Raw genomic sequence first — 230,686 nt, forward strand, 5'->3', positions numbered from 1 at the left:
AAAGATCGTAGCTCACCGGCATGTAGATCGTTGCATTAAAAATATCTACTCCGCTTTTTTTTAAATTATCTACACCGGTTGTTTTAATGCCGTATTTTTTTTCGCCTTTGATTTCTTGTATGATAATATGTGATGCGATCCTGAAATTCCAGTTGAAACCAAGATAAAAAAAATAGTGTATGTAAGTTAATATTTTCATTCACTCAGGCGAAGGTCAATAACTTTTAATTGTAAAGATGTTTGCCCATTGTATTCATTCTCATCAATTGTAAATACAATATCCAGCGGTTTTTTCTCCTGAATTAATTTGAATTTATCAGCCATATTAAATCCAATGCCTGTAAAAGTTTTAGTGTTACTAGTTACAACAAAACGAATGTGATGGTCTTTAACGATTTTTGAATAGCCGTTATCAATTACTTTTTTGACCACAAAAACCGGACGCATATTTTCGGGGCCAAATGGTTCCATCTGACAAATAATATTGTAAAAGCTTGCTGTTATTTCTTCGAAAGAAATTTCGGTATCAATAATAATTTCAGGTATCAGTAATTGTTCATCAATGGAGTTGCTCACTACCGATTCAAACTTATTGCTGAATGCTTCAATATTTTCAGGTAATAGCGATAAACCTGCTGCAGCAAAGTGACCGCCGTATCCTAACAGATATTCCCTGCATGCATGAATGGCTTCGTATAAATTAAAGCCAGTGACGCTTCTGGCACTTCCGGCTGCTATCTCACCACTTCGTGTAAGCACTACCGTTGGTCTGTAGTAGTTTTCAGTAAGTCTACTTGCAACAATCCCCACTACGCCTTTATGCCAATGCTCTTTATATACAACAGTGGTTTTTCTTTTTTGTAACAAAACATCGTTGTTGATCATTGCCAGTGCCTCTTCTGTAATGGTGCTATCAGCTTCTTTTCTGTCGCTGTTGTCGCTGTGTAGCATTTCGGCAAATTCCATTGCTTTAATGGGGTCTTGTTCAACAAAAAGTTGAACGGCTTTTTTTGCATCATCCATCCTGCCGGCTGCATTAACTCTTGGGGCAATAATGAATACTACATTATTGATCGACAATGATTTTTGGATGTTAGCCAGTAGTATCAGTGCTTTAACGCCGGGGCATGGATTTTCGTTGATCTTGATTAGGCCATGATATGCTAGTATTCTATTTTCCCCGGTCATTGGTACTATGTCGGCTGCTATTGCTATTGCTGTCAGATCAAGATAACAGTAATAAAATTCTTCGTCTATGCTATATCGTTGTGCTAACGCTGTGATCAATTTAAATCCTACACCGCAGCCACACAATTCTTTGTAGGGATAATTACAATCGACCTGTTTGGGGTTTAATATGGCAACGGCTTTGGGTAAAACGAGATCGGGTAGATGATGATCGCAAATAACAAAATCTATACCTAACGTAGAGGCATATGCTATCAGGTCGGCAGATTTGATCCCACAATCGAGAGAAATAATAAGAGAGAAATTATTTTCAGCCGCAAAATCAATGCCCATCTTACTTACGCCGTATCCTTCTCGGTATCTGTGTGGGATGTAAAAATCAACATTTTCCGGATTATATATCTTGCAAATGAACTGATACATGCAGGCCACAGCAGTGGTGCCATCAACATCATAATCGCCGAATACGAGAATTTTTTCTTTTTTTTCAAATGCCGTTACAATGCGTTCAACAGCTTTTCCCATATCCTTCATTAAATATGGGTCGTGAAGTGCTGTTAAAGAAGGTCTGAAGTAATTTTTTGCCTTTTCAAAATCATCAATACCACGTTGAACAAGTATTTTGCATAGCGTGTTACTAATTTTTAGCGAAGCTTGTAGTGCAGTTGCTTTTTTCTCGTCTGTCTGTAGTATGTTCCAGCGTTTATCCATTGTATTTGATTATTCGGGAGTAGTATAGCACATTGCAACTGCACATCGAATTAGTATTTTCTATCCGTTGTGAATCTCACAAGTTCCTCTAATGCTTTCCTGACAGGACTTTCAGGGAATTCATAAAGAATGGTTAATGCATCATCTCGATACACATTCATTCTTTCAGCAGCATATGCAATTCCCCCGGCTTTTACAACAGCATCAATCACTATATTTATTTTTTCCGGGTCTTTGTTCTCATTCTTTATGATGTAGATCAACTGCCTTTTGGTTGCATTGTCTACTTTATTTAGGGTATAAATCAATGGTAGTGTTAATTTTTTCTCTTTTATGTCATTTCCGGTAGGCTTGCCAACGTCTTCTTTCCCGTAATCGAACAGATCATCTTTGATCTGGAAAGCGATTCCAACTTTTTCTCCGAATAATTTCATTTTATTGGTAATTTCATCACTTTGCGATGTAGTATAAGCTCCTACAGCACAAGCAGATGAGAGGAGGGAGGCGGTTTTACTACGAATGATCTCAAAATAGATATCTTCACTCAAATTAAGGTTTCTGGATTTCTCAATTTGCAACAACTCTCCTTCACTCATTTGTTTTACGGCTTCAGACAATAGTTGCAGGTGCTTAAAATCATCATTTCCGGTAGATAACAAAAGGCCTTTTGAAAGCAGGTAATCTCCTACAAGCACTGCTATTTTGTTCTTCCAAATGGCATTGATGGAAAAAAAACCTCTTCTTTCCAAAGATTCATCCACAACATCATCATGTACGAGAGTTGCGGTATGCAATAATTCCACCAAAGCCGCAGCCCTATAGGTACTTTCATTGATGTTTCCGTGTAGTTTTGCCGATAAAAAAACAAACATGGGACGTAGTTGTTTGCCCTTACGTTTGATGATATATTTCATAATTCTATCAAGTAACGGGGTGTTACTTTTAACTGCCTCGGCAAACTTCTTTTCGAAGATATTGAGCTCTTCTCCGATGATATTTTTTACAAAATCCATGTTTCTAAATGAGGCAGCAATTTAGGCTATAAAACCAAACCGACAATATAGTAAAATAATTATCCATTGCCTTTATAGCCAAACAGATGTACAAAAAGGAAAATAATTTGTCTGTGATGCAGCGTATGTGTATTAACATTAGTCATACAATACGCAGAAAATGTGAAAGATAAAAAAGAAAAAAACTAAAAAATTGATAAAAAAATTTGGTTTTTAACAATCAATCGATATTTTTGCATTCAATCATCATGTATTTTCAGATTAAAATCAATAATCATTTAGTTATGGCAAGCAAAAAGTACAAATTATTATTAGGGCTCTTAACCCTTGTCGCTTCATCAACCTTTGCCCAGTCGGGTAGTGGTTATAGTGCAAGCGATTCGTCTGTAATTCCTTCAAAAAGGATGCCGCAGCACAACGAATTTTGGAACAACACATATAATTTCCCTGCAAAACCACGTAACATGTGGGAAGTTGGTGTTGGTGGCGGTATGTTCACTATCAGTGGTGACGTTCCATCTGTGATTCCAACTTTTGGTTTTGAAGCACACGTAAGAAAAGCATTCGGATACATTTTCTCTTTGAGATTACAATACGCACAAGGTGTAGCTAAAGGTCAACATTGGTTACATGCTGATAACTTTGCTAAAAACACAGGTTTAAATCAGTACTACAACGCTCCTGTACGTTCAGGAAGTGGTACTCTTGTAAGTTCTGGCGCTGTACCTGATCATGGTATCGACAAAGTTTATTACAATTACAAAACTCAATTGAAAGATCTTGGTTTACAAGCAATCTTCACTTTGAATAACATCCGTTTCCACAAAGCTAAAACTGGCTTTAACCTTTATGGTGGTGGTGGTATCGGCGCTACTTTATACAAAGCAAAAATCAATGCTTTGGGTAGCGATAACAATCCTTACAATTATTCATCTATTGCAGATGGTACTCACAGTGGTAGAAAAGCTACTATTGATTTGATCAAAGCTTTATCTAACCACGATAACACTTACGAAACTGATGCTGAAAATCAAGGAACTCGTCGTCCAAAAATTGGAGACTACACTTTGAAACCTTCTGGTACAGTGTTAGCTGGTGTTGCTTTCAAATTAAGCAAAAGAATCAATTTAGCTCTTGAAGATCGTCATACATTTGTTAAAGACGATTTGTTGGATGGTCAACGTTGGCAAGAACAAGCAATCGGTGATGCGGTATTAACTCGTGATTTCGATTCTTGGAATGCTTTAACTTTAAGCGTTAACTTCAACTTAGGTGCTAAATCTGTTGAACCATTGTGGTGGTTAAATCCATTGGATTACGCTTACAGCGAGTTAAACAATCCTAAACACATGAAATTACCTAAACCATCTTTTGATGATGCTGATGGTGATGGTGTTCTTGATGCTCTTGACAGAGAACCAAATACTCCGGCTAACTGCCCAGTAGATACTCACGGTGTAACTAAAGATACAGATGGTGACGGTGTACCTGATTGCAAAGACAAACAATTGATCACGCCTACAGATTGTCAACCAGTTGATGCTGATGGTGTTGGTAAATGTCCGGATCCAGCTTGTTGTAAAGACATGGTAGCTCAAGCTCCAGTTGCTGATTGTCCTTCAGATTACCCAAGCTTAAGCTTTAAAGGTGTTAGTACGTCTTTAAGCGCTGATGCTAAAGCTCTTTTATCAAGTGTTGCAGCTAAATTAAAAGCTAATCCAACTTGTTCTATATCTATCACTGGTTACCCAGGTGCATCAAAAGCTGCTCAAGCGGTTTGTGCTAAAAGAAATGATGCTATCAAAGCTTACTTAGTTGAAACATTAGGTATCAGCGAAGATAGAGTTACTTTCGATTGTAGCGTAGATGGTGGTGATGTTAATACAGTAGATATTAAAGCGAACTAAGTTTTTATTTTCACTTTTTGCTCAATGATAGAACCCTCTCGATTATTCGGGAGGGTTTTTTAATTGTTGTTATGTGAGTATAGAAAGGTGTCTGTTGAAAGTTGGAGGTTGGAAATAAGCCTTCAATTGAAGAAAACATTATAAGATCAATCAGCTACTCAATCTTTAATCTGCAACCTCCAGTTTCCAACTTCCAACCTGTCCAACTGCACCGCTTTTACAAAACCTTAACGCTCTATCTTTTGTCAATAAAAGATTTATACTGATTTTAGAGTTATTTTCATTAATTTTGCACTCCTTTATGAAGTTTTCAAGCATTCTGTTTTCAATCGTTTTTTTCGCTCTTGTTTTTACATCTTGCAGTAAATACAGCAAGGTGCAAAAAAGTAACGATTATGCTTATAAACTGGAAATGGCCGATAAGTATTTTGATGAAAAAAAATACAGAATAGCACAGGAATTGTATGAAGAGCTTTATCCTGTTTATAAAGGAACCGATAAATTTGAAAAGATCTATTATAAAGATGCATACTGTTTTTACTATTTAAAAAATTACAGAGATGCAGAGAATTTCTTTAAGGGTTTTTTAGAGGTGTTTCCTAACAGCGAAAAATCTGAAGAAGTTGATTTCATGCATGCGTTATGTTTTTTTAAACAGTCGCCGAAAATTGAATTAGATCAAACAAGTACAGCTAAAGCGATTGGAGTGATGCAAACATTTATATCAATGCATCCTAATTCTCCTAGAATTGCTGAAGCAACAGCAATTATTGATCAATGCCGTGCAAAGCTTGAATTAAAGGAAGCAAGAGCCGCAGAGTTGTATTATAAGGTTGGTCAGTATAGAGCAGCTGCATTGGCCTTTACAACTGTTTTAAATGATTATCCGGAGTCTTCTAAAGGCGATGAGTATAAATTAAAAACGATCAAATCGTATTATCATTTTTCAAAGTTAAGTATTACTGAAAAGCAGATAGAACGATTTGAAAAAGTAATTTCAGAGTATCAGGATTTTGCAGATAGGTATCCTGAAAGCAGTTTACTGAAAGAAGCAGAAGAATATAGTAACCTAAGTAAAAATTATATTAAAGAAATACAAAATGAGCAAGCTAAGACGCCAACTAAGCTCTAGTACCAGTAATGTGGTTGAGCCAAAAAATTTGTTTGATTTAAAAGAGAAAACAGGTAATCTGTATGAGTCGATTGCAATCATTGCAAAAAGAGCTAATCAGATCAATATCTCTATTAAGGAAGAGTTGCATAACAAACTGGAAGAGTTTGCAAGTCATACTGATAGTCTTGAGGAAATTCATGAAAATAAGGAACAAATAGAAATATCTAAAGCTTACGAACGTATGCCTAATCCGGCATTATTATCTTCTCAGGAATTTATTGAAGATAAGATCTACTTCCGTAAAAACGATGAGGATTTATTTAGTTAAGTTTTAGCATATTTTCTGAATAAGAAATCATAATTTTAGTCCCGTCTTACTAGAGTATGACGGGATTATTTTTATGTTGCAAGGAAAAAAAATATTAATAGGTGTTAGTGGCAGTATTGCTGCATATAAAATTCCTATACTGGTGCGTCTTCTTGTAAAAGAGGGAGCTGAGGTAAAGGTTATTCTCACACCTTCGGCAAAGAATTTTGTTTCACCACTTACACTTTCCACACTTTCAAAAAATCCGGTTTTAAGTGACTTGGAGTTGAACGATTCCTGGGCAAACCATGTAATGCTGGGTAGATGGGCAGATGTTTTTCTTATAGCACCACTCAGTTGTAATACATTAGCTAAAATGGCTACGGGTATTTGCGACAATTTATTAACTGCGGTATATTTATCTGCTACTTGTCCTGTTGTTGTAGCTCCTGCAATGGACGAAGATATGTGGCATCATGCATCAACACAATCAAATATTTCAAGAATACGATCCTTCAACAATCAGGTTATACCGGTGGAGCATGGAGAATTGGCGAGTGGTCTTTCGGGTGATGGTAGGATGGCCGAGCCGGAGACAATACTTCAATGGGTGAAAGATTTTTTTTTTGACAAGGAACAATTAAAAAGGAGAAAAATATTGATCACAGCCGGCCCTACTTACGAGGCGATAGATCCTGTAAGGTTTATAGGAAATCATTCGTCCGGTAAAATGGGAGTTGCTATTGCCTCAGCTTTTGTAAAAAGAGGAGCAATGGTTACAATGGTACTAGGGCCATCACATATTCCAATTCCACAAGGTGTTAATGTAGTAAGAGTAAGATCGGCTGATGAGATGTATCAGGTATGCGATCAGCTTTTTGAAAACATTGATATTGCTGTTATGAATGCTGCTGTGGCGGATTATACACCGATAATTGTTTCAACGGAAAAAATTAAAAAGCAGGCCGATAGTTTTTCCATCGAACTAAAAAAAACAAAAGATATTTTAAAGCATTTGGGAGAAGTTAAAAAAGGAGGACAGTTTTTGGTAGGGTTTGCATTGGAAACGACGGATGAAAAGGAATATGCATTGAAGAAATTGAGAGATAAAAATGCCGATATGATCGTTTTAAATTCATTGAGAGATGATGGAGCCGGTTTTGGTCACGACACCAATAAAATAACTATTTTTGATAAGCAAGGGAAGGAATATCTGTTTGATAAAAAATCAAAACAAGAAGTGGCAAATGATATTGTAAATACTATCGTAGAACTATATGTATAAAGTAAAGTATTTTGTTGTTTTACTATTGATAAGCAGGATTGCTGTGGCTCAGGAGTTGAATGCAAGAGTAACAATTAATAGCAGTGCCGTTAATCGGACTGTTAACAAGAATGTTTTTTTAACCTTACAATCATCGATGACCAATTTTCTGAATAATAGAAAGTGGTCAACTGAAGTTTATTTGCCATCAGAAAAAATTGATTGCAGTTTTATATTCAATATTGAATCAACCGATGAGACGAATGTTTACAAAGCATCCTTAACAGTGCAGGCCGCAAGACCGGTATTTAACTCTACTTATCTGTCACCGATTGTTAACTATCAGGATAAGGATGTTAGTTTCAAATACATAGAATTTCAGCAATTGGAATTTAATGATAATAGAGTTGCCGGATCCGATGCTCAGATATCAAACTTAACAGCCATCTTAGCTTATTACGCATACATGATCGTTGGATTTGATAAAGATTCCTATTCATCAAAAGGTGGCACTGTTTATTTTCAAAAGGCTCAGAATATTGTGAATACGGCTCCTGAGTCGAGAAACATTTCCGGCTGGAAGGCATTTGATGGTATTCGTAACAGATATTGGCTTTCTGAAAATATGTTGAACAGTCGTTATACAGTGATGCATGATGTCTATTACAATTATTACAGAAAATGCCTTGATAAAATGTATGAAGATGAAAAATTGGCAAGGCAGGAATTGATGGGAGTATTGAACTTACTAACCACTTATAATTCAGATAATCCAAATACAATGATCAATCAGTTTTTCTTTCAGGGAAAGGCTACAGAGTTGATCAAAATATTTTCAAAAGCTTCACCGCAAGATAAAGTTAGAGCATCCGAAATATTGCAAAAGCTTGATATAACAAATGCAGGCAGATATAAAGACGAATTGAAATGAGATTGATTGTATTGTTACTTGTAGTCACTTTCTTATTTGGTTGCAACGGGGGAGCTACTTCCGGTGAAATATTGAGTAAGAAAAAAATGCAACAAGTGTGGTGGGATATTATCAAGGCAGATGTTTATACTACTCAAATACTCAGACACGACGCACTAAAAGGCATTGATACGGTCAATATAAAACTGCAACAACAAATATTCGATCTGCACAAAGTTTCAAAAGAATCATTTTATAAAAGTTACGCTTATTATAAAGATCATCCGAATGAAATGCAGGTGATATTGGATAGTATGGCTGCCAATAAAATGAGAGAAGATCGGTTTAAATTTTCTAAACCTTATCTAAAACGATAATTGCCATGAACAAAATATATACAGATGCAATGGCAGCAACCTTTGATATTCAAAACGGCTCAGTTTTAATGTTGGGTGGTTTTGGTTTATGTGGTATTCCGGAAAATCTGATTGGAGCTTTGGTAAATCGAAAAATAAGTGAACTCACCTGTATTTCAAATAATGCCGGTGTAGATGATTTTGGTATTGGTTTGATGTTGAAACAAAAACAAGTGAAGAAGATGATATCCTCCTATGTTGGAGAAAATGCGGAATTTGAAAGACAATTGTTAAGTGGAGAATTAGAAGTTGAATTGATACCACAAGGCACATTGGCAACAAGATGCATGGCTGCAGGATATGGTATGCCAGCCATCTTTACACCAGCCGGTGTGGGTACTGAAGTAGCCGAAGGGAAAGAGGTTAGAAAGTTCGGAGAAAAAGAGTACTTATTGGAATATGCGTTTAACGCCGATTTCGCCCTCGTTAAAGCATGGAAAGGAGATGCAGCCGGAAACCTTATCTACAAGGAAACAGCCCGAAATTTCAATCCAATGATGGCAATGGCAGGCAAGATAACGATAGCTGAAGTAGAAGAGTTGGTTCCGGTAGGAGCACTTGATCCAAATCAGATTCACACGCCGGGCATTTATGTACATAGGATTTTTAAGGGTGTGAACTATGAAAAGCGAATTGAACATAGGACCACCACGCCTAAACCTCAAAACTCCTAAACTTTCTAAACCCCAATGGCGCTCGATAAAAACCAAATAGCCCAACGTATAGCACAGGAACTGAAAAATGGTTTCTATGTGAACTTGGGTATTGGCATCCCAACATTGGTCGCCAACTATATTCCCAAAGGTATTAATGTGATCCTACAAAGTGAAAATGGTTTACTGGGTATGGGGCCTTTCCCTTTTGAAGGAGAAGAAGATCCTGACTTAATAAATGCAGGTAAACAAACGATCACTACCATACCGGGTTCATCTTTCTTTGATAGTGCGATGAGTTTTGGTATGATAAGAGCAGGTAAAGTTGATCTAACTGTTTTAGGAGCTATGGAAGTAAGTGAAAATGGCGATATCGCTAACTGGAAAATACCTGGTAAAATGGTGAAGGGTATGGGAGGAGCGATGGATCTGGTTGCCAGTGCAAAAAATATCATTGTTGCAATGATGCACACCAGTCCGAAAGGGGAAAGTAAATTACTGAAAGCATGTACACTACCGCTAACGGGTAAACGATGTGTGAAAAGAATAGTTACAGAATTAGCAGTGATCGATGTTAAGGATAATGGATTTAAATTATTGGAAAGGGCGCCAGGTGTAACTGTGGATGAGATCATTGCCAAAACAGCCGGAAAATTAATTGTTGAAGGTGAAATAAAAGAAATGAAATTTTAATAAAAAACCTCCGATTTGACTCAGGAGGTTTTTTATGCTGACCTGCAATCGTGCTTGTAATACTAAATTCTTGGAGCAGCGGCTAAAATTTCGTCATCAGCTGAACCTGCATATTTTTCAAAATTTTTATTGAATTGATCGGATAGTTTTTTTGCCTGTGTGTCAAAATCTTCAGGATTTGGCCATGTATTCTTCGGGTTTAAAATTTCTGCAGGAACATTCGGGCAGGTTTTTGGAATAGATAATTTGAACCAATGCGTTTTGTCATATTCCACATTATCTAAAGCACCTTCCAATGCTGCAGTGATCATAGCCCTGGTATAATTTAATTTCATACGCTTGCCAATACCATATGGCCCGCCTGTCCACCCGGTGTTGATCAGCCAGATATTTACTTTATGTTCTTTTAATTTTTCACCTAAAAGCTTTGCATATTGTGTAGGATGCAATGGCAAGAATGGCGCACCAAAACATGCACTGAAAGTACTCTTCGGCTCAGTTACTCCAGCTTCTGTTCCGGCAACTTTTGCAGTATATCCGCTGATGAATTGATACATAGCCTGGCCCGGTGTTAATTTGCTGATAGGGGGTAGCACACCATAAGCATCACAGGTAAGAAAGAAAATATTTTTCGGAAGATTACCAATTGAAGGCTCTATTGCATTACTGATAAAATTCAACGGATAACTAACTCTTGTATTCTCGGTTATTTTTTTACTTGCAAAATCAATTGTATTAGTACCATCAATAAAAGTTACATTTTCTACCAATGCACCCGGACGAACAGCATGAAAGATCTCAGGCTCTTTATCTTCACTCAAGTCAATTGTTTTTGCATAACAACCTCCTTCAAAATTAAAGACTGAATCACTCGTCCACCCATGTTCATCATCACCAATTAATTTTCTATGCGGATCTGCGCTTAAAGTTGTTTTACCGGTGCCGCTCAATCCAAAGAAAATAGCAGTGTCGCCATGCTCACCGATATTAGCACTGCAATGCATGCTCAAAACATTTGCTTTGGTTGGCAGAACAAAATTTAACATTGTAAATATACCTTTCTTCATTTCTCCGGTATACCCTGTACCACCAATTAAAATTATTTTATGTGTAAAACTTAAGATAGCAAAGTTTTCAGTTCTGACCCCATCAACTGCAGGATCAGCTTTAAATTCGGGAGCCTGTATAATATGCCAATGTGGGATAAAATCATTCAGATCTTTTTCTTCTGGCCGGATGAACATATTGTAACAAAACAAATTACTCCAGGGGTTTTCATTGATAACCCTTAATCGTAAACGAAAATTTTCATCAGCACAGGCATAACAATCTCTCACCCATATTTCTTTGTTAGCTAAATGTGCAAGCATTTTGTCTTTCAATTGAAGAAAATATTTTTCTTCAATTGGTATGTTGAAATCGTTCCAGTCTACTGTGTTTTCTGTTACCGTATCTTTTACAATAAACTTGTCTTTAGGACTTCTTCCTGTAAACTTTCCTGTGCTAATAACCAATGCACCTGTATCATTTAAAACACCTTCTCCACGAGCAAGCGTTTGACTGGTCAATTCTTCCGGGTCAAGTTGGTAATGAATATTATCGGTAAATTGTAAACCAAGGTGCAGCAAACTTTCTTTAGGGATGGATAAGATAGTAGACATTGACATAGCAAGTGATCTTTAATGAATATTTCTTTCACCAAAGTTATACCAACCTATTTTGGTTAGGGCTTCAAAACGAAGGTTTAGATTTAAGAAAAAGTAGGATTTTTGCAATTTTCCTTTGTGAAAATTCAAATCAATACCATTTTATTGCATGACAATGAAGAATGGAGGGGCATTGTTGAACAGATTGAATTTTTTTATTTTTCTTTGTGTAGAAACTACACTTTTTACCTGTTATAAACAGTATGATAAACTGTATATTGCAGCATAATTTATCGTTATGAAATATTTGCCATTGAACGCTGATATTTTTATCCAAAACAGAAAACGTTTCACGGATAAAATGAAAAAGAACTCCATTGCTATTTTTAACAGCAATGATGAATTGCCCAGCAATGCTGATGCTTTATACAAGTTCAAACAAAATTCCGACTTAGTTTGGTTGACAGGTATTACTCAGGAAGAAACCATGTTGATCTTGTTACCTGATAATACGGATGAAAAATTCAGAGAAATTTTAGTGTTGGTTCGTCCAAATGAGCTGAAAGAAAAATGGGATGGTCATCGTTTAAGAAAAGAAGAAGCAACCGCTATCTCCGGAATTTCTACAATTGTTTGGTTAGATACATTAGATGGTGTTTTACAACCGTGGATACATTCAATAGATAATATCTATCTGAACACAAATGAAAATGACCGCAAGGCAAATACGGTTGAAGTAAGGGATTACCGGTATGCTCAAATGATGAAGCAACGTTATCCTTTACACAATTATGAACGCAGCGCTAAAATATTAAGAGATCTACGTGCCATTAAAACACCGTTGGAAATTGAAGTAATGCAGAAAGCAATGGACATTACTGAAAATGCTTTTAAAAGAGTACTACAATTTGTAAAACCGGGTGTAATGGAATATGAGATAGAAGCAGAGATATTGCATTCATTTTTAATGCAAAGAGCAACAGGTCCGGCTTATAGTTCCATAGTTGCTAGTGGCGACAGAGCCCGTACACTCCACTATGTTGAGAATAATAATGAATGTAAGGCAGGGGAATTAATATTAATGGACTTTGGCGCAGAATACGGCAACTATTGTGCTGACCTTACCAGAACAATTCCTGTAAGTGGAAAATTTACACGTCGTCAAAAAACGGTGTACAATGCCTGCTTACATTTGCATAAATATGCGGCAAGTATTTTAAAACCAGGTATCAGTGTAGTTGATTACACAGAAAAAGTTGGAGATGAAGCAACCATCATTTTTCAAAAGATAGGCTTACTTAAAAAATCGGACATAAAAAACGAGACAAAAGAAAACAGAGCTTACAGAAAATATTTATATCACGGCATATCGCATCATCTTGGAATTGATGTGCATGATTTGGGTACAAGAACAGAACCTATCAAAGCAGGAATGGTATTTACAATAGAACCCGGTATCTATATTGAAGAAGAGCAAATGGGTATCCGGATCGAAAATAATTTCTGGGTAACAAAAACGGGTAACAAAGATTTAATGAAAAACATCCCGATTGAGGCAGATGATATTGAAAGATGGATGAAGAAATAACTTTAAAAGAAACAACAAACATAAAAGCGCTAAACATCAGCAAATTTGCACATCGGCATATCAGCACATTATCATGAAACAGATCCCAAACATTTTTACACTCATCAATTTATTATTTGGTTGCATAGCAATAGTTTTTGCATTACAAACAGAAAGCGTTATTATCTATACAGATGATCAATTTGTAAGTAGCTTCAATATTCCTGAAAAACTTTCTTATGCCGCACTATTCTTATTTGCTGCTGCTTTGGTAGATTTTTTAGATGGCTTTGTAGCCCGTTTACTAAATGCTACATCCGAGATGGGTAAGCAACTTGATTCATTGAGCGATGTAGTGAGTTTTGGCGTAGCACCGGGTGTAATATTGTATCAGTTGTTACGCATGAGTTTTGCAAGAGAAGAAAATGGCTTGGAAGTTTCTGTTGTTTGGTTATTCCCGGCATTTATTTTGAGTTGTGCAGCAGCTTATCGTTTGGCAAAATTTAATTTAGACGATTCTCAAAGCTATGGTTTTAAGGGTGTGCCAACACCGGCAGTTGGCTTACTAGTGGCTTCGTTTCCATTGATCTTACATTATGGCAGCGGAATGATAGATATCAACGAGTTTTTGATCAATAAATGGGTCTTATATGCATTAATCGTAATATTAAGCTGGTTGATGGTGAGTAATCTGCCATTAATAGCGCTAAAATTCAAAGATTACACTGTAAAAAATAATATTCCTAAGTTGATATTAGGCGGTGTAGCCTTGTTAAGCATAATTTTTTTACAATGGTTAGCAGTTCCGGTTATTTTCATTGCCTACATTATTTTATCTTTGCTCTACAAAAATCAAAATTGACCATGACCTTCACTGCACAAGTAAAAGTAATGCCCCACAAAGAGTTATTAGATCCCCAAGGAAAAGCTGTTTTGGGCGGATTAGGAAATCTAGGATTGAATGATATCAAAGACGTACGCATTGGTAAAAATATAACCTTACAAATTGAAGCTGATAACGCAGACAATGCAAAACAAATTGCAGAGGAAGCAACAAAAAAATTATTGGCAAATGGAGTGATGGAAATGTTTGAAGTAACAATCAGTTGATTTGAAGATTTGAAAATTTGAGAATTTGAAGATGTGAGAAGTGTAAGAATTGGTAGATTAATTTTTTGATACCAGCTTCAATATTCCATAGCATCATCGTTGCGTCGCAATCCTTTCATCGGCATACATAATGGCGACATTATAGGTCGCCTACTGTAACAATTTATAATCTCCAAATCTCCAAATCTCCAAATTTTCAAATCTCCAAATCATGAAATTGTACATCGTCCCCACACCAATCGGCAACCTCGCCGACATGACCTTCCGGGCAATTGATGTATTGAAAAATGCCGATCTCATTTTAGCTGAAGACACAAGAACCTCGTCGGTGCTACTCAGTCATTACCAGATACAAAAACCCATCTCACCGTATCACCAACACAACGAACATAAAATTGTTGAGCACCTAGCCACACAAATAGCGGCAGGCAAAACAATGGCATTGTTGACAGATGCAGGTACACCCGGCATCAGCGATCCTGCATTCCTGTTAGTACGTGAATGTGTGAAAAATAATATTGAAGTAGAATGCTTACCCGGAGCCACTGCATTTGTGCCGGCACTAGTAAACAGTGGTCTACCCATCAATAGTTTTTGCTTTGAAGGTTTTCTACCTTTAAAAAAAGGACGACAAACTTTTTTAAAACGTATGGCTGTAGAAGAACGCACCATGGTCTTTTACGAAAGTCCGATGCGTTTGGTAAAAACATTGCACGACTTTATTGAATACTTCGGTCCCGACCGCCAATGCTGCGTTAGCCGAGAGCTCACCAAAAAATTTGAAGAGAATAAACGTGGCTCTTTACAGGAAGTACACGATCACTTCAATGCAAAACCTGTAAAAGGTGAGATTGTGATTGTGGTGGGTGGGAAATCATAGATAGGCTATTCATCCACGGTATATTCTACGTCCGTAGTTAATAATTGCGTTTCTCCATTTTGATCTTTATACTCAATTTTTACTGGAACAGAATGCTTACCTGTTTTTTCAGAAGCTTTTAGCTTATAGGTTGCACGGCCATCAATTACTTCTATATTTTTTCCATTAATATTTATTATAGGCATAGCTGCTCGACTATAAGATCCTATGCCAGCACTTAATTCAAATGTTTCTCCTTTTTTTAAATGATTGGTATTCTGGCCTACCAAGATACCTATTTTATCAACTCGTAAAATACATCCACCAGATGTTTTACTATAACAAAAAGTAATCATTCCATTTTCTGTATGCTTGATATTGTTTTGAAACTTACTTAAAATAGCAACTGCAGATATGCAAGAAGAGTTTTTAAAAAACGTTCTATAAAAGATTGCCGGATTATTTATTGATGTATCAAATAATAAGATCTTTCTTTTTGTGTTGTCGTTAAAATGAATATTTATTTCTGGATCTATAGCAAGTACCTCTTTTTTATATTTTTTTAGGTTATCATATAGCTCATCTGATTTTTTTTGTTTGTATAAAATATTGTACACAACATTCTTGCTTTCTATATTTTTTCGAGTTGTGGCTGTTTTAAGCTCTGTTTTTAATTGATTGATGTATTCAAAAATACTATTGCTTAACTCTTGTACAGATATTGCTTTGGGCTGCCATATTTTACTTTGTTCCGCCGTCCGGGGATCATATAGCCTTTCTGCAAATTGTTTATAAAGGATGTTGTTTGTAGATTCAAGAATTGTTGAAGAAGCTTCCAAACTTTCATTCAGGCTATTTAGTATTGCTATGTCCTGCTCATTATTTTTACAAGCATTAAACAACGTCAATAGTCCAATAAAGCAAAACCAATATTTTACAGTCATATATTTCATTTTCAAAGTGTACTCCTAATGTAGCAATAATTTTTACCGTTGAATAGAGACTAAGTAAAAATTAGCATTCCTTTATGCTAATCAATAACCTTCTGTCATTATCCATGCCATTATTTATATTATTTTCCCGAAATTTACCCTCTAAACATTTCACATGAAGAAGTACTTACTACTTATAACTTACAACTTACTACTTACAACTGCACTAACGGCTCAATCCGGTTACTGGCAACAAGCAGTTAACTATAAAATGAACATCGATGTAAATGTTGTTAGCAATAAATTTACCGGTAAACAAGAGTTGGTTTACACCAACAATTCTCCCGATACTTTAAAAAGAGTTTTTTATCATTTATACTACAATGCTTTTCAGCCAAACAGTAGTTTGGATATACGTAGTCAGGAATTGGGTAAACAATTGATCAATGGCAGGCAAGACTGGGATGGTAGGGTGAGAGACAGAGTATCAAAATTAAAAGATGATGAGATCGGTTATCAGAAAATCATTTCATTAAAGATGAACGGGGTATCGCAAACATATGTTTACCATGAAACAATACTGGAAGTAAAATTATCAAAACCCATCTTACCAAAAAGCAAAGTTACTTTTGTAATGGATTTTGAAGCACAAATTCCGGTGCAGATCAGAAGAACGGGTAGGGATAATCCCAACACTGGCGTACGTTACAGTATGAGTCAATGGTATCCTAAAATGTGTGAGTATGATAATGAAGGCTGGCATCCAACACCATATATTGCAAGGGAGTTTTATGGTGTGTGGGGTAATTATGATGTTACTATTAATATCGACAAAACATATAAATTAGGTGGTACAGGTGTTTTAGCAAATGCAGAAGAAATAGGTTGGGGGTATGATCTTGCGAATACAAAAAATCTGAAACCAACATCAAAGGCTAAACGCAGTTGGCATTTTGTAGGCAACAATGTTCATGACTTTGTCTGGGCAGCTGATCCGGATTATGTTCACATCGTTCGCAAAACAGGAAGCACTGTGCTGAATGTAATTTATAACTATAAAGAAAATGACACATATAATGATTCTGCTTGGACAACTGTAGCAGATGCTGCAGTAAAAGTATTACCCTTTATTGAAAAAACTTTTGGCAAATATCCTTATCCGCAATATTCATTCATACAAGGTGGAGATGGCGGCATGGAATATCCAATGGCAACTTTGCTGAATGGCCCCGGATTGGATGCTGTCTTTCATGAATGGATGCATAGTTGGTTTCAGATGATATTGGGAACAAACGAAAGTATGTATGCGTGGATGGATGAGGGGTTCACCAGTTTTGCTGAAAACCTCGTTACGCAGTTTTATAATAATGGAAGATCATCTATTGAAGATTACAAAGCCGCATTAGTGCAGAATCCGGATAATAAAGGTTTGAGAGATCTGGTTGCTCAATTGCCCAATGATCATTGTGATGGTTATGCTGGCTATTTTCAATTGGCTAAAAGCGGATATGAAGAACCCCTAACAACACATGCCGATCATTTCAATAGCAATTATGCTTATAGTATTGCTTCTTATTCTAAAGGAGAGGTTTTTATGGAGCAATTAGGATATATAGTCGGAGCAGCTACAAGAGACAAGATATTGCTGGAATACTATAATAAATGGAAATTCAAGCATCCGAATGCACAGGATTTTATTCGAGTAGCTGAGAACGTTAGTGATATTAAATTAGACTGGTATAAAGAATACTGGTGCAACACAACCAAAACGATCAACTATTCAATTGATAGTCTTTGGGAAGAGAATGGAATGTCTAAGATCAGGATCAAACGTATTGGTCAAATGCCAATGCCGATAGATCTGCAGTTGACATTTAAAGATGGCACTACAGAAATGCACTATATTCCTTTGAATATGATGTATGGGGAAAAAGAAAATGAAGATAAAACTCAAGTTAGAATTGTTCATCCGGAGTGGCGATGGACACATCCTACTTATATTGTAGAGTTTAAGCAAAAGCTAATGAGTGTTAAAAAAGTTGAGATAGATCCGAGTAAACGGATGGCTGATGTGGAGCGGAAAAATAATGTGATGGATCTTAAATGGTAAGTTGTATGGATATTAAAATACGCAGACTTGGAATTGAAGATGCTCCTGCATTAACGGTGATTGCTCAACAAACCTTCTTTGATACATTTGATGGGACATGTACTGAAAGTGATATGCAGCATTTTTTGAATGATATTTTTAGTGTTCAGCAGCATATCACTGAATTGGAAAATACAGATACATTCTACTTTTTTGCTGAATTGGATGGTCTGCCTGTTGGATACATGAAATTTCAGGAAGACTATTCATCTTTCGAGGAAATAAAAAAATGGAAAGCATTGGAGTTGAAAAGAATATACGTTTCAAAAGAGTATCACGGGAAAGGCATTGCTCAAAAACTCATGGATTTTTATTTAGACTACGCCATCGCCAATAAATTTGAAGTAGTTTGGTTAGGTGTGTGGGATCAAAATTTTAAGGCACAAAAATTTTACGAAAAATACGGGTTTGTAAACTCAGGTTTTGATCATGATTTCCCGATCGGCGAAACACCCCAAACAGATTTTTGGTACTGGAAATTTTTATAGAGAAACGTTGAGCAAATATTTTTCTTTAAAGAAAGGTTCATTAAATATTTTTTCAATTTCCCATACTCTTGGTTTGCAATTACTCTCTTGTATTTCTTTAGCTAAATCACCGCCTTTTAAGCAGATCAATCCACCAGGGCTAACGCCTTTTTTCAATAAGGGTTTGCTCCAAAACCAAAGGTCTTTCAAGGGGGCAACCGCTCTTGAAATAACTACTTCAAACTTTCTGTCTTTAATGTCTTCGGCTCTTGTGTGTTGTGTGGTAATATTTGTTAAACCAACAGCCTCAGCAATTTCACTCACTACTTTTAATTTCTTATTAATGCTATCAACAAGGTGAAATTGTGTTTCAGGAAAGAATATGGCCATTGGTATGCCGGGAAAGCCACCGCCACAGCCCAGATCCATGACTTGTGTATTTGGTTTGAAATCAAATTGTGTTGCAATGGATAAAGAGTGTAATACATGGTGCTCATAAAAATTATCCATGTCTTTTCTGGAGATCACATTTATTTTTTCATTCCATTCAATGTACAATTCTTTTAATGCTGCAAACTGCTGCATTTGTTTTTCAGAAAAATCGTCAAAATATTTTAAAAGAATATCCATTTACTTCCAGGTTTGTTTTGGTTTTTTGATCAACGCTATAGAAAAGATCAGGTAATAAAAAAACATCCACAGATCAAAGAATAAAAATAACGGATAAAGATCTTTTTCATTTAATTTTTTCAAAGCAGGATAAAATATAATGCTCTGAATTATGAAGCGTATCCCAAAAACGATCAAAGCCCATTCCCAGCAATAAAAAATTGCGCTTGCTGCCAGCAACGGGAAAAATAAGAAATGCGACAAGGAATAAAGCCCTAATAAAAATTGATGTCCAGCTTTATAATATTTTCCTGTACTATAATGCCTGCTTTTTTGTCTGGCCCACTGGCTCCAGGTGGTTGGAGGTTCACTTATTGTAAATGCATCTTTGTCAATATTGATCCTTGTATTACTTTTTGTTGCCGCCATATTAATGAACAGATCATCATCACCACTTGGTATATTATTGTGAGATGAAAATCCTTTATGTCTGTAAAAAACAGCTTTTTTATAGCTCAGGTTTCTACCAACACCCATATATGGTTTACCGGCCAGTGCGTAAGTAAGGTATTGCAGAGCTGTATGAAAAGTTTCCCAGCGAATCAGTTTATTCAGCAGGCCTGCCTTTTTTGTGTATGCACCATAGCCAAGAACGATCTCAGTATTCTCATCATAACTTTCCTGCATTTTGTCTATCCAAAATTCGCTAGCAGGAATGCAGTCTGCATCAGTCAATAAAACGATTTCGTGTTTAGCAGTTTTAATGCCGATGCTTAAAGGAAACTTTTTCCCGGGAATTAATTTTGCTTCTTGTTTAAGTTCAACAATTTGTAATTGCCTGAAAGATTTTCTGAATTCTTCAAGTAAGTATTTTGTGTCATCAAAAGAGTTGTCATCTACCACAATAACTTCATGTGTGGTACGATATTGTTGTAATAATGAACCGGGCAGATTTTTCGCTAAATTTGCGGCTTCATCTCTAGCGCAAATGATTACCGACACCGGATGTGTTTGTGATGAGGCTCTTTTTTTTTCTTTGTAGAAAATTAATCTTACAAAGAAAAAAAGATAATAAAAAATTTGAATTAAGGTAATAAGGCAAAAACTATAAAATAACCATTGCCACCAATGCAGATACATCATGTTGCAAAAATAAGCACCGATGCTTAAATTGTGTAAATGATTTGTTATATGTGGATATTGCAAGGATAAATAAACAATTATGGCTGATTTAGCATTTGAATTACAACATACTGATACGCATACCAAAGCAAGAGCAGGCAAGATCACTACCGATCATGGGGAAATACTAACACCCATTTTTATGCCTGTTGGAACAGTAGGTAGTGTAAAAGCAGTTACACAGCAACAATTAATGACAGATGTAAAAGCGCAGATCATTTTGGGTAATACCTACCACCTGTATTTGCGTCCAGGCCTCGAAACATTGGAAGCGGCCGGAGGTTTGCATAAATTCAATGGCTGGAATAAACCCATCTTGACAGATAGTGGTGGGTATCAGGTTTTTTCATTGTCTAACAATAGAAAATTAACTGAAGAAGGTGCCTTATTTCAAAGTCATATTGACGGAGGTAAACATTTATTTACACCGGAAAATGTGATGGATATACAACGCACTATTGGTGGAGATATCATTATGGCTTTCGATGAATGCCCACCTGCAGGTTGTGAATATACTTATGCAAAGAATTCTATGGAACTAACCCATCGGTGGTTAGACAGGTGTTTTAAACGTTTTGATAGTACACCAGACAAGTATGGATATACGCAAAATTTATTTCCTATAGTTCAGGGTAGTACTTTCAGAGATCTTAGAACCGCATCAGCTGAGTTTATTGCATCCAAAAATGCAACTGGAAATGCGATAGGCGGCTTAAGTGTAGGAGAACCTACCGAGGCAATGTATGAATTCACAGAATTGTGTTGTGATATCTTACCAAAACAAAAACCAAGATATTTGATGGGTGTTGGTACTCCATGGAATATTTTAGAGGGCATAGCATTAGGTGTTGATATGTTTGATTGTGTAATGCCCACCCGTAACGGCAGAAATGCAATGTTGTTTACCAGCAATGGTGTTGTGAATATTGATAATAAGAAATGGGAGAGAGATTTTTCTCCGATCGATGATGGCATTGATTGTGAGATAAGCAGTTTTTATAGCAAGGCTTACTTGCGTCATCTTATGAAGGCGAAAGAATATCTCGGTTACACCATTGCCAGCGTACACAATTTGGCCTTTTATTTATGGTTGGTTAAAGAGGCACGTAAACATATTATTGCCGGAGATTTCAGCAGCTGGAAAAATGAGATGGTCATTAAATTACAACAACGCTTGTAAATAATTTATAGCCGTTCTTTTCACCAAAAGGTCCAGTTGGCATTTGAGTCATAATCGTAATAGTGAATATTGGTTTCGGGCCAATGACTTTTATCAAAGCCGGGAGCGTTTTCCAGTGCAGATTTTGGCTGGTCAAATAAGAATAATTGCCTTTCCGCATCTACTTTTAACATATCAAACGGTATGGCAAAATACTTTTTGTTCAAACTCAACCAACTTCCAAATTCGATCACATAATATTCTATTGTTCCATCAATAATATTGATCATGATATCTTTGATATCTCCCAGATATTCATCGTTCATATTATGAACCTTATCACCGATAATGGACTTTGCTGTTAAAACTCTTAGCGGTGTATTCGGATAATTCCCCTCCGCATTTACACCGGTCATGTTTTCTTCCAAAATTTCTTTCATAGCTGTAATTTTTAAGTTATTAATTGTTGGCAGATATTAATAAAACATACAGGCCAGCTATACACAAATATTTCCGAAAATTTCATGCCAGATTGTGCTAAAATGGCTTTACTTCAGGTTATCGGGTTAATTTACATTTCGTTAAGGAATTGTAAAATTGATACATGCAACTTTTATTGAAGAATATTTGTCTGTTGATTGGCATAATAATTGAAAAACCAGTATTATCTTTAAAATATCAATTAACTACCGAACATGAAAAGAGGATTTTTTTACACTTTATCGATCTTGTTGTTTCCGTTTTTGGGTATTAGTCAGAATACCCCCGTTACTACCGCTAACGTGCCAAAAGATGCAAAAATAGATGTATCGATGGTGGATGCTAAAAGCCGTAAAATATTACCCAATGAAATTGTGGTATTTAAAAGTCAGGCAAACGGAACAGAGTTTCAGGGTTTAACAGATCCGGAAGGAAAATTCACTTTAAGACTCCCGGTTGGTACAAAGTACGATATCTTTATTTTAGGGTTTAAAGATTCTATAAGTTATAACGTACTCGATATTCCGGCTTTAGGTCCTAACCAATTTTACAAAGGAACTTTTGCAAATATTGATATAGAGTTTGAGGCTCCGGGCTCTTTTGTACTAGATCATTGCACATTCGAAAGCGGCAAAGCAACTTTAAAAGATGAAGCTTATCCTGTTTTGGATGAATTGGTAGAATATTTAAAAAGAAAAGAAGATGAAAGGGTTGAAATTGGTGGACATACCGATAATGTAGGTACTGCGGCAAAAAATTTGATATTATCGCAGGATAGAGCCAACACAGTAAGGGCTTATTTGTTGATGAAAGGGATTGCTCCCGATAGAGTTACCGCTAAGGGTTATGGATTAACACAACCCATTGATGACAATACAACTGAGGAAGGAAGATCTGTTAACAGAAGAACGGAAGTGAAAACTTTGGACTAACTATATATTTAAATGTTTTATCTAACGGAGTTGAATTTTATCAACTCCGTTTTTGTTTTTCGACTTTTAATCAATACAAGTTTGTTTTAGCTATTTTTGCACTCAAGCAATTATGAAAAAGATCGATCGCTATATATTGAGTAAATATCTGTCTACATTTTTCTTTTGCCTAGTATTATTTACGACAATTGTTGTTGTGATTGATCTGAGTGAAAAGACCGACGATTTCATGAAATCAAAATTGCCGGTTTGGAAAATATTTGTTGATTATCATTTGGGGTTTATTCCTCGTATAGATGCAATGCTTTTCCCACTCTTTGTTTTCATCGCAGTTATTTTTTTTACTTCAAAAATGGCCGAACGTTCTGAGATAGTAGCCATACTCAGTAGTGGAGTAAGTTTTCGAAGATTTTTATTTCCGTACTGGATAGGCGGTTTTATTTTATCGTTAATATTATGGGGAACATATCATCTGGTTTTACCAACGGCGAATAAAAAATGGGGAGAGTTTCAGGCAAAATATATAGATCTGAATTTTGGAATATCTGCCAACGCAAACCAAAATTATTATTTCAGATTAGATTCTAATTCTTATGCAGGAATAAGGTCTTATGATACTGCAAGAAAATCGGGTTACATTTTTTTTGTGCAACGATTTGTAAACAATCAAATGACCTATAACCTGAGAGCAGATAACATAATCTGGGAGCCGGAAACTAAAAAATGGAAGTTATACAATACCACTGAACGCTTTTTTACATCCAAACAAAAGGAATCAATAAAGTTTAATCGGTCTTTAGTGATGAACTATAATTTTGCTCCCCAAGATCTCAGAAAAGATGAATATTTAAAAGACAGGTTACCTACCTCCGAACTGGATCAGGTGATAAAGATGGAACGACTTAGAGGCTCCGAAGCCATTAATTCATTTTTGGTAGAAAGATACAATCGGGATGCAATACCCGTTTCTGTAATTGTACTTACCCTTATTGGAGCTATCATGGCTTCACGTAGAGTAAGGGGAGGCAGCGGGTTGCATCTGGCAATAGGAGTGCTATTGAGTGTCTTATACGTTTTATTCGGAAGATTTTCTTTGGTGTTTGCAACCAAGGGTACACTCACTCCTTTGCTTGCAGCATGGATACCTAATATTGTTTTTGCAATATTGGCTTTCTATCTATACAAAAGAGCACCTAAATAATTATCCTTTCAATATTTTTTCGTAGCTGGTGGCAATACCCTTTATCAATGAGGAACTAAAACCCTGATGTTCCATTTCATTTAAACCAGCAATAGTACAGCCTTTAGGAGTAGTTACTTTATCTATTTCCTGTTCAGGATGGGTGCCTTTTTGCAGCAGTAATTCCGCAGCACCTTTTACTGTTTGTGCAGCAATTAAATTTGCAGTGGCTGCATCAAAACCGATCTCAATACCACCTTGTATATTGGCACGGATATAACGCATAGCGTAAGCAGTACCGCAAGCACCTAATACAGTGGCAGCGTCCATTAGTTTTTCATCTATCACTACTACTTTGCCTACGGTAGAAAAAAGATCTTTTACAAAATTGATCTGTGTATCAGATGCGTTGCTAAAGCTAAGGCAAGTCATACTTTCTTGTATGGCGATGGCGGTGTTAGGCATAGCCCGACAAACAGGTAATTTCTTTTTGATGATATCTTCCATATCTTTTATAGAAATGCCGGTTAGTACCGATGCCACAATATGTTTATTCGTTAATGCTGTTTTTAATCTACTTAATACATCTTTTACCTGAAATGGTTTTATTGCAAGTATGATCAACTCACTGTTACGGACAGCCGAAGTATTGTCTGAAGTTACTTTTACTCCTTTATCCTGTAAAGATTTTAAAGTGCTGATATTTCTTTTAGTAATAGTAATATCGGCAGGTTTACAAAACTTGCTTTTTAACAAACCTTCAGCTATAGCTGTTCCTAAATTTCCACCACCGATGATCGCAATTTTCTTACTCATAAATCTTTTTTAAATGTATTAGTATGGATCTGAATGTTACAAGATACAATTTATATCGCTTCATTTTTACAATGAGCTCAATGCATGTTCATTTTCGTGCCCAGCAAGAAGGTTGCCGATAGCATTATCGTACTTACTTTTCCAATCGTTTATTGATCCCCAATTTTCTCCATCAATAATAATTTCACTGTCTGTAACTACGCCTACTCTGCTGAAAGGAGTGCCGGAAGCTGCAAGTTCTTCTTCTAATTTGCCTACATGCATTTCTTGAACGGTTATTACAACCCTGCTTTGAGCTTCGCCGAAAAGAGCAGCATCTTTTCTAATGCTATTATCAGTATGAATGGAGTATCCTAAGTTTCTGTTGAACCCGCTTTCTGTAAGTGTAATAAATAGACCGCCTTCACTTATGTCATGCGCCGATAAAATCAATTTTGATTGGATCAATTTGCTAACGGTTTGCTGTAGTTGAAATTCTTCATCTAAATTGAAATAGGGAGCAGGGCTATATTCAACACCGTGTACTTTATGTAAGTATTCAGATGAGTTGATGTCGTTAGCTTGTTTGCCAATAATGTAGATGATGTCTCCCGGTTGTTTAAAGTCCATGGTCATTGCAGCTGCAATATTATCTATCAATCCAACCATACCGATTGTAGGGGTCGGATATACCGGTCCATCAGGTGATTGATTATAAAAGCTAACATTACCTCCGGTTACAGGTGTATCGAATTTCCTACAGGCTTCTCCCATTCCTTTAATAGCGTGTACAAACTGGTAGTATACTTCGGGGTTATAGGGGTTGCCAAAATTTAAACAATTGGTAATGCCTAAAGGCTGTCCCCCGCTGCACACAATGTTTCTTGCAGCTTCTGCAACCGCTATCATTGCACCTTTGTATGGGTCTGCAAAAACATAACGGCTATTACAATCTGTTGTAAGTGCCAAACCTTTATTGGTTGGTTTTGCAACAACTACTGCGGCATCACTTGGAAGATTGGTAGTAACTGTTCCTGCGCCAACCATACTGTCGTATTGCGAATACACCCAACGCTTTGATGCAATATTAGGAATGCTGATCAATTGTTCGGCTACGGCTTTAAGATTTTGAGGCACTTTAATAGCAGCTGCATTAAATGCTTTTATCTGCTCCAGGTATTTAGGTTCGCTATAGGCTCTTTCGTATTGTGGAGCGCCACCACCTAGTACTAACTCATGTGCAGGGACTTTGGCTTCCAGTACGCCATTCATATAAAAATCTAAAAAGCCATCATTGGTAACACTACCTATCTCACTGCAAGGAAGATCCCATTTTTCAAAAATATCTTTTACAATTTGCTCTTTTCCTTTGTGCACCACCATCAGCATTCTTTCCTGACTTTCACTTAATAAAAGTTCCCAGGCTTTCATGTTTTTTTGACGCATGGGTACTTTGTCTAGATCAATCCGCATGCCGGCTTCACCTTTTGCACTCATTTCTGCGGTAGAGCAGATAATGCCGGCAGCTCCCATATCCTGCATTCCAACAACAGCGTCCGTCTTTAGTAATTCGAGACATGCTTCCAGTAATTTTTTTTCCTGAAATGGATCACCAACTTGTACCGCAGGCAGATCTTCAACACTATCTTCGGTGATATTGGCTGATGCAAAACTTGCTCCGCCAATTCCATCTTTACCCGTTGCACTACCAACAAAGAAAACAGGATTGCCCGCTACATTACCCGAAGTTGCAGATATCGTAGTGCCGTTCTTTAATGTACCTACACTCATAGCATTCACTAACGGATTGGTATGATAGCAGCTTTCAAAATAAATTTCGCCACCAACTGTGGGTACACCAAAACAGTTGCCATAGTGCCCAATACCATGCACAACACCTGCTAAAAGATGCTGTGTTTTTGCTTCGGTTAAATTTCCAAAACGCAAAGAGTTCAGTGAAGCAATTGGTCTTGCTCCCATTGTAAAAATATCTCTGTGAATTCCGCCTACTCCCGTTGCTGCTCCTTGAAAAGGTTCAAGTGCTGAAGGGTGATTATGACTTTCAATTTTAAATACTACACCATAGCCATCACCAATATCCATTAGTCCGGCATTTTCTTCACCGGCTTTAACAAGCATTTTTTTGCCTTCTCTTGGTAAAGTTTTAAGCCATTTAATTGAATTCTTATAACTGCAATGTTCACTCCACATTGCACTAAAGCAACAGAGTTCAGTGAAGTTTGGAGTACGTCCAAGTTTTTGTTTGATGAGTTCAAATTCTTCTGCGGTAAGTCGAAGTTGTTCGGCGGTGGTAGCTGTAATTTCCATAAATAGTTTAAGTCGTGCAAAAGTACAACCTGTATTTCTTTTAAAGTTGTTGATGGTTATTTATTATTTTAACTAACTTCCCACACAAAATTTTTCGCTTGAGTTATTTTCTTTTTGTTGCATACCTAATCCTTTGTTGTTGGATGCTCTGTAAAATAAAATTTACAGTTAATGCCGGATTAAGTAAAAAAATAGTAGTAATAGTTTTTCTTGCTAAAGTTTTTGCAGGAGTTTTCAATGGATGGCTATCTTACCCTTATCCTAACGCCGATACCTGGCTATATCATAGTGATGCACTTCGGGAGTATTATTTACTATTTTCTCACCCGAAAGAATATTTTACGAATTTGTTCATTTCCAATTACGGGGATAATTATTCCGGTTTTTTCAGCTCTGTGAATTCTTTTTGGAATGATATGAAGACCAATCTTATGGTGAAGATCATATCTGTATTTCATGTTTTTAGTTTAGGCAACTATTATGTGAATGTTGTTTTATATAATTTTCTCACATTCTTTGGGTTTATTGCTTTATTCAGGGTATTTGATAGTGTATACAAAAACCAACGTTCACTCTTGACAATAGGTTGCTTTTTGTTACCATCTGTTCTGTTTTTTTGCAGTAGCATTCATAAAGAGGGTTTGATCATTTCCGCTTTGGGTATACTCATGTACTGTATACATGGGGTATTGCATTGCAATGGCTTAACATTTAAACGGGTTGTTTTGATTCTTCTATCCGTTTCTTTTATTTTCTTACTACGCAACTTTGTTGTGTTGGCTTTGCTGCCTGCAGTTTTTGCGTGGATGATTTCTGCAAAAGGAAAGTATAAACCACTGCTGGCTTTTAGTATTGTATATGTAATAGGTATCGGTGTTTTTTTTCTGGCAGGTAAGATATCTCCTAATTTAAATATGCCGGCAATTGTGGTTGAAAAACAACAGGCATTTCATCAATTGGGAAAAGCAAACAGTACAATTCCACTAGCAGAACTTTCTCCCACATTTTCTTCTTTTGCCAAAAATGCCCCACAAGCTTTTGTTAATAGTTTGTTCAGACCGTTTATTACAGATGGCAAACTACTTGGCTTTCTTTATCCATTAGCTGTAGAATTATTATTCTATGAATTTATTTTTATTCTGATGCTCATCTTTCCAAAAACCGGAATAGGAAGATTCAATAACCCCTTTATAGTGTTTGGAGTGTTTTTCGCTTTTTCGCTATTACTTATAATAGGTTATAGTACACCTGTTTTGGGTGCCATTGTGCGATATAGATCTATCTATTTACCTTTTATTATCCTACCGCTTCTTTGTAATATAAATTATAAAAAAATATCAAGCGTTTTGTCCATTAAAAAATAATTACATATTTTAATTTTGCCTGTTTTTAATAAAAAAATTAAAAAATACTAGACTTAAATTGATTATTTGAAATTTATTCCGTTAATTTTGTTGTTCTAAAACAAAAAATCATGCAATCACTACGTTTTAAAGCAATCGACAATTTAGGATCGAAATCGGGAGTAGAGGTTAAATCTTCTGCAAAAATTACCGGAATTTTTGGCGAAAATGTTTTTACATTGAAAACGGCCCGCCAGTTTTTAAGCGATGAAGCTTACAAAAGTTTAGTAGCATCTATTAAAGGTGGTAAAAAAATCGACCGTGCAATGGGTAACCAAATTGCAAATGGTGTAAGAGCTTGGGCCGAAAGTAAAGGCGTTAGCCATTATACGCACTGGTTTCAACCATTAACGGATATGTCTGCTGAAAAGCATGATTCATTCTTTACATTAAAAGGCGATGGTACTCCAATTGAAGAATTTGAAGGAACAGCTTTGATCCAACAAGAGCCTGATGCCTCTTCTTTTCCGAATGGTGGTTTGAGAGCTACTTTCGAGGCTCGTGGTTATACAGCATGGGATCCATCTTCACCGGCTTTTATCATGGAAATCGGTGGTGGTAAAACATTATGCATTCCTACCATCTTCGTTTCTTATACCGGCGAATCTTTAGATGCTAAAACACCTTTGATCAAATCATTGGTTGCATTAGATAAAGCTGCGGTTGATGTTTGTCAATATTTTGATAAAAACGTAACTAAAGTAACAGCTAACCTAGGTTGGGAACAAGAATATTTTGTGATCGATGCAGGTATGGTAAATGCTCGTCCTGATATCGCTATGACAGGTCGTACAGTGTTTGGTCATGCTCCGGCAAAAGGTCAACAATTAGAAGATCATTATTTCGGCGCAATTCCTGAAAGAGTGTATGCTTTCATGAGAGATTTCGAAACTGAATCATACAAATTAGGTATTCCTTTACGTACTCGTCACAACGAGGTGGCTCCATCTCAGTTTGAATGTGCACCTATTTATGAAGAAGCAAACTTAGCAGTAGATCATAATACATTATTAATGGATATTATGACAAGAACGGCTAAACGTCATGGCTTGGTAGTATTGTTGCATGAAAAACCATTTGCCGGTATTAACGGTAGTGGTAAACACAACAACTGGAGTATAGGAACTGATACTGGCGTTAACTTATTATCTCCGGGTAAAACTCCTAAAACAAATTTGATGTTCTTAACATTCTTTGTTAATACGATCAAAGCGGTACATGATTATGCTGGTTTATTAAGAGCGTCTATTGCAAGTGCAGGTAATGATCACCGTTTGGGAGCTAATGAAGCACCTCCGGCAATCATTTCTGTATTCATCGGTAAATATCTGACTGAAGTATTAGGTCAGGTTGAAACCCGTGTTGGCGGTAAATTTGACGAGCAAGATGAAGCAATGTTGAAACTGGATATCCATAAAACAATTCCTGAATTGATGATGGATAATACAGATCGTAACCGTACTTCTCCATTCGCTTTTACAGGAAATAAATTCGAATTCCGTGCGGTAGGTTCTGCTGCAAACTGTGCAAATGCAATGACTGTATTGAATGCAATTGTTGCTGATACATTAAAACAATTCAAAAAAGATGTTGATTCGTTAATTGAAAAAGGCGATAAGAAAGAAATTGCTATCATGCAAGTGATTCAAAAATACATTGTTGAAAGTAAACGTGTATTGTTTGAAGGAGATGGTTATAGTGAAGCATGGGCTAACGAAGCTGCAAAAAGAGGGTTGCCAAATGTGAAAACTACTCCACAAGCTTTAGATGCTTATACAACTGATCTGGCTAAAAAATTATTCGAAAGCAATGAAATATATAACCATGCTGAGTTAGAAGCCCGTCATGAAATTATGCTTGAAGCGTACATCAAAAAAGTACAGATCGAAGCAAGGATCATGGGTGAATTAGCAACGTCGGTTATTTTACCATCTGCAGTTAAATATCAAAATGTATTACTAACGAATATTAAAGGGTTGAAAGAAGCCGGTTTGAAAGAAGAAGCTTATTCTAACCAATTACAAATATTAGAAAAAGTAAGTACACATATTGCTAAAATGAGTAGCGGTGTTGAAAAAATGATCGAAGAAAGAAAACGTGTGAACGAGATATCAAACACAAGAGAAAAAGCAATTGCTTATTGCGATGACATCAAAGGCAAGTACTTTGATGAGATCCGCTACAGTGTTGACAAGCTGGAAATATTGGTAGATGACGCTTACTGGTCATTACCTAAATACAGAGAAATGCTTTTCTTAAGATAATCTTATTTTAAAATAGCTGGCAAGCAATCGTTAAAGCCCGGTTTACTTTAGTAAGCCGGGTTTTTTATTGAAGTCATTAAACTTTATGATATTAATTCTATCTATTTAATAAAGAAAATTATTACGCATGTACAGGTCATTCTTAGTAAGTATAGTTTGTTTTATTTCTATCGGTTCTTTTGCACAAATACAGCGAACAACAACCAATACTTATGCTCCACTACCCAAAAGTGATAGTGCTGCTACCGTTGCAACCGGAAAATCAAATAAGGAAGTATTTAAAGAGCTTGATCTTACAAAAGAGCAAAGAGATAAACTGAAAACAATAAAGAAAGAGGCTAAGTCTCAAAAAGAAGCGGTGTTGAATAATGACAACTTAAAGGGGATGGAAAAAATGCAACAATTAAAAATGATTAAACAAAATGCAGATGCAGAGATCAAAAAAATACTTACAGAAGAACAATGGCAAAAATTTATCAATGAAAGAAAATTAAAGTCTACTGAGTAAGTCAACAAAGATTTTTAGATTGTAAGGTTTGAGTTAAGCACAAGAAAGGCTGTTGCTAATAGCAACAGCTTTCTTATTTGTGTTAACTTGCGGTATAATTATATAAATGCGTTACTATATTATTTCCGGGGAAGCAAGTGGCGATCTGCACGGCAGTAATTTGATCAAAGAATTACGGTTACTTGATACTGCTGCAGACTTTCGCTGCTGGGGTGGCGATAAAATGCAGGCTGCAGGATCGATATTGGTAAAACATTATCGTGACCTGGCCTTTATGGGATTTACAGAAGTCATTAAAAATTTACCAACCATTCTTAGCAATATTAAGTTTTGTAAGCAAGATGTACTTGCGCATAAGCCTGATGTGCTGATATTGATCGATTATCCCGGTTTTAATTTGCGTATTGCCAAATGGGCAAAACAACAAGGATTTAAAGTGGTTTATTATATTTCTCCCCAAGTATGGGCATGGAAAGAAAGTAGGGTAAAGGAAATTAAAAAGTCGGTTGATAAAATGTTCGTCATCTTACCATTTGAAAAAGATTTTTACAAAAAATGGAATTATGAAGTAGAGTATGTTGGTCATCCATTAGTAAAAGTAATAGATGATTTTAAATCGTCTGCATCTAGAGATGATAGCTCAGAAAATATTATAGCTGTTTTGCCAGGAAGTAGAAAGCAGGAGATATCAGTCAAACTGCCGATCATGCTTGAAGTAGCAAAGAGTTTCCCGGATTATCATTTTGTTGTTGCAAAAGCTCCCGGGATAGACGATTTTTTTTACGAGACATTTTTATCACCCTATAAAAATGTAAGTACAGTTGAGAATAGAACCTATGAATTATTGAGTAAGGCAAGAGCAGCTATTGTTACAAGCGGCACCGCTACTTTGGAAACGGCTTTGTTTGGTGTTCCGGAAGTGATCTGTTATAAAGGAGGCAAAATATCTTATCAAATAGCAAAGCGATTGATAAAAATAAAATACATCTGTCTGGTAAACTTGATTATGGATAAAGAAGTGGTAAAGGAATTGATACAAGATGATCTGACTGCTGAAAATATTGCTCATGAACTAAATCATATCATGTACGACTCGTTTAAACAGGAGCAACTGAATAATGATTATCATGAACTTAAAAAATTGTTGAGCATAGGGGGTAATGCCTCAGCGAATGCTGCAAAAAGTATTTATGGTTTCCTTACTAACGCTTCAATAGCTTAATTGCAAGGATGATCATTGCCAACAAAAAAAGTAAAATTGATAGTCGGTTTATCCCATGCATATAGCCTACCCATTTCGATTTAGGCGTATCTGGGTCTTTCTTTTTAAGAAATAAATACTGTGCAATTTGATTCCATACACCCATTGGAGTAAATTTATATCATAAAATTACAGTTAAAACTTTGTGAAAGCAAAACCTTGTTTTTTCATATTACGTATCTCACTAAAAATAATTATATGAAACAGGTTTTAATTTTATTTGTGGCGCTTTTTACGTTTGTAAGTATTGGGTCTTGTCAATCGGGTAAACATAAGTTTACGGTTGTAAAAACGGATGCCGAATGGAAGAAACAATTAAGCAATGAGGCATATTTGGTAACTCGTAAAGAAGCAACAGAAACGGCTTTTACCGGGGCGTATTGGGATCATCATCAAAAAGGAACATACAAATGTGTATGTTGTAATCAATTACTTTTTAGTTCTGAAAATAAATTTGACAGTGGAACAGGTTGGCCGAGCTTTTGGAAGCCAATTAATAATAAAAATATTTTAGAAGAATCTGACGATGCTTTTGGTATGGATCGTACAAAGGTAACCTGCAGTAGGTGTGGAGCACATTTGGGGCATGTTTTTGCTGATGGGCCAAAACCCACTGGATTGCGGTATTGCATCAATTCTGTTTCATTAACTTTTGAAAAGACCAAATAATTTTTTGTAAATTAACTGCATGAAGAGAATTGTTAGCAAACATCCACTGGCCATCCGATGGTTTCATTGGATCAATTTTCCAGTACTGGCAGTAATGATCTGGAGTGGATTGTTGATCTATTGGGCCAACGATGTTTACAGAATAGGATGGGGCGACACAACGATCCTCAAATTCTTTCCCGATTCTTTTAATAAAGCATTAAATCTTCCTTATCGGCTTGCGGAAGGAATGAGTTTTCATTTTGTATTCATGTGGATATTTGCAATCAACGGAATACTGTATTTTCTATACCTGCTTTTTTCAAAAGAATACAAACTTATCTTTCCTCATAAAAAAGCATTGAAAGAAAGCTGGCAGGTGTTATTGCATGATTTGCATTTACGCAAAGGATTACCGCCGCAAAAAAAATACAACGCAGCTCAACGTATAGCTTACACAGGTGTTATCATAATGGGCTTTGGTTCATTGATAACAGGACTAGCCATTTATAAACCCGTACAGTTTAAAACAATTTGTTTTTTGCTCGGGGGATATGAGTGGGCAAGAGCCGAACATTTTATTATTACCATCTTATTTGTATTATTCTTTTTGGTACATATAGTACAGGTTGTTTTGGCAGGATGGAATAATTTTAGAGGAATGGTTGCCGGGTTTGAAGTGTTGCCCATGCCGACCCCTAAAGAAGGATCTGATGACGATTCGTTTGAAACAGAAAATACTTCTCAAACAAATAATTAAAATGCAAGAAGAAAAAATAATATCATCTAAAGAAATCAGAAGAAAAACCATAATAGCTTTTGTGATTTTTTTCGGATTAATGTTGCTTGCATATTGTGGTTGGAAATGGTTGAATAATCAGCCAACAAATAATGGAGCACTAAAACCATTACGTTCAGTATTGAATTTAAACGAATCGATTTTTAATAATTATGTTTTTGATTCAAATAATATAAGTAAAAAATATCCGCTTGCTGCTGTCGATCTACGTACAAGAATCAATGGCGATGCAGGGTTGAGTAGTGGCTTTGATCCTGCTACTTGGAAATTGCAGGTAGTGCGTAAACCCGGTGATACCTTATTTATTTCGCTTGATGAAATAAAGGCATTACCTAAAACAGAAGTGATCTTTGATTTTAAATGTATTGAAGGATGGAGTCAGGTAACATTTTGGGCAGGAGTTAAGTTTTCGGATTTTATAAAAAAATATAATTTAGATCAGCAGGCACAAATGAAGTACACAGGCCTTATAACACCCGATAAAGGATATTATGTAGGCATCGACAATAAAAGTATGTTGCAATCACAAACAATTTTGTGTTATGAATTAAATGGTAACCCACTGCCAATGAATCAGGGAGCGCCGTTGCGTTTGATTATTCCCGTTAAATATGGTGTAAAGCATTTAAAACGGATCGGTACTATATCTTTCAGTAATACACGTCCGGCCGATTACTGGTATGAACGAGGCTATGATTATTATTGTGGCTTATAGTTTTCCACTTATATTTGCAATCTCAAAAATGGGGGGTTAGCTCAGCTGGCTAGAGCGCTTGCATGGCATGCAAGAGGTCGTCGGTTCGACTCCGATACTCTCCACCAAAGCGGAAACATTACTAAGTCTGGTTTTATTTCCGCTTTTATTTTTGCCTAGAACCATTACTAGTTCCCTCATGTAGAGGAATACACTATTAATTCTTGGGGCTCGACACTCATCATTTTTTCGATTGTATACCAATCCTTCAGCAAATACCAAAAACTGCAGTTTTAGTTTTTATGATATTGTTATTATTGATCTCAATTATTTTTCCTGTAGAAGCTGTTGTGATTAGTATTGTAATCAATGATTGTAAAAGCTTTCAACACATCAATCAGTTCCTTTGCTTGTTCATCACTCAACTGCTTAACTAATAGCATAGCCATAGATAAAGCATAGATAGAGTATGGGAATTATCACCGATATTCCCAAATAGAAACAAATGCATTTAAAATAAAAGGGGCTAATTCGGAACTTATAATTTTGTAGGAGGCTATAAGTTAATATGGTATTGTGTTGTATAAAGGGTTATAATTCCCTACGGCTCCACTGAAAGGGATTGTGACAATACGATCCCTTTTTTTATTTCATAATAATAAATGAAGCTTCCATTATTTAATGGTTACCTTTAGTCAAATAATAAAACAATATTGAACGAAAGTATCAACACCGATTGCGTAAAAAAATTCCTTAAGAAAATATTATTGAGCTGGGTAATTTGTCTCTTGTTCATCAGTCCGGTTAATGCAAATACGATAGCTAAAATTCAGTTTGATACTATTGTAACTTCTACTCAACAACAGGCTATTGCATTTATCAATTCGGTAGAAAAATTAGATTCCAGCGCATTCTGGCCAAATATTAGACCGGCTCTGTTTCTTAAAAATTTAAAATCGAATGTACAGAATCCAATAGGTATTTACCCTGGCAACGGTACTAATTTTTGTGCTTATGGGGCTATTACTTATTTGTTTTTACAAGATGATCCGCTTGGCTATGCTACATTATTATTGCAATTATACAAAGAGGGGAAAGCCACGTTTAAAAAGACAACGTATAAACCATCCTTTGCTGTTAGGAAGGCAGCAGGGACGATGAAATTCAAAGGGATTCTTGATATACATCCTGCAGAACAGATGTGGTTTCTTTGTCTGGCAGATCATCATAAAGGCTATCTTAATATATTTAACAGAAAATTCAACCAGGGAGATGAAAGTACATTTTGGGCATCGGTGAATTATGCTAAGTTCAATCGTATGGCAAGAAAATTATTGAACTATAGAATAAATCCAAGAGGTTCGGATGTCATTCATCCGTCTGTTGGTAATCGGTTTGAGTATATCAGTAAAAAACTGGAAACTGGCAAAGTTGTTTTGTTTATCAATAACCGTGTGGTACATAAAAAAAATCACCGACGTATTAAAGTAGGTTTCCCCACACATTTTATTGTGTTGGAAAGGATCACTCAGGAAAAAGGCTTGATCACTTTAACCTATTGGGACTATGGAGGAAAAACTCAGATACAACTCTATCCCGACTTTTTGAGGAAGATAGTTTTTGGTATTACTCAATTCACAAAAAGGGAAAGCGATGTCAAGTAAAAATATACATACAATATGGATGTTTGTTTTGATCATCAATATCATTTCCTGTTCGCCAAAAAACATATCTTCAAAATATTATTACAAGCATGAGAAAGTGTTGGATTCGATAGAAGAAAGCTATAAAAAGCTGAATCGACAAACACCCTTCAATATTGCCTTCACCAGTAAGAATTTTAATGTTTTTTCAATTGGTATTACCACCGATACAATTACCTACATTTACGAATTTGATGTGAATGAAAAGAGGCTGACAGATACATTGGTAAAATACAAATTAAATGCACCAAAGGTCATAGCGCTAGTGCAACAAATGAGATTGATACGTTGCACCTGGATCAATACATTTGATTATTATGTAGATGAAAAAAAGAACACGCTGGTTTTTATGTCGATAAAGCCCGTAGCCTATAAGCCCTGGTTTTCTTATCAAAAATATTATATCCTTTCATATTTTAATGCACCTCAATATTTCGACAGTGAAGGAAGGTTGCTAGACAAAAGAAGACAGCGAAAACTCAGGAAGATCAATGGTGAAATATTTAAACGAATTAATGATAAAGTGTGTTACACAATTTCATCAACATATAGGTAGTGCTTCATTTATCAACATCACTATAAAATCGTATTTTTAATATCATGCTGATGAAAAATATTATTAGATGTTCGCTGCTAATCAGTTGTCTGTTGTATAAAACAGCAATTGGACAATTGGCTGTAACGAATCAAAAAGATACTTCTTTTAATACTTATAACGAATTCACAAAACTAAAAAAGTCATATCCTGAGATCAGCATTGTCAACGAATTTGATCTTAAAACTGTTTCACGAAAAAGAAATATTACTTACAACAAACTTGGTAAGCGTAAACTAAAATTAGATGCGTTCTATCCTAAAAAGAAAACGGATACTCCAATGGTTGCGGTGATATTCATTCACGGTGGAGGATGGCGTTCGGGAGATCGTTCACAACATTATCCCCTTGCACAAAAGTTGGCAGATCTGGGTTATGTATGTTTTACGCCTGAATACCGATTGTCAACTGAAGCATTATTCCCTGCGGCAGTATATGATATTAAAGCTGTAATACGCTGGGTAAGAAAACATGCCAAAAAATATAATATTGATACAGCTAAAATAGTAATAGCCGGTTTTTCCGCCGGAGGAGAACTGGCAGCCTTTATGGGTGTTACCGGCAATATGCCTTTGTTTGAAGGCGTTAATTGCAATATGATCATGCAATCACGGGTAGCAGCAATTATTGACATAGATGGTACACTCTCTTTTGTGCATCCCGAAAGCGGAGAAGGAGATGATAGCAAAAAAATATCAGCGGCAACTAACTGGTTTGGTTATTCGAAACAAGATAATCTTAAGTTATGGGAAGATGCATCTCCACTGAGTTATGTCGGGAAAAATACACCACCCACATTATTTATTAATAGTTCAGTTGTAAGGATGCATGCAGGCAGGGAAGATTACTTGAAAATTTTGACCGATAATAATATTTATTCAGAAGTACGAACTTTTGAGAACTCACCGCATTCGTTTTGTTTATACAATCCATGGTTTGAGCCAACAGTCAATTATATAGATACATTTCTTAAAAATGTTTTTACCCGAAAATATCAATAAAAAAGCCCCGATCATTCGGGGCTCTTTTATTCATGTTACTCTAATGTAATTGGGTAATCAAAGATCCCATCCGAACCCGGATAAAATCCGCTGATGATAATCGATTTATCTGCACCGACAATCTTCTTCAGATCATCTACATTTTTTACATCTGTATCATTTACTTTAATGATGATGAATCCATCTCTCATACGTGTTTGATCATTCAATGCACCTTCATTAATTTTCTTTACAATCACACCTCCGGGAATGCCATATTCTTTTGCTTTCTTGCTATCAAGGTTTACAAGATCGGCACCCAGCTTAGCAACAACACCATTATCTTCTTTTACAATATCAAATGTACCTGCACTGTTTTTAAGTGTAACATTTGTTGTGTATTCTTTCCCATCTCTTTCATAAGTGATGGAAACTTTATCACTTGGTTTGTATCGAGTAACCTGTTCAACCATTTCCGCACTTGAAGCAACAGCCGTGCCGTTTACTTTTGTAATAAAATCACCCTTCTTAATGCCGGCAGCTTCTGCAGCACCACCTTTAGATATACCTGTTACAAACACACCATTGCCTTCTTTAATACCATTTGCTTTTTTCTCTTCGTCAGAAATACCGTCAGAAGCATACGTTACGCCTAAGTATGCTCTTTGTACCGTACCGTACTTGATCATATCATCAACTACTTTCTTCACAATATTTACAGGAATGGCATAAGAATAACCACTGTAATATCCCGTAGGAGAGGCAATGGCTGAATTGATACCAATTAATTGTCCGTTAGTATTGATCAAAGCTCCACCACTGTTACCCATATTTACCGCCGCATCGGTTTGTATGAACGATTCAACTGCCGAACTGGTTTTGGTACTCTTATTAATTCCAATGCTTCTTGCTTTTGCACTAACAATGCCGGCAGTTACAGTTGTTTCTAAATTCAAAGGATAACCAATTGCTAAAACCCACTGACCTATCTTAACATCATCAGAGTTTCCATATAATAAGAATGGTAAACCTGTAGCATCTATTTTAATTACCGCAAGATCATATGCAGGGTCTCTGCCCACAACTTTTGCCGAATAAGATTTTTTATTGTTCAATGTAACAGTTACTTCATCAGCATTTTCAACCACATGATTGTTTGTAACAATATAACCATCGTCACTTATAATAACGCCTGAGCCTGATGCTTTTTGTTCGGGAATGTAAGTGTTACCTCTTCCACCAAAAAACTGTTCAAAAATATCATCATTGAAAAAATCACTGAACGGACTTTTTTGAGTCTTTGGTAAATTATTGCTCACTTGCTTTGCATTGGTCTTGGTTTTTATATGAACCACAGTTGGCAATGCGGCCTGAGCAGGTTGAGTAAAATCAGTTGTACCGGGAGGGGTATTGTTATCGAAGAAACCTGCCAGTTTATAATTTGAAGGAATACCCGCTGGTTGACCGGCGTAATTGTTCCGTTGCATGAATTTTGTGTAACCAAACATTACACCAAAAGCGGTTACTGCGCTAATGCCTACAGTAAGTAAAATTTGTTTCGTTTTCATTTTGAATGTTATGTTTTAAACTTTTATTTTCAATTTTTGTGCCTTAACAATACAAAGTAACGAAGCACTGTCAAATTGATATTTACCGACTGACATGTTTAACATTTAATTAGGAACGCTTTCGTAGATGCTGAAAAACAGTCAGTCTTATAGTCTATAAAGTTAGTAAAAAAACAACGGTATCCACTCCGTCGGCGTAGTCGGTTAAAGATGGCTTTTGAGCGGCACCAAAAGGTATCTTATCTCCTGCAATACACTGTATATCATCGTTGTTTTTCAGACTGTTCAGCAAAGCTTCTTTATCGGTATAAAAACTATAATTGAGTTGACTGATAGGGGAAAAAATGGCATCGCTTTCAACCAGCAAAGTAGCTTCATTGGTCATGTAAAAACGATTATTCATGATCTGCATCGATAAATTATAATCGTAATTGTTTCTGTATTTGTTATGATCCGAAAAATATTTATATCGATGGAATGATTGGAGCAGTGGGACAAAATCATATTCATTAGGGACAAATATTTTAGTAACATTTCTACACCCAAGCCCAAAGAAACTATGAATATCGTCAGCAAGTTTTTCTAAGGTTTCTTTCGATTCATCTCCGGTTAAAATGGCTATTGATGTACGGTTGCGTCTGATGATACTTGGATACTTACCAAAATACTGATCAAAATACCTTGCGCTGTTATTGCTTCCTGTAGCAATGTAGGCATCACAACCCTTGAGCATATCGGCAGTAAGGATAAAATCTTTTACAGCTGGATCTATCTCGATCATTTTTTCAATTAAATGCGGTAATAGAATATTGTCTTTAGAAGAAAGCTTGATTGTTTGTTTATGTCCGCAAATAAATACACATAATAGATCATGAAATCCAACCAAAGGAATATTGCCCGCCATTACAATACCAACATTTTTCGGAGAGATATTATCGTCCAGATGATAATGATTTGCCCAGTCCTCCAGCTTATCTTTTGTGAGAAATTCGGTTACAATATTATTAGTAGCCAGATCAATAAATTCAGGAGTGAACCAGCCATTTACAATGCCTGCTTTTTCTTTAGTTTGCTGCCATTCTGCTGTGTTTTTTTGCAGGTAAAAGCCCAACTCACTTAATAAATTAATTCTATTTTGTAAATTCATTTGGTAATTATACTTTTGAAGTGCAAAAGTATTTTATTTAACCCTTTATTTCTAAAAAAACAAAACGACGATGGCTATTAAAATCACAGACGAATGTATTAACTGCGGAGCCTGCGAACCTGAATGTCCTAATAACGCAATTTATGAAGGCGGTGTAGAATGGGCTGTTGCTGACGGAACAACTGTAAAAGGTGCATTTACTTTATTGGATGGTACTCAGGTAGATGCAGATCAACGCAATGCACCACTTAGTGTAGATACTTATTATATTACACCAAATAAATGTACAGAGTGTCAAGGGTTTCATGAAGAACCACAATGTGCTGCTGTTTGTCCGGTAGATTGTTGTGTACCTGATGAAATGTACGAAGAAACAGTAGAAGTGTTGATGGCAAAGAAAGAAAGCTTACACGTATAACTCTTTATAAAGACCGGAAGGTCTTACTACAGACAGGTGATATTTCCTGTAACAACGGCGAGGGTATTGTAAAATACTTTCGCCTTTTTGTATATTTGACTTCTTAATAGATTTCACTAAATTACTGCATGAAAAAATTTCTACCTTTTATAGCCTTTCTTTTTATTTTATCATCTTGTTTTAATAAAAAACCGGATACTGATATTGTTCAGGAAAAGATGAATATGGTACAGGCCGATCGGGATTTTTCTAAAATGAGTGAAGAAAAGGGATGGAAAGCGGCTTATTTCGAATATATTGATAGTAACGGCATATTGCTTAGGCCCAACACAAAACCCATCTTTGGCGGTGAGGCTATTTTCTACATTACCCAAGGTGAAGATTCTACATATAGCGTTACATGGGATCCACAAGGGAGTACCATTGCACAATCGGGAGAAATAGGATATACCTATGGCATATATTCACTCAAATCTAAAAATGATTCTACTGTAGAATATGGCACCTATGTAAATGTTTGGAAAAAACAACCTGATAATAAATGGAAATTTGTGCTGAATTGTGGTAATGAAGGTGTGGGTGAGCTGAAATAACTCATTAAAGTTTACTTAAATTCATGCTACTTTGAGGCGTCATGCCAAAAACTAACAACTATTTTCGTTTCTTTGTTCAAATAATACGTTCAATAAATAAATGAAGAAAAAAATTGCCCTGATCACAGGCGGTTATTCCGGTGAAGCGGTTATATCCTACAAGAGTGCCGTTACTATTGAAAATAATATCGATGACCAAAAATGGGATTGCTATAAGATAGATATTCGTAATGACGGATGGTTTTATTTAGCCCCCGATGGGACACAGATACCCGTTGACAAAAATGATTTTTCAATTACGATCAACAGTAATAAAATAAAGTTTGACGCAGTACTCGTTGGCTTGCATGGTACACCCGGCGAAGACGGTAAACTGCAAGGGTATTTCGATTGTTTGAAAATACCTTACACATCTTGTAACGCTGCCAGTTCTGCACTAACATTCAATAAAAGATATACGGTAGCTGTTGCTGCTTTTGCAGGGATGCATGTAGCAAAATCTTTACATTTGTTCAAACAAGATCAAAACCATACAACGGAAAGTATCTTACAGGAATTAAAACTGCCCGTTTTTGTAAAGCCAAATAATGGAGGAAGCAGTATTGGGATGAGTAAAGTAAATAAGGCGAAGGATCTTGCCGATGCGATTGAAAAGGCTTTTAAAGAAGATGATCAGGTATTGGTAGAAGAATTCATCAAAGGAAGAGAGTTTACCATTGGCGTATTTAAAACAAAAGGGCAGATCATTTCGCTGCCGATAACAGAAGTGATAGCTAAGAACGAATTCTTCGATTTTGAAGCAAAATATGAAGGAAAGAGCGAAGAGATAACGCCTGCGAAAGTGGATCAATCAATAGCTGATAAAATAAGCAGTGCAGCTAAAAAAGCGTATAGTATTTTTAATTGTAACGGTGTGGTAAGGATCGATTTTATTTACAATGAAGCTAACGGTAATCCATACATGTTAGAGATCAATACGGTGCCCGGACAAAGTGAGGCTAGCATTGTGCCTCAACAAGTGAGAGCAATGGGATGGACTTTAAAAGATTTTTATAGTGCTTTAATTGAAGAATGTTTTAACTAAACAATATGTTTAAATTTATAACTGATAGACCGCTTTGGGTAAACCTGCTGGCAGCATTGGTGCTGGGGTTGTTGCTGGTTTTTTTAACGCTGCAAACTCTCAGTTGGTTAACCAATCATGGGCAATACCTAACTGTTCCTTCATTGGTTGGTAAAGACACTAAAGAGGCTATTAAAATTCTTGAAGAAAAGGGATTTGAAGTGGTGATACAAGATTCAGTTTATACCGATACGCTAAAGAAAGGTACCGTTATAAAACAATTACCCGATGGTAATGCTACAGTAAAAGTAAATCGTAGTGTTTTTCTTACGGTAAACAGATATACGCCCCCTATGATTGAAATGCCTAAACTTGAAGGGTTGAGTTTGCGTTTTGCGTTGGATGTTTTGGCCAGAAGCCATCTCAAGTTGCAGGATACTATTTATAAGCAGGATTTTATGAAAGGGTCGATCCTTGAACAACAATATATGGGTTCAAAAATAATGCCCGGACAGAAAATACAATGGGGTAGTGCCATTACCTTGATCGTTAGTGGTGGATTACCGGATGAGCAGATACTCGTTCCGGATCTATATGGGATGAGATTTTTGGATGCTAAGGCATTACTTGATTCTAATGGTTTGTCGTTGGGAGCTGTTATTGCTACCGGTGATGTAAGAGATACCGGTTCGGCATTTATTTACGGACAAAGTCCAAGGCACTTAGATGAAAAAAATACACCATACTTTATCCATCCCGGCCAATTGATGGATATATGGATATCATCTACACAACTTCCAAGGGATACGATCAGATAATAATAAAAAAAACAAATAAATTGAATAATGAATACAATTACAGTTGAAGAAGTAAAAGCAAGATTAGATGCAGGCGAAAAATTAAATATTGTTGATGTAAGAGAGCCGCATGAAAATGCAGAATTCAATATTGGCGGGCCATTGATTCCGTTAGGAAAAATCCAGGCAATGCAAATCGATGAGTTGGAAGATCTGAAAGATGAAGAACTCATCATTTATTGCAGAAGCGGTAACAGAAGCGGGCAGGCTTGTTTGATATTGGACGCAGCAGGTTTTAAGAATACAAAAAACCTTGTAGGGGGTATGTTGGATTGGCAGGCTAAATACAGCTAACGATTTTTTATGTTATAAATAAAAACACCGGTCAATTTAAATTAACCGGTGTTTTTGTATTAAGGAAAGGGTTATAGCTTAATATTAATGCCTATGTTGAAAGTAGTGCCAGCCATTGGGTAATAATAATTGCCATTCACTACAGCCCCATCTACAATTGCGGGATAAGTTGCGCCGTTTGGTTCATATTTAGTATTAAATAGATTGCTCACTTGCGCATGAATATTCCATTCTTTAAATAAAAGATTTTTTAAAGTCAGTATACCTCTCACATCTTGAGTATAAAAAGCATCTAACGATCTTCCGTCTGTTTGTGTATTATCTAAATATTGCTTACCAACATATTTACTGATCAAACTGAATTCCAAATTGCTGTATGGCAGAATATTTATTGTTGCAGCACCTACTACTGATGGAGAGAATGCAATAGAGGTATTACTGTACGTAATGTCTTTTGTTGAAAGCCATTCCCAATTAGCGTCATACTCATCTATATACTGTGTGAATTTTTTAATTTTATTTGAACTCAATGCAATATTTGCAGCAGCATTTATCTTTTTACTGACAACATAAGCTCCCTGTAGTTCTACTCCCAAACGATAGCTATTGGGTACATTCACTCTTGTATAAGCACCTACATCATTTAATTGTCCGGTTAAAACTAATTGGTCTTTGTAAAGCATATAATATGCGGTTGCACCAAAAGAATAATTAGTATTTTTCTTTTCAATACCTGCTTCAAAATCATGCAAGGTTTCTTTTTTAGGCTGATTGATGATGCCTGCTTCAAAATCATCACGGTTGGGTTCTTTATTTCCCAAAGCGTAGCTGAAGTAATATTGCCAGTCATTGCTGTTATAAGTCAGACCTAATTTCGGATTCACAAAATTGAATTTTCGGTTCACGTCTAATTCAGGGTGATCCTGAAATCCATTCATTTCATGTTGTACATGCCTGTACTGTAGATCTGCAAACATTGCCAGTCTGGTAGATAAATGGTGTTGCCATTTTGTATAAATGTTTATATCACTTTTTATTGCTTTCAAATGATAGTATTCATAATCGTTATCAATTCCACCGTTCTTCGACCATATAAGATTTCCGTGATGTATACCATCATATACTGTCCAGCCACCGCCAATAGTAACAGCATTTTTAGCATTTTGATATTGTAAGGCAAATGTTTGCCCGTAGAAATAATTGTCTAACCATTTTTGCCTGATAACATCCGTTGTTTTTATCGTTGTATCTCTGATCACAAGATTAGGTAATCCGTATTTGGAGAATTTTTGGTCTCCTTTATAGTTTTCATAATAACCTAACCCACGTGTTAAAAAAGCGGCGGTATTAAAATTCCATTTGCTGTTAATGGCACGTGTATAAAATAATTGGTAATGTGTTTGAGTATAGTTATCCGTTTCATTATCATAAGGAGTGCCGGGCTTTTCTGTTCCGGAAGAGTTATTTGTTCTGTCTGATTCCAGTAAATAGTCGGGAACGCCATTCCATGCTTGATAAGTTTTTTCTTTACCCGATAAAATATTAAACCTTAGGGTTGATTTTTTTCTGATATACGCCCCCGATAAGTATAACGATTGAAGATCGCTGCTTGCTCTGTCAATATAACCGTCACTGCTCAGTCTGCTCAGTCTTGCATCAACTGTAAAACGATTGTTGATCAATCCTGTTCCGGCTTTCACAGTATTTTTCCAGGTGTTGAAAGAGCCAAAATTGTTATTGATCTCTCCATAGGCTTTAGCGTTTAATTCATTTGTAGAAATACTGATGGTACTCCCGAAAGCGCCAGTTCCGTTTGAAGAAGTACCTACGCCTCTTTGTATTTGAATGCTATTGGTCGAGGAAGCAATGTCAGGCATATCTACGAAATAGACACCGCCGCTTTCTGCATCATTATACGGAATACCATTCAATGTAACATTGATCCTTGTTGCATCCGTACCACGGATCCTTATTCCCGTGTATCCTACACCGTTACCTGCATCGGAGCTGATAACAACAGCAGGTGTTTGGTTTAATAGAAATGGGAGGTCTTGTCCAATATTGTTTTTCTCAATTGATTTTTTTGAAAGATTTGTTTTTGTAAAAGGGGCATTGTCTGATGCTCTGATGGCTGATACCTCTACTGCAGTAAGGGTAGTAGTATCTGACAAGCTTTTGACTTTTTGTGCACGGCATACAACAATGCCTGTTAAAAGCAAACTGCTTAAAAATAATTTTTTCATTCGATAAAATTTGTGTCGAACATCCGGAATAGAAGCATCCGATGTAAAAGTGTATCTCCCTTCGCAGGTATTATCCTGAGCAGGTTATACGGGTATGATCTCAGCTGTTTTATATTTTGCCGGCAAAATATAATTGGCACCCCGGAAATTCTGACGATTAAAAGAGCGTTTTGTGGTGCAAAGTTATATCGCTTTTTTCTACACTTCCTAATTTTTTCTTTTAAATATCGGCTTCTTAAAAACTAATAGCTATTATTTTAAATGTGTAAATATTTATAAAATAGATACTTAGTAAGGATTTGGTTTGTTTTTAATTACGTCGATAAAAAATAATAGTTCTGCACAATAATTCATAAACTAGTTCGTTTTAATTTTTTATCCTCCATCCTACGGATGCATTTTGCATTTCTTCAAAAAAATCAATAGCTATTTTCCAATTCATTCTATAAAAAGCTTTAAACCTTGTAAACTTTTTTAGTATGAAAACTTTTTTCCTCTCAGCTTTTATGCTGATGTTATCGGTATGTACTGCACTGACAGTTACCGCACAAAACACTGATTTGCCTAATCCGGATGCAAATATTCAAACACTTCCTGTTGGTTCGTTTGTAATTGCTATGGATAATGCCAATCAAAATGCTCCCGGTTATTTCAACCTTAAATCGTATGGATTGATTGTTAGCTTACAAAATTTAGGTGTAAGATTAAGATGGGTAATAAAATCCGGTAAAGCTCATGGCGATGCTGATTTTTCAGTAACGGCAGAAAAGGCTTTCCCTACTTTTGTTGCGGCGGGAGGTACCCCTAAAGATTTTAAAGCGGGTCCATTCGTTATTTTTCCAACTGATACAGCATTGGCACGTATAGGGATAACATTATTTAATAATTCATTATCGAACAGTTCAAAAGTAAATATTTACAGAACTACGGCTTCTGTAAATGTTGATGTACGTTACGATCTGAAAGGGGTTAAACCTAAGGCTGCAATTTTAAATGATGGAGGTAAGGGATCTATTCAACAAGCCTTCATGGTTACAGCTTCTATTCCTACAACGAATTATGCAATTCTCGATTCTGCTGTTAATCTTTACAATGGTTGTTACACTTTTGCATCAGAACCACATAATGATGGTGGCGGTGGATTTCCTATCGATAGAATTGTAGATTCTTTGAAAGATTTTGTTGCACGAGGAGGTAATTTCTTAGCACAATGTCATGCTATTTCTACTTACGAAAATTTCAGACAAGTGCAATCATCAAATGGTATTACCGGTGGAGGGTCGGATTATAAAACTTCAAACGTATTAATTCCTGATGCCAATGTTGGCTATTCAAATGCAGATATGTCGTATGCTCAATTTGATGGAATTTTCAAAGCCAATCAAACCGGGTTTATGCAAACATGGCAACGTTTTCCTGGAGGAACAGCATTAAATAATTTTTATCCGGTAATAGTTGGTAACACAGCTGCTACTGATTCTATATTTGGAGCAACTGTAACCAAGCATGTTTCAGGTAAAGGCGGGTTAATATTTTATTTGGGTAACCATACTTTTTCAGGAAGTGCGGTTGAAGATCTAAATGGTCAAAGAATGTATTTAAATGCATTTTTAACTCCTGCTGCATATGCTAGCTGTCCTTTGTACGAATGTGTGGGTACAGCCTGTGGGCCATTACCAATAGTATTGTCTTACTTTAAAGCTAAAAAAAGCAGTGCCGGACAAGTTCAATTGAACTGGACAACCACCACTGAATTACAGGCTAAAGAATTTATAGTAGAAAGATCTTTTGATGGAATTAATTTTGTTGGCATACGGGTGATCGCAGCTCACGGTACGAGTAGCTCTACTTTAAATTATGATGCGATTGATCCTTCGCCTGTAAAGGGTTACAATTACTATCGTTTAACTGAAGTGTCGAATGACGGTAGAAAAACATATTCTGAAATTGTTTCCGTTTATTTCAGCGGTAAAAATATGGGATTGGAAATTTATCCAACTGTAACACATCAAAATATTACTGTTGATATGAACGCATTTGCCAATAACAACACTATCAGTGTATATGATTTGAATGGTAAAACCGTTATCAATAAATTAAGAGTAAGCGGTAATTCTGTTAAGCTTGATGTTAGCAATTTATCTGCAGGAACTTATATACTGAAAGCTGTTAGCTCAAATGGAACAATACTGCAAAACAGATTTGTTGTTGTAAAAAATTAATAATTAATAAAGGCCAACCAAAGCCCAACCACCTCATTTATTGAGGTGGTTTTTTATTTACCGAAAGCCCAAAGCAAAAAATCCGGTAATACTTTGCTCCAGCCTATATAGTTGTTTTGATCAGTTCCGGCTTCTTTATAAACAATGTCAGCGTCGGGGCAAACTTTTTTGTCTTTAATGATTTTAATTAGATCTTTTGTATGATTGATGGTTATGCTATCTTGATATCGGATCCCCTTTTCATCAGCATCATCTCCATAAAACCAATATTTTAAATGTGGTTTTTTTCTTGAAGATTTCATTACCGATAAGAGAATTCTGTCTGAAGCATCTGAGTAATCGGGAGTTTCAGTTGTAAATGCTCTTTTGCTAAAACGAAATGTTCCGGAGAAAACCCCAACCTTATCAATTTTATCAGCATGGTTCCAGGCAATATCAAAAGCTGATAAGCCTCCTAGGTTTTCTCCTGCAATAACAACCGATTTAAATTTTCTTACTCCAGCTTTCTTTTTTGCGAAATCGTATAATTCATTATCTATAAAAGATGCATACTGATCTGCCTTGCTGCCATTTTTTTTATAATCAGGAAAACCTGCGATGCCGTATTCCTGTGTTCTATCGCTTGCATGTATTGCAACGATAACTACCGGTTGAATTAATTTCTTGTTGTATAAACTATCAAGAATTTTTTTTAATCTGAATTTTTCTACATCCTGCCCATCATTCAACAAAAGTAAATTCAGCTCTTTTTTATCATCGGGTAATGGTGTGCTAATGATGGTTAACTTAATATGTTTCTGTAAATGACGACTATATATTTCATCTTCCTGTTGTTTTGATTTTTTTGTACAACTCAATGATAGAAAAGTCATAAGAGTAAAGAAGCCTATGATCCTGATGTGATTCATAAAAGTATTTTGTATAACGAATGTATATTATTTGGCTGGGAAACTGTATTTCCCTAACTTTGCACCGCGAAGTAGAGCAGCGGTAGCTCGTCGGGCTCATAACCCGAAGGTCACTGGTTCGATCCCGGTCTTCGCAACTAAAACGGCTCGTTAGTTTGAGCCTTTTTTTATGTTCTATGTTTACGTTCTTTATAGTGAGAGTTCTGACAAGATTTATATCGGATTTACATCTAATTTAAAGCAAAGGTTACTTTCACACAATGAATTAGGTAAAAAAGGATGGACAATTAATTTCGACCCTGGAAACTGGCTTATAAGGAAGAGTATAGCGTCAAAAGTGAAGCTATGAGGAGAGAGAAAGAACTGAAAACAGCAAAAGGAAGAGAATTTATTTGGTCTTTGATTAAACAAAAATTGTGAAATGTGGCTCATATCCGCCATCTGGCGGACACTGGTTCGATCCCGGTCTTCGCAACTAAAAAATTGAAGGCTCTAAAAGAGCCTTTTTTATTCTTGGTAAGTTGCAACTCAACTCAAAGAATTGATTACCTCCTCTAATTCTTATAGCTTGACGCTTGTGGCTTGCAGCTAAACGGCTATTAAATGAAATCTGGTTTTGTAAATATTTTCGGTAAACCTAATGCAGGTAAAAGTACATTGCTGAATGCACTGGTTGGTGAGAAATTAGCTATTGTATCCCATAAGGTACAAACTACCCGTCATCGTATCAAGGCAATTGTTACTTCTGATGAGTATCAAATTATTTTTTCAGATACACCGGGAATTATTGAGCCAAAATACAAACTGCATGAAAAAATGATGCAGGCAGTGAAAGGTAGTCTGGAAGATGCAGATGTAGCCTTGCTAATCACCGATGCAAGAGAAGAAGTGGAAGAGAGCCATGCAATTTTTTCTTCTTTAAAATTAAAAGTACCTGCCTTAGTAATTATTAATAAAGTAGATGCAGTTGACGAAGAAAAAATAAAATCTGCAATAGCATTTTTTAAAGAACAATCTTATTGTAAAGAAGTGATCGTTATTTCAGCACTTAAGAAAAAAGGGATAGACGATCTGTTAAAAACGATTGTTAATCATTTGCCGGAAGGCGTTCCTTTTTATGAAGGAGACGATATCAGCGATCTGCCAACAAAGTTTTTTGTAAGTGAATTGATCAGAGAGAAAATATTTTTGTTGTACGGGGAAGAAATTCCATATCATACCACTGTGTTGATACAGGAGTTTAAAGAGAAGACAACATTGATCAAAATACAAGCAGACATTATAGTACAGAGAGATACGCAAAAAGGCATTATCTTAGGAGAAGGCGGAAAGATGATCAAACAGCTTGGAACATTAGCCAGGAAAGACATTGAGGAGTTTTTGAGCAGTAAAGTATTTCTGGAATTATTTGTGAAGATCAGACCTAAATGGAGAGATAATGAAATGCAGTTGAAAGAGTATGGATATTAATATGATTTGAAAATTAGTTGATTTGGAGATTTGCAAGTTAAAACTCCGAATCATCATCAAATTCTCAAATCTCCAAATTTTCAAATTATTATGAGTTTTACAGTAGCAATAGTAGGAAGACCAAATGTAGGTAAAAGCACTTTCTTCAACAGAATGTTGGAGCAACGTAAGGCAATCGTAGATGATGTAAGTGGTGTAACCAGAGACAGACAATATGGTATAGCCGAATGGGCAGGTCAATCATTTAATGTAATTGATACAGGTGGTTTTGTCCCTAAAAGTGAAGATGTTTTTGAAAGAGAGATACGTAAGCAAGTGGCAATTGCTATTGAAGAAGCCGATGCAATTATTTTTATGGTTGATGCAGCAACAGGGATAACAGATCTGGATGATGCTATGGCACAAATGCTTCGCAGAACAAACAAGCCGGTCTTTTTGGTTGTGAATAAAGTAGACAATCACGAACGCTTGTTGGAAGCTTCTGAATTTTACAGTCTCGGTTTTGATAAGATACATTTTCTTTCATCCATCAGTGGTACCGGTACCGGAGACCTGTTAGATGATATTACAGCATTGATTGAAGAACCGGAGATAATAGTAGAGAAGCAATTGCCGAAATTTGCCATCATCGGTCAACCGAACGTAGGTAAATCGTCTTTGCTGAATGCGTTAACTGGGCAGGAGAGAACAATTGTTAGTAATATTGCTGGCACAACAAGAGATACAATTCATACTCATTACAATCTTTTCAATAAAGAGTTTATTTTGATCGATACCGCCGGCATCAGAAGAAAAGCCAAGGTTGATGAAGATCTGGAATTCTATTCAGTGATTCGTGCAATTAAGGCGGTTGATGAGGCCGATGTGTGTTTATTGCTCTTAGATGCTCAAAAAGGTATTGCTGCACAGGATCTCAGCATCTTTGCCATGGCCGTAAAAAAAGGAAAGGGTATTGTAGTACTGGTAAATAAATGGGATGTAATGGACAAAGAAACCAATACAGCCCGTGATTATGAAGTTGAATTGAAAAAGCGTTTTGCACCCTTCAGTGATCTTCCGATTATATTTGTTTCTGCTACAGAAAAAGTAAGGATAATGAAAGCCATGGAAGTTGCTTTGGAGGTTTATGAGAACAGACAGCAAAAAATTCCGACTTCTAAATTAAACGATATCATGCTAAAAGCTGCGGAAGCCTATCATGCTCCTGTAGTTAGAGGTCATCAGGTTAAGATCAAATATGTAACCCAACTGCCGGTGGTGGTGCCTTCTTTTGCTTTTTTCTGTAATTATCCCGATGATATTAAGAATCCGTATAAAAATTATCTGGAGAATCAACTAAGGGCAAAATTCAAGTTTACAGGGGTGCCCGTTCGTATCTTCTTCCGGAAAAAGTAACTTTTTACACTCATTTTATGAGTAAAACATGATTTTGTTAATAAATAGTTATCAAAATAGTTGTGAAATTTAAAAAATGATGTAGATTTGCGTCGAATTTTTAAAAACTCAAAAAAAATTAAAATGAAAAAATTACTTGCTATTTTAGCTGTTGCTGGTTTCATGACAGCTTGTAACAATGCTTCTACAGATGCAAATGCTGCTGCTGATTCTTTAAAAGTTGCTGATTCTTTAAAAGCTGCTGATTCTTTAGCGAAAATCGCTAATGCTGCTGCTGATACTGCTAAAACTGCTGTTGCAGATACTACAAAGAAAGCTGCTGATACAGCAAAAGCTGCTGCTAGTAAAATGGAAGGTGCTGCTAAAGAAGCTGCAAAACACTAATCCGTTATATAAACGATTTCTTGCAATAGGTCCCCTCGAGTATTCGGGGGGATTTTTGTTATTATCCTTTCAGGAATTGCTTAATTACCAGGTAGCTTATTATTATTAGCAAGATAATTAATATGACAGCGTAGTAAGTATAAGGTTGATCTTTCCACTTACGCTTATCTTTTCGGTTTTTATTTTTATCAAGATGCTTTTTCAACTCCTTGTTTAATTGCTCCGTATATGCTTGCAATTGATGTTTGTTTTCGATTTGCTGTAGCCCTTCCACGGCATCGTTCATAAAATCGTCATCCGCCATATTTTTTTCAATTTCATGGCTGGCTTCTTTAGACAATTGATTACTTAGATAATCCATCAACTGCTGGTTATCAATATCCTTATTGCTGTTAGATAATATGTTTTTCAACTCATCACTCATTTTTTTGCATCTGCAGCATTAGTATTTTTAAATTTCGTTTACCATTCTGAATATGGCTTTTTACTTGTAACAAGGTATAACCTGTTTGTTCTGTTATTTCCTGATAGCTCTTTTTCTTTAGGTAAAACAAAGTTACACATTGCTTCTGATCATCATTTAACTGTTCTAAGGCCATTTCCATAGCGTTTAACGCTTTATCCTTTTCAAAAATGGATGTACCCATTGTTTCTTCGGCAATTCCGTTTACTTTTTCGTTTAATTCAATACTGTATTTACCCTTGTCCCTCAATTTCATAAGGCAATGATTTTTTGCTACAGTATAAAGCCAGCTTTTGAAATAATCAACCTTATACTTTTGAAGTTCTGTTATAGCTTTAAGGAATACTTGTTGAACAGCATCTTTTGCTTCATCCTCATTTTTTAAATATTTCATGCAAACACCAAGCAGCAGGAGGGTATAACGTTGGAGTAAAATGCCCAGCCAACGATTGTCTTTATCTGCATGAAAATGCTCAAGCAGTTGATTATCGTTGATATGATCGAATTGATGTTGACTCAAAGCGGTTGTTGCTATTCGTTAGATGCAGGAAGTATATTATTCCACAAGATGATCAAACCAATCTTTCTAAAACACCCTTTCGTTTAACAATGTTTTTATAATCCCATTGAATAACTTTGGATTTTTCGAGCCATCGTTTCAGATCTTTTTTATTGATCTGTTTTACATCGGTATATCTTATCTCTGCTGCTTTAAAACTCCCTTCTTTTTGTAGTAATTCTTCATCAAATGATTGTCCGCTCCAAAATAACAAACGAATGCAGTTTTTTAATTTGCTGTAGCCAACAATAGGGTTTCCATCTAAAAACCAAACGGGATGAGCATGCCATATCTTATTTTCAGCTTCTTTTATTTGTCGATTTATCTCTTCAGCAAGTACATCACATATTTCTTTTTCGGCCGGAGTTTGAATATCGTTATATGACTGAGTGTTTTCGTTCATTTTGATAAATGAAATTTACTGTTTTATTTCTGTAGTAGTAGCGGCATTTTTATCTGCCTTCGGCTTGTCTAAAAACAACATCTTTATTGCCATAATGATCATGAACACTGCAAATATTTTCTTTACTGTTTCCTGCGGAAGACTTAATGAAATTTTGCTGCCGAAATAACTGCCGATCAAGAATCCAACGGCGAGGATACCTACTACTTTAAAATCAACATCGCCATGTTTGTAATATTGTAAAACGCCTAAAATGCCCACCGGTAAAAGAATCAATCCAAGAGAGGTTCCCTGAGCAGCATGTTGAGAAAATCCCAAAAAATAAACAAGTGCCGGAACAATGATAAGACCGCCGCCAACGCCAACCAATCCTCCAAGCATACCGGCTAAAATGCCTATTAATATTACAATCAAAATTGTTTGTATGTCCATGGTAGCTCTTTTTTTCATTAGGTGAATCCTGTTATTTATATACCCATGTAGTTACTTCCCCGGGAATTTTACTTTGTAAAAATCAATTGCTTCGTTGATGATTTTATATGCATCTTCCTTGTTTTGAAAATCATCTATTTCCACAACTTTATTTTCCAATACTTTGTACTGCTCGAAATAGTTTTTCAAAACTGCAATAAAATGTTTGGGTAATTCATCAATATCTGTAATATGATTTACAGTTGGGTCTTTAGTTGCAACGGCAATGATCTTATCATCTTTTTCTCCGTTATCAATCATCTGCATATTTCCTATAACCGTAGCCTCTACCAAGCATAATGGCTGAATACTTTCGCTGCACATTACTAAAATATCAAGCGGATCGCCATCTTGCCCTAATGTTTGCGGAATAAAACCGTAATTAACAGGGTAGTGGAAAGAAGAATACACAACACGATCTAATTTTAAAAGTCCTGTTGTTTTATCAATTTCGTATTTAGCTCTTGAGCCTTGTGGAATTTCTATCAGGCCATTTACAATGCTTGGTGCTTTTTTTCCGGTGCCGGCTCCATGCCAGGGGTGTAGTACGTACATACAAATGAGTTATGAGTTATGAGTTATGAGTTATGAGTTATGAGTTTGTATCCTAACCAGGCCGCAAAGATACCAAGTATGATACTTGCTGCAATATAGCCGATACTTAGAAGATATTTTCCGTTTTGTAAGAGTTGCAGATTTTCTACAGAAAAAGCCGAAAAAGTGGTAAATCCTCCACAAATGCCCGTAGCTAAAAATACCCGCCAGTTGTTATTAAATACTTCATTTTTTAAACTCATTGCCACCACTGCTCCAATAACAAAACTGCCGATAATATTTACAAGTAATGTAGCCCATGGTAATTGCTTATTTGTTATCACTAGAGAAAATAGATAACGTAACATCGATCCTAATGCACCGCCAACACCAACAAGTAGAAAGTTTTTTATCATGCAAAAAAAGTTAGAGATTGCCAGAAAAAGTGTATTTAAGATCGACAAGCCATTGGCCGCTAACCCGAACCATTTTTACTTTTTGTTTGAAATCTTTTTTATAAGAGTTGGAATAATTAATAATTGTGATCGAATCATTCACAGGACTGATATCATTTATGATTATATCAGCATTCTTGTATTGTTCAAGTTCATCTTTAGCAAAAGATCCGAATTTATTCTTGAAAACATCCATGAAGCCTTTATTGGCTTCATTTTGTAATACAAATGTATTCGCTTCTTCCATTTTATTATCTAATGCATTACGAATAAAAGCACGGGCAACATCAATATCTGTATTGGGCACCACAGTTTTATTGTTTCCGCAGGATAAAAGTAAAGAGGCTGTACAAAAGAATAATAATAGTTTCTGAATCATAGCTTAAAGTTAAACATCTTTCTATTATTGAAAATAAAAAAGCACCCTGTTTTTGCAGGATGCTTTTTTAACGAGTTGTAAATTTAATGTGATTCTATCTTTTTCAGCATAGAATCTATTGATTTCATGCCTTTCTTTTGGGCCTCAATAAATGAATCGATATTAAGTGATTTCATATTATCAGGACTCACTTTCAGGCTATCGAGTATTCTTGTACTTTCAGTATTAATGGCTTCTTCATCCATTGCGGCAAAATCTATTGCAACCTTCCATTCTCCACCTTCTTTTTTAAGTTTTAAGTTGTTGATTCGACCGGTTTTTTTTTCTTTTGTAAGAACGATGGCACTATCGCCTCCAATTTTAACATCGCCAAAATCAAAAGCATTTACATCAAAACTATTTGGCTCTTCTACGCCGCTGTTCTTAGATAATTCAAATATTTGAGCCATTTTATCCAGCCATTTTTTTGTATCGGCGGTAGATAGTTTTTTTGCAGTTTCAATATCCTTATTGCCAACAGCGTTAAAAAATGCAATTAACACAGTCTTAGGATCATCATTATTCTTGCAACCGGTAAACCAGAAGCCTGAACTCATTACAACACATACAAACAAAAATTTCTTCATACTCAGTTTTTATTTGAGTTCAAATATAATATTATTTATTTTTTTGAATTGAGTTAATGTTTACCGCTTATATAAAAAAAGAAGAGGCAGCTTTAAGCTACCTCTTTCCTGGAAACGGTTTCGGGTTTATCAACGAAGGTTATCATTTTTCATTTCCTGATCTTTATCCTTGTCGTATGCTTTAATAATTGCTTTTACTAATTTGTGACGTACCACATCTTCTTCATCTAATTCAATGTGAGCAATGCCATCAACATTCTTCAAAATACGCAATGCCTTGTCAATACCGCTACGCATATTTTTAGGAAGATCTATCTGAGTAGGATCACCTGTGATAATAGCTTTTGCGTTAGCACCAATACGTGTGAGGAACATTTTTAATTGTCCGTCATTGGTATTTTGTGCTTCATCCAAAATGATAAATGCATTGTCTAGTGTACGTCCTCTCATGTATGCCAAAGGAGCAATTTCAATTGTTCTTGTGGTCATATAGTAACCTAATTTGTCGGCAGGGATCATATCATCCAATGCATCGTACAAGGGACGTAGATATGGATCGATCTTTTCTTTCAGGTCACCCGGTAAGAAGCCAAGATTTTCGCCGGCCTCAACCGCAGGACGAGTAAGGATGATCTTTTTTACGGTTTTGTTTTTTAAAGCTCTTACTGCTAATGCAACTGCGGTGTAAGTTTTACCTGTACCTGCAGGGCCTATGGCAAAAACAATATCGTTCTTGTCAACAGCGCTTACCATTTTCTTTTGATTGGCTGTTCTGGCTCTTACGGTTTTTCCGTTTGGTCCAAAAACCAATACATCGTTAGGATTGCGGTCAACAAAATTGTCAACGATCTGTTGATCATCGCCACCTAATACCTGTTCAAAATAGTTTTCACTCATGTGACCATTGCGTTCAATGTATTGAACGATCAGGTCGATCTTTTCTTTTGCATCAGTGATCTGTTCAGGAGCTCCGCTGAGTTTTACCTGTGTACCACGACTGAGAATTTTTAATAAGGGAAATTTCTTTTTTAGGATATCAAGTTTGCCATTGTTAACTCCGAAGAATTCAATCGGGTTAACTGTTTCGAGGTTAATAATTGTTTCTGTCAAAGTGCAATGGGTTTAAAATTATCAAAATAATTCTGGAGATACTTACTGAATCATCTCTTTCCAAATTTAAACTATTGTGATTGATAAAACACAAGTATAGTTATACACACAATGTTAAAAAATGAGAAAATAAAATCTGATAAATTGTTCAAAATCACCTATGTGTAGTATAGGCTGCGGCGATTGTAGCACCAACTTTTGCATTGTGTAAGATGAGTGCAATATTTGTTTGAAGGCTTTCTCCTTCGGTATGATTGGCTATATACTGCAATAGGAAAGGGGTTACTTCTTTACCTTTGATATTTTTTTTCTCTGCTGCTGCTAAAGCTTCTTTGATGTATACTTCCATTTCATTTTTTTCTACCTCATACTCAACAGGGATGGGGTTTGCAATGAGGGCGGCACCTTCTAGTCCTAGTCGCCATTTTGTTTGTATCAAGGCAGCGATCTCTTCCGGTGAGTTTAATCGTAACGGTGATGTATAGCTGCTTTTTTGAGAATAAAAACTTGGAAATTCATCCTGTCCTAATGTAATAACCGGGATGCCCTTTGTTTCCAAATATTCCAGTGTTAATTCAATATCTAAAATTGATTTCACACCGGCAGATATTACAGCCACGGAGGTTTGTCCCATTTCAGTAAGATCGGCGGATATGTCCATACTATTTGCAGCACCTCTGTGTACACCTCCAATACCACCGGTAACAAATATTTTTATTCCTGCTAAAGAAGCAATACGCATGGTAGCGGCAACGGTTGTTGCGCCATATAATTTTTTACTTAAAACATACGGCATATCTCTCAGACTAACCTTCCAAACATTTTCCGCTTTGCCAAAATATTCAATTTGTTCTTTGGTTAGCCCTACATAACATTTGCCGTTAAAAATTGCGATCGTTGCAGGGATGGCGCCGTTATCTCTTACAGTTTGCTCTACTGCTAATGCTGTTTCAACATTTTTTGGATAGGGCATACCATGTGAAATTATAGTTGATTCCAATGCAACCACAGGTCGATTGTTTTCCAACGCTGCTTGTACTTCCGGGTGAATTTCTAACAGGGCATTGATCATAGCTTATAATATTTTGGTATGAGTTCTAATAATGTTTTTTGGCTGATGTGTGATGCAATGGCACCGTTCACTTGCAAAATTTCTGCAGATAATGTATGCGCTATTTTCAAACTGTCTGAATTATTCTTGCCAATATATTGTGCCATGATGAAAGCGGCAAGGGACCCATCGCCGGCTCCCGTACAATCTACAATGTTTGTATCAGGTGCATCTAAATGAATGGTTTCTGTTGCATTGTATATTGTAGATCCTTTAGCCCCTCTGTGTAACCAAACATTTTTAATACCTCTATCTAATAATTCTTTTATTTGTGCTTCAACTGTTGTTGCAGTGTTGCTACAAAGGGCAGGTAATTCTTCTTCATTAGGAGTGATTAGATATACTCCCTTCAGATCTGCTCTTGTAACACTTTTTGCAGGCGGCACAGATACGGGTTCTATTATTAATGGTATGCCAGATTCGTTACTAAATTTTACCAGCCAGTTCACAGTGTCTACATCAATATTGGCATCTACCAATAAATAAGCTGCCGTAACTAGTAATGATTTTTGTCTTTCTAAATATTGCGGTGTAATATGGTACAATGCTGCATTAGATAATAGTGCAGTGAACATTGAACCATCGGGGTTAATGATAGCCGTATATTTTGCATTATGCGAAGATGAGGTAAAAGCAGCATTGATTTGTATTCCCGCTTTTTTACAAATTTGTTTTAACCAATCTCCTTCGGAGTCATTGCCAAAAACTGTAATTAGTTGTACGGGTATATTTAACAAGGATAAATTGTGGGCTATATTCCTGCTAACACCTCCGGCAGTTTTTGTTGAAGCTACATTGTTAGTGGTGTGCATCAGTATGGTTTCCGTAGCATGAAATAATTCATCTACTAATGCTGAGCCTATGCATACGACTGGTTTAGACATATATCAAATGTAATAAAACTAAATATACTATAAATTAAAATCCCTGCAAGTAATGCAGGGATTTTAAAGTTTTTTTGCTTTAGCTCAATGCAATATCCAAAACCTGCTGCATCGTTTTCACATAATGAAATTTCACACCTTTAATGTATTGCTGATTTATTTCTAAAACATCTTTTTCATTTTGCCAACACATGATGATCTCTTTCAAGCCTGCTCTTTTTGCAGCCAATACTTTTTCTTTAATGCCGCCAACCGGTAAAACTTGACCACGTAATGTGATTTCACCGGTCATGGCTAAGTATGGTTTTATTTTTCTTCCTGTAAATGCACTTGCCAATGCAGTCATCATAGTAATACCTGCACTCGGGCCATCTTTTGGAGTAGCGCCTTCGGGTACGTGTATGTGAACACTTTTCTTAGCAAACATTTCTGCATCAATGTCTAATTTTTTTGCATTGGCTTTTAACCATGTATAAGCAGTGGTGGCACTTTCCTTCATTACATTACCGAGATTACCGGTCATTTGAATGTCGCCTTTACCATCACTTAATTGTGTTTCAATGAATAGGATATCGCCTCCAACATAGGTCCATGCAAGACCAACAGCCACACCGGGCATATTGGCCATTTTATACATTTCGTTGCTGAATCTCGGCTTGCCTAAAATTCGTTCAACATCATTGGTTGTAAGTGTTGGTTTTAATTTATCTTTTGTTGCATATTCTTTTGCAAGATTACGCATGATGCTTGCCAATTGTCTGTCGAGATCACGAACACCACTTTCTCTTGTATAATCTTCAATTATTTTTTCCAGCACTTTATCGCTGATCTTAACCGTTACATTTTTTAGTCCGTGAGCTTCCTGTTGCTTTGGAACTAAATGCTGTTTTGCAATTTCAATTTTTTCTTCCACCGCATAACCGCTCAAGTCAATAATTTCCAAACGATCTCTTAATGCAGGTTGAATACTGCTCAATGAATTTGCCGTAGCAATAAATAAAACTTTACTCAAGTCATATTCCAATTCAAGATAGTTGTCATAGAAATTGGTGTTCTGTTCCGGATCCAACACTTCTAGCAAAGCAGAAGAAGGATCGCCATGTAAAGTGTTGCCCACTTTATCTATCTCATCCAGTATCATTACCGGATTACTACTTTTTATTTTACGGATAGATTGAATGATCCTTCCCGGCATAGCACCGATGTATGTTTTACGATGCCCACGTATTTCACTTTCGTCATGCAAACCGCCTAAACTCACTCTCACATATTTTCTTGCAATGGCATTGGCAATACTTTTACCCAGACTTGTTTTACCAATACCCGGAGGGCCAACAAAACAAAGTATCGGACTCTTCATGTCGCCTTTCAATTTTAATACAGCAAGGTATTCAAGAATGCGTTCCTTTATTTTGTGCATGCCGTAATGATCATGATCTAATACTTTCTTTGCTTTTTTGAGATCGTATGAATCAGCGGTATAATCTTCCCATGGAAGATCCAGCATCAGATCAAGGTGATTGTACACAATAGAATAATCAGGAGTGCTCGGATGCATCCGTTCTAATTTTTCTGCACCTTTCGTAAACATTTCCTTAGCAGCTTTCGGCCATTTTTTTGTTTCGGCTTTCTTCTGTAATTCTTTTACTTCAGCAACATTATCGCCACCCAATTCTTCTTTGATGGCTTTCATTTGTTGTTGAAGAAAATATTCTCTCTGTTGTTTATCTAACTCAGCTCTTGTTTTATTCGTTACTTTATTTTTTAATTCAGTATACTGCAATTCTGTTTGCATTAAATTCATCAACAACTCAGCTCTTGCTTTAATATTGTTGATCATCAGCAAACGTTGTTTGTCTTTCAGGTCACTGTTTAAATTGCTGCTAACAAAATGTATCAAAAAAGCAGGGTTCTCAATATTCTTTAAAATGATCGCAGCTTCGCTCGGAAGGTTAGGTGAGATGTTAATGATCTGTGCTGCAAGATCTTTTATACTGCCGATCATGGCATTGAAATCTGCATCGTCTTTTAAAACTTCTTCACTCAGTGTTGTGATCTTTGCTTTAAAATATGGATCTTCTGTAGTGATCTCATCTATCTTAAAACGTTTTTTACCTTGTATGATCACCGTTGTACCGCCATCGGGCATTTTGATCAATTTGGCAATTTTTGCCACCGTACCAATTTCTTCCAGATCGCTTACGGTCGGTTCTTCAATGCTACTGTCTTTTTGCGCTATAACACCTATCAATTTGTCAGCCTTATAGGCATCATTTACGGCTTTTATGCTCTTATCCCTGCCCACGGTGATGGGTATTACCACACCGGGAAACAAGACTGTATTGCGTAAAGGTAAAAGGGCTAATTCGTCGGGAATAGGCGTTGCGTCTGCATTATCGCTATCATCTTCATTCAACGGAATGATCGGCATAAACTCCATTTCATCTTCCGGTCCCTGCAAATAAAACTTATCATTCATAATTTCTGTGTATATGGTCAAAATGTCAAAACGCTCAGCTGCAACCGATTATTTTGTGTGAAAGTATATATTGGCAAGTTTAATGCCAAGACGATTTGGAGATTTGTAAATTTGATGATTTGGAGATTGTTGATGAGGAGAGCTGTTCCACTTTCTTTTTTTTGAGGGCAAGCATTTGTGCTACTATTGAGCATAGTTGTGTCACTCCCTTGTACGGCTTACCTATATTGAACTTTTAGATCAAACCTCTATTTACGCACTTTCACTAATAAAAAAATAAACTAACGTTCTAAGTTCCCCCTTTAGGAGGCAGGGGGTATCTTTGCGGCAATGTATATTGATTGCGACGATAAAGAACTGTTTATTTTAAAAAAAATTGCTAATGCTGCTGAAGAGATCGGTGTGCCTAGTTGTGTCATCGGGGGATTTGTGAGAGATAAGATCATCGGCAGACCAACGAAGGATATTGATATTGTTTGCATCGGGGATGGTATTGCATTAGCACATAAAGCCGCAGAAAAATTTAATCCTCAACCGCAAGTAAATTTTTTCAAAAACTTTGGCACAGCACAAATAAAAGTTGATGATATTGAAATTGAATTTGTAGGAGCAAGAAAGGAAAGCTATGATTTTAACAGTCGTAAACCTGCTGTTGAAAATGGTACGTTAGAAGATGACCAAAACAGACGGGATTTTACGATCAATGCATTAGCAATCAGTTTAAATAAAGAGAATTACGGGGAATTGTTAGATCCGTTCAATGGATTGGAAGATATTGATAAAAAGATCATTCAAACACCTTTAGCACCGGCACAAACTTTCAGCGATGATCCATTGAGAATGATGAGGGCTATTCGTTTTGCTTCGCAATTACAATATACCATTGAAGAAAAAACCTTTGCAGCTATTAAAGAAAATGCGAAGCGAATAAAAATTGTAAGTGGAGAACGCATTGCAGATGAGCTGAATAAAATATTGATGTGTAAAAAGCCTTCGGTGGGGTTTGATCTGTTGTACAAGAGTGGGTTGTTGCAGATCATTTTTCCGCAAATGGTAGCGCTTGCTGGTGCAGAGTACATTGATGGCAAAGGGCACAAAGATAATTTTTATCACACATTACAAGTGGTTGATAACATTAGTGAAAACACAGACGATCTTTGGTTAAGGTGGGCTGCTGTTCTACATGATATAGCCAAACCTGTTACTAAAAGATTTGAAGAAGGTCATGGCTGGACATTTCATGGGCATGAAGTGGTGGGGGGCAGGATGGTGCCGAAGATCTTTACTCAACTCAAATTACCACAAAATGAAAAAATGAAATTTGTGCGTAAGATGGTGGAGTTGCATTTGCGTCCTATCAGTCTTACTAAAGAGAATATAACAGATTCGGCTATACGAAGATTGTTATTTGATGCCGGAGAAGATTTTGATGCATTGATGACCCTGTGTTCGGCAGATATTACATCCAAGAACAAACAAAAAGTACAGCGCTATTTACAAAATTTTGAAATGGTAAAACAACGTTGTGCCGAAGTGGAAGAAAAAGACCATTTACGCAACTGGCAGCCACCTATCACCGGCGAGCTGATCATGGAAACTTTTAATTTACCCCCTTCTAAAACAGTGGGTATTATTAAAGATGCAATTCGTAATGCTATTTTAGATGGAGAAATAACGAGTGACTATGATGCAGCGTATGCGTTTATGATACAGAAAGCTAAGGAACTTGGATTTACGATGTAAGATGTACGATTTACGATTTTCTTTAGATCAATAATTCCCTTTGTTTCAGTGATGTTCCTCAAATCGTACATCGTAAATCGTAATTCGTAAATAATTTTACTACTTTTACAGTACCAAACAAATCCGCATGGCAATTTTAAAATTCAGAATATATTGGGAAGACGATGATAGCGTCTATAGAGATGTTGTAATAAAACATACACAGAGTTTTGCAGATCTGCATGCAATCATTCTTCAAAGTTTTGAGTTTGATAATAAACATAAAGCTACATTTTATCGTAGCAACGATCATTGGGTAAGGGGCAGAGAGATCAGTCTGGAGAAGTATGATGATAAACAATATGCGGTAGAACCTTTGATCATGGGTGATGTAGTACTTGGTTCGGAGATCAGAGACCCGAATCAGAAATTTGTTTATGTATATGATTTTAATAAGCACTGGACTTTTATGGTGGAGCTTATTAATGTTGATAAAGAAGAAAATAAAAAACTGACTTACCCTTCTTGCATTCGTACAGAGGGATTAGCACCTTCACAATACGGAACAAAAGGATTGGTTGACAGTCGCCTTGCTGAGGTAGAAGAGAAATACGATCTGAATCCGACATCAATGATGGATGGTTTCAGTGAAGAAGATGAAGATGGCAATGCTGCCGAAACTGAAGAGGAAGGTGCTGCAGAAGAAGGTATGGAAGGCGAAGACTTTTAAAGAAAATTATGGGTTATGAATTATGAGTTATGAATTGTCAGGATTAAAAGCACTCATAACTCATAATTCATAACCCATAACGCATAATTTTGAAAACCTGTATTGTAATTGTTGGTCCCACCGCTGTTGGTAAAACGGCCTTTGCTATTGAAGTAGCAAAACATTTTTCTACACAAATTATTTCAGCTGATAGTCGCCAGTGTTTTAAAGAAATGAACATTGGTGTTGCAAGACCTTTTGAGGAGGAACTAACTGCAGTGCATCATTATTTTATTTCATCCCATTCTATTCAGGAAACTGTAAATGCCGGCACGTTTGAAAAATATGCACTGGATAAAGTAAACGAAATATTTTCTACTAATGATATTGCCGTAATGGTTGGTGGTACAGGTTTGTATATTAAGTCTTTCTGTGAAGGTATTGATGAAATTCCAGCTGTTAAAGAGGAGGTAAGACAAACAATCATCACCAATTATAATAAGGGTGGTATTGAATGGCTGCAAGAGCAAATCGAAAAAAATGATCATCAGTATTTTGTGAAAGGCGAAATATTGAATCCTCAAAGAATGATGAGGGCATTGGAAGTTAAATTATCTACGGGGAAATCTATCATTGAATTTCAAACGAGAAAAAAACAACAAAGAGATTTTAATATCATCAAGATCGGTTTAGAAATGCCGAGGGAATTGTTGTATGACAGAATAAACAAAAGGGTAGATTTGATGATGGAGAAGGGCTTATTGGACGAAGTGAAAAGTTTATTGCCTTACAAAGACCTCAATGCCTTACAAACAGTTGGTTATACTGAGTTGTTTAAATATTTGTCGGGAGAAATTTCTTTAGAAGTTGCCGTTGATGCAATCAAGCAAAATAGCCGTCATTATGCAAAAAGACAAATGACCTGGTTTAAAAAAGATGAAACAATAAAATGGGTGAATGATTTGAAGATATGGAAATTTGAAGATTTGGAGATTGGATAATGCTTTTCAATTCGAATGGTTTTCTCATTTCCAAATCAAAAAGTTATTTTCCCTTAGCAAAATTCTTTTCAATCCACGCCACCGCTTTCTTCACATAATACTCCTCATCGTTTTCAACGCCTTTAGTGAGTTTCTTAATTAGTGGATGAAGGGATTTGTCTCTTGTGTACCATTCAACCAAAACCAGGCTCAATCTACGTTTCCAGAAATTTTTTGAAGTGTTGAATTTTGTAGCCAATGCAAAAATTTCTTTCTGGTGCGTTTTAACGATCAGCTTTGTGCTTTGCATACCAATAGTGTCACACACTGCCCAATCCTCAATGGCATCTGCGAAGTATTCAATAAACTGTAATGTTTTAGCAGGATCTTGTTTCGCTATCTTACCCAGGATCTTTGCGGCCAATACTTTTTCTTCATAAGCAGCTTTATCCCACAATTCTTTCACTAATTCGAAACCACCTGTTTTGTATTGTGCGGCCAATTCGTTTAATACTGGCATTCTTACACCGTAGGCTTTTTGAGTACTGCCCGGAACAAATTTTTTGTAAGCATGCAATCCTTCAGGAGTAGCATTATCTAATAAAGCTTTTTTAATAGCCGTATATTCATTCGAAGGCATGATAGTGATTTGATGATTTGGAGATTTGAAAATTTGAAAATGATTTGGTGCCAATTACTTTGAATGAATCTTAACATAGGTTACTTTATTCATCATCAAATCTCCAAATCATCAAATTTTCAAATTACTTTGTCTTCGCCCCTTGTTCTATCCAGCAACGGAGCAAATCCCTTTCTTCCGGAGTCATGCTTGTTTTGTTGTTCTGCGGCATTGTTTTGGTGATCACTGCCCTTTCCATAATCTTATCTTTCATTTTAACGATCTCGTCAGGTGTGTCAAATTTAACACCGTTAGGTGGAGCTGTATAAACATCATCCGTAGGTTTGCTCGAATGGCAAGGCGTACATCTTTGAGAAATGATACTGTTTGCAGTTACAAAACTAACAGGTTTACATTCGCCGGTATTTTTCTGCGGAGCAGTTACAAAACATACGCCGAGTAAAATAACAACTGATATAGGGAGTATCCAAATATTGTATTTGCCTTTTTCTTTTAAGTTAAGATAGTGCTTAACACCAGCCACTCCAACCGACATGCCGGCCAGAACTGCCCATGAGTAAGGGTTTCCGAAAGTACTTGGAAAGTGATTGCTGATCATAACAAATAAAACCGGCAGTGTAAAATAATTGTTATGTAAAGATCTTGCCAATGCATTTTTCCCGGGAGTAGGGTCGGGTGCTTTACCTTCCTTACCTGCAGCTACCATTATTTTTTGCGAAGGAATGATCACAAAGAAAACATTCGCAACCATAATACTGCCGATCATCGCACCAAAATGTATATATGCAGCCCTTGCACTAAATACATGTGCATAGAAATATGCAAAACCTGTAGCAATGATGAACCCAACCAATGCAAATAACAATGGTTTTTTTATTAAAGGAGATTTGCACATCAGATCATAAATGATCCATGCAACAATAAATGAGCCTACACCAATACCAACGCCAGCCCATGGGGAAATGTCCAACACATTTTTATCGATCAACATTGCAGATGCATTGAAATAATACACTACAAATAATAAACAGAAACCCGATAGCCAGGTAAAATATGCTTCGTATTTAAACCAATGTAAATGTTTAGGAATTGTTTTTGGCGCAACTTTATATTTTTCTAAATAATAAAATCCACCACCATGCACAGCCCAGAGATTGCCGGCAAGTTCATCTCGTACATCCTCGGTTCTGTTCAATGCATTTTCAAGAAATACAAAATAGAAAGAGGCACCGATCCAAGCAATACCAAAAGTTAGATGCATTAAACGAATAATAATATTGAGCCATTCCATTAAATGACTTTCATATGGGGTGCCTTTTACCACTACATAGGTGTAAGTAACCAATAATACAATCACTAATACCAATGCCGCATAATTCAAATTTTGAGAATTAAGCAGTGTGTTTTGGTATGGTTCAGGCTTATCTTCTTTCTTCTTTGCCAACGCATTGAAGACATAAGTCAATCTTACCAGCATCACCAGCATCATTCCCAATACACCATATACTAAAAAATGAACCATATATTATAATTGATATTAATAACAAGTTTAAAACTACAAAATTTATAGTTTTGTTTCGTAATTTTATAAAAATTGTATTAGTAAAATAAAAGAATAGACTTGTTAGCGATAAAAACAGACAGGATCGTATTGCCGGGTGGTATAAAGAAAGGTGTTGTGCTTATTAGTAAAGGAATGATCGTTGATGTGGTGGATGAATTGCCCGAAGGTAATGATCACGAACTTATTGATGTCGGTAATAAAATTGTAATGCCGGGTGTCATCGATCCGCACGTGCATATCAATGAACCTGGCCGAACAGATTGGGAAGGCTTTAATACTGCAACCAGGGCTGCTATTGCCGGAGGTTTAACAACTTTAGTTGATATGCCCTTAAACTCATCACCTGTTACAACAACAGTAGATGCGTTTGAAAGAAAGTTGGCAGCGACACAAAATAAATTGCATACCAATGTTGGCTTTTGGGGCGGAGTAATTCCAGGTAATGATAAAGAACTTGAAGGCTTGATAGAAAAAGGAGTATTAGGTTTCAAAGCTTTTTTAACCCATTCAGGTATAGATGATTTTCCAAATGCAACTGAGGAAGATCTTAGAAAAGCAATGCCGATCATCGCAAAACATAAATTGCCTTTGTTGGTGCATTGTGAGTTGTCCATTGACAATGGACTATGGACCACGGACAATGGAAGATCTTATCAAAATTATCTATCCTCCCGTCCAAAAAAATGGGAAGACGATGCTATTTCAATGATGATCCGTTTAAGTGAGGAGTTCAACTGTCATGTTCACATAGTACATTTATCCTCTGCAAATTCTGTAGCACAAATAGTTGAAGCAAAACAAAAAGGGTTACCAATAACTGTAGAATCGGGACAACATTATTTGTATTTTAACGCAGAAGAAATTCCTGATGGACAAACACAATTTAAATGCGCCCCTCCTATTCGTGAAAAAGCAAACAATGATTTGTTGTGGAAAGCGCTGGGAGATGGTGTCATCGATCTTGTTGCTACGGATCACTCACCTGCAACGCCTGATCTGAAAGAATTACGGACAGGTGATTTTATGAAAGCTTGGGGTGGGATAGCATCTTTGCAATTTGCCTTGCCGGTTTTACTGACGGCTGCAAAAAAAAGAAATTATACTATTGAAGATGTAGTGAAATGGCTTTGTGAGCATCCTGCAAAATTGATCGGGAAGGAGCATAATCGTGGAAAGATCGCAAAGGGATTTATTGCGGATATCATCATTGTTGATGATGAAAAAACTTTTACTGTCACTGAAGAAATTATACACCATAAACATAAAGTAACACCCTATTTAGGCCGTGAGTTGTCTGGTGTGGTTGAACAAACTTATTTAGGTGGTGCAAAAGTCTATGATAATGGAAGATTTATTGAGTTAAACAAGGGAAAGATAATTTTAGCATAACGGTAATGAGTACATATTTACAAAGAGCGGAAAAGATAGTTGATCGTATAAACGAACTGGCTGCCATCAGCGAAGATAGCAGTTGTGTGACTCGTACATACGGCACTCCCTCATTTGTTGAAGGGAGTAAAAAAGTATTGACATGGATGAATGAGGCCGGCTTGCAAACGCATATAGATAACATCGGCAATGTTCGAGGTAAATTAGTAAGTAAGAAAGCGGGTGCAAAAACATTTGTCATTGCATCGCATATTGATACAGTAGTAAATGCAGGAAAATTTGATGGCCCCTTAGGTGTGATAATGGGTATCGATCTTGTAGAGCATATTAAGAACACAGATATTGATTTCAATATAGAGATCATTGCTTTTAGTGATGAAGAAGGCGTTCGTTTTCATACCACATTTTTAGGCAGCAATGTTGTTACAGGGAATTTTGATACAGTTCTATTAAACAAGAAAGATGCTAATGGTATTTTATTAAGAGAGGTCATTACAAGCAATGGAGGTAATCCAAATCAATTGGTGCAGGATGCCATACCAAAAGAAAGCTGGTTAGGCTATTACGAAATGCACATTGAACAAGGGCCTGTGTTGTACGAAAAAAATATTCCTGCTGCAGTTGTGACAGCTATAGCCGGACAAAAAAGAATTGAAGTAGCTTTAGCAGGTTTTGCCGGTCATGCCGGTACAGTGCCAATGGATATGCGACAAGATGCATTGGCTGCAGCAGCCGTTTGTATTTTGGCAATTGAAAGATTTGGGTTAGAAAATAAAGATCATATTGTAGCTACCGTAGGCAAATTAGAGGTAAATCATGCGGCAAGTAATGTAATACCGGGTAAGGTGGTTTTCAGTATCGATCTCCGTGGGGCGTCGGCAACTTATTTAGAACAGGCTTATCATACGATCGAGGAAATATGTACTACCATTTGCAAAGCAAGAAATATTGGAATTGAGTGGAACTTGGTACAAGAAACAGCTCCGGTACTTTGCGATAAAAATTTGTCTAACTTGCTTTCCGGGTCAATAAAAGAAGCCGGTCATTCTGTGATTGAGTTGGTAAGTGGTGCAGGACATGATGCAATGGCTGTGGCAACTGTATCACCGGTTTCGATGCTTTTTATAAGATGTTATAAAGGCATTAGTCATAATCCTTTGGAAAATGCAGAAGTAAATGATATAGCAGAAGCAATAAAAATTTCTGAAGCTTTTATACAAAATTTAATTCAACAACATTCATAATAAATTCAACTGTATGAGAAAAGTTTTTTTACTACTGATAGCGGTTTGTCTTATGCAAACAATTGCTTTTTCACAAGTGGGTATCGGAACCACATCACCTAATGCCAATGCTGCATTGGATATTACTTCAACCGATAAAGGATTGATCATTCCCCGTGTTACTACTGTAAAAAGATTACAGATGGCAAACACTGCCGGGTTATTAGTATACGATACTAACGATAACGCATACTGGTGTAATAATGGAAGCGGATGGAGTAGGATCGCATCTTTACCACCGGCTGTTGGCACCGGTGATCTCTTATATTGGAATGGAACAGCCTGGGCAATATTGCCAGCAGGTGTTAAAGGACAAATATTAAGGGTATGTGATGGAGGGCTTACCTGGAGTGCATGTACGCCAATTGTTGCAACAGCATCAATCACGAATGTTACGGCAACAGGTGCAACAAGCGGTGGTTTAATTACCAATGATGGCGGTGCAACAGTTACTGCAGCAGGTGTATGTTATGCAACAACTCCTTTACCTACTTTAGCCAATAGCTTCACTACAAATACTCCTGTTGCCGGAGCTTTTATTAGTAATCTGTCTGCCTTAACGGGTAATACACAATATTATGTAAGGGCCTATGCAACCAATAGCCAGGGTACATCGTATGGTAATCAGGAAGTGTTTACTACATTGTCAAACAATCCGATTACATTAACAACTTCACCATTTACACTAAACTTTGATGGGGTTAATCCGGCATTACCTACAGGTGTAAGTATAAAGACAGGAGCCAATGCAACTACATTAGGCAATGATGCTATATATAACAACACGAACAATTATCATTGGGCTACTGTATCTGCCGGTGCCCGTAGTTATGCTTCAGCAACAGGTTTGACTTCTGCTACTGATTCGGCCACACAGGCTGCTGCAACGAATAGGGCAATCGGTTACAGACAGACAGGCGGTAGTGGAGATCCGGGTACTGCATTCGTATTTAAAATAGCTAACACAACAGGTAAATCAAATTTCAATCTGAGTTTTTTATTACAATCGCTTGATATAGCCAGTACAAGAACTACAACATGGGCAGTAGATTATGGTTTTGGCGATGCGCCTGTTTCATTTACTCCTGCAGCTCCTGCAGGCACAGTTACAACAGGAACTTCTTTGTTTTCAAGTAATACTGTTACTGTAAATTTCGGATCGGCATTAGACAATCAAGCACAAACGGTATGGATACGGATTGTTGCATTAACAGCATCAACGGGTAGTGGTAGCAGAGCTACAACGGCGATCGATAATTTTTCTTTATCTTGGAATTAATAACAAATAACAATTAAGTAAATGGAAATATCAGCATTAACAAGAAGTGTAGTTAAAAGCAATCATGCGGTAATAGCGCCAGATGGTTATATTAATAGTAATGTGCCGGGTTGGACAGGTTGCACAGTGAATGTGATCATCAATGAGGCAATGGGTGCAAATCTTTGTCAAACTTTAATTACATTAAATAAGGATGGTAAATTGATCGGCTCAACAAAAGAATCGCAAATATTTTTTTATGTAGTAAAAGGAAAAACAAAAGCAACGGTTGGAGGAACGAAAAAAGTATTGTCGACCGGACAATTTGTTTATGTGCCGCCTAAGAAGGCATATAAGTTTGAAGATGTGGAAGAGGGAACACAGATACTCACCTTTCATAAAGTGTATGAAAAGTTAGTAGGTTATGCTGTGCCGAATATTTTATTTGGAGATGCTGCAAAAGTGCCGGGGCCATCTTATTTAGGAGATGATGCTTTACGTTTACAGGTATTGTTGCCTGATAATTTATCTTTCGATATGGCGGTGAATATTTTTACTTATGATAGCGGTGGACATTTACCAATGGTGGAAACGCATATTATGGAACACGGACTTTTGTATTTGCAGGGGCAAGGTGTTTATATGCTGGATCATCAATGGTATCCGATCAAAAAAGGAGATAGCATTTGGATGGCACCTTATTGTCAGCAATGGTTTACTGCAATGGGTAAAGAGCCGGCAGTATATATTTATTATAAAAATGTAAATCGTTTTCCAACTGTACAGTAATGTATGATGTAAGATGTTGGATGTACGATGAAAGAAAAGAAATATGCTATATAAGAAAATCGTACATCGTACATCGTAAATCGTAAATAGAATGACTTTACACGAATTAAATATTTTACCGAAAGAACAATTAAAGGAAGAGTTGTTTAAATGTTGCGGCTCGGTAAATTGGGTAGAAAGGATGTTGCCATTTTTTCCTGCCGATGATCTGGTAGAATTATTGGAAGATGCTGAAGAGCAATGGTGGAAATGTACAGAGGCTGATTGGCTTGAAGCATTTACACATCACCCGAAAATTGGAGACATTGATTCGTTAAAGAAAAAATTTGCATCTACCGCTCAATGGGCAGCAGGAGAGCAGAGTGGAGCAGTTGCAGCATCTGATGATGTTTTAAAAGCTTTAGCTGAAGGGAACGATCAATATGAAAAAAAATTTGGCTATATTTTTATAGTATGTGCCACTGGAAAGTCTGCAGATGAAATGCTGCAATTATTGCAAAAGCGTTTACAAAATAAAAAAGAGGATGAAATAGAGATCGCTGCAGATGAGCAAAGTAAAATAACAAAACTCAGATTAGAAAAACTACTAGATATTACATGGGACAATTAACAACACATATACTCGATACTACAAAAGGTAGGCCGGCAGCAGATGTCTACATTACTCTATATCAACAAAAAGGAAATGATTGGATAGAACTTGCACAAGGAGTAACCAATAGCGACGGCCGTATACCTAATTTGTTGGGGCATGATAATATAATGGAATACGGCACTTATAAAATGAAATTTGATACCAAGGCTTATTTTGATAAACAATCGGTACAAACTTTCTATCCTTTTGTAGAAATAATTTTTAACATTAATAGCAGCGATCATTACCATGTGCCATTGTTGCTTAATCCCTTTGGATACAGTACTTACAGAGGGTCATAAACATTCAAACAGAACATTTAAATATTAGTGAACATGAATTTCTCAATTAACGACAGCGACAAAAAAGCGTTATTAGATACGCTTGGAACAGCCAATTTAAAATTTCAAAAAGTTTATCCTGGTGATAGACCAGATAGGCAACCTGTACATACAATCTATGGTGGAGCTAATTTATTTAAAAGCGATACGACTGATAAGATAGGAGACATTGCTTTGAAAAACTTATTGACCTATGCACCCAATTTTGTTGTGTTGGCAAAAGTGTTGAAGTTGGAGGGTTTTGAACATTTGCCTGAAACATTAGCAGATATTGAAGACCTTACTGCACGTTTAGATGCAATGACTGAAGCTCAACGTAGAAAAGAGTACGCTTGGTTGTCTTACACAGTATATAACAAGATCATCGCTAAATTAAAACGAGAAGCAGTTGAGGATTTTAGAATAGATTTTGAAGATGGTTTTGGCAACAGACCCGATGATGAGGAAGATGCAACGGCTGTAAATGCAGCGAATGAATTGGCCGAAGGCATGAAGAACAAAACAATTTCTCCTTTCATCGGCATTCGTGTTAAACCATTTACTGAAGATCTAAAAAGCAGAGGTGTAAGAACATTGGATATTTTTCTTACCACTTTATTGGAGAAAACAGGAGGGAAACTGCCGGAAAACTTCGTGGTGATGTTGCCAAAAGTTACCATTCCTGAACAAGTAATTACTTTGATCCGTTTATTTGAGATCATAGAAAAGAAACATGGTCTTCCTCCGCATACATTGAAAATGGAGACAATGGTTGAAGCTACGCAGATAGTGATGGATGAAGAAGGCCGTAATCCGTTATTAAAAATTGTTCGTGCAGGCGAAGGAAGATTGATTGCTGCACATTTTGGAACATATGATTATACTGCATCTTGTGGTATCACTGCAAAATATCAGACAATGGCACACAGTGTATGCGATTTTGCACACCATGTAACTAAAGTTGCGTTGGGTGGTACAGGTATCTGGATCAGTGATGGCGCTACCAATGTAATGCCTATTGGTCCACATCGTGGTGATAATTTAACTTACGAACAGTTAGAAGAAAATAGAGAAGCGGTGCATAGAGGATGGCGTATTGCTTACGGTCATACTATGCATTCGTTGATCAATGGGATGTATCAAGGTTGGGATCTGAATCCTGCACAAGTACCTATGCGTTATGCGGCAACTTATAATTTCTTTTTAAGCAGCATCGAAGATGCAACCAATCGCTTAAGAATATTTGTTGAAAGAGCAGCTATTTCTACACTTACCGGAGATGTTTTTGATGATGCAGCTACAGGACAGGGCTTATTGAATTTCTTCTTGAAAGCAATGAATTGTGGTGCTATTACTGAAGAAGAAGCTTTGGCAACAGGGCTAACGCTGGAGGAGATACGCAGCAGATCTTTCTATCAAATTCTAAAAGGTAGGAGAGCAAAAAAATAATTGTAATAAAAAAGTGAGTAATTAAAATACTCACTTTTTTATATACTACTATGAAAGGTTACAGGTATTTCTCAGCCAGTGCTTGTGTGAAAATTTTGTAGTATTCAATAGCTTCGGTAAAACGTCCTTCTTTAACTAAAGCTACTGAAGGTCTGATCATGCGGTGGAACATATAATCATAAATTTCATTCTTGTTATCACAAGCGTTAATTGCATTCACAATTTGTGGTCCGTAAATTTTGTAATCGCTGATCAACGAAATTGAATTTTCATTTTTTAACATATGCTCATCTCTTAGAAAACGAAGAGCAGTTAACTCAGTACAATTGTCAGCCATTTTTTTGTGTTCTACACAGGCTGTTGTGAGAAAACAGCCACCTGAACCCGAACTTGTTGTGGTAGGGTAAGGTATCTTTACCAGCGGTTCATCATTTTTATCTACAATATTAAAGTATGAATATTTTTTCCCAATCAATTTCATTTTCTTTGGAAAATTCTTTGGTAATTTATAGTCGCCGGAAACCTTTTTGTCAAACTTTGTTTTTATTTCCCAAATGCTTTCATCTTTATTTGTAAGTGTAGATTCTTTGGCTATATAATTGAACTCGGCACCCTTAGTAGGTGTTGCTATATTGGTTGTTTCGAAATAGGCTATTTTTAATATTATGCGCTTTTGTTCATCCGTAGCTGTTTTAAGATAATCAATACACATGTGGTCAATAGACAATTCATAATACGTTTGCCCTGCTACACCTGTATCTAATTTAGTTTTATAAATTGTTGGTGTACTAGAGGGGTTATTGCTGAAAACTGCTTTCGGTAAACCTGCTGCAGCTATCATAGCTAAGCTACTTTTTGTGAGAAAATTTCTTCTATTCATTTTGGTACCGGGTCAAGTATAAGGTTATAGATATTTTTTTGTCAAACCCACTACAAAATCTTTGTAATAGGCAGTTGCTTCAGCATAACGTTTTTCCTTGATCATTTTTACAGAAGGTTCAACCAAATGCTCAAACATATAATTGTATATTTCTGCTTTATTATCAAATCCATTGATCGTATCAATGATCTTCGGTCCGATGGTTTTATAATCTGCAACAAGTAGTGCACCTTCCGTATCTTGCTTCATATAATTGTCTCTTAAAAAGCGAAGTGTATTTAACTCATCGCAATCATCTGCCAATTGTCTGTGTTGTACACAAGCTGTAGTCAAAAAACAATCCCCATAATCGTCGTCACCTGTGCTAGGTGTTGAGTAGTACGATAAGTTTGCAACTTCATTTCCTTTTCTATCATGAATTTTAAACCAGTTGTATTTAATGCCTGTTAATTTCATTTCTTTCGACAATTTTTTCCCTAGTTGATTATCGCCTGATACCAACTTATCAAACTTTGTGGTAATTGTCCATGTTAATTTCCCGTCTATCTGAGATTCTGAAGCAGTCTGAACAATGTAATTGAATTCCGCTGTCTTGTCAGGTTTGGTAAGGTCTGTCGTATTGTAATGATTTATTTTAACAACAACGATCTTTTCGTCATCCTTGGCCGTGGAGAGATAAGTAAAACCGAGATGATCGAGTTGTAACTCATATCCGGTTTGGTCTGCTACATTTGGTTTAAGGTAGCTCTTGTAAATTATTTTTGTATTTGCTTGTTTTGCAATTGCTTTTGGTAAGCCTGCTGCAGCTAATAAAGCCAGACTGCTTTTCGAAAGAAAGTTTCTTCTGTTCATATTTGTAGTTTGGATAAAGTTACAATGCCATAAACTAAAAAGCAATACCCAATGGCGGGTATTGCTTTTAACTAAAATATTTTATTATTATCTTATTCAGTATTCATAAACAGCATATCCCCATGGCTCCATTTTCCATTTTTTACTACTGAGAGTTTCTGTTGAACCCATAAAAATATTATTTGCAGTGCCGTGCAGAGTTTTATCTTTTATGGTAATGTTTTGTTCGGTTGCAGAAAAATTCAGGATTACCAATATTTTTTTACCAGCTTTTTCTCTTACAAAAGCGTATACCGCTTTGTCATTGCCAACGCTAATTTTTTTGAAAGATGCGTTTGGTGCTAAAGCAATATTTCTTTTTCTAAGTTCAAGCAATGTCTGATAAAATTTTGCTCTTTTATATTTACCCCATTCCATTGGGTCTTTATCAAAAAACTTCAACGGTCTTAACACAGGCTCTTCCTGTCCGCCATAGATCAGCGGAACAGTCTTTGCCATTGTTTGTGTAAGCACTGCAAAAGGAGCATGAACAGCACCCGGGAAAGTTTCATAATCTGCCTTGTTCCATGAATTTTCATCATGGTTGCTGGTGAAATACATTTGAATGGTATTAGCCGGATATCTTTTTTCAGTTTGCTTTCTTATGCTATCAATGGCCCATGCGTTCAAAGTACCTTTAGCAATTTTCTCCATCACATGAAACATATGCCATGGGTATACTGCATCAAAACCGCTCTTTGGTAGGTAGGAGCTATCTCCCTCAGCAAGCATGAAAACATTTTTGATCTTTTTTAATTGCGGAATACATTTTTTCCAGAAATTACCCGAAATATTCCACGCCACATCAACTCTGTACCCGTCAATATCAGTTTTTTTGATCCAGTATTTCATCGCTGCAATCATACTGTCTTGCATTTCTGAATTTTTATAATTCAATTGTTTGGTGTCTGTCCAGTCAAACATGGACGCAGGTTTCCCGGTACTGTCTTTAACAAAAAAATCAGGGTGGCTGTCAAGCCATGGATGATCGCAACCGGTATGATTTGGCACCCAGTCAATGATCACTTTCATGCCAAGTTTATGAATTTTCTTTACAACATTCTTAAAATCTTCCATTGTGCCGTATTCCGGATTAACCGTGTTATAATTGGCAACAGCATAATAGCTTCCAAGCGACCCTTTTCTATCTACCACACTGATTGGGTTAATAGGCATGAACCAAATAGTTTGTACACCCATTTTCTTAATTCTGTCGAGATGTTTGGCAAATGCATTCAATGTGCCTTCTTCAGTAAACTGACGAATATTTACTTCATAAATATTACCCTGCATGATCCAGGCAGGATGCCCGTCGATTTTTTGGTTCTGACAAAAAACAATAGAAAAAACAAAAAATTGTAAAAAAAGAAATGAGAAGATTTTTTTCATTTGACAAAATTTATATATTGAAAATGCAGCAACGCCATTAGAAATAAAAGTAACTAAAAATTAGCCCACTTTTTTTGAATGCGTACTTTTTGGTACACTCGTATTGTATTAAAATTATTCTTACTGTCTGGATCAACTTTGTGGATTACTCAAAAGAAATCCACAAATGCGCTTAAAATATGCCAAAATCTGTGAAAAATCTGTGCATAACCTTGGCTAAATAGTGCATACTTTCAAAACCTCATTATGAGGCATTCAACTATATTTGCTGCCTTACTTTAAAAATTAGAAAACTGTGCGTTTAAAGAGTTTAGAAATCAAAGGATTTAAAAGTTTTGCCGATAAAACTGTGCTCAATTTCGACGAAGGAATCACCGGTGTTATCGGGCCAAATGGCTGTGGTAAAAGTAATATTATTGATAGTATTCGTTGGGTAATTGGAGAACACAAGATCAGTAATCTTCGTAGTGAAAACCTTGAAAGTCTGGTGTTTAACGGAAGTAAAACCCGTAGTGCCAGCGGATTGGCGGAAGTGAGTCTTACATTTGAAAATACAAAGAACCTGTTACCTACAGAATTCAATACTGTAACCGTAACCCGTAAATACTACAAGAACGGTGAGAGTGAATATCGTTTGAACGATGTTGCCTGCCGATTGAAAGACATCCACAATCTTTTTATGGATACCGGTGTTAGTACCGATAGCTATGCCATTATTGAATTGGGAATGGTAGATGATATCATCAAGGATAAAGAGAATAGCCGTCGTAAAATGCTGGAACAAGCAGCGGGTATTACCATTTACAAAACAAGAAAGAAAGAAGCTAAATTAAAATTAGATGCTACTGAACAGGATCTGGCACGTATTGAAGATCTCCTTTTTGAAATAAACAATCAGCTTAAAAGTTTAGAAAGCCAAGCTAAAAAAGCCGAGAAATATTTCGAAATAAAAAAAGAATACAAAGAAGTTAGCATTGAATTAGCGAAAGCTGCTTTGGAAGGATTCAATATCACTTACAAAGACCTGAACCATAAACAACAGGAAGAAGTTGATAGAAGAATAGAACTTGAAACAGCTATTGCAAAAGAGGAAGCTGCATTGGAGCAGGAAAAATTAGGTTTCATTGAAAAAGAAAAGGAATTGCAACAAATGCAACATGCTTTCAATGAAATGCTGGATGCTGTTCGTAATAAAGAAAATGATAAGAGTTTAAGTGCTCAACGTTTGCAATATTTGAAAGAAAGAGAAACTAGTTTGAATGATTTCTTACAAAAAGCAAGCGGACAATTACAAGGGCTAGATGAAAGCATACAATTTACTTCTAACCAGATCAACGAAGATGAAATTAAGTTGGCTGAGTTTGAAGGCAAATTAGAAGAGCTTAAAAATGCAGTAGAAGATAAGCGTAGAGTGTTTGATGAAAAACGCAGCAGCATTGATGAATTACGCAGAGAAAATCAAGCCATTCAACGCAATCAATTTGAAGCAGAGAAAAAAGTAGCGGTTGCAGATACATCTATTCAAAATTTGCAACGCACCATTGCTCAGATACAGGATGAAAAGGCACAGCGTCAGGCACAGTTACAACAATTAGAGGCTGAACGTAAAATAAAAGCCGAAGAACTAGAACAAAAGAAAGTAGATCTGCAACAATTGCAAGATCATCATGAGTTCACTAAAGAGCAGATCTTCCAAACACAAAGCATGTTGGAAGGTTTGAGAAATGAATTAGCAGACGAAAGCAGAAAATTAGATAGTAAGAAGAATGAGCATGATCTTCTAAAAAGTTTGATAGATTCAATGGAAGGTTATCCTGAGAGCGTTAAATTCTTACATAAAAATGCAAACTGGAATCATGAAGCACCTTTGCTGAGTGATATCATTTATGTGAAAGAAGAATACAGAGCTGCAGTTGAAAATGTATTGGAACCATACCTGAATTATTATGTTGTAAATAATCTGGAAGAAGGTTTACAGGCCATTCATTTGCTGGATGATAATAAAAAAGGAAAAGCAAATTTTTTCTTGCAAGACAAATTCACTGATTTTGAAAGTCATCATCAGCCGGAAGGAACAATACCTGCATTGAGTGTTGTTGAAATAGACGGAAAGTATTCAAATCTTGCCAAGCATTTGTTAGGTAATGTTTTTATTGCTGAAAATGAAGATGCATTGCGTAACAGTAATGGGTCAGTTGTGTTGGAGAGATCAGGTAAATATGTAAAAGGCAAATATTCCCTTACCGGTGGTAGCGTTGGTTTGTTTGAAGGGAAGAAGATCGGTAGAGCCAAAAATTTAGAAAAATTAATTGAAGAAATCACTGCACAGGAAATTGTTGTAAATGGCTTGAAAGAAACCATTCAGGCTCGTCACAACGAAGTAATCGCTTTTAACGAACAGTTGAAAGAAAATGCGATCAAACAAACGCAGCAGGATATCAATAATTTGACAAATCATGTTTTCTCTCTTCAAAATAAAATTGAAAATCTTCATCATTTAGAAGAGACAAGTACACAAAGGGTTGATGATCTTCAGGAACAATTACAAAACAATCATGATGCTATTGCAAGCACAAGAGATGAGTTGGATAAATGTAATACTCAATTAGAAGAGCTCAGTAATAGAATGCAATTGGTTGAACAAGATTATGCAACAGCTGAACAGGAGTATAATTTTGCTACTGCAACTTTCAATGAGAGTAATTTGCAGTTCACCAAACAACAAAGCAAAGTTGTTTCTTTAAAACAAGAGTTTGAATTTAAGAACAATCAGTTGAACGATCTTAAAGTTCAAATAGAAAACAGCAATACTCAATTGTTAGAAGCTGCTTCAAGTATTACAGAAACTGCTGTTGCTTTGGAAGAATTGGAAACAATGGTGATTGCCATGTTGCAAAACAAAGAATCGGAAGAAAAGAAATTGAACGAGGCTGATCAGGCATATTATAACCTCCGTAATATTTTAGCAGAGAAAGAAAGTGAATTGAGGCACAAACAAAAATCCAAAGAGGGTATTGATACGTTATTGAATGAGATCAAGGATAAATTGACCGACCTTAAACTGCAACTGGCAGGAATGAAAGAACGTTTGAATGTTGAGTTTAAAGTTGATCTGGATGCTATCATTGATGAACCTCGTACTGGTGATGTTCCTTTAGAAGAATTACAGGAAAAGAATGAAAGAATGCGTAAGCGTTTGGAAAATATCGGAGAAGTAAATCCAACAGCGATCGAAGCTTATACTGAAATGAAAAAACGTTATGAGTTCATTCTCGAACAAAAGAATGATCTTGTAACTGCAAAAGATAGTTTATTGCAAACCATTCAGGAGGTAGAAGCTACGGCAAACCAGCAGTTCTTGGATACGTTTAATCAAGTAAGAGAAAACTTCCAGAAAGTATTTAAGGCATTGTTTACTGAAGATGATACTGCTGATATGGTGTTAGTTGATCCTGAAAATTTAGCAGATACCGGTATAGATATTGTAGCTAAACCTAAGGGTAAACGTCCATCTTCTATCGGACAGTTAAGTGGAGGAGAAAAAACATTAACAGCTACAGCCTTATTATTTGCTATATATTTGATAAAGCCGGCGCCATTTTGTATTTTAGATGAGGTAGATGCTCCGTTGGATGATGCCAATGTGGGCAAATTCACTCAAATGATTAAAAAGTTCAGCGAAAATTCGCAGTTCATTATTGTTACACACAATAAAATGACCATGAGTGCTGTAGATGTTATTTATGGTGTAACCATGCAGGAGGCCGGGGTAAGCAAATTAGTACCTGTTGATTTTAGAAGTTTGAATTAAACGTATGCTTGTATATCTCATATCATTTATTACCGGAGCCGTAGTTGGCTATATTGGCAGTAAACTATTTCCCGGTCAGGGTTGGGGGGTGATTGCCAATACAATTGTTGGTGCAGTTGGAGGTTATATAGGGAACGCTTATTTAGCGCCATTTTTTCATAGCTTCGAAAATGTTTATTTAGAAAATGCAGTACCGGCCGCAATTGGGGGCACAATGTTATTGTTGGTAGTAATGTTTGCTTTTAATCATGATACTGGTGGAGATTAGCAGCACCCTAACTTATTTAAAGGATGTTCAAATAACGAACATCCTTTTTTATTTAAGCCCCTTACTGTATTTTTGAAAAATATGTCTGCAGAAAAAATTTTAAGTGATTGGAAGAAGAAGGTCTATAAGCCCGTTTACTGGCTTGAGGGAGAAGAAGATTTCTACATTGATGAAGTGATCAATTTTGCAGAACATTCTATTCTGCCCGAAAGCGAAGCCGGGTTTAACTTATCTGTTTTTTATGGCAAAGATGCTGTATGGAGTGATGTGGTGAATGCCTGTATGCGTTATCCGATGTTTGCAGAAAAACAAGTAGTGTTGCTGAAAGAAGCTCAGCAAATGAGGGATATTGATAAGCTGGAGGGATATGTTGAAAATCCCTTGCACTCTACCATTTTTGTGGTTGGCTACAAAGAAAAGACCTTAGATAAACGAACAAAGTTTTATAAAACGATTCAGAAGAACGGCGAAATTTTCTCTACAAAAAAAATAAGAGATTATGAGCTGCCTCCGTGGATAACGGAACATGTCAAATCGAAAGGGCTCACAATGTCACAAAAAGCAGTGATGCTATTGGCAGAGCACATAGGTACAGACTTAAGTCGTATTGTAAACGAGATAGAAAAAATTACAGTTAATTTAGGGCAACGTACAAGTATAACCGAAGATGATATTGAAAAGTTTGTAGGGGTAAGTAAAGAATACAATGCTTTTGAATTGCAAAATGCAGTTGGAAAGAAAGATCTGGCAAAAGCCATCCGTATCATACAATTTTATGAAGCAAATCCAAAAGCGGCGCCGATACAATTAGTACTCCCATCTTTATACGGTTTTTTTAGTAAGTTGTATGTTTATTTTGGTATGGCCGATAAGAGTGAAAATGCACTTCGTCCATTGTTTTACAATAATCCTTTTGCCGCAAAGGAAGCAATGGCTGCTGCAAAGTTGTATTCATACTCTGGAGTGGAGCATGCGTTGTTGTTGCTACATGAGTATAATCTGAAAAGCGTAGGGGTGAATGATAATGGTACCTCTGACGCTTCTTTATTGAAAGAACTGGTAGTAAAAATGATGAATTAAAATTAAAATAAATATGCTTGATAAAATAAGAGAACAATCTGCCAAAGCAAAAAATTATCCTGATCTGGTATCAAAACTAATAGAGATTGGTGTCGAATCATATACGGTGGAAGTATCAACCGGCATTATATTGTATCGTTTTGCGAACGGCATGAATGCTATACATCAGCAAGATAAAGTTGCAAGAAAAACAGAAGATTTATTCAGCACCGAATTAACCGTAAAGGCTATAAGAGATAATCAGCAAGGCAAAACTACTTTTCCGGTATTTATGGATGGCATTGCAAAAGCAGGGGTACAGTTTTATGAAGCAACCTTAGTTGGTGTTAAACGTGTAACCTATATTGGTGTTGGAGGCAGTTATGAAGAAAACATCCCTATATAGAATTAAAAACCGATAAAGCAGCTGCTTTATCTTTTGCTAGTTGATCTTTCAATGCGTCTAAGTCGGTAAACTTTACTTCGCTGCGTAAATATTTTTTTATAGTGATCGTTAGTTTTTCTCCATAGATCGTTTCGTTAAAATCAAAAATATTGACTTCGATCACTCTTTTCTTTCCGTCAACAGTTGGTCGTACACCAATGTTCATCATCCCTTGTAGCTTGTGACTTGTGGCTTGAAGCTGTACTTCAACTGCATACACACCATTACCAGGTATGAGTTTATTTTCATCTTCGATCTGAATATTTGCAGTAGGGTATCCTATTGTTCTTCCCAATTTGTTTCCTTCAACCACTTTACCGCTGAAGAAATAGTTGTAGCCTAAAAATTTATTGGCGGTGTCAATGTTACCCGACAATAATGTTTCTCTTATTCTGGTAGAGCTAATGGTTATATCCTGTAACATATAACCTGGTATTTCCTTTACGATATAATTGTTCTTTGATGCGCTGGCTTCTAATAATTTGTAGTTACCTGATCGGTTTTTTCCGAAATGATGATCATAACCAATGATAATTGTATGTGGATGAAATGTATCTACAAGAAAATTATCGATATATTCATCCGCAGTTTGATCGGCAAACGATTGTGTAAATGGCACTACTACCAGATGGTCGATGCCCGTTTGATCCAGTAAGAATATTTTTTCTTCTAATGTGTTCAGTAGAGAGATAGGTTGCTTTGTCGAAGCAATGATTTGCCGTGGATGAGGATCAAATGTAATGATGACAGTTTCGCCATTGATAGCAGCAGCTTCGGTTTTCATCAGATCAAAGATCTGTCGGTGACCGGAATGAAGACCATCGAAAGTACCAATGGTAATAACTGCTTTTCTAAAGCCCGGTAATGATTTGATATTGTGATGAACCTGCATATCTAAGCGGTGCAAATGTAGTTGATAATTGATTATTGAAAATCGGAAATTGAAAATTAGCTTTGCAAAAATTTTACACCGGCATGTCATTATACGATAAACGTGGCGTATCAGCTCAAAAAGAAGAAGTTCATGCAGCTACTAAGCACCTCGATCAGGGTTTGTTCCCGAATGCTTTCTGCAAAATTTATCCCGATTATTTAGGCGGCGATGAACAGTTTGTGAATGTGATGCATGCCGATGGTGCAGGTACAAAAAGCATTCTGGCTTATTTGTATTGGAAAGAAACCGGAGACATATCTGTTTGGAAAGGGATTGCTCAGGATGCAATTGTAATGAATTTAGATGATCTGTTGTGTGTTGGTATTTACGATAATATTGTTTTCAATTCTACCATCGATAGAAATAAACATTTAATTCCAGGAGAAGTATTGGAACAAGTGATCAACGGCTCTCAGGAACTGTTTGATACATTAAAGACTTTCGGAGTGAACATCCACTATCTCGGTGGAGAAACGGCTGACGTTGGTGATGTGGTACGTTCTGTTGCGGTAAATGGTACCATGACCTGCAGATGGCCAAAAGATAAAGTGGTCAGCAATGAAAAGATACAAGCCGGAGATGTGATCGTTGGTCTTGCAAGTTATGGGCTAGCAACTTACGAAACAGAATATAACAGTGGTATTGGTAGCAACGGATTAACGAGCGCAAGGCATGATGTGTTGAGTAAATTTTACGGAGAGAACTTTAAAGAAAGCTATAATAATGCTTTGAGTGATGAAGTTGTTTATATTGGCAAATATCGTTTAACTGATTCAGGAAAAAATGCGGCAATTGGTAAGCTCTTGCTTTCTCCTACACGTACTTACGCACCTGTGCTAAAAGAATTACTGAGCCATTATTTTGATAAAATCCATGGCCTCATACATTGCAGCGGTGGCGGGCAGACAAAATGTATGAAGTATTTACCTGCTCCATTTAAGATCATTAAAGACAATCTTTTTGCTCCCCCTGAAATATTCAACATCATACAGGAAAACAGCGGCAGCAATAATAGGGAAATGTATGAAGTTTTCAATATGGGTTGCCGTTTAGAGATTTATTGTAAACCGGAAGATGCGGCAACAATGATCGATACTGCAAAGCAATTTAATATTGATGCACAAATAATCGGCAGAGTAGAGGCAAGCGATAAAAAGGAACTGGTGATTAAATTAAAAGACGAAGAAATCGTTTATTAAGTTAAATCATTACTCCAATTATTTTTTGTTGATATAATAAGTGGTGCCTGCAATAGTATATGGTTTGCCACTTCTATCCTTAACCTTAACGTTGTCAAAAGTTATAGTGCAACCTTCAGTACATCTTTGTATCAATGTATTTAATTGAGATAATGCTGGAGTTGTAATATCTTGTATCATTAAATTTTTAAATGATTCTCCGGCAAAATAAACTGTAGCACTTTCAAACGTGAAACCATCACTTATCATTATCTCGGTTTCTCTGGTTAACGATTCCCAGTCAGTAGTTTGATTGTCAATATAACCAATGGTTAAACTTGGTTCCCAGATCAATTCATCCTCAGGTAAACGCTTTACTGTGTAGTTGAACTGGTAAGCAGCCCTGCCTGTTTTTTTACTATGCAGAATTAATGAATATCTTCCCGGGACGGCAAAAGAAACTAGGTACTCGTTTTTTTTAGTTGATTTTTTTATTTCTCGTCCCCATGTCGTTACAAAAAAGTCATTTAAATGAATATCCTTCAATTTAATCGGATTGTCAATGCCTACGTACAATGGGGAATCAATATTAACCTGTGTAAAAGGAAAAATTTCTTCTTTCTTTTTTGTTGGGTTTTCATTTAAATCATCGGATTTCGGTTTTATTTTATCAACCAACCCATACTGGATGGCATTTTGCAAATTCATCTCTGCCAAGTCATCTCCCTTTACAAAAACAACCAAACGGTCTGTATAGCTTTGATATAGAATTTTCTTGATCTTTTTTCCTTCGTAATTATTGATCAGTGGCTTTAATTCCTGCCACTTCAGCGAATCTAAAACAAGATTATTGTGTGATGGTATAACGAAACAAATGATGGCGCTTACAGTTATTGAATCAATTCGCTGAGCATTACTGCAATTCGATAAAAAAAGAAGTAATACTAAGATGTAGATGTTTTTACTTAATGAATATTTAAATCCTTTTATAAAATGGATGAACATAGAACAAATATAATTGCCGATCTTTTGTTTAAGAGAACCAGCAGCCGATTATACACATTTTTAACATTTTAGTGAGAAAATTAAATTTCACTTGGCTCGTTCAAAAGATTAAATTTGCTCCACATCGTAAATCTTACATAACATATGTCTCAAGCAATAGTAGAATTAAGCAATGTAAATATATATCAGGGAAGTAGCCTTATTTTAAGTAATGTGAACATTACGGTTAATAAGGGGGAGTTCGTTTATCTCGTTGGTAAAACCGGCACAGGTAAAAGTAGTTTATTGAAAACCCTTTATGGCGATCTTGAGTTAACTGAAGGTGAAGGCACTGTTGCAGGATATAATCTGAGAGATATGGACTGGAAAAAAGTCCCTTTTCTGCGTAGAAGCCTTGGTATAGTATTTCAGGATTTTCAATTGCTAACAGATAGAAATGTAAATGAGAATTTGAAATTTGTTTTGAAAGCTACAGGTTGGAAAGATGAAAAACTAATGGATGAAAAAATTGCTGATGTGTTGGAAAAAGTTGGTTTAAAATCTAAAGGTTTTAAAATGCCATTTGAATTAAGTGGTGGCGAACAGCAAAGAGTTGATGTAGCAAGAGCTTTATTAAATTCTCCTAAATTAATATTGGCCGATGAACCTACGGGTAACCTCGATCCTGAAACAAGCGATGAGATCATGCAATTATTATTTCAGATCAGTAGAGATTATGGAACTGCTATTGTAATGGCTACGCATGATTATATTGTGATCAATAAATTTCCTGCAAGAACAATTAAAACAGAATTGGGTAAAGTGTGGGATAATGCAAGTGTAACGATGTAATCATTCAGCTCCCCAGAAAATATTAATTAGCTGCTCAGCATTCTTTTTATTATTGTACACTTGAGACAACAATACATTGCGTTTGTCAGCATCTTCTTTTGTGTAAGGAGTATCGTAAAGAGCAGTCGCCATAATTTTCATGGAAATAGCGCTGTCTTCTATAACACAAATACTTTCTACTTCCGATCCTTCTGCTCCGGCCTTATTTACAAGGCAATGTCTACCATTATACAAGGCATTCAGCAATTTTAATTTTACGCCGGTGTTATTAAAAGATGGTAGAATGTTTATCTGTGCTTTACCGATCATATCTTGTAAATCCTTGTCTGAAGGGTTTGCCACAAGGCAGGTGTTTTTGTGTTGGTGAGCAAGAAAACTTAGTTTTTGTGAGGGGTCTTTTCCAGCGATCACAAAAGGAATATCATTGTCGTTAAAAATATTTTCTAAAAGCCATATGGCAGCTTTTTCATTTTCATTGATCGATAAATTACCATGGTATAAACAAAAATTTCCTTTGCCTTCAGGATATATCGCTTCTGTATAAGGTAAAAAAACAGGCAGGTACTTAATATCTGTAGCTTTGAAAGTTTCTTTATATATACTTGTATCGTGTGTGCTTACTGTCAGTATTTTAACTTTTGTAGCAATGATTCGTTCATATTGTTTCAGCAATTTGCTTTCAAAATTGAAATATAATTTTTTGAAAAAACTTTTTTCGTGTGAAGCAAGATGATGATAATACTCAAACTCAACATTATGTAATCTTAATACAACCTTTCTATTATTAAGTTGGTCTGTATAAAGAGGGTAACTGCAATGGATACCTTCTATTAAAACCGGATGGTTGTCTTTTTTTAGATTGTCAATAAGCGAAACGTTGTTACGAGAGCTAACAATAAACGGCAAACTAAAAGATAGTTTTTTATTGCGTTGGTAATAGGTTACAGATACACAATATTTGTTTAATTCGGCTTGTTGGGGTCGCTTATTGGTAAAGCAATGCAAATGGATCTTTATTCCTAGTTGATGTAAGGTCTTTATTTTGTAAAACAGATCCACCACACCGCCAAAATCGGCGGGATAAGGCACATCATGTGTAATTATATGTAAATATTTATCCAAGTATTGATCGGTAAAATGCGATTAATTTTTTTTCTTCTTCCTGCCAGTTGTATATTTCTCTGGCTTTCAAACAATTTTGTTTCAATGAATCATACAATAAATCATTGCTCAACAAGCTATTTAGTTCTTTTGCTAAACCGGCAACGCTAATATCATCTGTTAATACAGCAAAAGGGTAATTTTTGTTCAGTTCTTTATAAACAGGGTAGTTTACACAAAGTTGCGGAATGCCTGCATGCAGATAATCAAAGAATCGGTTTGCAAGCGAATAATAATTACTTAATCCGGCATCATCAAATAAAGTAACTCCAATATAGGCTTGTTGCGTTATTGTTCTCAATTCGTCAGGAGTAATTTTTCCCTTGAAGATCACTTTGTCTTCAAGGTTATGGTGTATTACTAGTTGCTGAGCTTGTTGCATAAAATTACCATCGCCACAAATGATCAGTTTGTGCTGAACAGCTTTCATGGCTGGTATCAATGTTTCAAAGCTCCTGCCCTCGTTTACAGCACCCTGATAGAGAATGAATTTTTCTTTTTTTTGTATTTCGGGTAAAGTTCTGAGTAGGGCAACGTTTCGAATCACTTCGTATTGAACCCTATACATTTTATTAAATTCATCAGCTATCGGCTTATTAACGGTATAGCCTAAACGAAAATTTGGGACAGTAAAACGTTCTATTTTTTTCCATATATTATAAATAGCAGGCCTTGTTGCTATTTCTTTCATTTCACAAAAAAGTTCATGGGCATCATACACTCTTTTGACGTTTTTGATTTTTGAAATAAAATAGCAGGGAAGTATTGTATCCAGGTCTATTGCACAAATACAATCCATTTTTTTGAAAAGCAAATAAAAAAACAGCCGAATATTATATTCAATATAGAAAAATTTCCCTTTATTAAATAAGCAATGAATTCTTTTTTGGTGAAACGGTTGTGTATTTAATGCTATGGAGTTTTTTGTTTTTCTACCTATCAGTATAATCGTATACCCTGCAGTTGTCAACGATGTACAAATGCGTATCATTCTTTGATCGTAAGTAAGATCGGTTGTAACTGTAAAGTATATTTTCATTCCCAAACCGCCGTAGCGAAGCTTTTAATGAAGTAAAATTGACTGCCTGATACCCGGTAATTAACACAAATATGATTGATAAATAAGGAAGTAGGAAAAAAATGTGAATAAACTTTTTCAATAATCAAAAAAAAATCGGTAATCTTAGGGAACCAAATTAATATAACCTATGCCAGATGAATTACAAGACGGAGAACAACTCCACACACATCGCTCTCTTTTCTTAAGTATTTTATGCATTTTAGGCTTCTTAGCAAGTTTAGCAGGAATGTTTCAAAATGGTCGTGGCTATTTTAAAGCAGAGGAAGCTGTAACAAATATACAATCAGGAAATTCTAAAACACAATTGAAGAACTTATTTTCAATGTTTAGTTCTTCCTCATCAGCAACAGCCAATACACCTGTTAGTATCAGTAATCTGAATGTTGAGAATTATCAGAAATTTTCTTTGGGAGGAGTTTTAGCTTCATTGCTTTGTTTAGTAGGAACTGTATTGATGTGGAAGCTTCAAAAAAATGGCTTCTATGCGTTTGCATTAGGAACATTCTTTAATATCATTACACACTTTCTTCTCTTCGGGGATAATATCTCCGCCATGGGGCTTTCCATTGTAGCGGCTTTAGGCGGATTGGTATTTGTAATGCTGTACGGGTCGCAACTTAAAAGCATGGACTGATCTTTAAAATATGAATAACAATGGCTGAGGTTTCAACTTACAAAAAAGATAGTGATACCAAAAGATCAGATTTTTTAACAGGTCTCTGCATAGCATCGATCATTGGCGGATGCTGGTCAATAATATGTGGGTTTGTTCAGTATATAAAAGCTGAAGATCAAACCGAAGCAGTTGTTAAAGAGGTGAGAGATATTTTGACTACGGATGAATTTCAACGAAGCTTATCTTCAGGAATAGCCTCAAAGATAGACATACAAATGGCTACAAGAATGGCTGAAGCTTTTACTATAGAGAATCTGCAGATAATTGCCATAGCCGGCATAGTTAGTGGCGTACTAACATTAATAGGCGTTTACTTTATGTGGAATGAGCAAAAGAAAGGATTCTATTTTTATTTATCCGGATTACTAATAGGACTTTTTACCTTGCTGATACTTTTCAAACTCAGTAAGGCTGTAACAATGGGCATGCTAGCATTGAATGGTATCATTACACTTTTCAAATTATTTGGTGCAAGTAGTAATCTGGCATTATCCAGTTTCATACTGACTTTAATTGTATGGGTAGGCTTTACTGCCATGTACTGGAAGCAGGTAAAAAATATGAATTAGTCTATTATTTTTTCACAAAACAATTATCATCATGACAGACGTATTAACGAACTACGATCAATCTCCACCCAAAAGACCAACATTTCTAACTGTTTTATGCATACTAACTTTTATTGGGAGTGGCTGGGGACTTATTAACGGGATTACCCAATACTTTACTGCGGAATCGCAGGTAGCAGCGATGTCGTTGGTTAAAGAAAATGTAAATGCAGAAATGCAGAAAGTATCGGATGCAAATCCTGGGGGTAAAATGGTTTCAGAAATGGTAGGAGGCATGCTAAATGTATTCACTCCTGAAAACGTTAAAAAAATGGCTTTAGCCGGTATTTTGGCAGCAGTTCTATGCCTTGCTGGTGCTTTTTTAATGTGGGGACTTAAAAAGAAAGGCTTTTACTCCTATATCGCTGGTACGCTGGTAGGAATAATAACGCCTTTTGTATTGTTTGGGGCCGGCAATTTACTTGCTATGGGTATGTCGGTGATGGTAGGCTTTATCGGGCTAGTTTTTGTAATACTTTACGGTGTTAATCTCAAGCATATGAATTAGTTAGCTCACTTTAATCGAATTAAAGCCCCCGTTTGGGGGTTTTTTATTGAAAATCACGGATAAAGCCGATAAAATCCGATATTTTGTATTACCTTTGCCACCGAAATTAAAAAAGCATAACAAAGACGTTATTAAAACAAAGAAGCGATGTCGTATTTAACAATTGAAAAGAAAGCAAGTATTTTTGCAAACTACGGTGGTAAAGCTACCAACACAGGTTCTATCGAAGGTCAGGTTGCGTTATTAACAGAACGTATCAACCACATATCTGACCACCTTAAAACAAATAAAAAAGATTTCTCCTCTCAGCGTGGATTGATGATGATGGTAGGTCAGCGTAAACGTTTACTTACTTACCTTAGCAAACATGATCTAACAGGTTACAGAAGCTTGATTGAAAAATTAGGTCTACGTAAATAATCATTACACAATGTTTAAATAATTTAATTCCCAACTTTAATTACAACGGTTGGGAATTATTTTTATTTATGTATTGTTTCAATCAGGGAAATCATGTTTCCCTATTTCTAATTATCTAATACAAACAAAATGAGTTTAAATACTAAATCAGTAACATTTGATATCGGTGGCGGAAGAAATGTTACCATCGAAACGGGTAAAATGGCTCGTCAGGCAGATGGAGCCGTTACAGTGCGTCAGGGCAATTGTATCTTATTGGCAACTGTTGTTGCAAACAAAGAACCAAAAGAAGGTCAGAACTTTTTTCCATTGTCAGTAGACTATCAGGAAAAATTTGCATCTGCAGGTAGAGTACCGGGATCTTTCTTCAAAAGAGAAGCAAGATTGAATGATTACGAAATTCTAACATCAAGATTAATTGATAGAGCTTTACGTCCATTGTTTCCTGAAGATTATTTATGTGATGTACAAGTTTTAATTAGCCTTGTATCAAGCGATGCAGAAGTATTACCGGATGCATTGGCTTGTTTAGCAGCTTCTGCTGCATTAGCAGTTTCAGATATTCCTATTCAGGAAATTATATCTGAAGTACGTATTGCACGTAAAGACGGACAGTTCATCATCAACCCAACACGTGAAGAATTAGCTGCGGCTGATCTTGAATTCATCATCGCTGCTACCGAAAAGAATATCATGATGGTGGAAGGTGAAGCAAAAGAATGCCAGGAAGAAGATCTTGTTAAAGCATTGGAACTGGCGCATGATGCTATCCGCATTCAAATTAAAGCACAGGCTGAGTTAAGAGATAAAGTTGGTATCACTGCAAAACGTGAATACACAAAACCTTACCGCAACGAAGCGTTGAACGAAAAGATCACAGCATTTGCAAAAGATAAAATGTATGCTATTGCTGCTTCTGCATCTGCAAAGCATGAAAGAAGCGATGCATTTGATGCATTGAAAAAAGAAGTAAAAGAATTTTTAGGTGAAGAATTGCCTGATGCAGATAAAGCATTGATCGGTCATTATTTTGGAGAATTGCAATATCATGTTGTAAGAGATATGATATTAAATGATAGAAAACGTTTGGATGGTCGTGGTACAGAAGATATCCGTCAATTGGATATGGAAACAAACATCTTACCTACACCTCACGGATCTGCATTATTTACAAGAGGAGAAACACAATCATTGACCACTGTAACTTTTGGTTCTGCATTGGATGAATTGTTGGTTGAAAGCGCACATAAATCTGATTACACTAAATTTATATTGCATTATAATTTCCCTCCATTCAGTACAGGTGAAGTGAAAATGATGAGAGGTGTTGGTCGTAGAGAAGTTGGACATGGTAACCTTGCTATGCGTTCATTGAAACAAATGATGCCTGGAAGTGATTATCCTTATGTTGTACGTGTAGTAAGTGATATCTTAGAGTCAAATGGTTCTTCGTCTATGGCTACCGTTTGTGCTGGTTCATTAGCGTTGATGGATGCAGGTGTTCCTATTAAAAAACATGTTAGTGGCGTTGCAATGGGCTTGATCACTAAAGGAGATAAGTTTGCTGTATTATCTGATATACTTGGCGATGAAGATCATTTAGGTGATATGGATTTTAAAGTAACCGGTACACGTGATGGTATTTGCGGTGTGCAAATGGATATTAAAGTAGATGGTTTGAGCATGGACATTATGCGTCAGGCATTGGCACAAGCTCGTAACGGACGTTTACATATATTGGATGCAATGTATGCAGCTATTCCTGCACACAGAGATGATGTGAAACCACATGCTCCTCGTATGGTTAAATTAACGATCGATAAAGAATACATCGGTGCGGTGATCGGACCAGGTGGTAAAGTGATTCAGGAAATGCAAAGAGAAACTGGTGCCACTATCAATATCGAAGAAGTAAACAACCAAGGTGAAGTAAGCGTATTCTCTGCATCTAAAGATAGCTTGGATAAAGCTGTTGCATGGATCAAAGGATTGGTTGCTGTTCCTGTTATAGGCGATACCTACGAAGGAACTGTAAAAAGCATTAAAGAATTCGGTGCTTTTGTAGAGTTCTTACCTAAGAAAGAAGGCTTGTTACACATCAGTGAAATAAGCTGGAAACGTTTGGAAACAATGGATGGTATCTTCAAAGAAGGCGATAAAGTAAAAGTGAAATTGTTAGACATCGATCCACGTACGGGCAAATTCAAATTAAGTCGTAAAGTGTTGATGCCAAAGCCCGAAGCCCAACCTAAGCCTGAGGCACCAAACAATAATTAATTTCAACAACTAATAATATTAGTCAACTCCCCCCAACTTGTTGGAGGGAGTTTTTTATTTTGGTCCTGGCGGTAAATCATTGGTCATCATCGTTGCGTCGCACACTTGTGCGGTATACCATTGAGCAGCCTATCTGACGGTCTCGGTCTTATAGCAAAGTAAAAAAATTACTCCGCACTCACACACCCAACTACCAAATGCTCCAAATTCAATTCAGAAAAATAAGTTTTACTGATTGCTTCAGCATTTTTTAATAGCATAGGAATGGTAGGGTATTTAGCGCCAAGAATAGTATGTGCTTTTTTTAATGCAGCGGCTTCTTTCAAAGAAGAGGTTTGCATCAATGCTTCTTTAATGGCAATAATGCGTAAGCCGTTGTCTTTTAGTTTACCAAGCTCGGCGATCATCCAGCTTAATGCAAGAAAATAATTCTGCTCTAATAATAAGAAATGCTTGCTGTCGCCAACATCAGGCATTTTATTAAATGGAGATGTGGTGATCTCTTTAGTAAGATATTTATCTAGATGCTTTGGTGTGTTCTTTGAGTGGTTGAGTTGTATGCAGCCTCTCAATGCTTGTGGGTAAATACTTAACCAGCGTAGTTTTCGTCTTAGTTCATGCACATCTGCTTCTACATTATCAAAATGAAATTTTGATGTTTCTGCAAATTCTACGATCTCATAAATAGCTTTGCCATAAAATTTATTGATCTCGTTGATCTCTTTTTTGTCTTTTAGAAAATCTGCTTTATCAAGCTTTGACTGTATTTTACTGATACGATTATTCTCCAGCGTAAGCCAATTCTTTTCAATTAATAGTTCATTCAGGTGCTGTATCTTTTCTCGGGTTTGTGCCTGTAAATATTTTGTAACCTCAGCAGGGACTTTTTTGTTTTTAGCAAACTCTTTTGCAAATGAATCATAGTAATCGATTGCCCCTAAAGCATCTTCTAGTAATTTAAACTGTTCTTTAAGTGAAGTGAATTTTTTCTTGTCGTGCAGATCGAGATATAATTTTGATAATCCCTCAAGCATAAAAACCGGAGTGCGACAATTGTTTTGATACAACCACAATGCCGGGTTCTTTTCTTTAGATGCTTTTGATAGTAATACGAGTAATTGATTGAGATAGAAATCAAATCTTGTTATTCCACTTTTCATATACAATGATTTATATACTAAATATACATCATTGTTTTTCAAAAAAAGCTACAGAACCGCCTACCCATGTTTTATCCTGATTATATCGGGTGCCAATCATTTTTCCTTTACTTAGTCTGGCAAGGTTATGTACTGCTTTTGGCCTAGCCCAATCTTTTTTCCAAAAATAGAATAACCTTATTTCTGCTTTGGCACTGCCATCCGGAGTTTGGATGATATTGGCATAATTGACTTTTCGTTGCAGTATCCAATTTTCTGGATCTTTTATTTGGTCAATATCTTCTTGTGTTACATCAATGACCACACCCATGCCGGCAAAAGAGAATAATGGTTTTAAAACATAATTCTCCAGATCTTTTGGCATTTCTTTTATCTCATTTAAGAAATATGTTTTAGGTATGTACGGATTATTTATTAGTGGCAGCGTGTATTTACTTATACGGTAGAACCAATTAGGATGAGGCGCCCATTCAACCTCCCATGGATGAGTGATGTCAATGATATTTTCGATATCCTTCTGTTGATAAAGATCATCAAAGATCAAACGGTTGTAAATTCTTTTGATCTCGATCTCTTTTCCATTGTTGAGGTAGAATAATTTATTTCCTTTGGGGATAAGCTTAGTGATACAAACTGTTTTAACACCAAGCATTTCTTCCGTAAAATAAAAATCCACCCTTGTTTTTTGCTGCTCAGGAAAAATTTCGAGTAAGATCACATTTTCGGGATAGTGATCATTTAAGATGATCTCTTTTAATAATTTAAGATAACTTTCTTTCGTATATCCATTGAGGTAAGCACTATAATTATACGGTAGATTTGAGTAAGTTGCCGTTAGCTCAGAATGAAAGGCTTGAAAGGCAAAGAGGGTAGGGAATCCTTGCATTTCGATCAATTGAGGCTCAAGTAGGCCTTCGCTATTTTCGCAGATGCCAAAATCGAATGCTATGAAATCGCTTCGGTCATTTTCATTCGGGACATTGAGATTTTCCGGTATCGCATTTTCCGTAAGTGTTTTAAATTGCTTATCAACAATTACATCAATGATACTTTCACAGGCATCCAGCATCTTTTGTGTGAAATCTTTCGGAATAAAAATGGGTGTTTCGGCAATCCTGAATTCAATTGCTCCGGGGAAAGGTTTATTGAGCGCAGTTAAATAGTTGGTATACTTTTCTTCTGTAAACGTTTTATTGAAATTTGCCCTTAATTCTTTTTGCATGAAATCTATTTAACGTACCGGTAAAAATAAAAAAATGTATTGGCAGTATCAGGTTTTCTCAAAAAACTTTTTTAAAGCTAAAACAATAATATGCAGCAACAAGATAATGGCCCCATAGAATATCCAAATCAAAGAGCTTCCATACTGACTATTAAAGGCTCTGTTATAAAAAATAATTGTAGCGTATATCAGAAAGATGATCATATTAAGCGTAATGGATCCTTTCTTCTTTTTGGTAGCTAATCTGTACAGAAGAAATAAAAACATCAAAATATAAGCTGAGACCAATATGTAGTCTTCTTCATCCATAAAATATAATTTTTATAGGTTTCTGATCATATCTCTGCCATCTGCAAATGCTGTACCGCTATATTTAAAAAATTAGGCAATATATGTGTGTAGGTAAACATGATCTTGTCCGGATCATTCAATTGATCGATCATGCTCTGCCATTTTTCCATGCCATAATTTTCAATAACGGTTTTTTTCTTTTCTTCGGTTTGCAGATACATACTCATACCTACGGCATCCGCTTCAGGATGAAATTGTGTACCGATCATAAATTCATTGAACCTTACAGCCATAACAGCTCTTTCTAAGGCTACATGTGGTCGTTCTTTTTCTATAGCCAAAACACTGGCGCCAATTTGTTCGAGTAGATCGTAGTTAGGTTGAATAACCTGGTAGTCTCTGCTGTCAACTGAATAGAACGGATCCATCATGCCGTCAAAAACAGGTTCATTATTGCCTTCCGGTAGTAAGTGAACAGGGAAAACACCAAAGGCGGTGCTTTTGCGTTTGCACACCAATCCAACATTAAAATATCTACATGCCAATTGAAAAGAATGGCAAATAAAGAATACGTATTTCTTTTGCAAAGAAGTATTATCGCTGTTCCATTGTTCTACTTTTTGCAGCCAGTCAAAATAGATCGTTTCCCATTCACTTCCCTGGCTATCTAATGGACTTCCGGGGCCACCGCTTGAAATAAATATATCATAGGAAAAATCGGGGATCTCATTTTTTACTCTTACATCAAATTCGTCCCAAACAATATCCACATTATTATTGTCGCTGTATTGATTCAGTATCTCTCTGATACAACGCATACCCTGGTTGGCCTGACCTTCATAGAGGTCTAAAATGGCTATTCGGATAGGTTGGTTTGAATTGGTGTTCATATCGCAAAATTAATGCTTTTTTCATTCTTTCATAACCGGTAGAGAAACACATAGCCTCTATATACCGCTCAAAAAACTCGTGTGAATATAGTCCGTTACCGCTACAAGATCGTTGGTCTGTTCATAAACTTTGAGCTGTCTGTCTGCTCCTGTTCCTTGTTCCAACATAGTGTGTACATAGCTGATGGCATGCTGACTGCCTAAATGGGGCACTACATCCTCTATAAAATCTAAGAGCTCGTATATCAGCACTCTAGTGTTTACCTCGGTTTCCTTACCAAAATCGATCAAGCTTCCATCAATGCCATATCTGCTTGCACGCCATTTATTTTCGTTTATTAGTGCACGTGAGTACGACATGAAATTAAGATTTTGCATCCTTAGTTTATACAACTTAGCACTAACGGCTTGAAAAAGGGCAGCAATGGTAATGGTTTCCTGAACGGTCATAGGTACATCACATATTCTGTATTCAACTGTATTAAAAAACGGGTGTACCCTGAGGTCCCACCATATTTTCTTAGCATTATCAATGCAATTGGTCTTTACGAGCAATTTTACATAGTTTTCGTAAGCCTCAATGCTTTCATAATAATCCGGAATGCCGGTACGGGGAAATTTATCAAATACTTTAGTTCGAAAACTTTTGTAGCCGGTTAATCTTCCTTCCCAAAAAGGAGAGTTGGTGCTCAGTGCATAAATGTGCGGTAGAAAATATCTTGCAGCATTGGCAATATGTATTGCCATTTCTCTGGTTTCCATACCAACATGAACATGCAAACCAAAAATTAAATTACTTCTTGCAGCTTCCTGTAATTCGTTTACAATTTCACTGTAGCGTGCATGGTCGGTTATTAATTGACTTTCCCAATGGCTGAATGGGTGAGTGCCTGAAGCGCCTACTTTTAGTCCGATATTGCCGGCAATATCGTTGATCGTTTTGCGTAAAGTAGCAACATCTTTAAAAGCTTCATCAACATTCTGGCAGATATCTGTACCAACTTCAACAACAGCCTGGTGCATTTCTGCTTTTACTTTATCTTTCAATACTTTTTGCCCTTCCTTTACAATTTTTTGTTCATGACTTTTTAATTCCCTTGTAACAGGGTCTATTACCATGTACTCTTCTTCTACACCAAGTGTGAAATTTTTATATGAAATGTTAGCCATTTGTATTTTTGATTTACGATGTACGATTTGGGATGTATGATTTACGATGTACGATTTCTTTCAAGTCGGTAGCGTTTATTTTAGTATAAGATCCTAAAAATTTAAATAAAATCATACATCGTAAATCATATATCGTACATTATTTTAATGTTTTTTTATTAGCACTGCTTGTAATGAATTCTCCCCAGGTTAAATTGTCGACGCCTTCTTTATGTGCCTGTGCTTTTTCGATGGCATAGGTAGCGGCCGTTTCTACTACCCACTCAAAGTTTTCTTCTCCAACACTTTTCAGATCTGCATCCGGAGCAGGATTGCAGAAATCGATAGCATACGGGATACCGTCACGAACAGCTAGTTCTACCGTATTAAAATCATAGCCGAGATATTGATTGATCTTTAAAACAATATCGGTCATTAGTTTTATTTTCTTTGCAGAGGGTTTGAAATCTGCAACATATCGCAGTGCATGTTCATTACGAGGTTCGTAGCTCATAATGCGTACATACTTTCCACCAATACAATAGCAGCGATAATACTCTTCAAAAATGATCTCCTCCTGCAACATCATTACCAGTTCACCCGTTTCTTTATGCTTGTCGAAAAAATCTTCCCGATCAGTTAACTTGTAAACACTTTTCCAACCGCCACCTGCAAATGGTTTCATATATGCAGGGAATCCGATGTAATTAAAAATAGTGCCCCAGTCTAAAGGGTACGATAAATTAGAGAATGATTCATGCGCTGTGTCAACAGGTAATTCAAACGAAGGAAGTATAACTGTTTTGGGAACAGGAATATCAACTTTGGTCATTAAGCAATTATTGAAAAACTTTTCATCGGCGCTCCACCAAAAGGGGTTATTGATGACAGCTGTACCACACAATGCAGCATTCTTCAAAAATGCTCTGTAAAAAGGAACATCCTGTGAAATCCTGTCAATGATCACCGCATAGCCACAATCTTCACCTTGTATTACTTTTTCTATATGTACCGGTTCGGCCTTAATGCCTTTTACTTTTTTGCTGTTTACTCTCGCTATGAAAGCTTCGGGAAAGCTTCGTTCTTTTCCGAATAAGATGCCTATTTTTTTCATACTTGTACAATTAGTATTTGACGGTGTGGGGTAGATGCAATCAATTCCTACCAAATATATTTTTTTAAAAGCTATTAAACAAATTATGTTTCGCAGATATACGGTTATTAGATAAAGCAAATCTTTTCATAATTTTGCCGTCTATGTCAAGTGCAGCAATTGTTTCGGTTAATAAGGAAAATCATATTCTTACTTCAGTGTTTCTTAAAAGAGAGGTGGTCATAGATTGTTACTTGCCTCAGTTTGTTGCCAATTCAAGAGAAATAAGTTTATTGTTGATCAATGATGGACAAGACCTTATAAAAATGGATTTTCAACATATTCTTTATGATCTCTATAATTCCGAAAGTATTGCCCCCTTATTTTGTGTAGGTATACATTGTAGCGCCGATAGAAAAAATGAATATGGTACTGCTGATGTTTTAGATTATCAGGGACTTGGTGCTAAAGCTGCTCTCCATACAAGATTTGTGATGGAAGAGTTATTGCCATTTATCAGAAAAATTTATCAGATACAATCCTTCAAAGAAAAGTCTTTCGCAGGATTTTCTTTGGGCGGGTTATCAGCATTAGATATTGTTTGGAAGCATGCTGCTGAGTTTTCAAAAGTTGGAGTCTTCAGTGGTTCGCTTTGGTGGAGAGATAAAGACCAAAATGCAAAGGACTTCAATGAAGATACAGATAGGATAATGCATCGTCTGATTCGTACTGGGACATTTGCGCCATGGCTAAGTTTTTTCTTTGAGGTTGGAACGCAGGATGAAACTGCCGACAGAAATAATAATGGTATTATTGATGCTATAGACGATACCGTTAGTTTGATCGATGAATTGCTCACAAAAGGATATACCCCTAATCAGATCAAATATGTAGAACTGCAAGATGGAAAGCATGATGTGGCCACATGGGCCAGGGCTTTCCCGGATTTTTTGAAGTGGGGTTGGGAGCCAAATTAACTCTATCCGTTTGTATTACAATAGAGTAGGCAAATTATTCCTCATTTAGCAAGAATTACATTCTGCAAAGAACCATAACCTTAGTAACTTTGCACATTAAATATTAGTTATGTTAGATAGTATTGAAAGTGCCATTGAGGATATTAAAAATGGTAAATTAATCATAGTGGTGGATGATGAAGACAGAGAAAATGAAGGAGATTTTTTAACGGCAGCAGAGAATGCTACTCCGGAAGTGATCAATTTTATGAGTACGCATGGCAGGGGCTTAATTTGTGCACCATTAATGGATGAAAGATGTGACGAGTTAAATCTGCAGCCAATGGTAAGTACCAATACGGCTTTGCATGAAACAGCTTTTACGATCAGTGTTGATCTATTGGGACATGGTTGTACAACAGGTATATCTGCTAAAGACAGATCAAAAACAGTTAAAGCACTCATCAATCCAAAAACAAAACCCGAAGACTTGGGAAGGCCCGGACATATATTTCCTCTTCGAGCTAAAAAAGGCGGCGTATTGAGAAGAGCCGGTCATACCGAAGCAACCGTTGATCTGGCAAGATTGGCAGGATTTGCTCCTGCAGGTGTATTGGTAGAGATTATGAATGAAGATGGCAGTATGGCTCGTTTACCGGAATTAAGAGAAATAGCAAAAAAGTTTGATCTGAAATTGATCTCAATTAAAGATCTGATCGCATACAGACTTAGCAAAGAAACATTGATTCATGAAGAAGAACGTGTGCAGATGCCGACCAAGTACGGCACTTTTGAATTGATCGCTTTTAAACAATTGAATACAGGCGATATACATCTAGCCATAAAAAAAGGTGACTGGAAAAAAGATGAACCGGTATTGGTAAGAGTACATAGTAGTTGTATTACCGGAGATATTTTAGGCTCTTTGCGTTGCGATTGCGGAGACCAATTACACATGGCTTTAAAAATGATAGAAGCAGAAGGCAAGGGGCTGGTTTTATATATGAATCAGGAAGGTAGAGGTATTGGGTTGCTTAATAAATTGAAGGCATACAAATTACAGGAACAAGGGCTGGATACAGTGGAGGCCAACAAGGAACTTGGATTTGGTATGGATGAAAGAGATTATGGGGTTGGGGCACAAATACTACGTCATCTAGGAATATGTAAGATGAAACTCATGAGCAATAATCCACGTAAACGTGCCGGCCTTTTAGGTTATGGGTTGGAGGTAGTAGATACAATTGCAATTGAAATAAAACCTAATCCACACAACGAAAAATACCTGACAACTAAAAGAGATAAACTAGGGCATAATATTTTAAATACAAAGTAGTATTTATCGTATCACAAACCCTTTTGTAAGTACCTTCTGATCTTTTGCAAAGCAACTAAAATAGTAGACGCCTTTTGGTAAATTGTTGTAGTTGATCCTTATTGTATTGCTACCTGCTGCAATCGATAATGTTTTCGGATCCATTCGCCTTCCAACAGCATCAGAAATGATCGCTTTTATTGTTGTGTTTTCCGGGGCAGCTATTTGTAGTATCAATTCATGATCCGATGCTACCGGAGTTTTTTCAAAGATGATACTTCTGTTTGAGTTAACGAGTGTTACAATGTTTGAATAACTGACATTGCCATTGATATCAGTGATCTTCAATCGGTAATAATTCAATTCCTGAATATTTAATGCATCGGTAAAGCCAAAATTATTCTGACAAGGGAAACTGTCTGCAACCAATGAATAAATGCTATCGTAATGGATTTTATCTTTTGATTTTTGTAATTCGATTTTTGTATTATTTGAAGTACAGTTCACCATCCAGTTTAACTTATTTCCTGCAGTAGATTTTTCTCCTGTAAAATAATTTACTGCAGTTGGAGTTGTAACAGTAAAGTTAATACTGTCAATAACCCCCGGACTGAGATTATAAAAACTTCCTGTTGCACTACTTTGTAATTTTACTGCTCTTACCAGATAAATATTTTTTCCTGTTCCTGCATCATGATCATTGTATGAGGTTGTTGTAAGATAGTTCTTTGTTAACAATACAAAACTATCCTGTAGAGATCTTGCTTTGTAAACATAGTAGCCCAAAATGCCTGACGATGGGGATGGAGTCCAGCTAAGCTTTGCAGTTGTTGTATTATTTGTATCCTTTACAGTAAAGTTAGATGGTGGTTCATACACATACATTCTTAAAGTAGGATCTCCAAGCAATGCTTGATGCACCATTTGCTGGCCATGTCTTGGCGGTTGATAGGTTGTTTTGTTCACACAAGATTCAAATGCATCTAATCCAATTGGTTCACCCAATGCCATATGGTGAAAATACCAGTTGGGGCGGCCTGCCCAGCAACTAACTAAAAAATCTGAGTTGCTTGCAAGTGGGGCTCTCAAAAAGTTATTTTGACTATCCCAGTCACCAAAATAACTTCCGAACGACATGGTGAAAACTGATTGTAATTGAAGTGATTTAAGTTCTGTAGTAGTTGTAACCCCCGATGCACTTTCGTAGGAACCTGATCCACATCCATAGCTCCACAGGTAGCTGCCTGTTTTCATGTCTGTATCGTATTGGCCATTACTAACGCTATCGGGTGTAAGTAGTGTGCTGAAATTTCTCCATCCATTAGAAGCAAAGGCTTCGCCACTAAAATATCCAAGGTTGTCATCAATCAGCCCACGCATTCTGAATTTTTTTCGGGCAGTTCTGTATCGATGATTTTTATCGAGATACTGACGCATCAATGTTACATCGTTTGAATTGATAGCAGGCATATCAAACATATCCACTCGCCCTGAAAATAATTTTACAAAAGGTCTGTTAGTAAAACTGGGGTCAAATTTTCCATCACCGGGAATATTTTTATTAGCAGTCCTACTTGCTGAAGCATTGTTTACCGTTGCATCTGTCCAGTAAGCAAAACTTGTATCGCAATAGTAGGCATCAGCAGGCCAAGCCCCATGGTGTTCATCATGCCCATCGGGGTAAATGTAACCACTGTATGGAACCGGAATATGACCTAGCATAAAAATTCCTTTTACATTTAAAGTGTCGCTTAGGTAAGTGCTTACAATAAATTGCTTTACAGATTTTACCGATTGTGCTCTACTAATATCTTTTCTGATCACCAGCCATCCATCGTTGATCAAATCATTTTCTAATCTTTTTATCTCGGAGCTTAATGATATACTGTAAGTATTATCAACGAGTAAAATTATTTTTCCCTGTTGATGTTTAACAGGTATTTTGTTGCCACAGTATAAGTAGCTATATGCTGTGAAAGGAGCAATGTTACTTGTTGCACGTACATTGTACTCATATCCAATTCCATCAGAAACATTGTTGTCAATATAAAATGTATCATTTACTCCCAGGCTATTCGTAAGCATGGTCCATGAAGTATCGAATCTGCTTTTTCTTTCTACAGTATAGGAAACAGCATTCAATCCTTTTTGCCATCTTAGTGTAAGTGAAGTAGGGTTGGAATTTGTATTAACGGTAACTTTTAGAGACCTATCGGCAGCTGTTTGTCCATATTGGGTGAGGCAGAAGCTAACGCATAAAATCAACAAAATGATTTTTCTCATAATACCGTTACAGTCATTTATTAATGAAAGAAGAAGAGTATCGTCAAAGTTACTAAAATCTCCTTAGAATAAGCCTTGATTTACTTCACTTTTTCCTTTATTTCCTGAAGCTTTAACATGGCTTCTACCGGCGTTAATCTGTTGATATCGAAAGTCTCCAATAATTTTCTGATCTCATCAAAGGTTACAGAATGTGCATCAAAAATACTGAGCTGCATTTTTGGTGTACTTAACTGTTTGGCAGTTTCTTTTATATCTCCGCCTTCACGGCTGTCTTCCAGTTGTTTTAGTATCTCATTTGCTCTGTCAATTAATGAAGGGGGCATTCCGGCCATACGTGCCACATGAATACCAAAGCTGTGGGTGCTACCACCGGGGGCAAGCTTGCGCAAAAAGATGATCTTGTTGCCTACTTCTTTGTTCGTAACATGATAGTTTTTTACCCTTGAGAGCTTATTCTCTAATTCATTTAATTCATGGTAGTGCGTAGCAAATAACGTTTTCGGTTGTGCATAGCTGTTATGTAAGAACTCTACAATGCTCCAGGCAATACTGATGCCATCGTAGGTAGATGTACCACGGCCTATTTCATCTAATAAGATCAAACTGCGGTTGGTGATATTGTTAATGATACTGGCAGTTTCATTCATCTCAACCATAAAAGTGCTTTCGCCGCCACTGAGGTTGTCGCTGGCGCCAACACGGGTAAAAATTTTATCTGTTAATGGGATCTTTGCATTTGTGGCCGGCACAAAGCTACCCATGTGCGCCATTAAAGTGATCAGTGCTGTTTGCCTAAGAATAGCACTTTTACCACTCATGTTTGGCCCTGTTAAAATAATGATCTGTTGTGCTGATTGATCTAAGAAAATGTCATTCGAAATATAAGTTTCACCAACAGGTAAATTTCTTTCAATTACCGGATGTCTGCTTTCTTTTATATCAAGAATATTATTATCCTGCACCAATGGTTTTTTGTAATTGAACTGCAGGGCATTGTTTGCAAAACAAGTCAGACAATCCTGTATTGCCAATACCTGACCATTCACTTGCATTGGTGCAATGTAATCCTGAAGTTCGATCAATAATTGTTCAAACAATTGCAATTCAATTGCTAATATTTTATCCTCTGCACCAACAATTTTTTCTTCGTATTCTTTTAATTCCGGTGTAATATATCTTTCTGCATTCGCAAGTGTTTGCTTACGTATCCATGTTTCGGGCACCTTGCTTTTATGCAGATTGGTCACTTCTAAATAATAACCGAATACATTATTGAAGCTAATTTTTAATGAAGAAATGCCCGTGGCTAGAGCCTCTTTCTGTTGTAACTCAATTAAATAATCTTTGCCCCCTGTTGCAATTTTTCTTAATGCATCAAGCTCTTCGTGGATGCCGTTAGCAATGATGCCGCCTTTGCTTGCAATAGCAGGAGGGTTTTCATTGATCTCTTTTACAATTTTATCAACAATGTATCTGCATGGATTCAATGCATCACCCAATCTTTTTAAATAATCATTATTGGCGGTTGCACAAATTGACTTAATTGCGTCAACCTGTTGTAAACCTTTTGCAATTTGTAGAACTTCTCTCGGATTTACTTTTTTCAGCGGTACTTTGCTCACCAATCTTTCTATATCACCTGCTTGTTTAATATGTGCAACAATTTGGTTTCTTATATCTGTTTCTTTGATAAAGAACTCAACTGTATGTAAGCGTTCATTGATCTTATTGATATCATTCAAGGGTAATACCATCCAACGCTTCAATAACCTTGCACCCATTGCAGATGATGTGTTGTCAAGCGTTTTTAATAAAGTATTACTGCCATCTGCACCGCCAAATAATTCAAGATTACGAATGGTGAATTTATCCATCCATAAATGATCACCTCTGTCAATACGTTGAATGGAAGTGATGTGGCCAAGATTAGGATGTTCAGTATCTTTTAAATAATGAAGGATTGCTCCGGCAGCAATAGTGCCGTTGTGTAAATTTTCAATACCAAAACCTTTAAGGCTATGTGTGCCGAAATGTTTTAACAAGCTTTCCTCAGTATAGGCCTCGGTAAATATCCATTCATCTAAAGTGTAGGTAAAGAATTTTATGCCGAAATATTCTTTAAATTTTCGTTGTTGGTTCCTCTGATAAATAACTTCGGCAGGATTCAGACTCTGCAATAATTTGTCTGCATACTCAGCATCGCCTTCAGCAATAAAAAATTCACCGGTGCTGATGTCTAAAAATGCAATGCCGATGTTGTTTTCTGTGAAATGTAATGCAGCAAGAAAGTTATTACTCTTATGCTCTAATAATTTATCATTGGTAGCGGTACCCGGTGTTACCAATTCTGTAACACCACGTTTTACAATACCTTTTGCTTCTTTCGGATTTTCTAACTGATCGCAAATAGCAACACGATAGCCTGCTTTTACTAATTTATGTAAATAGGTATCTAATGCGTGGTGTGGAAAGCCTGCTAACTGCGATGAATTTTCATCGCCATTATTTCTTTTTGTAAGCGTAATGCCCAATACTGTGGAAGCATTCACCGCATCCTGACCAAAGGTTTCATAAAAATCCCCAACCCTAAACAGCAATATCGCATCAGGGTATCTTGCCTTGATGGCATTGTGTTGTTGCATTAAGGGGGTTTCTTTGGTCGTTTTAGCCATGCTGTTATTTACGAATTACGATGTACGATTTACGATTTATGAGCCGATACCACTGCCCAAGACGGCAAAAATAAGTGCTTTAGGGTGTTAATGTGCAGCTTTATGAAGTATGTGAATTACTTTTGCAAAACTTACCGCAGAAGATAAATGTAACATGAAGAAATTAAGCATGGATGAGTTGAACCGTAAATCGGTTGATGAATTTAAAGAGGCAGAAAAAATTCCTATCATAGTTGTATTGGAGAATATTCGCAGTGCCTATAATGTGGGCAGTGTTTTCAGAACTTCCGATGCTTTTTTATTAGAAGCAATTTACATTACCGGTTATACCTGCATTCCTCCGCACAAAGAAATTAAGAAAACAGCATTAGGTGCTGAAGATTCTGTAACCTGGAAGCATTTTGCAAATGCTGCAGAAGCCATCATCGATCTCAAACAAAATGGCTATAAGGTTTATGCGGTGGAGCAAGCAGAAAATAGCTACGCACTTCAGAACGTAGATTTTAAAAATGACGAAAAGATCGCTGTGATATTTGGTAATGAAGTAACAGGGGTAGAGCAAACTACCATTGAGCAATGCGAAGGTTGTATTGAAATACCACAATTAGGAATGAAACATTCTTTGAACATTGCAACAGCTGCCGGGGTTGTATTGTGGGAGTTGGTTCGTAAAAGGTTATTATAAATTTTAAATGTTGAATTTTAAATGTCCGTAATAAAAAAATATTTATCGTTAGTAAAATTTTCGCATACCATTTTTGCTATGCCTTTTGCATTGATTGGATTTTTTCTGGCAGCTAAAAATTTTCATTTATTTGACAATACTTATGTTGTTTGGAAGACTAATTGGGGAAGTACAATTTATTCTAAAAAATACCTTCTGATAATTTTCACTTTGGTAATCCTCTGTATGATCTTTGCTCGTTCCGCAGCCATGGCATTTAATCGCTGGTTAGATGCAAAATATGATGCATTGAATCCCCGTACTGCTATAAGAGAAATTCCTGCAGGTGTTATTTCATCGAGAAACGCACTTGTCTTCACCATTCTATCTTCAATATTCTTTATTCTAACTACTTACTTCATAAATACAGCTTGCTTAATTTTAGCGCCAATAGCATTATTTATCATTCTGTTTTATAGTTACACAAAACGATTCACTGCACTGTGTCATTTAGTGTTGGGAGTAGGGTTGGGGTTGGCGCCAATCGGGGCTTATCTTGCAGTAACGGGTAGTTTCGATCTTTTGCCGATTTTGTTTTCATTCACAGTTTTATTTTGGGTAAGTGGCTTCGATATTATTTATGCTTTGCAAGATGTTGATTTTGACAGATCACAAAAATTACATTCCATACCGGCAGCTTTTGGAAAAGCAAAAGCCTTGAGGGTTTCGGAACTGTTACATTTGTTGTCAGCAATTGCAGTAGTGTCAGCAGGAGTGTACGGGCATTTTGGTTGGTTGTATTGGATAGGCGTAGCAGTTTTTATCGGTATGCTTATCTACCAACATTCAATTGTAAAACCCAATGACCTGAGTAAAGTAAATATTGCATTCATGACGGCAAATGGCATTGCATCGGTTGTCTTCGCAATGTTTGTTCTGTTAGATATATTTATAAACTAACAAGCAGAAAGAAATTGTACATCGTACATCTCAAATCATAAATAAAATGGCTCGAATACTGGCAATAGATTACGGAGGAAAGCGAACCGGCATTGCTGTTACAGATCCTATGCAGATCATTGCTACCGGTTTGACTACGATCGAATCAAAAACATTGATCCCGTTTTTAAAAGATTATTTTTCAAAAGAAACGGTTGAGTTGATAATTATAGGAATGCCTTTGAATTGGGATGAATCGGATACGCATGGCACACCTTTAGTAAAAGCCGCTATCAAAAAATTAGAAAAAGCATTTCCGCAGCTGCCTATTAAAACGGTAGATGAACGCTACACTTCCAAAATGGCTAAGGATGCAATGATACAAATGGGCATGAAGAAAAAAGACAGGCAGGTAAAAGGCAATGTGGATGTAATTGCGGCTACCATTATGTTGCAAGAGTATTTACAAAGCATTTCCTGATTGCCACATCGTTTATTTGGGCTAACTTTGCACCCAATAATTTAAAAAATGATTTTACCTATCGTGGCGTATGGTTCGCCAATCCTTAGAAAAGTTTGTTCTGATATCACGCCGGATTATCCTGAGCTTGAAAAATTACTGGCTGATATGTGGGAAACCCTGTACAATAGTAACGGTGTAGGTTTAGCAGCTCCTCAGATCAATAAAGATATTCGTTTGTTCATTGTAGATAGTGAACAGATATTCGCTAGTATTGATGAAGCCGATGAGGAAGAAGATCATTACCCTGATGCACCCGGGTTTAAAGGTGTTTTTATCAATGCACATATTGTTGAGCTGGCCGGGAAGGAATGGGCTTACAACGAAGGTTGTTTAAGTATTCCTAAAATACGGGAAGATGTGATGCGTAACGAAAAAGTGACTTTAAGTTACGTAGATGAAAATTTTCAACCACAAACAAAAACATTTAACGGCATTACAGCCAGAGTGATACTGCATGAGTACGATCATATTGAAGGCAAACTTTTTATCGATTATATGAAACCTTTAAAACGTACATTGATCAAACGTAAGTTGGATGACATTACAAAAGGTAAGATCAAAGTAGACTATCGCATGGTTTTTCCTAAATAACATTTCTCTTTACAACATTTGTAATAATTTGCAGGTATGATAAGAACGATCATACCTGTTTTATTTTGTTGTTTGTTTGCAGGAAATCTTTTGGGGCAAGATACAACTGTAATGGTTGGCCAAAAAGTAATTACGCTGAGCCCTGTCATATTAGATAAAGATTTTGAGGTAGCTGCTTTTATTAATCAGATAAAAAGCGACTCCAGTTTTTACAAAGCCTTCAAGAATTTACGCATACTCAATTTTTCTTCTATCAACGATATCAGAATGTTGGATGATGAGGGTAATAGTAAAGCATCTTTGTATAGCAAAACAAAACAAATACGAGAGAATAACTGTAGAAGAATGGAAGTGCTGCAAGAGCAAGCCACCGGAAATTTTTATACAGCCGACCACCAGTATAATTATTACACAGCCCAAATGTATGCTTCACTTTTTTTTACGGATGGCAGTGTTTGTGGAGAAGATAATATTGTTGCCGGAAAGGAATTCAGCACAGCAGGGAAAAGCGGTATGGAAAAACATAAAGAGCAATTGAAAACATTGTTTTTTAATCCGGGGAAAAAAATTAAGGGGATACCTTTTGTTAGCGGTAAAACGGCAATTTATGACGATGAAATGGCGGAGTATTATGATATGAGTATTGATATGGAAGTCTATAACAAAACAAATTGTTATGTATTTAAGCAAAAAGTAAAACCCGGTAATGAAGGCGATGTTGTTTTAGATGAGATGACCACCTGGTTTGATGATGTAACATTTGAAGTTGTAGCCAGATCTTATGTGTTGAGCTACAGTGCTGCTGTTTATGATTTTAAAGTAAAGATGGAAGTAGAGATGACACATTTTGGAAAATATCTTGTTCCTTCACTGATACGTTATAACGGTAACTGGAAAGCTATATTCAAAAAAAGAGAGCGTGGAGTGTTTACAGCCACGCTGTTTGATTTTAAATGATCCGTATATATTTTTGGGCGTATGCAACCGATTGGCAGGTAAATCCTACTTAATCAGTATATTCGTGATTGAAACTACTAAAATATTCTTTGTATGAAAAAAACTCTACTCGTTCTTTTCGGAGCGATTTCATTTATTACGACTTTAGCTCAACCAACTCCATTTATAACTTGTCCGGATGTCAATGTAGCGGTTTTAAGATCCGGCGATAACTCAGGTATTGCAAATCCGCTTTCAATTTATACAATTGCAACCACCACAGGAATGCCTACATTACTTAGCGGCCCAATTTTAAATCCGGCTAATGCAGGGACTAATTTGCAAATTAATGGGGTAGGTTTAAATACTGCCGATGGTTTTATGTATGGACTATATTCAGGTTCGCCGGCTTTTTCATTAACTCCTGCAACTCCTTTTTATAGGTTGGGTTCAAACGCAGTGGCAGTTCAATTGGGTACAGTCCCAGGCCCTGCTATTATTCCTGGCGGCCCATATTTTGAAAATGCAGCTATTGTAAATTCGGCTGCAGGTGAAGTAGATCAGTTTGGTAATTATTATTTTTCGGCAGTTACGGGAACTGCTGTTATTAATTTCAGCGATCCGGCAGCAAGTACATTTACTCCAAAACGATTATTCATTGGAAAAATAGCCAATGTTGCAAGTCTGTCAGCCGGTGTTGGTACTTTGTCTCCAACTTATGTATCAGTGATTAACTCAATTATGGATGCATCGGATTATGAGAGTTCAATCATGTCGCCTATGACGCTTGCAACAGCACAGAATACAGGATTAAGGGATATTGTATTCAACCGATTTGATAATCGGATATATACCTATGTTACATACCCTGGTAGCGGACCGAATGCAGGGTCATTTATGGGCAGAATGTTAAAAGTAGATCTTCCTACCGGTACATATAGTGGTGTTTCGCTTATGCCTTCGGTATTGCCTTTTGCATCTGCAAATAATGAAGTAGCTGGTACTTTGTTAGATAAAACAGGTAGGTTTTTAATCCTATTTACTGACGGTAAGATGTATAAAGCCAATAGCACTTCCCCGGGAACCTTTGATGGTACCATTGCTCTTCTAAATGGTTCAACCGGATTGCCAACAACACTACGTGGTGATATGGCTTCATGTGGTGGAGGTCCTGATCAGGGTACACTACCTGTTTCCATCTCCACGGTTAATGCTTATAAACAAAACGGAGGGGTAATGGTAAAATGGCAAACCTATTCTGAGATCAATGCAAATGAATTCATTTTAGAACGTAGTCTAGACGGGCAAAATTGGTCAGTTATTTCAACACTACAGGCGCACGGAACTACGAATAATGTAACCAATTATCAATTGATTGATAATAATCCTACAGGAAAAGTAGTTTATTATCGTCTATGTATGGTGGACAATAGCGGGGATAAAAAATACAGTGATATCAAAAGGATCAGCCTCGAAAACAAGGTTTTTGAGATCAATACTTACCCTAACCCGGTTAAAAATGTGTTGATAATTGAAGGGCCCCAGTCTTTTACACCTAAGACAGATGTGGTTATCATTGATGCAATGGGCAGAATCTACCGTGTTTCAACCAAAAAAGTAGCCGAAAATAGCATCAGTATCAATGTGGCTAACCTTAGCAAAGGGGTTTATTACATTCACCTTACAACTGAGGCTGGGAACGAAGCTACGAAACGGTTTATAAAGCAATAATATTCAGTCTTTTTATCGTATAAATGAGCGTAGATGGAGCTTTTCATCTACGCTTTTTCATTAAAGGTAGATTTCGGGCTGTTTTCTGGCTTCAATACCCTCTAAAAATATCTTTTGTATTGTAAAAATGCTTACCTTTGCCCACTATTTTAAAATTCTCCAAATAATATATGGCATTCAAAAAAGAAAATCGTCCCCGTCCAGTGTTTTCTCAAATCACAATTGGACTGGCTTCTCCTGACAGTATTTTAGAAAAAAGTTTTGGTGAGGTATTAAAGCCTGAAACCATTAACTACCGTACATATAAGCCCGAAAGAGATGGCTTGTTTTGCGAAAGAATTTTCGGTCCGGTAAAGGACTATGAATGTGCTTGCGGAAAGTACAAACGTATCCGTTATAAGGGTATTGTTTGTGACAGATGTGGTGTAGAAGTTACAGAGAAAAAAGTACGTCGTGAAAGAATGGGACACATCAAATTGGTGGTTCCTGTAGTTCATATCTGGTATTTTAAATCTTTGCCGAATAAAATCGGTTATTTGTTGGGTATGAGCTCTAAGAAATTAGAGACCATTGTTTACTACGAACGTTTCGTGGTTATTCAGCCAGGTATCCGTGCCGATAAAGGACAAAATTTTGGAGATCTTTTAACTGAAGAAGAATATTTGGATATACTGGATACTTTACCAAAAGATAACCAACATCTTCCTGATGAAGATCCAAATAAATTTGTCGCTAAAATGGGGGCTGAAGCCGTTAGCGATCTATTGGCAAGAATCGACCTTGATCAGTTAAGCTTCGATCTTCGTCATGCTGCTGCAAACGAAACATCTCAACAACGTAAAGCAGATGCATTAAAGCGTCTATCCGTTGTAGAAAGTTTCCGTGATGCTAATACAAGAATTAACAACCGTCCTGAATGGATGGTAATGCAATATATTCCTGTTATTCCGCCTGAATTACGTCCGTTGGTTCCTTTGGATGGTGGCCGTTTTGCATCATCTGATTTGAACGATCTTTATCGTCGTGTTATTATTCGTAATAACCGTTTGAAAAGATTGATGGAAATTAAAGCGCCGGAAGTGATCTTACGTAATGAGAAACGTATGTTACAGGAAGCGATCGACTCATTGTTTGATAACTCACGTAAATCAAATGCTGTAAAAGCAGAAGGTGGCCGTGCGTTGAAATCTTTGAGTGATGTATTGAAAGGTAAACAAGGACGTTTCCGTCAAAACTTGTTAGGTAAACGTGTGGATTATTCTGGTCGTTCTGTAATCGTTGTAGGACCTGAATTGAAAATGCATGAGTGTGGTTTACCAAAAGATATGGCTGCGGAATTATTTAAGCCATTTATTATTCGTAAACTAATTGAAAGAGGTATCGTTAAAACGGTAAAATCTGCTCGTAAATTAGTTGATAAGAAAGAAGCAATTATCTGGGATATCTTAGAAAATATTTTGAAAGGTCACCCGATCATGTTGAACAGGGCCCCAACCCTTCACAGATTGTCTATCCAGGCTTTTCAACCGAAATTGATAGAAGGTAAAGCTATACAATTGCATCCTTTGGTTACTACGGCCTTCAACGCCGATTTCGATGGTGATCAGATGGCGGTTCACGTGCCTTTGAGCAATGCTGCAATTTTGGAAGCACAGTTGTTGATGTTATCATCTCACAACATTCTGAATCCGCAAAACGGTACGCCGATCACGCTTCCTTCTCAGGACATGGTGTTAGGTTTATACTATATTACTAAGGGTAAAAAATCTACTGAAACTGAAAAAGTAAAAGGCGAAGGAAAAGCTTTCTACTCTGCAGAAGAAGTGATCATTGCATACAATGAACAACAAGTAGATCTACATGCTCACATTAAAGTTAAAGCCAACTACAGAAATGATGATGGTTCTTTAACATACAAATTAATTGAAACAACTGTTGGTAGAGTTTTATTCAACCAACACGTTCCAAAAAGCGTAGGTTTTGTAAATGCATTATTGACCAAAAAATCTTTAAGAGAAATTATTGGTGATATCATTAAATGGACCAACGTTCCTACAACAGCTAAATTCCTGGATGATATTAAAACATTGGGATACCGTATGGCGTTCCGTGGTGGATTGTCATTCAACATTAATGACTTGATCATTCCGGATATTAAACAAGAATTGATAGATAACGCAACTGTAGAAGTTGATGAGGTTTGGGATAACTACAATATGGGTTTAATTACCAATAACGAACGTTATAACCAAACAGTAGATATATGGAGTAGGGTAGATACCCGTATAACGGAAACGCTTATACGTGAATTAGCAGCAGATAAACAAGGGTTCAACTCTGTTTATATGATGTTGGATTCAGGAGCCCGTGGTAGTAAACAACAAATTAAACAGTTGGCCGGTATCAGAGGTTTGATGGCTAAGCCACGTAAATCAGGTTCATCAGGAAGTGAGATCATTGAGAACCCGATCCTTTCAAACTTTAAAGATGGTTTGAATGTATTGGAATACTTTATTTCTACCCATGGTGCCCGTAAAGGTTTGGCGGATACGGCATTGAAAACAGCGGATGCAGGTTACTTGACTCGTCGTTTAGTTGACGTTGCACAAGACGTTGTTATCAATGATGAAGATTGTGGTACACTTCGTGGTATTGCTACTTCAGCATTAAAAGATAACGAAGATATTATTGAACCATTAGCAGATAGAATTGAAGGTCGTACTTCATTGCATGATGTTTTCCATCCGGTAACAGAAGCATTGTTAGTAGGAGCCGGTGAAGAAATTTCACAAGATGCTGCTAAAGCGATCGATGAAAGTGGTATTGAAACAGTTGAAATACGTTCGGTATTGACTTGCGAAAGCAAACGTGGTGTATGTGTGAAATGTTACGGTAAAAACCTGGCATCAGGTTACCTTGCACAAAAAGGTGATGCGGTTGGTATCATTGCAGCTCAGTCAATCGGTGAGCCGGGTACTCAGTTAACATTACGTACTTTCCACGTGGGTGGTGTGGCCGGTTCTGCTTCGGTAGAATCTACCTTGCCTTCTAAGTTTGATGGTACCATTCAATTTGATGGATTACGTACAGTTGCAACTGAAGATGCTGAAGGTAAAAAGATACATGTAGTTATCGGTCGTACAGGTGAGGTTCGTATCATGGATGTTAAAAATGATCGTTTATTGATCACTAACAACGTTCCATATGGTGCTACTTTAAATGTAAAAGACGGACAGGTTGTTAAGAAAGGTGATGCAATCTGTACATGGGATCCGTTCAACAACGTAATCGTTTCTGAAATTGTTGGTAAGGTTAAATTCGAATCAGTAATTGAAGGTGTTACATTCCGTGAAGAGGCTGATGAGCAAACAGGTCACAAAGAGAAAGTAATTATCGAAACAAAAGATAAAACCAAACTACCTTCTATCATCATAGAAGGAAAAGAACATAAATCTTACAACTTACCGGTTGGTAGTCATATCGTTTTGGAAGAAGGTGATGAAGTGAAGAGCGGCCAGGTTTTGGTTAAAATTCCAAGGGTATTAAGCAAATTGAAAGATATCACGGGTGGTCTGCCTCGTGTAACAGAATTGTTTGAGGCAAGAAATCCGGGTAACCCTGCAGTTGTTTGTGAAATTGATGGTGTGGTTACTTTTGGTAATATTAAACGTGGTAATAGAGAGATTGTTGTTGAAGCGAAAGATGGTGTAGTACGTAAATACTTGGTTCCATTAACTCGTCAGATCCTTGTTCAGGATGGTGACTTTGTAAAAGCAGGTTCTCCATTATCTGATGGACAAATTGCTCCTGCGGACATTCTTGCAATCAAAGGTCCTTTTGCAGTACAGGAATACGTTGTGAATGAAATTCAAGAGGTTTACCGTTTACAAGGTGTGAAGATCAATGATAAACACATCGAAGTAATCGTACGTCAAATGATGCGTAAAGTAACCATCGAAGACGCAGGTGACACTATATTCTTAGAAGGAGATACTGAAGATAAATTAGACTTTAACACAGAGAACGATAACATCTTCGACAAAAAGGTTGTTACCGATCATGGAGAAAGCACTAAATTGAAAACAGGTCAGATCGTTACACTTCGTGATGTAAGAGAAGAAAACTCTATTTTGAGAAGAGCAGATAAGAAACTGGTTGAATACCGTGATGCTCAACCTGCAACATCTTCGCCTTTGTTGTTAGGTATCACTAAAGCTTCATTAGGTACACAAAGCTGGATCTCGGCTGCTTCGTTCCAGGAAACTACTAAAGTATTAAGCAGTGCTGCTATTAACGGTAAAACCGATTTAATGATGGGCTTGAAAGAGAACGTTATTACCGGTCACCCAATACCTGCAGGTACAGGCTTAAGAGAGTTTGAAAATATGATCGTTGGTAGTAAGGAAGAATATGAGTTGCTTCAAACTACAAAAGAAGCAATGAGTTTTGACGAAGAAGAATAATTCCTGATGTGCTGATTTGGAAATTAGCCGATTTGGAGATGATATACTAAGTAAGAGCAAGATTTATCTTGCTCTTTTTTTATTGCTAATATGTCCAAAAGAATCCTTTTTGAACGAATATTTTACAATTAATTCAAAAAATCTGCTCCATATTTTCTATATAAATTTATTTTTTAATTCGTTTTTATATTATTGATAATCAGTTGCTTGTAAATGTTAAAGCGATTTTTTTGGAGAGTATTTCCTATACATGACCTATATTACTTGCAACCACGTTGCCTCGAATTTACTTTTGTCGGGAATTAGATGATGATTGTTTAGTTCAACGATTTACTTTCTTGCTGTGATCTTCAAGATATTTTGTGAAAAGTACATTTTAAATTTAGGAAGTTGTCCGGGAAGTATGGTTTGAGGTGCTCAGAAAGTAATATTCATTAGTACATTTTTCTCATATGGTATAACCATTATCGTTCGCCTGCTGTCTTCTACAGCGGGCTTTTTTTATATATATAACTATAGCATAAAATGGTGGCTCAAACTAAAACCGTTACTTTGAAATAAATAGGTTACCTTCGCACTGTGGTCGCAGTTCTTTAGCGCACTGATATAGATAGTTTTTATTTTCCTCGTATTATATTACTCTCCTTAATAGCCTGCTTTTTTCCTACCATCACAGGTATTTTATTTTATTTTATTTAAATTTTAGTTCATGAACATTTATGTTTCAAACTTGAGCTTCAACACTGCAGACAGTGAATTGAATGCTCTTTTTTCAACTTTTGGCGAAGTAGTTTCTGCCAAAGTAATTACTGACAGAGAAACCGGAAGATCACGTGGTTTTGGATTTGTGGAAATGACTTCTACAGAAGAAGGAAATGACGCTATTTTGGGTCTTAACAACAAAGAAGTAGAAGGCAGAGCAATGTCTGTTTCTGTTGCAAGAGAAAAAGAACGTAGCAGCGGAAGCTCTAACGGATATAGCAGAAACTCAAACAGCAATTCTGGTAACAGAAGATGGTAGTTTAAATTATAAAGAGCCTTTAACGAGGCTCTTTTTTCAATTTTAAAAAAGATAACATGGTAAACGATCAGATAGAGAATTTTCTTTCTCAGAAAAAAATTGACAAAACACCGGTGCAAATTTATTTTAAAACCCGTAGTTCGATCTTAGGTTTGTTTATTCAAACGGGAGATTACTTAGAGTTAAAAACTAAAAATTACTGGCGTATAGTTTCAGAAGCAAATATTGAAGAGTATAAAAAATCGAACGATATTAATCTGACAAGAATATTCAACGGCGTTGAATTTACCCGTTTGGTGGCAGTTTAGCAATAGATTCCACATTATAAAAAAAGATCGCAGTTTAAACGCTGCGATCTTTTTTATTGAATGAATATTTTTATCAATGAATCGGTTTTGAATATTTTTTTTCTCCGGCATTGATGGCAACCTGCAAGTCGTTTTCTTTTGGTGGAATAGGGCAGTGGTATCCTGCAGCATAACAACAATAGGGATTATAAGCCTTGTTAAAATCTATTGTAATCTTGTTGTTATTGATGTCTAAGATTGATAGATCAATATAGCGGCCACCTTCATAAGTTTCCTTTCCATTGGTAAGATCTGTAAATGGAAGAAATAAATAGTCCTTATACTCGTCAGTAAAGATCATATCCTTCGATTGATAGATAACCAACTGATATGTTTTTTCGTTGATAGTAAAACTGATCTTTCCGTACCTGTAATACTGTTGCATCGACTTGGCCGAGGTGGGCATTTTGAAACCAACATTGTCTAGTATCTTTTCAAAATCGGCTACTACTCTAAAACTACTGTCAGCAGCAAAAAAATGCAAGTGATTTCTGTCTTCACCTTTTACCACTTCGTGTGTAGCAATGTATTTTCTTTGATAATCATTTATCTGATCAACATAGCTATTGTTTTGTGCAAATGACAATTGACTGATAAAAAGTAGGCTGGTAAATATGATCTTTTTCATTTGGTAGTATTTCGTGCTGCAAAGTTATTGCATTAATTCGTCTGTATCAATATCATCAGGAAGTCTTTCAGTTTCATATCCACAACTACCACATTGATATACATATTCTGCCGCTACGGCATAGCTCGAAAAAATTGAGGTAAGTATTGCGGTAAGAAAATTTTTTGCTCCGGGTTTTGCAATATAAGAGAAGTTTGTTTTGCCACATTTTGGACACTTCGCCGCCTCCAGAAATTCTTTATCAAATTGTTCTATTAATTTGAGTACTTCATCTTTCTCGGTGTCTTTAGCAAGTAATTTAATACCGCCAATAGCATTGCTGATAACAGGTAACATGGTTGCTGTAGTATCATCTTTCAAATAACATTCGTAACCTGCATCCTGCAGTTTGGTTAAACAAATACTTGCAGTAAAATAATTATCGAAGGTTTTTACAGTGACAAGGTCCATGGATAAGTTTTCATAAAAGTACGATATACTTATGATGTTAAGACCTTCTCCTTGTCAATTCTGCTGTGCAATATTTCTTTGAGCTTGTAAAATATGGCGTTCGTTGTGATAGACAATAAATCGGAAAGTGTCACCAAGCCTGAGTTTTATCAATTTACTTAATGAGATGGATGTTTTTGCTTTGGTTAAGTTGATCGTTCTTGCTTGCAGCAGTAAAGTTTTGAGTTTTTCCAGTTGTTTTAAAAGCCGGTCAATTGTGGTAACAGACAATTGTGAATTGATCGGATTCTTGTCTCTTGGCGTTTTCATCTTGTTTACTTTACCATTTGTAACTTTCATGGAATTAGCAAAAAAGTTCCCAAGTATACCGCTTTTAAAAATAAAATTATTGCTATTAGGTTTATTATTTAAAAGTTGTTTTTCTATTTCAGGTAAATAAAAGTCGCCATAAAGATTAAGGTGTTCAAAACATTCCAAAGCACTCCATTCGTTTTCAGCTCTTCTAAAATTCAATGCACTATCGGAGAGCGACTTGAATTTCTTCGCATCATCAATGGCTTTATCGGTCAACGTTACTAATTCGTCTATCAATAAGTTTTGTTCAATTTGCATATACATTAATATTTATGCAAAGATTGAAAATGTTATTTTGATTCATATTGATTGAGATCAAGAATTTCGGATGCGGCTTAAAGTTTCAGGCTTCATTCTAAGATAAGATGCAATGTATTTTAACGGAATGTGTTGAAACAGATTCGGGCTTCTGTCCAACACCCTTTTAAGTCTTTCAACAGGAGAGGTGATCAATAGGTCAATTTCTCTGTCAATTTGTTGCGTAATAAGGGTTTCAAGCAATTGGATATATTGCTTTAGACTTTCTTCATTTTCATTGGCAATTTCCAGGAGTTTATCTTTTGATATGAACTTAAGCGTTGTTTTTCTGATGGCTTCGATGTAAAATTCCGATGGTTGCTCTTTTATAAACGATGATAGAGAGTTGATGAGTGAGTGCTCATAACCAAGTCTTATTGTTTGCTCTTCATGTTCTGATAAATAAAAAACTCTTACTGCACCTGTTTCGATCAAATAGATATTCCTTTCGATCTCACCTTCTTTAGTAAGAAAGTCTCCTTTCTGAATTGTTTTTTTTACGCCGATCTGTTCAAATGCGTTGAGTAGTTTTTCTGTAAAATTTGATGATCTTGTCATTTTTATATTGACTTATTAATGCGCCAATCCTCTTTTCTTTAGTATTCCACCTTTTGTGTCTTTAATACTACTCATTATTATAACGGCTTTTTTATCTACCTTTTTTATTTCAGCTTTGAGCCTGTTCAGCTCAAGTCTGGTAACTACCGTATAAATAATTTTCATTTCCTTTATTTCGGTTTGCTTACCAAAATTACTTTCGCCATTATAAGCTGCAATGCCATGCCCTAATTTTTGTGTAATCATCAACTTTATTTCTTCAGATTGATCAGAGATAATTGTTACACCTGTATATTCTTCAAGCCCTTCAACAATAAAGTCGAGTGTTTTGGAAGCAGAGAGATAGGTAACGAGTGAGTACAATGCAATTTCAACAGACAGTAGATATGCTGCTGCCGAAAATATGATGATGTTGATGCCGATGATGATATCTCCGATAGTAGTGCCAAGCTTCTTGCTCAAAAAAATGGCTAGTACTTCGGTACCGTCAATTACGGCGCCACCTCTTACAGCTAAGCCGATACCGGCACCGAGAAAAAATCCACCGAACAAGGCTACGAGTAAATTGTCTTTTGTTACATCCGGAAATGTTACAAATGCTACAACCATTGCCAGACCTGCAATAGCCAGCATTGTTTTTATGGCAAAGATTTTCCCGATCAATTTATAACCCAGTATAATGAAAGGGATATTTACGCAAATCAGTAAAACGGCAAAAGGAATGGAAGTAAGAGCTGAAATTAAAAGTGAAATGCCAGTTGCGCCTCCATCGATAAAGTGATTGGTAAGCAAGAAGCCTTTAAACCCAAAGGCTGCTGAAAATATACCAAGTGTTATTAGAATAAAGTCTTTTATATGTCGCCATAAATTTTCGTTCTCTGTCATATTTTTTGATTTTGATCAGCTGGCAACTAATAGGTGAATTTACGTTATTGTAGAGGATTTTTCAAAACTAAAAGAGGAGCCCCTGAGTAATAAACTTAGAATAGAAAAGAGTCAGCATTTTATGCAGACCTTTAGTTATTGTCGTATTTGTGCTTTGGCAATCACCGGAGCAATCTCGTCTGTTGAAGTTCTTACAGCATTAATAAGCAAACAGGAGAGTGCTGTGTTGCTACAAGTCCACATATCACCTCTACTGTTTAGGTCACCCTCTGTCTCTTTTGTGAATATGATCTTGTTGCTTTTTTTTGAGTAAAGTGATGTTGTCAATTTTAAAATTGGCAAGCCGTCATTTGTCTCTGTATGAATATTGCTGAAAAAAATTACATAGTCCGATTTTGAAGAGTCGGCTAATTTATTTAATGAAGTAATATCAATACTTTGATTTGGTAATTCGATGATTGTAGAGAAAGGCTCATATTCATTGAAATAGAAATTATAAACTTCGGTTGAATAAGATGATATTGTTTGAAAATATTTAAATTTCTTAACCTCTTCCTCTTGAGCTTTAGCAAGTGGAATTTCTTTTTGTAATTTTTCTTGGGTCACCTTAAACTCTTGCTCCATCTCTTTTGAATAGTCTTTAAAGTTCAGGAGGTCTTCCATTTGTTTAATAGAGTTGTAATAACGTGTTTGATAGTCTGATTGTACACTGTCAATGTCTGCATATAGAGTTTTATCGATTATGGCAGTGTCGGGTTGTAGAACTATTAACTTAAAAGGATTGAATTCTCCTTTCTGTCCATAAGAAGTTAAACAAAGTATCAATAAAATTAAAGTGAAAATTTTTTGCATGATAGGGCTTGAAATATTATTATCACTAACTTATAAATTTAAGATATTATATGCTACCGTCAAAAATTTACAAGAATGAGCCTAATAAAGATATGCTGCACAAGAGTGCGACGCCAATGAAGTTTAATAGTAGCACTAAAGTTTGGCTCATAAAAAAATCCCATCGGTTAAAATGGGATTTCAATTTATTATAAGATGTATAAATTAAATATCTATCGCTTCGCCGTAAGCAGCTGCAGTAGCTTCTTTCAGGCCTTCACTCATAGTAGGGTGAGGATGAACCGCATTCAATATTTCGTGTGCTGTGGTTTCTAATTTACGGGCAACTACTGCTTCGGCAATGATCTCAGTAACGTTGGTACCGATCATATGACAACCTAAGAATTCGCCATATTTAGCATCGTAAATAACTTTTACAAAACCATCAGTGGCACCACCTGCAACGGCTTTACCACTTGCAATGAATGGGAACTTACCAACCTTCACTTCGTAACCTGCATCTTTAGCAGCTTTCTCTGTATAACCAACACTTGCAATTTCAGGCGTACAATAAGTACAACCCGGAATATTGTTATAATCTAACGGTTCTGGATGGTGGCCGCTTAAATGTTCAGCAGCATTGATACCTTCTTTAGAGGCAACGTGTGCTAATGCTTGTCCCGGTGTACAGTCGCCAATAGCGTATATGCCCGGTACGTTAGTTTGCTGATTTGCATCAACAATGATTTTTCCTTTATCTGTTTTAATGCCTAAGCTTTCTAATCCAATACCTTCAATGTTTGCAACAACACCAACTGCACTTAACAAAACATCTGCTTCCAAAACAACTTCGCCACTTGCAGTTTTTACTTTTGCTTTAACGCCTGCACCACTTGTATCAACACTTAATACTTCGCTGTTGGTCATGATGGTCATGCCTTGTTTTTTGAATTGCTTTTCTAATTCTTTGCTGATATCTTCATCTTCTACAGGAACCAAACGTGGCATGAATTCTACCATTGTTACTTGTGTACCCAAGCTATTATAGAAATAAGCAAACTCACTTCCGATAGCACCGCTACCGCAAACGATCATACTCTTAGGTTGAGTAGGTAAAGACATTGCTTCACGATAAGCTATGATCTTTTTACCATCAATCGGCATAGTAGGTAATGCTCTTGCACGACCACCGGTTGCGATGATGATATTTTTTGCTTCTTCAACTTTTTTAGATCCGTCGGCAGCAGTAATTTCCAATTTGCCCGGAGCGATCAGTTTACCAAAACCCATGATCACATCGATCTTGTTTTTCTTCATTAAGAACTGAATACCCTTGCTCATTTTATCTGCAACGCCACGGCTACGACCGATAACGCCACTAAAATCTGCAGAAGGGTTAGCTATATTGATTCCGTAATCTTTAGAATGTTTTGCATACTCAAATACCTGTGCACTTTTAAGAAGGGCTTTTGTAGGAATACAACCCCAGTTAAGGCAAATACCTCCAAGGTTTTCTTTTTCTACAATTGCTACTTTTTTACCTAATTGACTTGCTCTGATCGCAGCAGGATAACCACCGGGTCCACTGCCTAATACAATTACGTCGTATGCCATTTTTCGTTTATTTAAGATTTATGATTTTGAGTTGCAAAGGTACTTGAAAGCGGCTAAAATGCAAAACCAAGTAATAGGGAGTTTCGCAATCGTTTCCATAGCTTATCGGGGGGATTGAACAGGGAGAAAGTAGAGCTAGTTTGTAATGATCAACCCCTTAATTATCCTGAGTTTTTTGCCGGAAACAACAATCAGTTGGGCATTGTCAGCAATATGTTGCTCTTTGTTCAGTATACATTCTCCGGAAACAATTGGATCGATGGTAACAATGGAATTAACAGGTGTATAAACCGGAGGTATGAAGCCATCCATCCAGTTATCGGAAACATCCCAATCGCCGTTACCGATAAAAGTATAAGTAGGTGAGGAGCCAAATTCGTCTGCACCACAATCCACAATATTTAACACTCTTAAAGCATGATCTATATCTCTTTCGGTTGCTGCTGCAACAAAGCCCGGATTGCCTTTATCAATAGCTGCAGATCCGGTAGTTAAATGAAAATCTGGCAATGCATCCGGTGGAGCAAGCGGATCTATATAAAATAAAGGATTGCCTATTGGCGAATTAGCATTTGTGTTTGTACCGCTTTTGAAAGTTGCTAAGGTACTGTAAGAAGTACCGTTCCAATCGGCTTCCAAATTAGCAGGAGTATTATCACTGTAAAATAAATTGTAATTAAAATTCAAGGAGGGTTGTCCCAACTCGGCATATCCTAAAAAGTTTTGAGTAGAAACGTAAAAAATATTGTTTTGTATGATCGAGTTTTCGCTGTAAGAAAGGTATAGTTCACCCATTGATGCATTTAGGTCATAGCCATCTTTAAAGCAAGTGTTATTTTTGATTGTGCAATTAGTAACCTTGCCCGATCCGCTTGGGTACGCATATCCACCCATTGCAATAGCACATACTTGATTGTTGTAAAAAATATTATTCCTTACCGTTATGTTGTCGGTTGTTTTGCCTATGTTTTCGCAACCGATCTCAATACCATAGCCATTATTATACGAATTGTTGTTTTCTATGATGATGTTTTTGCCTCCATCTACATATAAACCTCCTGATGTTGCATAAGGAGACAAGCAGTTATACGTCTTGTTATATTTTACAATGCCATTCCGAGCCTGATCGTTGGAAGGTGTTGGGCAGGTGCCTTCATGGCCGATCACATCTATACCTATATTGGTGATGTTGCGTACAGTGTTTCCGATAACAGAAAATCCATCAACGTTACCATTGACAGCAATGCCTTCGCTATAACCCAGTCTGCAATCATAGAGAGTGTTGTTCAAAATTTTTAAGTTGCTGATCGGGATGGTGGCATGGGAACCGTACACAATAATACCTTGTGCATTCTTACTTGAATTTACAGATGCTGCAGGGTTAGATGAAAAATGTATGTCGTGAATTTTACAATTCTTAATAGTGATGTTCTGGCAATTGCCATCAACTAAAATGCCCTGAGCATCGAGTTGAATATTATTGGCAATTTCGAGTCCGCTGATGGTAATGTTTGACTGATTGATGATCTGAAAGACTGCATCCTGTGTCGTCAAACCGGTTGCGCTTACAAGCGGAGTATTACTTGCATAATTTCTGATATAAATATTTGATCTGTTGATATTTATTTTTTCATTGTAGGTGCCCGATAAAATATTCAATGTATCGTTTATGCCGGCATGCACCACGCCATATTGTATAGTTTTCCAGGGAGTTGCAAAAAGTCCGTTGTTGGCATCATTGCCGGTGGTGGCAATATAATAATTTGTTTGAGCATTAGAGGGGATATATAGGAAATAGAAAAGGGTTATTAGTATATGTATTTTCACTTTTGGCAAATCTTATTTATTCAAATATAATCTTTTAGTTAAATAGTTTTTGATGCCTTTACGGATGAATAAACCGAAACGCAAAAAGGGGTGACATAGGTAAGGATAATTCTAATACAATTTCTGAAAGTAAAGTTTCCAGTTAAAAAAACATCATAACTATTTATTAAGTTAAGTAAACTCCCAACAATGAGGGCAACGAAAATGGCTCTCCTAATATTTTTTTTTGTCATACAAATTTATTAGATGTTGTATGGCAAGAATCGATGATTGAAGTTAATTAATTTTTGTTGATATAAAAGTGGGAGCAATAATACTTTGATATTATTCTCTTTTCTTAATACGGTCGGGAGTAACGTATTCATCCCATGAAGAACTGAATCCATCATAAGTAATTTTATACTGCTGATCTTTCTGTTCTATGATCGTAGCAGGATACCAGTCTCCGTTCCATACAACCATTACTTTATCTCCAACTTTGTAGGTGTTGCTAAATGTAGATATCGGCTTTGATTGCTTTTTTTCTTTTGGCTTAAGAAGTCTTTTGTCGTTTGAATAAACCGTATCTCTTACATATCTTAAAACAGTGATGGTGTCATGTTTTACTATATAAACGGTGTCTGTTCTTTGAGCGGAAAGTTTTAAGCTGCCTAGTAAGAACAGCAACAGGAAAAAAGAGAAAGCTTTAAACATAAAGGTTTATTTCGATACATAAATATACGTCGCTTTTGATGAAAAATTAAAAAGGAGGTTTAAATATCTGCAGGAGTAGCATTTGCTTTGGCACTTTCTTCTGCTTCTCTTTGTTCGGCAATCGATTTTAAAGATTTGATACTTACATTTAATTCAAATCCAACAAGCAGTACAAGAGAGTTTATATAGATGAGTGCCATTAAAACAATGATTGTTCCAATAGAACCATAGAGTGCATTGTATTTACCGAAATTGTTTACAAATGCTGAGAAGCCCAGTGTGGCTAGAATACTCAACGATGTTGCAAGGATAGCTCCGGGTGATACAAAATTCCAGCGTTTTTTTACAGCCGGAGCATATTTATAAATGAAAGCAATAGAGCTGAAAATTAAGGCAACAACAAATATCCATCTTGCATAAAAAATGAATTCTCGTATTTGCAGATTTTTTATGCCCATCCATTTTAATACGGCGCCTTGCGTAATAAGCAACAACAGGCAACCGAGTACGAGTAAGAATTGTAATGATGTTAGCCGTATTGCTATCCATCTTTTATGCAATCCTTTTCTTTTTTCAAAACCTATATAGTTTTTGTTGAACGATCGCATGATGCCCATCATGGCATTAGATGCAAAGAATAATGCGGCGATCAACCCGAAAGAAAGTAATCCTATTTTAGAACCATCAATGAATGAATCTACAAACTTGATGAGATTTACATTGTGCACTTTTGCAGGTACAATATCTATGATTAAACCATGTAATTGTTCTTTAATACTTCTTTTGGAAATAAACGGAAGACTGGGTATCAATGTAAATAAAAAAAGAAAGGAAGGGGGTATTGCCATTATAAGATTATATGCAATGGCCGATGCTCTTTCTGTAAGCCCTACTGCCTTTATCTGATAATAAAAAAAACGGATCACATCATATAAGGGTACTCCTTCAAATCCAGGTAAATACCAACGTTTGCTTTTTCTTAAAAAAAAAGCAACAGGTGTTTTGGTTATTATGAGCCTCGATAATTTGATCATTGATACTGCAAGATAGAAAATATGCGTAAATAGTTGCTGGCTCACTACAATAAGCGATGAACTTTACTTGGTTTCCTTTGCTTTTAAATATTCGCTGATCCATTTTTGATACTCTTTTGCATACAACAAATGTTGCTGATAAGTGCTTGCAAAATTGGAATAGCCGGTTAAGTTAGGTTGTGCTACAAAATATAAATAATTGGTAGATGGTGCATTTAATGCGGCATCAATTGTTTTTGGCGACGGAGTACAAATTGGCCCCGGTGGTAAGCCCAAATGCTGATAAGTGTTGTAAACAGATGGGTAGGAGAGATGTTTGTTCATTATTCTTTTTAAACCAAAGTCTCTCATTGCATATTTCACTGTTGGGTCGGCACCTAATTCCATACCGGTTTCGAGTCTGTTTAAATAAACACTGGCAATTTTTCCTTTGTCCTCTTCCTTATTTGTTTCTTCTTCAATGATACTTGCTAATGTATATACCTGCTTTGGAGTAAGATTCAGTGCTGCGGCTTTTTGTTTTCTTTCTTTGTTCCAGAATTTTTCCTGTTCATTCCAAAGCTTTTTAAAAATTTTAGGAGCCGACGAGTTCCATAAAATGTTGTAGGTGTTGGGGATGATAGCAGTCATTACAGTGTTAGTATCTAAATTATATTTAGCAAGACTGTCTTTATTGTATAGAAATTGAATTATTTCAGTGGAATCGCATTCGAAATTCGCAGCAATTTTTTCTGCAAGATCTTCCTTTGTTCTTAGTTTGTTAATGACCAAACTAACGGGAGTTTGATTGCCGTTTCTCAATGTTTTAATAATAGAATAAATGCTTTCGCCTTTTTTAAATACATATTTCCCGGGTTTAATATTTTTAGGGTAGTTTAATTTTTTAGCAACAAAAGAAAATATACCGGGGTATTTAATGATCTGCTGACGATCTATCTCTTCCATCACATTATTAAAATCGCTGCCCGTTTTAATATAGATCGCTTTTTTGTCTTCACTAAAATTAGTACCGCTTCCTAATAGAAGCCATGTGAAACTTGCTGTAGCAATCACCAGGATCAATAAGATGGCAAGGATTATTTTCTTCTTCAAATTCATATAGGCCGTAGCTATTTGTTTGCTAATGTATAATAAAAAACCCCGTCGTTTGCAGACGAGGTTAATAATTTTTTGTAAATATTACAGCTTACGGAGTAGTAGGTTGCGCTGCACCCGGAAGTGTTCCCGTATTTTGAGATTTTACGGGATTTGAAGCCGGAGCATTTTTAATTAAATCGGCGTTTTTAGATTCCGCATCACCAGTAGGTATGAATTTAGGTGATAAAATACATAGAAGCCCTACAACCCCGGCAAAGATCCAGGTACCTTTTTCAAGCACATCAGTTGTTTGTTTTACACCCATCAATTGAGTGCCTACGCCTCCGAAAGAGCCTGATAAACCACCACCTTTAGGGTTCTGTACCAATACGATAAGCCCTAAAACGATAGAGGCTATGATCACTAAAATTCCAAATAAAACTAGCATATATTATCCTTTGAATTGTTCGATTTTGGCTGCAAAGTAAGCACTTTTAGAGGGATTGAGCAAACTTAATTTTTGGTACACTTCAATAGCTTTCCCTGTCTTTCCTTGTTGTATGAGTACATCAGCCATTGCTTCGGTAAGAATTACATCCTCCGCATTTGATCTTTCTGCCATGTTTTGTATGGCAATTTCAGAAACACCATTGTTTTCCATTACTTCCTCTACATGCACTTTCTTCATTGTTTTTAACCACTCGGTAAAACTTTTTAGTTGTTTGCCGAGTTTGTCGTCCGGCTTAATTTCTTCACTCAATTTTATTCCCTGGCTGGCAAAATAATCTGAAGTGTGCAATGGTTCAAAAAGTAATTTTTCGTCGGTACTTACAGGTTCAGAAAGTTTAAGATCTATTCTAATATTGTTTGCAGACTCTTCTTCAACAACCTTGTTGTTCTCAATAATTGTTTCTTCGATAGGCTCTTCTTTCACTACTATATTTTCTATAGCAGCCGTTTCCTGAGTTGTTTTTTTATAATTCAGCAGTTGAAAGTTCAACCACAAAGCATTATTGAAAAGAAGATTGGTTTTTGCAATTTGCTGCTGATAGTTTTCGTTTGACTTGTCAGTTTGTTGCAATAATAAAAATTGAGCCGGTGCAAAATACGGATGCTCCTTTACTGTTTGTAAAAGAATCTCTTTAGTATTTAATTGATCTTTCAGCATGAATAAGTCCGGCAGGAATTTTTTAAGAACCTCTAAATTAATGATAAAGGGTTACCAATTAGAAAATATTTTATTAAAAATGGCATCAACAATATTTCTTACCATATCGGACTGAAGGTTCGATTCTGCTTGTGATAAACTTTGTGTGGCCGGGAAATCGAAGCTATTACTTACGTCAGATTCAAAATTTTTCTTTTCATCTAAAGTGTTTTTGAAAATGAGATGAAAAGATACAGTGATTCTGTTAGTCCCAGCTTCTGTGCCTGATATCCCACTAGTTGAAACAACATATTCCGACACATAACCACTGATGTCGTAATGAGCATCGGCATCATTGGTTTGTCTGAGTCTGGTATTGCTAATTATTTTTTGCTTCAATTTTTCTGTTAGTTGCGGACTTAATTGACCGTTTACGTATCTGGCTTTATTCTCTAAATAATTTACCCTGAAAGTTTTTATCTCAGCAGGAATAATGCCGGCATCTTTGAAACCGTATTTGCAAGTTGCAAAGCTAAAAGCCCAAAGCATAAGGCATAAAGCTAAAGGCTTCCTTACTATTAACCATGAACTATTAACTATAGACTTACTCTTCAATATCATATTCTTTCAGTTTTCTGTAAAGCGTTCTTTCACTGATACCAAGATCAGACGAAGCATCTTTGCGTTTGCCTTTATGTTTTTTCAATGCCTTAATGATCAATTCTTTTTCTTTGTCCATAATGCTCAACGATTCTTCAACTGCTTCATGATGATGGATATCATTATTATTTTGGCTGATGAATACTGGTTGGCTTTGTTGAACAAAATTATTTGAGTTGCTTACTGCAGGTTGCAAGTCAGGTAAGTTATTGTCATTATTGTACACCGGAATATGTTGTGCCATGCCCGGGTTTTGCAAGATGTCAAAGAACATTTTCTTTAGTTCATTCACATCTTTCTTCATATCGAAAAACAATTTGTACAATATCTCTCTTTCATTTGCAAACTCGGCTTGTGATACACTGCCGCTTCCGCCGCCGGCCAATACAGGTAAACGATTAAAATTATTTTCGGGTAAGAACTGTTGCAATTCTTTTGCAGTGATATTTTTTTCTTTTGATAAAACGGAAATTTGTTCAGCAATATTTTTTAATTCTCTGACGTTGCCCGGCCAGGGGTAATTCATCAACATATTTTTGCCAGATTCGTCCAGTTGGATAGAAGCACCTTTGTATTTATCTGAAAAGTCTGAAGCGAATTTTCTGAACAGGAGAGGGATATCTTCTTTTCTGTCTCTCAATGCAGGCACTCTGATAGGTACGGTATTTAAACGATAGTACAAATCTTCTCTGAACTTTCCAGTTTGAGTGAATTCTATCAACTCTTTATTGGTTGCGGCAATTACACGAACATCTGTTTTTTGAACTTTGCTGCTACCTACACGAATGTATTCACCGGTTTCTAAAACCCTTAATAATCTTGCTTGAGTGCCTAAAGGCATTTCGCCAATTTCATCTAAGAAGATTGTGCCACCGTTCACAGTTTCAAAATAACCTTTACGACTATCCATAGCACCTGTGAAGGAGCCTTTTTCGTGACCAAATAATTCACTGTCGATAGTACCTTCAGGAATGGCACCGCAGTTAACGGCTATAAATGAATTATGTTTTCGTGCACTGAGCGCATGAATGATCTGTGAAAAAACTTCTTTGCCGACACCGCTTTCTCCGTTTATTAAAACAGATAAGTCAGTGTTGGCAACCTGTGTTGCAACATTCAATGCATGATTCAACGCCGGAGAATTTCCGATAATGCCAAAACGATTTTTTATACTTTGTAAATCCATAACTACCCCCTCCGCCCCCTAAAGGGGGAACTTGGTTTTAAATTATTTAATGTTCTTTTCAATTTCTTTTAGAGTGGTTTCAAGATTATGCGTTACTTCATCATTGGTAAATCGTATAACTTTTATTCCAAGATTCTCTAAATCTTTTTGTCTTATTTTATCATTATTTTTTACATCAGGGAGATTATGAATACTCCCATCTAACTCTATTACTAATCTTTGGGAATGACAATAAAAATCAGCAATGTAAAATAATATTGGATGTTGCCTTCTGAATTTTAATTGTGGGAATTTTTCTTTTAATCTACCCCATAAAATCATTTCAGTTGGTGTTACATTGTTCCTTAATTTTTTGCCAGCTCAAAAATTATTGGTTCTGCACCATAAAACATTGAATTGTCTTTCATGTTTATGGTTCTTCAAATAGGCTTAAAGGTTTTTGTTTAAATGAACAAATGCCTCAAGTTATGAACTTCAAAGTTCCCCCTTTAGGGGGCGGAGGGGGTTCCAAATAGGGTACCCGCCGTACATGAATTTATTTTAACGGTTACATATTCACCTTTCTTAAAATCTTCCTTCGGAAAGATCACTACTTTATTATGATCCGTTCTTCCGTACAATTCATTTTCATTTTTCTTTGATGTGCCTTCTATCAAAACCTTGAATGTTTTGCCTACATCTTTTTGCATACTTTGTAAAGAATGAATCCGATGCAAGTCTATCATTTCCTGCAATCTTCTTTTCTTCACCTCTTCAGGTATATCATCTTTAAACCTACGTGCAGCCAATGTCCCCGGACGTTCGCTGTAGAAATACATATAAGCTAGATCGTATTTGCAGTATTCCATCAGACTTAAAGATTCCTGATGATCTTCCTCTGTTTCGGTACAAAATCCGGTGATCATATCGGTGCTCAATCCGCAATCAGGCAATAATTCTTTTATCCGATCAACTTTTGCGATATACCATTCTCTTGTATAAGTTCTGTTCATCAACTGCAACATTCTTGTGCTACCACTTTGTACCGGAAGATGAATGTAATTGCAGATGTTGTCATATTTTTTTATCGTAAACAATACATCATCGGTAATGTCTTTAGGATGCGATGTAGAAAAGCGAACTCTTAGTAAAGGATCGATCTGAGCAACTCTTTCTAACAACTCCGCAAAGCTGGTTGTTTTATTTTCATTATTTGTATCCTGGTAGCTGTCTACATTTTGTCCGAGTAAAGTAACTTCTCTGTAACCTTGTTCAAATAGATCTTTACATTCATTGATGATACTTTCTGCATCACGACTTCTTTCTCTTCCTCTTGTAAACGGTACAACACAAAATGAACACATATTGTTACAACCTCTCATAATGCTTACAAAAGCATTCACTCCATTGCTGTTTAAACGAATGGGAGAAATGTCGGCGTAAGTTTCATCACGACTTAATAAAACATTCACTGCTTTTTGTCCGGTTTCGGCTTCTTCTATTAAGCCGGGTAATGTTCTATATGCATCCGGGCCAACAACCAGGTCAACTAATTTTTCTTCCTGAATGAATTTTTCCTTTAATCTTTCGGCCATACAACCCAATACGCCTACAAGCATTCCGGGTTTGGCTTTCTTTAATTTTCTGAATTCTGTCAGTCTTTTGCGGACGGTTAGTTCGGCCTTTTCTCTGATTGAGCAAGTGTTTACAAAAATGAGATCTGCTTGCTCGATATTTAATGTAGCACCAAAACCATTATTTTGTAGAATAGATGCTACCACCTCACTATCGGCAAAGTTCATAGCACAGCCATAGCTTTCAATATAAAAATGCTTTTTGTATTGGTTGTCATCCAGCTTGAACGGGGCAAAAGCTTCGCCTTGTCTTGTTTCGTCGTGGGTTTTTGTATCGTGTAATTGTAAACTTTCCATTGTTTTATCGGGCTGCAAAAATAAGCAATTATATGGAAAGATGTGTCAGATTGGCAGAAACGAGTTCTTGTTTTTTTTATTGAATGAAGTGGCTTTTCGGTTGATTTTCAATGAGTTTATTTAAAAATAACCGTACCTAACTGCTTTGTTAATTCTATCTCAATATTCTTTAAATACTGGTGTGTTTGTAATAAAATGAGTTGTTCTTCCGCTGTATGAGGTTTCTCCAGATCTTGCTGATTGGTTTCTATCATACGTTTTGTTTTTTTTAATTTGAGATAATTCAACGTAGAAAAAACCTCTTCCTTATATAGTTCGTCTCTGGTAAATATCTTGCCGTCAAATACTTCTTTCCAGTTAGGGCTTATTTCGTAATTGTAGTCCATTAGTCCAACAACCAGAGAGCTTAGTTCCATATCTTCATGATATAAAAAACTTTTTGCATTGGGTTCTAAACCTTCTTTATACCAAGTATGATAAGTGCGTATTGCCGGAATGAGATTTTTGTTTTCAATGAATTCATCCAGTTCATCAATAGGAATATGCTCAAAAAAATAGTCGGCTACTTTTTTTTCTTCATCCCAATCTCTTGTTCCGAATTCTATTAAACTTCTTACTATGGCTCTTTCATGTTGCTCATCTTTGTTAAGCAAGGCAGCTGCATCATCATCTTCAGGAGTATAGGTGCCTGACTGTTGATCATTGTTGGAAAAAATTTCATCTCTGTTCTGCCTGTTCTCTTCTTTGGTAATTTTTTCACGAATGAATTTATTGACCAGTGTATGCAAACCACTCTCGTCTATCTTTAACAGCTGAGCACATTGTTTGATGTAATCATCCTGTTTTGTAAAATCTTCTGCTTTATTGATTTTCGAAATTGTTTCTGCAACACGGTTAACCAGAGCGGATTTTTTTGTTGTATCCGTGCCAACTTCTTTTAAAGAAGTTTCGAGCTGAAACAGAATAAAATCTTTCTTATTATTAGCAATGAATTCATTGAATGCAGCTGCTCCAACCTTATTTACATAACTGTCCGGATCTTCCTTGTCTGGGATCAGTACCAACCTTACATTCAGACTCTCTTCCAAAGCAAGGTCGAGCCCACGTAAAGCCGCTTTGATACCGGCTCCATCACCATCATATATAATAGTAAGATTATTGGTGTATTTTTTTATCAACCGGAGTTGATCGGGGGTAAGCGATGTGCCGCCACTGGCAACAACATTTTCTATACCCGCTTGATGCAATGAAACAACATCCGTATAACCTTCAACCAATAGGCATTCATCAGCTCTGTCTATTGCCAGTCTTGCAAAATAACTACCATAAAGCAATTTGCTTTTTACATAAATATCATTCTCAGGTGTGTTGATATACTTGGGGGCTTTATCGGTAGTTTTTAAAACCCTTGCACCAAAGCCCAGCACTTTGCCACTTTGATTATGAATTGGAAAGATGATCCTACCCCGATAATTGTCCATTGGTTTATCATCACGAACAACCACCAATCCGCTTTTTTGTAATAATTCAAGATTGTATTGGGCCGCAATAGCTGCGGTAGCAAATCCATCTCTTGCTTCGGGATTAAAGCCAAGTTGAAATTTTTGAATAATCTCTTCTCTAAATCCTCTATGCTTTAAATAGCTCAGGCCAATATCACGACCTTCCTCCGTATTAAATAAATAATCGCTGAAAAATTTCTGTGCAAAATTGTTGATGATGTAGAGGCTATCTGCACTTTGCTGTTGAAGTTTTTGTTCGGGGCTGAGTTCTTTTTCTTCTATCTCAACATTGTACTTATTAGCTAACCATCGAAGCGCCTCTACATAACTATATTTTTCATGCTCCATTAAAAAGCTGATACTATTGCCGCTTCTGCCGCAACCAAAACACTTATAGATTTCTTTTGACGGGGATACCGTAAAAGACGGGCTTTTCTCATTATGAAAAGGGCAGAGGCCAAGATAATTGGTGCCTCTTTTCTTCAGTTTAATGAATGAGCCCACTATCTCGATAATATCGATACGGCTTAATATTTGTTGTATAGTGTTTTGTGAGATCAATTGTATAAAGCAACTGCAAATCTAAGGATTAGTCGGGAGAAGCGAAATTGTGAAATTTAAAAGACAATTGCATCTATAATTAATTACAAACTAATACCTTTATCAAATTAAATTAAAGAAAATGAAAAAAATAGTATTGCTTATCAGCATTGTATGGGCGGGAACAGCACACGCTCAAAAATTAGACGATATCAGAGAGGCGTTGGGAAAAAAAGAGATAGATTACGCAGGCGCTAAGGAAATGGTTGATAAATATTTAGCAAACCCTAAAAATGCAGCTAAATCAGACGGGTGGTATTACAAAGGCTATATATATAACGGATTGAGCAAAGGGGAGGCTACAAAAGGGCTTTGTGCAGATTGTAGAATGGAGGCTTTGGAAGCATTCAAAAAATATCAGGAGTTAGATCCGAAAAATATTTTGCTGAAACTGGAATTCAATGGTTCGTTGTTTGATCTTTATAATGGATATTTTGATCTTGGTGCAAAAGCTTATGGAGAAAGAAATTATAAAGATGCATTTCTGAATTTTAAAAATGCTTTAATAGTAGAAGACTATATACGCAGCAAAGACCTCGATTATCAGGGTACAAAGTTTCCTGCATTGGATACTTCGTTGGTACAAAACACCGCTATTGCTGCAAGGTTGGATAAAAATGATGATGGTGCTATTCCTTATTGTAAGTTGATCACCGATGCTGAGGTTGCAGGTAAAGAGTATCTAGATATTTACGAATTTGTTGCAGAGTATTACAAAAATAAAAAAGACGCAACAAATTTTGCCGCTGCTTTGGCTAAAGGCAGAAAAGTATTTCCCGACGAAGCATACTGGACTGCAATAGAAATGGAATCGGTAGGAGAAAATTCAACTAAAGAAGAGTTGTTTGTGAAATACGATGAGTTGATTCAGAAGAATCCGACCGACTATACATTAGTTTATAATTATGGTGTAGAGTTGTACAATTTTATTTATATCACTCATAAAGACAATCCTGCAAATAAAGCGTACAAGGCTAAGTTAACCGAAACGTTTAAGAAAGCAATAGCTCTTAAATCAACTCCCGAAACTAATTTATTAATGGCCAAACATCTTTACTACCAATCAGATGACCTGGCAGATGAAGCGAAACTGATCAAAGGCACTAAGCCGGAAGATGTAAAAAAACGTAAGGCGTTAAACGATGAAGCAACTGCAAGCAGAACTGAATGTATTGCTTATTGCGAAGCAGCAAATAAATATTACGCAGGCCTTTCTACTTTGCAGTCAAAACAAAAAACAGACTACAAAAGTTCTTTGGTGATGCTTCAAAATATTTATCAGTTAAAAAATGATAAAGTAAAAGTTGAAGAACTTGAAAAAGTATTGGTAACGCTGGATTAGAGACCCATCTTTTGAATCTTGACAAAATGAATTCATCTGTAGAAAGCAGTCCTTTGTCTGCCATTCGTTTGGTAGAATGTCCTCGTGACGCCATGCAGGGATGGAAGACATTTATTCCAACGCCCAAAAAAATAGAATACATCAATGCTTTATTAAAAGTAGGTTTTGATACAATAGATTTTGGAAGTTTTGTATCTCCGAAAGCTATTCCGCAAATGGCCGATACGAAAGATGTGATCGGTAAATTGCAATTGACAAACAGCAAATCAAAACTATTAGCCATTGTAGCAAATGAACGAGGCGCTGAAGAAGCTGTTGTCTATGATGAGATCAGCTATGTTGGTTTTCCTTTTTCAATTTCAGAAACATTTCAAAAGAGAAATACAAATTCTACCATCATTGAATCTTTAGGCAGGGTAGAAGCGATACAGGATCTTTGCATAAAAAATAAAAAGGAGCTGGTTGTATATTTATCAATGGGTTTTGGAAACCCTTATGGCGATATATACAATGAGGATATTGTAATGCAATGGACGGAGAAAATAATAGCGATGGGTATTGGTATTGTATCGATTGCAGATACAGTAGGTATTGCAACTTCAACACAGGTTTATTCTTTACTTTCAAAATTGGCCCCAAATTTTTCAAATACACAAATAGGAGTGCATTTACACTCCACTAATTTAAATTGGAAAGCCAAGGTTGACGCTGCTGTACAGGCAGGTTGTAAACGTTTCGACGGTGCATTGAAAGGTATAGGAGGTTGTCCGATGGCAAATGATGAACTGGTAGGTAATATGGATACAGAATTGATGGTGCCTTATTTTAAAGAAAAGAATTTATTAAATGGGTTAGACATGAATGCTTTGAAAGAAAGCAGTAATCTTGCATCTCAAATATTTGTGTAAACAAAATCATGAATTTTCATTTAGAGTTTACTCCCAAGCCTTTCGATAAGAAGATCGTACATCAGGATAATTTATTGCTGATCGGATCCTGTTTTACCGAAAACATCGGCACTAAATTAAAGCAGCATAAGTTTTCCGTGCTTGAAAATGCCAACGGCATATTATTTAATCCGATCAGTATTGCTAAATCAATTTCATCATATATCAAGAATAAAAAATATACTGAGTCAGATCTTTTTTACGCCAATGAATGCTGGAACAGTTGGGAACATCATAGTCGTTTCTCTCATCCCGAAAAAGCTGTTTGTTTAGAGATGATCAATCAGTCGCAGCAGGCTGCACATGATTTTTTGAAAACGGCAGACTGGGTACTGATCACCGTCGGTTCTGCATTTGTATATGAACTTGAAAGTAAAGATGTTGTTGCCAATTGTCACAAAATACCAACCGATAAATTCAATAAAAAATTGTTGAGTGTTGATGAAGTACATACGGTACTGAATACAATTGTTAAAGAAATGATCACCTTTAATCCAAATGTAAAAGTGATTTTCACCATCAGTCCGGTAAGGCATTTAAGAGATGGGTTTATTGAAAACAATAGAAGTAAATCGACATTGATACAAGCCGTACACCGATTGGTTGATGTAAGTGAAAATATATTTTATTTTCCTGCTTATGAGTTAGTGATCGATGATCTTAGAGACTATCGTTTTTATGCAGAAGATATGGTGCATCCGAATTATGCGGCTACGAATTATGTGTGGGATAAATTTGTTGCAACCTCTATCACTACAACTGCACAGCAATTAATGCAAGAGATAAATATCATTAATGCCGCAAAAAGCCACAAACCATTTAACCCAACATCTGAACAGCATAAAAAATTTCTGCAAAAAAATTTGGGGCTTGTAAAAAAACTACAATCAGAACATGCACATATAAATTTCGACGATGAAATAAACTATTTCACTTCGTAAATGCTGACCCTATCTTCAATCAACACATCGGCATATCGACCCATCAATGTATCCTATCACCCCTCACTTCAGCACTCTTCATAATTTCTTTTTCGTAAGTAAGCCATTCTTTCCAACGTTTTCTCACCTTCGTTTTGTCGATATAGGTTTCCGCCAACTCTATGAATAAAGTATAATGACCGGCTTCGCTTTCCATGAATTTTCTGTAAAAATTTCTCATGTACAGGTCATCCAGTCCTTCGCTTAATCTTTTAAAACGTTCGCAGCTACGGGCTTCTATCAATGCCATCATCAATAAATGATCTAACATGCGTTCATCAGGGCCGCCGCCCTTTTTAATAAATTCTATGAGTTTGTTTACGTATATGTCTTTTCGTTGTTTGCCAAGTTTCAATTTCCGTTTTTCCAATTCTGCCAATACCATTCTGAAATGCCCCCATTCCTCCGTTACAATCGGGCTCAATTCTTTTACCAGTTTTGTTTTGTCTGAATATCGCTGAATCAAAGTGATACAAGTTGTAGCCGCTTTTTGCTCACAATATGCATGATCGGTTAAGATCTCTTCGAGTTGCATTTCTGCAAGATTTACCCAACGTGGATCACTTGGTAACTGCAATCCGAGAATATTTTTTACATCAATACTTTCATTATTCATGGTGCAAAAATAAATAATACAATTTGGTTTGATGATGGCAGTTTTTCTTAATTTACAGAACAATTCATATTATGAAAATCTTGCCGTTCATTATTTCAACAGTTATTACTTCGGGCTTAGTAGTTGTGCTCAACTCAACGATGGTGCTGCCTGCTGCCTTGGGTAAATTATTGAGCCCACAGCACGGTATCTGGCAAAATGCAGAAAGTGCACATGAAGATTTTGCAGCAGATCTTAAATTTCCACAATTAAAGGGAAAGGCAGAAGTGTATTTTGATGATCAATTAATTCCCCATGTTTTTGCTGAAAATGACGAAGATCTTTCATTCATACAAGGCTACCTGCATGCAAAGTTCAGGTTGTTTCAAATGGATCTGCAAACAAAAGCAGCAGAGGGTAGGGCAAGCGAAATTGCCGGATCCAAAGCCATCAATTATGATAAAGAGCAACGCAGACTTGGTATGCGATATGCGGCGGAGAACTCTCTGATTGAAATGGAAAAGGATCCTGAGTCAAAATCTTTGTACGATGCTTATACAAACGGCATCAATGCATACATCTCAACACTTACAGAAGCCAATACACCAATTGAGTATAAGATACTGGATATGCAGCCGGAAAAATGGAGTAATATCCGCACTGCTTTATTGTTGAAGATGATGGCTAAAATGTTGAGCAGCGGAACTGAGAATGATCTTGAAAAAACAAATGCAAAAAGTATTTTATTGCCGGACGATTTGAAGGCGCTGTATCCTGAAGTATCCGATTCAACGGAGCCGATGATTCCGAAAGGTACTGTTTTTGAAAAACCTGGTATCATTCCTGTAAAGCCGACCAACGCAGATTCGTTGTATTTTGGTAATACAAGTTCTATTGCTGCTAAGGAAATTTCAAAACCGGATGTAAATAATGGCAGTAATAACTGGGCCGTTGCAGGAAGCAAAACTAAAAGTGGATCGCCGATCTTATGTAATGATCCACATTTGGAGTTATCCTTACCTTCTATTTGGTACGAAATGCAATTATCGACACCTGGTTTCAATGCGTATGGCGCTACATTACCCGGTAGTCCTTTTGTTATTATCGGGTTTAACGATAGTATAGCATGGGGCGTAACGAATGCACAAAGAGATGTTAAAGATTATTACGAGATCAAATTCAAAGACAAAACAAAAAAAGAATATTGGTTCGATAGCCAGTGGGTAGCTACAAAGATCAGGTACGAAGAAATTAAAGTTCGTGGAGGCAATACCGTTATAGACACAGTAGCATACACGGCTTTTGGCCCCGTAATGTTTGATGAAAGTTTTAGTAATTCTAACAGTAATAAGCGAAATCTGGCTGTTCGGTGGATGGCTCACGAAGGAAGCAATGAAGGCAAGACGCTTTATCTGTTGAACAGAGCACATAATTATATCGATTATGAAAATGCAATAAAATTTTTCGAGTGCCCCGGGCAGAATTTTATTTTTAGCAGCAAGTCGGGAGATATTGCCCTGTGGCAGCAAGGTAAGTTTCCGGCAAGATGGGAAGGGCAGGGTATATATATAATGCCGGGAGAAGATAGTAGTTATATGTGGCAGGGGTACATTCCGCAAATAGAAAATCCGCATGCGTTGAATCCGGAGAGAGGCTTTCTTACTAGTGCCAATCAGCGACCTGTAGATTCTACGTATCCTTATTTTATCCCGGGGCAATGGCTGATACCAAGATCAATTGCCATTACTCATTTTCTGAGTGATACAACAAAACGTTTTTCGCCTGATGATATGATGAAGCTACAGAACAATTATTTTAATGTTACTGCCGAAGATGTTTTACCCATCTTGTTTAAGTATGTTAAGGAAGAAATGCTGACTGTTCAGGAGAAAAAATATTTATCAGAATTAAAACAGTGGGATCTGATGGCATCTGCTAACAGCAAGGGACAAACAATATATGAAAGATGGTGGGAAACGCTTCAGCATAGTATATGGGATGATGAATTAGGTAAAACAAAAAGTGAAACGCCTTTCCCAATAGAGCAGACTACTTTGGAATTGCTGAAAAAGGATTCAGCAGTAAAATATATTGACAATGTAAACACAGTTCCTGCAGAAACTTTATTTGATCAGGTAACAGCTGCTCTCAAGGAAGCATCTATTGGTTTGGTTAAGGATGAAGCAGCCGGCGGAATTGAATGGATGAAAATTAATAAGCCGGCTATTTATCATTTACTTAAGGCAAACTTATTGCCATTTGCAAGAGAGCATTTAAGTGTAGGAGGCTATGGTAATATCATCAATGCTACTTATGGCAGCCATGGTCCAAGTTGGAGAATGGTGGTAAGTCTTACTCCTCAAACAGAGGCCTATGGTGTATATCCCGGTGGACAAAGTGGTAATCCGGGTAGTAAATTTTATGATAACTTTGTTGATCAATGGGCAGCAGGGAAATATCATCCGCTTTGGATGATGACAAAAAATGAAGTGAGTGATACACGTGTAAAATGGAAAATGGTTTTTTCAAAAAGTTGAATACGAAACGCATAAATCTATAAAACACCTTACATGAAATTCATTACCTCAATTCTGCTGATCGCTTTATTAAGCTTGGCGGCTTGCATGTACTTGCCCTGGTGGAGCATTGCCATTGTTGCTTTTATTGTTGCCGCTGCTATTCCTCAAAATCCTTACAAAGGATTTTTATCGGGATTTATTGCTTTATTCTTTTTATGGGGAGTTATTGCCTATGTCATTAGTATTAACAATGATGATGTGTTAGCTCATAAAGTATCATTGCTGGTCTTAAAGGTAGATAGTCCAATGTTACTGATTACAGCTACAGCGTTGATTGGTGCAATGGTGGCAGGGTTTGCTGCTCTGGCAGGAAGTTATCTTCGGGAGAATAATTAGTTTTTACCGCCGCTAACAAAATCGGGGGTAATTTCGTTGCAATATTTCTATATGCGTAATTTATTATTTTTAGTCTGTACTCTGTTTTCATTTGAAGTTTCTGCACAGAAAATTTTCGGAACTGTTTACAATGAGCAAGGCGATCTGTTGCCGTATTCATCCATTACTATAAAAGGCACTTCTATTGGGGCAAGTGCAAACAATCGGGCAAAATTTGCCATCAATGTATCTCCCGGAAATTATACGGTTATATGCCAGCACATAGGTTATGCAGCTAAAGAGATAACAATGACCGTTGGTTCGGAAGACAAAGAAGCCTTTTTTATTTTGGCCGAACAAAGGTTGATGATGAAAGAAGTAGTGGTGCAATCCAATGCTGAAGATCCAGCTTATGAGATCATTCGTCAGGCTATAAAAAAACAATCGTATTATCTTAAGCAGGTGAAAGCTTTTGAATGTGATCTTTATGCAAAAGATATGATCAAACTCCGGAGTTTTCCAAAAAAGATATTCGGACAAAAAGTAGAAGCAGATGACAGAGAAGAGATGATGCTGGATACAATGGGACAAGGAATTATTTACTTGTCGGAGTCGATTGCTAAAGTAGCCATTGCACAACCCGATAAATTTAAGATGGAAGTGCAAAGTAGTAGAGTGAGTGGCAGTAATAGTTTTGGGTTTACGTTCCCTACTTTTATAAGTTTATACAATAATAATGTAACCATATTCTCTGAAAAGCTTAACCCAAGGGGCTTTGTGTCGCCAATAGCAGATGGTGCCATTGGGTTCTATAAGTTTAAGTATTTAGGAAGTTTTTTTGAAAATGGGAAGGAAATACATACCATACGTATTACCCCCCGCCGTAATTATGAACCGCTTTTTTCAGGGATCATCAATATTACAGAAGGAGATTGGAGAATACATAGTCTCGATCTTACACTTACCAAAAAAGCTCAGTTGGAAATAATTGATACACTTCAGATCACTCAGTTCCATGTACCTGTGGGTGAAGATATTTGGCGAGTGAAAAATCAACTCTTGCATTTTAATTTTAACCAGCTTGGTATTAATGCGGTAGGAAATTTTGTGAATGTTTATTCAGACTATAAACTCAATCCGAAATTTGCAAAAGGTTTTTTTGATAAAGTAGTCATCAAATATGATACAGGTGTCAGCAATAAGCCAAAGCTATATTGGGACAGCATTCGCCCCGTTCCGTTGGAGAAAGAAGAAGTTAAAGACTATCAAGTTAAAGACAGTTTATTTGAAGCCAGAAAAGACACAGGCTGGAGCAAAGCAACAATGGATTCATTGAGAAAAAAACAAGGCCAGCTAAAACCGTTGAAAGTTTTCTGGAGTGGTATTAACCGGACGCATTATGGCAAGAATAACAATTTTGAATGGGGTATCAGTCCGTTAATAAAAAAACTACAGTATAATCCTGCGGAAGGAGTGGTGTTACTGGCGGAAGGGTATTACAGAAAATATTTTAAACGATCGTCTACCAATCTATTAATAGAGCCTTCTATAAGGTATGGCTTCAGTAATACGCATCTGAATGCACATGTTGATGTATCGCTCCGTACAAGGGAGTTTGATGAGGGGGCACTCAAAAGGCATACATGGAATTTTTCCGGAGGAAAAAGAGTGATCCAATTTAATAAAGAAAGTCCGATCACGCCTTTAGTGAATTCAATCAGCACTTTATTTTATGGCGACAATTTCATGAAAACGTACGAAAATTGGTTTGGCGAAATAAAGTATAGTAAGCGGTATGAAAGTGGCTTACGGTTTAGTATAAACGCTTTGTTCGAAGATAGGATTCCTTTGAATAACACAACCGTTTTTACGGTTTTTAAGAACGATAAAGTAAATATCACACCGAATTATCCATACGAAAAAATAGCAGCACAATTTAACAGGCATCAGGCTTTCGTACTTGGGGTAGATATCAGCATTAAGCCCGGGCAAAAATACATTCAATACCCCAATAGTAAACAATCGCTGGGCTCAAAATATCCAAGACTTAGCCTGAGTTATATAAAAGGTATCAAGGGGCTCATCGGTAGCGACACTGATTATGACAAGTGGAAGTTTACCGTAAATGACGACAAAAATTTTAAACTGGCAGGTCTTTTAAAATATAAATTATCGATCGGAGGTTTTTTAAATAAACGGTCTGTTTATATACAGGATTATCAACATTTTAATGGCAATCGAAGTTTTGCCGCAAGCGAATATGTCAATAGTTTTCAACTGGCTCCGTATTATGCAAACAGTACCACGGCCAGTCTCTATACGATAGCACACGTAGAGCATCATTTCAATGGCTTGCTTACAAATAAAATTCCGTTGTTCAACAGGTTGAACTGGAATATGGTAGGAGGTAGCAATGCATTTTTCATAGATAAGGGAAATAATTATGTTGAATTATTTGTAGGGCTTGAAAATATTCTGAAAATTTTCAGAATAGATTTTGTTGCAGCTTTTGCGAATGGGAAAAAAGGGGCTACGGGTTTGAGGCTCGGTTTTGGAGGATTAATAGGTGGTAGTGTAGCTGTAAAGGATAATTCAAATGGTATTTCTATTGGGTTTTAACTTTCATAAAATTCTTATCTTTGCATTTCAATTTGGTTTGCCCTGCAAGCATCCAATCCATGCCCTGAGCAAAAGCGAAGGGTCTAAAGGTTTCACACCTAAGGTGTGATCAAATTAAATTTTATGGCAGTACTACACAACCGCATATCTCAGGCGGAGTTAAAAAAGCTACTGTACGCTGAAACTGAAAAGCGTACTACTATTTCCTTTTATCAATATTTTCCGATAAATGAACCCAAGCATTTCAGAGATGAAATGTATAAGGCATTAGATGAATTGAAAGTTTTCGGAAGAATATATGTTGCACATGAAGGCATCAATGCACAGATCAGTGTGCCGGAGAGTAATTTTGAAAAACTAAAAAACTACATGTATTCAATCAACGGATTAAATGGTATTCGGTTAAATATTGCGGTAGATGATGACGGCAAAAGTTTTTGGGTACTCAAAATAAAGGTGAGAGAGAAAGTTGTAGCCGATGGCATTACGGATCCTTCTTTTAGTATGGAAAATAAAGGTAAGTATGTAAATGCCGAGCAGATGAATGAATTGCTGAAAGATGATGATACGGTAGTGATTGACATGCGTAATCATTATGAATATGAAGTAGGGCATTTTGAAAGGGCCATTGAAATACCGAGTGATACATTCAGAGAACAGTTGCCCATGGCTGTTAGTATGATGGAAGATAAGAAGGATAAGAACATCATCATGTATTGCACCGGAGGCATTCGTTGTGAGAAAGCCAGTGCCTATATGTTGCATAATGGCTTTAAAAATGTTTTTCATTTAGAAGGAGGAGTGATCAATTATGCCCGTGAAGCAAAAGCAAAGCAATTAGAAAGTAAGTTCATCGGTAAAAATTTTGTGTTTGATGACAGGTTAGGAGAGCGGATCACAGAAGATATTATTGCTAAATGCCATCAATGCGGAAAGCCTGCTGATACGCATACCAATTGCAAAAATGACGGTTGTCATTTATTGTTTATCCAATGCGATGAGTGTGCCGAAAAGTATGATGGCTGTTGCAGTACAGCATGTCAGACTGTTCACAATTTGCCGGTCGAACAACAGAAAGAATTAAGAAAAGGAATAGATAAAGGGCGGATGGTTTTTAACAAAAGTAAGCAACGCTTGCGCCCAAGATTGAATGAGGATAATAATACAGATTAATTGATTTGCGTTATTATCCCAATAATTTATCTAATGAATTGGTGATACTTCTTTCAATAACTTCTTCGCTAAGATCTTTGCGGATAAATTTTTCGCCGATCACTTTTTCATACAATTCAATATATCGTTGAGAGATGGTATTGATGAATTCGTCACTCATTTCAGGAACAGTTTGTCCTTCTTTTCCCATAAAATTATTTTCAATCAACCATTCTCTTACAAACTCTTTACTGAGCTGTTTTTGTTTTTCTCCTTTTAATTGTCTTTCGCCATAAACGTCAGCATAAAAATATCTAGAGCTGTCCGGAGTATGAATCTCATCCATCAAATATATTTGATCGCCGATCTTGCCAAATTCATACTTTGTATCTACTAAAATAAGGCCTTGTTTGGCTGCCAATTTTTTACCTCTTTCAAACAACGCATAAGTATACTTCTCAAGAATAGCATAATCCTGCTCACTTACAATGCCTCTTGCAATTATATCTTCTTTGCTTATATCTTCATCGTGCCCTACATCTGCTTTGGTGGTAGGAGTTATGATCGGAAAATGGAAAAAATCATTTTCGTTTAACCCTTCGGGTAAGGTAACACCGCACAAAGTTCTTTTACCGCTGTTGTAAGTCCTCCAGGCATGACCGGTTAGGTTACCACGTATCACCATTTCTACTTTAAACGGAATACATTTTTTGCCCAATGCACTATTTGGTGTAGGTGTGTTGATAAGCCAATTTGGACAAATATCTTCAGTAGCTTTAAGCATGTATGCAGCTATTTGATTTAGTACTTGTCCTTTATAGGGTATGGGTTTAGGTAAGATAACATCAAAAGCAGAAATACGATTACTTGCGATCATCACAAGCCATTTATCAGCTATGGTATAAACATCTCTTACTTTTCCGCTGTAGAAGTTTGTTTGTTGGGGGAATTGAAACACTGCCATTGTGCTAAAGTACTTGCAACTATTTAAAACACCCAATTTTGGTCTGCAAAAATGTCAACAATAGGTTAGAAATAAAATTTTTGAAAGAAGGTAACAATCCTTATTTTGCTGTAAATTTAAAATTAAAACGATGCTTAATATGAGAAAAAATGCAAGCTATTTGCTGGCTTTGTTTTTAGCCCAGTTTTTATCGATTGCGGCTTTTGCGCAAACCAATACCATAATAGGTAAAATAAAGAACAGCGTAACTAATGAAAATGCCGCTGCCGTATCTGTGACAGTCAAAGGTGGTTCAGATGGTACATTTACGGATGATAAGGGTAATTTCAAATTAACTACAACTCAAAAATTTCCTGTTACATTATTATTCTCATCCATTGGGTATGAATTACAGGAAATAACAGTGAATGATGCTTCTCAACTTGTTGATATAGCCTTTAAACCTTCCGCTGCATTAGGTCAGGAAGTTGTAGTCTCAGCGTCAAGAGTACCGCAAAAAATTCTGGAATCGCCTGTTTCTGTTGAAAGGGTGAATGCATCTGCTATCAGAAATTCGCCGGTTGCTAACTTTTATGATGTTGTAACAACTTTAAAAGGCGTTGATGTCTCTACCTCTTCTTTAACATTTAAAACGCCTACCACAAGAGGTTTTAATTCGAGTGGTAACGTTCGTTTCAATCAATTGGTGGATGGAATGGATAATCAGGCACCGGGTTTGAATTTTTCGGTGGGTGCTATCATTGGTTTAAGTGAGCTGGATGTTGATAATATTGAACTGTTATCCGGAGCGTCTTCTGCATTGTATGGCCCCGGTGGTATGAATGGTACATTATTAATGACAAGTAAGAATCCTTTTAAATATCAGGGCCTTTCATTTCTTGTTAAAACCGGCGCAATGCATACCGATGGCAAACAAAGAGATATTTCTCCTTATTACAACTGGAATTTAAGATGGGCAAAAAAAGTATCGGATAAATTTGCTTTTAAAATAAATGCGGAGTTGATTCAGGCTAAAGACTGGTTGGGTTCTGATTACAGAAATTACAACAGAACTGCAGGATATTATGGCGATGTTAAAGCAGGTTCAAGAACGACCGATCCTAATTATGATGGCGTAAGTGTTTTTGGTGATGAAACATCTATAGATATTATGCCGAGTTTGATACAGTTAACTAACGGTGGTGCAGTACTAACGGGACTTGGTGTTGATATAACAAAACCAATGTTTGTATCACGTACAGGTTATACTGAAAAAGAAGTAGTAAATCCTAATACAGTTAATTTTAAAGTTGGGGGTGCTTTCCATTATAAACTTACACCTAAGATCGAAGCATCACTTACGGGATACTGGGGAACAGGAAATACAATTTATACAGGTGCATCGAGATATAATATCAGAGATTTTAAAATGGGACAGTATAAACTTGAATTCAATCACAAAAAATGGATGTTAAGAGCTTATACTACTCAGGAAAATGCCGGTAATACTTTCAATGCAACTGTTACAACTCAGTTATTCAACGAAAGCTGGAAGCCTTCTGAACTTTGGTATCCTTCATACGTTTATAAATTTACATCAGACCTACTTTCATTTGTGCCTGTTATGACAGCGCATAATAATGCAAGAGCAGCAGCCGATGTGGGCAGACCGGTTGCAGGAACGGCAGCTTTCAGAAATGCTTATAATACGGTAGCAGGTAAGCCTGTACCCCTTGGTGGTATGTTGTTAGACAGATCTGACCTTTATAATATTGAGGGGTCTTATGATTTATCTTCTGTTACAAGTAAAGTGGCTGATATTATTATTGGGGCTAACTATAAAGAATATGTTTTAAATTCTCAAGGAACTTTGTTTGCAGATACCGCAGGGACGATAGGAATAAGCGAATTTGGGTTTTATGCACAGGCAACAAGACAAGTGATTGATCGTTTGAAACTTACCCTTTCAGGCAGATATGATAAGAATGAAAATTTTGAAGGACGTTTTACTCCAAGAGCTACTGCAGTTTACAAAGTAGCAAAAGATAATAATGTAAGGTTGTCATTTCAAACAGCTTATCGCTTTCCTTCAAACCAAATGCAATGGATCAGTTTGCCTATTGGTACCGATACAAGATTGATAGGTAGTAACAAAGCGTTCATTGATATCTTCCATTTTGATACTAATCCGTTATACGATTATGAAGCAATGCGTAAAGGAAATTTAACGCCGTTTACTTTAAAACAAGTTAAGCCTGAATCGCTTTCGTCTTTTGAACTTGGCTATAAAGGATTGCTGTCTCAAGGTAAATTATTGTTAGATGCGTATGGCTATTTTGGTCAGTATAAAGATTTTCTTGGAAGATATATTGTAGTTCAAAGTAAAACAAACAGTGCTGTTACATTGGCAGATACTACAACAGGGATGAAATATTCTTTACCGATCAACACTACCGACAAAGTAAAAACTTATGGGTTTGGGTTGAGTGTTGATTACAGATTACCAAAAAACTTTACGCTTGGTTTTAATATTGCTTCAGATATTCTGAAAGATGTGCCGGCAAATTTTGTAGCATACTTCAATGCGCCAAAATATAAAGCAAATGTATCTATTGGAAATACAGCTTTCGGACCGAGCAAACGTTATGGATTTAATGTGGCTTACAGATGGCAGGATGCTTACTTCTATCAAGGAGATTTTGGCAATGGTAATTTGCCTGCTGTACAAACGCTGGATGCTCAGATCAGTTACAAATTCCCATCAACAAAATCTGTATTGAAATTAGGAGCTAATAATTTATTGAATCAATACTATTACAATGCGATCGGTAACTCACAGATCGGTGGATTGTACTATGTAAGTTTTGGTTACAATATTTATTAATAGGCTGTTATCTGAAAAAAAAATTAAATCATTTAAATTATTATAAAATGAAATCTCTAAAAATGAATTTTAAGATCCTTCTTGTACCGATAGTAGCGGTATCAGCGATTTTAACTTCGTGTAATAAAGACCTGGAAAGTTTTGCGGAATTAACAACGCCCCCTGTAGTTCCTCCAACAGGAATTACAATGGCAGCTTATCTAGATGGTGATGCCAATTATTCATTGTTTGATACGGCTTTAAAAGCTACCGGATTGCATGCTGCAATTTTTAGTCAGCCTGGAGCATATACAGTCTATGCGCCGAGTAATACGGCTATAAAAACTGTATTAGGTGCATTGTTCTCTATTCCGGGAGGTTCTCCGGATGCGGTGTATGAAGGTGCATTAAAGAATCCGGCTTTTAAGAGTACACTTACAAGTATTGTGTTGTATCATATCATGGTAACCAAACAACCGGTTGCTAATTTCTCTACAGTATTTCCAAACAAGTCTTACTCTTCGGCATTGCCATTAGATCCTGTTGTGCCATTCCGAATGAATTTATTTCCATCTGCAAGAACAGGGGTAAACTATGTAAACAATATTCCTATTACAGCGCCTGATCTGTTTTCGGGTTCAAATGGTGTAATACATGGTATTCCGGCTATGCTGCTTCCTGCAAGCGGAACATTGAAAACCACTATAGCCGGCGAATCTTCACTTTCCTATTTCAGAGCAGCTGTTGCCCGTGCAGATAGTGGATCGGTTGGTCTATCAAAATTTGATTCACTGTTGAATTATGCGCCTACAAATATGACTGTATTAGCACCAAATGATAATGCATTCAAAGCATTAATTTATAATTTGGTTTATGGTAAAGTATTTCTTGCAACTGGTGATGCAACCATTGCTAATGCACAGGCTAACGGTGCGGTTGCGGCAGGGCCAGCTTTCTTAGGTACAAATAATGTTACGACCGAATTGGTTAAGGGTATAGTTGCCTATCATTTACTAGCTTCATTAACTACCGATACCAAAACACCGTATCAACCAAATATAAGAGCATTCTCAGTTAATTTTTCTGCTACTCCGTCGTTCATAAAAACGCTTGTGAACAATGGCGTACCGGTTCATCCGGGAGTGATGGTGCAACCTACATTTACAGGCCCTGTGGTAAGCAGTTTGAAATTTTCAGGCTTAGGTACTTTCCCTCCGGGAGGAACAGCTTTTAGTGATCCACCTGCCTCAGCTTTAATATCACCTACAACAGGTAGTCTTGATAGAACAGGCGTGAATGGGGTGTACTACGTAATCGATAAGGTTTTATTGCCACAATAACCAGATCATTTATATTGAGCATAAAAAAGCCCCTGACATGTCGGGGGCTTTTTTACTTAATTATTTTTAGCGATGAAATGTGTTTTCATTATATCAAATACTTTTTCTTTTAAATCTTTAACCGTTGTGTTATTGGATGAAACGGGAGGAAGAAAATCCATCCTCAATTTTGTTGGCAGTAGATAAAAGAATTTATCAATTGGCATTGCTTTCTTTGTGCCGCTGATAACACAAGGTAAAATATCTTTTCCGGCATCGATAGCTAACTTAAATGCACCATCGTAAAATTGTTTGAGTGGTTCTTGTGTTCTGTTACGGGTTCCCTCCGGATAAATGCACATGTGCATACCTGTTAGTAATACCTGTTTCATGGCTTCAAAGCTTCTTTTTCTGCTCAATTCATCTTTTCTATTTACCAAAATGGCTCCTTTGCTGTAAAAAAATCCAAACAAAGGTACTTTGGCAAAAGATGCTTTAGCAATCGTTTTGTTGGCACCGGGTACATATGGTGCAGATAAAGGTACATCGAGCAGGGCATTGTGGTTGAAGACAACAATGTATGAGGTGTTTGGCTGGAAATTTTCTCGTCCTGTTATTTTAACCGGACAGCCTACTAAGAACAACCATACATTCATCCATATTCTGGATACCATAATAAAATAGATCTGCCCGCCGGGGTTAGGAATAGCATAAGCGATCATGGATGGTAAAAAAATAATAAGAAAAGTAGCGACGAAAGTAAGAAGTCCCCACAGTGCCCAAATTCTTGCAAATATATTTTTGATCATGTTGTATTGAAAATTTAAGGAGTCAATAATTTCCAGTCGATGGGAGGGTACCCTTGCTCAACAAGATATTCATTGGTTTTTGAAAAATGGTTGCAGCCGAAAAAGCCTTTATCGGCACTAAAAGGAGATGGATGAGCTGCTTTTAATACATGGTGCTTTGTTTCATCTATCAAACTTTGTTTCTCCTGCGCAAATTTACCCCATAATAAAAATACCACACCTGTTTTTTCATCCGATATTTTTTGAATGACAGCATCTGTAAAATTCATCCAGCCTATTTTTGAATGACTGGCCGGTTCGTTAGCCCTTACCGTTAGTATTGCATTTAACAACAATACTCCCTGCTCTGCCCATTTGGTAAGATTGCCATATGCTGCAGGCATGGCCACACCAATGTCTTTTTGTATTTCTTTATACATGTTCACCAATGACGGAGGTGGTTTAATACCATTCGGGACAGAAAAACTTAAGCCATGCGCCTGACCCGGATTGTGATAGGGGTCTTGCCCTAAAATAACCACCCTGGTTTTATCAAATGGGGTTTGATTGAAAGCATTGAAAATAAGTGGTCCCGGCGGGTAAATGGTTTTACCTGCAAGCTTTTCGGTTTTCAAAAAAGTGACGATCTCTAAAAAATAGGGTTTAGTGAATTCATGCTTTAGCGCTTCTTTCCACGAAGGCTCCATCTTTACATCCATCGGTCGTATATTTTGGTAAAAGTACAAGTTTATATAGTTATTACTGTAACGCACATTTCGTGTATAAAAATCAGATTCGGTAAATGATAAAATACTTTATATTAGTGTTGATTTTACACTTTTAATTTACTTGATATGAGAAAAAATCTACTATTGCTTTTTACCTTTTTTACCTTGATACAATCTTCTAAAGCCGACTATGGTATTTGGGCCTCGGGTATTTATTTGAAGGTGAATGCAAATCCTTTTGAATTTTATAGTACACTTTTACAGAACAATCCAAACTCGATCGGCAGTGTAAATTTTGGTGGTGATTTGGGTGCTTTTCAACAAAATTCCGGTACACTGGTGATTGGTGGCGCCGAAATAAAGACTTTTAGGAATGGAGGCAATGTTTGTGGAGGCGTTTTGCGTTACACAATATATCCTCGAGGAGCAAGGCCGGTATCTCCGGTTTTCTCACCAATAAATCTTAATTTTTTCTGCGATTGTAGTGGTGGTACTTTTTGCGGAGGAGGTACATGTACAGATGGAGTTGATCAGAAATGGCAGACTGTTGGTCAAAACATCGATCTTACGCAAACTACGCAGGGTCTTTATACTTTGGAGATATATTACGAATGCAGTGGGGCTTCAAGTGGTGGCGGTTGTGCTGAAACAAATTATGATGGAAACTCGGGCAATAACTACAAAGCAGATTTTGAAATTGCGGCTGTAGCACCCGTGAATTTTTCCGGCCTATCGGCTTCTGTTATTAATAGCAGTGTGCAATTAAAATGGAGCATTCAAAATGATGAAGATGTTGCGTCATATGAAATTGAAAGATCTACCGATGGTATCAATTTCAGTTCATTAAAAACAGTAGCTTCTCTCAAGTCTAATTTATTACACAATTATTTTTCATCGGATTTTGATCTGCTACAAGGAAATGTTTATTACAGACTTAAGCTGCATAAAATAGATAACAGTGTCATCTATTCGAAAATATGTCGTATTGATCTTAGCAAACCCGCCGATCATTTAGTGGTGCTATCTAATCAGGCAACGGGTGTTGTAGGATTGCGTTTGAATACACTGCCCAAGGGTAAATACGATCTGTGGATATTTAATAATACCGGGCAACGGATGGCAAGCTATCCTTTAACACATGATGGCATTGATAAAATAGTTCCGATCAATACAAGTTTGAATAAAGGAGTTTACCGTTTAGTGCTTTCAAATGGCAGAGAGAATTTTAAAACTTCATTTTTAGTGAAATGATATATCAGGTCATGGAATTAGATAAAAAGCCTCGAAATAATTTCGAGGCTTTTTTATTTGTGATCGGAAAAATTTTGAAGCTTTATTTTTCAAGTATTGGCAAATACTGTTTCCAAGGGCCAACTTCATTTGTATATTGTTTTGCCATTACCCTTGCAATTTGAGCAATATGCCCGAGGTCATGTGTTGTCCATGTAGCAAGAAGTTCTTCAAGAGTAACTTCGCCAAATGCAGGATGTATACCCTTCTTCGTAAGATCTTTTGCATTGATCTTTTTTGATTTCAGTATTTCAATATTTTGTTTGCGTACTGTTTTAAACTCATCAAGCAGTTGAGTAATGTTTTTTCCTTTGCTTTCTTCGAATTGTGCAAACCTGTCGAAAGGGGTAAAGCTTTTGTTGTCTGCTTCAGAAAGAATGATAGCCATTCTGGTTATCCAATCGGTTCTTTCTCCGTGAATTAAATGGCCAACAATATCAAAGGGGCTCCAGGTATTTTCGCCTTCGTTGGTCATTAGCCATTCTTCGCTTATACCATTCAATAAAGCTTCTATTACGAATGGTGTTCTGCTAAGAATTTCTATGGATCTATTTAAATCGAATTGCATGTAAATGAGTTTTGTGTTGAGATTAAATATTTGCTATAGCTCATTTTTATTTATCTACTGTGTAATTCAGTTCAGTTACTCCAGAACTGAATTGTCGGGTTGTTAATAGGGTTAATTTTATTTTGTCTTTGATGTTTGTGAATAGTGGAATACCTTGTCCAAGGATAATTGGGTTGACAAATAACCAATAGCCGTCGATCAGGTTTTGTTGGATCAATGCATGAGTTGCTGTGGGGCTACCAAAGAGCAGGATGTCTGTTCCGGGCTTTTCTTTTACTTTATTAATGCTGTCTGCAAGATGGTCGCTGATGATTGTAGTGTTGGTCAGATCTGCACCTTTCATTGTTTTTGACAGCACAACTTTATGCACTTTGCTATACCACTTTGAATGTTCGATGTCGTGTTTGGTTGCTGTTGGTTTATCTGCTGCAGTAGGCCAGTAGCTTTCCATTAATTCATAGGTTACTCGTCCATACATTGAAATATCGCCTTCGCTTATTCGCTTGCCGACATGATTGAAAATTTCGGGATCGATTTTTATCCAATCCATTTCTCCGTTTGGGCCTGCTACAAAACCATCGAGGGATATGTGCATGAATGAAATTATTTTTCTCATGTGGTTTTATTTTTTTTGTTTATGTATTCGTCTGTAAAATGTTGTTTATGTTTCGGTTCAGAAAATTTGTCTGCATTGTATTCCTTTGAGTTTCCTTTTGGAATAGAAAGGGAAGTCCAATTTTCGTTACACAATAATTTTCCGATAAAAACAATTTGTCCAACATGATATGGATAATGAGCAAGCTGTCGGTTTATCGCTTCCGTTATTGTATGTCCTTGATTTCTTATGAATATTTCCTTTGCCAAGTCATTTTTTGTCAACGGATTTATTGCGTTGAACAAACAAGTCCAACCTTCATTCCATTTTTCTAAAAGTTCAGTTCTGTCGGCAATGTCATTCTCAAATTCAGCATCACGTTGTCGCCATTCTTTTTCTCCGTCTGTTGTCAAAAAATCTGTCCAACGAGAAAGCATGTTTCCCCACAAATGCTTTACAATTGTCGCAATACTATTACTTTCTTTGTTTAATTGTCTGAAAAGTTGTTCGTCAGTTAGTTGCGAAAAAGTTTTTTCTCCAAGCATTTTGTAATACTCAAATTGTTTTTTCGCACTGTCTAAAAAGTCGTTTGTCATATCAATTTTGTGTCTTTTTTTCTCTGTAAGTTTCGGGTTTTCTATAATTGCCACCAACACTTAAATTTATGCCATTGCAAATTATTCTCAAAAAATGCATTCGATTAAAAACTAGTGTATTAATGTTGGCCTTTTTGTATAGTTTCCGGCGTCAATGATATTGTACATTTAAGCGTGTTATGCCAGACAAATATAGTTTTTAAGACTACGGTTGTCCATTAGAAGGTTCAGTAAAGAGATCTTGCTGAATGGCTGCCGGATGGAAGCGGTAGCCGACGCAGGAGGGCTATAAGCGAACAGCCGGAACCAATGCTGCTACTTGTACAAAAGCTCACAGCCCCCAAATAAAAAAGCCCTGCAATTTGCAAGGCTTAACTTTTATCTCGTGATCTGGATTGGATTCGAACCAATGACCCTCAGCTTAGAAGGCTGATGCTCTATCCAGCTGAGCTACCAGACCTGATTTTGAGGCTGCAAATATAGGAAAAAAGAATTTAGTTTTTTGTTTTTAGTTCATGGTTTTTAGTCCATGGCCTATGGATTAAAGACCATGGACTAAACTGACTTAATGTTTGTGTCTTCTTTTCTTAATAATACCGCCTTTTGTATCTTTTACTGCACTCATTACCACAAATGCGTTAGGGTCTATTTTAGTGATCTCGGTGTTTAATTTGTTCAACTCCAGACGGGTTATAATGGTATAAACGATATCTACTTCGGAGGTTTCGCCGCTTTTGCCATAGCCTTTTTTGCCTTTGTATACGGTAACACCTCGTCCTAGTTCGGCAATGATCATTTCTCTTATTTCTTCGTTGTGGGAAGATATAATGGTTACACCGGTGTACTCTTCTATACCTTCAATTACAAAATCGAGGGTTTTGGATGCCGCCAGATAAGTAATGAGTGAATACAATGCTGCATCAATAGAAAGGAGATAGGCTGCTACCGAAAATACCAAAATATTGATGCCAATGATGATATCACCAATGGTAGTACCAAACCTGCGACTCAGGTAAATGGCCAAAACTTCAGTGCCATCGATCACTGCACCACCTCTAACGGAAAGTCCGATACCGGCACCTAGAAAGAAACCGCCGAATACGGCTACAAGCAACTTATCTTCCGTAACAGTTTTGAAATGTATTGAAGCTACTGCTATTGCTAGTCCGGTAATAGCCAATGCTGTTTTTATAGCAAATTGTTTGCTGATGAGTTTATAACCGAGGTAGACAAAGGGAATATTGATGATCAATATTAATATGTAAAGTGGGATATTGGTTACTTCATGTGTAAGTAATGAAATGCCGGTGGCACCACCATCTACAAATCTGTTTGGTATTAAAAAGCTTTCGAGGCCGAATGCGGCAGATATTATACCGGCCGTAATAAGAATAATATCTTTTACCCAACGAAATACATTGATCTTAAGCTCACGATATCCTTTGGCAAGTTCAAAAGATGAGTATTCGGCACCGTGATTTGGATCCTTATCTTCAAGGATGTTCTCAATGATTATTTTTTTCCAGAAATTTCTCATTGGTGGCAAGTTACGAAAATTAGGAGTAGTAATTTACGATGTACGATGTACGATTTTCTTAAGCTTTAGAAGTATTCGTTTTAAGGAAATACTATACAAGTCGAAAGGCATCGTAAATCGAACGTCCTTATAATTAATTTAACTTTTCCTCTAATTCCATAACTTTTTCAAAAACAATTTCATATTCTTTATTTAAAGAAGATAGTTCTGTTGAGATGTTTTTGTAATCTGTTTCGGTTTGTTGAAATTTTTCTTTGTTGGCATAGTTTCCGGGATCGGCCATTGCAGTTTCTAATTCGGCTTTGCGTTTATTCAAGACCGCTAGTTTTTCTTCTATCTGTTGAAAACGGTTCTTATTTTTTTGATATTCTTTTTTTAGTTCTTTGTCGATGGAAGTGTTTTTTTCTGTAGGTGCCGGTACAGGTTTTACTTCTTCTTTTATAACAGACTTGGTCTCTTTGCCTTTATTTTCGTTGCCTTCAGCCTTTTTTGCGGCCTCTCTTCTTGCTTTCCATTCTTCCCACTCAGCATAAGTACCTTTGAATTCCACTATTTTATGGTCTTCTATCTCCCATATTTTATTGGCAATTTTACTTACAAAATGCCTGTCGTGACTTACAAATACCAGACTGCCTTCGTAATTGTTCAATGCGTTGATCAAGAGGTCAACGGAATGAATGTCCAAGTGGTTGGTAGGTTCATCGAGCATTAAGAAGTTGGCTTTGCTGACAATTGTTTTTGCCAAAGCCACTCTCGCTTTTTCTCCACCGCTTAATACTTTAATTCTTTTATCTACATCATCGCCACTAAATAAGAAACAACCTAATAAACTTCTTAATTCAAGATCTGTTTTGCCGCTTCGGCTTTCTCTCATTTCATCCAGCACCGTATTTTCTATATTCAGTGCTTCGAGTTGATGCTGTGCATAAAAAGATTCTTCTACATTATGTCCCCAAACTCTGTCGCCGGTAAATTGTTCATTGCCGACAATTATCCTTAATAATGTCGATTTACCTTTACCGTTAGCACCAATCAATGCGATCTTATCTCCACGGTCAATTTCAGCACCAGTGTTTTCCATTATTTTCAGGTCGCCGAAACTTTTGCTGATATTTTTTAATGTACATAACACTCTACCCGGTTGTTTATCAACAATAAAATTGATACGCATATTCGGACGTTCAATTTCTACATTCTCAATTCTATCTAATTTCTCTAAACGTTTTACAATACTTTGTGCGGCAGCAGCCTTGCTGGCTTTTGCTTTGAAGCGTTCAACAAATCGTTCATTCTGACGAATATAATCCTGCTGATTTTCGTAAGCTTTTTGTTGTATTTCTACACGTAATGCTTTTTCTGTTTCGTAATAAGAATAGTTGCCGGTATAAAAATGTAATTTTTGTTGATAGAGTTCTACCACTTTATTAACCATTCTATCTAAAAAATAACGGTCATGGCTAACCATTACAACGGCTCCTTGATAATGTTGCAAATATTTTTCGAGCCATTCAATGCTTGGTAGATCCAAGTGATTCGTAGGTTCATCCAGCAACAATACATCGGGTGCCATCAAGATCATCTTTGCTAATAAAACCCTCATACGCCAACCTCCGCTGAATTGTTTATAAGGTTTACTTAAGCTTTCATTGCTGAATCCAAGGCCTTGTAAAATTTCTTCTGTTTTGTGGTGAATATTATAGCCACCTAACACATCCAGTTCATGTAATTTCTCAGAATATTCAATGGCAAGGTTTTCATCGCCTGTTTTCTCTAACTCTAATCCAATAGCCTCAATTTCTTTTTCCAATTGTTTTACTCTTTCAAATGCACCCATGGCTACTTCCAAAATAGAATCTTCGGTATCAAAACTCAAAAGGTCCTGATGTAAAAAGCCAATAGTGGTTTCTCTGCCTTGTTCAACTGTGCCTTTACTTGGCAGATACTGGCGGGTAAGTACTTTGAGCAGGGTAGATTTTCCTGTACCATTATAACCTATCAAAGCAATTCTTTCATTGGGTTGTATATGCCAGGTAGCATCTTCCACAATAGCACGGGCACCAAATTCAAACGTAACATTCTGTAATCCTAATAACATTGTATAAAGCGTAATTTTTGCAAAAGTAAGTTAATCGGCAAACTATTTACGAGGTTCGGTGTTATAATGTAGCTTTGTGAAAAAATTACAATATGAAGAAAATATTATTAATACTTGCTTTGGGCCTGGTTGGATTTGGTGTGTATTGGTTTAAATTCAGAAAAACTGAAAAGGGACCTGAAGTGCCGAAGCAACAAGCACTGAAAGTTCGTAAGCATAGCGATGCTTTTTATCAGAAGATCGATACTACATTGTCGGCGTATTTTGGTATGCAATATGCATTTTTTGACTGGGATACGGCTAAGGCTAAGGCTTCCTGCAAACAAATGATCGCTTTGGCAGATAGCATCAGTTTAGAAGAATTGAAAAAAGATACAGTTGGCATTTTTGAATCAGCATCCGGCTTTTTAAGTGAACTAAAGGGTAATGCTCAAAATATGCTTACCCAAACGAATATTGCTGAAATGCGTAGAGATTTTAAAAATATGGGAGAGAATATTTATCCGTTTCTGAAAACAATACATTACGAAGGAAAGACCCTATACTGGCAAAATTGCCCGATGGCTTTTGATGATCTTGGTGCAAATTGGTTGAGTACTACTGCTACAATAGTAAATCCGTATTTTGGTAAAAAAGATGCCAAGTACGGTTCGGCTATGCATGATTGCGGAGAAGTGATGGATAGCATTAAGGCGGAATAATTTTTTATTAATGAAAATACTATCATCCTTTTTATTGATGACTTTGATCGGTATCTTTTCAGGATGCGGTACAACTCAGTATTCAACAGATGATGATAAAATATTTATCTGGGCGAAAGATAAGGCGATTGTTTGGACAGATTTTCGAGGCTCTATCCCGGCAGAGGACGCAAATGTGAAATGGAGTGCAGTAACTTTTTCTTTTATCGCTTACAGAATTGTAGATAAAAATAAAACACTGATAGGAGCATATTTCGACAGAAGTCAATCATGGGTTATACGTCAGCGTGATGATCTGTTGAAACATGAACAATATCATTTTAATATTACTGAAATATTTGCCCGTCAAATACGTGAAAAAGTAACTAAAAATAAACTATTGCCCGGCTCTCCTTCATTTGACTATGTCTATAGCATGGAAATTGCTAAATGTAATACGATGCAGAAAGAATATGATGATGCTACGGAACATGGTAAAAATAAAGAAGAACAACTGCGACAAGAAAAATTAATTGATGAAAAACTGACGGCATTGGATGCTTTCAAAGATCCAATGGCCATTTACGCTAGTAAGGAATACTGATTATGAAAAAAATATTGTACCTGTTTATTGTCTGTTTGTTTTCCCTGCCCATAGCTGCACAAAATAAATACACCATCAGTGGTTATATAAAAGATGCACAAAATGGCGAAACCCTGATCGGTGCTACCATATCGGTAAGTGGTAAATCAAAAGGTATTACCTCCAATCAATACGGTTTTTACTCGTTAACATTACTGGCAGGGAATTATAATTTGATATGTACCTATGCCGGTTTTCAACCGAAAGTGATTGCAGTGCAGTTAGATGGCGATAAGCAGTTGAATTTTGATATGCTTATCAAGGGAGCTATGACTGAAGTAGTAGTTACGTCTTCTAAAAAAAGAGATGCCAATGTAAAAGATGCACAGATGGGAAAACTATCCTTGCCCATTGAACAGATTAAAGCTATACCTGCATTTATGGGTGAAGTGGATCTGTTGAAAACAATTCAACTTTTACCCGGTGTACGCAATGCAGGTGAAGGTAGTGCAGGTATTTATGTACGTGGCGGCGGACCCGATCAAAATTTGATCATGTTGGATGATGCACCAGTTTACAATACAGGCCATTTATTCGGATTCTTTTCCATTTTCAATTCAGATGCAATTAAAAATGTTTCGCTGATAAAGGGAGGCATGCCTGCTCAATACGGCGGACGATTATCGAGTGTGCTGGATGTTTCAATGAAAGAAGGAAATGATAAAAAATTTCAGGTAGATGGCGGTATCGGATTGATCGCTTCACGTATTTCTATTCAGGGGCCGATCAAAAAAAATAAAGCATCATTCATCATCTCAGGAAGAAGAACATACATAGATGCATTGGTAAAGCCGGCTATCAAAAAGACAAGTGCATTCTATGGTTCCGGATATTATTTCTACGATCTGAATGCAAAACTGAATTATCGATTCAGCTCAAAAGACCGATTGTATTTAAGCGGTTATTTTGGGAGAGATGTATTTGATTTTGTAAATGGCAAACAAAGTTTGAATGTAAATATACCCTGGGGTAATGCCACCGGAACCTTACGGTGGAACCATGTTTTCAATAAAAGATTATTTGGAAATACAACAGCTGTTTACAACAGTTATAATTTTGCCTTCAAAGCTTCGCAAAATAGTTTTGATATAAAATTGGCTTCGGGTATAAGGGATATCAGTATCAAACAGGATTTTGATCTCTATCCCTTTACAGGGCATAAAGTAAAATTCGGTGCAATCTATACATATCATCGTTTTACCCCATCCGTTTTTAGTGGTAAGCAAGATTCTGTAACGTTTGCTCCACAGAATGCTCAGGTTAAATTTGCACACGAATCAGCTGTTTATGTGCAAGATGATTGGGAAATTAGCGATAAGATAAAAATTAATGGGGGGCTTCGTTATAGTTGGTTCCAACAAATTGGTAAACATACTATTTATGCTACTGATGCCGACGGTAACAGGCTTGATAGTACCGTATATAAAGCAGGGGAAGCTGTAAAGACCTATGGTGGCCTGGAGCCAAGAGTCACAATGCGATATGCTCTAGATGATGCCACATCGCTTAAAGCATCTGTTACAAGAAATTTTCAATACATACATCTGGTGAGTAACTCCGGAAGTACATTGCCTACAGATCTGTGGGTGCCGAGTACTTATATTGTTAAACCGCAGATCAGTTGGTTGTATGCTGCAGGGTTGTTCAAAAATTTTAAAGACAATACTTATGAAACTTCGATTGAAGTTTATTATAAAAGGATGCAAAATCAGATAGAGTACAAGGAAGGTTATACGCCTAATACTTTAGAAGATACGGAAACATTTTTTGTTTTCGGAAAAGGCTGGAGTTATGGTACAGAGTTGTTTGTCAACAAAACCAAAGGAAAGTTTACCGGATGGCTTGGTTACACACTAAGTTGGACATGGCGTAAATTTCCTCAGCTTAATTTTGGAGAAAAATATCCTGCTAAATACGACAGAAGGAATGATTTGAGTATTGTTGCTTTGTATGAATTGAACAAACGATGGAAACTATCGGGCACATTTGTATACGGAACAGGAAATGCAGCCACATTGCCACAAAGATTTTATATTGTAAACGGTATACTAACGCAAGAGTATAGCCGAATTAATGAATATAGATTACCATCTTATCACAGGCTGGATTTTGCTGCTATTAACACACCTAAAAAGAATGAGAAAAGAAAATGGAAGACAGAGTGGGTGTTCAGTATCTATAATGTATATAGCAGAAAAAATCCGTACTTCATTTACTTCGATCAAACAGGCAGCCCTTATGATGGAACTTTAAAAGTGCAAGGAAAACAAGTGAGCCTTTTTCCGATCATTCCTGCGGTTACATGGAATTTTAAGTTTTAAGGATGGTTTAGAATGATTAGGAGTTTAGAGATTTTAGTTGAATGTTGTTCAATTCTAAATCTTCCAAACTTTCTAAACCATTAAACTATTTCTGCTTTCGGACAAACCGAATCAACCCGCTTTTTTGAAGATCTGAAGTGATCCTTACTTCATAGCGATTATCGCCATCTGTAACAATCATTAGTGCAGTATTAGGAGGTATCTCACCAAGGTTTTCGGCATACATGATCAATTCATTAACGCCATCCGTATCATCTACTGCCAAGTTAAGCGTAATAGCTCTCGTACTTAGTTTTTTGTGAGATAACAATAGTTTTCTGTTATAAAATAATGAGATGCTATCTCCGTCAATATCTCCATTATCATACAACTCTACTTTAAATGTAGGGTTATCAATTTCTATTGTTTTTAAAATATTGTTGTCTCTTTTTCTGTAATCCAGATCTGAGGGAATCACTGGTTCTTCGCCGGTTTTGCTTGCAACTGCAGATTTAACAGGTTCTTTCTCAGTAGGAGTTGTTTTTTCCGGAGCTTTAACTATCGGGGCAACAGGTTTTGTTTTTGAGCCATTTTGTACAACAGTTTCCTGAGGCTTTGTTGCTGTAACAGGAGGTTTAGGAGGCTTAGGTTTTATTTTAGGTTCTGAAAATAATGAACGACCCTTTTTTTCTTTTGTTGAAGAAGCTAATGCAGGTACAGTTTTTCTCGTAAGTGTGGTCATTCCTACGCCACAATCATGTCCGGGAGCAGGTTTCCATGTGCCGGCTAATTCTTCCTTACCATTTACTTTTTTATAAGTAAGCACATGAGTTTGTAAACAATCCTGCATTGGTGGTGTGTTACCTTTAAGACGGGCAGTTTCTGTAACAATAACACTTTTTGTTTTTTTATTGTATGAACCTGAAAGTGAACAGATAACAAAATATTGTCGACCTTGAAAATACGTGTAAGAATAGCCTGTGACCTTTTCGCCGTTTATATTCAACTCCAATACATATTCGGTATTTTGTTCAGCATAAAGACTGATGTTGCCATTGTCATCAAAATAACCTCTCCATTGCCCGCTGATATTTTGTGCAATACCTTTTATGCTCACCAAAAAGATACTCAGTAGTAGTAAAAATCGCTTCATAGTGTTGCCCAAATTTTAGTCGAAAATACAGTACTACAAAGATATTCGAGATATATTTTTCCGTAGCTAATACTTCGTTAAATTTGCAATTCTTTACAAAAGACGGAATTAAGAAAAAAATGATAAAAATTACATTACCCGATGGGGCAATTAGGGAGTACGAAAGCGGCTCTTCTGCAATGGATGTTGCAAAATCTATCAGCGAAGGGTTAGCAAGAAAAGTGCTTGCGGCAAAAATTAATGGAGAAGTTTGGGATGCAACCAGGCCAATAATGGAAGATGCTTCTCTTCAATTACTAACCTGGAATGATCTGGATGGAAAATCTACCTTCTGGCATTCTTCTGCACATTTGATGGCAGAAGCCATTGAAAGTAGTTTTAAAGGAGTGAAATTTTGGGTTGGTCCTCCGTTAGAAACAGGCTTTTATTATGATGTTGATCTTGGCGATAATCAGATCACTGAAGAAGACCTACGTAAACTGGAAGTGAAGATGGCGGAATTAGCAAAACAAAGTAATCCATTTCTTCGTCAGGAAATTGCAAAGGCAGATGCCGTAAAATTATTTACAGATAAAGGAGATGAATATAAACTAGATCTGCTTAGTGGGTTGCAAGATGGCAACATTACTTTGTACACACAAGGACAATTTACCGATCTCTGCCGTGGGCCACATATTCCAAACACAGGATTTATTAAAGGGATTAAACTAACAAGTATAGCCGGCGCTTATTGGAAAGGCGATGAAAAAAATAAAATGCTTACACGTATTTATGGTGTAACATTTCCTTCAACAAAAGAGTTGGATGAATATCTTGTTTTGCTGGAAGAGGCAAAGAAAAGAGACCATCGTAAACTTGGTAAAGAATTAGAGTTGTTTGCATTTTCCGAAAAAGTAGGTATGGGCTTGCCTTTATGGTTGCCGAAAGGCGCTATGCTTAGAGAAAGATTGCAACAGTTCTTACAAAAAGCGCAAACCGAAAGCGGTTACCTTCCGGTGATTACTCCACATATCGGTCATAAAAACTTATATGTTACCAGCGGACACTATGAAAAATATGGCGCTGATAGTTTTCAACCAATCAAAACACCGCAGGAAGGTGAGGAGTTTTTTTTAAAACCAATGAACTGCCCTCATCATTGTGAAATTTATAAAACATCTCCTCGTAGTTACAAAGATCTTCCCTTGCGTTTGGCAGAGTTTGGTACAGTGTATAGATACGAACAGCATGGGGAGCTACATGGCCTTACAAGGGTAAGAGGATTTACCCAGGACGATGCCCACTTATTCTGTATGCCAAGTCAGGTAAAAGATGAGTTCAAAAAAGTGATCGATCTTGTATTGTATGTTTTCGGTTCATTAGGATTTGAAAATTATACGGCACAGATATCTTTACGCAGTAAAGAAGATAGAAGCAAATACATTGGTACTGAAGCAAATTGGGACCTTGCAGAACAAGCGATCATTGAGGCTTCAGCTGAAAAAGGCTTGAAAACAGTGATTGAATATGGTGAAGCTGCATTCTATGGACCCAAGTTAGATTTTATGGTAAGAGATGCCATTGGTCGTAAATGGCAATTGGGTACCATACAGGTAGATTATAATTTACCGGAAAGATTTGATCTAACGTATATTGGAGAAGATAATGCTAAGCACCGTCCGGTAATGTTGCACAGGGCTCCGTTTGGAAGTATGGAAAGATTCATTGCAGTATTAACAGAGCATTGTGCAGGCAAATTTCCATTATGGTTAGTGCCTACGCAAGTTAAGATATTACCCATCAGCGATAAGTTTTTACCCCATTGCGAAGGGTTATTGCAGGAGTTAAAAAAAGCCGATATCAGAGCTGAAATAGATGATAGAAACGAAAAGATCGGCAAAAAGATACGTGATACAGAGTTGGCCAAAGTACCCTTAATGCTCGTAATTGGAGAAAAAGAGATGAATGAGAATAAAGTGGCGGTTCGCAGACAAGGCAAAGGCGATATAGGCGTACTTAATGTTGATGAATTTATCAACATGGTAAACGATGAAGTAAAGAGCCGTAGGGCATTTGAATAAAATAAGTATATTTGTATTGCAGGGGCTGCTCAAATGAGATAGCGACTCCTTAAAACTTAAATTTTTAACTAAAATTAATTAATGGCATTTCCTCCTAGACCACCGAGGGGTACGTTTAACCCTCGTTTTAAAAAAGAGCAACAACAAGAACATCGTACCAATCACATGATCAGAGTACCTGAGGTACGGTTAGTTGGTGATAATGTAGAGCCTGGTGTTTACCCAACTCCGGATGCACTGAATATGGCAAAAGAGCTTGAGCTGGATCTTGTAGAGATATCTCCTGGAGCAGCACCTCCGGTTTGTAAGATCATTGACTACAATAAGTTTTTGTACAACGAAAAAAAGAAGAAGAAAGAAACAAAAGCAAAATCAAAAACAAGTGAGGTTAAAGAAGTAAGGTTTACACCAAACACCGATGATCATGATTTTGAATTCAAATGTAAACATGCAGAAAAATTTTTGCAGGATGGCAATAAAGTAAAAGCACACGTACAATTCAAAGGCCGTGCTATCATGTTCAAAGAAAGAGGAGAATTACTTTTGTTGAAATTTGCAGATAGATTAAAAGACGTAGGCGCATTGGAAGGATTACCTAAAATGGAAGGTAAAAGAATGTTGGTAATGTTTGCACCGAAAAGTCAGAAGAAAAAATAGATTAGTTTATAGTTATTAGTTCATGGTTCATAGTTCATAGTTGTTGAAGTTACTAATAACCAACCTTAATAGAAATAGGCTATCGCTTAAATGTGATAGCCTATTTTCGTTAAATGTTATTTGGTAATAAAGTTATTTGTTAATCGTTATTTGTTAATCTTTGGAAGTATTAACTAGTAACTATTAACTAATACTCGTCTTCATTGAAAAAGAAATCTTCCTGGCTTGGATAATCAGGCCAAATATCTTCAAGTCCTTCATATATTTCGCCTTCATCTTCCAGTTCCTGTAAGTTTTCAATTACTTCAATTGGAGCTCCGCTACGGATGCTGAAATCAATCAATTCATCTTTAGTTGCCGGCCAAGGGGCATCTTCCAAATGTGACGCTAATTCTAAAGTCCAAAACATAGTAATACGTTTTAATTTTTTGCAAATGTATAAGTTTGGTGGAATTTACCAAATGTGTTTTTGAACACTTCTAATTTTAATAGATGCAGAAATAAAAATAAAGGTTGTATTTAACGCTAAATTCGTTCTTTGTTTTAAATAATTAATTACTTTAGCCGCATGCTATCTGCAACCGGTATTTATAAGAATTATGGCTTATTGCCTGTTTTACAAGGAGTTGATATTGATGTCAACAAAGGCGAAATAGTGAGCATTGTGGGTTCTTCCGGGGCAGGAAAAAGTACTTTATTGCATATTTTAGGGAGCTTGGACATGGCCGATAAAGGGCAGATTACTATCAATAATGAAAGACTGGATAGCCTTTCTGCTAAAAAACTGGCAGCCTTTAGAAACAAACATATCGGCTTCGTATTTCAATTCCACCACTTATTACCCGAGTTTACAGCTTTGGAAAATGTTTGTATTCCCGGGTGGATTGCCGGACGAAAGAAAAAGGAGGTGGAAGAATACGCATTAAAGCTCTTAGGCGATTTGGGGTTGACAAACAGAAAGGATAATAAACCCCAGCAATTATCCGGAGGAGAACAACAAAGGGTAGCAGTTGCACGTGCATTGATCAATAATCCGGCGATAATTATGGCAGATGAACCAACCGGTAATTTAGATAGTGCTAATGCTAAAGAACTACACAATCTCTTTATAGACTTACGCAAGCAATTCGATCAAACATTTTTAGTTGTGACACACAATGAGGAATTAGCGGCGATGAGTGATAGGATACTTCACATGAAAGATGGGAGGATAATTTGATGTGCTAATTTGGTGATATGCTGATGTGCTGATAAAAGGGTATCAAATTACTATTCATTTTCACATTAATGAATTAGCGCATCAGCACATCAACTAATCAGTTCTTGGCTTCCAAATAACCTCAGGCACATTCAGTTTAAAGGAGGTATATCTTGCCAAAACAAAAAGATAATCGCTTAAGCGATTGATATATTTTATCACCAACGCTTCTACAAATAATTCGTGATCTTGTAGGCTTACACAAAGTCTTTCTGCACGTCTGCACACACACCTTGCTACATGGGTAGCCGATACTGCTACATGGCCGCCGGGAAGGATAAAGGATCTCATCGTGGGTAATACCTCATTCATTCTGTCAATTTCATTTTCTAAAAAAACAATGTCTGTTTCTTTAAGATCGGGTATTTTCATCAGTGGCTCTTTATCTGGATCGCAGGCAAGAGATGAGCCTATCGTAAAAAGCCTGTCCTGAATTTCTTTTAAAGTATTTTTCGTTTGTTCATCGGCGTTATAATCGGCTACAAGTCCAATATGGGAATTTAATTCGTCTATTGTACCGTAAGCTTCAATTCTTAAATTGCTTTTAGAAACTTTGGTGCCGCCAATTAAACTTGTTTTGCCGAGATCGCCGGTTTTGGTATATATCTTCAATGCCATGCTGAAAATTACAGATGATTTTATCCAATAACAAACAAGGAGGGAGAATTGTTGAAAAAAGGGTTAAACTGTTGAAAGATGTTCTCTGCTAGCTTGCTTGGTAAGGTTGTCGCTTTCTATCAGCCCGTCTCTCAGGCGAATGATTCTGTGAGAAAATGCTGCAATGTCTTCTTCATGTGTTACCAGCACCACAGTATTTCCATCGTCATGAATCTTGCCTAATATGTCCATGATCTCATGCGATGTTTTAGAATCGAGATTGCCTGTTGGTTCATCTGCCAGAATGATAGAAGGATTATTGATCAATGCTCTTGCTATTGCAACTCTTTGGCATTGACCACCACTGAGTTCATTTGGTTTATGATGGCTCCTATCTTCAAGCTTTACTTTTTTCAAAGTTTCTAACGCTCTCTCCGTTCTTTCTTTTTTAGGAATGCCACTGTAGATAAGTGGCAATGCAACATTTTCTACTGCTGTTAATCTTGGTAGTAAATTGAACTGTTGAAAAACAAAACCAATTTCCTGATTTCTTATTTCAGCCAGATCGTTATCCTCCATTCTGCTTACATCATTGCTGTTGAGTACATATTTTCCTGCAGTAGCAGTATCAAGGCAGCCTAAAATATTCATCAATGTACTTTTACCACTACCGCTCGGACCCATCAAAGCAACATACTCATTTTTAAAAATATCCAAGCTAATGCCTTTGAGAACCGGGAGTTCGTTCTTACCGAGGTAATAACTTTTTTTGATATCTTCTAAATGGATGATTGATTGCATTCTGTTCGTTTAAAACGTTTAACGTTTAAGACATTTGTAAAGTATTCATCAGTCTGAAAACTAACTTTAAACGTCTTAAACCTTTTAAACATTTATTTCTTTATTACTTTAGGTACTTTAAAAAACTCTTCATCTTTTACCGGTGCATTTTTCAATGCTTCTTTTCTGTCAATGCTGCCTTTTACTTCATCTTCTCTCAATATATTTACATTTTCGCTCATGTGCAACAATGGTTCTACACCTGTTGTATCCAGTTCATTCAGTTTTTCAACGAATTCGATCATTCGCTGTAGATCGGTTTTAATAGCTGCTTTTTCAGCGTCATTGTATTTCAGTCTTGCCAAATGAGCAATTTTTTCAACCATTGTATCATTTACTTCCATAAAACAAAAATAATGGATTAGGCTGAGTTACAAGATGCTTTTATATAAACGGCACCTAATTTTTCTATTGTCTATTGTCTATTGACTATTGACTTTTGTTATCTTCGCCGCAATTATGAGTAACAAGAAGGAAATAGTAATGAGTGGGATAAGGCCCACGGGTTTTTTGCACCTTGGCAACTACTTTGGTGCTATCCGTAATTATGTACGTATGCAGGAAGATTTTGACTGCTATTTTATGGTCGCTGATCTGCATTCGCTTACAACTCATCCAGATACAAAAGAACTGAAATTGAATGTACATCGTGTTTTGGCAGAAAATATAGCTTGCGGATTGGATCCTGATAAAGTGGCCCTGTATTGTCAAAGCCATATTTATGAAACATCTGAATTGTATCTCTATTTAAATATGCTGGCTTATAAAGGGGAGCTGGAAAAGACCACTACCTTTAAAGATAAAGTAAGACAAAGCCCGGACAATGTAAATGCAGGTTTATTAACTTATCCTGTTTTGCAGGCTGCCGATATTTTGCTGCACAGAGCCAAATTTGTGCCGGTAGGAAAGGACCAGGAACAACATTTGGAAATGGCCAGGAATTTTGCCAACCGTTTCAATCATCGTTATGGAGATGTGCTTCCGGAGCCCATTGCGTTTAATTACGGAAATAACCTGATAAAAGTTCCAAGTTTGGATGGCACCGGAAAAATGAGCAAAAGTGAAAATCAAAATGCAACATTATACCTTGCTGATGAGGATGAAGTGATCAGAAAAAAAGTAATGAAAGCTAAGACAGACAGCGGTCCTACGGAACCCGGGATGCCTAAGCCAGATTATATTGAGAATATATTTGACCTGATGAAGTTGGTAAGTACAGAAGAAGTGATCAATAAGTTTGAAACAGATTATAATAGCTGTACAATCCGTTATGGTGATATGAAAAAGCAACTGGCGGAAGATATGGTTAACTTTATAGCACCAATCCGCAGTAGGGTAAATGCTATCTTGAATGATGAAGCATATCTTCAAAAAGTGATGGAGCAAGGGGCAGAAAAAGCAAGGGTAAGTGCAAAAGCTACCATGAACCGGGTGAGGGAAGCTATGGGACTTAATTATTTTTAATCCCCAAAATAAATTAAGAGTTTTTATATTTAGTAACATTAACTAAGTTTGCTTAGTTTCCAATCCTTGAAGAATTACTATCACCATTTTATATTAAATTTCTAAAACTCTCGGCCGGTCGGCAAAACAGGGTATGGCAAAAGCAAAGAAACCAAAACACATTGCAGTAGCAGGTAACATCGGTGCAGGTAAAACTACTTTAACGGAAATGTTGAGTAAGCATTACAAATGGATTCCTCAATTCGAAGATGTTGATCACAACCCTTATCTGAACGACTTTTACGAAGATATGCCGAGATGGAGTTTTAATCTTCAGATATTCTTTTTGAACAGTCGCCTTAATCAATTGCTCGATATACATCGTGGTACCGAAACCGTTATTCAGGATAGAACAATTTATGAAGATGCTAATATTTTTGCTCCCAATCTACATGATATGGGCTTAATGGGCAAAAGAGATTTTGATAACTACTATCGTTTTTTTGAAACATTGAAATCTATGGTACAACCTCCGGATCTCTTGATCTATCTGAAAGCATCTGTACCAACATTGGTTGCACAAATACAAAAAAGAGGTAGGGAGTATGAAGAGAATATCAGATTAGATTATCTGAAAAAACTAAACGATTATTACAATAACTGGATCGATAATTATAAAGAAGGTCAACTACTGATTGTTGATGCAGATACCAATAAATTTGCGGATAATGAAGAAGATCTGGGTAAGATCATCACAACCATTGATAGTAAATTATTCGGATTGTTTTAGTTGGATGTTGGAAAAAGAACTTGTGCGATATAAAAAACCTCCAACTTTAAACTTCAAACCTAAAACTACTCGATCAACTGGTGCTTCATTGCATAAAACACCAATCCAACAGAGTTTTTAACGCCAAAACGTTCCATTAATCTATCTTTGATGGCCTCTACTGTTCTGGCACTGATATTCATTTTCTGAGCTATTTCTGTTGCTGTGAACTCCATACACACTAATGTGATCACTTCTTTTTCTTTTTCACTGATAACAATTTCGGAATTCAGATTAGCATTGAATTTTTGTTTGCTGTAATTTTTCTTTACTAAAACCCTGTTCACAAACGAACTCAGGTAATAACCTGTACGTTTAACATCCATGATTGCTTTTTTGATCTCAGTGGAATCAGTGTTTTTTAGTAAATAACCTGCAGCGCCACAATCCATTAAATGGCCGATGAAGTGTTCGTCTTCGTACATAGTAAGAATCAGTACTCTTATGTGTGGATGTGTTTTTGCTAATTGTTTGGTTACTTCTATGCCGTCTTTCACGGGCATTTTAAGGTCACATAAAATGATGTCTGGATCAGCTTCAGGTATTTTTTCAAGCAGTTCACTGCCATTTTCGGCTTCTAATACAAATTGGATATTGGTATAGGACCTCATGGAAAGTATAACTCCCTTTCTGAAGAGTTTATGGTCATCTGCTATGGCTACTTTGATTATCTCCATAATGGTTTTGTAATAGGTTAAAGTTACACAAAAATAGTTCTTTGCTAACTCTATTTTACTGGAAATGTATAAGTGGTATTAAAGTGTGGATTCTTTCGGAATTTCCAACGTTACTTTATAATAGGTATGACTAGGATCGATCTCAAAAAAGATACGGCCATTCAGTACTTTAATTCTACTGGCTATATTTTTTAAACCGAGTCCGGTTGAATATTGGTTTAATCTGTCGAATTCTGTTTGAACAATACCTTGTCCATCATGGTGCAATCTAAGATAAGTATGTGTTGCATTAGCATTTTGTGTAAGATGTATAAATCCTGCATTACTATGCTTGATAATGTTGTTGATTAATTCCTGAACAATTCTGAAAATAAGTAACTCCTGCTCTAATTTAAGTCTTGTGCGATAATCGTGAAAACGACTGCTGGCATTAATGCTGCCACTACCATTGATCTTTTGAAACAGATCACCAATGGCATTCTCCAATCCAAAATTCTTCAAAGTAGGAGGCATCATACTATGACTGATATTTCGAATTAATTGTATGGCATCATCAATAATCTGTTTTGCACTAAAAATAGATTGCAATTGTGAGGCAGGGTCTAAGTTGATAAGATTTTCGTTTAGATATAAACGTGCAGTTGCAAGCAATGGCCCAACATCATCATGCAGATCGGCAGCAATACGGTTACGCTCTTCTTCCTGAAATTTGATAGATGCGTTCAATAGTATCTGCTGTTTATCATCCTCGAGTTTTTTAAGTTGGCTGTTAAACCTGATAACTTTTCTTTGATGTAGGATCACAAAAAACACAATGCCCAAAACCAGACAAAGCATTACTGCTGTGCCTAATAGCATCACATAATTAACACCCGGAGCATTTGTTGTGGTTTGTAGAAAAATCATACTTTCTTCAGTTTGTCTGTTGGGTTAAATGGGTCTAAGTCTAGGTTTACAAATTGATCGGATGAGGTTATTGGGATTGTTATAAATTTTGTTTGATAAATGCCAACGCATAACAGCATATTTTTTATGATGGTTACCGAGCCATAAATAATATGATACCATATTTTAAAGTCGTTGTTCTGAATTGAATTTTTTGAATATAAAAAGAGAAAAAAGTTGCCAGAAAAATAGATCAAAAATGCAATCGATATCCAAAATACGGGCAATTGATATATTGGAGTTGAAAGGTCTGTCTTCATTTTTTCATAGAACACATAAACGATTACAAAAAGAAATGTAATGCATTCAATCAATTGCGGTAAAAAGCTTAAATACATTTTGTCGCTGCTCATATAGTCATAAGCGCTAAAAATCATAAAAAGCACTATTAGCCCCAGCAGTAAGTGGTTAATTTGCTTTTTCTGAATGATAAGCGTAAAAAAATAAGCTAATAAGGAGTATTCAACAACTATAAATGTTCTATATAATCCGTAGTAAAGGGGGTAAGAATCTATTACTTCAAGCGCCGTCAGGCAAAGAATTAAGAAAAGCGCAAGGAAAAAGGTAAATAAAAAAAAGACCCTCATATCTTTTGTATTTAATCTCTTACGAAGAAAAATACAAAAGATAAGAGGGGTTGCCTCAGAAACGTAAGTAATATTTTCAAGTAGTTTAAGGATAATAAGTTGTTTAGTGTAAAAATAAACAACAGTTCCTCAAATACAAAAAATATTAATTAGTCGTTTGCTAGGTAAGTCACTTCAACGATGTCTCTAGCTGCTCCGTGTCCCATAGTTAATAATTTTTTTTGGTTTTTAAGAATGAGTTTCAGATGTAAACTTCCACAGAAACTCCTACTTAGGCAATGGTCATTTTATGATTTTACCTGCCAAAAAATCAATATAAGTCAAGCTGAATGAGGCTTTTGTTCAAAAATACTCGTAAAAGCCCTATCGAATTTGAAGTAAATATACAGCTTAAAATAGTAAAATTACTATTGAGTGTAACTTTTTTTACTAAGTAATTATACGATAAGTTAATAACTTGTGTAAATCTATCGAGAAGGGTTTTTGGAGTAAATGCCTTTTGGGGTTTGCCAACTTAAAAGAAATTTCTTTTAAGTTGGCGAGGTTTTCAGGTTGTTTCTTAGGTTAAGGTTTACCTTAACAAATTAGGATTTTATAAAGCGGGGACTGTCTCGTTTTTTGTATAAAACACTTTACAGTACTGTGTTTTATGAATTTTTTAGAAAAAAATAAAGTCTATCTTAATAAAGGAACTTCACTTGCTTTCTTATATAAAGTTACCTTTCAATAAGCTTGTAATCAACAGTACATTTTCTCAATTTTTTCAACCATTAATTTACTAACAGGTTAGTTTGAAACGCAAAAGCTGAGGATGTTTTATAGGAAAACTACTATCGTAGTTTTACGATAATTTATACCTCAGCAGGCACTTGGGAAGCCTCTGATGGTAAAGTTTTGCGGTAATAACCCAATAATCACGATAAAATACACTAATTTAACAGTAGTTTTGTAACCTAAATCTTATAAATCTTATTCGAATAACTAACCAATCAAAAACCTGCAAATTCAATGTCAACCGAAAACTTAATTAAAATTGCGATTGCTGACGATCACAAAATTTTCCGTGATGGAATTAAAATGGCACTATCCGGTAAAAACGACCTCAAAATGCTTTGGGAAGCAGAAGATGGCAAGGATATGATGCACAAGATCGAAATTAAGAAACCAGATGTGCTTTTAATGGATATCAGAATGCCCGAGATAGATGGCATTAACGCAATAGAATTGATACGAAAAGCCTATGAAGACCTTAAGATCATTGTTCTTACCATGTACGACGATCAACAAATGATCAGCAAGATGATGGAAATGGGAGCCAATGCCTACCTTACAAAAACTACCGATCCCGAAGAAATCTACGAGGCTATTCTTACTTGCATGAATGACGATTTCTATTTCAACGAATTGGTGAACAAGGCAATAATGGGAAAATTGCTTCAGAAGAAAAATGTACGTCAGCACTACGGAACTACAACAACAGTCAACTTCAACGAAAAGGAAATTAAAATTCTACAATTGTTGGCACAGGATAAAACAACAGAAGAAATATCGAAGACCATCTTTCTTAGCCCGAGAACAATTGAAACCATACGGCAGAATATGAAAACAAAGGTGAATGCCAAGACGATCGGTGGTTTGATCATGTATGGAATGCGCAATAAACTGATTGAATAATAGGTATTTAGCATTCTACTTAGAAAGGACACACGTTATTTTGCTTCTTTCATAGTATAATTCCCATAAAAAAGAACAGGTAATTCTGCTATTCGTTAGGTCAGAAAATTGTCTCATCTTGCATGAGTAAAAGTGATTTTACCTTTTTCTAACCGTTAAGAATACGATTATGTCAACAAATACAGAACCTATAAAAGTAATTATCGCTGACGATCATGTATTGTACAGAGCAGGTGTAAAAACTGCGTTGAGTGCAACAAAAGATATTAAGATAATTGCCGAAGCAGATAATGGTATGCACCTGTTAAATCTGCTTAAGAATATTCAACCCGATGTTATATTGCTTGATATTCAGATGCCGATCATGGATGGTATTGCTACCTTGCCGGAGATAAAAAAGAACTGGCCCGATATTAAAGTTATCATGCTTACTATGGTAATAGACCATAGTATGATCACTAAGTTGATGGAGCTAGGCGCAAACAGTTATCTGAGCAAAACAAGCGATAGTGAAATAATTTATGAGGCAATAAAAACCTGTTTTGAACAGGAGTATTATTTCAATTCCTTAACCAATAAGGCTTTACTTGTTAATCTTAAACAAAAAAATGAAACCGTACCGCAGAAAATGATGCAGGATGATGTGAAGTTGAATGACAAAGAGATTACCATATTAAAACTAATGTGCGATGAGAAAAGTACAAAGGAAATAGCAGAAGCAGTAGATCTTAGCCCACGTACAGTAGAAGCGATGAGAGATAAGCTTAAAGTAAAAACAGGAGCAAAAAACACGGCAGGCCTTATAATGTATGCCGTAAAACATAAATTAATAGGAGAAGAATTGTAAAATATTTAAAACCCTGATAAACAAGCAAACGGAATATTTTACATTTGCCCATTGATATTATCGATGGGCAATTTTTTTAACTATAACGGAAAGGTATTTGACGAAGGCAGTTTTGTTATCGGTCCAGATAACAGAGCTTTGCGTTATGGTGATGGTTTGTTTGAAACATTCAAAATAATCAATAACAGGATTTTATTCTCAGATGACCACTTTGCCCGATTATGGAAAGGATTGAAATTGCTGCAATTTGAAGTACCCAAACATTTTACCCCCGAAAATTTAGAAACGGAAATATTGGCACTGGCGAATAAAAACAAACACACTCATATAGTAAGGGTCAGGTTAAATGTATTTAGAGGTAATGGTGGTGTAAACGATGCAGAAAATCATACTCCAAATTATATTATACAAACATGGGAGTTGCAGGAAAATAATGGCGCATTAAATAGTAATGGATTGATCGCAGGTATCTATACTGAGGTACAAAAAAATTGTGATAGCATTAGTAGCATTAAGCATAATAATTATCTGCCATCGATACTTGCATCGCTGAAGGCGAAGCAGTTTAAATGGAACGACGCAATCATTCTAAATAATTTTGGCAGAATTTGTGAGACTACCATCGCAAATATTTTTATCATCAAGGATGATAAGATTTTTACCCCTTCAGTAAACGAAGGTTGTATAAATGGCATTATGAGAAATCATCTCATAAAAGAATTGAAAAGAAATGATTGGGAGGTAGAGGAGAAGTCAATAACAAAAGATGAATTATTGCAGGCCGATGAAATCTTTATTACCAACTCCATTTATAATATGCGTTGGATAAAACAGGTAGATGATAACATATTTCACTGCACAAATATCTCCAAAATATATGCAGCTCTTTCTTCAACCTTTTCATAGAAACTTTGTTCTTACGCTTATATGCAAACAATTAATGTATGTTGGTTTCGGAGAGATTTGCGGTTAAATGATAACGCCGCACTCTATCATGCTCTTAGAGATGGGCTTCCCGTACTGCCCCTTTTTATCTTCGATAAAAATATTTTGAACAAGCTTGAAGACAAAAGTGATAAAAGAATAGCTTTTATTCATGCTGCATTGCTCGAAATGCAGGAGCAGCTTGTCAAATTGGGCTCTACGCTTGAAATATTTCACTCAACACCCGTTGAAGCATTTAAGACTTTGCTCAAAAAATATACCATCAATAAAGTTTTTACCAATCACGACTATGAATTGTATGCGAAAGAAAGAGATGAAGATATATCCTTGCTTTTAAAAGAAAATGGAACCGCTTTTCACTCGTTTAAAGACCAGGTTATTTTTGAAAAAGACGAAGTGCTGAAAGATGATGGTAGTCCGTACACTGTATTTACACCATACAGTAAGAAATGGAAAGCAAAATTGAAAGAGTTTTATTTCAGGTCATATCCCGTAGAAAAATATTTTAATAATTTATATAGACAATCTCCGGTTGATATTCCTTCAATGAATGAAATTGGTTTTGCAACATCTTCAACAACAATATTTCCTTCAAAAGAATTAGATGAAGAGCTAGTTAAAAAGTATTCTGCTCAAAGAGATTTTCCGGGCATAGCAGGTACATCAAAACTTGGAGTGCACTTGCGGTTTGGTACCGTTAGCATCAGACAAATTGTAGCGCAGGCGATCACTTTGAATGAAACATATTTAAATGAATTGATATGGAGGGAATTTTATCAAATGATACTATGGCATTTTCCAAAAGTTTCAATGGGTAAGGCGTTTAAGTCAGACTATGATACAATAGAGTGGAAGAGGGATGAAGGCGAATTTATTAAATGGTGTGAGGGGCAAACCGGTTATCCGATTGTTGATGCAGGTATGAGGGAATTGAATGCGACCGGGTTTATGCATAATCGTGTACGCATGATAGTGGCCTCATTCTTAAGTAAACATTTGTTATTAGACTGGCGTCTTGGGGAAGCGTATTTTGCACAAAAACTTTTAGATTTTGATTTTGCAGCCAATAATGGTGGCTGGCAATGGGCAGCAGGTTGTGGTTGCGATGCTGCACCGTACTTTCGTGTGTTCAACCCGTATTTGCAAACACAAAAATTCGATCCGCAATTAACCTACATAAAAAAATGGGTGCCTGAGTTTCAGGAATTCAACTATCCTAAACCTATTGTTGAACATGAGTTTGCAAGAAAACGAGCACTGGAGGTTTATGGAAGTGCATTAAAAAAAGATGCCGGTATTACTTGAGTTTTCTGAAATACGATTTCGTAAAAACCGGGTCAAGTTTATGATAAAAATCGATCAGTAAGTTTACTTTTTTTCTTATCCTTGGATAAGTATCTACTATATTCCAAAAGCCTTCATCGGGTTTAAAGATATTTTGCGCCAAAGTATTAAGGTCGTTTTCCATTGCTGATAAAGCATATTTTGTAAGAATGCCCCGCCTGCATAAAGCTGTATCAATGTCTTGCGATGATTCTCCGTTGGCAATAGCACCTACACCACCTTGCTCATCAGTGTAAACGATACCGGGAGCATTAGCCGCATTCCACGCTGCAGTATCTAATTTCGAAATATAATTACGCATCAAAATACTCGAAAATTCATGATGAAAAGTTTGTTCGATATAAGTATTGGTGAAACCATAACTAATGCCGTCATTGGTAATATATAAGTTGGTAATTGAATTGGTACCGCCGAAACTTACATTGTAAAATGACATGTCTTTGAGAAAATATACATGACGCAAATTGTTCGTTAATAATGAGATTGGGTATTTATTTAATGCTTCGATCATGCTCTGTTTCGATCTGGGAATTTCTTCTACAGAAATTTCAGTACCGGTGGCATTGATTTCTTTTTCACGCCAAAATGCTGGGAAAATATTGCTATCGTATTTAAATTGAATAGGAATACCCGATATAGTTGTATCACTATATTGAGCTGTTAATGAAGTACAGCTTCCAAAAATAAGGCTGAGGGAGAACAAAAAAGTTTTCATGCAACTAAATTACAATTGGTTGCCCAAATAAAAATGTTCAGTTGAAAGAGTTTGCTCAGGATGTAATTGGTTGTAAACAGACAATAGTTTTTTTATAGCGGCAATCCCTTCTGTTCCTAAATTAATAGAATATTTATTTACATATAGATCTATATGCTTTCGCATAACTGTTTCACTCATTTCTTGAGAGTGTTTGCGTATATAATCATTTAGTTCAGGATACTTCGTATAGGCGTATTCGATACTTTTTCTGATAAGGCTATCTATTTTGTGTTTGATAGTGTCATCTATTTTTTTATCGATTACTATCCCACCAAGTGGAATGGAGTTGCCGGTTTGCTGCTCCCAGAGATCTCCAAGGTCAATTATTTTTTTCAACCCTTTATCTTCGTATGTAAAGCGATTTTCATGAATGATCACTCCCAAGCCTTTATTCTCTAAAACAAAATTTTCTATTTGATCATATCTTAAAAAAATCTTGTTCCCGGCTTTGGGATATGCCAATGAGAACAATAGATGTGCGGTAGTATTTTCTCCGGGAATAGCGATGACATGATCTTCTACATTGTTAATTCTTAATTCTTCATTTGTAATTAATAATGGTCCAACACCTTTGCCTAATGCACTACCGCTATTGAGTAATAAATATCTGTCTAACACCAAAGGTAAAACGCCGTAGCTGAGTTTAGTAACGTCTAATCTTCCGTCAATGGCCCATTGGTTAAGTGTTTGCACATCTTCCAGCTTAACATCAAATTCTAATCCATCAGTATCTATCTTGTTATTTACCAATGCGTCAAAAATGAATGTATCGTTGGGGCAAGGAGAAAATCCTAAACTTAACTTCATGATAGTTCTTTTATCAGTAATTCAATTTCAGTACTCAATGAGGAGATCGCATCTGCCATTTTCCATTTACTTTTATCTCTTTCTCCAACATAATTACTAATGCTTCTAATTTGTACAAACGGAATGTTCTCCTGCAAACAAACATAATGAAAAGCTGCACCTTCCATTGTTTCAATTTCAGGGTTATATGTTTGTAGGAGTTGTTGTTTTTGCAAAACACTATCGCTAACCTTATTAATGGTAACAGCCTTTACTAATTCCAATTCCGAATTCTTTAAAAGGTCATTATTATTATAAAGCCAGCCATTTTTATAGGGGAGAGTGTTTTTATCTTCAAGGCCTGCTTCAAAAATTGTATTAAATAGTCCTTTTTCTTCTGTTCCCAGATCTCCAAAACAGTCCTGTTTAACTAATACGGTTTGACCTAAATTAAATTCATTGGAAAATGCCCCGGCAATGCCTGCCTGTATTACAAACTTATACGAATTTTGTTGCAGCTTTTTTTGTAAATGATAGATAGTGGCCGGTATTCCAACTCCGGTAATCAGTGTTTCTACATTTACCGAACGTTTGAATGCTAATTCATGGGTTGTAGCGGCAATTACTAAGATATTCATGCTGTAAAAATGAACCTTTTTTAATTAATTCCTGTTATTTAACCTTTAAAGGTTAAATGTTACCTTTGCAAAAATAAAACTGCAATGGTATATTTAACAAGGGTAGAACATTTTAATGCGGCCCACAAACTATGGAACCCCGATTGGACGGCAGAGAAAAATAAAGAAATTTTCGGAAAATGTGCAAACGAGAACTGGCATGGGCATAATTATGAGATTCATGTGACAATCAAGGGTGAAATGCAAAAGGAAACCGGGTTTATATTTAATGCAAAGCGACTAAGTATTATCATAAAAGAATATGTGTGCGATAAGATCGATCACAGAAATCTTAATATTGATGTTGAATTCATGCAAGGTCAGTTTAGTACAGCAGAGAACCTAACAGTCAATATCTGGAAACAATTGCAACCGGTTTTGAAAGCAGAAGGTGTGGAATTGCATTGTGTTAAATTGATGGAAACACCTAGGATATATGTAGAATATTATGGAGGCTAATTCATCACTCATAATTTATAATTCATAACTCAAAAATGGCTTACAAAAAAACCGAGCAATACGACGAAAAAGCTACGCTGGATCTGTCTGCTAATTATAAATCGATCATTCAGTCGTTAGGCGAAGATGTAGACAGAGAAGGGCTTTTAAAAACACCGGAACGTATTGCTAAAGCAATGCAATTCATGACCCAGGGATACCAGCAAGATGCTGTTGCTATTTTAAATTCAGCCAAATTTCATGAAGAAGTAAGTGAAATGGTGATCGTTAAGGATATTGAGATATACAGTATGTGCGAACATCATATGTTGCCATTTATCGGCAAAGCCCATGTTGCGTATATTCCTAATGGTTATATAACAGGTTTGAGTAAAATTGCCCGTGTGGTAGATGTTTTTGCAAGAAGATTGCAAGTGCAGGAACGACTTACAACACAAATATTGCACGCTATTGATGATGCCTTGAATCCACATGGAGTGGCTGTTGTAATTGAAGCACAGCATTTATGTATGATGATGAGGGGGGTTCAAAAACAAAATTCGCTTACAACTACTTCTGCTTTCAGCGGAGAGTTTGAAAAAAATACTACCCGTAGCGAATTCATGAAACTGGTTACAGCCAGATTGAGCTAATTTTTTTATACTTAACATAAACGATACACTTACCAATGAAACATGCTTTTATTTTTCCGGGACAAGGTTCTCAGTTTTCCGGTATGGGGAAAAATTTATACGATTCAAATACACTTGCCAACGAATTATTTGAGCAGGCCAATGAAATCTTAGGTTTCAGAATTTCTGATATCATGTTTTCAGGAACTGATGAAGAACTAAAGCAAACAAATGTTACACAACCGGCAGTTTTCTTACATTCAGTTATAGCATATAAAACTATTGCTGATGCAAAACCGGATATGGTTGCCGGGCATTCGCTTGGTGAGTTCAGTGCATTGGTAGCCAACAATACATTGAGTTTTGAAGATGCATTGCGTTTAGTAGCAGTGAGAGCTAAAGCAATGCAAAGAGCTTGTGAGATCAATCCATCTACCATGGCAGCTGTATTGGCTTTGGCAGATGATAAAGTGGAAGAAATTTGTACTGCTGTGCAAAACGAAACAGGAGAAGTAGTTGTAGCAGCAAATTACAATTGCCCCGGACAGTTAGTGATCAGCGGATCTTTAAAAGGAATTGAAATAGCTTGTGAACGTATGAAAGCAGCCGGGGCAAAAAGAGCATTGGTATTACCGGTAGGGGGGGCTTTTCACTCTCCGTTGATGTTGCCTGCACAGGAAGAATTGTCTGCAGCAATTGAAGCTACCCAATTCAATACACCATCTTGCCCCGTATATCAAAATGTGATTGCAGCTGCGGTAACTAGTCCGGATGAAATAAAGAAAAACCTGATCATACAACTAACAGGGGCGGTTAGGTGGACACAAACTGTTCAAAACATGATTGCTGATGGGGCTACTCGTTTTACAGAAGTTGGTCCTGGTAAAGTGTTACAAGGTCTGGTACAAAAGGTAAATAAAGAAATGGCGGTAGATGGAGTGAATTGATCACTACTTGAAAATATCAGTTATCAGCGGGAAAAAGCAGATAACAAATACAATGATCGATGAGATAATATCCAACGTATTACAATATGTTGGATATTTTTTTTGTCGTATAAATAAAATGATTAATACTAATCTGCCAATAAGCTGTAGTACAAAAAAAGCAAATAGCTGTAACGATAGGCCATTGAGTTGAGTAGCTTCTTTTATATTCCCGATTAAAAGGTGATGGAAAGATCTTGTTAGTCCACAGGTAGGGCAATCTAAGCCTGTGGCTTGCCTGTAAACACAATTTACAGCATGATTGCTGTACGCAAAAAAGCCGGCATAAAATAATAGTAATATTATTATGCCGGCCCAAATGCAATTGAATAAAAAATAAATACGATTATTATTCAATTGCTATTAATTATTTGATTGAATCCAATTCTTTCATTGTAGAATCCAATGCTTTTATTGAATTTTTGAGATCGTTCATTTTGCTGCTGTCTTTTAAAATGCTATCTACTTCTTTAACAGCACCTTTAAGTTTGCTATATTGGAAATATGCAACAGCAGTGCCAAGAACAGATAAAACAATTCCGGCAATTACCATGCCTTTAGCACCGTTTACCTTATTAGCCATTACAAAGCCAATAACGCCTAAAACAATTCCCAAAATACCCGGGAATATTGCATACATACCCAGACAAGGGATAAAAGAAAAAAGAAAAGCAACAATACCTAGTATCAAACTGATGATACCAAAAGTTTTGTAAGTAGTTGATTGCGGTTGTGCATTTTGTTGTTGTTCCATGTTTTGTTGTTAAGTGGTTATTTAAAATGCAATGCTATATAAAAAGATGCATAAAATCAAATTCAAATAAAAGTAAAATGGGGATAACCTTTTTTTGATATCGCCATTAAATAATTATGTTATAATTTTTTATTGTCCGTTACAATTGAACATCCATTGTACACCAAATTTATCTGTACAACTTCCATAATATGCGCCCCAAAATGCATCTGCCAATTCCATTGTTATTTTACCTCCGGCAGATAGGGCATCAAATAATTTTTTAGTTTCTGCTCTTGTATCCGGTTCAAGATTGATGTGGACATTATTGCCAATATTAACATTGAAACCAAATGATTCGGGAGCATCGGTACCCATTAATACATGTCCGCCAACAATAGGCAGTTCTATGTGCATGATCAGATCTTTATCTGCTTCGGATATGCTAGGCATCCCTTCTTGTGGCGGAATATCTTTAAAACGGGCAACCCCCATGCCGCCAAATTCCCCACCAAAAACAGATCTGTAAAAATTAAATGCTTCTTCTGTATTACGAGGGAAATTCAAATACGTTGAAACTCTTGCCATGGTAATTATTTTAGATATCAAATATAATTTACCTTTTTTGGTAGTGAATATATTCTCTTTAATTAATTTTATTGCATTAAACCAATTTATGAGAATAAGATTAAGTTTCGCTGTTATTGCTTTTTCTATAATCACCGTTAGTGCAACTACTAGAGAAGGCTGCAATCAAAATAAAATTAAAACCATCGTGTTGAGAGATCAGGCAGATGTAATAGATGCACATCTTGATTATAATGAAGGAACGCCATCAACATTTGATGCTAATACCGGCGAGGCAAATGAATTGCCCATCTTTTCATGGACGGTTTATGGATTCCCTGTTACAGGCAGGGCTTTGATCAGATTTTCGTTGAAGTCGATCCCTAAAAAAAGTGAGATATTGTCTGCAAAGCTTTCCTTGTATGGCTATCCCGAAAACTTTCAATCATTTGCAATGCCGCAAGGGAATAAAGGAGATAACATTGTAGTACTGCAAAGAGTTATTGATGAGTGGAAAGAAAATACAGTAACATGGAATAACCAGCCAAGAGTAACAAGAGAAGGAGAGATCGCTTTACCAATATCTACATCGCAATGGAATTATAATGTGATCAATTTTGATGTTACAAGTTTGATCAAAGATATGCGGACCACCGAAAACTACGGGTTTAGTTTAAGGCTTCAAACAGAGCAAACTTATCGTTCTATTGGTTTTTTAAGCAGCGAATACAGTGATGTTACAAAACGACCAAGCCTGGAGATTACTTACAAAAAATAATTTTAAAATGGTACAGAAATGCCACGCACTTATAATGGTTGCATTTCTGTACCTAATGGCACCTATTTTTGAATGTCGTATTTAAGTTGTATGGTTAAAGCAACCTGAATAGTTGGTTCTAAAATAACAGGATTGATTACCTTGTCAAATCCGGAGTAATTAATTTCATCGTAGTAATATGTTTGAAATTTATGTAAACGCTTTGTTTCATTATCTCTTAGCCAGTAATAATTTTCATAATAGTTTTGTGTAAATGCTTTATAACTTTTGTAGAGATCAGAGGGGTAGTAGCTTGCAAAGTTCTCTCCGTAAATTTGAGCGGCAGGCTTTAGTTTCATATCTGTTAGGTTGACATACATTTGTTTCTTTTTCTTAATGACTTCTGTTGCGGATAAAAAAAGTTCATCATAAACTTTTGAAATATCATTGATGATATAGTCAACTTTTACCAGATCGAAAATACTGTCTTGCGACGCAACAGTAAGCATTTGTTCAATTTGCTCCGGCTTTGAATATTTGATGAGCACATTTTTGCTCAACTCAAAACCTTTCATGTATTCTTCATAACTGTTGCCGAGTTTTTTAAAATCGTATACTTTGTATTGTGTTAAAAGATCGGTGTATATATCCTCGTTTTTAATGCCGAGCTTTTTTAGGTTGTTGATGAAGTTTTTAATTCTCTCATTGATTGAAGTATTTGCTCCGGTAACAGTTGTTGCTTCCTGACTGAGCCCGAACACAGCAACATAAGCATCCGCTTTTACATTTTTTACAACTTTGGCTTCAACTAAAAAGGAGCTGTCGTTTAGGTACAGTTTGTTAAACTTGTTTTGATAATTAAGCTCTCTGCTGTTGTAATTATTGTTGTTGTATTCCGAGAATACATGATTGCCGCTTATTTGTCCAAATACAATTAGACCAAGATTGAGAAGCAGAATAGTGAATGTTATTTTTTTCATTTTGTTGGTTTTAGAACACAAACCTATTCCGAAATGAAAATGAAGAAATGATTGAGTTGGTGAGATGGAGGGATGACTTGGTGGGGTCTATGTTTTAGGTACTCCTGAATGATAGGTTCTTTTTGATCCATTTTTGGTTGTTTTTTAGACAACTTATTTCAGGACGAGACGCAATTAGCTGAAATTAGTTTATCCAGCCACGCTTGCCCAAAACCGTTTGTTGGTCGCAGTTAAAGTTAACTTTTGAAATTAGTCGCAATGCATTCCCAAAATTTGTCATGACAATTTAAATCTGATGATTCAATGCTTATTCTAAAATATTTTACTCTGAAATAGTCGGGGTCTTTAATGCATCCAATATCAATAGAGGAATCTGAATTTAAATTGTAATTGTCGTGCGGTTCACATTCATTGATTTCTGCTGTTGAATTTAAGCATGTCACGCAACTTTTTATTTTCTGTAGAATGTTAAACAAGTCTGTCCATGAGTCCAGTTTAGCGGCAATTTCTAAATAGCTTTCTCCGCCTAAATTCAAACTGTCAGGACTTGGTTCAAATTTTTTTGAATACAGAGTCTGGTAAGCAGGATATTTATTGATATGAATGATTGTCTCCTTAATTCCAGTATCTATGTCCCAGAAGTTTGAGTTAGTTAGGCTAAGCAGTTTTTCAAAGTCAGACATGTAAGTTATCTTCTTTTCGTCTGTCAGGTATAGGTCAGAATTGTTCATGTGATTTTACTGCTAGAATTAATTGCCACCAACGAGCAGGGCTTTATGCAGGTTGGGAATTAGAATCCCGTCTGCCCGGGCCGCTGCTGATTGAAAATATTTGTTGAAGTTAAGAACTAATGATCTGCGATGTTTGTCCAGCCCGAACTGAAGACCGGCTTTGCAGTTGGCTGAAGTTAAGTTTGTCAAGCCCAACTTGCTTAAAACCCCATGTTATGGGCAGTGTGAGTTCAGTTTCTTTGCTTCATATAACCTACCTGAATATCTCCAGCAGTTCCAAATGGTGAATCAAAATCAATCTTAATCATTAGGCTTCGATTTCCTCCTCCGGCTAACTTTATAGAATGATATTTAAGCAAACTTTTAATTTTTTCCAACCATTCTCTAAATTGCTGGCATATTGAATAATCCTTTGCAATAGCAAATGGATTTTGTGGATGAAGGTATTCGCTACAAAGACTGTGAATATTCATTAAATCATCTTTACTTAAAGCCGCTTTTTCAAAATGTATATATCCTGCTGCATCTGAACGATCTGGAATTTTTGTTTTTTCAGTCTTTAATGCTATCGGATAATAATCAGGGTTTACATGTTGAATTGTTTTTAAAATTTCATGAATATTCCACATCCCTGCTAAGTCATGAAGTGTCTTATAGTAATATCCCTCATGTGATGACAGATTCGCAAGTAATAGCGATTCTACAATCATTCGAAAGTTGAGGCAAATAAATTCTATATCAGATTTTGGATAGCGATCCTTGATTAAGTCATGGATGTATAGCCAACGAGTTTTGATTTCATCCATACACTCAAGATAGCGTTGCATTTCTGGCTTGAAATCTTCAGCTTCTTTTAGGAATATATCTTTTTGATCCATAATCAAAATACCTTTTAATGCAGAATGCCTGTCGAGCATTGCCCATAACTCTCAAATATACGCACATCCTTGCACCAAAAAGAGCTAATTTTCAATCAAAAATGGTGCAAGAAATAAAATTGAGATTGGTAAATGAAAAATTAAATATTGGCTTGGTAAATTGGAAACAGGTTTATATACTTAATCCTACTGTTAATGAATTAATCCCTGAAACAGATAGAGGTCGTTTGGTTTATAGAGTAAGAGGGTCTAGTAGACGAATTAGTTATGCCAAAATAAAAAAAGGGTTAAAAAGAAAAGACCTTCGTATATCTGTCGATGTGCCTAATTGGTTTTAATTGCTACTGAATTCAACAATTAAAACTTGCACATTCCTTAAAAACAATGCACCTTAGCAAAAAAACAGTATGCCAAAGCAAGAGCAAACCATAACCGTTAGTGATACTGATAAAGAAACAATATTAGCGATCAGTTATCAGGCTATTAAAAATCTAGGTTGGACGGTGCATTATGCCGGGGAGGAAAAACTTTCGGCAGGTACCATCAAAAAATGGAATAACTACCCTCAATTGATACTGATTGAAAGTAATGGTACAACCTTAACCGTTAGTAGTGAAATGGTACACGGCGAGTCATTCGATATCGGCGGAAAGAATAAAAAGAATATTGCGGCGTTCTTAGCTGCTTTTGAAGCCGCCAAAAATACAACCGGTGCTGCAACAATTCAGGAGAATATTGCTGCTATCAATGAGTTGAGAGGGTTAACGGTAAAAGTAGCCGAGGAAGAAGAAGCCAATGCTGCTGAAATTGATAAAGCCATGAATTTATCGGGAAGCAATTTGTACGTTACCTATACTATCATAGCTATTAATATTTTGATATTTATTTTGATGGCGGTAAATGGTGCCGGCATTTTTGAAGCTGATAGTTTAGTGCATGTTGCTTGGGGAAGTAATTTTACTCCGCTTACCTTAAGTGGTGATTGGTGGCGTTTACTAACCAATACTTTTTTGCATTTCGGGGTCATCCATTTATTGATGAATATGTATAGTTTGTATTCTATCGGTATTTATTTAGAGCCCATGCTGGGCAAAGCAAAATATATAACTGCTTATTTGTGTACAGGTGTGCTTGCAAGCGTGGTTAGTGTCTGGTGGCATAAGGAAGGTGTAAATAGTGCCGGAGCATCAGGCGCAATTTTTGGTATGTACGGATTGTTTTTGGCGTTGCTTACTACCAATCTTATTCCTTCATCTGTTAGAAAAGCGTTGTTGCAAAGTATTGGTATTTTCATTGTTTACAATCTAGCTTATGGAATGAAAGGTGGTGTAGATAATGCGGCACATATTGGCGGTTTAATTAGCGGTTTTATTGTGGGTTATATTTATGCATACGGAATAAAAAAAGAAAGGGGTGAGCAACAACAGGAATTAAATTGGATAATGCCATTGGTGATAATACTTACTCTTGGAATAAGTTATCAATTCTTACAAATGCATAAAGTTTCGGCAAAAGATAGGAGTGCAGAAGAGGCTTTTATTTCAGATTCAAAGTATGCAGATCATGAAAAATTTAATCAAGTGTTGATTGAATTGACAGAAAAGGAAGAGCTTGCAATTAATCCATTGGCAGATACAACTATAACGAATGGCGAATTGAAGAATACGATCAATACTGTTTGTTATCCTGCCTGGGATGCCATTGATTTACGACTTAAAGCAACAAAGAATTATAAAATATCGCCTTCAATGCATAAAAAAGCCGATAAACTGCTGGAATATGTTGGGTATCGAAAAGAAGAACTTGGAATTCGACTAAAAATGATTGAAGACGGACAAACTGAAGAACTATTACAGGAATTAGATAGCGTAATACTGAAGATCAATAAAGTGGTAGGTGAACTTCAATAATTGAGCTCAAAATAAAAAGCCCCCAATGATCATCGGGGGCTTTTCATTTATATAAAGAAAGTGAATTACAATGTCTTCAAAACATCATTCATGTTTCTTACAGCATCTGCGCTTTTGTTGAAAGCAGCTTGTTCTGCATCGTTCAATTTAAAGTCAAGAATTTTTTCCCAACCGTTTTTACCGATAATAACGGGAACGCCTAAGCAAATATCTTTTTGTCCGTATTCGCCATCCAATGCAACACATGCAGTGAATAATTTTTTCTCGTCACGTACAATTGCTTCAACCATTGCAGCACCTGCAGCTCCCGGCGCATACCATGCAGATGTACCAATTAAAGCTGTTAGGGTAGCACCACCAACCATTGTATCTTTTACAATTTTTTCTTGTTGCTCAGCAGATAAGAATTCTGTAACAGGTACACTGTTCCAGGTAGCTTTGCTGATCAAAGGTATCATTGTAGTATCACCATGTCCGCCAACAACCACTGCATTTAAATCAGCAGGGCTGCAACCTAAAGTTGTACTTAATTGATAACGGAAACGAGCACTGTCTAATGCACCACCCATACCAATGATCTTGTGTTTAGACAAACCTGTAGATTGCAATGCCAAGTAAGTCATTGTATCCATAGGATTACTGATAACTATGATGATCGTATTTGGAGAAAATTTTAAAATGTTTTCTGCAACCGATTTTACGATTCCTGCATTTACGCCGATCAATTCTTCTCTTGTCATCCCCGGTTTACGAGGTAAGCCAGAAGTAATAACAACAACATCACTGTTTGCAGTTTTGCTGTAATCATTTGTGCTGCCAACAATTTTGGTGTCAAAGCCAAGTAATGCAGCTGTCTGCATCATGTCTTGCGCCTTACCTTCGGCCACACCTTCTTTAATATCTAATAAAACAAGTTCTGTACACAATTCTTTACGGGCAATATTATCGGCACATGTTGCACCTACTGCTCCGGCACCTACTACGGTTACTTTCATGGTAAAAATTATTTATTTGATTGAAGAATTAATTTGCGGTGCAAAGGTAATTGTTTACTGTATTAGATTATAAAGCTTCAGCAATTTTTTCTACGGGAACGCTGCCATCAAAAGCTTTTACAAATTTTCCTTTCTTATTATAAAGGAAAAGCCCGGGGTAGTTCCTTATGTTATAGAAGCTGCCAATCAACCATACAGGATCTCTGCCAACAGTGATGTTCGGGTATTTGGCCAATTCGTATTTATTGTAAAACTCGAGGATATAGTTGTAACTAATGGGAGAGATCATTACTATCTGTACTTTTTTGAAAAGATCGATATGTTTCAATAGCTCTTTGGTTTCATGCTGACAATGATCACAATCCGGACTGAATGCCATGATCAGAACCGGCCTTTTCTTCTTCAGGTCGGCCTTGGTAAATTTTGTACTATCAGGTACTTTTATGATCGAGAACGGCACCACGGTAGGGAATTTCAAGTATAGGAGCGATGTATCTGTTTGAGCAGCAGCAATCTTACCAATTGTAAAGAGTATAATAAAGAGCAGGACTTTTTTCATTTGATAAAAGTAAGCGATTGGGATTTTAATTGATTGTTAATACTTAATTGAATGAATCAGGATTTTGCGAATTAATGGATCTTCCGGATTAGATCATTAAAAATCAAAAGGGTGCTCATAATTCCTATCGATAAAATCCTGTTCATCTTCTACTCCTCAAAATCCTGATTCTGACAATTGATTAAATACCTTACTTTTGCAGCCAATTAAATTAAGTGTTATGGCAACTACAGCAGATATGCGTTCAGGATTAGTCATCAAAGTTGATGGCAGTTTGTATTCAGTAATTGAATTCGGACAAAACAAAACAGCCCGTGCAGCAGCAAAAGTTTGGGCTAAATTGAAAGGTGTTGACAATAGTCGTACCATCGAACTTACATGGAATAGCGGTGAAACCATTTATCCGGTAAGAGTAGAGAAAAAAGCGTATCAATTCTTATATAAAGATGATACAGGGTATAATTTTATGGATAACGAAACATTCGAACAAATAGCGGTACAGGAAAACATGATCGATGCTCCTAAGTTCTTAAAAGACGGACAGGAAGTATCTGTATTGATCAATGGCGAAACAGAACAACCAATGGGAGTAGAGCTTCCAGATAAAATAGTGCTTTTGGTTACATACAGCGAACCAGGTGCAAAAGGCGATACAGCTACACGTACATTGAAGCCGGCAACTGTTGAAACAGGTGCTATTGTAAACGTTCCTTTATTTGTAAATGAAGGAGAGTTGATCAGAGTAAATACCAAAACAGGTGATTACGTTGAGAGAGTAAAAGATTAGTTCTGAAAATGTGCATAAAAAATGGGCCGATTTTTTAAAATCGGCCCATTTTGTTTTTGGCCTATTTTAGGGTATTTTATGTTTTTTTGAGGGTATTTTCTATGGTTTTTAACATATTTAGGCCAAAAAAATCAATTTTTTTATTTTTTATTATTTGCAATTTTGATAAATCATTCCCTATCTTAGCAGCCCGTTTAAATTCATTAAACCATTTAATCTTTTAACATGGATATCAAACAAATTCAGGAACTTGTAAAGCTTATCAATAAAAGTAATATCGGTGAGTTAACGATCGAAGAAGAAGGCTCAAAAATTACGATTAAGCAAAAGAAAGATCCTGCACAAAATGTGGTGGCTTCAGCTCCGGTTTACGCAACAGCTCCGGCACCACAGGCAGCAGCTCCTGTAGCAGCGGCACCTGCGGCATCAAAAGAAACAGCAGCTCCTAAAGCAGACAATCTACTTACAATAAAAAGCCCTATGATCGGTACATTTTACCGCCAGTCTGGTCCGGGTAAACCGATCTTCATAAATGTTGGTGACGATGTGGAAGTAGGCAAAGTAGTTTGTATCATTGAAGCTATGAAATTATTCAACGAAATAGAAAGTGAAGTAAAAGGTAAGATCGTAAAAGTATTGGTAGAAGATGCAAGCCCTGTTGAGTATGATCAGCCACTTTTCTTGGTAGAACCTGCTTAAATAATGTGCAAATTAGCAGATGTGCAAATTTGCAAATGAAAATTCGTTAGTTCTAGCCTTTTATATGACCTTATTTTAATGAAGAATCAGCAATGTTGTAATTAATATAGGTTAAATTATTTTTTAATTAATTTAAAAAATGCGAAAGCAGTAACAGATGTTACCAGTTGAAATTTGAACATCTGCACATCTGCTAATTTGCACATTTGAAAACCATGTTTAAAAAAATATTGATTGCCAACCGTGGAGAAATTGCCCTTAGGGTAATTCGTACCTGTAAAGAGATGGGGATTAAAACGGTTGCCGTTTATTCAACTGCAGATAGAAATAGTTTACACGTAAAATTTGCTGACGAAGCAATATGTATTGGTAAACCAAGCAGTACAGATTCTTACCTGAATATTCCGCACATCATGGCGGCCGCTGAGATTACCAATGCAGATGCTATTCATCCGGGATATGGTTTTCTTGCAGAGAATGCAAAATTTGCACAGATCTGTACCGATCATGGGATCAAATTCATTGGCCCAACGCCTGATATGATCAATGCAATGGGGGATAAGGTTACAGCTAAAGAAACAATGATCAAAGCCGGGGTGCCTGTTGTACCCGGTGTTGAGGGATTATTAGAAAGTGTTGAGCATGCTATAGAATCTGCAAAAACTGTTGGTTATCCCGTAATATTAAAAGCTACTGCCGGTGGTGGAGGTAAAGGTATGAGGGTAGTATGGAGCGAAGAAGAAATTGAAAAGGCTTTCGATACCGCCAAAGCAGAAGCTGCTGCATCATTTAAAAATGATGGTATCTATATGGAAAAATTTGTGGAAGAGCCACGTCATATTGAGATACAGGTAGCAGGAGATCAATACGGAAGTGTTTGTCATTTGAGTGAAAGGGATTGTTCCATTCAGCGTCGTCACCAAAAATTGGTTGAAGAATCTCCTTCACCGTTTATGACACCCGAGTTGAGAGAGAAAATGGGAGAGGCTGCTATTAAGGCGGCTGCATCTATCAACTATGAAGGAGTTGGTACAATTGAATTTTTGGTTGATAAACATCGTAATTTCTATTTCATGGAAATGAACACACGTATCCAGGTTGAACACTGTGTTACAGAAGAAGTAGTGAATTATGATCTGATCAAAGAACAAATCAAAATAGCTGCCGGACATAAAATAAGCGGTAAAAATTATTATCCTCAAATGCATGCGATCGAATGTCGTATCAATGCGGAAGATCCGTATAATGATTTCAGACCAAGTCCGGGCAAGATAACGGTATTGCATACCCCGGGTGGGCACGGTGTTCGTGTTGATAGTCATGTATATGCCGGTTACGTAATTCCTCCTTATTACGATAGTATGATCGGGAAATTAATAGCTGTTGCACAAACCCGTGAAGAAGCGATTGATACTATGAGCAGGGCATTGAGCGAATATGTGATCGAAGGTATCAAAACAACTATTCCTTTTCATTTGCAATTAATGCAGAATGAAGATTTCAGGAAAGGAAATTTTACAACTAAATTCTTAGAAAGTTTTGTGATGAAATAAAAATAAGCTTGATCCTTAATTTTTATTCTTCATTAAATTATGGTTGAAACGATAGCTGGCTATTTGATAGTAAGCTATCGTTTTCTTTTTTAAGCTATCATCAACTTTACTAGATAGTGTCATCTCTCCTTTATCTACTGAATATTGAGTCACCTGTTTTTTATCATTGATTTGGAGGAAAGTATTCTTTGATAATAGCCCTAATGTTCTATAATTGCCAATCAATGCTCGTTCTTCATTTTTCTGCATAAGGTTAACATCTTTACCAAACAAAGACGTTTTATAATTCCAATGAAGCATCCCAAATACAGTAGGCATAAGATCAATTTGAGAAACTAATTTATTGATCTCGTATTTTTGGTTTGGCATATTTACAATAATAGCAGGAATGTGGTGATGGTTAATATTGATATCCCATTTGCCGGCACTGTTAGCACAATGATCTGCAACAATGATAAATATCGTATTCTTGAACCATGGCTTTGTTTTGGCTTTTTCTAAATAATTACCAATAGCAAAGTCTGCATATTTTACAGCGGCATCTCTGCTTCCTTGTGGGAGATCAATTTTATTTGGAGGAAAAGTATAAGGTTTGTGATTGGAAGTTGTCATGATATAATAAAACGACTTCTGATTTTTATCCTGATTTTTATCCTGTATTTTTAATGTCTTACTGAAAATATCTTCATCAGAAATACCCCATGCATTTTCAAATAGCACTTCGCCATCTTCAATATTTATTCTTTCTGTTTTGATGTTATCCGATAAAGGGTTGCCTCTGTTTCTGTCTACAATTTTAAAGCCTTGCCCGCCAAAAAAAGTATTCATATTGTCGAAATATCCATCTCCGCCGTAAATAAAATAATTGGTATAATTTTTTTGCTCAAAAATATTAGCAATAGAAAAAATATCATCATTATTCAATCTACGTACAATACTATTCCCGGGAGTGGGGGGTACGCATAAAGTAAGAGCTTCCATACCTCTTACCGTTCTTGTGCCTGTTGCAAACATATTGTTGAATACAATATTTTCATTTGCCAATCGGTCTAAATTTGGTGTGATGTTGAGCTTATTACCAAATCGTTGCATGAAATCACTACTCATGCTTTCCATGCAGATCAATACAATGTTAGGCTGTGTTTCAGCAATACTATCTGTAGTATTACGTTCTATACTAAACGGGTCTTTTGAGAAAATAAATTCCTGATTGTTTTGTAATAACTCTTTCTTTATAATGCCCATTGCTTCATCTTCCGGAAGTTTGGGATAAAAAGTATAGTAATCCAGTTCATTTGAACGATAAGCGGCGAAAAATGAATACACCCCATTTTTGCTCAATTCATTCTCATACAAATTTGTACTCCACTCAGCTTGTTTGTTTTTTATAAAGAAGCAATAGGCTAGTGTTATTAAAAATACAGGCAATGTAAAAGTTAGTCTTTTTAGAAAGGGTAGCTTGTCGTCAAAAGTTTGTTTAAATATTTTTCTCTTATGTAAGATAAATATAAACAGTCCAACGAGAGAAAGAATGCCCGTAATCAAAAGCGGTAACGGATAAGACTGACTTATATTTTCAAATACTTCATAAGTATAAATAAGGTAATCTACTGCTATGAAATTAAATCTAGTATTAAACTCTTCCCAAAAAGGGAATTCCGCCAAAAAGGCAAATACTGCAATGAGGGTCGTTAGAAATAAAATAATATGTGTTAGAATTTTATCAAAAGTTGAACCAATAAATCTTTTGGGTATTGCTAAAAGGTAGAGAAGGTAAAAAGATAAAAAAAACAGGCCAACTCCCAGGTCATACACAAATCCTAATAAAAAAATTTTCAGAATATGCAAAACTGAAAAAATGATGTTGCGAAAAGATAATACGTATAAAACAAGTCGTATCAGAAAGCTTGTTATCAGATAGATTTTTAAAAAGGAGATATAGGCCTTGTATCTGTCGAACAATTTTATCATCATTTCATTGATTGTTGTATTCGAAAATATCTTATAAAGGTAAGCTAGATATAGTGTTTATGCAATAAAGATGTCTTTCTCTGAAACATCATCGAAAATTTATTGCCGGGATGTACTGTAAATGGTTTTTTCTTAGCTTCATTGTGTGAATTTCTAAACAACGATCGTTATGCCAATTTTATCTCATTACACCGACGGTTTTTTTAAAGTCGGTGCCGAAAACGGATTCCTGCCTGTAAAGGCTCCCATAGTAACATTGCCCGAAAAGTATAAAGCCTTACAGGATATTCTTGACTGTATGCCGGTTGTTTTAAATAGCGATTCATACGGCTTGCTACATACTCCTGATGCGATTGTAAAACCGGTGCTTGAATTGAAAAATTTTATTGATGATGTAAGTGCCGAAACGGACGTTTTTGTGATACAGGCTTTATTCAGATCATACAGCTTTCTAACTTCTGCTTATTTGTTAGAGCCATCTTTTCAACAATTCCGAAAAGACGGAAACTATGGTAAAGCCCGGAATTTTTTACCTGCCAATATTGCTCAACCATTTTGTAAAGTAGCTGAAATGCTCAATGTTTTTCCATGGTTAGATTACCATTATGCCTACTCGTTAGGTAATTATCAAAAGCTTGATACAAAAGGCGATCTGAATTGGGAAAATATTACCATGTGTAATCGTTTTTCAGGGCAGCCTGATGAAGTAGGCTTTATCATGTTGCATGTAGATATCAATCGATTCTCTCCAAAACTTGTTGGTACTGTAATGCAAACGATACAGCAATTGCAGGGAGGTGTTACCACATCAGTATCTCCATTGCTTGAAACCAACTGGCAAACGATGAAGCAAATGAATCTTCGTAGAAAAGAGATGTGGAAAGCATCACGATGGCAACATTACAACGATTTTAGAATATTTATAATGGGAGTGAAGGGTAATGAAGCTTTATTTGGCGATGGAGTGATGTATGAGCATGTATGGGATGAACCAAAAGCCTTCCGTGGACAAACGGGAGCACAGGATGATATAATTCCAATGCAGGATATTTTTTCAGGTGTGATATTCTACTATCCGGAAAATGAGTTAACGAAATACTTGTTAGATCTACGATTGTATCGTCCAAAATGCATTCAGACATTTTTTATTGATTTGGAAAGATCCATGAAAGAAGTGCATCCCAAAGGCTTGATGGGCAAGTTGGTTGAGAACATGGATGTAACCGGTTTGTGCTATCTGTTAGGTATACTCGAAGAAATATATCATTTCAGAAATGGTCACTGGCAATTTGTACAAAAGTATATCATGGCCAATACAAAGTATGCAACAGCAACAGGTGGAACGCCAATTACATCATGGATACCCAATCAAATAATGTCCGTGATCAACCAAATGGAAGATGTTATAAAGGCCTTGCATACATTGCCGCTTACGGAAGAAGAGGAGGCATTGATCTTATTCAGAAAAAATGATGAGACATTGCCTGCAAAAAAAGGATTGATAGCCGGGCAATTAGAATTGATCCATAAAAATGATTTTTCTGCTGAAGCTGTTTTTGCACTGAATGAAAAATTCGGATATAATGATCAGCGTTAAGGAATACTTTCGAATTCACCTTTATCGGTATTTTTTCTAACCTTATTGGCTTCAAATATTTTACCATTCATTGCAATATAAATACCCGGTTTTAGTATCTGAACAAAAGCTAATGCACTACCAAGGTTAAACAATCCATCTGAACTGCCAAACTTGTAGGGTACCATGGCTCCTGTGAGTACAATTGTTTTGTTTGTACATTTTTGTGAAAGATAACTTGCAGTAACAGTCATAGTATCAGTTCCGTGGGTGATGAGGATTCTTTCTTCGGAAATATCATTACATGCATTGGCGATCAATTGCCTGTCTGCCGCATCAAAATCCAGACTGTCTTTCATCATCAATGTTTCTATGGAAAGATCCAGTCTGCTTCTTCCAAGCTTAAGCATTTCATGCAAATGAGTTTCCTTAAAGAAAAGGCTTCCATTCAGTTCATTATATTCTTTATCAAAAGTGCCGCCTGTAATAAATACTTTTATTGATTGATGCATATCAGTATGCTTAATTTAACAATATAGGAGATGAGATATATGCTATTAAGTTAATCAAATTTCACGATGTAGTTATTGGTGAGTGAAAGTGGATTAAAAATTAATGTGTTATATTTACACAATAAATTGTTTGCATGAAAAGAATATTTTTACCGATTATTGCCTGTGTATTTTTGTTTGCCTGCAATAATAAGTTAACTACAAAAGGAAAAAGCAATACTATGTCATTTAAAAAAGCAGACTGGATACATAATACAGACGTTTATGAAGTTAATCTTCGTCAATATACGCAAGAAGGAACGTTCAATGCTTTCGCAAAAGAATTACCACGTTTAAAAGAAATGGGTGTTTCAACGCTTTGGTTTATGCCTATCACCCCAATTTCAAAAAAAGAAATGAAAGGCTCAATGGGGAGCTACTATGCCTGCAGTGATTATACTTCCATCAATCCTGAATTTGGAACTTTGGATGACTTTAAAGTGTTAGTAAAAAAAGCTCATGAAATGGGGATGAAAGTGATCATTGATTGGGTAGCTAATCACACGGGTTGGGATCATGTATGGACCAAATCGAATCCGGAGTATTACGAAATAGACAGCACAACCAATGATTTTAAAAGAGCAAGCGGGATGGATGACATCATTGAGCTTGATTTTACAAATAAAGGTTTGCGTAAAGCAATGATCGATGCTATGCAATATTGGGTAAAAGAGTGTGATATTGACGGCTATCGCTGCGATCTGGCTTTTTGGGTTGAGCTTGATTTTTGGGTTGAGGCCAGAGCTGCATTGGAAAAAACAAAAACACTTTTTTGGTTAGCAGAAAATGACGCCATCGATAATCCGCATTACTATCAGGCATTTGATGCATGTTACTCATGGACGTGGATGCATAAAACAGAAGACTTCTATAAAAAAGATCAGAATAAAAAAATGCTGGATGGTATTTTACAACAGTATGATACAGCAGGAGGAGCAAACGCAATCAAATTATGGTTTACAACCAATCATGATGAAAACACATGGAACGGCACAGAGTATGAAAAATATGGAGATGCTGCAAAAGCTTTAGCAGTATTCAGTTTTACCTGGGATGGTATTCCGCTTATATATAGTGGTCAGGAACTTCCCAATCATAAACGATTGAAATTTTTTGATAAAGATGTAATAGAGTGGACAGGTAAATTTGAAATGGAGGATTTTTATAAAACATTATTGTCAATTCATAAAAACAATCCGGCTTTAAGAGCAGGAGACCCGGCTGTTACAACCTATATCCTGCAATCAAATGCAGACAACAATGTGTTGGCATTTCTACGTAAAAACGGAAATAACGAAGTGCTTGTATTACTCAATCTAAGTAAAGAAAAAGTTGATTGCACAATCAATGATGCCCATTTGTCGGGCACATTTACTGATGTATTCCATAACCTTAGTTTTAACTTTGGTAATACACAGCATTTTGCTTTATCGCCATGGCAATATTTGGTGTATGAGAAAAAAATAAGCCGTTAAAAACATAAAGACAATTTCTACTATTCAAAGGAATTTATTATCTTGTATGAACTAAACTTTCATAGGAGATTTATTTTCCTGATATATGGACCATCATAAAAATCCCTCGGTAATATTCTTTTTTTTGTTTTTTCTGGTATTTGTTGTTGCCTGCAGTAATAATACATCATCGCCGGAGAAAGAAAATATTGTGACCAATCCTGATAAGATTGATGTTAAAACAGCTGAAAATATTGAAGCTGCTCTTCGGTCAGCACTTGCAAACGGAGGTAAGATCAACGACACGATCCAACTACAATTGACATCTTTGGTAAATGCATTTTATAAAAGCAACGATTTTTCAAACGTATGGAGCAAAAAAGAAAAATGGGCACCTTTGGCAGACTCATTATTTCAATTTATTCAACATGCGGAATTGAGCGGATTGTTTCCTAAAGATTATCATGCTAAAAATTTACAGTCATTAAAGTCACAGTTAGATGGAGATTCGTTGAAACGAATGAATGCAACACTTTGGGCAACTGCTGATCTGATGTTTACAGATGGATTGATACATGTTCTGAAAGATCTCAAAGTAGGGCGTTTGCAAACAGATAGCCTCTCTTTAAATGCCGATACTACAATCGTAGAAAATGTATATGTGGATGCCGTTAAAAAAATATTTTCAACAGGAAACTTCTCAGCAGTACTTAATTCATTTGAACCACAGCATAAGGGCTATATCGCTTTAAAGCAAGGCATCAAACGGTTTCTCGATAGTATGGACAGGCGCACTTACACTTATGTAACATATCCTTACAAATCAAAAGATACTAAAGATTCGCTTGCTTTTATTAAAACCTTTCAACGCAGATTAAATGAAAGTAATTGTATTGATTTTGTGAACAAATTGCCCGATTCTTTACAATTGAATGCTGCAGTTAAAAAATACCAGAAACTAAAAGGACTTAAACAAGATGGAGTTATATCTTCTTCACTTATAAGATTGATGAATAGTTCTGACGCAGAAAAATTCAAGCGTATTGCCATTACACTTGACCGCTATAAGCAACTCCCGGCCAAAATGCCGGAGAAATATATTTGGGTGAATTTGCCTGGCTATTACCTTGAGGTTTGGGATCATGATACACTTGCATTGGAATCGAAAGTTATTTGCGGTAAACCATCAACCCGTACACCTTTGCTGAACAGTCATATTACTGATATGATCACTTATCCAACGTGGACAGTGCCTAATAGCATTATTGTTAAACAGTATCTGCCCAAGCTGAAAAATAACCCTAATTATTTATCAAGATTAGGATTACATCTGGTAAACAGTAAAGGCGAAACGGTTAGCGGTAGTAGTGTCAACTGGGCAAAATATTCTAAAGGAATCCCATACAAAGTCATGCAGGGAAGTGGCGATGATAATGCGTTGGGGGTTTTTAAATTTAATTTTGAAAATGAATTTGCAGTTTATCTACATGACACGAACCAACGTTATCTTTTTAAAAACTCCTCACGAGCATTCAGCCATGGCTGTGTTCGTGTACAGGAATGGGAAAAACTAGCTTATTACATTGCAAGGAACGATAGTATGAGCCGAAAACCTGGAGATACCTTGCGATATAATACTGATTCGATAAAAACATGGTTGGCAGCAAAACAAAGAAAACGTATGGATGTAAAGAACGGCGTTGATCTATTCATTCGTTATTTTACTTGTGAAGGAAATAATGGAGTTATTAAATTTTATGACGATATTTACGGAGAAGACAAAGCGCTGAGAGAGAAATATTTTAACGATAAATAAGCTTGTTAATTTTTTTACATGAATAATAGTATCAGCAAAATCTTTCTATTGCCGTTGCTCAAATGTATTTTGATGCTGTTGTTATTGATGTCTTTTTCTCGAAGTATCCTTGCACAAAAACAATCCAAAAAACAAACAGTCGGCAAAGTATTGTATGGTCAGGCAAGTTTCTATGCTAATAAGTTTCATGGAAGAAAAACCGCCAGTGGCGAAATATTTAATCAAACAAAATTTACTTGTGCCTGCAATGCCTTACCGTTAGGTACATGGGTAAGAGTTACCAATCTTAAAAATAACAAATCTGTAATAGTAAAAGTAAATGACCGGATTCATCCAAAAGTACGCAGAGTGGTGGATCTTACTATAGCAGCAGCTCAAAAGCTAGGCTTTGTTAAGTCTGGTTTAACAAGGGTAAAAGTGGAAGTTTTACCCAAGGGGAAATATTAGTGCAATCGATTGCAACTATTCTTTCGTTTTTTTTGGTCATAAACTGTTGAAAAGTTTGCCATTTCAAATAGGAAATAATTTTAAGTTTTCGTTTCAAGCTACTATTTTTGTCACATACTAAACTAATGGTTCATATGAAAAAAATTATGCTGTCTTTTGCAGCGTTCGTGTTATGCATTAACACCTTTGCTCAGAATGAATATAAAAAGCCTGCTTCTATAGGTGTTCACTTCTTTTATGATGATTTTCAAACTGCTTCCGAGATCCGTGCAACCAGCCTTAGTGAAGTGCTGAAGGATAACGAATGGTCTAAAACATCAAGAATGGCTCCGGGTTTTGCCGTGAGTTACATAAAAGGGTTGAGTGATCATGCCGATCTTGCTACAACATTGTCGGGTTCTTTTCTTGATTACCCAATCCCCAATAAAAGTTCTTTTGTAACAAAACATCTTTTATTGGAATTAGCAGCTACTGCTAATTTGAAACTTACTTCAGATAAGTATTGGGTATCACCTTTTCTTACATTGGGTGTAGGAGCATCAAAGTATAAAGATTTTTATGGCGCTTTTATCCCTGCAGGTGTAGGTATACAGGTAAATTTGTTTGATAACGCTTATGTGTTATTGAATTCTCAATATCGTATGCCCGTTACCGAAAATGTAGCGTATCATTTTTATCACAGCTTTGGAATTGCAGGTCCGTTATATGAAGCAAAACCGAAGCCTAAAAAACCGCTGCCGGTTGCTCCGGTAGTAGAAGCTCCAAAAGACAGCGATAGTGATGGGGTTTTAGATGTTGATGATCTGTGTCCGGATGTAAAAGGTCTGGCCACCTTAAAAGGTTGTCCTGATACCGATGGTGATGGTATTACTGATGCTGATGATAAATGCCCAAGCATCTTAGGCTTGGCAAAATACAATGGTTGCCCTATTCCGGATTCTGACAGAGACGGTATCAATGATGAGAACGATAAATGTGCTACTGTTGCAGGGGTTGCCCGTTATGGAGGCTGTCCTGTACCGGATACAGATAACGATGGTATCAATGATGAAGAAGATAAATGTCCAAGCGAAGCAGGCATCGCTGCTAACTATGGTTGTCCTGAAATAGCAAAAGCGGTAGTAGACAAGATCAATGTAGCTGCAAAAAATATTTTCTTTGCAAGTGGTAGCGCAAAATTGTTGCCCAAATCGTTTAAATCATTGAATGAAGTAGTGAAAATTTTGAAAGAAAATCCTACTTATAATCTTGATATTGATGGCTATACTGATAACAGCGGTAAAGCGGATAAAAATCAAACGCTGAGTGAAAGTAGAGCAAAAGCGGTAGTCGACTACCTTAAATCGAAAGGAATTACTGAAGATAGATTGGTAGCAGCCGGTCATGGTCAGGAAGATCCGATAGCAGATAATAAAACAGCTGCAGGAAGAGCTCAAAACCGAAGAGTAGAGTTGAAAGCAAGAAATTATTAAGCAAAAAGGATACATCACAAAAAGCTTCGGTTTTACCGGAGCTTTTTTATTTTCCCCTTTAGGGGATTGGGGCTAATTTTGCACTTTAAATAAGGAAAAACAATAATGGCTAAAATTGCGATCAATATAGCAACAGGAAGTTTGCAACAAGAAGAAATAATTGTAGGGATAGATCTGGGAACTACCAATAGCTTGGTTGCTATTATTCATCCCGATACAAAACAACCGGTTGTTTTGAAAGAACACAATAGCAGCTCATTGGTACCATCGGTGGTGCATTTTGATGAAACAGGTAATATTACTGTTGGTGAAGAAGCGAAGAAATATCTGATCTCACAACCGCAGAATACTATTTTCTCTGCAAAACGATTAATGGGGAAATCATATCAGGATATAAAGGAGAATGCTTCTTTTTTCTCCTATAAAGTGATAGATGACGGAACAGAGAATCTGGTAAAAGTGCAGGTTGGGAATAAATTTTATTCTCCGATAGATCTTTCTTCTTTTATTCTGAAAGAATTAAAGCAAAGAGCAGAACATATTTTAAAGACCCCTGTTAATAAAGCAGTGATAACCGTTCCTGCTTATTTCAATGATGCACAACGGCAGGCAACAAGAGATGCCGGTAAATTAGCAGGACTAGATGTTTTGAGAATTGTAAATGAACCTACAGCTGCAAGTTTGGCGTACGGACTTGGATTACATAAGGAAGAGGAGAAGACAATTGCAGTGTATGACCTTGGTGGAGGTACTTTTGATGTTTCGATCCTGAAAATTTCCAATGGCATATTCGAAGTGTTGTCAACCAATGGTGATACTTATCTTGGTGGCGATGATATGGACAGAGCCATTGTTCAGTTTTGGATGCAACAGTCAGGTATAAACGAAGATGAACTAAAACTGAACAAAGAATTTGCACAAGCCATACGCTTAAAAGCAGAGGAAGCAAAAAAACATTTATCATTCAATGAAGTTTTTGATGGCGAATTAAATGGTGATACATTACTGATCACAAGAAAAGATTTTGATACATTGATTCAACCATTGATAGATAAAACAATCGTATGCAGTAAAAATGCTTTAAAAGATGCGGCATTATCTGTTAATGATATAGATGTGGTTGTAATGGTAGGAGGTAGTACCAGAGTGCCTTTAGTGAAAGAAAGTATCAGCTCATTCTTTGGTAAGCCGGTTAATGATACAGTTAATCCCGATGAGGTTGTTGCTTTAGGTGCAGCCATACAGGCGGATATTCTTGCCGGAAATAACAAAGACGTATTGTTGTTGGATATTACACCATTGAGTCTTGGTATTGAAACTGCCGGAGGGTTAATGGATGTATTGATACCACGTAATTCGAAAATTCCGAATAAAGTCGGACGTCAATATACTACTCAGGTAGATGGGCAGGGCAGTATGCGTATTTCGGTTTATCAAGGCGAAAGAGATCTTGTACAACATAATAGAAAATTGGCTGAATTTAATTTAACAGGTATTCCGGGTATGCCTGCAGGGTTACCAAAGGTTGAAGTGTCCTTCCTGATCAATGCAGATGGTATTCTTGTCGTAAAAGCAAAAGAGCTTCGCAGCGGAGTAGAGCAGAGCATTGAAGTAAAATCACAATACGGATTAACAGATGAAGATGTAGAAAAAATGTTACTCGATTCTATTACACATGCCAAAGATGATATTGCCGTAAGAGCATTAGTAGAAGCCAGAACAGAAGCTGAACAGTTGTTACAGACAACTGAAAAATTCATTCATAAAAATGCGTCACATCTTACCAAAGATGAAATGTTGCAAACGGCAGCAGCAATGCAGGCATTACAATTAGCCATTACAATGGAGGACAAAAATCTTATTCATACAAAGATCGAAGAACTGAATGAAATATCCAGACCATATGCCGAGCGAATGATGGATGTTGCAGTGTCTTCTGCTATGAAAGGAAAAGCTATTTAATATTTCGGTTAAAAGATATTACTTTGTAGCACTGATATGGATACAAAACAAAACTTCCACGGATTCAACGGGCTACGATTTATTTCTATCACCACTGTAATTCTGCTTCATTTATTTACGTTCAAAGAAAATTTCGGATTGACGGAAATGACTTTCCCTTTGCAGGAAATTATTACTTACTATGGCGTACAGTTTTTCTTTGCCGGTAGCGGTTTTCTGATAACATACCTCTTACTGGCAGAGTTTAAAAAAAATGCGACTGTTTCCCTGAAGGATTTTTACTTGAGAAGAATATTAAGACTCTGGCCAGCCTACTATCTATTGATCATTCTGGCATTGCTGGTGGTATTAAAACTTCCTTTCTTCGATATTCCCGAACTTACAGCAGAATATCTGCAAGCCGATTATACAAAGAGTAATTTATTGTATTTTTTATTTTTACCACATATTCAACCGCACTTTTTTCCAACGGCCCCGTATATACATCAAACTTATACTGTTGGAATTGAAATGCAGTTTTATTTTTTATGGGGACTTATCTTTTTTCTCATTCCTAAGTTTACCAAAAAGTTATTTATAGGGATACTGGTTGGTGCTATCATACTAAATTTTACGCATGATTTTTTTTATGAGAACTGGGTGCAGATGAAATCTTCATTTGTTGTATCACTGCTACTAAAAATTGCCACTTATATTGAGTATTCAAGATTTTCAACCTTCGCTTTGGGAGGGCTTTTTGCATATGCTTTTTTCGAAGAGAAACAATGGCTCTCTATTTTTAAATCACCTCTGGTACAGGCAATTTTGTATCTGGTTGTGTTGTTTAGTCTTTACTACGATATATATATCCCTTTTTGCCGTGATGAATACATAGCTTTTCTGATACTTTGCATACTCACTGCGGCAACGTATAAAAAAACATCCATCATAAACTTTAGTGCAGGCTGGTTATCTTTTTTAGGTAAGATATCTTACGGAATTTATCTCTTTCATATTTTCGCCATTGTCTTTGCGATAAAAATATGTACAGAGGTTTTAGAATTTGATGTTACGACTAATTTTCAATTGGGGGTATTGATTGCCATTACTATGGGTCTTTCTATTTTATTTGGTTTAATATCTTATTACACGATAGAGAAATATTTTTTGAATATAAAAAAGCGGTTCCAAAAAATTTAGGACAGAATAATGAAAAACTCATTCATCAGTTTTATCAATAAAAAAGATCATTACGTTGTCATTACTGCGTGGGTGATTTTTCAATTGATTTGGATCGCTGTTTTTGGGTTTGATTTTCAGGGAGAATCAAATAAATATATCAGGGAAGCAAATTTGTTCGTAACGAATAATGGATTCACTCAACACAGATATATTTTTTACTCAACAACTATTTTGCTGATCGTTTTTAGTAATCTCATTAAAATAGGTTTGCATGGTGCAGTGTTTATGGTCATGTTCATTAATCTGGTATGCTATCTTAAGTTTTATAAATCTTTGAATACACTCTTCAAGGATAAATTGCCTGCAGTTCTTGTTGTCATCTTTCTTATGGTTTTCTGGCCTTATCAGCGTTGGACGGTTACGCTTTACTCAGAAGGAATTTTCTATAGCCTTGTAATGTTGCTATGTGCAGTTCTGATAAGCTATAAAAAGCTTTCATTGAAATATCTGCTTGGATTATCAACAGTGCTGTCCTTGCTCATTCTTACCAGGCCTATGGGGGTGTTATTCATCATTCCAGTTGCTATGTTCATCTATTTTCATCTTGTCGGCAGACAAAAAATATTTTTTCTGTTGACGTTAATAGCAGGGGGTATATTGATCAATGAAGTGTCGCAAATTGTGTTTACAACCACTGCTGATTGGGATATGAAAAAAGCTCTGCAGTCGGATATTATTATTGCTGATAAAGATGATTATCCGGTCAATAATGCTATCATTCTATCGGATAGCCGAAATCAACTATATCAACTTATATTTTATATCACACATAATTTTTCACACTTTATAATGCTTGCAACAAAGCGTTTACAGGCTTTCTTTTTTTTAGTGAGAAACTATTATTCTACTCTACACAATCTATTTCTGTTAGCACCCGTTGCTTGTATGTATTTGTTGATCATTTTTTATTTCAATAAGATAAGGACAGTGTTAGGAAGGCCACTGTTAGTGTTTATGTTATCTTCAATATTCTTTTTTGCCTTAGCGGTATCTCTCCAATTCGACGATTATCACAATCGTTTTTTTCTGTTGCTAATGCCGATATTAACGGTAATGGCTTTAGCAGGGATCTTTCATAAACACTTATCCAAATAAAGGAAGTTTTTTGTGTTTCAATTGTATGCATGGCTTTTCAATAAAGATCCACGAAGCAAATGCAAGTGGAATAGTTATTAGTAGGGTAAAGAAGAAGAGAGGGAAAGTAGAAATATTATAATCAGCTATTTGATAAATGATCTGTTGAATAGGGAAGGCGAAAATGTAAATGCCGTAAGAAATATCATGATTGATCCTTAATTTGATCTTTTGTGAGAAGCCAATCAAGAATACCGGCAATGATAAAACAGGCAATAGCAGAAAGGCTGGGTTGAAGTGTGAAGGATTGGTCAATTTTAAAAAAACATAAGCAATACTTATTGTTAGTAACGATATCCATACCTGTTTTTTATTTAGTTCTGCCAGATAGACAAAACTGCCCAAACAAAAAACACTCACAAGATTTATTGTGATCACATAATCCATCGTTGTTTTAAAAGCTAATACTGTATAACAAGTAAGCAAGAGGGATAGCATTGCATACTTAAGTACTTTTTTATTTCTAAGTAATGTAACAAGAATGATCAACGAAACATAGAGCTTTAACTCAAGTGAAATGGTCCATAATGAAGTGTTGACACTATTTACATTGAAATGGTTATCGGTAAAAACACCCGGTAAGTTCATTTGAATTTTAAAGCCTGATATAGTGGTCAGGTATTTCCATGTTTCTACATTCAAAAAATATTCTTTTACAGTTAGCTGCGTAATAATTGGCCCCATTACAAAAACGCTCAGTACAACCAATGTAATTAAAGCAGGGAAAATGCGAAGAAATCTTTTCTTTAAAAAAAGTAAAACTGTTTCAGAATCGATTGCGCTTTTCGTAACAAAAAAACCACTGATGAAGAAAAAAATACACAAGCCAAATGCAGATGCTTCAAATTGGTTGTGTGTTAAAAGATTCACTGATTCCAATGCATCTTCACCGGTGATATAAAATGAATGAGAGAATATTACAAGTATTGCTCCGACTAACCGTAAAAAATTAAAATTATTGTTATGCAAAATTTATTTGTTTAAGGTCAGGCTTCTAACAACGTATTTGCCGATCATGTCAAACTCAATATTTACAAGGTCACCTTCCTGCAAACTTTTCATGTTTGTATGCTCATACGTGTAAGGAATGATAGCTACTGTGAAGTGTGCTTCATCAACATTGAAAATAGTAAGACTGATACCATTGAGTGTAATGGATCCTTTTTCTATGACCAATGCTGCAAATTTTTTGTCGAATTCGAAATTGAATTCCCAACTGCCGTTTTTTTCTGTAATTGAAATACATTTAGCTGTTGCATCCACATGGCCTTGTACAATATGACCATCTAATCGACCATTCATAACTAAACAACGTTCAAGATTCACAACAGTACCAATGGTCCATTCGTTCATATTGGTTTTTGCCAATGTTTCGCTTACTGCCGTTATACGGTGAGTTTTGCCTTCAATTCCTTCTACCGTTAAGCAAACTCCGTTGTGAGCAACACTCTGATCTATGCTCAATTCGTCCGATATGTCAGATGCTATCAAAAAGGTCTTATTAGTGCCAGAAAGGGTAATTCCCTTTACAATACCTGTTTTTTCTATGATTCCCGTAAACATGGGCGGCAAGTTAAGAATTATGAGTTAAGAATTATGAATTAAGTCAGGTTTATGCTTTTACATTATGCTTAGTTTGCGTTGGAGATAATGTTATTTCAATAAACATAACAAGCTGATTTTTAATGATAAAATCATCTCTTTTAAATATTTTTAATTTTTAATTTTTAATTCTTAATTTTTAATTATCTTCGCACCCTTAAAAAAAACTACCAAAGGAGGTATATCAAATGCTAATTATCGATTCTAAAGATTGCGAAAACATAGACAAGGCGCTTAAGAAGTACAAAAAGAAATTCGAAAAGAGCCGTGTTTTGTTACAATTAAGAGAAAGACAGTCTTTCACAAAACCGTCCATCAGACGTAGAACTGAAGTATTGAAAGCTGTTTACAAGCAAAATATAGCAAGCGGAAAAATAGATATTTAAGTCTATTGCCCTTTTAAATATTTGAAACTGATAATCGAGTAACTTTGGTTATCAGTTTTTTTATGTCTGCAACCTACCAAAAAAGCATACAATCATTCCTGGATTACCTCAAATTTGAAAAAAGGTATTCTCAGCATACGATTACCTCTTACGAGACCGATCTTATTGCTTTTTTCGACTTTATTGAGGTTCAGTTTGCTATTACAGATTTGGCGGCTATAGCACCTACATTTGTACGCAGCTGGCTGGCGCAGTTAAAGGAGGGGGGGATGACATCAAAGTCGATCAACAGAAAAATATCTTCTCTAAAATCTTTTTTTAAATATCAGCTCAAAAAAGGGGTGTTGCAAACAACTCCTATGACGACCATTGTATCTCCGAAAATAAGCAAACGATTACCACAATTCGTGGAAGAAAAAGACACAGGTACCTTATTTACTTATGTAGAATTTCCGGATACTTGGGAAGGGAAAACACATAGATTAATACTGGAGATATTTTATAATACCGGGATGCGTTTGGCTGAACTGGTGAACCTAAAAGAATTACAGGTTGATGCCGGAAATAGCAGTATTAAGGTGCTTGGTAAAGGAAACAAGGAAAGGGTATTGCCGGCAAGTGGTGAGTTGATGAAGGCATTGCAAGTATATATTGCAGATAAGCGTACGGCATTTGAAAAATTCGATAGCGAATTTGTATTAGTAAATAGCAAGGGTAAGAAACTCTATCCAAGATATGTTTATACTGTAGTAAAAAAATACCTAGATCAAAGCGGAACTACTATTGATAAGAAAAGCCCCCATGTGCTTCGGCATACTTTTGCCACACATCTTATGAACAATGGCGCAGATCTTAATGCAGTAAAGGAATTGCTGGGACATAGCAGCCTAGCAGCCACACAGGTTTATACCCATAACACCATCGAAAAGTTAAAGGATGTATATAAGAAGGCTCATCCAAAAGCCTAAAAATCAGACCGTTTTACAATAATTTTTTAAATATTCTGTTTATATAAAGAATGCAGTTATTTTTTTTGGAAATACCAGCCAGAAAAACTAACTTGTATTTAAGAAATCCTATCTCTGAATCCTAAAAAATGCTTATGGTATAAAATATCTACTTAGTACTTTCAAATTATTTTTTCACAGATTTAAAATTAAGATTGCTATGAACGTAAACATTCAAACAGTGCATTTCGATGCAGATTCTAAATTAGTAGACTATGTAGAAAAAAAACTTTCAAAACTATTTCAATTTCATGACCGTATCACAAAAGTAGATGTGTATTTAAAGTTGGACAATGTAGTACACAATATCAAAGACAAAGTAGCTGAGATCAAAGTACATATTCCGAAGTACGATTTTTTTGTAAAGCATTCTTCCAAATCATTTGAAGAAAGCTTTGATGAGGCGCTAACATCAGTAATAACACAGATCAAACGAAAAAAAGAAAGATTGGCCGCTTAGAAATATTGTCCCGCTTTAGCGGGACTTTTTTTTGCTATTCTGTGACTTTCCGAGATATTCTGTAGGGGCTAAAAATAGGCTTTTGCTTACGTCCAACTACCAACGTCCAACTACCAACTTTTCCGATTATTCACATTTTTATTTTTTCGTGTAAAAAAATCTTTTACAAAGTTTTTCTATTAATCAAATATACTTACCTTTGCCATCCCGAAAAATGAAGGAGCATTTGTATGCCTTTTTTTGAAGGAGTTCTTTTTAATAGAAAAATGCCGAAATAGCTCAGTTGGTAGAGCAACTGATTTGTAATCAGTAGGTCGCTGGTTCGACTCCAGTTTTCGGCTCAGAAACATGTCTGACGGTCTCCGGAAGATTGTTCAAGGGGGCAGTTACCAGAGTGGCCAAATGGGGCGGACTGTAAATCCGCTGACTTCGTCTTCGGTGGTTCGAATCCACCACTGCCCACAAAACAATTTGCTAATTAGCCAATGTGCTGATGTTCTAATTGTTTAGTTCTTTTAAAATTATGATGTTCTGCATTAGCACATGGGCAAATCAGCACATCAACAAATTTATTAGCGGAAGTAGCTCATTTGGTAGAGCGGTAGCCTTCCAAGCTTCAGGTGGCCGGTTCGAGCCCGGTCTTCCGCTCATTGAGTTAGGCGTTTAAAATGTTTGAGAGGTTGAAAAAGTTTAAAGGACTAAAAACCTTTGAAACCTGCTAGACCCGTTTAACGTTTTAAACATTTAAACGCTGTTGTAGCTCAGGGGTAGAGCACTTCCTTGGTAAGGAAGAGGTCGTGAGTTCAATTCTCATCAACAGCTCTAAATAAAGTTGAAAAGGTTTCAGTAGTTTAATAGGTTCACTAACCTTTGAAACATAATAAACCTTTTAAACTTTTTAAACATAGATGCACAACGGTATACAGTACAAGAGAGTGACACAACGATGATGATCAAAGTTGCGAAGCTTGTAAAATAAAAGTCGATGGTTACAGACTTAAAACGACAACCAATTTCAAAACAAATATTAAAATTTAAACAATGGCAAAAGAGTCTTTCAAAAGGGATAAACCCCATTTAAACGTTGGTACTATTGGTCACGTGGATCATGGTAAAACAACACTTACAGCCGCTATAACCGATGTTTTGTCAAAAAAAGGTTTGGCGGAGAAAAAAAATTACGATGATATCGACGGTGCTCCTGAAGAAAAAGAAAGGGGTATTACGATCAATACAGCTCACGTAGAGTATGCTACTGCTACTCGTCACTACGCTCACGTGGATTGTCCGGGTCACGCCGATTATGTTAAGAACATGATCACTGGTGCTGCTCAAATGGACGGTGCTATCTTGGTAGTTGCTGCTACTGATGGTCCAATGCCACAAACTAAAGAGCACATCCTTCTTGCTCGTCAGGTAGGTGTACCTCAAATCGTTGTTTTCATGAACAAGGTTGATTTGGTTGATGACGTTGAGTTATTAGAATTAGTTGAAATGGAAATTCGTGAGTTGTTAACTTCTTACGGTTTCGATGGTGATAACACACCGATCATCCAAGGTTCTGCTACCGGTGCTTTAGCTGGTGAAGAAAAATGGGTTGCTAAAATTGGTGAATTGATGGATGCAGTTGATAGCTACATTCCTCTTCCTCCAAGATTAGTTGATCAACCATTCTTGATGAGTGTTGAGGACGTGTTCTCAATCACTGGTCGTGGTACTGTTGCTACTGGTCGTATCGAAAGAGGCCGTATCAAAGTTGGTGAAGCAATGGAAATCGTTGGTTTAATGGAAAAACCTTTAGCTACAACTTGTACAGGTGTAGAAATGTTCAAAAAATTATTGGACGAAGGTGAAGCCGGAGATAACGCAGGTCTTTTATTACGTGGTATTGAGAAAACTCAAATCCGTCGTGGTATGGTTCTTTGCAAACCAGGTTCTATCACTCCGCACACTGAATTTAAAGGTGAAGTTTACGTGTTAAGCAAAGAAGAAGGTGGACGTCACACTCCATTCTTTAACAAATATCGTCCTCAGTTCTATTTCCGTACAACTGACGTAACTGGTGAAGTTACTTTAGCAGCTGGTACTGAAATGGTTATGCCAGGAGATAACACTAACTTATCAGTAGTATTGATTCAACCGATCGCAATGGAAAAAGGGTTGAAATTTGCGATTCGTGAAGGTGGCCGTACAGTAGGTGCTGGTCAGGTAACTGAAATCGTTAAATAAGCAAAAAGCGTAAGCTTTTAGCTCTTAAAGCAAATAAATTTATATATTTGCAACATATTCTAAAAGCTGTTTCGATACCCTCGGAATAGCTTTTAGCTTTTACGGGCATGGTGCAACGGTAGCATACGGGTCTCCAAAACCTTTGATCTGGGTTCGAATCCTAGTGCCCGTGCAAAACAAGTTGGAAAGGTTTAAAGCGTTGAAAAAGTTTAAAAGGTTCTATTAACTTGCGAAACTTTTTCAACCTATTAAACATATTAAACTCAAAAAAATGAACAAACTAACAACATACCTAAGAGACTCTTACAAAGAGCTGGTAGAAAAAGTAACCTGGCCTAATTGGGAGCAGTTGCAACAATCTACTATGATTGTATTAGGTGCTACATTATTTATCACTGCTATTGTAGCATTGATGGATTTTGTTTCTAACGGATCTTTAAAATTTATATACTCTTTACTTAAATAACAATGGAAGAAACAATAACATCAGACGTACCCGTTACGCCGGAAAAAGAAACCCGTTGGTATGTACTAAGGGTGGTAAGTGGTAAAGAACGTAAAATTAAGGAGTACCTTGATAAAGATATCGTTCGTAATGGTTGGGTAGATATCATCAAACAAATTTTTTTACCGGTAGAAAAAGTGTATAAAGTACAAGCTGGTAAAAAAGTGATGAGAGAAAGGAACTTCTATCCCGGTTATGTGATGATTGAAGTATCTGCAGGAAAATTGAATGATGATATGGTGCAACATATCAGCAATATCAGCAACGTAATGCACTTTTTAACCGATGGCAAAGGCAGCAAAGGAAACATTATTTCTTTACGCAAAGCTGAGGTAAATAAAATGTTGGGTAAAGTTGATGAAATGGGTGAAGCAGGCGGTGTTACAATGAGCGAACCATTTATAGTTGGCGAAACCATCAAGATCATTGATGGTCCGTTCAACGACTTTAACGGTGTGATAGAAGAGGTGAATGACGAGAAGAAGAAATTAAAAGTACAAGTGAAAATATTTGGTAGAGCTACACCTGTAGAATTAAACTACATGCAGGTTGAAAAGATCAGCTAACATTTTTTTAGAATTTATTGAAGCCATTCCTGAAGGAGTGGCTTTTTTATTTTGACGATATTAATTATATAAAGAAACACCCTCCAGAAGGGAGGGTGTTGTGCCCGGGACTGGATTCGAACCAGCACATAGTTTCCTACGCTGCCACCTGAAGGCAGTGCGTCTACCAATTTCGCCACCCGGGCAAGTAACTATCAAATGCAAATAAAAAAGCACTGATTTATCAGTGCTTAGTGCCCACGAAAGGAATCGAACCTTCACGCCCTTGCGAACGGCAGATTTTGAGTCTGCTGCGTCTACCAATTCCGCCACATGGGCAATACACATCGTTTAAAGTTGGTAGGGTTAAAACGTTTAAGAACGTTCAACCATTAAACGGTTTAATCGGGTTGCGAAATTACGTTAATCATTAATTCTGTCCAAAATACGTTGTAAGTATTTTTTCTTAAAGTAATATTCCTTCACTTTAAGCAGATCGGCCGTATTTGCTGTAGCATCATTGTATGTCTCAATGATTTGTTTTACGGCACTGTAGGCTTCGTTTTCAATGGCTTTTATAGCATTGATTGAGTTCTCATTCAACTCTTCATTCAGCTCCATCATTTCCATTAAAAAGTCCGGTGGAAGTTGATATTTCTCTTCTTCTTCAAGCAAGCCCTTTAATTGTAAAACATATTTGAGTGTGAGATCGGGATTTTGAAATATTTTAAATGCTTTATTTATATCGGATGATTTTTCCAGCACTTCAGCCTGCTCATCTTCTGATGCCTGTGAAAAAAAATCGGGATGATATTTTTTTTGAAGCTCAAAATACTTTTTGGGCAATATGTTTTTATCTACCTGTAAACAGACGGGCAAATCAAATAATTCAAAATAATTCATATAACAAAGATACTTTTATTAGAACACGGGTTACACGGATTTTATGGATTAAAAATAATTTTATCCGTGAAAATCATTTTAATCCGTGTAATCCGTGTTCCAATAAAATCGTAAATTACATTTGATGCTTACCATTGGTTTAATAAAAGAAGGGAAAATACCTGCGGATAACCGTGTGGCGCTTACACCCGCTCAATGTAAATGGATAGAACAACATTTTCCGAATATCAAGATCATTGTGCAAGGCTGTAACCATAGGTGTTTTGCAGATAAGGAGTATGAAAGAGCCGGCATACAAGTTCAGGATGCTGTTGATGATTGCGATATACTACTAGGTATCAAAGAGGTTCCTATAAGTATGTTGATTGCCGGCAAAACTTATCTCTTCTTCTCACATACAAAAAAGTTGCAGCCACATAACCAACAGCTTTTCAGGTCAATTATTGAAAAGAAAATTACCCTGATAGATTATGAATGTTTAGAGCATGACGATGGTCAACGTATCATCGGCTTTGGTTTTTTTGCAGGTATTGTGGGGGCACATAACGGTATGATGGCTTATGGCAGAAGAACGGGTGCATTTAAGTTGGGTAGAGTGTTTGAGTGTAAAGATTATAGACACTTGATTCATACCTATTTTGGAGTAAAACTTCCAAAAATAAAGATAGCCGTAACCGGTAGTGGCAGGGTAGCACATGGTATTGTAGAAGTTATGAACTTAATGGGAGTAACAGAAGTAGAGCCGGATGAATATCTTGAGCGAAAATTTTCATACCCGGTTTATGTAGCACTAAAGGGATCAGATCTTTATGTACACAAGGAGACTAAAACCTACAACAGAGAAGACTTTCATCGCCATCCGGAAATGTACAGAAGCAGATTTTTACCATATACCAGGTGTTCCGATATTTTAATGAATGGTATTTACTGGAGCGAAAATGCACCGAGACTATTTGACAGGTCAGATATCGACGATGCTTTTACGATTGAAACCATTGCTGATATTACAGATGATGTAAATGGCTCGGTGCCGATCAATGTTGGAGATCAATCAATAGAAGATCCTGTTTACGGGATCGATAGATCATCATTTAAAAAAACAGATCCTTATTTATCAAGTTCTATTGATGTAATGGCCGTAGGTAATCTACCTAATGAATTGCCGAGAGATGCCAGCAGGTATTTTGGAGAGCAACTGATCAAATTTATTTTGGAAGATCTGGTAACAGGAGGGAGTGCTATCATCGACAGAGCTACTATTGTGAATAAAGGAATTATTACCCAGCCTTATGCATACATGAACACTTATGCTGGTTTATAAATACAGATAATAATCTTTTAGTAATTCTTTAAACTCGTTGGTGTAATTGTTGTTGCCATCTTTGATGATGATTGTTTTTTCAATCATCGAAATTTTATTTCTACCAAAAACAAAGAAAGTTCTGAAATAATCATGCTTAGGCGTTTGTCTTACAAGTACTTTCTCTTCAATAAAAAAGTTATTAGCTTGAAGTAGTTGATTGAAATCTTCCGATCGGCTGAAAGGCAGTATCACAGCAGATTTCCCATCTGGTGAAAGATTTCGGTCGATAGTTTCTATTAATTTATTTAGTGTTAAGCCGGTGTCATGTTTTGCTGCATTTTTTTCTGCGTTGGCAGATCTTAGATCATCCTCGAAGAAAGGCGGATTGCTAATGATCAGATCATATTTTTTATCAGCAACAAACATTGTAATATCATCATTAAAAATTTGTAGACTTTCTTTCCAGGGAGTTGTGGCAAAGTTTTCTCCTGCTTGCTGATAAGCATTTGTATCAATTTCTACAGCATCAATAGCTGCATCGGTTTTCTGTGCAAGCATTAAGGTTAACAGCCCTGTTCCTGTACCAATATCTAAAATGTTGGAAGTTGATTGTTGGAAGTTACTAGCAACGTATGCACCGAACAAACAGCTATCTGTACAAACTTTCATTGCACATCGGTCCTGGTGGATGGTGAATTGTTTGAATTGGAAGAAACTGTTCATAGTTCATAGTTTATAGTTAATGGTTAATAGTTTTTAGCCGCTGAATACAACTATGAACGATGAACCATCAACTAACTCCATTCTGCTTTTGCACTTGGTGACACACTCAGATCAGTAAAATCTTTGTTCAGGTATTTATAATAAGCTGTTATAGCAATCATTCCTGCATTATCGGTGCAATACTGAAATGCAGGAATATAGGTTTGCCAGCCCATTTTTTCTCCGGTTTCCTGTAAAGCCTTACGTAGTCCACTATTAGCACTAACACCACCGGCTATGCAAACATTTGTTACACCGGTTTGTAGGGCGGCTTTTTTCAATTTATTCAGCAAGATGCTGATGATCCTGTTTTGAATCGATGCACAAATATCGTTCAGGTTATCAGCAATGAATTTTTTCTTTTCATCTTCAGTTGCCAAAAATTCTTCTTTATATACATTGCTCGATCCTGCATTTTGTAAAAAATAAAGAATAGAAGTTTTCAAACCGCTGAAACTAAAATTTAATTCGGGTATTTGTGGCTCAGGAAAGCTAAACCGTTGTGCATTGCCGCTAGTTGCGTACTTATCTATTAACGGGCCGCCGGGGTAGGGCAGACCTAAAAGTTTTGCTGATTTATCGAATGCTTCGCCGGCGGCATCATCAATGGTTTCGCCAATCACTTTCATTGAAGAAGGGCTTTCACAAAGTACGATTTGTGTATGTCCTCCACTAACAGTAAGGCATAGAAAAGGGAAAGAAGGTTTCTCATCTGCAATTAAGTTGGCTAAAACATGTGCTTGCATATGATGTACGGCTATAAGCGGTTTATTTAAAGCCATCGCCATCGATTTTGCAAACTGCGTTCCTACCAATAATGAACCAATCAGCCCGGGGGCTTGTGTAAAAGCAACAGCATCTATATCCGAAAGATGAATACCGGCTTCTTTTATAGCTGCATCAACAACCGGAACAATGTTTTGCATATGTGCTCTGCTGGCCAACTCGGGCACAACACCGCCATATTTTTCATGAATGGTTTGGTTGGCAATGAAATTGGATAATATTTTGCCATCCCGGCAAACAGAAGCGGACGTTTCATCGCAAGAAGATTCTATAGCTAAAATTGTAATGATAAATTATGATTTATAAGTTATGAGTTGCAAATTTAATTCATAATTCATAACTCATCATTCATAATTATTTTGAACGTATTGCCACCACCGGATTCATTTTTGCAGCTCTTGATGCAGGAAAAATACCGGAGAGGATACCGACCAACAAACAGATAAAGAAAGTTGTTATAATGAGCGGAAGAGAAATATACACAGGAAAATTTAGTGGGCCGGATAATACCAATGAGAGTATATACACAAGAAATAATCCGATAATACCACCGAGAAAACAAAGTATGGTAGCCTCTAGTAAAAATTCAAATAATATACTTGCGCTTTTAGCACCTACGGCCTTTTTTAAACCTATAACAGCTGTACGCTCTTTAACTGTTACAAACATAATATTGGCAATGCCGAACATACCAACAATTAAACTGATTACACCAATGAGCCCGCCAACGATATTGACTGTTTTGAATAAGCCACTTACAGCTTCACTAAAGGCTTCTACACTGTTTAGTGAGAAATTATCTTCTTGTGTAGGCCCGAGTCTTCTTATTTGACGCATAATGCCTTCCAACTCATCGCTCAACGCTGCAGTTGTAACGCCTTCTTTTCCTTTTGCAATAAGTACGGGGTTGGCATAATCATCTTGAATGATCTGTTTGCAAAATTTATATGGCAACATGATACAATTATCATAATCCCATCCGATAAAATTCTTTCCTTCTTTTTTTATGATACCAACAATCGTAACTTTTTTACCTTTTACTTCGAATGTTTTTCCGAGAGCTCGGCTAGCATCACCATATAATTTTTCAGCATTGTCATAGCCTATTAAAGCTACGGGGCTACCGCTGTTGAATTCAGGTTGAGATATATAACGACCGGCATCAAAGGAGAGGGGTTGAATAATCATTTGCGATTCAACAATGCCGTAAGTTGATGCATTTTGAATCACATCGTCTTTATAAGAAATATTTGTACTTGATCGCATTAAGAAACCAACATCCAGTAATAATTGCGAACGCTCTTTTATTAGTGCAGCTTCTTCATATTTCATAGAAGGTCTTGCCCTGAATTTCCAGAAAGGTTTATCGGGGCCACCGCCATATTCCCATTTGTCGATGTAAATAGTATTGCTGCCAAGTGTTTTGATCTCATTTTGAAGATTGCGTTCAAAACTACCAACGGTGGTGAGTACACCGATGATGCAGAAGATGCCAAATGCCACTCCTATAAGACTTAATGCTGTACGAAGCTTATTTACTTTAAGCTCCTGAAAAGTAAGTCTGAGTGAATTACGAAGTATGTTGAGCGACTTTCGCATTTCTCAAAAATACGGCAACTATATTACTTGTAGTCCTTTAAATGCTGAGTGGAACTTTTTATGTTTAGTCGGCGGGAATAAAAAATCCCATCATATTGATGGGATTTTTTATTCAATATTTTAAAATACTAAGCCACCGCTTTATTAACCAAAGCAGCTGCTTCGCTCAATAAAATCGCACTTTGTACTTTCAAACCGCTTTTATCGATCAGGTCTTTTGCAACATCAGCATTGGTTCCTTGCAAACGAACGATGATAGGAATTTCAATATTACCAATAGAATTGTAAGCATCAATAACACCTTGTGCAACCCTGTCGCAACGAACAATACCACCAAAGATGTTGATCAGAATCGCTTTTACTTTGGGATCTTTTAAGATAATACGGAAACCTGCTTCTACAGTTTGTGCATTTGCAGTACCACCTACATCCAAGAAGTTAGCTGGTTCTCCACCACTTAATTTGATCATATCCATGGTAGCCATTGCAAGTCCTGCACCATTTACCATGCAACCTACGTTGCCATCTAATTTTACAAAATTCAGATTATGTTTGCCTGCTTCCACTTCTGTAGGATCTTCTTCGCTTACATCCCTTAATCCTGCAATATCTGCATGACGGGTTAATGAGTTATCATCGATATCCATTTTACAGTCAACTGCAATGATTTTATCATCACTTGTTTTAAATAGCGGATTAATTTCAACCATACTGCAATCCAACCCAACGTAAGCGCTATAAAGGTTGGTTACAAATTTCACACAACTCTTAAATGCCTCACCGCTCAAACCTAAGTTGAAAGCAATTTTCCGAGCCTGAAAACCTTGTAGTGGTCCGCCTGGATGTACCAATTCTTTGTGTATTTTTTCAGGAGTATCATGAGCAACATCTTCAATGTTCATACCACCTTCAGTACTATATACAATCACGTTTTTGCCAGATGTTCTATCTAACATAATCGATAAATAAAACTCCTTAACAGGATTTGGCCCTTCATAATACACATCCTGAGCAACCAATATTTTATTTACTACTTTACCGGCAGGCCCTGTTTGAATGGTAACCAATGTTCCACCAAGAAGATTGCCTGCAATTTCTTTTATAGCATCTGCATTTTTACCAACGGCAACACCACGTTGTTCTTTACCAACGATGGTACCTTTACCTCGTCCGCCGGCGTGAATTTGCGCTTTTACAACAGCGAAGTTGCTGCCATATTGAGTTTTGATCTGACGGTAAGCCTCTTCAGCTTCGCCAGGTGTGTTACAGGCAATACCTTCTTGTACAGGTACGCCATATTTCTTCAAAAGTTCCTTTGCTTGGTATTCGTGCAGGTTCATTTTTTAAAAGTTTTGGCGAAGATAATAAAGTGTAATGAGTTATGATTTCAGTGATATGATTTTTGGTCATTTCTTTATGCAAACGATGTCAATATTACCGATATTGCAGAATATTGTACATTTGCCTACAAATTCTATAAAAACATGATGCAAAAAATTAACGAAGCTGTTGCTTACATTCAAAGTCTTTACCAAGGTACCCCAGCGGTAGGGATAGTTTTAGGAAGTGGATTGGGGAATTTTGCTGCAGAAATTAAGGCAGAAAAAGAAATCCCTTATGGAGATATTCCACACTTCCCGGTAAGCACTGTTGAGGGGCATAGTGGAAAATTGATTTTCGGTGAATTGGGGGGTAAAAAGGTAGTTGCAATGGCAGGTCGTTTTCATTTCTACGAAGGATATACCATGCATGAGTGTGTTTTCCCAATAAGGGTGATGAAATTTTTGGGGATCAAAACATTACTATTGAGCAACGCCGCAGGCGGGGTAAATAGAAAATATAAAGTAGGTGACCTGATGATCATTAATGATCATATCAGTCAGCTAACTGTAAATCCTTTGATCGGACCAAATGATAAAACAATGGGGCCACGTTTCCCGGATATGACTGAACCTTATAAAAAACATTTGATCGCTAAAGCAAAAACTATTGCTGCGGCAGCTAATATTAAAGTGCAGGAAGGTGTATATGTTGCGGTAACCGGTCCTACTTTTGAAACAAAGGCAGAATACCTGATGATCGAAACGTTAGGAGGAGATGCAGTGGGAATGAGTACTGTGCCGGAATGCATTGTTGCCAATCATATGGGGTTAGATGTATTTGCAATGAGTGTTATAACGGATGTAGGTATACGTGAAGAAGAGAATGTGATCACACACGAAGAAGTATTGGAAGCGGCGAAACATGCGGAGCCGAACTTTACTCATATATTTAAAGAATTGGTTGCTGCCATATAATTGGCCCGATAAAAAAATCAAAAAACGTTATCTCACGTAAAAGCTATTTTGTGAGGTAACGTTTTTTTTATGTTGATCTCTCTGCTTAAGGAAATAGTGTTGTACTTGCTTGTTTCTTTCAATTTAATAGGTTACATTAGATTGGTCGTTGATTTGTTTAATTGCCTTTATTTTTTACATTACAAAACAACTGCAATGCGAAAGCTCCTTATTCCTTCCGCCTTTTTACTGATGATCGCTTCTTCATCCTGTAAAAAATCAGATTCAAATTGTGGATTATCTTTAGAAACGCTAAAAGGGACCTACAAAGTCACTGCTTCAGTATATAAGGAAACGCCTACTTCAACACCGGTAGATGAATTTGCCTTATGGGACGCTTGTGAAAAAGATGATACCGTTACATTCGGCGATGCCAATGTAATTACTTTTACAGATGCAGGTACCTCTTGCGATCCCAGCGGTAGCGGTGTGGCTGTTTGGACGCTATCTGGTAATACACTCATAATAGACGGAGAGACTTATGATGTATCAAGTTTCAGTTGTTCGGGCATGACAATAATCTGGCAGGATGATACAACAGACGAGACAGGAACCATAACTTTGAAAAAGGTATAGCAGTAAAATAGTACAAGAATGAGGAGTGCTCAAAAGGCACTCCTTTTTTGTGCTGATTTTTTATTTGCAATAAAATCTTGCTAAAAGCACCTGAATATTACGGTGGTTATTTTATTGTAAGTATTTTTGGCGTAAGATTTTAGTATGAAGAAACTACTTGCTACATTTTTATTGGTATTTGCTTTCACATTTTCCTATGCCCAGGTCGGTAGGGGAATCAAAGAAAGATTGGGAGATGATAAAGGAGGGATAGGAAGCAATAACAGATCTAGTACCGATACAAGTGGAAAAAGAGACGATCTTGGATTTGAACACAGGGATGATGCAAAAGATTCTGTCAGTATTAGTTTTAAATACCTTGATGCAATTAGAAGTAATCGATTAGATTCTTCTATCAACGATTTTTATAGATATTTTTCAATACCGGCGGCACAGCAATATCTTGGCAATAATGGCTCTGCAGGTTATTCATTATTGTTTACACCTTTTGCCAAAGCGGGGTGGGATGCCGGATTTCATGCATACGATGCTTACAAGTTTACTTTAGCAGATACTCGTTTTTTTAAAACAACTAAACCTTATTCACAAATAGGTTATCAGTTGGCAACAGGGCAGGAGCAATTTATTAAAGTCTTACATACACAAAATCCGTTTTCTAATCTGAATTTTGGATTTGAATATAAATTGATTACTGCCCCCGGCTTTTTTGTTACACAAAATACCAATCACAACAGCTACCGGATATTCAGTAATTATCAGGGCAAAAGAAAAAGATATGCAGCGTATTTTACATTTCTTGGTAATACGATCAAAGGTTCTGAGAACGGAGGAATAAAAAATGATAGTTTTTTAACCAATCCTGATTTTAAAAAAAGATTTACCATACCTGTAAATCTCGGCAGAGATTCAGGGCTTATTCCAAATCCATTAAAGTCATCTGTAAACACGGGAAATATTTATAAAGATGCTACGGTGTTTATCCGCCAGAGTTACGACATCGGCAAAAAAGATTCTGTTGAGGTAAATGATTCCACTACTGAGTATTTGTTTTATTCTAAACTTCGTTTTCAACATACGTTTACTTATAGTACGTACAGTTATCAGTTTAAAGATGTTGGAGCCGACTCCGTTATTTATCAAAAATGGTATGATACAACATTGAAACGAATTGATTCGCTTATTGTAACAGATAAATGGAAAGTGATCACTAATGATTTTTCTTTGGTACAGTTTCCGGATACAAAAAATAACGGACAATATTTTTTAGCCGGCATACGACTTGAAAATATGAAAGGGACTTTTACGAAGGGCTCAAAGAATTATTACAACCTTGTGGCGCATGGCGAGTATAGAAATAAAACACGTAACAAGTTGTGGGATATATTGGCTAATGGAGAATTTTATGTGAATGGGCTCAACAGTGGAGATTACAGTGTTAATGCTATGCTGGAAAGATTCCTGAATAAAAAATGGGGCAATGTCCAATTGTCTTTTAATAATGTGAACAGAAGTCCTTCATTTATTTTTAATTCATTTTCATCTTTTGATTTTGGCAATAATGCATCTTATAAAAAAGAAAACATTACCACTATAAAAGCGTCAGCTCTAAATCCGGTTATCAATCTTTTTGCTGCAAACTACTTTATTACAAACTATACATATTTCCAAGATTATTATAAAACGGCACAGTACAATAAACTGATCAATTTGTTGCAGCTTAGTGCATCTAAAAAAATAAAACTAAATAAAAAATGGAGTTGGTATGCCGAAGCTACTATGCAACAAACAGATGCCGCTGCACCGATTAAAGTACCGCTTCTTTTTACACGTAACCGTGTAGCATATGAGGGTACTTTCTTTAAAAATTTAAATCTTTCAACAGGGGTTGAGTTTAGGTACTACACTCCCTACAAAGCGTATAATTATTCTCCTGTAATGGGACAATTTATGCCTCAGGATACCACTACAATTAAAAACAGGCCGGACATAGCGGGATTTTTGCATTTTCGAATAAAGAGTTTTACCGGGTATCTAAGAGCAGAAAATCTTAATGCGATTGATTTCACTAATGGCTTTGGGTTTACCAGAAACAATTTTGCTGCTCCGCATTATGTATATCAGGGGTTTATATTCAGGTTTGGGATATTGTGGAAGTTTGTTAATTAGTCTTAGAGGGTTAGGTCTAAACCACAAAATTCCGGCTCATTAGCCAAATTTTAACATTTAAAAATTGCTTTTAACATTACCTTTATAGTAGAAATGAAAAAAATCATAGTAGCCATAATCGCTTTTTTATACATGGGTATATCTTCTGGTATAGCCATGAACGTGCATTATTGCATGGGAGAAAAAGCTGGTGTTGGTTTTTATGGTGATGAAAAAGATAAGTGTGGGAAATGTGGGATGAAGGGCAAAAAAGGATGTTGCCACGATCAACACAAATTTTACAAACTCAATGATTCTCACAAAAAAGCTACCGTAGAAACGCCTACTCCAAAAGTTGTAGATACGGTTGCAGTTGTTACTACTTTCTATAATCGTTTTTTCTATAAAGCTGCAGATGCAGCCAACAAGCCCGCTAATCCAAGTCCTCCACCCAATTACGTTAAACCTCAGCTTTACCTCACTAATTCTGTTTTCAGACTATAGACCGAGAATAGTTTTTATTCACCTGTAAATATATTAACGGGTGCATTGTGCTATACGCATATTTCAAATTATTTTCAATATTAAAACTATATACAATGAAAACATTATCATTATGTGCTGTACTATTATTCAGCATTTTTAACACTCAATTTTCTTTTGCTCAAAAAGGACCACTTACTACTGCAAACATAAAAGTTTGGGGTAATTGCGAAAGCTGTAAGAAAAGAATCGAAGGAGCAGCTTTGAAAGCAGGAGCAGCAACAGCTGTGTGGGATGAAGAGTCCAAAAATCTTGCAGTAGCTTTCGACGCAGCAAAAACATCTAACGATAAAATAGAAAAAGCAATTGCAGCCAAAGGTCACGATACTCAGAATTTTTCTGCCGAAAACGCAGCATACAATAAGTTACCGGGCTGTTGCAAATACGACAGAAAGGATGCAGCCGCAACTTCAACAGATAGTGAAAAATGTTGCAGTCATGATAAATGTGCTGCACATGATAAGGCATCATGCAAAGAAGCGAAATGTTGCGAAGGAATGGACTGCTGTAAAGGTGATGGTGGTTGTGAAAAACATGATCATAATAAAGCCGGAGCAAGCAATGATTCAAAAATGAAGTGCGGTAGTGAAAAATCTTGTTGTAAAAAAGCAAAAGCATAATGCCATGAAAAGTCTTTTTTTAATGTTGATGATCGTACTTTCATTCAACGCCAATGCACAAATTAAAAGTGTGGCTTTACAGGCAAGTGGTTTAACATGCAGCATGTGTAGCCGGTCTATATTCAAGTCTTTAAAATCACTTGATTTTGTTGATAAGATAGATGCAGATATCAAAACTTCTACTTTTACTATAACATTTAAGCAGGATAGTAATGTAGATATTGATAAGCTTAAAAAGAAAGTGGAAGATGCAGGATTCTTTGTTGCTGATCTGAAAGCTACGATACATTTTGATAGTATAGCTGTAGCTAACGACAATCATGTAACTGTTGCCGGAAATGTTTTTCATTTTCTCAATGTTAAAGATCAGGTGTTGAATGGAGATAAAACCATAAGGGTAATAGACAAAGGCTTTGTCTCTGCAAAAGAGTACAAGAAGAATGGAAAGTATACTTTAATGGAATGTTATAAAACGGGTGTAGCCGGTAGCTGTTGCTCAAAAGGCGGACTTGCAAAAGGTACACGAATATTTCATGTAACAATTTAATTTTATGCCGGGAAGGATAAAAGCCGCTTTAAGATCCAATATTATCGGTTTGTTTTCTTCCCGGCTAAATTAATTGATCAATTCGAATTTGATGAAAAGATGTATTATAATTTTATTTATTCTCTTCAGTAATATTTTATCGGCGCAGGAACTGTTTGTATATACTGAGCCTGCCAGTAACATGGCCGCTAAAAGCATTGGGATACGAGCCAATACTATGTTTATGAAAAATGTTCATTCAGATAAGAATGAATTTTTTTTGACACCCGAATTCATGTGGGGTGTTTCAAAAAAAATAATGATCCATAGCGAGGCTTTTTTCAATAATGCTTCCGGCAAATTTGATGTACAAGGAGCAGGTATATATTTGAAATACAGGTTTTATAGTGAAGATGAAGTGCATAATCATTTCAGACTGGCTGTGTATGGAAGGTACAGTTTGAATAACGGAGCCATACATGATGCATACATTAATTTGAATTGTACCAATAGTGGATTTGAAGGAGGTATTGTCGCCACGAAACTGATCAATAAAGTTGCAATCTCGGCAAGCGGATCGTTGATACATGCGTTGGATAATGGGAGTAATGCATTTGGCAGCGATTATCGGAATGCAATCAACTATACTTTGTCTCTGGGAAAATTAATGTTGCCAAGAGAATACAGGAATTATGATCAGCCCAACTTAAACCTGATGGTGGAATTGCTTGGGCAAAATAATCTAGGAAAAAATAAACAGTATTTCTTAGATCTTGCCCCTTCATTACAACTCATTTTAAAAAGCAGGATGAGGTTGGATGCAGGATACAGATTTCCTTTGTCAGATAAATCAAACAGAGCAACTCCTAATAGTGTATTGTTGAGATTTGAGTATAATTTATTTAACGTTTATTAATGAGCCGGTTTCTGAAATTTATAGTATCATTGTTCAAGAAGAAAAATTGTTGCGAATGAAAAAAATATTTGCTGTAATTGCGTTTGTGTTATTTGCACAGTTCCTCTTTGCTCAGGTTGGTATTGGTGGCGCAGCGCCTGAGATCAGTTTGCCGAATACAAAAGATAGTATCATTAATCTTTCCTCTCTCAAAGGAAAGATAGTATTACTGGATTTTTGGGCCAGTTGGTGTGTGCCGTGCAGAAAGTCTAACAGAGAGTTAGGCGTTTTGTATAAAAAATATAAGGAAAAAGGTTTTGAAGTGTATGCGGTATCGTTAGATCATAAAGAATCGGATTGGAAAAAAGCAATAAAAAAAGATAATATCACTTACGCTCAGGTGAATGATAAACAGGGTGTCTACTCTAAAATAGCAGATACTTACGGTGTATCTGAGATCCCTTCTTCTTTTTTAATAGATACAGATGGCACCATACTGGCAATCAATTTAGAGACAAAGGAATTGCAAGAAATGCTTGATCAGCTCTTACAGCGTTAATAAGCTACATCCTCGTATATCGCTATTGTCTAATCTTCCCAAAATTTCAAAACTATCATCGCTGTATAATTTTCCTGCATCATCAGTAGCGATAAATGCACAGGAGTGAATATTTGCAAGGTCAATAATGTTAACAGCGCCAGAGATCGGTCCATTCTTTTTGCCTGCACTAATAATTAATGGATCATCTTCTTCTCTGATCAAAATTTTCATCCATGGAGGACAATTGAAAATTCCATCGCCTTTGGAATAAGCCTGGCTTAATAATTCCGTCATGCCATATTCCGAATGAATTTTACTTACAGAAAAAGCGTTACATAAAATATGGTGCACTTCGGTTCTTGTTAATTCTTCTCTCCGGCCCTTCATGCCGCCGGTTTCCATTATCGTTGTATGCTGCAGCGGCATGGGAAATTGTTCTGCAAAATCTATCAGTGCAAATGTTGCACCGAGTAGCAATGTTTTTTGTTTTGCTGCTTCAAGTTGTAATAACGTATTGCGTAATGCATCAAGATTGTGCAAATAGAAGCCACTTAGAGGGTTGTTGCTTTTTTGTATCAGTTTATCAGCCATCATTACAAGAGAAGAATTTGCTCTTTCCAGATAGGAGGGTAGTAGTGCAATGATACAATAGTCAGCCCCATAAAACATGTCAAATGCTTTAGTAAAGCTTTCTTCATACAATGAAATATCTTTTACAAAATGTTTGCTGTTGATGCTGGTTGTGGTGCCACTGCTTTCAAAAATTACAGCCGGTTCAAATTCGGTTGTTTTTACAATATGCGATTTGAATAAACTGATCGGTAAGAATGGTATCTGCTCAATTCTTGTAACTGAAGCCCCTTCAATATGACGTAGGCGGCAATACTGATTGTAAAGAGTATTGTGCTCGAATTGGAACTGAAATAAAGCCAAAGCTGTTTCCGAGAAATTGTGTTCGGAAACAGAAAATATTTTATCTGTAAAGTCGGTATCTTTAACAGCAGTATTCAATTTCAATCATTAAATTTGTAATATGGGTACAAAGATGCGATACACAATTATAATTGCCATATTTAGTTTTGTTTTTATTGCTTGTAGTAAAGATAAATTCACTACAAAGCCGCAATTGACATTTAAATCGGCCAATACAAATGTTGTTGAAAAGGAAAATGTATTAGAGTTTACTTTGGATTTTACCGATGAAGAAGGTGATATTGATAGCTTGTTTATGTTTAAAATAACAAAGAATTGTTCACTTAGCGATCTAAAGGATAGTAGTGAAATCACGGCATCTCTTCCAAGAGTAAAAAAACAACGAGGAGATTTGATCGTTACTTATAAAAATGCGGTTAATGCATTTCCTTACCTGCCTTGTTATCCTTTGTGTACAGAAAATGATACTTGTTACTTCCGATTTGTTTTAATGGATAAAGCAAAGAATAAAAGCGATACATTGAATACCGGACAAATTGTAATCATTAAATAAAATCTTTTTTGAAAAAGATTTTTCAATTCATCTTATCTCATTCTATTTTTATTGCATTCTGTGCTGCTGGTCTGGTAGTACAAACTTTTCAATTATTGCATCAACCAATTGATCTTGCGATCATAGCATTTGTGTTTTTTGCAACGCTCTGTAGTTATAATTTTTATTGGCTACTCAGTAAAAAAATGTTTGGCACTGTTTTTTACAATGCCATCTTTTTTAAGAAAGAATTCGGCAAACTTATTTTATTGGGAATTGCTTGTATAGGAATGTTGGTATGTTATTTTTTATCATCCATTAGCTTATGGAATATTTTACCCGGTTTTGTACTGACATGCTTATACGCATTGCCTTTATTACCCCTTAAAGCACTGGCCTTTACAAAAAGGCTGGGTATATTAAAAACATTGATATTGGCATTTACCTGGGCATATGTAACTGTATATGTC

General features: G+C 36.4%; 223 protein-coding genes, 10 tRNA genes, 1 pseudogene and 1 riboswitch (2 of these 235 only partly in view). Of the genes and pseudogenes, 132 read left to right on the top strand and 102 right to left on the bottom strand.

All coding sequences use genetic code 11. The features are described 5' to 3' along the window. The 3 genes in view from ACQ33O_RS07310 to ACQ33O_RS07320 are tightly spaced (at most 50 nt apart) and all read right to left on the bottom strand, a layout consistent with a single transcriptional unit that may run on beyond the window. On the bottom strand, positions 1-199 hold the start of the coding sequence (locus ACQ33O_RS07310) for a class I SAM-dependent methyltransferase (protein WP_430994914.1). The gene continues 458 nt to the left of window position 1, outside the view; 199 of the gene's 657 nt are visible here — the first part of the coding sequence; the start codon lies at positions 197-199; its stop codon lies off the left edge, out of view. After that, positions 196-1,899 carry a single-stranded-DNA-specific exonuclease RecJ gene (gene recJ, locus ACQ33O_RS07315; protein ID WP_430994915.1) on the bottom strand — a complete coding sequence of 568 codons (1,704 nt, stop codon included), beginning with the start codon at positions 1,897-1,899 and terminating at the stop codon, positions 196-198. Before recJ ends, ACQ33O_RS07310 begins: the two co-directional genes overlap by 4 nt. Positions 1,900-1,949: 50 nt before the next feature. Next, the gene (locus ACQ33O_RS07320; protein ID WP_430994916.1) at positions 1,950-2,912 is read right to left on the bottom strand and encodes a polyprenyl synthetase family protein; all 963 of its coding nucleotides are present in this window, start codon (positions 2,910-2,912) and stop codon (positions 1,950-1,952) included. A gap of 284 nt (positions 2,913-3,196) precedes the next feature. Here ACQ33O_RS07320 and ACQ33O_RS07325 point away from each other — a divergent pair, with 284 nt between their 5' ends. The 8 genes from ACQ33O_RS07325 to ACQ33O_RS07360 all read left to right on the top strand — a co-directional run bounded on the left by ACQ33O_RS07325 (position 3,197) and on the right by ACQ33O_RS07360 (position 10,176). Then, a complete protein-coding gene (locus ACQ33O_RS07325) occupies positions 3,197-4,819 on the top strand; it encodes an OmpA family protein (protein ID WP_430994917.1) in 1,623 nt (540 codons plus the stop codon). A 301-nt stretch (positions 4,820-5,120) separates the two neighbouring features. Continuing rightward, positions 5,121-5,951: an outer membrane protein assembly factor BamD gene (locus ACQ33O_RS07330; RefSeq protein WP_430994918.1), complete on the top strand. Its 831-nt coding sequence runs from the start codon at positions 5,121-5,123 to the stop codon at positions 5,949-5,951. Then, positions 5,920-6,261 (top strand): DNA-directed RNA polymerase subunit omega, encoded by a 342-nt coding sequence (locus ACQ33O_RS07335; protein WP_430994919.1) that lies wholly within the window; start codon positions 5,920-5,922, stop codon positions 6,259-6,261. Before ACQ33O_RS07330 ends, ACQ33O_RS07335 begins: the two co-directional genes overlap by 32 nt. Before the next feature lie 73 nt (positions 6,262-6,334). Next, positions 6,335-7,525: a bifunctional phosphopantothenoylcysteine decarboxylase/phosphopantothenate--cysteine ligase CoaBC gene (gene coaBC, locus ACQ33O_RS07340; protein ID WP_430994920.1), complete on the top strand. Its 1,191-nt coding sequence runs from the start codon at positions 6,335-6,337 to the stop codon at positions 7,523-7,525. Beyond that, positions 7,518-8,435 (top strand): DUF4835 family protein, encoded by a 918-nt coding sequence (locus ACQ33O_RS07345; protein ID WP_430994921.1) that lies wholly within the window; start codon positions 7,518-7,520, stop codon positions 8,433-8,435. Before coaBC ends, ACQ33O_RS07345 begins: the two co-directional genes overlap by 8 nt. Further along, complete coding sequence (locus ACQ33O_RS07350) at positions 8,432-8,791, top strand: DUF4296 domain-containing protein (protein ID WP_430994922.1); 360 nt, start codon at positions 8,432-8,434, stop codon at positions 8,789-8,791. Before ACQ33O_RS07345 ends, ACQ33O_RS07350 begins: the two co-directional genes overlap by 4 nt. Before the next feature lie 5 nt (positions 8,792-8,796). Then, a complete protein-coding gene (locus ACQ33O_RS07355) occupies positions 8,797-9,504 on the top strand; it encodes a CoA transferase subunit A (RefSeq protein ID WP_430994923.1) in 708 nt (235 codons plus the stop codon). Between the two features lie 15 nt (positions 9,505-9,519). Beyond that, positions 9,520-10,176, top strand: a complete 657-nt coding sequence (locus ACQ33O_RS07360) for a CoA transferase subunit B (RefSeq protein WP_430994924.1) — start codon at positions 9,520-9,522, stop codon at positions 10,174-10,176. A 62-nt stretch (positions 10,177-10,238) separates the two neighbouring features. Here the strand turns inward: ACQ33O_RS07360 and pckA are convergent, their stop codons facing one another. Then, a complete protein-coding gene (gene pckA, locus ACQ33O_RS07365; protein WP_430994925.1) occupies positions 10,239-11,843 on the bottom strand; it encodes a phosphoenolpyruvate carboxykinase (ATP) in 1,605 nt (534 codons plus the stop codon). A gap of 277 nt (positions 11,844-12,120) precedes the next feature. Between pckA and ACQ33O_RS07370 the strand changes: the two genes are divergently transcribed. From ACQ33O_RS07370 to rsmI, 4 genes are all read left to right on the top strand, one after another. Next, positions 12,121-13,410, top strand: a complete 1,290-nt coding sequence (locus tag ACQ33O_RS07370; protein WP_430994926.1) for an aminopeptidase P family protein — start codon at positions 12,121-12,123, stop codon at positions 13,408-13,410. 73 nt (positions 13,411-13,483) lie between these two features. Next, positions 13,484-14,251 (top strand): CDP-alcohol phosphatidyltransferase family protein, encoded by a 768-nt coding sequence (locus tag ACQ33O_RS07375; protein ID WP_430994927.1) that lies wholly within the window; start codon positions 13,484-13,486, stop codon positions 14,249-14,251. Between the two features lie 2 nt (positions 14,252-14,253). Next, a complete protein-coding gene (gene purS / locus ACQ33O_RS07380; protein WP_430994928.1) occupies positions 14,254-14,499 on the top strand; it encodes a phosphoribosylformylglycinamidine synthase subunit PurS in 246 nt (81 codons plus the stop codon). A 211-nt stretch (positions 14,500-14,710) separates the two neighbouring features. Beyond that, on the top strand, positions 14,711-15,379 hold the full coding sequence (rsmI, locus tag ACQ33O_RS07385) for a 16S rRNA (cytidine(1402)-2'-O)-methyltransferase (RefSeq protein WP_430994929.1): 669 nt from the start codon (positions 14,711-14,713) through the stop codon (positions 15,377-15,379). Positions 15,380-15,384: 5 nt separating this feature from the next. On the opposite strand, the gene ACQ33O_RS07390 is transcribed toward rsmI, so the two are convergent. Then, on the bottom strand, positions 15,385-16,302 hold the full coding sequence (locus ACQ33O_RS07390) for a hypothetical protein (protein WP_430994930.1): 918 nt from the start codon (positions 16,300-16,302) through the stop codon (positions 15,385-15,387). Positions 16,303-16,465: 163 nt separating this feature from the next. On the opposite strand from ACQ33O_RS07390, the gene ACQ33O_RS07395 reads away from it, so the two are divergent. Together ACQ33O_RS07395 and ACQ33O_RS07400 are read left to right on the top strand one after the other, a co-directional pair. Further along, positions 16,466-18,400, top strand: coding sequence for a M1 family metallopeptidase (locus ACQ33O_RS07395; protein ID WP_430994931.1), 1,935 nt, complete (start codon positions 16,466-16,468; stop codon positions 18,398-18,400). A gap of 5 nt (positions 18,401-18,405) precedes the next feature. Next, a complete protein-coding gene (locus tag ACQ33O_RS07400) occupies positions 18,406-18,927 on the top strand; it encodes a GNAT family N-acetyltransferase (RefSeq protein ID WP_430994932.1) in 522 nt (173 codons plus the stop codon). On the opposite strand, the gene rsmG is transcribed toward ACQ33O_RS07400, so the two are convergent. Continuing rightward, the gene (rsmG, locus tag ACQ33O_RS07405) at positions 18,922-19,536 is read right to left on the bottom strand and encodes a 16S rRNA (guanine(527)-N(7))-methyltransferase RsmG (protein WP_430994933.1); all 615 of its coding nucleotides are present in this window, start codon (positions 19,534-19,536) and stop codon (positions 18,922-18,924) included. The two genes, ACQ33O_RS07400 and rsmG, sit on opposite strands and share 6 nt — an antisense overlap. Next, on the bottom strand, positions 19,537-20,517 hold the full coding sequence (locus ACQ33O_RS07410) for a glycosyltransferase (RefSeq protein ID WP_430994934.1): 981 nt from the start codon (positions 20,515-20,517) through the stop codon (positions 19,537-19,539). A 220-nt stretch (positions 20,518-20,737) separates the two neighbouring features. On the opposite strand from ACQ33O_RS07410, the gene tgt reads away from it, so the two are divergent. After that, on the top strand, positions 20,738-21,877 hold the full coding sequence (tgt, locus tag ACQ33O_RS07415) for a tRNA guanosine(34) transglycosylase Tgt (RefSeq protein ID WP_430994935.1): 1,140 nt from the start codon (positions 20,738-20,740) through the stop codon (positions 21,875-21,877). Positions 21,878-21,897: 20 nt separating this feature from the next. On the opposite strand, the gene ACQ33O_RS07420 is transcribed toward tgt, so the two are convergent. Beyond that, positions 21,898-22,296 (bottom strand): PRC-barrel domain-containing protein, encoded by a 399-nt coding sequence (locus ACQ33O_RS07420; protein WP_430994936.1) that lies wholly within the window; start codon positions 22,294-22,296, stop codon positions 21,898-21,900. A 255-nt stretch (positions 22,297-22,551) separates the two neighbouring features. On the opposite strand from ACQ33O_RS07420, the gene ACQ33O_RS07425 reads away from it, so the two are divergent. After that, on the top strand, positions 22,552-23,268 hold the full coding sequence (locus tag ACQ33O_RS07425) for an OmpA family protein (RefSeq protein ID WP_430994937.1): 717 nt from the start codon (positions 22,552-22,554) through the stop codon (positions 23,266-23,268). Between the two features lie 112 nt (positions 23,269-23,380). After that, positions 23,381-24,469 (top strand): LptF/LptG family permease, encoded by a 1,089-nt coding sequence (locus ACQ33O_RS07430; protein ID WP_430994938.1) that lies wholly within the window; start codon positions 23,381-23,383, stop codon positions 24,467-24,469. Here the strand turns inward: ACQ33O_RS07430 and proC are convergent, their stop codons facing one another. Continuing rightward, positions 24,470-25,264, bottom strand: coding sequence for a pyrroline-5-carboxylate reductase (gene proC, locus ACQ33O_RS07435; RefSeq protein ID WP_430994939.1), 795 nt, complete (start codon positions 25,262-25,264; stop codon positions 24,470-24,472). 66 nt (positions 25,265-25,330) lie between these two features. After that, the gene (gene purL, locus ACQ33O_RS07440) at positions 25,331-27,571 is read right to left on the bottom strand and encodes a phosphoribosylformylglycinamidine synthase subunit PurL (protein WP_430994940.1); all 2,241 of its coding nucleotides are present in this window, start codon (positions 27,569-27,571) and stop codon (positions 25,331-25,333) included. A gap of 143 nt (positions 27,572-27,714) precedes the next feature. On the opposite strand from purL, the gene ACQ33O_RS07445 reads away from it, so the two are divergent. The 4 genes from ACQ33O_RS07445 (at position 27,715) to lpxB (ending at position 32,968) form a co-directional block, all read left to right on the top strand. Beyond that, complete coding sequence (locus ACQ33O_RS07445; protein ID WP_430994941.1) at positions 27,715-28,935, top strand: hypothetical protein; 1,221 nt, start codon at positions 27,715-27,717, stop codon at positions 28,933-28,935. Positions 28,936-29,045: 110 nt separating this feature from the next. Beyond that, the gene (locus ACQ33O_RS07450) at positions 29,046-31,238 is read left to right on the top strand and encodes a glutamine synthetase III (RefSeq protein WP_430994942.1); all 2,193 of its coding nucleotides are present in this window, start codon (positions 29,046-29,048) and stop codon (positions 31,236-31,238) included. A gap of 127 nt (positions 31,239-31,365) precedes the next feature. Beyond that, entirely contained in the window at positions 31,366-31,746 is a 381-nt protein-coding gene (locus tag ACQ33O_RS07455) for a hypothetical protein (RefSeq protein WP_430994943.1), read from the top strand. Positions 31,747-31,852: 106 nt separating this feature from the next. Further along, a complete protein-coding gene (gene lpxB / locus ACQ33O_RS07460) occupies positions 31,853-32,968 on the top strand; it encodes a lipid-A-disaccharide synthase (protein WP_430994944.1) in 1,116 nt (371 codons plus the stop codon). On the opposite strand, the gene ACQ33O_RS07465 is transcribed toward lpxB, so the two are convergent. Continuing rightward, a complete protein-coding gene (locus ACQ33O_RS07465) occupies positions 32,949-33,113 on the bottom strand; it encodes a DUF6728 family protein (RefSeq protein WP_430994945.1) in 165 nt (54 codons plus the stop codon). The two genes, lpxB and ACQ33O_RS07465, sit on opposite strands and share 20 nt — an antisense overlap. 92 nt (positions 33,114-33,205) lie before the next feature. On the opposite strand from ACQ33O_RS07465, the gene msrB reads away from it, so the two are divergent. The 7 genes from msrB (at position 33,206) to ACQ33O_RS07500 (ending at position 38,447) form a co-directional block, all read left to right on the top strand. Beyond that, complete coding sequence (msrB, locus tag ACQ33O_RS07470; protein WP_430994946.1) at positions 33,206-33,676, top strand: peptide-methionine (R)-S-oxide reductase MsrB; 471 nt, start codon at positions 33,206-33,208, stop codon at positions 33,674-33,676. A 19-nt stretch (positions 33,677-33,695) separates the two neighbouring features. Further along, the gene (locus tag ACQ33O_RS07475) at positions 33,696-34,415 is read left to right on the top strand and encodes a cytochrome b/b6 domain-containing protein (RefSeq protein ID WP_430994947.1); all 720 of its coding nucleotides are present in this window, start codon (positions 33,696-33,698) and stop codon (positions 34,413-34,415) included. 1 nt (position 34,416) lies between these two features. Continuing rightward, a complete protein-coding gene (locus tag ACQ33O_RS07480) occupies positions 34,417-35,169 on the top strand; it encodes a molybdopterin-dependent oxidoreductase (protein WP_430994948.1) in 753 nt (250 codons plus the stop codon). 30 nt (positions 35,170-35,199) lie between these two features. Further along, positions 35,200-35,276: transfer RNA gene (locus ACQ33O_RS07485), tRNA-Ala, on the top strand. A 585-nt stretch (positions 35,277-35,861) separates the two neighbouring features. Next, positions 35,862-36,812, top strand: a complete 951-nt coding sequence (locus tag ACQ33O_RS07490; protein ID WP_430994949.1) for a hypothetical protein — start codon at positions 35,862-35,864, stop codon at positions 36,810-36,812. Next, positions 36,802-37,407 carry a hypothetical protein gene (locus tag ACQ33O_RS07495; protein ID WP_430994950.1) on the top strand — a complete coding sequence of 202 codons (606 nt, stop codon included), beginning with the start codon at positions 36,802-36,804 and terminating at the stop codon, positions 37,405-37,407. The genes ACQ33O_RS07490 and ACQ33O_RS07495 overlap by 11 nt, the downstream gene beginning before the upstream one ends. A 50-nt stretch (positions 37,408-37,457) precedes the next feature. Beyond that, complete coding sequence (locus ACQ33O_RS07500) at positions 37,458-38,447, top strand: alpha/beta hydrolase fold domain-containing protein (protein ID WP_430994951.1); 990 nt, start codon at positions 37,458-37,460, stop codon at positions 38,445-38,447. A 35-nt stretch (positions 38,448-38,482) separates the two neighbouring features. Here the strand turns inward: ACQ33O_RS07500 and ACQ33O_RS07505 are convergent, their stop codons facing one another. Next, the gene (locus ACQ33O_RS07505) at positions 38,483-39,994 is read right to left on the bottom strand and encodes a trypsin-like peptidase domain-containing protein (RefSeq protein WP_430994952.1); all 1,512 of its coding nucleotides are present in this window, start codon (positions 39,992-39,994) and stop codon (positions 38,483-38,485) included. A 154-nt stretch (positions 39,995-40,148) separates the two neighbouring features. After that, positions 40,149-41,141, bottom strand: coding sequence for an acyl-CoA reductase (locus ACQ33O_RS07510; RefSeq protein WP_430994953.1), 993 nt, complete (start codon positions 41,139-41,141; stop codon positions 40,149-40,151). Between the two features lie 70 nt (positions 41,142-41,211). Here ACQ33O_RS07510 and ACQ33O_RS07515 point away from each other — a divergent pair, with 70 nt between their 5' ends. The 5 genes from ACQ33O_RS07515 to ACQ33O_RS07535 all read left to right on the top strand — a co-directional run bounded on the left by ACQ33O_RS07515 (position 41,212) and on the right by ACQ33O_RS07535 (position 44,366). After that, positions 41,212-41,559: a 4Fe-4S dicluster domain-containing protein gene (locus ACQ33O_RS07515; protein ID WP_430994954.1), complete on the top strand. Its 348-nt coding sequence runs from the start codon at positions 41,212-41,214 to the stop codon at positions 41,557-41,559. A gap of 128 nt (positions 41,560-41,687) precedes the next feature. Then, complete coding sequence (locus tag ACQ33O_RS07520; protein ID WP_430994955.1) at positions 41,688-42,152, top strand: YybH family protein; 465 nt, start codon at positions 41,688-41,690, stop codon at positions 42,150-42,152. A gap of 100 nt (positions 42,153-42,252) precedes the next feature. Beyond that, entirely contained in the window at positions 42,253-43,236 is a 984-nt protein-coding gene (locus ACQ33O_RS07525; RefSeq protein WP_430994956.1) for a D-alanine--D-alanine ligase, read from the top strand. Between the two features lie 5 nt (positions 43,237-43,241). Continuing rightward, positions 43,242-44,033: a PASTA domain-containing protein gene (locus ACQ33O_RS07530; protein WP_430994957.1), complete on the top strand. Its 792-nt coding sequence runs from the start codon at positions 43,242-43,244 to the stop codon at positions 44,031-44,033. A gap of 27 nt (positions 44,034-44,060) precedes the next feature. Beyond that, a complete protein-coding gene (locus tag ACQ33O_RS07535; RefSeq protein ID WP_430994958.1) occupies positions 44,061-44,366 on the top strand; it encodes a rhodanese-like domain-containing protein in 306 nt (101 codons plus the stop codon). Between the two features lie 71 nt (positions 44,367-44,437). Here the strand turns inward: ACQ33O_RS07535 and ACQ33O_RS07540 are convergent, their stop codons facing one another. Continuing rightward, complete coding sequence (locus ACQ33O_RS07540; protein WP_430994959.1) at positions 44,438-46,609, bottom strand: TonB-dependent receptor; 2,172 nt, start codon at positions 46,607-46,609, stop codon at positions 44,438-44,440. Positions 46,610-46,648: 39 nt separating this feature from the next. Next, positions 46,649-46,763: riboswitch (TPP riboswitch) on the bottom strand. Positions 46,764-47,088: 325 nt separating this feature from the next. Between ACQ33O_RS07540 and ACQ33O_RS07545 the strand changes: the two genes are divergently transcribed. After that, a complete protein-coding gene (locus ACQ33O_RS07545; RefSeq protein ID WP_430994960.1) occupies positions 47,089-48,831 on the top strand; it encodes a T9SS type A sorting domain-containing protein in 1,743 nt (580 codons plus the stop codon). Positions 48,832-48,884: 53 nt separating this feature from the next. On the opposite strand, the gene ACQ33O_RS07550 is transcribed toward ACQ33O_RS07545, so the two are convergent. Then, on the bottom strand, positions 48,885-49,739 hold the full coding sequence (locus tag ACQ33O_RS07550; RefSeq protein ID WP_430994961.1) for an alpha/beta hydrolase: 855 nt from the start codon (positions 49,737-49,739) through the stop codon (positions 48,885-48,887). A gap of 65 nt (positions 49,740-49,804) precedes the next feature. On the opposite strand from ACQ33O_RS07550, the gene ACQ33O_RS07555 reads away from it, so the two are divergent. The 5 genes from ACQ33O_RS07555 (at position 49,805) to ACQ33O_RS07575 (ending at position 52,988) form a co-directional block, all read left to right on the top strand. Then, positions 49,805-49,876, top strand: a tRNA-Met gene (locus ACQ33O_RS07555). Positions 49,877-49,908: 32 nt separating this feature from the next. Continuing rightward, positions 49,909-50,088 carry a GIY-YIG nuclease family protein gene (locus ACQ33O_RS07560; RefSeq protein WP_430994962.1) on the top strand — a complete coding sequence of 60 codons (180 nt, stop codon included), beginning with the start codon at positions 49,909-49,911 and terminating at the stop codon, positions 50,086-50,088. A 254-nt stretch (positions 50,089-50,342) separates the two neighbouring features. Then, positions 50,343-51,209 (top strand): GTPase Era, encoded by an 867-nt coding sequence (gene era, locus ACQ33O_RS07565; protein WP_430994963.1) that lies wholly within the window; start codon positions 50,343-50,345, stop codon positions 51,207-51,209. A 90-nt stretch (positions 51,210-51,299) separates the two neighbouring features. Next, the gene (gene der / locus ACQ33O_RS07570) at positions 51,300-52,604 is read left to right on the top strand and encodes a ribosome biogenesis GTPase Der (RefSeq protein WP_430994964.1); all 1,305 of its coding nucleotides are present in this window, start codon (positions 51,300-51,302) and stop codon (positions 52,602-52,604) included. 123 nt (positions 52,605-52,727) lie between these two features. Next, complete coding sequence (locus tag ACQ33O_RS07575; protein WP_430994965.1) at positions 52,728-52,988, top strand: hypothetical protein; 261 nt, start codon at positions 52,728-52,730, stop codon at positions 52,986-52,988. Between the two features lie 61 nt (positions 52,989-53,049). Here the strand turns inward: ACQ33O_RS07575 and ACQ33O_RS07580 are convergent, their stop codons facing one another. The 12 genes from ACQ33O_RS07580 to lon form a co-directional block, all read right to left on the bottom strand. After that, complete coding sequence (locus ACQ33O_RS07580; RefSeq protein WP_430994966.1) at positions 53,050-53,412, bottom strand: hypothetical protein; 363 nt, start codon at positions 53,410-53,412, stop codon at positions 53,050-53,052. After that, positions 53,405-53,971 (bottom strand): RNA polymerase sigma factor, encoded by a 567-nt coding sequence (locus ACQ33O_RS07585; protein ID WP_430994967.1) that lies wholly within the window; start codon positions 53,969-53,971, stop codon positions 53,405-53,407. Before ACQ33O_RS07585 ends, ACQ33O_RS07580 begins: the two co-directional genes overlap by 8 nt. Positions 53,972-54,023: 52 nt before the next feature. Then, the gene (locus tag ACQ33O_RS07590; protein WP_430994968.1) at positions 54,024-54,413 is read right to left on the bottom strand and encodes a DUF1801 domain-containing protein; all 390 of its coding nucleotides are present in this window, start codon (positions 54,411-54,413) and stop codon (positions 54,024-54,026) included. Between the two features lie 15 nt (positions 54,414-54,428). Next, entirely contained in the window at positions 54,429-54,863 is a 435-nt protein-coding gene (locus tag ACQ33O_RS07595) for a sulfite exporter TauE/SafE family protein (RefSeq protein WP_430994969.1), read from the bottom strand. 33 nt (positions 54,864-54,896) lie between these two features. Next, positions 54,897-55,439 (bottom strand): inorganic diphosphatase, encoded by a 543-nt coding sequence (locus ACQ33O_RS07600; protein ID WP_430994970.1) that lies wholly within the window; start codon positions 55,437-55,439, stop codon positions 54,897-54,899. Between the two features lie 23 nt (positions 55,440-55,462). Continuing rightward, positions 55,463-55,834, bottom strand: a complete 372-nt coding sequence (gene crcB, locus ACQ33O_RS07605) for a fluoride efflux transporter CrcB (protein WP_430994971.1) — start codon at positions 55,832-55,834, stop codon at positions 55,463-55,465. A gap of 10 nt (positions 55,835-55,844) precedes the next feature. Further along, on the bottom strand, positions 55,845-56,252 hold the full coding sequence (locus tag ACQ33O_RS07610) for a hypothetical protein (protein WP_430994972.1): 408 nt from the start codon (positions 56,250-56,252) through the stop codon (positions 55,845-55,847). An 83-nt stretch (positions 56,253-56,335) separates the two neighbouring features. Continuing rightward, positions 56,336-56,878, bottom strand: coding sequence for a hypothetical protein (locus tag ACQ33O_RS07615; protein WP_430994973.1), 543 nt, complete (start codon positions 56,876-56,878; stop codon positions 56,336-56,338). 129 nt (positions 56,879-57,007) lie between these two features. Further along, positions 57,008-57,988: a PhoH family protein gene (locus ACQ33O_RS07620; RefSeq protein ID WP_430994974.1), complete on the bottom strand. Its 981-nt coding sequence runs from the start codon at positions 57,986-57,988 to the stop codon at positions 57,008-57,010. 154 nt (positions 57,989-58,142) lie between these two features. Beyond that, entirely contained in the window at positions 58,143-59,060 is a 918-nt protein-coding gene (locus tag ACQ33O_RS07625; protein ID WP_430994975.1) for a pseudouridine-5'-phosphate glycosidase, read from the bottom strand. Then, positions 59,057-59,983, bottom strand: coding sequence for a PfkB family carbohydrate kinase (locus tag ACQ33O_RS07630; protein WP_430994976.1), 927 nt, complete (start codon positions 59,981-59,983; stop codon positions 59,057-59,059). The genes ACQ33O_RS07625 and ACQ33O_RS07630 overlap by 4 nt, the downstream gene beginning before the upstream one ends. Before the next feature lie 79 nt (positions 59,984-60,062). Next, complete coding sequence (lon, locus tag ACQ33O_RS07635) at positions 60,063-62,462, bottom strand: endopeptidase La (RefSeq protein ID WP_430994977.1); 2,400 nt, start codon at positions 62,460-62,462, stop codon at positions 60,063-60,065. A 330-nt stretch (positions 62,463-62,792) separates the two neighbouring features. Between lon and ACQ33O_RS07640 the strand changes: the two genes are divergently transcribed. The 3 genes from ACQ33O_RS07640 (at position 62,793) to miaA (ending at position 65,894) form a co-directional block, all read left to right on the top strand. Further along, on the top strand, positions 62,793-64,205 hold the full coding sequence (locus ACQ33O_RS07640) for a CCA tRNA nucleotidyltransferase (RefSeq protein WP_430994978.1): 1,413 nt from the start codon (positions 62,793-62,795) through the stop codon (positions 64,203-64,205). Between the two features lie 127 nt (positions 64,206-64,332). Then, positions 64,333-64,914 (top strand): IS1096 element passenger TnpR family protein, encoded by a 582-nt coding sequence (locus ACQ33O_RS07645; protein ID WP_430994979.1) that lies wholly within the window; start codon positions 64,333-64,335, stop codon positions 64,912-64,914. Positions 64,915-65,003: 89 nt separating this feature from the next. Beyond that, the gene (miaA, locus tag ACQ33O_RS07650) at positions 65,004-65,894 is read left to right on the top strand and encodes a tRNA (adenosine(37)-N6)-dimethylallyltransferase MiaA (protein WP_430994980.1); all 891 of its coding nucleotides are present in this window, start codon (positions 65,004-65,006) and stop codon (positions 65,892-65,894) included. Positions 65,895-65,937: 43 nt separating this feature from the next. On the opposite strand, the gene ACQ33O_RS07655 is transcribed toward miaA, so the two are convergent. Then, on the bottom strand, positions 65,938-66,513 hold the full coding sequence (locus tag ACQ33O_RS07655; RefSeq protein ID WP_430994981.1) for a DNA alkylation repair protein: 576 nt from the start codon (positions 66,511-66,513) through the stop codon (positions 65,938-65,940). 124 nt (positions 66,514-66,637) lie between these two features. Further along, positions 66,638-68,035, bottom strand: a complete 1,398-nt coding sequence (locus ACQ33O_RS07660; protein ID WP_430994982.1) for a urate hydroxylase PuuD — start codon at positions 68,033-68,035, stop codon at positions 66,638-66,640. 99 nt (positions 68,036-68,134) lie between these two features. On the opposite strand from ACQ33O_RS07660, the gene allB reads away from it, so the two are divergent. The 7 genes from allB (at position 68,135) to ACQ33O_RS07695 (ending at position 75,199) form a co-directional block, all read left to right on the top strand. Further along, entirely contained in the window at positions 68,135-69,466 is a 1,332-nt protein-coding gene (gene allB, locus ACQ33O_RS07665; RefSeq protein WP_430994983.1) for an allantoinase AllB, read from the top strand. Positions 69,467-69,471: 5 nt separating this feature from the next. Then, positions 69,472-70,710 (top strand): allantoate amidohydrolase, encoded by a 1,239-nt coding sequence (locus tag ACQ33O_RS07670; RefSeq protein ID WP_430994984.1) that lies wholly within the window; start codon positions 69,472-69,474, stop codon positions 70,708-70,710. A 13-nt stretch (positions 70,711-70,723) separates the two neighbouring features. Then, on the top strand, positions 70,724-72,028 hold the full coding sequence (locus ACQ33O_RS07675; RefSeq protein ID WP_430994985.1) for a hypothetical protein: 1,305 nt from the start codon (positions 70,724-70,726) through the stop codon (positions 72,026-72,028). 21 nt (positions 72,029-72,049) lie between these two features. Then, positions 72,050-72,796 carry a (S)-ureidoglycine aminohydrolase gene (gene allE, locus ACQ33O_RS07680; protein ID WP_430994986.1) on the top strand — a complete coding sequence of 249 codons (747 nt, stop codon included), beginning with the start codon at positions 72,050-72,052 and terminating at the stop codon, positions 72,794-72,796. 91 nt (positions 72,797-72,887) lie between these two features. Continuing rightward, positions 72,888-73,406, top strand: a complete 519-nt coding sequence (gene uraD, locus ACQ33O_RS07685) for a 2-oxo-4-hydroxy-4-carboxy-5-ureidoimidazoline decarboxylase (protein ID WP_430994987.1) — start codon at positions 72,888-72,890, stop codon at positions 73,404-73,406. Continuing rightward, entirely contained in the window at positions 73,394-73,732 is a 339-nt protein-coding gene (gene uraH, locus ACQ33O_RS07690; protein WP_430994988.1) for a hydroxyisourate hydrolase, read from the top strand. The genes uraD and uraH overlap by 13 nt, the downstream gene beginning before the upstream one ends. 33 nt (positions 73,733-73,765) lie before the next feature. Further along, positions 73,766-75,199 (top strand): DUF6986 family protein, encoded by a 1,434-nt coding sequence (locus ACQ33O_RS07695; protein ID WP_430994989.1) that lies wholly within the window; start codon positions 73,766-73,768, stop codon positions 75,197-75,199. A 58-nt stretch (positions 75,200-75,257) separates the two neighbouring features. Here the strand turns inward: ACQ33O_RS07695 and ACQ33O_RS07700 are convergent, their stop codons facing one another. The 3 genes from ACQ33O_RS07700 to ACQ33O_RS07710 form a co-directional block, all read right to left on the bottom strand. After that, positions 75,258-76,079 carry a hypothetical protein gene (locus ACQ33O_RS07700; RefSeq protein ID WP_430994990.1) on the bottom strand — a complete coding sequence of 274 codons (822 nt, stop codon included), beginning with the start codon at positions 76,077-76,079 and terminating at the stop codon, positions 75,258-75,260. Between the two features lie 24 nt (positions 76,080-76,103). Next, positions 76,104-76,931 (bottom strand): hypothetical protein, encoded by an 828-nt coding sequence (locus ACQ33O_RS07705; protein ID WP_430994991.1) that lies wholly within the window; start codon positions 76,929-76,931, stop codon positions 76,104-76,106. A gap of 96 nt (positions 76,932-77,027) precedes the next feature. Continuing rightward, positions 77,028-78,359: an alpha-amylase family glycosyl hydrolase gene (locus ACQ33O_RS07710; RefSeq protein ID WP_430994992.1), complete on the bottom strand. Its 1,332-nt coding sequence runs from the start codon at positions 78,357-78,359 to the stop codon at positions 77,028-77,030. A gap of 295 nt (positions 78,360-78,654) precedes the next feature. Here ACQ33O_RS07710 and smc point away from each other — a divergent pair, with 295 nt between their 5' ends. The 4 genes from smc (at position 78,655) to ACQ33O_RS07730 (ending at position 83,903) form a co-directional block, all read left to right on the top strand. Further along, positions 78,655-82,170, top strand: a complete 3,516-nt coding sequence (smc, locus tag ACQ33O_RS07715) for a chromosome segregation protein SMC (protein ID WP_430994993.1) — start codon at positions 78,655-78,657, stop codon at positions 82,168-82,170. 4 nt (positions 82,171-82,174) lie between these two features. After that, entirely contained in the window at positions 82,175-82,438 is a 264-nt protein-coding gene (locus ACQ33O_RS07720; RefSeq protein WP_430994994.1) for a hypothetical protein, read from the top strand. Between the two features lie 81 nt (positions 82,439-82,519). After that, positions 82,520-83,518: a DNA polymerase III subunit delta gene (gene holA, locus ACQ33O_RS07725; protein ID WP_430994995.1), complete on the top strand. Its 999-nt coding sequence runs from the start codon at positions 82,520-82,522 to the stop codon at positions 83,516-83,518. Positions 83,519-83,531: 13 nt separating this feature from the next. After that, on the top strand, positions 83,532-83,903 hold the full coding sequence (locus ACQ33O_RS07730; protein ID WP_430994996.1) for a DUF1398 family protein: 372 nt from the start codon (positions 83,532-83,534) through the stop codon (positions 83,901-83,903). On the opposite strand, the gene ACQ33O_RS07735 is transcribed toward ACQ33O_RS07730, so the two are convergent. After that, the gene (locus ACQ33O_RS07735) at positions 83,896-84,834 is read right to left on the bottom strand and encodes a bifunctional riboflavin kinase/FAD synthetase (protein ID WP_430994997.1); all 939 of its coding nucleotides are present in this window, start codon (positions 84,832-84,834) and stop codon (positions 83,896-83,898) included. The genes ACQ33O_RS07730 and ACQ33O_RS07735 overlap by 8 nt on opposite strands. Positions 84,835-84,917: 83 nt before the next feature. Between ACQ33O_RS07735 and ACQ33O_RS07740 the strand changes: the two genes are divergently transcribed. Then, positions 84,918-86,075 (top strand): AIR synthase-related protein, encoded by a 1,158-nt coding sequence (locus tag ACQ33O_RS07740; RefSeq protein ID WP_430994998.1) that lies wholly within the window; start codon positions 84,918-84,920, stop codon positions 86,073-86,075. 18 nt (positions 86,076-86,093) lie between these two features. On the opposite strand, the gene ACQ33O_RS07745 is transcribed toward ACQ33O_RS07740, so the two are convergent. After that, the gene (locus tag ACQ33O_RS07745; RefSeq protein ID WP_430994999.1) at positions 86,094-87,059 is read right to left on the bottom strand and encodes a hypothetical protein; all 966 of its coding nucleotides are present in this window, start codon (positions 87,057-87,059) and stop codon (positions 86,094-86,096) included. A 144-nt stretch (positions 87,060-87,203) separates the two neighbouring features. Here ACQ33O_RS07745 and ACQ33O_RS07750 point away from each other — a divergent pair, with 144 nt between their 5' ends. Further along, the gene (locus tag ACQ33O_RS07750; protein WP_430995000.1) at positions 87,204-87,890 is read left to right on the top strand and encodes a cell division ATP-binding protein FtsE; all 687 of its coding nucleotides are present in this window, start codon (positions 87,204-87,206) and stop codon (positions 87,888-87,890) included. Here the strand turns inward: ACQ33O_RS07750 and ACQ33O_RS07755 are convergent, their stop codons facing one another. Beyond that, on the bottom strand, positions 87,891-89,012 hold the full coding sequence (locus ACQ33O_RS07755) for a glycosyltransferase (RefSeq protein WP_430995001.1): 1,122 nt from the start codon (positions 89,010-89,012) through the stop codon (positions 87,891-87,893). It abuts the gene before it with no gap. Beyond that, on the bottom strand, positions 89,005-89,742 hold the full coding sequence (locus ACQ33O_RS07760) for a glycosyltransferase (RefSeq protein WP_430995002.1): 738 nt from the start codon (positions 89,740-89,742) through the stop codon (positions 89,005-89,007). Before ACQ33O_RS07760 ends, ACQ33O_RS07755 begins: the two co-directional genes overlap by 8 nt. A 517-nt stretch (positions 89,743-90,259) precedes the next feature. Between ACQ33O_RS07760 and ACQ33O_RS07765 the strand changes: the two genes are divergently transcribed. The 5 genes from ACQ33O_RS07765 (at position 90,260) to pnp (ending at position 94,621) form a co-directional block, all read left to right on the top strand. Then, positions 90,260-90,766 (top strand): hypothetical protein, encoded by a 507-nt coding sequence (locus ACQ33O_RS07765; RefSeq protein ID WP_430995003.1) that lies wholly within the window; start codon positions 90,260-90,262, stop codon positions 90,764-90,766. Between the two features lie 20 nt (positions 90,767-90,786). Next, positions 90,787-91,377, top strand: coding sequence for a hypothetical protein (locus ACQ33O_RS07770; protein ID WP_430995004.1), 591 nt, complete (start codon positions 90,787-90,789; stop codon positions 91,375-91,377). 31 nt (positions 91,378-91,408) lie between these two features. Continuing rightward, complete coding sequence (locus tag ACQ33O_RS07775; RefSeq protein ID WP_430995005.1) at positions 91,409-91,924, top strand: hypothetical protein; 516 nt, start codon at positions 91,409-91,411, stop codon at positions 91,922-91,924. Positions 91,925-92,071: 147 nt separating this feature from the next. Then, positions 92,072-92,344, top strand: a complete 273-nt coding sequence (rpsO, locus tag ACQ33O_RS07780; RefSeq protein ID WP_430995006.1) for a 30S ribosomal protein S15 — start codon at positions 92,072-92,074, stop codon at positions 92,342-92,344. 129 nt (positions 92,345-92,473) lie between these two features. Beyond that, a complete protein-coding gene (gene pnp / locus ACQ33O_RS07785) occupies positions 92,474-94,621 on the top strand; it encodes a polyribonucleotide nucleotidyltransferase (RefSeq protein WP_430995007.1) in 2,148 nt (715 codons plus the stop codon). A 167-nt stretch (positions 94,622-94,788) separates the two neighbouring features. On the opposite strand, the gene ACQ33O_RS07790 is transcribed toward pnp, so the two are convergent. From ACQ33O_RS07790 to ACQ33O_RS07810, 5 genes are all read right to left on the bottom strand, one after another. Beyond that, positions 94,789-95,781 carry a hypothetical protein gene (locus ACQ33O_RS07790; RefSeq protein WP_430995008.1) on the bottom strand — a complete coding sequence of 331 codons (993 nt, stop codon included), beginning with the start codon at positions 95,779-95,781 and terminating at the stop codon, positions 94,789-94,791. A 28-nt stretch (positions 95,782-95,809) separates the two neighbouring features. After that, positions 95,810-97,003, bottom strand: a complete 1,194-nt coding sequence (locus ACQ33O_RS07795; RefSeq protein WP_430995009.1) for a hypothetical protein — start codon at positions 97,001-97,003, stop codon at positions 95,810-95,812. Between the two features lie 335 nt (positions 97,004-97,338). After that, on the bottom strand, positions 97,339-98,184 hold the full coding sequence (locus ACQ33O_RS07800) for a type 1 glutamine amidotransferase (RefSeq protein WP_430995010.1): 846 nt from the start codon (positions 98,182-98,184) through the stop codon (positions 97,339-97,341). Between the two features lie 57 nt (positions 98,185-98,241). Further along, positions 98,242-99,354: a carboxylate-amine ligase gene (locus ACQ33O_RS07805; protein ID WP_430995011.1), complete on the bottom strand. Its 1,113-nt coding sequence runs from the start codon at positions 99,352-99,354 to the stop codon at positions 98,242-98,244. Positions 99,355-99,493: 139 nt separating this feature from the next. Next, positions 99,494-100,447: an ATP-grasp domain-containing protein gene (locus ACQ33O_RS07810; RefSeq protein ID WP_430995012.1), complete on the bottom strand. Its 954-nt coding sequence runs from the start codon at positions 100,445-100,447 to the stop codon at positions 99,494-99,496. A gap of 143 nt (positions 100,448-100,590) precedes the next feature. Here ACQ33O_RS07810 and ACQ33O_RS07815 point away from each other — a divergent pair, with 143 nt between their 5' ends. Both ACQ33O_RS07815 and ACQ33O_RS07820 read left to right on the top strand, forming a co-directional pair. Beyond that, a complete protein-coding gene (locus ACQ33O_RS07815; RefSeq protein ID WP_430995013.1) occupies positions 100,591-101,403 on the top strand; it encodes an alpha/beta hydrolase in 813 nt (270 codons plus the stop codon). A 109-nt stretch (positions 101,404-101,512) separates the two neighbouring features. Continuing rightward, the gene (locus ACQ33O_RS07820) at positions 101,513-102,718 is read left to right on the top strand and encodes a bifunctional 3,4-dihydroxy-2-butanone-4-phosphate synthase/GTP cyclohydrolase II (RefSeq protein ID WP_430995014.1); all 1,206 of its coding nucleotides are present in this window, start codon (positions 101,513-101,515) and stop codon (positions 102,716-102,718) included. 3 nt (positions 102,719-102,721) lie between these two features. Here the strand turns inward: ACQ33O_RS07820 and ACQ33O_RS07825 are convergent, their stop codons facing one another. Both ACQ33O_RS07825 and mutS read right to left on the bottom strand, forming a co-directional pair. After that, positions 102,722-104,980 (bottom strand): hypothetical protein, encoded by a 2,259-nt coding sequence (locus ACQ33O_RS07825; RefSeq protein WP_430995015.1) that lies wholly within the window; start codon positions 104,978-104,980, stop codon positions 102,722-102,724. Positions 104,981-105,060: 80 nt separating this feature from the next. Then, positions 105,061-107,655, bottom strand: coding sequence for a DNA mismatch repair protein MutS (mutS, locus tag ACQ33O_RS07830; RefSeq protein ID WP_430995016.1), 2,595 nt, complete (start codon positions 107,653-107,655; stop codon positions 105,061-105,063). A gap of 154 nt (positions 107,656-107,809) precedes the next feature. On the opposite strand from mutS, the gene ACQ33O_RS07835 reads away from it, so the two are divergent. The 9 genes from ACQ33O_RS07835 to ACQ33O_RS07875 all read left to right on the top strand — a co-directional run bounded on the left by ACQ33O_RS07835 (position 107,810) and on the right by ACQ33O_RS07875 (position 118,831). Then, positions 107,810-108,340: an RNA methyltransferase gene (locus tag ACQ33O_RS07835; protein WP_430995017.1), complete on the top strand. Its 531-nt coding sequence runs from the start codon at positions 107,810-107,812 to the stop codon at positions 108,338-108,340. A 21-nt stretch (positions 108,341-108,361) separates the two neighbouring features. Further along, positions 108,362-109,279: a UbiA-like polyprenyltransferase gene (locus ACQ33O_RS07840; RefSeq protein WP_430995018.1), complete on the top strand. Its 918-nt coding sequence runs from the start codon at positions 108,362-108,364 to the stop codon at positions 109,277-109,279. A 46-nt stretch (positions 109,280-109,325) separates the two neighbouring features. Then, positions 109,326-109,739, top strand: a complete 414-nt coding sequence (ruvX, locus tag ACQ33O_RS07845) for a Holliday junction resolvase RuvX (protein ID WP_430995019.1) — start codon at positions 109,326-109,328, stop codon at positions 109,737-109,739. Positions 109,740-109,787: 48 nt separating this feature from the next. Beyond that, on the top strand, positions 109,788-110,372 hold the full coding sequence (gene def / locus ACQ33O_RS07850) for a peptide deformylase (protein WP_430995020.1): 585 nt from the start codon (positions 109,788-109,790) through the stop codon (positions 110,370-110,372). Between the two features lie 36 nt (positions 110,373-110,408). Next, positions 110,409-111,329: a hypothetical protein gene (locus ACQ33O_RS07855; RefSeq protein ID WP_430995021.1), complete on the top strand. Its 921-nt coding sequence runs from the start codon at positions 110,409-110,411 to the stop codon at positions 111,327-111,329. A 93-nt stretch (positions 111,330-111,422) separates the two neighbouring features. Further along, positions 111,423-113,039, top strand: coding sequence for a T9SS type A sorting domain-containing protein (locus tag ACQ33O_RS07860; protein ID WP_430995022.1), 1,617 nt, complete (start codon positions 111,423-111,425; stop codon positions 113,037-113,039). A 170-nt stretch (positions 113,040-113,209) separates the two neighbouring features. Beyond that, positions 113,210-117,502 carry a DNA-directed RNA polymerase subunit beta' gene (rpoC, locus tag ACQ33O_RS07865; protein WP_430995023.1) on the top strand — a complete coding sequence of 1,431 codons (4,293 nt, stop codon included), beginning with the start codon at positions 113,210-113,212 and terminating at the stop codon, positions 117,500-117,502. Positions 117,503-118,211: 709 nt separating this feature from the next. Further along, positions 118,212-118,523, top strand: coding sequence for an RNA recognition motif domain-containing protein (locus ACQ33O_RS07870; RefSeq protein WP_430995024.1), 312 nt, complete (start codon positions 118,212-118,214; stop codon positions 118,521-118,523). Positions 118,524-118,579: 56 nt separating this feature from the next. Next, positions 118,580-118,831, top strand: coding sequence for a short-chain dehydrogenase (locus tag ACQ33O_RS07875; protein ID WP_430995025.1), 252 nt, complete (start codon positions 118,580-118,582; stop codon positions 118,829-118,831). Between the two features lie 73 nt (positions 118,832-118,904). On the opposite strand, the gene ACQ33O_RS07880 is transcribed toward ACQ33O_RS07875, so the two are convergent. The 19 genes and pseudogenes from ACQ33O_RS07880 to dnaG all read right to left on the bottom strand — a co-directional run bounded on the left by ACQ33O_RS07880 (position 118,905) and on the right by dnaG (position 136,084). Further along, positions 118,905-119,498 (bottom strand): DUF1684 domain-containing protein, encoded by a 594-nt coding sequence (locus ACQ33O_RS07880; RefSeq protein ID WP_430995026.1) that lies wholly within the window; start codon positions 119,496-119,498, stop codon positions 118,905-118,907. Between the two features lie 24 nt (positions 119,499-119,522). Next, a complete protein-coding gene (locus tag ACQ33O_RS07885; protein ID WP_430995027.1) occupies positions 119,523-119,948 on the bottom strand; it encodes a hypothetical protein in 426 nt (141 codons plus the stop codon). Between the two features lie 54 nt (positions 119,949-120,002). Continuing rightward, positions 120,003-120,560 (bottom strand): DinB family protein, encoded by a 558-nt coding sequence (locus ACQ33O_RS07890; RefSeq protein WP_430995028.1) that lies wholly within the window; start codon positions 120,558-120,560, stop codon positions 120,003-120,005. Between the two features lie 57 nt (positions 120,561-120,617). Next, positions 120,618-121,157, bottom strand: a complete 540-nt coding sequence (locus tag ACQ33O_RS07895; protein WP_430995029.1) for a Crp/Fnr family transcriptional regulator — start codon at positions 121,155-121,157, stop codon at positions 120,618-120,620. Positions 121,158-121,172: 15 nt separating this feature from the next. Further along, positions 121,173-122,042: a YitT family protein gene (locus ACQ33O_RS07900; protein WP_430995030.1), complete on the bottom strand. Its 870-nt coding sequence runs from the start codon at positions 122,040-122,042 to the stop codon at positions 121,173-121,175. Positions 122,043-122,177: 135 nt separating this feature from the next. Next, positions 122,178-122,894, bottom strand: coding sequence for a hypothetical protein (locus ACQ33O_RS07905; protein WP_430995031.1), 717 nt, complete (start codon positions 122,892-122,894; stop codon positions 122,178-122,180). Between the two features lie 204 nt (positions 122,895-123,098). After that, positions 123,099-124,487: a dihydrolipoyl dehydrogenase gene (lpdA, locus tag ACQ33O_RS07910; protein WP_430995032.1), complete on the bottom strand. Its 1,389-nt coding sequence runs from the start codon at positions 124,485-124,487 to the stop codon at positions 123,099-123,101. Positions 124,488-124,622: 135 nt separating this feature from the next. Beyond that, a complete protein-coding gene (locus tag ACQ33O_RS07915) occupies positions 124,623-126,314 on the bottom strand; it encodes a right-handed parallel beta-helix repeat-containing protein (protein ID WP_430995033.1) in 1,692 nt (563 codons plus the stop codon). 38 nt (positions 126,315-126,352) lie between these two features. Next, entirely contained in the window at positions 126,353-126,547 is a 195-nt protein-coding gene (nrtS, locus tag ACQ33O_RS07920) for a nitrate/nitrite transporter NrtS (RefSeq protein ID WP_430995034.1), read from the bottom strand. 91 nt (positions 126,548-126,638) lie between these two features. After that, the gene (locus tag ACQ33O_RS07925; protein ID WP_430995035.1) at positions 126,639-127,007 is read right to left on the bottom strand and encodes a Tudor-knot domain-containing protein; all 369 of its coding nucleotides are present in this window, start codon (positions 127,005-127,007) and stop codon (positions 126,639-126,641) included. A gap of 59 nt (positions 127,008-127,066) precedes the next feature. After that, complete coding sequence (locus ACQ33O_RS07930) at positions 127,067-128,041, bottom strand: YihY/virulence factor BrkB family protein (protein WP_430995036.1); 975 nt, start codon at positions 128,039-128,041, stop codon at positions 127,067-127,069. 63 nt (positions 128,042-128,104) lie between these two features. After that, entirely contained in the window at positions 128,105-129,139 is a 1,035-nt protein-coding gene (gene mltG, locus ACQ33O_RS07935) for an endolytic transglycosylase MltG (protein WP_430995037.1), read from the bottom strand. Between the two features lie 88 nt (positions 129,140-129,227). Then, positions 129,228-129,566, bottom strand: coding sequence for a preprotein translocase subunit SecG (secG, locus tag ACQ33O_RS07940; protein WP_430995038.1), 339 nt, complete (start codon positions 129,564-129,566; stop codon positions 129,228-129,230). Positions 129,567-129,569: 3 nt separating this feature from the next. Beyond that, positions 129,570-130,286, bottom strand: coding sequence for a hypothetical protein (locus ACQ33O_RS07945; RefSeq protein ID WP_430995039.1), 717 nt, complete (start codon positions 130,284-130,286; stop codon positions 129,570-129,572). A gap of 51 nt (positions 130,287-130,337) precedes the next feature. Then, a complete protein-coding gene (lptE, locus tag ACQ33O_RS07950; RefSeq protein WP_430995040.1) occupies positions 130,338-130,814 on the bottom strand; it encodes an LPS assembly lipoprotein LptE in 477 nt (158 codons plus the stop codon). A gap of 55 nt (positions 130,815-130,869) precedes the next feature. Further along, on the bottom strand, positions 130,870-132,111 hold the full coding sequence (locus tag ACQ33O_RS07955; protein ID WP_430995041.1) for a sigma-54 interaction domain-containing protein: 1,242 nt from the start codon (positions 132,109-132,111) through the stop codon (positions 130,870-130,872). A gap of 42 nt (positions 132,112-132,153) precedes the next feature. Next, a pseudogene (locus ACQ33O_RS07960) lies at positions 132,154-132,453 on the bottom strand (endonuclease domain-containing protein); the annotation flags it as partial. A gap of 146 nt (positions 132,454-132,599) precedes the next feature. Then, positions 132,600-134,021, bottom strand: a complete 1,422-nt coding sequence (gene miaB, locus ACQ33O_RS07965; protein ID WP_430995042.1) for a tRNA (N6-isopentenyl adenosine(37)-C2)-methylthiotransferase MiaB — start codon at positions 134,019-134,021, stop codon at positions 132,600-132,602. Positions 134,022-134,137: 116 nt separating this feature from the next. After that, complete coding sequence (gene dnaG, locus ACQ33O_RS07970; protein ID WP_430995043.1) at positions 134,138-136,084, bottom strand: DNA primase; 1,947 nt, start codon at positions 136,082-136,084, stop codon at positions 134,138-134,140. Positions 136,085-136,205: 121 nt separating this feature from the next. Here dnaG and ACQ33O_RS07975 point away from each other — a divergent pair, with 121 nt between their 5' ends. From ACQ33O_RS07975 to ACQ33O_RS07985, 3 genes are read left to right on the top strand one after another with little or no spacing between them, the layout of a single operon-like run. Then, positions 136,206-137,465 (top strand): hypothetical protein, encoded by a 1,260-nt coding sequence (locus ACQ33O_RS07975; protein WP_430995044.1) that lies wholly within the window; start codon positions 136,206-136,208, stop codon positions 137,463-137,465. A gap of 26 nt (positions 137,466-137,491) precedes the next feature. Continuing rightward, on the top strand, positions 137,492-138,373 hold the full coding sequence (locus ACQ33O_RS07980) for a hydroxymethylglutaryl-CoA lyase (RefSeq protein WP_430995045.1): 882 nt from the start codon (positions 137,492-137,494) through the stop codon (positions 138,371-138,373). 8 nt (positions 138,374-138,381) lie between these two features. Beyond that, positions 138,382-139,353, top strand: coding sequence for a GSCFA domain-containing protein (locus ACQ33O_RS07985; protein ID WP_430995046.1), 972 nt, complete (start codon positions 138,382-138,384; stop codon positions 139,351-139,353). Positions 139,354-139,396: 43 nt separating this feature from the next. Here ACQ33O_RS07985 and ACQ33O_RS07990 read toward each other — a convergent pair whose 3' ends face one another. Then, entirely contained in the window at positions 139,397-140,008 is a 612-nt protein-coding gene (locus tag ACQ33O_RS07990; RefSeq protein ID WP_430995047.1) for a tRNA-(ms[2]io[6]A)-hydroxylase, read from the bottom strand. 71 nt (positions 140,009-140,079) lie between these two features. Here ACQ33O_RS07990 and ACQ33O_RS07995 point away from each other — a divergent pair, with 71 nt between their 5' ends. From ACQ33O_RS07995 to ACQ33O_RS08010, 4 genes are all read left to right on the top strand, one after another. After that, complete coding sequence (locus ACQ33O_RS07995; RefSeq protein WP_430995048.1) at positions 140,080-142,524, top strand: penicillin acylase family protein; 2,445 nt, start codon at positions 140,080-140,082, stop codon at positions 142,522-142,524. Positions 142,525-142,557: 33 nt separating this feature from the next. Continuing rightward, the gene (locus tag ACQ33O_RS08000; protein WP_430995049.1) at positions 142,558-142,902 is read left to right on the top strand and encodes a hypothetical protein; all 345 of its coding nucleotides are present in this window, start codon (positions 142,558-142,560) and stop codon (positions 142,900-142,902) included. A gap of 51 nt (positions 142,903-142,953) precedes the next feature. Next, on the top strand, positions 142,954-145,500 hold the full coding sequence (locus ACQ33O_RS08005; protein WP_430995050.1) for a DUF5686 and carboxypeptidase regulatory-like domain-containing protein: 2,547 nt from the start codon (positions 142,954-142,956) through the stop codon (positions 145,498-145,500). 123 nt (positions 145,501-145,623) lie between these two features. Further along, positions 145,624-146,673: a rhodanese-related sulfurtransferase gene (locus ACQ33O_RS08010; protein ID WP_430995051.1), complete on the top strand. Its 1,050-nt coding sequence runs from the start codon at positions 145,624-145,626 to the stop codon at positions 146,671-146,673. A gap of 13 nt (positions 146,674-146,686) precedes the next feature. Here the strand turns inward: ACQ33O_RS08010 and ACQ33O_RS08015 are convergent, their stop codons facing one another. After that, a complete protein-coding gene (locus ACQ33O_RS08015; protein WP_430995052.1) occupies positions 146,687-147,616 on the bottom strand; it encodes a phosphoribosylaminoimidazolesuccinocarboxamide synthase in 930 nt (309 codons plus the stop codon). 139 nt (positions 147,617-147,755) lie between these two features. Here ACQ33O_RS08015 and ACQ33O_RS08020 point away from each other — a divergent pair, with 139 nt between their 5' ends. Together ACQ33O_RS08020 and ACQ33O_RS08025 are read left to right on the top strand one after the other, a co-directional pair. Beyond that, on the top strand, positions 147,756-150,479 hold the full coding sequence (locus tag ACQ33O_RS08020; RefSeq protein WP_430995053.1) for a TonB-dependent receptor: 2,724 nt from the start codon (positions 147,756-147,758) through the stop codon (positions 150,477-150,479). 47 nt (positions 150,480-150,526) lie between these two features. After that, positions 150,527-151,798, top strand: coding sequence for a fasciclin domain-containing protein (locus ACQ33O_RS08025; RefSeq protein ID WP_430995054.1), 1,272 nt, complete (start codon positions 150,527-150,529; stop codon positions 151,796-151,798). Between the two features lie 56 nt (positions 151,799-151,854). Here ACQ33O_RS08025 and ACQ33O_RS08030 read toward each other — a convergent pair whose 3' ends face one another. Together ACQ33O_RS08030 and ung are read right to left on the bottom strand one after the other, a co-directional pair. Then, the gene (locus ACQ33O_RS08030; RefSeq protein WP_430995055.1) at positions 151,855-152,586 is read right to left on the bottom strand and encodes a lysophospholipid acyltransferase family protein; all 732 of its coding nucleotides are present in this window, start codon (positions 152,584-152,586) and stop codon (positions 151,855-151,857) included. 14 nt (positions 152,587-152,600) lie between these two features. Continuing rightward, complete coding sequence (gene ung / locus ACQ33O_RS08035) at positions 152,601-153,284, bottom strand: uracil-DNA glycosylase (protein WP_430995056.1); 684 nt, start codon at positions 153,282-153,284, stop codon at positions 152,601-152,603. A gap of 135 nt (positions 153,285-153,419) precedes the next feature. Between ung and ACQ33O_RS08040 the strand changes: the two genes are divergently transcribed. Next, positions 153,420-154,544 carry a hypothetical protein gene (locus ACQ33O_RS08040; RefSeq protein ID WP_430995057.1) on the top strand — a complete coding sequence of 375 codons (1,125 nt, stop codon included), beginning with the start codon at positions 153,420-153,422 and terminating at the stop codon, positions 154,542-154,544. 82 nt (positions 154,545-154,626) lie between these two features. Here the strand turns inward: ACQ33O_RS08040 and ACQ33O_RS08045 are convergent, their stop codons facing one another. From ACQ33O_RS08045 to abc-f, 6 genes are all read right to left on the bottom strand, one after another. Then, on the bottom strand, positions 154,627-155,151 hold the full coding sequence (locus tag ACQ33O_RS08045; protein WP_430995058.1) for a DinB family protein: 525 nt from the start codon (positions 155,149-155,151) through the stop codon (positions 154,627-154,629). Between the two features lie 46 nt (positions 155,152-155,197). Next, entirely contained in the window at positions 155,198-155,767 is a 570-nt protein-coding gene (locus ACQ33O_RS08050; protein WP_430995059.1) for a dihydrofolate reductase family protein, read from the bottom strand. Then, a complete protein-coding gene (locus ACQ33O_RS08055; RefSeq protein ID WP_430995060.1) occupies positions 155,764-156,342 on the bottom strand; it encodes a DUF1572 domain-containing protein in 579 nt (192 codons plus the stop codon). The genes ACQ33O_RS08050 and ACQ33O_RS08055 overlap by 4 nt, the downstream gene beginning before the upstream one ends. Positions 156,343-156,728: 386 nt before the next feature. Then, a tRNA-Arg gene (locus tag ACQ33O_RS08060) sits at positions 156,729-156,802 on the bottom strand. Positions 156,803-156,907: 105 nt separating this feature from the next. After that, positions 156,908-157,879 carry a YitT family protein gene (locus ACQ33O_RS08065; protein ID WP_430995061.1) on the bottom strand — a complete coding sequence of 324 codons (972 nt, stop codon included), beginning with the start codon at positions 157,877-157,879 and terminating at the stop codon, positions 156,908-156,910. 133 nt (positions 157,880-158,012) lie between these two features. Continuing rightward, a complete protein-coding gene (gene abc-f, locus ACQ33O_RS08070) occupies positions 158,013-159,974 on the bottom strand; it encodes a ribosomal protection-like ABC-F family protein (RefSeq protein ID WP_430995062.1) in 1,962 nt (653 codons plus the stop codon). Positions 159,975-160,066: 92 nt separating this feature from the next. Between abc-f and ACQ33O_RS08075 the strand changes: the two genes are divergently transcribed. The 3 genes from ACQ33O_RS08075 to ACQ33O_RS08085 are packed head-to-tail and all read left to right on the top strand — an operon-like array spanning position 160,067 to position 163,618. Beyond that, entirely contained in the window at positions 160,067-160,675 is a 609-nt protein-coding gene (locus tag ACQ33O_RS08075; protein ID WP_430995063.1) for a DUF3347 domain-containing protein, read from the top strand. Between the two features lie 10 nt (positions 160,676-160,685). Further along, entirely contained in the window at positions 160,686-161,258 is a 573-nt protein-coding gene (locus tag ACQ33O_RS08080; protein ID WP_430995064.1) for a hypothetical protein, read from the top strand. Positions 161,259-161,260: 2 nt separating this feature from the next. Next, positions 161,261-163,618, top strand: a complete 2,358-nt coding sequence (locus tag ACQ33O_RS08085; RefSeq protein ID WP_430995065.1) for a TonB-dependent receptor — start codon at positions 161,261-161,263, stop codon at positions 163,616-163,618. 85 nt (positions 163,619-163,703) lie between these two features. Here ACQ33O_RS08085 and ACQ33O_RS08090 read toward each other — a convergent pair whose 3' ends face one another. Next, on the bottom strand, positions 163,704-164,750 hold the full coding sequence (locus ACQ33O_RS08090; RefSeq protein ID WP_430995066.1) for a hypothetical protein: 1,047 nt from the start codon (positions 164,748-164,750) through the stop codon (positions 163,704-163,706). A 119-nt stretch (positions 164,751-164,869) separates the two neighbouring features. Between ACQ33O_RS08090 and thrS the strand changes: the two genes are divergently transcribed. Further along, on the top strand, positions 164,870-166,810 hold the full coding sequence (gene thrS / locus ACQ33O_RS08095; protein ID WP_430995067.1) for a threonine--tRNA ligase: 1,941 nt from the start codon (positions 164,870-164,872) through the stop codon (positions 166,808-166,810). 81 nt (positions 166,811-166,891) lie between these two features. Beyond that, complete coding sequence (gene infC, locus ACQ33O_RS08100; protein ID WP_430995068.1) at positions 166,892-167,467, top strand: translation initiation factor IF-3; 576 nt, start codon at positions 166,892-166,894, stop codon at positions 167,465-167,467. A 187-nt stretch (positions 167,468-167,654) separates the two neighbouring features. Here infC and ACQ33O_RS08105 read toward each other — a convergent pair whose 3' ends face one another. Beyond that, positions 167,655-167,876 carry a DUF2795 domain-containing protein gene (locus tag ACQ33O_RS08105; protein WP_229759905.1) on the bottom strand — a complete coding sequence of 74 codons (222 nt, stop codon included), beginning with the start codon at positions 167,874-167,876 and terminating at the stop codon, positions 167,655-167,657. Between the two features lie 159 nt (positions 167,877-168,035). On the opposite strand from ACQ33O_RS08105, the gene ACQ33O_RS08110 reads away from it, so the two are divergent. Continuing rightward, on the top strand, positions 168,036-168,686 hold the full coding sequence (locus ACQ33O_RS08110) for an ABC transporter ATP-binding protein (protein WP_430995069.1): 651 nt from the start codon (positions 168,036-168,038) through the stop codon (positions 168,684-168,686). 93 nt (positions 168,687-168,779) lie between these two features. On the opposite strand, the gene ACQ33O_RS08115 is transcribed toward ACQ33O_RS08110, so the two are convergent. The 3 genes from ACQ33O_RS08115 to gatC form a co-directional block, all read right to left on the bottom strand. Then, entirely contained in the window at positions 168,780-169,343 is a 564-nt protein-coding gene (locus ACQ33O_RS08115) for a cob(I)yrinic acid a,c-diamide adenosyltransferase (protein WP_430995070.1), read from the bottom strand. A 63-nt stretch (positions 169,344-169,406) separates the two neighbouring features. Beyond that, entirely contained in the window at positions 169,407-170,123 is a 717-nt protein-coding gene (locus ACQ33O_RS08120; protein WP_430995071.1) for an ABC transporter ATP-binding protein, read from the bottom strand. 92 nt (positions 170,124-170,215) lie between these two features. After that, positions 170,216-170,506, bottom strand: coding sequence for an Asp-tRNA(Asn)/Glu-tRNA(Gln) amidotransferase subunit GatC (gene gatC, locus ACQ33O_RS08125; protein WP_430995072.1), 291 nt, complete (start codon positions 170,504-170,506; stop codon positions 170,216-170,218). Between the two features lie 115 nt (positions 170,507-170,621). On the opposite strand from gatC, the gene trpS reads away from it, so the two are divergent. Both trpS and ACQ33O_RS08135 read left to right on the top strand, forming a co-directional pair. Then, entirely contained in the window at positions 170,622-171,626 is a 1,005-nt protein-coding gene (gene trpS / locus ACQ33O_RS08130) for a tryptophan--tRNA ligase (protein ID WP_430995073.1), read from the top strand. Positions 171,627-171,759: 133 nt separating this feature from the next. Further along, entirely contained in the window at positions 171,760-172,395 is a 636-nt protein-coding gene (locus ACQ33O_RS08135; RefSeq protein ID WP_430995074.1) for a deoxynucleoside kinase, read from the top strand. A 65-nt stretch (positions 172,396-172,460) separates the two neighbouring features. Here the strand turns inward: ACQ33O_RS08135 and ACQ33O_RS08140 are convergent, their stop codons facing one another. Both ACQ33O_RS08140 and ACQ33O_RS08145 read right to left on the bottom strand, forming a co-directional pair. Further along, on the bottom strand, positions 172,461-173,111 hold the full coding sequence (locus ACQ33O_RS08140) for a response regulator (protein WP_430995075.1): 651 nt from the start codon (positions 173,109-173,111) through the stop codon (positions 172,461-172,463). 78 nt (positions 173,112-173,189) lie between these two features. Further along, the gene (locus ACQ33O_RS08145; protein WP_430995076.1) at positions 173,190-174,017 is read right to left on the bottom strand and encodes a sensor histidine kinase; all 828 of its coding nucleotides are present in this window, start codon (positions 174,015-174,017) and stop codon (positions 173,190-173,192) included. A 1,634-nt stretch (positions 174,018-175,651) separates the two neighbouring features. On the opposite strand from ACQ33O_RS08145, the gene ACQ33O_RS08150 reads away from it, so the two are divergent. The 4 genes from ACQ33O_RS08150 (at position 175,652) to ACQ33O_RS08165 (ending at position 179,414) form a co-directional block, all read left to right on the top strand. Beyond that, entirely contained in the window at positions 175,652-176,317 is a 666-nt protein-coding gene (locus ACQ33O_RS08150) for a response regulator (RefSeq protein ID WP_430995077.1), read from the top strand. Between the two features lie 169 nt (positions 176,318-176,486). Continuing rightward, positions 176,487-177,164: a response regulator gene (locus tag ACQ33O_RS08155; protein ID WP_430995078.1), complete on the top strand. Its 678-nt coding sequence runs from the start codon at positions 176,487-176,489 to the stop codon at positions 177,162-177,164. A 51-nt stretch (positions 177,165-177,215) separates the two neighbouring features. After that, positions 177,216-178,070 carry an aminotransferase class IV gene (locus tag ACQ33O_RS08160; RefSeq protein ID WP_430995079.1) on the top strand — a complete coding sequence of 285 codons (855 nt, stop codon included), beginning with the start codon at positions 177,216-177,218 and terminating at the stop codon, positions 178,068-178,070. A gap of 21 nt (positions 178,071-178,091) precedes the next feature. Next, complete coding sequence (locus ACQ33O_RS08165) at positions 178,092-179,414, top strand: cryptochrome/photolyase family protein (RefSeq protein ID WP_430995080.1); 1,323 nt, start codon at positions 178,092-178,094, stop codon at positions 179,412-179,414. Here ACQ33O_RS08165 and ACQ33O_RS08170 read toward each other — a convergent pair. Genes ACQ33O_RS08170 through mqnB form a run of 3 tightly spaced genes read right to left on the bottom strand, consistent with a single transcriptional unit; the run spans position 179,407 to position 181,634 of the window. Beyond that, positions 179,407-180,168 (bottom strand): hypothetical protein, encoded by a 762-nt coding sequence (locus ACQ33O_RS08170; RefSeq protein WP_430995081.1) that lies wholly within the window; start codon positions 180,166-180,168, stop codon positions 179,407-179,409. The two genes, ACQ33O_RS08165 and ACQ33O_RS08170, sit on opposite strands and share 8 nt — an antisense overlap. Positions 180,169-180,177: 9 nt before the next feature. Continuing rightward, the gene (locus ACQ33O_RS08175) at positions 180,178-181,017 is read right to left on the bottom strand and encodes a 1,4-dihydroxy-6-naphthoate synthase (RefSeq protein ID WP_430995082.1); all 840 of its coding nucleotides are present in this window, start codon (positions 181,015-181,017) and stop codon (positions 180,178-180,180) included. Beyond that, complete coding sequence (mqnB, locus tag ACQ33O_RS08180) at positions 181,014-181,634, bottom strand: futalosine hydrolase (protein WP_430995083.1); 621 nt, start codon at positions 181,632-181,634, stop codon at positions 181,014-181,016. Before mqnB ends, ACQ33O_RS08175 begins: the two co-directional genes overlap by 4 nt. A gap of 84 nt (positions 181,635-181,718) precedes the next feature. Here mqnB and ACQ33O_RS08185 point away from each other — a divergent pair, with 84 nt between their 5' ends. Genes ACQ33O_RS08185 through fabD form a run of 3 tightly spaced genes read left to right on the top strand, consistent with a single transcriptional unit; the run spans position 181,719 to position 183,690 of the window. After that, on the top strand, positions 181,719-182,132 hold the full coding sequence (locus tag ACQ33O_RS08185) for a 6-pyruvoyl trahydropterin synthase family protein (protein WP_430995084.1): 414 nt from the start codon (positions 181,719-181,721) through the stop codon (positions 182,130-182,132). 35 nt (positions 182,133-182,167) lie between these two features. Further along, complete coding sequence (folE, locus tag ACQ33O_RS08190; protein ID WP_430995085.1) at positions 182,168-182,764, top strand: GTP cyclohydrolase I FolE; 597 nt, start codon at positions 182,168-182,170, stop codon at positions 182,762-182,764. Between the two features lie 35 nt (positions 182,765-182,799). Then, on the top strand, positions 182,800-183,690 hold the full coding sequence (gene fabD / locus ACQ33O_RS08195; RefSeq protein ID WP_430995086.1) for an ACP S-malonyltransferase: 891 nt from the start codon (positions 182,800-182,802) through the stop codon (positions 183,688-183,690). Positions 183,691-183,693: 3 nt separating this feature from the next. On the opposite strand, the gene ACQ33O_RS08200 is transcribed toward fabD, so the two are convergent. The 3 genes from ACQ33O_RS08200 to ACQ33O_RS08210 all read right to left on the bottom strand — a co-directional run bounded on the left by ACQ33O_RS08200 (position 183,694) and on the right by ACQ33O_RS08210 (position 185,050). Further along, positions 183,694-184,086, bottom strand: coding sequence for a DUF2752 domain-containing protein (locus tag ACQ33O_RS08200; protein WP_430995087.1), 393 nt, complete (start codon positions 184,084-184,086; stop codon positions 183,694-183,696). 10 nt (positions 184,087-184,096) lie between these two features. Then, positions 184,097-184,483: a DUF4190 domain-containing protein gene (locus tag ACQ33O_RS08205; RefSeq protein WP_430995088.1), complete on the bottom strand. Its 387-nt coding sequence runs from the start codon at positions 184,481-184,483 to the stop codon at positions 184,097-184,099. 129 nt (positions 184,484-184,612) lie between these two features. Continuing rightward, positions 184,613-185,050 (bottom strand): VOC family protein, encoded by a 438-nt coding sequence (locus tag ACQ33O_RS08210; protein ID WP_430995089.1) that lies wholly within the window; start codon positions 185,048-185,050, stop codon positions 184,613-184,615. A gap of 88 nt (positions 185,051-185,138) precedes the next feature. Between ACQ33O_RS08210 and ACQ33O_RS08215 the strand changes: the two genes are divergently transcribed. Continuing rightward, positions 185,139-185,807, top strand: coding sequence for a DNRLRE domain-containing protein (locus ACQ33O_RS08215; RefSeq protein ID WP_430995090.1), 669 nt, complete (start codon positions 185,139-185,141; stop codon positions 185,805-185,807). Between the two features lie 62 nt (positions 185,808-185,869). On the opposite strand, the gene ACQ33O_RS08220 is transcribed toward ACQ33O_RS08215, so the two are convergent. The 3 genes from ACQ33O_RS08220 to ACQ33O_RS08230 all read right to left on the bottom strand — a co-directional run bounded on the left by ACQ33O_RS08220 (position 185,870) and on the right by ACQ33O_RS08230 (position 188,375). Beyond that, positions 185,870-186,766 (bottom strand): SIMPL domain-containing protein, encoded by an 897-nt coding sequence (locus tag ACQ33O_RS08220; RefSeq protein ID WP_430995091.1) that lies wholly within the window; start codon positions 186,764-186,766, stop codon positions 185,870-185,872. 236 nt (positions 186,767-187,002) lie between these two features. Further along, the gene (locus tag ACQ33O_RS08225) at positions 187,003-187,449 is read right to left on the bottom strand and encodes a hypothetical protein (protein WP_430995092.1); all 447 of its coding nucleotides are present in this window, start codon (positions 187,447-187,449) and stop codon (positions 187,003-187,005) included. A gap of 278 nt (positions 187,450-187,727) precedes the next feature. Continuing rightward, entirely contained in the window at positions 187,728-188,375 is a 648-nt protein-coding gene (locus tag ACQ33O_RS08230) for a hypothetical protein (protein WP_430995093.1), read from the bottom strand. Positions 188,376-188,392: 17 nt separating this feature from the next. On the opposite strand from ACQ33O_RS08230, the gene ACQ33O_RS08235 reads away from it, so the two are divergent. After that, entirely contained in the window at positions 188,393-188,713 is a 321-nt protein-coding gene (locus tag ACQ33O_RS08235) for a hypothetical protein (protein ID WP_430995094.1), read from the top strand. 69 nt (positions 188,714-188,782) lie between these two features. Continuing rightward, positions 188,783-190,285, top strand: a complete 1,503-nt coding sequence (locus ACQ33O_RS08240) for a rhomboid family intramembrane serine protease (protein ID WP_430995095.1) — start codon at positions 188,783-188,785, stop codon at positions 190,283-190,285. A 65-nt stretch (positions 190,286-190,350) separates the two neighbouring features. Here ACQ33O_RS08240 and mdh read toward each other — a convergent pair whose 3' ends face one another. Both mdh and ACQ33O_RS08250 read right to left on the bottom strand, forming a co-directional pair. Further along, the gene (gene mdh / locus ACQ33O_RS08245) at positions 190,351-191,280 is read right to left on the bottom strand and encodes a malate dehydrogenase (protein WP_430995096.1); all 930 of its coding nucleotides are present in this window, start codon (positions 191,278-191,280) and stop codon (positions 190,351-190,353) included. A 67-nt stretch (positions 191,281-191,347) separates the two neighbouring features. Next, the gene (locus tag ACQ33O_RS08250) at positions 191,348-191,839 is read right to left on the bottom strand and encodes a peroxiredoxin family protein (protein WP_430995097.1); all 492 of its coding nucleotides are present in this window, start codon (positions 191,837-191,839) and stop codon (positions 191,348-191,350) included. 220 nt (positions 191,840-192,059) lie between these two features. On the opposite strand from ACQ33O_RS08250, the gene efp reads away from it, so the two are divergent. The 3 genes from efp to accC all read left to right on the top strand — a co-directional run bounded on the left by efp (position 192,060) and on the right by accC (position 194,878). Continuing rightward, positions 192,060-192,626, top strand: coding sequence for an elongation factor P (efp, locus tag ACQ33O_RS08255; protein ID WP_430995098.1), 567 nt, complete (start codon positions 192,060-192,062; stop codon positions 192,624-192,626). A gap of 225 nt (positions 192,627-192,851) precedes the next feature. Continuing rightward, positions 192,852-193,325, top strand: coding sequence for an acetyl-CoA carboxylase biotin carboxyl carrier protein (accB, locus tag ACQ33O_RS08260; protein ID WP_430995099.1), 474 nt, complete (start codon positions 192,852-192,854; stop codon positions 193,323-193,325). Positions 193,326-193,540: 215 nt separating this feature from the next. Beyond that, positions 193,541-194,878 (top strand): acetyl-CoA carboxylase biotin carboxylase subunit, encoded by a 1,338-nt coding sequence (gene accC, locus ACQ33O_RS08265; protein ID WP_430995100.1) that lies wholly within the window; start codon positions 193,541-193,543, stop codon positions 194,876-194,878. Positions 194,879-194,893: 15 nt separating this feature from the next. Here the strand turns inward: accC and ACQ33O_RS08270 are convergent, their stop codons facing one another. Next, a complete protein-coding gene (locus tag ACQ33O_RS08270; RefSeq protein ID WP_430995101.1) occupies positions 194,894-196,306 on the bottom strand; it encodes an LTA synthase family protein in 1,413 nt (470 codons plus the stop codon). A gap of 712 nt (positions 196,307-197,018) precedes the next feature. Here ACQ33O_RS08270 and ACQ33O_RS08275 point away from each other — a divergent pair. Further along, entirely contained in the window at positions 197,019-198,446 is a 1,428-nt protein-coding gene (locus tag ACQ33O_RS08275; protein ID WP_430995102.1) for a hypothetical protein, read from the top strand. Here ACQ33O_RS08275 and ACQ33O_RS08280 read toward each other — a convergent pair. Then, positions 198,443-198,937, bottom strand: a complete 495-nt coding sequence (locus tag ACQ33O_RS08280; protein WP_430995103.1) for an asparaginase domain-containing protein — start codon at positions 198,935-198,937, stop codon at positions 198,443-198,445. The genes ACQ33O_RS08275 and ACQ33O_RS08280 overlap by 4 nt on opposite strands. A 134-nt stretch (positions 198,938-199,071) precedes the next feature. On the opposite strand from ACQ33O_RS08280, the gene ACQ33O_RS08285 reads away from it, so the two are divergent. The 7 genes from ACQ33O_RS08285 to ACQ33O_RS08315 all read left to right on the top strand — a co-directional run bounded on the left by ACQ33O_RS08285 (position 199,072) and on the right by ACQ33O_RS08315 (position 208,443). Beyond that, the gene (locus ACQ33O_RS08285) at positions 199,072-200,451 is read left to right on the top strand and encodes an alpha-amylase family glycosyl hydrolase (protein ID WP_430995104.1); all 1,380 of its coding nucleotides are present in this window, start codon (positions 199,072-199,074) and stop codon (positions 200,449-200,451) included. 85 nt (positions 200,452-200,536) lie between these two features. Beyond that, the gene (locus ACQ33O_RS08290; RefSeq protein WP_430995105.1) at positions 200,537-202,246 is read left to right on the top strand and encodes a L,D-transpeptidase family protein; all 1,710 of its coding nucleotides are present in this window, start codon (positions 200,537-200,539) and stop codon (positions 202,244-202,246) included. Positions 202,247-202,264: 18 nt separating this feature from the next. Next, complete coding sequence (locus tag ACQ33O_RS08295; protein ID WP_430995106.1) at positions 202,265-202,693, top strand: septal ring lytic transglycosylase RlpA family protein; 429 nt, start codon at positions 202,265-202,267, stop codon at positions 202,691-202,693. Positions 202,694-202,827: 134 nt separating this feature from the next. After that, a complete protein-coding gene (locus ACQ33O_RS08300; RefSeq protein WP_430995107.1) occupies positions 202,828-204,165 on the top strand; it encodes an OmpA family protein in 1,338 nt (445 codons plus the stop codon). A gap of 105 nt (positions 204,166-204,270) precedes the next feature. Continuing rightward, a complete protein-coding gene (gene dnaK, locus ACQ33O_RS08305) occupies positions 204,271-206,127 on the top strand; it encodes a molecular chaperone DnaK (protein ID WP_430995108.1) in 1,857 nt (618 codons plus the stop codon). A 36-nt stretch (positions 206,128-206,163) separates the two neighbouring features. Then, the gene (locus ACQ33O_RS08310; RefSeq protein WP_430995109.1) at positions 206,164-207,306 is read left to right on the top strand and encodes an acyltransferase family protein; all 1,143 of its coding nucleotides are present in this window, start codon (positions 206,164-206,166) and stop codon (positions 207,304-207,306) included. A 9-nt stretch (positions 207,307-207,315) separates the two neighbouring features. After that, on the top strand, positions 207,316-208,443 hold the full coding sequence (locus ACQ33O_RS08315) for a hypothetical protein (RefSeq protein ID WP_430995110.1): 1,128 nt from the start codon (positions 207,316-207,318) through the stop codon (positions 208,441-208,443). On the opposite strand, the gene ACQ33O_RS08320 is transcribed toward ACQ33O_RS08315, so the two are convergent. Beyond that, complete coding sequence (locus tag ACQ33O_RS08320; protein WP_430995111.1) at positions 208,432-209,451, bottom strand: acyltransferase family protein; 1,020 nt, start codon at positions 209,449-209,451, stop codon at positions 208,432-208,434. The genes ACQ33O_RS08315 and ACQ33O_RS08320 overlap by 12 nt on opposite strands. A gap of 3 nt (positions 209,452-209,454) precedes the next feature. Beyond that, a complete protein-coding gene (locus ACQ33O_RS08325) occupies positions 209,455-210,045 on the bottom strand; it encodes a riboflavin synthase (protein ID WP_430995112.1) in 591 nt (196 codons plus the stop codon). 227 nt (positions 210,046-210,272) lie between these two features. On the opposite strand from ACQ33O_RS08325, the gene rpsU reads away from it, so the two are divergent. The 11 genes from rpsU to nusG all read left to right on the top strand — a co-directional run bounded on the left by rpsU (position 210,273) and on the right by nusG (position 215,237). Further along, entirely contained in the window at positions 210,273-210,470 is a 198-nt protein-coding gene (gene rpsU / locus ACQ33O_RS08330) for a 30S ribosomal protein S21 (RefSeq protein WP_430995113.1), read from the top strand. Positions 210,471-210,532: 62 nt separating this feature from the next. Then, on the top strand, positions 210,533-211,438 hold the full coding sequence (locus ACQ33O_RS08335) for a tyrosine-type recombinase/integrase (protein WP_430995114.1): 906 nt from the start codon (positions 210,533-210,535) through the stop codon (positions 211,436-211,438). A 199-nt stretch (positions 211,439-211,637) separates the two neighbouring features. After that, positions 211,638-211,937, top strand: a complete 300-nt coding sequence (locus ACQ33O_RS08340; RefSeq protein ID WP_430995115.1) for an HPF/RaiA family ribosome-associated protein — start codon at positions 211,638-211,640, stop codon at positions 211,935-211,937. 268 nt (positions 211,938-212,205) lie between these two features. Beyond that, positions 212,206-212,278: transfer RNA gene (locus ACQ33O_RS08345), tRNA-Thr, on the top strand. A gap of 39 nt (positions 212,279-212,317) precedes the next feature. After that, a tRNA-Tyr gene (locus tag ACQ33O_RS08350) sits at positions 212,318-212,399 on the top strand. Positions 212,400-212,512: 113 nt separating this feature from the next. Continuing rightward, positions 212,513-212,585, top strand: a tRNA-Gly gene (locus ACQ33O_RS08355). Between the two features lie 102 nt (positions 212,586-212,687). After that, positions 212,688-212,759 (top strand) — tRNA-Thr (locus ACQ33O_RS08360). 219 nt (positions 212,760-212,978) lie between these two features. Beyond that, positions 212,979-214,166 carry an elongation factor Tu gene (gene tuf / locus ACQ33O_RS08365; protein WP_430995116.1) on the top strand — a complete coding sequence of 396 codons (1,188 nt, stop codon included), beginning with the start codon at positions 212,979-212,981 and terminating at the stop codon, positions 214,164-214,166. A gap of 101 nt (positions 214,167-214,267) precedes the next feature. Beyond that, a tRNA-Trp gene (locus ACQ33O_RS08370) sits at positions 214,268-214,338 on the top strand. A 99-nt stretch (positions 214,339-214,437) separates the two neighbouring features. Beyond that, positions 214,438-214,632, top strand: coding sequence for a preprotein translocase subunit SecE (gene secE / locus ACQ33O_RS08375; protein WP_430995117.1), 195 nt, complete (start codon positions 214,438-214,440; stop codon positions 214,630-214,632). Between the two features lie 2 nt (positions 214,633-214,634). Further along, positions 214,635-215,237, top strand: coding sequence for a transcription termination/antitermination protein NusG (gene nusG, locus ACQ33O_RS08380; RefSeq protein WP_430995118.1), 603 nt, complete (start codon positions 214,635-214,637; stop codon positions 215,235-215,237). Between the two features lie 101 nt (positions 215,238-215,338). Here the strand turns inward: nusG and ACQ33O_RS08385 are convergent. The 3 genes from ACQ33O_RS08385 to hscB all read right to left on the bottom strand — a co-directional run bounded on the left by ACQ33O_RS08385 (position 215,339) and on the right by hscB (position 216,119). Further along, positions 215,339-215,422 (bottom strand) — tRNA-Leu (locus ACQ33O_RS08385). Between the two features lie 49 nt (positions 215,423-215,471). After that, a tRNA-Leu gene (locus ACQ33O_RS08390) sits at positions 215,472-215,555 on the bottom strand. Between the two features lie 84 nt (positions 215,556-215,639). Then, entirely contained in the window at positions 215,640-216,119 is a 480-nt protein-coding gene (gene hscB / locus ACQ33O_RS08395; protein WP_430995119.1) for a Fe-S protein assembly co-chaperone HscB, read from the bottom strand. 124 nt (positions 216,120-216,243) lie between these two features. Here hscB and ACQ33O_RS08400 point away from each other — a divergent pair, with 124 nt between their 5' ends. Beyond that, the gene (locus ACQ33O_RS08400; RefSeq protein WP_430995120.1) at positions 216,244-217,440 is read left to right on the top strand and encodes an NAD(P)-dependent oxidoreductase; all 1,197 of its coding nucleotides are present in this window, start codon (positions 216,244-216,246) and stop codon (positions 217,438-217,440) included. On the opposite strand, the gene ACQ33O_RS08405 is transcribed toward ACQ33O_RS08400, so the two are convergent. The 4 genes from ACQ33O_RS08405 to sucC all read right to left on the bottom strand — a co-directional run bounded on the left by ACQ33O_RS08405 (position 217,435) and on the right by sucC (position 221,909). Then, positions 217,435-218,145 carry a tRNA1(Val) (adenine(37)-N6)-methyltransferase gene (locus ACQ33O_RS08405; RefSeq protein WP_430995121.1) on the bottom strand — a complete coding sequence of 237 codons (711 nt, stop codon included), beginning with the start codon at positions 218,143-218,145 and terminating at the stop codon, positions 217,435-217,437. The genes ACQ33O_RS08400 and ACQ33O_RS08405 overlap by 6 nt on opposite strands. 71 nt (positions 218,146-218,216) lie before the next feature. Further along, on the bottom strand, positions 218,217-219,260 hold the full coding sequence (gene tsaD, locus ACQ33O_RS08410; RefSeq protein WP_430996154.1) for a tRNA (adenosine(37)-N6)-threonylcarbamoyltransferase complex transferase subunit TsaD: 1,044 nt from the start codon (positions 219,258-219,260) through the stop codon (positions 218,217-218,219). A 64-nt stretch (positions 219,261-219,324) separates the two neighbouring features. Continuing rightward, positions 219,325-220,569, bottom strand: a complete 1,245-nt coding sequence (locus ACQ33O_RS08415; protein ID WP_430995122.1) for an ABC transporter permease — start codon at positions 220,567-220,569, stop codon at positions 219,325-219,327. A 128-nt stretch (positions 220,570-220,697) separates the two neighbouring features. Continuing rightward, positions 220,698-221,909 (bottom strand): ADP-forming succinate--CoA ligase subunit beta, encoded by a 1,212-nt coding sequence (gene sucC, locus ACQ33O_RS08420; protein WP_430995123.1) that lies wholly within the window; start codon positions 221,907-221,909, stop codon positions 220,698-220,700. A gap of 144 nt (positions 221,910-222,053) precedes the next feature. Here sucC and ACQ33O_RS08425 point away from each other — a divergent pair, with 144 nt between their 5' ends. The 8 genes from ACQ33O_RS08425 to ACQ33O_RS08460 all read left to right on the top strand — a co-directional run bounded on the left by ACQ33O_RS08425 (position 222,054) and on the right by ACQ33O_RS08460 (position 228,769). Continuing rightward, positions 222,054-222,866, top strand: a complete 813-nt coding sequence (locus tag ACQ33O_RS08425) for a purine-nucleoside phosphorylase (RefSeq protein WP_430995124.1) — start codon at positions 222,054-222,056, stop codon at positions 222,864-222,866. Between the two features lie 195 nt (positions 222,867-223,061). Beyond that, complete coding sequence (locus ACQ33O_RS08430) at positions 223,062-223,481, top strand: lipocalin family protein (RefSeq protein WP_430995125.1); 420 nt, start codon at positions 223,062-223,064, stop codon at positions 223,479-223,481. 144 nt (positions 223,482-223,625) lie between these two features. Next, positions 223,626-225,647 (top strand): putative porin, encoded by a 2,022-nt coding sequence (locus tag ACQ33O_RS08435; protein WP_430995126.1) that lies wholly within the window; start codon positions 223,626-223,628, stop codon positions 225,645-225,647. Between the two features lie 93 nt (positions 225,648-225,740). Beyond that, positions 225,741-226,130, top strand: coding sequence for an HYC_CC_PP family protein (locus ACQ33O_RS08440; protein ID WP_430995127.1), 390 nt, complete (start codon positions 225,741-225,743; stop codon positions 226,128-226,130). Positions 226,131-226,225: 95 nt separating this feature from the next. Beyond that, a complete protein-coding gene (locus ACQ33O_RS08445; protein ID WP_430995128.1) occupies positions 226,226-226,789 on the top strand; it encodes a hypothetical protein in 564 nt (187 codons plus the stop codon). A gap of 4 nt (positions 226,790-226,793) precedes the next feature. Continuing rightward, a complete protein-coding gene (locus ACQ33O_RS08450) occupies positions 226,794-227,336 on the top strand; it encodes a heavy-metal-associated domain-containing protein (RefSeq protein WP_430995129.1) in 543 nt (180 codons plus the stop codon). A gap of 91 nt (positions 227,337-227,427) precedes the next feature. Continuing rightward, on the top strand, positions 227,428-228,231 hold the full coding sequence (locus ACQ33O_RS08455) for a hypothetical protein (RefSeq protein WP_430995130.1): 804 nt from the start codon (positions 227,428-227,430) through the stop codon (positions 228,229-228,231). A gap of 55 nt (positions 228,232-228,286) precedes the next feature. After that, positions 228,287-228,769 carry a peroxiredoxin family protein gene (locus ACQ33O_RS08460; protein WP_430995131.1) on the top strand — a complete coding sequence of 161 codons (483 nt, stop codon included), beginning with the start codon at positions 228,287-228,289 and terminating at the stop codon, positions 228,767-228,769. Here the strand turns inward: ACQ33O_RS08460 and ACQ33O_RS08465 are convergent. After that, positions 228,758-229,768, bottom strand: coding sequence for an acyl transferase (locus tag ACQ33O_RS08465; protein ID WP_430995132.1), 1,011 nt, complete (start codon positions 229,766-229,768; stop codon positions 228,758-228,760). The genes ACQ33O_RS08460 and ACQ33O_RS08465 overlap by 12 nt on opposite strands. A gap of 16 nt (positions 229,769-229,784) precedes the next feature. On the opposite strand from ACQ33O_RS08465, the gene ACQ33O_RS08470 reads away from it, so the two are divergent. Then, on the top strand, positions 229,785-230,237 hold the full coding sequence (locus ACQ33O_RS08470) for a hypothetical protein (protein WP_430995133.1): 453 nt from the start codon (positions 229,785-229,787) through the stop codon (positions 230,235-230,237). Positions 230,238-230,245: 8 nt separating this feature from the next. Further along, positions 230,246-230,686 carry the 5' portion of a hypothetical protein gene (locus tag ACQ33O_RS08475; RefSeq protein ID WP_430995134.1) on the top strand. It continues 393 nt past the right edge of the window, so the window shows 441 of its 834 coding nt (coding positions 1-441); the start codon lies at positions 230,246-230,248; the stop codon falls past the right edge of the window.

It is taken from the genome of Ferruginibacter sp. SUN002, assembly GCF_050611725.1.
In the GTDB taxonomy this organism is placed as follows: Bacteria; Bacteroidota; Bacteroidia; order Chitinophagales; family Chitinophagaceae; genus Ferruginibacter.

What these genes read in the sequence shown, in the direction of transcription:
- ACQ33O_RS07730 (WP_430994996.1), top strand. Translation starts at nt 83,532, where the DNA reads ATGCTTGATAAAATAAGAGAACAATCTGCCAAAGCAAAAAATTATCCT.
- ung (WP_430995056.1), bottom strand. Translation starts at nt 153,284, where the DNA reads ATGGATGTAAAGATGGAGCCTTCGTGGAAAGAAGCGCTAAAGCATGAA.
- ACQ33O_RS08065 (WP_430995061.1), bottom strand. Translation starts at nt 157,879, where the DNA reads ATGAGAAATTTCTGGAAAAAAATAATCATTGAGAACATCCTTGAAGAT.
- ACQ33O_RS07430 (WP_430994938.1), top strand. Translation starts at nt 23,381, where the DNA reads ATGAAAAAGATCGATCGCTATATATTGAGTAAATATCTGTCTACATTT.
- ACQ33O_RS07790 (WP_430995008.1), bottom strand. Translation starts at nt 95,781, where the DNA reads ATGAAAAGTGGAATAACAAGATTTGATTTCTATCTCAATCAATTACTC.
- sucC (WP_430995123.1), bottom strand. Translation starts at nt 221,909, where the DNA reads ATGAACCTGCACGAATACCAAGCAAAGGAACTTTTGAAGAAATATGGC.
- ACQ33O_RS08230 (WP_430995093.1), bottom strand. Translation starts at nt 188,375, where the DNA reads ATGGATCAAAAAGATATATTCCTAAAAGAAGCTGAAGATTTCAAGCCA.
- ruvX (WP_430995019.1), top strand. Translation starts at nt 109,326, where the DNA reads ATGGCTCGAATACTGGCAATAGATTACGGAGGAAAGCGAACCGGCATT.
- ACQ33O_RS07475 (WP_430994947.1), top strand. Translation starts at nt 33,696, where the DNA reads ATGAAGAGAATTGTTAGCAAACATCCACTGGCCATCCGATGGTTTCAT.
- ACQ33O_RS07545 (WP_430994960.1), top strand. Translation starts at nt 47,089, where the DNA reads ATGAAAACTTTTTTCCTCTCAGCTTTTATGCTGATGTTATCGGTATGT.
- ACQ33O_RS08185 (WP_430995084.1), top strand. Translation starts at nt 181,719, where the DNA reads ATGGTATATTTAACAAGGGTAGAACATTTTAATGCGGCCCACAAACTA.
- ACQ33O_RS07905 (WP_430995031.1), bottom strand. Translation starts at nt 122,894, where the DNA reads ATGCAAAAAATTTTCACTTTAATTTTATTGATACTTTGTTTAACTTCT.
- ACQ33O_RS07985 (WP_430995046.1), top strand. Translation starts at nt 138,382, where the DNA reads ATGAATTTTCATTTAGAGTTTACTCCCAAGCCTTTCGATAAGAAGATC.
- ACQ33O_RS08150 (WP_430995077.1), top strand. Translation starts at nt 175,652, where the DNA reads ATGTCAACCGAAAACTTAATTAAAATTGCGATTGCTGACGATCACAAA.
- ACQ33O_RS07445 (WP_430994941.1), top strand. Translation starts at nt 27,715, where the DNA reads ATGCTCTGTAAAATAAAATTTACAGTTAATGCCGGATTAAGTAAAAAA.
- ACQ33O_RS07895 (WP_430995029.1), bottom strand. Translation starts at nt 121,157, where the DNA reads ATGACAAGATCATCAAATTTTACAGAAAAACTACTCAACGCATTTGAA.
- ACQ33O_RS07610 (WP_430994972.1), bottom strand. Translation starts at nt 56,252, where the DNA reads ATGATTCAGAAACTATTATTATTCTTTTGTACAGCCTCTTTACTTTTA.
- ACQ33O_RS08110 (WP_430995069.1), top strand. Translation starts at nt 168,036, where the DNA reads ATGCTATCTGCAACCGGTATTTATAAGAATTATGGCTTATTGCCTGTT.
- ACQ33O_RS07990 (WP_430995047.1), bottom strand. Translation starts at nt 140,008, where the DNA reads ATGAATAATGAAAGTATTGATGTAAAAAATATTCTCGGATTGCAGTTA.
- ACQ33O_RS07805 (WP_430995011.1), bottom strand. Translation starts at nt 99,354, where the DNA reads ATGGCTAACATTTCATATAAAAATTTCACACTTGGTGTAGAAGAAGAG.
- ACQ33O_RS08310 (WP_430995109.1), top strand. Translation starts at nt 206,164, where the DNA reads ATGGATACAAAACAAAACTTCCACGGATTCAACGGGCTACGATTTATT.
- secG (WP_430995038.1), bottom strand. Translation starts at nt 129,566, where the DNA reads ATGCTAGTTTTATTTGGAATTTTAGTGATCATAGCCTCTATCGTTTTA.
- accB (WP_430995099.1), top strand. Translation starts at nt 192,852, where the DNA reads ATGGATATCAAACAAATTCAGGAACTTGTAAAGCTTATCAATAAAAGT.
- ACQ33O_RS08215 (WP_430995090.1), top strand. Translation starts at nt 185,139, where the DNA reads ATGAGAATAAGATTAAGTTTCGCTGTTATTGCTTTTTCTATAATCACC.
- ACQ33O_RS08430 (WP_430995125.1), top strand. Translation starts at nt 223,062, where the DNA reads ATGCGAAAGCTCCTTATTCCTTCCGCCTTTTTACTGATGATCGCTTCT.
- ACQ33O_RS07335 (WP_430994919.1), top strand. Translation starts at nt 5,920, where the DNA reads ATGAGCAAGCTAAGACGCCAACTAAGCTCTAGTACCAGTAATGTGGTT.
- pckA (WP_430994925.1), bottom strand. Translation starts at nt 11,843, where the DNA reads ATGTCAATGTCTACTATCTTATCCATCCCTAAAGAAAGTTTGCTGCAC.
- ACQ33O_RS07720 (WP_430994994.1), top strand. Translation starts at nt 82,175, where the DNA reads ATGCTTGTATATCTCATATCATTTATTACCGGAGCCGTAGTTGGCTAT.
- ACQ33O_RS07510 (WP_430994953.1), bottom strand. Translation starts at nt 41,141, where the DNA reads ATGAATTTACAAAATAGAATTAATTTATTAAGTGAGTTGGGCTTTTAC.
- ACQ33O_RS07815 (WP_430995013.1), top strand. Translation starts at nt 100,591, where the DNA reads ATGTCAAGTGCAGCAATTGTTTCGGTTAATAAGGAAAATCATATTCTT.
- ACQ33O_RS07655 (WP_430994981.1), bottom strand. Translation starts at nt 66,513, where the DNA reads ATGCCTTCGAATGAATATACGGCTATTAAAAAAGCTTTATTAGATAAT.
- infC (WP_430995068.1), top strand. Translation starts at nt 166,892, where the DNA reads ATGGCATTTCCTCCTAGACCACCGAGGGGTACGTTTAACCCTCGTTTT.
- ACQ33O_RS08075 (WP_430995063.1), top strand. Translation starts at nt 160,067, where the DNA reads ATGAAGAAAATATTATTAATACTTGCTTTGGGCCTGGTTGGATTTGGT.
- ACQ33O_RS07660 (WP_430994982.1), bottom strand. Translation starts at nt 68,035, where the DNA reads ATGGTTCATTTTTTAGTATATGGTGTATTGGGAATGATGCTGGTGATG.
- ACQ33O_RS08455 (WP_430995130.1), top strand. Translation starts at nt 227,428, where the DNA reads ATGAAAAGATGTATTATAATTTTATTTATTCTCTTCAGTAATATTTTA.
- ACQ33O_RS07375 (WP_430994927.1), top strand. Translation starts at nt 13,484, where the DNA reads ATGAAACAGATCCCAAACATTTTTACACTCATCAATTTATTATTTGGT.
- ACQ33O_RS07955 (WP_430995041.1), bottom strand. Translation starts at nt 132,111, where the DNA reads ATGGATTTACAAAGTATAAAAAATCGTTTTGGCATTATCGGAAATTCT.
- ACQ33O_RS07625 (WP_430994975.1), bottom strand. Translation starts at nt 59,060, where the DNA reads ATGATCAATGCCCTGTTAGAAATTCACCCGGAAGTACAAGCAGCGTTG.
- ACQ33O_RS08010 (WP_430995051.1), top strand. Translation starts at nt 145,624, where the DNA reads ATGGCAGTACTACACAACCGCATATCTCAGGCGGAGTTAAAAAAGCTA.
- ACQ33O_RS07775 (WP_430995005.1), top strand. Translation starts at nt 91,409, where the DNA reads ATGACAGACGTATTAACGAACTACGATCAATCTCCACCCAAAAGACCA.
- ACQ33O_RS07820 (WP_430995014.1), top strand. Translation starts at nt 101,513, where the DNA reads ATGTTAGATAGTATTGAAAGTGCCATTGAGGATATTAAAAATGGTAAA.
- allE (WP_430994986.1), top strand. Translation starts at nt 72,050, where the DNA reads ATGGAAATATCAGCATTAACAAGAAGTGTAGTTAAAAGCAATCATGCG.
- ACQ33O_RS07695 (WP_430994989.1), top strand. Translation starts at nt 73,766, where the DNA reads ATGAATTTCTCAATTAACGACAGCGACAAAAAAGCGTTATTAGATACG.
- msrB (WP_430994946.1), top strand. Translation starts at nt 33,206, where the DNA reads ATGAAACAGGTTTTAATTTTATTTGTGGCGCTTTTTACGTTTGTAAGT.
- crcB (WP_430994971.1), bottom strand. Translation starts at nt 55,834, where the DNA reads ATGATAAAAAACTTTCTACTTGTTGGTGTTGGCGGTGCATTAGGATCG.
- ACQ33O_RS08290 (WP_430995105.1), top strand. Translation starts at nt 200,537, where the DNA reads ATGGACCATCATAAAAATCCCTCGGTAATATTCTTTTTTTTGTTTTTT.
- ACQ33O_RS08300 (WP_430995107.1), top strand. Translation starts at nt 202,828, where the DNA reads ATGAAAAAAATTATGCTGTCTTTTGCAGCGTTCGTGTTATGCATTAAC.
- ACQ33O_RS08045 (WP_430995058.1), bottom strand. Translation starts at nt 155,151, where the DNA reads ATGCAATTCGATTTAAATAGATCCATAGAAATTCTTAGCAGAACACCA.
- ACQ33O_RS08225 (WP_430995092.1), bottom strand. Translation starts at nt 187,449, where the DNA reads ATGTCTGACTTTGAAAAACTGCTTAGCCTAACTAACTCAAACTTCTGG.
- ACQ33O_RS07355 (WP_430994923.1), top strand. Translation starts at nt 8,797, where the DNA reads ATGAACAAAATATATACAGATGCAATGGCAGCAACCTTTGATATTCAA.
- ACQ33O_RS08030 (WP_430995055.1), bottom strand. Translation starts at nt 152,586, where the DNA reads ATGATCAAAAATATATTTGCAAGAATTTGGGCACTGTGGGGACTTCTT.
- ACQ33O_RS08220 (WP_430995091.1), bottom strand. Translation starts at nt 186,766, where the DNA reads ATGAAAAAAATAACATTCACTATTCTGCTTCTCAATCTTGGTCTAATT.
- ACQ33O_RS08470 (WP_430995133.1), top strand. Translation starts at nt 229,785, where the DNA reads ATGGGTACAAAGATGCGATACACAATTATAATTGCCATATTTAGTTTT.
- ACQ33O_RS07580 (WP_430994966.1), bottom strand. Translation starts at nt 53,412, where the DNA reads ATGAGTGATGAGTTGAAAAACATATTATCTAACAGCAATAAGGATATT.
- ACQ33O_RS08080 (WP_430995064.1), top strand. Translation starts at nt 160,686, where the DNA reads ATGAAAATACTATCATCCTTTTTATTGATGACTTTGATCGGTATCTTT.
- ACQ33O_RS07520 (WP_430994955.1), top strand. Translation starts at nt 41,688, where the DNA reads ATGAAAAAATTTCTACCTTTTATAGCCTTTCTTTTTATTTTATCATCT.
- ACQ33O_RS08175 (WP_430995082.1), bottom strand. Translation starts at nt 181,017, where the DNA reads ATGAAGTTAAGTTTAGGATTTTCTCCTTGCCCCAACGATACATTCATT.
- ACQ33O_RS07945 (WP_430995039.1), bottom strand. Translation starts at nt 130,286, where the DNA reads ATGCTGAAAGATCAATTAAATACTAAAGAGATTCTTTTACAAACAGTA.
- ACQ33O_RS08040 (WP_430995057.1), top strand. Translation starts at nt 153,420, where the DNA reads ATGAGAAAAAATCTACTATTGCTTTTTACCTTTTTTACCTTGATACAA.
- fabD (WP_430995086.1), top strand. Translation starts at nt 182,800, where the DNA reads ATGAAACATGCTTTTATTTTTCCGGGACAAGGTTCTCAGTTTTCCGGT.
- ACQ33O_RS07800 (WP_430995010.1), bottom strand. Translation starts at nt 98,184, where the DNA reads ATGAACACCAATTCAAACCAACCTATCCGAATAGCCATTTTAGACCTC.
- ACQ33O_RS07530 (WP_430994957.1), top strand. Translation starts at nt 43,242, where the DNA reads ATGTTTAAATTTATAACTGATAGACCGCTTTGGGTAAACCTGCTGGCA.
- lpdA (WP_430995032.1), bottom strand. Translation starts at nt 124,487, where the DNA reads ATGGCATACGACGTAATTGTATTAGGCAGTGGACCCGGTGGTTATCCT.
- ACQ33O_RS08235 (WP_430995094.1), top strand. Translation starts at nt 188,393, where the DNA reads ATGCAGAATGCCTGTCGAGCATTGCCCATAACTCTCAAATATACGCAC.
- ACQ33O_RS07640 (WP_430994978.1), top strand. Translation starts at nt 62,793, where the DNA reads ATGTATATTGATTGCGACGATAAAGAACTGTTTATTTTAAAAAAAATT.
- mutS (WP_430995016.1), bottom strand. Translation starts at nt 107,655, where the DNA reads ATGGCTAAAACGACCAAAGAAACCCCCTTAATGCAACAACACAATGCC.
- rpsO (WP_430995006.1), top strand. Translation starts at nt 92,072, where the DNA reads ATGTCGTATTTAACAATTGAAAAGAAAGCAAGTATTTTTGCAAACTAC.
- rpsU (WP_430995113.1), top strand. Translation starts at nt 210,273, where the DNA reads ATGCTAATTATCGATTCTAAAGATTGCGAAAACATAGACAAGGCGCTT.
- thrS (WP_430995067.1), top strand. Translation starts at nt 164,870, where the DNA reads ATGATAAAAATTACATTACCCGATGGGGCAATTAGGGAGTACGAAAGC.
- ACQ33O_RS07765 (WP_430995003.1), top strand. Translation starts at nt 90,260, where the DNA reads ATGCCAGATGAATTACAAGACGGAGAACAACTCCACACACATCGCTCT.
- ACQ33O_RS07880 (WP_430995026.1), bottom strand. Translation starts at nt 119,498, where the DNA reads ATGAAAAAGATCATATTTACCAGCCTACTTTTTATCAGTCAATTGTCA.
- ACQ33O_RS07450 (WP_430994942.1), top strand. Translation starts at nt 29,046, where the DNA reads ATGCAATCACTACGTTTTAAAGCAATCGACAATTTAGGATCGAAATCG.
- ACQ33O_RS08210 (WP_430995089.1), bottom strand. Translation starts at nt 185,050, where the DNA reads ATGGCAAGAGTTTCAACGTATTTGAATTTCCCTCGTAATACAGAAGAA.
- ACQ33O_RS07630 (WP_430994976.1), bottom strand. Translation starts at nt 59,983, where the DNA reads ATGTCTAAACCAGTCGTATGCATAGGCTCAGCATTAGTAGATGAATTA.
- ACQ33O_RS07760 (WP_430995002.1), bottom strand. Translation starts at nt 89,742, where the DNA reads ATGAAAGAAATAGCAACAAGGCCTGCTATTTATAATATATGGAAAAAA.
- ACQ33O_RS07795 (WP_430995009.1), bottom strand. Translation starts at nt 97,003, where the DNA reads ATGCAAAAAGAATTAAGGGCAAATTTCAATAAAACGTTTACAGAAGAA.
- ACQ33O_RS07550 (WP_430994961.1), bottom strand. Translation starts at nt 49,739, where the DNA reads ATGAATCACATCAGGATCATAGGCTTCTTTACTCTTATGACTTTTCTA.
- ACQ33O_RS07675 (WP_430994985.1), top strand. Translation starts at nt 70,724, where the DNA reads ATGAGAAAAGTTTTTTTACTACTGATAGCGGTTTGTCTTATGCAAACA.
- pnp (WP_430995007.1), top strand. Translation starts at nt 92,474, where the DNA reads ATGAGTTTAAATACTAAATCAGTAACATTTGATATCGGTGGCGGAAGA.
- ACQ33O_RS08445 (WP_430995128.1), top strand. Translation starts at nt 226,226, where the DNA reads ATGAAAACATTATCATTATGTGCTGTACTATTATTCAGCATTTTTAAC.
- ACQ33O_RS08295 (WP_430995106.1), top strand. Translation starts at nt 202,265, where the DNA reads ATGAATAATAGTATCAGCAAAATCTTTCTATTGCCGTTGCTCAAATGT.
- ACQ33O_RS08425 (WP_430995124.1), top strand. Translation starts at nt 222,054, where the DNA reads ATGATGCAAAAAATTAACGAAGCTGTTGCTTACATTCAAAGTCTTTAC.
- nusG (WP_430995118.1), top strand. Translation starts at nt 214,635, where the DNA reads ATGGAAGAAACAATAACATCAGACGTACCCGTTACGCCGGAAAAAGAA.
- ACQ33O_RS08155 (WP_430995078.1), top strand. Translation starts at nt 176,487, where the DNA reads ATGTCAACAAATACAGAACCTATAAAAGTAATTATCGCTGACGATCAT.
- tuf (WP_430995116.1), top strand. Translation starts at nt 212,979, where the DNA reads ATGGCAAAAGAGTCTTTCAAAAGGGATAAACCCCATTTAAACGTTGGT.
- def (WP_430995020.1), top strand. Translation starts at nt 109,788, where the DNA reads ATGATTTTACCTATCGTGGCGTATGGTTCGCCAATCCTTAGAAAAGTT.
- ACQ33O_RS07465 (WP_430994945.1), bottom strand. Translation starts at nt 33,113, where the DNA reads ATGGGTGTATGGAATCAAATTGCACAGTATTTATTTCTTAAAAAGAAA.
- ACQ33O_RS07745 (WP_430994999.1), bottom strand. Translation starts at nt 87,059, where the DNA reads ATGTTCATCCATTTTATAAAAGGATTTAAATATTCATTAAGTAAAAAC.
- ACQ33O_RS07600 (WP_430994970.1), bottom strand. Translation starts at nt 55,439, where the DNA reads ATGTACGTACTACACCCCTGGCATGGAGCCGGCACCGGAAAAAAAGCA.
- ACQ33O_RS07855 (WP_430995021.1), top strand. Translation starts at nt 110,409, where the DNA reads ATGATAAGAACGATCATACCTGTTTTATTTTGTTGTTTGTTTGCAGGA.
- ACQ33O_RS08315 (WP_430995110.1), top strand. Translation starts at nt 207,316, where the DNA reads ATGAAAAACTCATTCATCAGTTTTATCAATAAAAAAGATCATTACGTT.
- ACQ33O_RS07500 (WP_430994951.1), top strand. Translation starts at nt 37,458, where the DNA reads ATGAAAAATATTATTAGATGTTCGCTGCTAATCAGTTGTCTGTTGTAT.
- efp (WP_430995098.1), top strand. Translation starts at nt 192,060, where the DNA reads ATGGCAACTACAGCAGATATGCGTTCAGGATTAGTCATCAAAGTTGAT.
- ACQ33O_RS07420 (WP_430994936.1), bottom strand. Translation starts at nt 22,296, where the DNA reads ATGAAAGAAATTTTGGAAGAAAACATGACCGGTGTAAATGCGGAGGGG.
- ACQ33O_RS08460 (WP_430995131.1), top strand. Translation starts at nt 228,287, where the DNA reads ATGAAAAAAATATTTGCTGTAATTGCGTTTGTGTTATTTGCACAGTTC.
- ACQ33O_RS08240 (WP_430995095.1), top strand. Translation starts at nt 188,783, where the DNA reads ATGCCAAAGCAAGAGCAAACCATAACCGTTAGTGATACTGATAAAGAA.
- ACQ33O_RS08405 (WP_430995121.1), bottom strand. Translation starts at nt 218,145, where the DNA reads ATGAACAGTTTCTTCCAATTCAAACAATTCACCATCCACCAGGACCGA.
- ACQ33O_RS08000 (WP_430995049.1), top strand. Translation starts at nt 142,558, where the DNA reads ATGAAATTCATTACCTCAATTCTGCTGATCGCTTTATTAAGCTTGGCG.
- ACQ33O_RS07885 (WP_430995027.1), bottom strand. Translation starts at nt 119,948, where the DNA reads ATGGACCTTGTCACTGTAAAAACCTTCGATAATTATTTTACTGCAAGT.
- ACQ33O_RS08135 (WP_430995074.1), top strand. Translation starts at nt 171,760, where the DNA reads ATGGCAAAAGCAAAGAAACCAAAACACATTGCAGTAGCAGGTAACATC.
- secE (WP_430995117.1), top strand. Translation starts at nt 214,438, where the DNA reads ATGAACAAACTAACAACATACCTAAGAGACTCTTACAAAGAGCTGGTA.
- folE (WP_430995085.1), top strand. Translation starts at nt 182,168, where the DNA reads ATGGCTTACAAAAAAACCGAGCAATACGACGAAAAAGCTACGCTGGAT.
- mqnB (WP_430995083.1), bottom strand. Translation starts at nt 181,634, where the DNA reads ATGAATATCTTAGTAATTGCCGCTACAACCCATGAATTAGCATTCAAA.
- ACQ33O_RS07890 (WP_430995028.1), bottom strand. Translation starts at nt 120,560, where the DNA reads ATGCAAATTGAACAAAACTTATTGATAGACGAATTAGTAACGTTGACC.
- ACQ33O_RS08335 (WP_430995114.1), top strand. Translation starts at nt 210,533, where the DNA reads ATGTCTGCAACCTACCAAAAAAGCATACAATCATTCCTGGATTACCTC.
- ACQ33O_RS08105 (WP_229759905.1), bottom strand. Translation starts at nt 167,876, where the DNA reads ATGTTTTGGACTTTAGAATTAGCGTCACATTTGGAAGATGCCCCTTGG.
- ACQ33O_RS07925 (WP_430995035.1), bottom strand. Translation starts at nt 127,007, where the DNA reads ATGTTTAAAGCTTTCTCTTTTTTCCTGTTGCTGTTCTTACTAGGCAGC.
- ACQ33O_RS08090 (WP_430995066.1), bottom strand. Translation starts at nt 164,750, where the DNA reads ATGAAGCGATTTTTACTACTACTGAGTATCTTTTTGGTGAGCATAAAA.
- ACQ33O_RS08205 (WP_430995088.1), bottom strand. Translation starts at nt 184,483, where the DNA reads ATGGAACAACAACAAAATGCACAACCGCAATCAACTACTTACAAAACT.
- ACQ33O_RS08285 (WP_430995104.1), top strand. Translation starts at nt 199,072, where the DNA reads ATGAAAAGAATATTTTTACCGATTATTGCCTGTGTATTTTTGTTTGCC.
- ACQ33O_RS08275 (WP_430995102.1), top strand. Translation starts at nt 197,019, where the DNA reads ATGCCAATTTTATCTCATTACACCGACGGTTTTTTTAAAGTCGGTGCC.
- abc-f (WP_430995062.1), bottom strand. Translation starts at nt 159,974, where the DNA reads ATGTTATTAGGATTACAGAATGTTACGTTTGAATTTGGTGCCCGTGCT.
- ACQ33O_RS07825 (WP_430995015.1), bottom strand. Translation starts at nt 104,980, where the DNA reads ATGAGAAAAATCATTTTGTTGATTTTATGCGTTAGCTTCTGCCTCACC.
- ACQ33O_RS08415 (WP_430995122.1), bottom strand. Translation starts at nt 220,569, where the DNA reads ATGCGAAAGTCGCTCAACATACTTCGTAATTCACTCAGACTTACTTTT.
- ACQ33O_RS07900 (WP_430995030.1), bottom strand. Translation starts at nt 122,042, where the DNA reads ATGACAGAGAACGAAAATTTATGGCGACATATAAAAGACTTTATTCTA.
- ACQ33O_RS07345 (WP_430994921.1), top strand. Translation starts at nt 7,518, where the DNA reads ATGTATAAAGTAAAGTATTTTGTTGTTTTACTATTGATAAGCAGGATT.
- ACQ33O_RS07875 (WP_430995025.1), top strand. Translation starts at nt 118,580, where the DNA reads ATGGTAAACGATCAGATAGAGAATTTTCTTTCTCAGAAAAAAATTGAC.
- rpoC (WP_430995023.1), top strand. Translation starts at nt 113,210, where the DNA reads ATGGCATTCAAAAAAGAAAATCGTCCCCGTCCAGTGTTTTCTCAAATC.
- ACQ33O_RS07495 (WP_430994950.1), top strand. Translation starts at nt 36,802, where the DNA reads ATGTCAAGTAAAAATATACATACAATATGGATGTTTGTTTTGATCATC.
- ACQ33O_RS08050 (WP_430995059.1), bottom strand. Translation starts at nt 155,767, where the DNA reads ATGAGAAAAATAATTTCATTCATGCACATATCCCTCGATGGTTTTGTA.
- accC (WP_430995100.1), top strand. Translation starts at nt 193,541, where the DNA reads ATGTTTAAAAAAATATTGATTGCCAACCGTGGAGAAATTGCCCTTAGG.
- lpxB (WP_430994944.1), top strand. Translation starts at nt 31,853, where the DNA reads ATGCGTTACTATATTATTTCCGGGGAAGCAAGTGGCGATCTGCACGGC.
- ACQ33O_RS08280 (WP_430995103.1), bottom strand. Translation starts at nt 198,937, where the DNA reads ATGCATCAATCAATAAAAGTATTTATTACAGGCGGCACTTTTGATAAA.
- hscB (WP_430995119.1), bottom strand. Translation starts at nt 216,119, where the DNA reads ATGAATTATTTTGAATTATTTGATTTGCCCGTCTGTTTACAGGTAGAT.
- nrtS (WP_430995034.1), bottom strand. Translation starts at nt 126,547, where the DNA reads ATGACAAAAAAAAATATTAGGAGAGCCATTTTCGTTGCCCTCATTGTT.
- ACQ33O_RS08440 (WP_430995127.1), top strand. Translation starts at nt 225,741, where the DNA reads ATGAAAAAAATCATAGTAGCCATAATCGCTTTTTTATACATGGGTATA.
- lptE (WP_430995040.1), bottom strand. Translation starts at nt 130,814, where the DNA reads ATGCTTTGGGCTTTTAGCTTTGCAACTTGCAAATACGGTTTCAAAGAT.
- der (WP_430994964.1), top strand. Translation starts at nt 51,300, where the DNA reads ATGAGTTTTACAGTAGCAATAGTAGGAAGACCAAATGTAGGTAAAAGC.
- ACQ33O_RS07930 (WP_430995036.1), bottom strand. Translation starts at nt 128,041, where the DNA reads ATGATCAAATTATCGAGGCTCATAATAACCAAAACACCTGTTGCTTTT.
- rsmG (WP_430994933.1), bottom strand. Translation starts at nt 19,536, where the DNA reads ATGGATATTCTTTTAAAATATTTTGACGATTTTTCTGAAAAACAAATG.
- ACQ33O_RS07840 (WP_430995018.1), top strand. Translation starts at nt 108,362, where the DNA reads ATGTCCGTAATAAAAAAATATTTATCGTTAGTAAAATTTTCGCATACC.
- ACQ33O_RS08325 (WP_430995112.1), bottom strand. Translation starts at nt 210,045, where the DNA reads ATGTTTACGGGAATCATAGAAAAAACAGGTATTGTAAAGGGAATTACC.
- lon (WP_430994977.1), bottom strand. Translation starts at nt 62,462, where the DNA reads ATGAATGATAAGTTTTATTTGCAGGGACCGGAAGATGAAATGGAGTTT.
- ACQ33O_RS07455 (WP_430994943.1), top strand. Translation starts at nt 31,366, where the DNA reads ATGTACAGGTCATTCTTAGTAAGTATAGTTTGTTTTATTTCTATCGGT.
- ACQ33O_RS07835 (WP_430995017.1), top strand. Translation starts at nt 107,810, where the DNA reads ATGAAGAAATTAAGCATGGATGAGTTGAACCGTAAATCGGTTGATGAA.
- ACQ33O_RS07590 (WP_430994968.1), bottom strand. Translation starts at nt 54,413, where the DNA reads ATGAACGAAAACACTCAGTCATATAACGATATTCAAACTCCGGCCGAA.
- ACQ33O_RS07480 (WP_430994948.1), top strand. Translation starts at nt 34,417, where the DNA reads ATGCAAGAAGAAAAAATAATATCATCTAAAGAAATCAGAAGAAAAACC.
- ACQ33O_RS08250 (WP_430995097.1), bottom strand. Translation starts at nt 191,839, where the DNA reads ATGAAAAAAGTCCTGCTCTTTATTATACTCTTTACAATTGGTAAGATT.
- ACQ33O_RS08025 (WP_430995054.1), top strand. Translation starts at nt 150,527, where the DNA reads ATGAAATCTCTAAAAATGAATTTTAAGATCCTTCTTGTACCGATAGTA.
- ACQ33O_RS08055 (WP_430995060.1), bottom strand. Translation starts at nt 156,342, where the DNA reads ATGACAAACGACTTTTTAGACAGTGCGAAAAAACAATTTGAGTATTAC.
- ACQ33O_RS07595 (WP_430994969.1), bottom strand. Translation starts at nt 54,863, where the DNA reads ATGAAAAAAAGAGCTACCATGGACATACAAACAATTTTGATTGTAATA.
- ACQ33O_RS07740 (WP_430994998.1), top strand. Translation starts at nt 84,918, where the DNA reads ATGTCATTATACGATAAACGTGGCGTATCAGCTCAAAAAGAAGAAGTT.
- ACQ33O_RS08005 (WP_430995050.1), top strand. Translation starts at nt 142,954, where the DNA reads ATGCGTAATTTATTATTTTTAGTCTGTACTCTGTTTTCATTTGAAGTT.
- uraD (WP_430994987.1), top strand. Translation starts at nt 72,888, where the DNA reads ATGACTTTACACGAATTAAATATTTTACCGAAAGAACAATTAAAGGAA.
- uraH (WP_430994988.1), top strand. Translation starts at nt 73,394, where the DNA reads ATGGGACAATTAACAACACATATACTCGATACTACAAAAGGTAGGCCG.
- ACQ33O_RS07995 (WP_430995048.1), top strand. Translation starts at nt 140,080, where the DNA reads ATGAAAATCTTGCCGTTCATTATTTCAACAGTTATTACTTCGGGCTTA.
- ACQ33O_RS08170 (WP_430995081.1), bottom strand. Translation starts at nt 180,168, where the DNA reads ATGAAAACTTTTTTGTTCTCCCTCAGCCTTATTTTTGGAAGCTGTACT.
- ACQ33O_RS08140 (WP_430995075.1), bottom strand. Translation starts at nt 173,111, where the DNA reads ATGGAGATAATCAAAGTAGCCATAGCAGATGACCATAAACTCTTCAGA.
- gatC (WP_430995072.1), bottom strand. Translation starts at nt 170,506, where the DNA reads ATGGAAGTAAATGATACAATGGTTGAAAAAATTGCTCATTTGGCAAGA.
- ACQ33O_RS07535 (WP_430994958.1), top strand. Translation starts at nt 44,061, where the DNA reads ATGAATACAATTACAGTTGAAGAAGTAAAAGCAAGATTAGATGCAGGC.
- ACQ33O_RS07370 (WP_430994926.1), top strand. Translation starts at nt 12,121, where the DNA reads ATGAAATATTTGCCATTGAACGCTGATATTTTTATCCAAAACAGAAAA.
- ACQ33O_RS07560 (WP_430994962.1), top strand. Translation starts at nt 49,909, where the DNA reads ATGTTCTATGTTTACGTTCTTTATAGTGAGAGTTCTGACAAGATTTAT.
- ACQ33O_RS07505 (WP_430994952.1), bottom strand. Translation starts at nt 39,994, where the DNA reads ATGAAAACGAAACAAATTTTACTTACTGTAGGCATTAGCGCAGTAACC.
- ACQ33O_RS07390 (WP_430994930.1), bottom strand. Translation starts at nt 16,302, where the DNA reads ATGACTGTAAAATATTGGTTTTGCTTTATTGGACTATTGACGTTGTTT.
- ACQ33O_RS07770 (WP_430995004.1), top strand. Translation starts at nt 90,787, where the DNA reads ATGGCTGAGGTTTCAACTTACAAAAAAGATAGTGATACCAAAAGATCA.
- holA (WP_430994995.1), top strand. Translation starts at nt 82,520, where the DNA reads ATGTCTGCAGAAAAAATTTTAAGTGATTGGAAGAAGAAGGTCTATAAG.
- ACQ33O_RS08020 (WP_430995053.1), top strand. Translation starts at nt 147,756, where the DNA reads ATGAGAAAAAATGCAAGCTATTTGCTGGCTTTGTTTTTAGCCCAGTTT.
- ACQ33O_RS08400 (WP_430995120.1), top strand. Translation starts at nt 216,244, where the DNA reads ATGCTTACCATTGGTTTAATAAAAGAAGGGAAAATACCTGCGGATAAC.
- coaBC (WP_430994920.1), top strand. Translation starts at nt 6,335, where the DNA reads ATGTTGCAAGGAAAAAAAATATTAATAGGTGTTAGTGGCAGTATTGCT.
- ACQ33O_RS07425 (WP_430994937.1), top strand. Translation starts at nt 22,552, where the DNA reads ATGAAAAGAGGATTTTTTTACACTTTATCGATCTTGTTGTTTCCGTTT.
- ACQ33O_RS08340 (WP_430995115.1), top strand. Translation starts at nt 211,638, where the DNA reads ATGAACGTAAACATTCAAACAGTGCATTTCGATGCAGATTCTAAATTA.
- tgt (WP_430994935.1), top strand. Translation starts at nt 20,738, where the DNA reads ATGGCTGATTTAGCATTTGAATTACAACATACTGATACGCATACCAAA.
- recJ (WP_430994915.1), bottom strand. Translation starts at nt 1,899, where the DNA reads ATGGATAAACGCTGGAACATACTACAGACAGACGAGAAAAAAGCAACT.
- ACQ33O_RS07515 (WP_430994954.1), top strand. Translation starts at nt 41,212, where the DNA reads ATGGCTATTAAAATCACAGACGAATGTATTAACTGCGGAGCCTGCGAA.
- mdh (WP_430995096.1), bottom strand. Translation starts at nt 191,280, where the DNA reads ATGAAAGTAACCGTAGTAGGTGCCGGAGCAGTAGGTGCAACATGTGCC.
- ACQ33O_RS08115 (WP_430995070.1), bottom strand. Translation starts at nt 169,343, where the DNA reads ATGGCATTGAAGATATATACCAAAACCGGCGATCTCGGCAAAACAAGT.
- ACQ33O_RS08120 (WP_430995071.1), bottom strand. Translation starts at nt 170,123, where the DNA reads ATGCAATCAATCATCCATTTAGAAGATATCAAAAAAAGTTATTACCTC.
- ACQ33O_RS07735 (WP_430994997.1), bottom strand. Translation starts at nt 84,834, where the DNA reads ATGCAGGTTCATCACAATATCAAATCATTACCGGGCTTTAGAAAAGCA.
- dnaK (WP_430995108.1), top strand. Translation starts at nt 204,271, where the DNA reads ATGGCTAAAATTGCGATCAATATAGCAACAGGAAGTTTGCAACAAGAA.
- ACQ33O_RS07705 (WP_430994991.1), bottom strand. Translation starts at nt 76,931, where the DNA reads ATGAACAGAAGAAACTTTCTTTCGAAAAGCAGTCTGGCTTTATTAGCT.
- ACQ33O_RS07980 (WP_430995045.1), top strand. Translation starts at nt 137,492, where the DNA reads ATGAATTCATCTGTAGAAAGCAGTCCTTTGTCTGCCATTCGTTTGGTA.
- ACQ33O_RS07320 (WP_430994916.1), bottom strand. Translation starts at nt 2,912, where the DNA reads ATGGATTTTGTAAAAAATATCATCGGAGAAGAGCTCAATATCTTCGAA.
- trpS (WP_430995073.1), top strand. Translation starts at nt 170,622, where the DNA reads ATGAGTAACAAGAAGGAAATAGTAATGAGTGGGATAAGGCCCACGGGT.
- ACQ33O_RS07575 (WP_430994965.1), top strand. Translation starts at nt 52,728, where the DNA reads ATGAAAAAATTACTTGCTATTTTAGCTGTTGCTGGTTTCATGACAGCT.
- miaB (WP_430995042.1), bottom strand. Translation starts at nt 134,021, where the DNA reads ATGGAAAGTTTACAATTACACGATACAAAAACCCACGACGAAACAAGA.
- ACQ33O_RS08085 (WP_430995065.1), top strand. Translation starts at nt 161,261, where the DNA reads ATGAAAAAAATATTGTACCTGTTTATTGTCTGTTTGTTTTCCCTGCCC.
- ACQ33O_RS07645 (WP_430994979.1), top strand. Translation starts at nt 64,333, where the DNA reads ATGGCAATTTTAAAATTCAGAATATATTGGGAAGACGATGATAGCGTC.
- ACQ33O_RS07700 (WP_430994990.1), bottom strand. Translation starts at nt 76,079, where the DNA reads ATGAATAGAAGAAATTTTCTCACAAAAAGTAGCTTAGCTATGATAGCT.
- ACQ33O_RS07870 (WP_430995024.1), top strand. Translation starts at nt 118,212, where the DNA reads ATGAACATTTATGTTTCAAACTTGAGCTTCAACACTGCAGACAGTGAA.
- era (WP_430994963.1), top strand. Translation starts at nt 50,343, where the DNA reads ATGAAATCTGGTTTTGTAAATATTTTCGGTAAACCTAATGCAGGTAAA.
- ACQ33O_RS07540 (WP_430994959.1), bottom strand. Translation starts at nt 46,609, where the DNA reads ATGAAAAAATTATTTTTAAGCAGTTTGCTTTTAACAGGCATTGTTGTA.
- purL (WP_430994940.1), bottom strand. Translation starts at nt 27,571, where the DNA reads ATGGAAATTACAGCTACCACCGCCGAACAACTTCGACTTACCGCAGAA.
- ACQ33O_RS07350 (WP_430994922.1), top strand. Translation starts at nt 8,432, where the DNA reads ATGAGATTGATTGTATTGTTACTTGTAGTCACTTTCTTATTTGGTTGC.
- ACQ33O_RS08145 (WP_430995076.1), bottom strand. Translation starts at nt 174,017, where the DNA reads ATGATTTTTCTACAAACCACAACAAATGCTCCGGGTGTTAATTATGTG.
- ACQ33O_RS08015 (WP_430995052.1), bottom strand. Translation starts at nt 147,616, where the DNA reads ATGGCAGTGTTTCAATTCCCCCAACAAACAAACTTCTACAGCGGAAAA.
- ACQ33O_RS07975 (WP_430995044.1), top strand. Translation starts at nt 136,206, where the DNA reads ATGAAAAAAATAGTATTGCTTATCAGCATTGTATGGGCGGGAACAGCA.
- ACQ33O_RS07615 (WP_430994973.1), bottom strand. Translation starts at nt 56,878, where the DNA reads ATGAAGAAATTTTTGTTTGTATGTGTTGTAATGAGTTCAGGCTTCTGG.
- ACQ33O_RS07670 (WP_430994984.1), top strand. Translation starts at nt 69,472, where the DNA reads ATGAGTACATATTTACAAAGAGCGGAAAAGATAGTTGATCGTATAAAC.
- ACQ33O_RS07860 (WP_430995022.1), top strand. Translation starts at nt 111,423, where the DNA reads ATGAAAAAAACTCTACTCGTTCTTTTCGGAGCGATTTCATTTATTACG.
- ACQ33O_RS07810 (WP_430995012.1), bottom strand. Translation starts at nt 100,447, where the DNA reads ATGAAAAAAATAGGCATCTTATTCGGAAAAGAACGAAGCTTTCCCGAA.
- ACQ33O_RS07710 (WP_430994992.1), bottom strand. Translation starts at nt 78,359, where the DNA reads ATGAAAAAAATCTTCTCATTTCTTTTTTTACAATTTTTTGTTTTTTCT.
- rsmI (WP_430994929.1), top strand. Translation starts at nt 14,711, where the DNA reads ATGAAATTGTACATCGTCCCCACACCAATCGGCAACCTCGCCGACATG.
- ACQ33O_RS07750 (WP_430995000.1), top strand. Translation starts at nt 87,204, where the DNA reads ATGTCTCAAGCAATAGTAGAATTAAGCAATGTAAATATATATCAGGGA.
- ACQ33O_RS08435 (WP_430995126.1), top strand. Translation starts at nt 223,626, where the DNA reads ATGAAGAAACTACTTGCTACATTTTTATTGGTATTTGCTTTCACATTT.
- ACQ33O_RS07360 (WP_430994924.1), top strand. Translation starts at nt 9,520, where the DNA reads ATGGCGCTCGATAAAAACCAAATAGCCCAACGTATAGCACAGGAACTG.
- ACQ33O_RS07330 (WP_430994918.1), top strand. Translation starts at nt 5,121, where the DNA reads ATGAAGTTTTCAAGCATTCTGTTTTCAATCGTTTTTTTCGCTCTTGTT.
- ACQ33O_RS07325 (WP_430994917.1), top strand. Translation starts at nt 3,197, where the DNA reads ATGGCAAGCAAAAAGTACAAATTATTATTAGGGCTCTTAACCCTTGTC.
- purS (WP_430994928.1), top strand. Translation starts at nt 14,254, where the DNA reads ATGACCTTCACTGCACAAGTAAAAGTAATGCCCCACAAAGAGTTATTA.
- ACQ33O_RS07400 (WP_430994932.1), top strand. Translation starts at nt 18,406, where the DNA reads ATGGATATTAAAATACGCAGACTTGGAATTGAAGATGCTCCTGCATTA.
- ACQ33O_RS08165 (WP_430995080.1), top strand. Translation starts at nt 178,092, where the DNA reads ATGCAAACAATTAATGTATGTTGGTTTCGGAGAGATTTGCGGTTAAAT.
- proC (WP_430994939.1), bottom strand. Translation starts at nt 25,264, where the DNA reads ATGAGTAAGAAAATTGCGATCATCGGTGGTGGAAATTTAGGAACAGCT.
- ACQ33O_RS07525 (WP_430994956.1), top strand. Translation starts at nt 42,253, where the DNA reads ATGAAGAAAAAAATTGCCCTGATCACAGGCGGTTATTCCGGTGAAGCG.
- ACQ33O_RS07395 (WP_430994931.1), top strand. Translation starts at nt 16,466, where the DNA reads ATGAAGAAGTACTTACTACTTATAACTTACAACTTACTACTTACAACT.
- ACQ33O_RS08450 (WP_430995129.1), top strand. Translation starts at nt 226,794, where the DNA reads ATGAAAAGTCTTTTTTTAATGTTGATGATCGTACTTTCATTCAACGCC.
- mltG (WP_430995037.1), bottom strand. Translation starts at nt 129,139, where the DNA reads ATGAATTTGAAGAAGAAAATAATCCTTGCCATCTTATTGATCCTGGTG.